General features: G+C 66.7%; 146 protein-coding genes, 1 tRNA gene and 1 riboswitch (1 of these 148 only partly in view). Of the genes, 84 read left to right on the top strand and 63 right to left on the bottom strand.

Annotation, left to right across the window (positions count from 1 at the left end):
- Both ACFTSF_RS06810 and ACFTSF_RS06815 read left to right on the top strand, forming a co-directional pair.
- Nucleotides 1-483 carry the 3' portion of a hypothetical protein gene (locus ACFTSF_RS06810; RefSeq protein WP_380152879.1) on the top strand. The gene continues 336 nt to the left of window position 1, outside the view, so 483 of the gene's 819 nt are visible here — the last part of the coding sequence; its start codon lies beyond the left edge, outside the window; it ends in the stop codon at nucleotides 481-483.
- An 81-nt stretch (nucleotides 484-564) separates the two neighbouring features.
- Entirely contained in the window at nucleotides 565-948 is a 384-nt protein-coding gene (locus ACFTSF_RS06815) for a hypothetical protein (RefSeq protein WP_380152880.1), read from the top strand.
- 19 nt (nucleotides 949-967) lie between these two features.
- Here ACFTSF_RS06815 and ACFTSF_RS06820 read toward each other — a convergent pair whose 3' ends face one another.
- Nucleotides 968-1,339, bottom strand: coding sequence for a peptidase inhibitor family I36 protein (locus ACFTSF_RS06820; protein ID WP_380152881.1), 372 nt, complete (start codon nucleotides 1,337-1,339; stop codon nucleotides 968-970).
- A gap of 330 nt (nucleotides 1,340-1,669) precedes the next feature.
- On the bottom strand, nucleotides 1,670-2,263 hold the full coding sequence (locus ACFTSF_RS06825; RefSeq protein WP_380152882.1) for a TetR family transcriptional regulator: 594 nt from the start codon (nucleotides 2,261-2,263) through the stop codon (nucleotides 1,670-1,672).
- Between the two features lie 97 nt (nucleotides 2,264-2,360).
- On the opposite strand from ACFTSF_RS06825, the gene ACFTSF_RS06830 reads away from it, so the two are divergent.
- Genes ACFTSF_RS06830 through ACFTSF_RS06840 form a run of 3 tightly spaced genes read left to right on the top strand, consistent with a single transcriptional unit; the run spans nucleotide 2,361 to nucleotide 6,242 of the window.
- A complete protein-coding gene (locus ACFTSF_RS06830) occupies nucleotides 2,361-3,497 on the top strand; it encodes an FAD-dependent oxidoreductase (RefSeq protein ID WP_380152883.1) in 1,137 nt (378 codons plus the stop codon).
- Nucleotides 3,494-4,111 (top strand): DUF3159 domain-containing protein, encoded by a 618-nt coding sequence (locus ACFTSF_RS06835; RefSeq protein WP_380152884.1) that lies wholly within the window; start codon nucleotides 3,494-3,496, stop codon nucleotides 4,109-4,111. The genes ACFTSF_RS06830 and ACFTSF_RS06835 overlap by 4 nt, the downstream gene beginning before the upstream one ends.
- A gap of 1 nt (nucleotide 4,112) precedes the next feature.
- Nucleotides 4,113-6,242: an MMPL family transporter gene (locus ACFTSF_RS06840; protein ID WP_380152885.1), complete on the top strand. Its 2,130-nt coding sequence runs from the start codon at nucleotides 4,113-4,115 to the stop codon at nucleotides 6,240-6,242.
- Here ACFTSF_RS06840 and ACFTSF_RS06845 read toward each other — a convergent pair.
- From ACFTSF_RS06845 to ACFTSF_RS06855, 3 genes are all read right to left on the bottom strand, one after another.
- Entirely contained in the window at nucleotides 6,239-7,357 is a 1,119-nt protein-coding gene (locus ACFTSF_RS06845) for a hypothetical protein (protein ID WP_380152886.1), read from the bottom strand. The genes ACFTSF_RS06840 and ACFTSF_RS06845 overlap by 4 nt on opposite strands.
- Nucleotides 7,354-8,361: a hypothetical protein gene (locus ACFTSF_RS06850; RefSeq protein ID WP_380152887.1), complete on the bottom strand. Its 1,008-nt coding sequence runs from the start codon at nucleotides 8,359-8,361 to the stop codon at nucleotides 7,354-7,356. The genes ACFTSF_RS06845 and ACFTSF_RS06850 overlap by 4 nt, the downstream gene beginning before the upstream one ends.
- Before the next feature lie 65 nt (nucleotides 8,362-8,426).
- Nucleotides 8,427-9,074, bottom strand: a complete 648-nt coding sequence (locus tag ACFTSF_RS06855) for a winged helix-turn-helix transcriptional regulator (RefSeq protein ID WP_380152888.1) — start codon at nucleotides 9,072-9,074, stop codon at nucleotides 8,427-8,429.
- A 71-nt stretch (nucleotides 9,075-9,145) separates the two neighbouring features.
- On the opposite strand from ACFTSF_RS06855, the gene ACFTSF_RS06860 reads away from it, so the two are divergent.
- Nucleotides 9,146-9,949 (top strand): alpha/beta fold hydrolase, encoded by an 804-nt coding sequence (locus tag ACFTSF_RS06860; protein WP_380152889.1) that lies wholly within the window; start codon nucleotides 9,146-9,148, stop codon nucleotides 9,947-9,949.
- A gap of 27 nt (nucleotides 9,950-9,976) precedes the next feature.
- Here the strand turns inward: ACFTSF_RS06860 and ACFTSF_RS06865 are convergent, their stop codons facing one another.
- On the bottom strand, nucleotides 9,977-12,265 hold the full coding sequence (locus tag ACFTSF_RS06865; protein ID WP_380152890.1) for a kelch repeat-containing protein: 2,289 nt from the start codon (nucleotides 12,263-12,265) through the stop codon (nucleotides 9,977-9,979).
- A gap of 213 nt (nucleotides 12,266-12,478) precedes the next feature.
- Between ACFTSF_RS06865 and ACFTSF_RS06870 the strand changes: the two genes are divergently transcribed.
- The 7 genes from ACFTSF_RS06870 (at nucleotide 12,479) to ACFTSF_RS06900 (ending at nucleotide 37,988) form a co-directional block, all read left to right on the top strand.
- Entirely contained in the window at nucleotides 12,479-21,769 is a 9,291-nt protein-coding gene (locus tag ACFTSF_RS06870; protein ID WP_380152891.1) for a neuraminidase-like domain-containing protein, read from the top strand.
- Nucleotides 21,766-22,968, top strand: coding sequence for a kelch repeat-containing protein (locus ACFTSF_RS06875; protein ID WP_380152892.1), 1,203 nt, complete (start codon nucleotides 21,766-21,768; stop codon nucleotides 22,966-22,968). Before ACFTSF_RS06870 ends, ACFTSF_RS06875 begins: the two co-directional genes overlap by 4 nt.
- On the top strand, nucleotides 22,965-24,122 hold the full coding sequence (locus tag ACFTSF_RS06880; RefSeq protein WP_380152894.1) for a Kelch repeat-containing protein: 1,158 nt from the start codon (nucleotides 22,965-22,967) through the stop codon (nucleotides 24,120-24,122). The genes ACFTSF_RS06875 and ACFTSF_RS06880 overlap by 4 nt, the downstream gene beginning before the upstream one ends.
- On the top strand, nucleotides 24,119-31,132 hold the full coding sequence (locus ACFTSF_RS06885; RefSeq protein WP_380152895.1) for a SpvB/TcaC N-terminal domain-containing protein: 7,014 nt from the start codon (nucleotides 24,119-24,121) through the stop codon (nucleotides 31,130-31,132). The genes ACFTSF_RS06880 and ACFTSF_RS06885 overlap by 4 nt, the downstream gene beginning before the upstream one ends.
- A gap of 260 nt (nucleotides 31,133-31,392) precedes the next feature.
- Nucleotides 31,393-32,391 carry a multicopper oxidase domain-containing protein gene (locus ACFTSF_RS06890; RefSeq protein WP_380152897.1) on the top strand — a complete coding sequence of 333 codons (999 nt, stop codon included), beginning with the start codon at nucleotides 31,393-31,395 and terminating at the stop codon, nucleotides 32,389-32,391.
- Between the two features lie 9 nt (nucleotides 32,392-32,400).
- Nucleotides 32,401-36,351, top strand: a complete 3,951-nt coding sequence (locus ACFTSF_RS06895) for a ThuA domain-containing protein (RefSeq protein ID WP_380152898.1) — start codon at nucleotides 32,401-32,403, stop codon at nucleotides 36,349-36,351.
- A complete protein-coding gene (locus ACFTSF_RS06900) occupies nucleotides 36,351-37,988 on the top strand; it encodes an OmpL47-type beta-barrel domain-containing protein (protein ID WP_380152899.1) in 1,638 nt (545 codons plus the stop codon). Before ACFTSF_RS06895 ends, ACFTSF_RS06900 begins: the two co-directional genes overlap by 1 nt.
- Here ACFTSF_RS06900 and ACFTSF_RS06905 read toward each other — a convergent pair.
- Nucleotides 37,904-38,782 carry a LysR family transcriptional regulator gene (locus tag ACFTSF_RS06905; RefSeq protein ID WP_380152900.1) on the bottom strand — a complete coding sequence of 293 codons (879 nt, stop codon included), beginning with the start codon at nucleotides 38,780-38,782 and terminating at the stop codon, nucleotides 37,904-37,906. The genes ACFTSF_RS06900 and ACFTSF_RS06905 overlap by 85 nt on opposite strands.
- Before the next feature lie 75 nt (nucleotides 38,783-38,857).
- On the opposite strand from ACFTSF_RS06905, the gene ACFTSF_RS06910 reads away from it, so the two are divergent.
- Together ACFTSF_RS06910 and ACFTSF_RS06915 are read left to right on the top strand one after the other, a co-directional pair.
- Nucleotides 38,858-39,232 (top strand): hypothetical protein, encoded by a 375-nt coding sequence (locus tag ACFTSF_RS06910; protein ID WP_380152901.1) that lies wholly within the window; start codon nucleotides 38,858-38,860, stop codon nucleotides 39,230-39,232.
- The gene (locus ACFTSF_RS06915) at nucleotides 39,225-40,805 is read left to right on the top strand and encodes a multicopper oxidase family protein (RefSeq protein WP_380152902.1); all 1,581 of its coding nucleotides are present in this window, start codon (nucleotides 39,225-39,227) and stop codon (nucleotides 40,803-40,805) included. Before ACFTSF_RS06910 ends, ACFTSF_RS06915 begins: the two co-directional genes overlap by 8 nt.
- Before the next feature lie 6 nt (nucleotides 40,806-40,811).
- On the opposite strand, the gene ACFTSF_RS06920 is transcribed toward ACFTSF_RS06915, so the two are convergent.
- The 7 genes from ACFTSF_RS06920 to ACFTSF_RS06950 form a co-directional block, all read right to left on the bottom strand.
- On the bottom strand, nucleotides 40,812-41,525 hold the full coding sequence (locus ACFTSF_RS06920; protein WP_380152903.1) for an HNH endonuclease family protein: 714 nt from the start codon (nucleotides 41,523-41,525) through the stop codon (nucleotides 40,812-40,814).
- Nucleotides 41,526-41,638: 113 nt separating this feature from the next.
- Entirely contained in the window at nucleotides 41,639-41,818 is a 180-nt protein-coding gene (locus tag ACFTSF_RS06925) for a hypothetical protein (protein WP_380152904.1), read from the bottom strand.
- A gap of 89 nt (nucleotides 41,819-41,907) precedes the next feature.
- Nucleotides 41,908-42,816, bottom strand: coding sequence for a phytanoyl-CoA dioxygenase family protein (locus ACFTSF_RS06930; protein ID WP_380152905.1), 909 nt, complete (start codon nucleotides 42,814-42,816; stop codon nucleotides 41,908-41,910).
- Nucleotides 42,813-44,090 carry an ABC transporter substrate-binding protein gene (locus ACFTSF_RS06935; protein ID WP_380152906.1) on the bottom strand — a complete coding sequence of 426 codons (1,278 nt, stop codon included), beginning with the start codon at nucleotides 44,088-44,090 and terminating at the stop codon, nucleotides 42,813-42,815. Before ACFTSF_RS06935 ends, ACFTSF_RS06930 begins: the two co-directional genes overlap by 4 nt.
- 8 nt (nucleotides 44,091-44,098) lie before the next feature.
- Nucleotides 44,099-44,911 carry a carbohydrate ABC transporter permease gene (locus ACFTSF_RS06940; RefSeq protein WP_380152907.1) on the bottom strand — a complete coding sequence of 271 codons (813 nt, stop codon included), beginning with the start codon at nucleotides 44,909-44,911 and terminating at the stop codon, nucleotides 44,099-44,101.
- A gap of 10 nt (nucleotides 44,912-44,921) precedes the next feature.
- Entirely contained in the window at nucleotides 44,922-45,833 is a 912-nt protein-coding gene (locus tag ACFTSF_RS06945; RefSeq protein WP_380152909.1) for a carbohydrate ABC transporter permease, read from the bottom strand.
- Entirely contained in the window at nucleotides 45,826-47,157 is a 1,332-nt protein-coding gene (locus ACFTSF_RS06950; protein WP_380152910.1) for a glycoside hydrolase family 36 protein, read from the bottom strand. Before ACFTSF_RS06950 ends, ACFTSF_RS06945 begins: the two co-directional genes overlap by 8 nt.
- A 64-nt stretch (nucleotides 47,158-47,221) precedes the next feature.
- Here ACFTSF_RS06950 and ACFTSF_RS06955 point away from each other — a divergent pair, with 64 nt between their 5' ends.
- The gene (locus ACFTSF_RS06955) at nucleotides 47,222-48,139 is read left to right on the top strand and encodes a helix-turn-helix domain-containing protein (protein WP_380152911.1); all 918 of its coding nucleotides are present in this window, start codon (nucleotides 47,222-47,224) and stop codon (nucleotides 48,137-48,139) included.
- On the opposite strand, the gene ACFTSF_RS06960 is transcribed toward ACFTSF_RS06955, so the two are convergent.
- Nucleotides 48,111-50,276 carry a discoidin domain-containing protein gene (locus ACFTSF_RS06960; protein ID WP_380152912.1) on the bottom strand — a complete coding sequence of 722 codons (2,166 nt, stop codon included), beginning with the start codon at nucleotides 50,274-50,276 and terminating at the stop codon, nucleotides 48,111-48,113. The two genes, ACFTSF_RS06955 and ACFTSF_RS06960, sit on opposite strands and share 29 nt — an antisense overlap.
- 174 nt (nucleotides 50,277-50,450) lie before the next feature.
- Between ACFTSF_RS06960 and ACFTSF_RS06965 the strand changes: the two genes are divergently transcribed.
- Complete coding sequence (locus tag ACFTSF_RS06965; RefSeq protein WP_380152914.1) at nucleotides 50,451-51,116, top strand: DUF4097 family beta strand repeat-containing protein; 666 nt, start codon at nucleotides 50,451-50,453, stop codon at nucleotides 51,114-51,116.
- 222 nt (nucleotides 51,117-51,338) lie between these two features.
- On the opposite strand, the gene ACFTSF_RS06970 is transcribed toward ACFTSF_RS06965, so the two are convergent.
- Nucleotides 51,339-51,947, bottom strand: coding sequence for a hypothetical protein (locus tag ACFTSF_RS06970; RefSeq protein ID WP_380152916.1), 609 nt, complete (start codon nucleotides 51,945-51,947; stop codon nucleotides 51,339-51,341).
- A 23-nt stretch (nucleotides 51,948-51,970) separates the two neighbouring features.
- Nucleotides 51,971-53,095, bottom strand: a complete 1,125-nt coding sequence (locus ACFTSF_RS06975; protein WP_380152917.1) for a cytochrome P450 — start codon at nucleotides 53,093-53,095, stop codon at nucleotides 51,971-51,973.
- 349 nt (nucleotides 53,096-53,444) lie between these two features.
- On the opposite strand from ACFTSF_RS06975, the gene ACFTSF_RS06980 reads away from it, so the two are divergent.
- Nucleotides 53,445-54,596 (top strand): serine hydrolase domain-containing protein, encoded by a 1,152-nt coding sequence (locus ACFTSF_RS06980; RefSeq protein WP_380152919.1) that lies wholly within the window; start codon nucleotides 53,445-53,447, stop codon nucleotides 54,594-54,596.
- A 60-nt stretch (nucleotides 54,597-54,656) separates the two neighbouring features.
- Here the strand turns inward: ACFTSF_RS06980 and ACFTSF_RS06985 are convergent, their stop codons facing one another.
- The 4 genes from ACFTSF_RS06985 to ACFTSF_RS07000 are packed head-to-tail and all read right to left on the bottom strand — an operon-like array spanning nucleotide 54,657 to nucleotide 57,060.
- Complete coding sequence (locus ACFTSF_RS06985) at nucleotides 54,657-55,097, bottom strand: SRPBCC family protein (RefSeq protein WP_380152920.1); 441 nt, start codon at nucleotides 55,095-55,097, stop codon at nucleotides 54,657-54,659.
- A gap of 60 nt (nucleotides 55,098-55,157) precedes the next feature.
- Complete coding sequence (locus ACFTSF_RS06990) at nucleotides 55,158-55,724, bottom strand: helix-turn-helix domain-containing protein (protein WP_380152922.1); 567 nt, start codon at nucleotides 55,722-55,724, stop codon at nucleotides 55,158-55,160.
- On the bottom strand, nucleotides 55,645-56,043 hold the full coding sequence (locus tag ACFTSF_RS06995; protein ID WP_380152924.1) for a hypothetical protein: 399 nt from the start codon (nucleotides 56,041-56,043) through the stop codon (nucleotides 55,645-55,647). The genes ACFTSF_RS06990 and ACFTSF_RS06995 overlap by 80 nt, the downstream gene beginning before the upstream one ends.
- Before the next feature lie 51 nt (nucleotides 56,044-56,094).
- The gene (locus ACFTSF_RS07000) at nucleotides 56,095-57,060 is read right to left on the bottom strand and encodes a helix-turn-helix domain-containing protein (RefSeq protein ID WP_380152926.1); all 966 of its coding nucleotides are present in this window, start codon (nucleotides 57,058-57,060) and stop codon (nucleotides 56,095-56,097) included.
- A 377-nt stretch (nucleotides 57,061-57,437) separates the two neighbouring features.
- On the opposite strand from ACFTSF_RS07000, the gene ACFTSF_RS07005 reads away from it, so the two are divergent.
- The 8 genes from ACFTSF_RS07005 to ACFTSF_RS07040 all read left to right on the top strand — a co-directional run bounded on the left by ACFTSF_RS07005 (nucleotide 57,438) and on the right by ACFTSF_RS07040 (nucleotide 73,044).
- Nucleotides 57,438-63,635: an RHS repeat-associated core domain-containing protein gene (locus tag ACFTSF_RS07005; RefSeq protein WP_380152928.1), complete on the top strand. Its 6,198-nt coding sequence runs from the start codon at nucleotides 57,438-57,440 to the stop codon at nucleotides 63,633-63,635.
- A gap of 106 nt (nucleotides 63,636-63,741) precedes the next feature.
- Entirely contained in the window at nucleotides 63,742-64,053 is a 312-nt protein-coding gene (locus ACFTSF_RS07010) for a hypothetical protein (protein WP_380152930.1), read from the top strand.
- 443 nt (nucleotides 64,054-64,496) lie between these two features.
- The gene (locus ACFTSF_RS07015) at nucleotides 64,497-67,967 is read left to right on the top strand and encodes a discoidin domain-containing protein (RefSeq protein ID WP_380152932.1); all 3,471 of its coding nucleotides are present in this window, start codon (nucleotides 64,497-64,499) and stop codon (nucleotides 67,965-67,967) included.
- 15 nt (nucleotides 67,968-67,982) lie between these two features.
- Nucleotides 67,983-70,175: a right-handed parallel beta-helix repeat-containing protein gene (locus ACFTSF_RS07020; protein ID WP_380152934.1), complete on the top strand. Its 2,193-nt coding sequence runs from the start codon at nucleotides 67,983-67,985 to the stop codon at nucleotides 70,173-70,175.
- Nucleotides 70,176-70,284: 109 nt separating this feature from the next.
- Nucleotides 70,285-70,761 carry a hypothetical protein gene (locus ACFTSF_RS07025; RefSeq protein ID WP_380152936.1) on the top strand — a complete coding sequence of 159 codons (477 nt, stop codon included), beginning with the start codon at nucleotides 70,285-70,287 and terminating at the stop codon, nucleotides 70,759-70,761.
- A gap of 6 nt (nucleotides 70,762-70,767) precedes the next feature.
- Nucleotides 70,768-71,598 (top strand): AAA family ATPase, encoded by an 831-nt coding sequence (locus tag ACFTSF_RS07030; RefSeq protein WP_380152937.1) that lies wholly within the window; start codon nucleotides 70,768-70,770, stop codon nucleotides 71,596-71,598.
- A 79-nt stretch (nucleotides 71,599-71,677) separates the two neighbouring features.
- On the top strand, nucleotides 71,678-72,130 hold the full coding sequence (locus ACFTSF_RS07035; RefSeq protein WP_380152939.1) for a hypothetical protein: 453 nt from the start codon (nucleotides 71,678-71,680) through the stop codon (nucleotides 72,128-72,130).
- A gap of 95 nt (nucleotides 72,131-72,225) precedes the next feature.
- Nucleotides 72,226-73,044: an NAD(P)H-binding protein gene (locus ACFTSF_RS07040; RefSeq protein WP_380152940.1), complete on the top strand. Its 819-nt coding sequence runs from the start codon at nucleotides 72,226-72,228 to the stop codon at nucleotides 73,042-73,044.
- Here ACFTSF_RS07040 and ACFTSF_RS07045 read toward each other — a convergent pair.
- From ACFTSF_RS07045 to ACFTSF_RS07055, 3 genes are read right to left on the bottom strand one after another with little or no spacing between them, the layout of a single operon-like run.
- Nucleotides 73,029-73,757: a helix-turn-helix domain-containing protein gene (locus ACFTSF_RS07045; RefSeq protein ID WP_380152941.1), complete on the bottom strand. Its 729-nt coding sequence runs from the start codon at nucleotides 73,755-73,757 to the stop codon at nucleotides 73,029-73,031. The genes ACFTSF_RS07040 and ACFTSF_RS07045 overlap by 16 nt on opposite strands.
- A 14-nt stretch (nucleotides 73,758-73,771) precedes the next feature.
- Nucleotides 73,772-75,814 carry a YhgE/Pip family protein gene (locus ACFTSF_RS07050; RefSeq protein WP_380152942.1) on the bottom strand — a complete coding sequence of 681 codons (2,043 nt, stop codon included), beginning with the start codon at nucleotides 75,812-75,814 and terminating at the stop codon, nucleotides 73,772-73,774.
- On the bottom strand, nucleotides 75,814-78,513 hold the full coding sequence (locus tag ACFTSF_RS07055) for an MMPL family transporter (RefSeq protein WP_380152943.1): 2,700 nt from the start codon (nucleotides 78,511-78,513) through the stop codon (nucleotides 75,814-75,816). Before ACFTSF_RS07055 ends, ACFTSF_RS07050 begins: the two co-directional genes overlap by 1 nt.
- Nucleotides 78,514-78,635: 122 nt before the next feature.
- On the opposite strand from ACFTSF_RS07055, the gene ACFTSF_RS07060 reads away from it, so the two are divergent.
- The 6 genes from ACFTSF_RS07060 (at nucleotide 78,636) to ACFTSF_RS07085 (ending at nucleotide 84,075) form a co-directional block, all read left to right on the top strand.
- A complete protein-coding gene (locus ACFTSF_RS07060; RefSeq protein ID WP_380152944.1) occupies nucleotides 78,636-79,286 on the top strand; it encodes a TetR/AcrR family transcriptional regulator in 651 nt (216 codons plus the stop codon).
- Nucleotides 79,287-79,375: 89 nt separating this feature from the next.
- Nucleotides 79,376-80,515, top strand: coding sequence for a VOC family protein (locus ACFTSF_RS07065; RefSeq protein WP_380152945.1), 1,140 nt, complete (start codon nucleotides 79,376-79,378; stop codon nucleotides 80,513-80,515).
- A complete protein-coding gene (locus ACFTSF_RS07070) occupies nucleotides 80,512-81,453 on the top strand; it encodes a fumarylacetoacetate hydrolase family protein (protein ID WP_380152947.1) in 942 nt (313 codons plus the stop codon). Before ACFTSF_RS07065 ends, ACFTSF_RS07070 begins: the two co-directional genes overlap by 4 nt.
- Complete coding sequence (locus ACFTSF_RS07075; RefSeq protein WP_380152949.1) at nucleotides 81,450-81,647, top strand: hypothetical protein; 198 nt, start codon at nucleotides 81,450-81,452, stop codon at nucleotides 81,645-81,647. Before ACFTSF_RS07070 ends, ACFTSF_RS07075 begins: the two co-directional genes overlap by 4 nt.
- Nucleotides 81,644-83,173 carry a bifunctional 3-(3-hydroxy-phenyl)propionate/3-hydroxycinnamic acid hydroxylase gene (locus ACFTSF_RS07080; RefSeq protein ID WP_380152950.1) on the top strand — a complete coding sequence of 510 codons (1,530 nt, stop codon included), beginning with the start codon at nucleotides 81,644-81,646 and terminating at the stop codon, nucleotides 83,171-83,173. Before ACFTSF_RS07075 ends, ACFTSF_RS07080 begins: the two co-directional genes overlap by 4 nt.
- 107 nt (nucleotides 83,174-83,280) lie before the next feature.
- Nucleotides 83,281-84,075: a hypothetical protein gene (locus ACFTSF_RS07085; RefSeq protein ID WP_380152951.1), complete on the top strand. Its 795-nt coding sequence runs from the start codon at nucleotides 83,281-83,283 to the stop codon at nucleotides 84,073-84,075.
- A 15-nt stretch (nucleotides 84,076-84,090) separates the two neighbouring features.
- Here the strand turns inward: ACFTSF_RS07085 and ACFTSF_RS07090 are convergent, their stop codons facing one another.
- From ACFTSF_RS07090 to ACFTSF_RS07100, 3 genes are read right to left on the bottom strand one after another with little or no spacing between them, the layout of a single operon-like run.
- The gene (locus ACFTSF_RS07090; protein ID WP_380152952.1) at nucleotides 84,091-85,086 is read right to left on the bottom strand and encodes a VOC family protein; all 996 of its coding nucleotides are present in this window, start codon (nucleotides 85,084-85,086) and stop codon (nucleotides 84,091-84,093) included.
- On the bottom strand, nucleotides 85,083-85,928 hold the full coding sequence (locus tag ACFTSF_RS07095) for an alpha/beta fold hydrolase (protein ID WP_380152953.1): 846 nt from the start codon (nucleotides 85,926-85,928) through the stop codon (nucleotides 85,083-85,085). The genes ACFTSF_RS07090 and ACFTSF_RS07095 overlap by 4 nt, the downstream gene beginning before the upstream one ends.
- Before the next feature lie 10 nt (nucleotides 85,929-85,938).
- A complete protein-coding gene (locus ACFTSF_RS07100; RefSeq protein WP_380152954.1) occupies nucleotides 85,939-87,495 on the bottom strand; it encodes a bifunctional 3-(3-hydroxy-phenyl)propionate/3-hydroxycinnamic acid hydroxylase in 1,557 nt (518 codons plus the stop codon).
- A gap of 107 nt (nucleotides 87,496-87,602) precedes the next feature.
- Between ACFTSF_RS07100 and ACFTSF_RS07105 the strand changes: the two genes are divergently transcribed.
- The 9 genes from ACFTSF_RS07105 (at nucleotide 87,603) to ACFTSF_RS07145 (ending at nucleotide 96,781) form a co-directional block, all read left to right on the top strand.
- On the top strand, nucleotides 87,603-88,232 hold the full coding sequence (locus ACFTSF_RS07105; protein WP_380152955.1) for a TetR/AcrR family transcriptional regulator: 630 nt from the start codon (nucleotides 87,603-87,605) through the stop codon (nucleotides 88,230-88,232).
- Nucleotides 88,229-89,026: a 2-keto-4-pentenoate hydratase gene (locus ACFTSF_RS07110; protein WP_380152956.1), complete on the top strand. Its 798-nt coding sequence runs from the start codon at nucleotides 88,229-88,231 to the stop codon at nucleotides 89,024-89,026. Before ACFTSF_RS07105 ends, ACFTSF_RS07110 begins: the two co-directional genes overlap by 4 nt.
- The gene (locus ACFTSF_RS07115; protein WP_380152957.1) at nucleotides 89,019-89,912 is read left to right on the top strand and encodes an acetaldehyde dehydrogenase (acetylating); all 894 of its coding nucleotides are present in this window, start codon (nucleotides 89,019-89,021) and stop codon (nucleotides 89,910-89,912) included. Before ACFTSF_RS07110 ends, ACFTSF_RS07115 begins: the two co-directional genes overlap by 8 nt.
- Complete coding sequence (gene dmpG, locus ACFTSF_RS07120; protein ID WP_380152958.1) at nucleotides 89,909-90,928, top strand: 4-hydroxy-2-oxovalerate aldolase; 1,020 nt, start codon at nucleotides 89,909-89,911, stop codon at nucleotides 90,926-90,928. The genes ACFTSF_RS07115 and dmpG overlap by 4 nt, the downstream gene beginning before the upstream one ends.
- A complete protein-coding gene (locus tag ACFTSF_RS07125; protein WP_380152960.1) occupies nucleotides 90,925-91,959 on the top strand; it encodes an amidohydrolase family protein in 1,035 nt (344 codons plus the stop codon). Before dmpG ends, ACFTSF_RS07125 begins: the two co-directional genes overlap by 4 nt.
- A gap of 53 nt (nucleotides 91,960-92,012) precedes the next feature.
- A complete protein-coding gene (locus tag ACFTSF_RS07130; protein WP_380152962.1) occupies nucleotides 92,013-93,431 on the top strand; it encodes a hypothetical protein in 1,419 nt (472 codons plus the stop codon).
- 854 nt (nucleotides 93,432-94,285) lie between these two features.
- Nucleotides 94,286-95,329, top strand: coding sequence for a NucA/NucB deoxyribonuclease domain-containing protein (locus tag ACFTSF_RS07135; protein WP_380152963.1), 1,044 nt, complete (start codon nucleotides 94,286-94,288; stop codon nucleotides 95,327-95,329).
- An 8-nt stretch (nucleotides 95,330-95,337) separates the two neighbouring features.
- A complete protein-coding gene (locus tag ACFTSF_RS07140) occupies nucleotides 95,338-95,880 on the top strand; it encodes a hypothetical protein (protein ID WP_380152965.1) in 543 nt (180 codons plus the stop codon).
- Nucleotides 95,864-96,781, top strand: a complete 918-nt coding sequence (locus ACFTSF_RS07145) for a hypothetical protein (protein WP_380152966.1) — start codon at nucleotides 95,864-95,866, stop codon at nucleotides 96,779-96,781. The genes ACFTSF_RS07140 and ACFTSF_RS07145 overlap by 17 nt, the downstream gene beginning before the upstream one ends.
- A 221-nt stretch (nucleotides 96,782-97,002) precedes the next feature.
- On the opposite strand, the gene ACFTSF_RS07150 is transcribed toward ACFTSF_RS07145, so the two are convergent.
- Nucleotides 97,003-98,178, bottom strand: coding sequence for a helix-turn-helix domain-containing protein (locus ACFTSF_RS07150; protein WP_380152968.1), 1,176 nt, complete (start codon nucleotides 98,176-98,178; stop codon nucleotides 97,003-97,005).
- A complete protein-coding gene (locus ACFTSF_RS07155; protein WP_380152970.1) occupies nucleotides 98,138-98,860 on the bottom strand; it encodes a hypothetical protein in 723 nt (240 codons plus the stop codon). Before ACFTSF_RS07155 ends, ACFTSF_RS07150 begins: the two co-directional genes overlap by 41 nt.
- 196 nt (nucleotides 98,861-99,056) lie before the next feature.
- On the opposite strand from ACFTSF_RS07155, the gene ACFTSF_RS07160 reads away from it, so the two are divergent.
- Nucleotides 99,057-99,659, top strand: coding sequence for a hypothetical protein (locus ACFTSF_RS07160; RefSeq protein ID WP_380152972.1), 603 nt, complete (start codon nucleotides 99,057-99,059; stop codon nucleotides 99,657-99,659).
- A gap of 97 nt (nucleotides 99,660-99,756) precedes the next feature.
- On the opposite strand, the gene ACFTSF_RS07165 is transcribed toward ACFTSF_RS07160, so the two are convergent.
- On the bottom strand, nucleotides 99,757-100,113 hold the full coding sequence (locus tag ACFTSF_RS07165; RefSeq protein ID WP_380152973.1) for a hypothetical protein: 357 nt from the start codon (nucleotides 100,111-100,113) through the stop codon (nucleotides 99,757-99,759).
- A 211-nt stretch (nucleotides 100,114-100,324) separates the two neighbouring features.
- On the opposite strand from ACFTSF_RS07165, the gene ACFTSF_RS07170 reads away from it, so the two are divergent.
- Entirely contained in the window at nucleotides 100,325-100,783 is a 459-nt protein-coding gene (locus ACFTSF_RS07170; RefSeq protein WP_380152975.1) for a helix-turn-helix domain-containing protein, read from the top strand.
- A 1-nt stretch (nucleotide 100,784) separates the two neighbouring features.
- Entirely contained in the window at nucleotides 100,785-101,345 is a 561-nt protein-coding gene (locus ACFTSF_RS07175; protein WP_380152976.1) for a PIN domain-containing protein, read from the top strand.
- 12 nt (nucleotides 101,346-101,357) lie between these two features.
- On the opposite strand, the gene ACFTSF_RS07180 is transcribed toward ACFTSF_RS07175, so the two are convergent.
- From ACFTSF_RS07180 to ACFTSF_RS07195, 4 genes are all read right to left on the bottom strand, one after another.
- On the bottom strand, nucleotides 101,358-101,543 hold the full coding sequence (locus ACFTSF_RS07180) for a hypothetical protein (RefSeq protein WP_380152978.1): 186 nt from the start codon (nucleotides 101,541-101,543) through the stop codon (nucleotides 101,358-101,360).
- Nucleotides 101,544-101,603: 60 nt separating this feature from the next.
- Nucleotides 101,604-102,338, bottom strand: a complete 735-nt coding sequence (locus ACFTSF_RS07185; RefSeq protein WP_380152979.1) for a YhcG family protein — start codon at nucleotides 102,336-102,338, stop codon at nucleotides 101,604-101,606.
- A gap of 1,015 nt (nucleotides 102,339-103,353) precedes the next feature.
- Nucleotides 103,354-103,429, bottom strand: a tRNA-Thr gene (locus ACFTSF_RS07190).
- Nucleotides 103,430-103,449: 20 nt separating this feature from the next.
- The gene (locus ACFTSF_RS07195; protein WP_380152980.1) at nucleotides 103,450-104,625 is read right to left on the bottom strand and encodes an MFS transporter; all 1,176 of its coding nucleotides are present in this window, start codon (nucleotides 104,623-104,625) and stop codon (nucleotides 103,450-103,452) included.
- A 60-nt stretch (nucleotides 104,626-104,685) separates the two neighbouring features.
- Here ACFTSF_RS07195 and ACFTSF_RS07200 point away from each other — a divergent pair, with 60 nt between their 5' ends.
- The 10 genes from ACFTSF_RS07200 (at nucleotide 104,686) to ACFTSF_RS07245 (ending at nucleotide 113,936) form a co-directional block, all read left to right on the top strand.
- Entirely contained in the window at nucleotides 104,686-106,056 is a 1,371-nt protein-coding gene (locus ACFTSF_RS07200; protein ID WP_380152982.1) for a pyridoxal phosphate-dependent decarboxylase family protein, read from the top strand.
- Nucleotides 106,057-106,092: 36 nt separating this feature from the next.
- Complete coding sequence (locus ACFTSF_RS07205) at nucleotides 106,093-106,386, top strand: DUF4287 domain-containing protein (RefSeq protein WP_344156354.1); 294 nt, start codon at nucleotides 106,093-106,095, stop codon at nucleotides 106,384-106,386.
- Between the two features lie 9 nt (nucleotides 106,387-106,395).
- A complete protein-coding gene (locus ACFTSF_RS07210; protein ID WP_380152984.1) occupies nucleotides 106,396-107,136 on the top strand; it encodes a TrmH family RNA methyltransferase in 741 nt (246 codons plus the stop codon).
- Between the two features lie 127 nt (nucleotides 107,137-107,263).
- A complete protein-coding gene (locus ACFTSF_RS07215) occupies nucleotides 107,264-108,106 on the top strand; it encodes a DUF11 domain-containing protein (protein ID WP_380152985.1) in 843 nt (280 codons plus the stop codon).
- A 158-nt stretch (nucleotides 108,107-108,264) separates the two neighbouring features.
- Nucleotides 108,265-109,890 carry a sugar ABC transporter substrate-binding protein gene (locus tag ACFTSF_RS07220; RefSeq protein ID WP_380152987.1) on the top strand — a complete coding sequence of 542 codons (1,626 nt, stop codon included), beginning with the start codon at nucleotides 108,265-108,267 and terminating at the stop codon, nucleotides 109,888-109,890.
- Nucleotides 109,891-109,896: 6 nt separating this feature from the next.
- Nucleotides 109,897-110,814: an ABC transporter permease gene (locus tag ACFTSF_RS07225; RefSeq protein WP_380152988.1), complete on the top strand. Its 918-nt coding sequence runs from the start codon at nucleotides 109,897-109,899 to the stop codon at nucleotides 110,812-110,814.
- Entirely contained in the window at nucleotides 110,811-111,686 is an 876-nt protein-coding gene (locus ACFTSF_RS07230) for a carbohydrate ABC transporter permease (protein ID WP_380152990.1), read from the top strand. The genes ACFTSF_RS07225 and ACFTSF_RS07230 overlap by 4 nt, the downstream gene beginning before the upstream one ends.
- A gap of 23 nt (nucleotides 111,687-111,709) precedes the next feature.
- Nucleotides 111,710-112,696, top strand: coding sequence for a LacI family DNA-binding transcriptional regulator (locus ACFTSF_RS07235; protein WP_344156372.1), 987 nt, complete (start codon nucleotides 111,710-111,712; stop codon nucleotides 112,694-112,696).
- Nucleotides 112,660-113,439 carry a phosphotransferase gene (locus tag ACFTSF_RS07240; RefSeq protein WP_380152992.1) on the top strand — a complete coding sequence of 260 codons (780 nt, stop codon included), beginning with the start codon at nucleotides 112,660-112,662 and terminating at the stop codon, nucleotides 113,437-113,439. The genes ACFTSF_RS07235 and ACFTSF_RS07240 overlap by 37 nt, the downstream gene beginning before the upstream one ends.
- A complete protein-coding gene (locus ACFTSF_RS07245; protein ID WP_380152994.1) occupies nucleotides 113,436-113,936 on the top strand; it encodes a molybdenum cofactor biosysynthesis protein in 501 nt (166 codons plus the stop codon). The genes ACFTSF_RS07240 and ACFTSF_RS07245 overlap by 4 nt, the downstream gene beginning before the upstream one ends.
- 28 nt (nucleotides 113,937-113,964) lie before the next feature.
- Here ACFTSF_RS07245 and ACFTSF_RS07250 read toward each other — a convergent pair whose 3' ends face one another.
- Nucleotides 113,965-114,237, bottom strand: a complete 273-nt coding sequence (locus tag ACFTSF_RS07250) for a hypothetical protein (RefSeq protein WP_380152996.1) — start codon at nucleotides 114,235-114,237, stop codon at nucleotides 113,965-113,967.
- 167 nt (nucleotides 114,238-114,404) lie between these two features.
- Between ACFTSF_RS07250 and ACFTSF_RS07255 the strand changes: the two genes are divergently transcribed.
- Nucleotides 114,405-114,725, top strand: a complete 321-nt coding sequence (locus tag ACFTSF_RS07255; RefSeq protein WP_380152998.1) for a hypothetical protein — start codon at nucleotides 114,405-114,407, stop codon at nucleotides 114,723-114,725.
- On the opposite strand, the gene ACFTSF_RS07260 is transcribed toward ACFTSF_RS07255, so the two are convergent.
- On the bottom strand, nucleotides 114,726-115,148 hold the full coding sequence (locus ACFTSF_RS07260) for a hypothetical protein (RefSeq protein ID WP_380153000.1): 423 nt from the start codon (nucleotides 115,146-115,148) through the stop codon (nucleotides 114,726-114,728).
- Nucleotides 115,145-115,882, bottom strand: coding sequence for an SAM-dependent methyltransferase (locus ACFTSF_RS07265; RefSeq protein ID WP_380153002.1), 738 nt, complete (start codon nucleotides 115,880-115,882; stop codon nucleotides 115,145-115,147). The genes ACFTSF_RS07260 and ACFTSF_RS07265 overlap by 4 nt, the downstream gene beginning before the upstream one ends.
- Nucleotides 115,883-116,013: 131 nt before the next feature.
- Between ACFTSF_RS07265 and ACFTSF_RS07270 the strand changes: the two genes are divergently transcribed.
- Genes ACFTSF_RS07270 through ACFTSF_RS07280 form a run of 3 tightly spaced genes read left to right on the top strand, consistent with a single transcriptional unit; the run spans nucleotide 116,014 to nucleotide 119,433 of the window.
- The gene (locus ACFTSF_RS07270) at nucleotides 116,014-117,201 is read left to right on the top strand and encodes a neutral zinc metallopeptidase (protein ID WP_380153004.1); all 1,188 of its coding nucleotides are present in this window, start codon (nucleotides 116,014-116,016) and stop codon (nucleotides 117,199-117,201) included.
- Nucleotides 117,202-117,229: 28 nt separating this feature from the next.
- Nucleotides 117,230-118,525 carry a neutral zinc metallopeptidase gene (locus ACFTSF_RS07275; RefSeq protein WP_380153006.1) on the top strand — a complete coding sequence of 432 codons (1,296 nt, stop codon included), beginning with the start codon at nucleotides 117,230-117,232 and terminating at the stop codon, nucleotides 118,523-118,525.
- Nucleotides 118,525-119,433: a neutral zinc metallopeptidase gene (locus tag ACFTSF_RS07280; protein ID WP_380153007.1), complete on the top strand. Its 909-nt coding sequence runs from the start codon at nucleotides 118,525-118,527 to the stop codon at nucleotides 119,431-119,433. The genes ACFTSF_RS07275 and ACFTSF_RS07280 overlap by 1 nt, the downstream gene beginning before the upstream one ends.
- On the opposite strand, the gene ACFTSF_RS07285 is transcribed toward ACFTSF_RS07280, so the two are convergent.
- Complete coding sequence (locus ACFTSF_RS07285; RefSeq protein WP_380153009.1) at nucleotides 119,426-119,884, bottom strand: GNAT family N-acetyltransferase; 459 nt, start codon at nucleotides 119,882-119,884, stop codon at nucleotides 119,426-119,428. The genes ACFTSF_RS07280 and ACFTSF_RS07285 overlap by 8 nt on opposite strands.
- 177 nt (nucleotides 119,885-120,061) lie before the next feature.
- On the opposite strand from ACFTSF_RS07285, the gene ACFTSF_RS07290 reads away from it, so the two are divergent.
- Entirely contained in the window at nucleotides 120,062-120,862 is an 801-nt protein-coding gene (locus ACFTSF_RS07290; RefSeq protein WP_380153011.1) for a hypothetical protein, read from the top strand.
- Between the two features lie 51 nt (nucleotides 120,863-120,913).
- On the opposite strand, the gene ACFTSF_RS07295 is transcribed toward ACFTSF_RS07290, so the two are convergent.
- A complete protein-coding gene (locus ACFTSF_RS07295) occupies nucleotides 120,914-121,441 on the bottom strand; it encodes a hypothetical protein (protein ID WP_344156402.1) in 528 nt (175 codons plus the stop codon).
- 111 nt (nucleotides 121,442-121,552) lie between these two features.
- Here ACFTSF_RS07295 and ACFTSF_RS07300 point away from each other — a divergent pair, with 111 nt between their 5' ends.
- From ACFTSF_RS07300 to ACFTSF_RS07315, 4 genes are all read left to right on the top strand, one after another.
- Complete coding sequence (locus ACFTSF_RS07300) at nucleotides 121,553-122,386, top strand: hypothetical protein (protein ID WP_380153013.1); 834 nt, start codon at nucleotides 121,553-121,555, stop codon at nucleotides 122,384-122,386.
- Between the two features lie 147 nt (nucleotides 122,387-122,533).
- Nucleotides 122,534-125,998, top strand: coding sequence for a LamG-like jellyroll fold domain-containing protein (locus tag ACFTSF_RS07305; protein WP_380153015.1), 3,465 nt, complete (start codon nucleotides 122,534-122,536; stop codon nucleotides 125,996-125,998).
- Nucleotide 125,999: 1 nt separating this feature from the next.
- Complete coding sequence (locus ACFTSF_RS07310) at nucleotides 126,000-132,182, top strand: RHS repeat-associated core domain-containing protein (protein ID WP_380153017.1); 6,183 nt, start codon at nucleotides 126,000-126,002, stop codon at nucleotides 132,180-132,182.
- Between the two features lie 14 nt (nucleotides 132,183-132,196).
- The gene (locus ACFTSF_RS07315) at nucleotides 132,197-133,027 is read left to right on the top strand and encodes a hypothetical protein (RefSeq protein WP_380153019.1); all 831 of its coding nucleotides are present in this window, start codon (nucleotides 132,197-132,199) and stop codon (nucleotides 133,025-133,027) included.
- A gap of 52 nt (nucleotides 133,028-133,079) precedes the next feature.
- Here the strand turns inward: ACFTSF_RS07315 and ACFTSF_RS07320 are convergent, their stop codons facing one another.
- The 6 genes from ACFTSF_RS07320 to ACFTSF_RS07345 are packed head-to-tail and all read right to left on the bottom strand — an operon-like array spanning nucleotide 133,080 to nucleotide 139,699.
- On the bottom strand, nucleotides 133,080-134,087 hold the full coding sequence (locus ACFTSF_RS07320; protein WP_380153021.1) for an N-acetylglucosamine kinase: 1,008 nt from the start codon (nucleotides 134,085-134,087) through the stop codon (nucleotides 133,080-133,082).
- Complete coding sequence (locus ACFTSF_RS07325; protein WP_380153023.1) at nucleotides 134,084-135,340, bottom strand: 6-phospho-beta-glucosidase; 1,257 nt, start codon at nucleotides 135,338-135,340, stop codon at nucleotides 134,084-134,086. The genes ACFTSF_RS07320 and ACFTSF_RS07325 overlap by 4 nt, the downstream gene beginning before the upstream one ends.
- Nucleotides 135,337-136,221, bottom strand: coding sequence for a carbohydrate ABC transporter permease (locus tag ACFTSF_RS07330; RefSeq protein ID WP_344156415.1), 885 nt, complete (start codon nucleotides 136,219-136,221; stop codon nucleotides 135,337-135,339). Before ACFTSF_RS07330 ends, ACFTSF_RS07325 begins: the two co-directional genes overlap by 4 nt.
- 16 nt (nucleotides 136,222-136,237) lie before the next feature.
- The gene (locus ACFTSF_RS07335) at nucleotides 136,238-137,173 is read right to left on the bottom strand and encodes a sugar ABC transporter permease (RefSeq protein ID WP_344156418.1); all 936 of its coding nucleotides are present in this window, start codon (nucleotides 137,171-137,173) and stop codon (nucleotides 136,238-136,240) included.
- Nucleotides 137,170-138,498 (bottom strand): ABC transporter substrate-binding protein, encoded by a 1,329-nt coding sequence (locus ACFTSF_RS07340; RefSeq protein ID WP_380153024.1) that lies wholly within the window; start codon nucleotides 138,496-138,498, stop codon nucleotides 137,170-137,172. The genes ACFTSF_RS07335 and ACFTSF_RS07340 overlap by 4 nt, the downstream gene beginning before the upstream one ends.
- Before the next feature lie 10 nt (nucleotides 138,499-138,508).
- Entirely contained in the window at nucleotides 138,509-139,699 is a 1,191-nt protein-coding gene (locus tag ACFTSF_RS07345; RefSeq protein WP_380153025.1) for an ROK family transcriptional regulator, read from the bottom strand.
- Between the two features lie 155 nt (nucleotides 139,700-139,854).
- Between ACFTSF_RS07345 and ACFTSF_RS07350 the strand changes: the two genes are divergently transcribed.
- Both ACFTSF_RS07350 and ACFTSF_RS07355 read left to right on the top strand, forming a co-directional pair.
- A complete protein-coding gene (locus ACFTSF_RS07350; protein WP_380153026.1) occupies nucleotides 139,855-141,510 on the top strand; it encodes an ABC transporter ATP-binding protein in 1,656 nt (551 codons plus the stop codon).
- Nucleotides 141,507-143,291, top strand: a complete 1,785-nt coding sequence (locus ACFTSF_RS07355) for an ABC transporter ATP-binding protein (protein WP_380153028.1) — start codon at nucleotides 141,507-141,509, stop codon at nucleotides 143,289-143,291. The genes ACFTSF_RS07350 and ACFTSF_RS07355 overlap by 4 nt, the downstream gene beginning before the upstream one ends.
- Here ACFTSF_RS07355 and ACFTSF_RS07360 read toward each other — a convergent pair.
- The 4 genes from ACFTSF_RS07360 to ACFTSF_RS07375 form a co-directional block, all read right to left on the bottom strand.
- Complete coding sequence (locus ACFTSF_RS07360; RefSeq protein WP_380153030.1) at nucleotides 143,239-144,204, bottom strand: DUF2891 family protein; 966 nt, start codon at nucleotides 144,202-144,204, stop codon at nucleotides 143,239-143,241. The genes ACFTSF_RS07355 and ACFTSF_RS07360 overlap by 53 nt on opposite strands.
- Nucleotides 144,205-144,236: 32 nt before the next feature.
- Nucleotides 144,237-145,208: a DUF979 domain-containing protein gene (locus ACFTSF_RS07365; protein WP_380153032.1), complete on the bottom strand. Its 972-nt coding sequence runs from the start codon at nucleotides 145,206-145,208 to the stop codon at nucleotides 144,237-144,239.
- Nucleotides 145,205-145,906 (bottom strand): DUF969 domain-containing protein, encoded by a 702-nt coding sequence (locus ACFTSF_RS07370; protein ID WP_344156439.1) that lies wholly within the window; start codon nucleotides 145,904-145,906, stop codon nucleotides 145,205-145,207. The genes ACFTSF_RS07365 and ACFTSF_RS07370 overlap by 4 nt, the downstream gene beginning before the upstream one ends.
- Nucleotides 145,907-146,189: 283 nt before the next feature.
- Nucleotides 146,190-146,879 carry a uracil-DNA glycosylase gene (locus ACFTSF_RS07375; protein ID WP_380153034.1) on the bottom strand — a complete coding sequence of 230 codons (690 nt, stop codon included), beginning with the start codon at nucleotides 146,877-146,879 and terminating at the stop codon, nucleotides 146,190-146,192.
- 374 nt (nucleotides 146,880-147,253) lie between these two features.
- Between ACFTSF_RS07375 and panD the strand changes: the two genes are divergently transcribed.
- Entirely contained in the window at nucleotides 147,254-147,676 is a 423-nt protein-coding gene (panD, locus tag ACFTSF_RS07380; RefSeq protein WP_344156445.1) for an aspartate 1-decarboxylase, read from the top strand.
- Nucleotides 147,677-147,713: 37 nt separating this feature from the next.
- Nucleotides 147,714-149,162, top strand: a complete 1,449-nt coding sequence (locus tag ACFTSF_RS07385; RefSeq protein ID WP_380153037.1) for an aminopeptidase P family protein — start codon at nucleotides 147,714-147,716, stop codon at nucleotides 149,160-149,162.
- A gap of 95 nt (nucleotides 149,163-149,257) precedes the next feature.
- Here the strand turns inward: ACFTSF_RS07385 and ACFTSF_RS07390 are convergent, their stop codons facing one another.
- Complete coding sequence (locus tag ACFTSF_RS07390) at nucleotides 149,258-151,204, bottom strand: M13 family metallopeptidase (RefSeq protein WP_380153039.1); 1,947 nt, start codon at nucleotides 151,202-151,204, stop codon at nucleotides 149,258-149,260.
- Nucleotides 151,205-151,332: 128 nt separating this feature from the next.
- Between ACFTSF_RS07390 and ACFTSF_RS07395 the strand changes: the two genes are divergently transcribed.
- Nucleotides 151,333-152,268: an SMP-30/gluconolactonase/LRE family protein gene (locus ACFTSF_RS07395; RefSeq protein WP_380153040.1), complete on the top strand. Its 936-nt coding sequence runs from the start codon at nucleotides 151,333-151,335 to the stop codon at nucleotides 152,266-152,268.
- 4 nt (nucleotides 152,269-152,272) lie between these two features.
- On the opposite strand, the gene ACFTSF_RS07400 is transcribed toward ACFTSF_RS07395, so the two are convergent.
- Both ACFTSF_RS07400 and ACFTSF_RS07405 read right to left on the bottom strand, forming a co-directional pair.
- Nucleotides 152,273-152,566: an HU family DNA-binding protein gene (locus ACFTSF_RS07400; RefSeq protein WP_132408068.1), complete on the bottom strand. Its 294-nt coding sequence runs from the start codon at nucleotides 152,564-152,566 to the stop codon at nucleotides 152,273-152,275.
- Nucleotides 152,567-152,660: 94 nt separating this feature from the next.
- The gene (locus ACFTSF_RS07405) at nucleotides 152,661-152,912 is read right to left on the bottom strand and encodes a hypothetical protein (protein WP_380153041.1); all 252 of its coding nucleotides are present in this window, start codon (nucleotides 152,910-152,912) and stop codon (nucleotides 152,661-152,663) included.
- Between the two features lie 148 nt (nucleotides 152,913-153,060).
- Here ACFTSF_RS07405 and ACFTSF_RS07410 point away from each other — a divergent pair, with 148 nt between their 5' ends.
- Both ACFTSF_RS07410 and ACFTSF_RS07415 read left to right on the top strand, forming a co-directional pair.
- A complete protein-coding gene (locus ACFTSF_RS07410) occupies nucleotides 153,061-154,080 on the top strand; it encodes an LCP family protein (protein ID WP_380153042.1) in 1,020 nt (339 codons plus the stop codon).
- Between the two features lie 4 nt (nucleotides 154,081-154,084).
- A complete protein-coding gene (locus ACFTSF_RS07415; protein ID WP_380153043.1) occupies nucleotides 154,085-154,648 on the top strand; it encodes a DUF1990 family protein in 564 nt (187 codons plus the stop codon).
- Here the strand turns inward: ACFTSF_RS07415 and ACFTSF_RS07420 are convergent.
- The gene (locus tag ACFTSF_RS07420; protein WP_380153044.1) at nucleotides 154,602-156,176 is read right to left on the bottom strand and encodes an alpha/beta hydrolase; all 1,575 of its coding nucleotides are present in this window, start codon (nucleotides 156,174-156,176) and stop codon (nucleotides 154,602-154,604) included. The genes ACFTSF_RS07415 and ACFTSF_RS07420 overlap by 47 nt on opposite strands.
- Before the next feature lie 78 nt (nucleotides 156,177-156,254).
- Nucleotides 156,255-157,781 carry an alpha/beta hydrolase gene (locus ACFTSF_RS07425; RefSeq protein WP_380153045.1) on the bottom strand — a complete coding sequence of 509 codons (1,527 nt, stop codon included), beginning with the start codon at nucleotides 157,779-157,781 and terminating at the stop codon, nucleotides 156,255-156,257.
- A gap of 207 nt (nucleotides 157,782-157,988) precedes the next feature.
- Here ACFTSF_RS07425 and ACFTSF_RS07430 point away from each other — a divergent pair, with 207 nt between their 5' ends.
- Nucleotides 157,989-158,597, top strand: coding sequence for a hypothetical protein (locus tag ACFTSF_RS07430; protein ID WP_380153046.1), 609 nt, complete (start codon nucleotides 157,989-157,991; stop codon nucleotides 158,595-158,597).
- 4 nt (nucleotides 158,598-158,601) lie between these two features.
- Here the strand turns inward: ACFTSF_RS07430 and ACFTSF_RS07435 are convergent, their stop codons facing one another.
- From ACFTSF_RS07435 to ACFTSF_RS07450, 4 genes are read right to left on the bottom strand one after another with little or no spacing between them, the layout of a single operon-like run.
- Entirely contained in the window at nucleotides 158,602-160,023 is a 1,422-nt protein-coding gene (locus ACFTSF_RS07435; protein ID WP_380153047.1) for an FGGY family carbohydrate kinase, read from the bottom strand.
- Nucleotides 160,010-161,407 carry a trehalose-6-phosphate synthase gene (locus ACFTSF_RS07440; protein WP_344156483.1) on the bottom strand — a complete coding sequence of 466 codons (1,398 nt, stop codon included), beginning with the start codon at nucleotides 161,405-161,407 and terminating at the stop codon, nucleotides 160,010-160,012. The genes ACFTSF_RS07435 and ACFTSF_RS07440 overlap by 14 nt, the downstream gene beginning before the upstream one ends.
- A gap of 8 nt (nucleotides 161,408-161,415) precedes the next feature.
- The gene (locus ACFTSF_RS07445) at nucleotides 161,416-162,414 is read right to left on the bottom strand and encodes a Gfo/Idh/MocA family protein (protein WP_380153048.1); all 999 of its coding nucleotides are present in this window, start codon (nucleotides 162,412-162,414) and stop codon (nucleotides 161,416-161,418) included.
- The gene (locus ACFTSF_RS07450) at nucleotides 162,405-163,808 is read right to left on the bottom strand and encodes an amidase (protein ID WP_380153049.1); all 1,404 of its coding nucleotides are present in this window, start codon (nucleotides 163,806-163,808) and stop codon (nucleotides 162,405-162,407) included. The genes ACFTSF_RS07445 and ACFTSF_RS07450 overlap by 10 nt, the downstream gene beginning before the upstream one ends.
- Before the next feature lie 147 nt (nucleotides 163,809-163,955).
- On the opposite strand from ACFTSF_RS07450, the gene ACFTSF_RS07455 reads away from it, so the two are divergent.
- From ACFTSF_RS07455 to otsB, 3 genes are read left to right on the top strand one after another with little or no spacing between them, the layout of a single operon-like run.
- Nucleotides 163,956-164,264, top strand: a complete 309-nt coding sequence (locus tag ACFTSF_RS07455) for a DUF3263 domain-containing protein (protein WP_344156492.1) — start codon at nucleotides 163,956-163,958, stop codon at nucleotides 164,262-164,264.
- A 2-nt stretch (nucleotides 164,265-164,266) separates the two neighbouring features.
- The gene (locus tag ACFTSF_RS07460; protein ID WP_380153050.1) at nucleotides 164,267-164,872 is read left to right on the top strand and encodes a LytR C-terminal domain-containing protein; all 606 of its coding nucleotides are present in this window, start codon (nucleotides 164,267-164,269) and stop codon (nucleotides 164,870-164,872) included.
- Nucleotides 164,869-165,702 carry a trehalose-phosphatase gene (gene otsB, locus ACFTSF_RS07465; RefSeq protein ID WP_380153051.1) on the top strand — a complete coding sequence of 278 codons (834 nt, stop codon included), beginning with the start codon at nucleotides 164,869-164,871 and terminating at the stop codon, nucleotides 165,700-165,702. The genes ACFTSF_RS07460 and otsB overlap by 4 nt, the downstream gene beginning before the upstream one ends.
- On the opposite strand, the gene ACFTSF_RS07470 is transcribed toward otsB, so the two are convergent.
- The gene (locus tag ACFTSF_RS07470; RefSeq protein WP_380153052.1) at nucleotides 165,659-166,135 is read right to left on the bottom strand and encodes a hypothetical protein; all 477 of its coding nucleotides are present in this window, start codon (nucleotides 166,133-166,135) and stop codon (nucleotides 165,659-165,661) included. The genes otsB and ACFTSF_RS07470 overlap by 44 nt on opposite strands.
- A 103-nt stretch (nucleotides 166,136-166,238) precedes the next feature.
- Here ACFTSF_RS07470 and ACFTSF_RS07475 point away from each other — a divergent pair, with 103 nt between their 5' ends.
- The 6 genes from ACFTSF_RS07475 (at nucleotide 166,239) to ACFTSF_RS07500 (ending at nucleotide 172,430) form a co-directional block, all read left to right on the top strand.
- On the top strand, nucleotides 166,239-167,402 hold the full coding sequence (locus ACFTSF_RS07475) for a Fic family protein (protein WP_380153053.1): 1,164 nt from the start codon (nucleotides 166,239-166,241) through the stop codon (nucleotides 167,400-167,402).
- A gap of 38 nt (nucleotides 167,403-167,440) precedes the next feature.
- Nucleotides 167,441-168,373: a DNA-3-methyladenine glycosylase family protein gene (locus ACFTSF_RS07480; RefSeq protein ID WP_380153087.1), complete on the top strand. Its 933-nt coding sequence runs from the start codon at nucleotides 167,441-167,443 to the stop codon at nucleotides 168,371-168,373.
- Between the two features lie 19 nt (nucleotides 168,374-168,392).
- Complete coding sequence (locus tag ACFTSF_RS07485) at nucleotides 168,393-169,616, top strand: cation:proton antiporter (RefSeq protein ID WP_380153054.1); 1,224 nt, start codon at nucleotides 168,393-168,395, stop codon at nucleotides 169,614-169,616.
- Nucleotides 169,617-169,680: 64 nt separating this feature from the next.
- Nucleotides 169,681-169,824, top strand: a riboswitch (SAM riboswitch).
- A gap of 13 nt (nucleotides 169,825-169,837) precedes the next feature.
- On the top strand, nucleotides 169,838-171,103 hold the full coding sequence (gene thrC, locus ACFTSF_RS07490; RefSeq protein ID WP_344156509.1) for a threonine synthase: 1,266 nt from the start codon (nucleotides 169,838-169,840) through the stop codon (nucleotides 171,101-171,103).
- Entirely contained in the window at nucleotides 171,100-171,375 is a 276-nt protein-coding gene (locus tag ACFTSF_RS07495) for a ubiquitin-like small modifier protein 1 (protein WP_344156512.1), read from the top strand. The genes thrC and ACFTSF_RS07495 overlap by 4 nt, the downstream gene beginning before the upstream one ends.
- Before the next feature lie 56 nt (nucleotides 171,376-171,431).
- Nucleotides 171,432-172,430, top strand: coding sequence for an alcohol dehydrogenase catalytic domain-containing protein (locus ACFTSF_RS07500; protein WP_380153055.1), 999 nt, complete (start codon nucleotides 171,432-171,434; stop codon nucleotides 172,428-172,430).
- Between the two features lie 54 nt (nucleotides 172,431-172,484).
- Here the strand turns inward: ACFTSF_RS07500 and ACFTSF_RS07505 are convergent, their stop codons facing one another.
- The 3 genes from ACFTSF_RS07505 to ACFTSF_RS07515 form a co-directional block, all read right to left on the bottom strand.
- The gene (locus ACFTSF_RS07505) at nucleotides 172,485-173,708 is read right to left on the bottom strand and encodes a hypothetical protein (RefSeq protein ID WP_380153056.1); all 1,224 of its coding nucleotides are present in this window, start codon (nucleotides 173,706-173,708) and stop codon (nucleotides 172,485-172,487) included.
- Nucleotides 173,709-173,876: 168 nt separating this feature from the next.
- Entirely contained in the window at nucleotides 173,877-174,833 is a 957-nt protein-coding gene (locus ACFTSF_RS07510) for a dihydrodipicolinate synthase family protein (RefSeq protein WP_380153057.1), read from the bottom strand.
- Between the two features lie 8 nt (nucleotides 174,834-174,841).
- Nucleotides 174,842-175,960: a mandelate racemase/muconate lactonizing enzyme family protein gene (locus ACFTSF_RS07515; RefSeq protein WP_380153058.1), complete on the bottom strand. Its 1,119-nt coding sequence runs from the start codon at nucleotides 175,958-175,960 to the stop codon at nucleotides 174,842-174,844.
- Nucleotides 175,961-176,077: 117 nt separating this feature from the next.
- On the opposite strand from ACFTSF_RS07515, the gene ACFTSF_RS07520 reads away from it, so the two are divergent.
- Both ACFTSF_RS07520 and ACFTSF_RS07525 read left to right on the top strand, forming a co-directional pair.
- Nucleotides 176,078-177,046 carry an LLM class flavin-dependent oxidoreductase gene (locus tag ACFTSF_RS07520; RefSeq protein ID WP_380153059.1) on the top strand — a complete coding sequence of 323 codons (969 nt, stop codon included), beginning with the start codon at nucleotides 176,078-176,080 and terminating at the stop codon, nucleotides 177,044-177,046.
- A gap of 83 nt (nucleotides 177,047-177,129) precedes the next feature.
- Entirely contained in the window at nucleotides 177,130-177,579 is a 450-nt protein-coding gene (locus ACFTSF_RS07525) for a hypothetical protein (protein WP_380153060.1), read from the top strand.
- Here the strand turns inward: ACFTSF_RS07525 and ACFTSF_RS07530 are convergent.
- Nucleotides 177,564-178,025: an Lrp/AsnC family transcriptional regulator gene (locus ACFTSF_RS07530; protein WP_344156532.1), complete on the bottom strand. Its 462-nt coding sequence runs from the start codon at nucleotides 178,023-178,025 to the stop codon at nucleotides 177,564-177,566. The genes ACFTSF_RS07525 and ACFTSF_RS07530 overlap by 16 nt on opposite strands.
- A gap of 93 nt (nucleotides 178,026-178,118) precedes the next feature.
- On the opposite strand from ACFTSF_RS07530, the gene ACFTSF_RS07535 reads away from it, so the two are divergent.
- Nucleotides 178,119-178,955: an LLM class flavin-dependent oxidoreductase gene (locus tag ACFTSF_RS07535; protein WP_380153061.1), complete on the top strand. Its 837-nt coding sequence runs from the start codon at nucleotides 178,119-178,121 to the stop codon at nucleotides 178,953-178,955.
- Nucleotides 178,952-179,374, top strand: a complete 423-nt coding sequence (locus ACFTSF_RS07540; RefSeq protein ID WP_380153062.1) for a nucleoside deaminase — start codon at nucleotides 178,952-178,954, stop codon at nucleotides 179,372-179,374. Before ACFTSF_RS07535 ends, ACFTSF_RS07540 begins: the two co-directional genes overlap by 4 nt.
- The last annotated feature ends 338 nt before the right edge of the window (nucleotides 179,375-179,712 follow it).

A 179,712-nucleotide genomic window follows, 5' to 3' on the forward strand; every position in this document is an offset into this window, starting at 1 on the left:
GAGATCCCGCAGGCGGCGACCTGCGATTACGCCGTCGTGATCGACTTCCTCGGCGGCCAGGTCGGCCTGGACATCACGGTCGCGAAGGTCGCGCAGTTGTCCGCCGGACGGTGCTCGGTCGACGCCGGCCGGGACGTCAGCGGATCGGCACGCGATGCGCTGCAGGGCCCGACCAGCGCAGCCTGGCGACGTTGCGTCGACCGACGGGTCACCAAGAACGTGCCCTGCTCCGCCTTACACAGCGGCGAGTACGTCGGCACCGGCAGCACGCGCCGTGCGACCGACCCCGAGTGCCAGCTGGCGGCCGCCAAGTACCTCGACCAGGTGCCAGGAGCGCTCGTCGAGGATCTCGAGGTCAGAGTCTTCGCCGTCGCGAGCGGAACCAAGGACCCGGCCCGCTGCATCATCGATGCCCGAGGCAACCACCTCCTGACCACCTCGGTCCACAACCTGGGCACCCGCCCAGTCCCAATCCTCTCGTAGCCAAGCCGCTGACCGCTTGGTGCCAGCGCAGGCCGACCGCGCCGATCCCGTCCTACCGTGAATCGCGAGGAGGGGATCACCATGGCAATCAAGAGATTCAACCCACCACCGAACTGGCCTCCGCCCCCGGACCCGCAGTGGGAGCCGGGTCCAGGCTGGCAACCGGACCCGCGCTGGGGGCCGCCGCCACCCGGTTGGAAGCTCTACACACCGACCAATCCGTTCGGCCGCGGTTTCGGACTCGCCTATGCCACCGTCGTGGTTCTCTTCTTCGCCCTGTACTTCCTGGTCGACGACATGGAGGTCTCGTCCGCCTACTGCGTCGGCAGCGCGATGATCGCGGCTCCAGCGGCCGCCATCCTCGGCCGCATCAGCAGCTTCCGCTGGGCCTGGTGGTTGTACGTCATCGCAGTCGTGGTCATCACCCCGTTCGCCGGCGAATTCGTCCTACTCCAGCAGCGTTAGCTCTGACAGACCCACCGAGTCAGCCGCGGACGAACCAGACCGAGGAGGCCTTGTTCAGCAGGTTCTTCGGGACGTTGCCCTTGATGCCTGCCTTGTAGACGACCCCGGTACCGCGGTAGTTCGCGTCGTTCATCAACGCCCACTCCCACTTCTGGCGGTTCCAGGCGCTTTCGACGTTGTTGTTCATCCCGCGCGGGCCGATGCGGTCGGCGAGGTTCGCGTCACTCTTGCTGTAGATCGCGATGACCCCCGACCCGTTCGGGCCGGTGAAGGCGCAGAAGCGGTTGGCCGGGCAGCGGTTGTAGCCGGTCGCGGCGTTGGCGGGGATCGTACTGAGGGCGGCAACGGAGCCGATTGCGGCCGCCATGGCGATGGCTCTGACGATCTTCACTCAGGAACTCCAGTTCGGATAGCTGGCAGAAGTTCGACCGTAGCGGGCCGGAGACCACCTGAACACGAAGCCGATCCACTTCAAGGCGAGATTGCAGCTTTTGACATCGATCTGGTTGCCGAGGGCACTTACCGCCGGTACGGCGAGGGCCGCGGCTTCGACGCGGTTGGCGCGATCGCGGTTGTGGGCAGACGCGACGCCGGCCACGGGTAGTCGGGCGCGGGCGGTAGCCCGCAGGAGGGAGAAGGGTGGGCGGGTGCGCGCGTAGCTGGCGCGACGTAGGAGTGACTGCGTAGCACGCGGGGAAGGGTGCGCCGCCGTACGAGGGATTTAGTCGGTGAGGCAGCGGTTGATGATTGGGCCGAACCAGGCCGCTAGGTCGTCGACGGTGGCGGAGGCGATGGGTTCGAGTTTGACGATGTATCTCGACACGGTGAGGCCGAGGATCTGGACGTTCACCATGCCGGCTCGGGCTTGGGCGTCTGGTGTGTCGATCAGGTCGGCCAGGCGACTGGTGATTTCGCGGTCGATGTACTCGCGCACTAGTGACTCGGACTGGTCGGCGGGTGGGCCGAAGCGGGTCAGTAGGCCTAGGGGGGTGCGGTCGGAGTTGTCGACGTTGGTGATGAGGGTTCGGACGATGCGTTCGCCGATGCCGTCGAGGCCTTCGGTGAAGATCGATTCGATCGCTGGGGGGACGGCGGCGGACATGTCGACGGCGGCGCCGAAGAGGCCCTGTTTGGTGCCGAAGAAGTAGAAGACCATCGCCGGGTCGACGCCTGCCTCGGCGGCGACGGCGCGGACGGTGGTGCCGGCGTAGCCGTGGCGGAGGAACTGGGTGCGGGCGGTGTCGAGGATCCGCTGTTTGCTCTCCGCTCCGGAACGCCAGCGGCCGGGGCGGCCGGAAGGGGTCGGCTCCGTCATGACCCTGAGCGTACCCCAAGATTCTTCATCGCTTGGTGGAGTTTCGGCGATTCGCCCGCTACGGTTTCTCCATCAGTGATGAAGAAAGGGTGTCGGGATGCGGGTGATGGTGGTGGGAGCGGGGCTCGGCGGGCTGACCCTGGCTCAGGGTTTACGCCGGGCCGGGATCGACGTGGCCGTGTACGAGCGCGATGGAGCAGACGGGCGTCCGCAGGGTGTCAGCCTCCATTTCGACGACCGGGGAGCCGCGGCGCTGCGCGCCTGCCTGCCGCCGGCTCACCTCGCCATGGCGGAGGCCACCATGGGCGCACCCCGCGGACAGGCGTTGGCCCTGAGTGAAGTGGATGGCGAGCTCGTTGTCGTGGGCAACCGAGTGCTCGACGGTACGGCGGGCCGCGTGCGGCCGGGTCGTCAGGTCAGCCGGCGGTTGCTGCGTGTCGTGTTGCTGGCGGGTCTTGAGGACGTCGTGCGGTTCGGGGCGAAGTTCACGCATTTTGAGCAGCGGCCCGATGGGACTGTGCAGGCGTGGTTCGCCGACGGCAGCACGGACACGGCGGATGTCCTGGTCGGTGCGGACGGGATCGGTTCCGGTGTGCGGTGGCAGTACCTGCCGCAGGTCCAGGTGTACGACACAGGCAAGCGCATGCTGATGGGTGCGTCACCGCTGCGGGATGTGGCGGATACAGGTCTACCTGACTTGATCGGCGACAACCCAGCCAGCGCTCAGATCGGCACCACGATGATGGCGATGGGAGCGCTGCGATTCCAAAAGTCGCCGCGCGCCGCCCGTGATAGGTGGTTGCCTGACCTGCGATCCAGCGCAATCGATGACGCAGAAGACTTCCTGATGTGGGCGGTGCCAGTCACCCAAGACCGGCTCGGCGTCGCCACGACGCCGGCCGCGATCTGGCGCCGTACACAAGAGATTGCGGCAGACCTCCCCGCGACGTTGCGGGCTGTCGTCGATTGCGCCTGGCCTGACGTCACGGTCGCGCTTCGGATCGGCATGATCCCGCCGGTGCCGGCGTGGCCGAGCAGTCAGGTGACAGTCATCGGCGACGCGATCCACGCGGCCCCGGGGTTCGGCGGCAATCTGGCAATGCAGGACGCACACCTCCTTCGTGACGCCTTGGTCGAAGTGGCGCAGGGGAGGAGCGAACTGCTGACCGCGATCAGTGAGTTCGAGGACGCCGTACGGCGGATCAACGCTCCGGCTCTGGAGCCGCGCGCATGAGTTTCGCCATGGTGACGAGCAAATCGCTCTCACTCTTCGGCGCGATGGGTGGATGGCGGACGGTCATCGAAGCCGTGGTGTCCCGGGCGCTGTTCTTCGTCGTCTACCTGCTGACGGACGACGTACTGGTGTCGGCGGCGGTGGCCGTTGGCGGTGTGCTGGTGCTCGCGGTACTGCGGGTGCGGACCGACGGGAAGTACTGGCAGGCAGGCGTAGCCCTTGGTGTGGTTGGGTTTTCAGCGCTTCTGGCCGGGACAACCGGGCAAGGGGCGAACTTCTACCTACCGGATCTCGTGCGGGCCGCGGCGATGGGCACGGCGTTCCTGCTATCCATGCTGGTTCGATTCCCGCTGATCGGGATCGTCGTCGGAGTCGCACTCGGCGAACGCCTCGCTTGGCGAAAGAACCGTTGCCAGCAGCAACGCTATCAACTGTGCACCGGGGTGTTCGTGGTCAAGTCCGCCATCATCCTCGCGCTGTTGGGGCCGCTCTACCACGCCGGCAACGTCGCACCGCTCGGCGTCGCTGCCACCTTGCTGGGTGCACCTGCAACCGGCCTCGCCCTCTATTTCTGCTGGCGAATCTTGCGCGTTCACGATGAAAGGACTGGTTGACATGGCTATCTTTCTTTACCGGCTTGGCCGGGCTGCGTTCCGGCGGAGACGCCTGGTTGTCTTTGTCTGGTTGGCGCTACTCGTCGCGGGTGTCGTGGGTACCGTCACTCTGTCGTCGCCGAGCGATGGCGGTTTCTCGATCCCCGGCACCGAGTCCCAACGCACCGGCGATCTGCTCAATGAGCGGTTCCCGAAGGCGAAAGCCGACAGCGCGACAGCCCGGGTGGTGTTCGAGGCACCGGCCGGCGGAAAGCTCAGCGAGCCGGCCAACCGCGCTCTGCTGACGGACGCCGTACGGCGGCTCTCGGATGCACCGCAGGTCGGCGCGGTGACCGATCCGTTCACGGCTCGCGGTATCTCCACCGACGGCCGGATCGGATACGCCCAGGTCGCCTACGAGGTTGCGGCGAAGGACGTGACGCCGGAGGCGAGAGCTGCCGTCAAGGCTGCGATCGAGTCGGCCCGAGCGGCTGGGCTGACGGTCGAGTACGGCGGGAATGCGATGGACGAGACCGAGCCACAACATCTGAGCGAGATCATCGGGGTCGGTGTCGCGGCCGTGGTCCTGTTGATCACCTTCGGATCGCTGGTCGCGGCCGGTATGCCGTTGCTATCGGCAATCATCGGCGTGGGTATCGGGGTGACCGCGATCAGTACGGCGTCCGGGTTCTTCGACGTCGCGTCGACCACTTCGGTGCTGGCGGTGATGATCGGACTGGCGGTCTCGATCGACTATGCCTTGCTCATCGTTTCTCGTTATCGGCAAGAGTTGTCCGCAGGTCTCGAACCCGAAGACGCGGTCGGGCACGCGGTCGGTACGGCGGGCTCGGCGGTCGTCTTTGCCGGTCTGACGGTGGTGATCGCCCTTGCCGGGTTGGCGGTCGTCGGCATCCCGTTCCTGACCCAGATGGGCCTGGCCGCGGCACTGACCGTTCTCTTGGCAGTGGCGATCGCGCTGACTTTCCTGCCCGCGATGCTAGGCATGGTGGGGTCTCGAATCAGAGGTTCTCGCAAGACCCCGGTGAAGCCCGTTGGCCGTCGGTGGGTGGAGCTTGTCACTCGGCGGCCGGTAGCTGTGCTCGTGGCGACGGTGATCGGCCTTGGGGCAGTGGCGGTTCCGGCGTTCGATCTTCAATTGGGTCTGTCGAACGACAGCACAGCCAAGCCCGGGTCGAGCCAGCGCGACGCCTACGAGCTTCTCAGCAAGGGCTTCGGCCCAGGTTTCAACGGACCACTCCTGGTCGTCGTCGATGCGGCTGCGTCGGCCGACCCCAAGGCTGCGGTTGCCAGCAAGGCTGCGGCCGTGCGCACCCTTCCCCATGTCGCGATGGTCGCGCCGCCGACCATGAACCCGGCTGGGAACACCGCGCTGATGACGGTCATCCCCACCGAAGGTCCCAGTGCGACGGAGACGACGGATCTCGTCAACGCGATCCGTGACCTGCCGAGGATGGGCGATGGCGCCACTGTCTCGGTGACCGGTGCGACCGCCGTCAACATCGACATCTCCGCCAAGCTCGGCGCTGCTCTGCTGCCGTACCTGCTCTTGATTGTCGGTCTCGCGTTCTTGCTGCTGATGCTGGTGTTTCGGTCCGTGCTGGTGCCGTTGAAGGCAACGCTCGGGTTCCTGCTGACGATCGCCGCCACGTTTGGTGCGCTCGTCGCGGTGTTCCAGTGGGGCTGGCTCGCCGGGCTCTTCGGGGTCGAAGGACAGACCGGACCGATCCTGAGCATGCTGCCGATCTTCATGATCGGCGTCGTCTTCGGACTGGCCATGGACTACCAGGTATTCCTGGTCACCCGGATGCGCGAGGCCCATGTGCACGGCGCGACGCCGAAGGGTGCGGTCGTGGAAGGGTTCAGCCAGGCCGCCCGGGTCGTCACGGCCGCTGCCATCATCATGATCGCGGTCTTCTCCGGCTTCATCCTCTCGAGCGAAACGATGTTCCGTGAGCTCGGATTCGGGCTCGCGACCGCAGTCGCGATCGACGCTTTCGTCGTACGGATGACGATCGTGCCGGCGGCGATGGCCCTGCTCGGACGCCATGCCTGGTGGTTGCCTGGATGGCTCAACCGCCGGCTCCCGAACGTCGATGTCGAGGGCGAAACCCTGCAGCGGGGTCAGGTTTAGGTTGCGTCCATGGTCACAGTTGTCGGCCCACGGGTGCAGGAGCCGAAGTGTCCGGTCTTCTCCGACTCGGCGGCTGACGTGGACGCGCAACTCCAGCCATCTACCTCGGCGTGGCCGCCGCTGCCTTGCTTGGGGATCGAGGCGTCGTTGTAGTAGCGGTCGGTGATCCGCAACGCCTCCGGGCAGGTCGTCGTACCCTTCTCGATCCGTACGACGGCCTTCGTAGTGGCTGTGCGAACTGTGCCGCACGATGGGTCTGCGGCACGGCAGATCGCCGGGTCGGCGCAGTAGTCCTTGGCATCGATGACGTGCAGACCATCCGGATCGACGTGATACACGGCTCGATACCGTACGGCGTAGGCCGTCATCCGGAACGGCGGTTTGTCCGCTGCGGGGACGACCACGGTGCGTTCCTCGTCGTGGTACCGGTAGGTGACCTGCAGCCGCCAGGTGCAGTCGCAGCGCTGGGTGACGGTGCGCAGGTTCATCAGATGCGTCTCGCCGGGATCAAGCGTGATGTTGTTCCTGGCGAAGAACGGCTCCTTGGTGGGTTGGCCGGATTCGGTCCGCCCGGTCGGCAGCGGCTCGGGCGAATCGAGGTCGAGATCGACAAGCGTTGTCTCGGAACCGCCCTGACTGAAGAACCGCACCAAGGTTCCGTCGAGAGGTTTCTCGTCCTTCTCGACAACCGGCTTGATTCCGGTCACGACGATCGTGCTCGAGCGGTGATTCCGGAAGGTCAGTCGTTGACCGGAAACGCCGGCCGGCTGTCCTCCGGCCTGGCGGGCCAGGTCGTCGATCGCGTGCAGGTCGTCGGTCTTCGGTATCGTCCCGGAGGTGGCCAGGATCGGCACACCGGTGAGGGTTTCGCTCACATCAGCGGACTCGATGGTGACCGGATCGTCGTTCCACAGATCCCGGACCGAATCGATCGTCGCGGGGAAGGCTGCTGGAATCGCGGTGGCGACGATTGCGGTGACCAGTATGACCAGGAACCAGTTCCTGCCGCTCAGAGCGTGACGCCAGCGAGGTGTAGGCGTCGCTGGAGTTTCAGTCCTGGCCGTCGCCTTGCGTCGAAGTTTCGCGCCCATGGTGCTGGGCTTCCTCGGCGTCACGATGACTCCTGTTCTGAGGTTTGACGACGGACGACCTCACCGAGAGCCGCGTCGAGGAATGCGATCGCCAGTAGTGCCGCGGCGCCGATCGCCAGGTAGTACGTCGGGCGAATCTCGACCTTGACGTCCGGGAGCCAGGCGATCATCAGCCCGGTCAACAGGATCGCGACCGTCACCTCGCAGGTGACGAGGCCGGCCTTCGCCACCCGCCGACGGACCCGCGCCGACTTCGACAGCACCAGGATGGTCAGGAGAATCAAGGCGGCGATCGTCGTGAACCGGAAGACCACCAGCCAGGACTCGAGCTGGGGCGGTCCGCCCCAGACCGGTTGCGACTCCAACGGATCGGCCGGTTGCCGCAGCCAAGGCTCGGAGAACGAGGCGAACAACATGACCAGGGCAACCCCGGCGCACACATAGCCAAGCCGATGCACCTGCGCCGTCACAGCCCGGCGATGAGCGATCGGCCGGATCGCCAGCACCGAACCGGCCGCCATCAACATGACCCCGAGACAACACAGGCCAAGCCCGGTACTCGGCACCGTGTTGTAGATCGCGCGATCGAGCCGAACCGACTGGCCGAACTCACGCGAGTAGCCGTACTTGACCGTGGGGAGTACCAAGACGTAGAGCACCCCGATGAACCAGGCGCCGAAAATGCCGATCGCCGGCGTGACGATCCGCAGTACCGAATTGACCGGTCCCGTGGTCCCGAAGCACGCAGCCACAATCAGCGCGAACACGATCACCAGCAGCACGGTCACGACCGAGGCGGGCTCGTAGTTGCTGATCCGGGTGAGAAACGGCTGCTCGGGTCCGCCCGGCGCGACCGAGTGTCCGGGGCGCGGATAAACGAATGTCCAAGGCAGCGTCACCGAGACGACGGCGAGCAGGAAGCCGAGCGAGGACGCGATGACGCCGACCAACCAGACGATCGTGATCTCGATGCTCGCATGCTCGGCCCACCGACGGCCCGGGGTGCCTTCGACGTCTGCGTCAACCATCGGTCTCTCTCGGTAGCCCGCCAGTGCCTGACAATGATGTCGCATCGAGGCCTTGGCAGCGACTTCTAGCCGCCTCTGTGGTCGTTGAACGCTCTGATGAAACGTCGCAGTACGGCGGTGTTGCCATCCGCGGTCGCGTCCCCGGATCGGATGACGTCGTCGAGGTCTTGCCCGTCGAACACGAGGCTTTGGACCGTGTGCACTTCGGTGGTGAGGACCGCGTCGGCGGCTGCTTCGCCTCGAACTGCCTCGAGCTCGCCGTTGTTCACGACGAGGTGGAATGCGTCGCCGGGCAGGTGCAGCTGGACGGAGCCGGCAAGGTCGCCGGCCGCGATCGGGTCGAACGTCGTACGCAGCGCGACCACCAACGCATCCGGGCTGAGTTCCATAGCCGAGCCGGGCAGCGGCGGCAGTGGGCTGCCCCATCGCCCGAGCGCCAACAGGACTGGTTCGAGTGCTCGCCCGTGGTCGGTCAGCACGTAGACCAGACCGGCTCCCGGCGGGAGCGAGCGCCGCCGGGTCACGACGCCGGAGTCCTGCAGTTCACGGAGCCGCTGCGTCAACACGTTCTGGCTGAGCCCGGGTAGTCCGCGGTGCAGGTCGGCGAAGCGCTTGGGTCCGAACAACAGTTCGCGGACCACCAGCAGCGCCCATCGCTCACCTACAAGGTCCAAGGCACGAGCGATACCGCACAGGTCCCGATAACTACGCATACCGACAGCATACTTCCCATCAAGGACCTTTTGCTCCTAAAGTAGGAGTAACGATCTGAAAGGGGATGATCATGTCGCACGTCACCTCAGCTGATGGCACGACGATCGGATACGACCGCCTGAGTGACGACGGGCCCGCGCTGTTACTCGTCGGCGGCGGTCTCGACGACGGCGCCGAGAACGTCCCGCTGGGTGAGTGGCTGGCCAGCACGTTCTCCGTGGTCAACTACCGGCGCCGCGGCCGCGGAGACAGTGGCGACACTGCGCCGTACACGGTGGAACGCGAGATCGAGGACCTCGCGGCGGTCATCGAGGCGGTCGGCGGCCGGGCCCACGTGTTCGCTGCGTCGTCCGGCGGCGCACTCGCGCTGGAGGCAGCTGCCGCCGGCCTGCCCATCGACCGAATCGCCACCCATGAGGTGTCCTATCTCCTCGGCGACGAAATGGTCGCAGGCTGGCAGACCTACGTCGACGACCTCACCGTCGCCCTGGACGCCGGTGACCCCGACCAGGCGCTCCGGCTGTTCATGAAGTTGGCCGGTTCCTCCGAGCAAGACATCGCAGGCGCCGAAGCCGCCCCGGTATGGCCGGCCCTGGTCGCGCTCGCACCAACCCTGCGGTACGACGCCGCGTGCGTCGGCGAAGGCCCACCACCCGCAGACCGGCTGGCCAAGGTGACTCAGCCCGTACTGCTGAGCACCGGCGCAACCCTGGATCCACACTCGGCCGGCCTGCCGTTCGACTTCTTCGGCGCCGCCGCCGACGCAGCCGCCGCCTACCTACCCAACGCCCACCACCTCACCATCGAGGTCGCCGGCCACGTAGCCGACCCACAAGTCCTAGGACCATTCCTGTCGCGCTTCTACACGGAGTAAAGGATTCCTTGAGCTAGGCGACGTGGATCAGCCGGCGTTCTCCAGGCGCCTGACGAGTTCCCGGGCGGCGGTGAGCGAGGGCGTGTACTTGGCGGGGTCCTCCTGAGCGAGCGCCTCGTAGACGGCGACTGCCTCTCTTGCCGAGGCGAGCGCTTCGGGGCGCTTTCTCAACGTGTCCAGGCACATAGCCAGTTCCATGGCCTCACGGGCGAGCAGGGCGCGGTACGCCGGATTTGCCTGCGCCAGAGTGTGGTAGATGTCGCGGGCCTCCTGGGCTGGGACGACCGCTTCCTCGTGGCGGTTGGCGACGCGGTAGGTGGCCCGCAGGGTGCTGAGGGCCCAGGCGAGTTGCGGCTGATCGTTGAGCTCGCGATACAGGTCGACTCCGTCTCGCGCGACGGCGACTGCTTCGTCGTACAGGGGCACGTGGATCAGGAGGCCGGCAAAGACCACGCTCGTCTGCGCAAGGCTTGCGCGGTAGGCGGGATCGGTCTGACTCAGCGTGCGATAGATGTCGCGACAGGATCGTTGCGCGTCGCAGGCATCGACCCACCGTTTCGCGGCCTGGTATCTCGAGGCGAGGTTGCCGTAGGCCCAGCCAACCCGGTACTGGTCGCCCGCCTGGCGGTAGAGCTCGACCGATTCGATGCCAACGGCAATTGCTTCGTCATGCCGGCCGACTGTTGACAGATAAGCCGCGAGGAAGACGCAGGTTCCGGCCCACAGTGGGCGGTAGGCCGGGTCGGTGGAGGTGAGTTGCTGGTAGAGCTCACGGGCCCGTTGCTGCGCGGCGACTGCCTCGGCCGGGCGGCTTGCACGGTTCAGGATGGTGCCGAGGTTTCCATAGGCCCAGGCGATGAGCGGCTTGTCGCCGGTGGTTTCGTAGCCCTCGACGGCCCGGGTCGCGGACTTCACGGCGTCCGCGTGTCTGCCCGCCGCCTGCAGATAGACGCCGAGGAACAAGGAGGAGTAGGCCCAGCGCCGGGTGATGATCGGCCGCCACTTGCGGACCTTTGTGAAAAGGTCGAGGGCTTTCTGCTCACAGTCGACGGACTCGGGGTGGCGGCCGGCCTTGTGGTGCTCGTCCGCCTGTTTGGACCAGGCCTCGGCCTCGCGCATCCAGGCGTCGAGTTCGACGTCGCTCGGAGGCTTGACCTCGGGTGGTACACCGCTGGGAGAGAAGAGTTCGGCGATCGACACCAGTTCCATGCCCTGCCCCGTCGCGGTGGCGAGTGCGGCTTGGCCGACGCCACCGATCACCAGGACACGACCGTCCGGCCGGCGGACCGCCGTACTGGCATAGCGACCCGCGATCATCGCCGGGGTGGGAGTCCAGAACCGGCTGTCGGGGTCGTACAGGACCGCGTTCCCGAATCCGGACATGACGCTCGCCTCGTCGGTACCGCCGAGGACGAGGAGCCGACCGTCCTCGAGACTGATCGCTTGATGGCGGCTCCGGCCGGCTGGCATCGGCTCGGCGGGGTACCAGCCGCCGGTGGCTGGGTCGTACCGTTCCGTTGAGGCATGGCTGTGGCCGTCGAAGATCGGACCGAGGACGAGCCCGTACGTCGCTCCGCCGGTAGTGAGCACCGTGCCGTCCGACAGCAGTGTCGACTGGTGACCGGCCCGTGCAGTCCGCAGTGAGCCCGTCATCGCCCATCGATCGGCCGTCGGGTCGTAGATCTCGCAGAAGGCGAGACTCACGAACGAACCAGCTCCGTTACTGACGAATCCACCGGTGACCAGGACGCGATCGTCAGCCAGCAGCACGGCTTGGTGGCCCGAGCGTGGATCCGTCATCGGGGCGACGCGCGTCCAGCTCTCGCTACCGGGGTCGTACCGCTCCACCGATGCGAGGCTTCGGGTAGACCCAGCCGAGCGCGAAGTCTCACCACCAGCCACCAGAACGGTCCCGTCGGCCAGCAAGGTGGCGCTGTGGTCGAAGCGTGCGTCGGCCAGACGTCCTGTCGAACGCCACTTTCCGCCGTCGAACAGTTCGGCCGATGCCGTTGCAGGCGGCGGATACCGATAGGCACCGGGGATACCGCCGGCCGCCAGAACCGCGCCGTGCAATGGGACTGTGTCATTGGCCAGCAGAGTCAGAGTGTGCAGCCGCCGGCTCTCGGCCAGCGATCCGCCCTCCGTCCAGGTCAGGGTGTCAGGATCGAAGAGAGTAGCTGTGCCGAACGCATTCAGGCCGGCGTCACCGCCACCGGCCACAAGGACACGGCCGTCCGTGAGAGTGGCCGCTGCGTGCTGTGTCGCGACGTTGCTTGTTGGCAGTTCACCGGCCGCGCTCCAGATCCCTGCTGTCATCGCCACGCCTACCGCCACGTCAACCCCCAGGACTCAGTTCGATCGAGATACGAGTCTGCTGATGCCTGCGTTGCCGCCGCTACAGGTCGCGACCGCTACGGCTCGTAAGTGCCTACTCACGGTCCTGAAAGGGCACATCTGCCGCATCGTCATGGTGACCTCCGTTGCGGACCACAAGACTTGTTCGAACTGCCGGTGGATCAAGGGACGGTCATGCAGATCAGCGCTTCGGATGGCACGCACAACGTTGTTGCAGGACGGCTGCACCGAGTTGACGGCAGACCTGTTGCCGGCCTGCAGATCACCGCCTCGGTACGACGCTTGCGGTCGGAGGAGTCCCTCGAGAGCGCCACCGCCGATGCTCAGGGCAACTACCGGATCGAGTACCCGGCGCCGGACTCCACGGTCGACCTCGTGCTTCGCGTCATCGACGGCGCAGAGACCGTTCTCGAAACTGTCCGGACCACCGCCGGATCTGACGAGGACCTCGACCTGGTGCTGCCTCCGGACACAAGAACCGAGTTCGAGACGTTGCTCGCAGCCATCGAGCCGCGGCTCGATGGCTCGGTTCTCAGCGAGCTTGACCCGGATGTGTCCCACAGCGACGTCAGGTACCTTGCTCGGGTCACCGGGCACGATCCTGCCACGATCAGCCGGCTGGTGACCGCCGGCCGGCACGCCGATGCGACCGGATTGCCGGCCGCGCTGTTCTACGGTGCACTTTCTCAGGGACTGCCAACTGAGCTGAGGCAGCTGGCACTGCTCCCAGCTGCGACCCTGCAGAATGCGCTCACCGCCGCGGCCGGCGCAGGGGTCATCGAGCCGAACGACACCGATGACTTCGCCGCCCGGCTGCGAGCCGCGGAAGTCAAGGCCGTGGTGGACCCGCCCGAGGAGGCATCGCCCACGCCGCTCGCCGAGATTCTTGCTGTCGCCCTGCCTGAGCTCGCGGTACGGGAGCATGTCTATGCGGCGTATGTCGATCGACCTGGCGACATCAGTACGTTCTGGACCCAGCTGGCAGACGACCAGGTGGCGGCACCCCACCTCGACCGGTTGCGCCTTGCCCTGCAGCTCGACAACCTGACGCGCAGCAACATGCCAGTCGTCCGGGCGCTTCTGGCGCAGTTCGACGACGGCCGGCTCACCCACCCCCGGGATCTCGTGAAGGTGGACTGGGGAAAGCTCGTCGCGGCGACCGACGGCGTACCGAAGGGCTTCAAATCCGCGGCCGGTGAGTCCCTGGCAGGCGCTGAGGCCCTTCGCGAGTATGCCGACGGGCTGGATTCGCGAGTGGCCGAAGCCTATCCGACCGCCTATATCGCGAACCGCCTGGCGACGGGACCCGAGGACACCGATGTCGCATCGGCCCGGTTCCTGGCCGGCAATCCTGAGTTCGACCTGGTGACGACGCCCGTGAACGCCACGACCGTGCCGGACGAGCCGGCCCGGGCAGAGCTCGCCGGGATCCAGCGCACGTTCAAGATCGCGCCGCGGTACGACGCGATGCAGGCGCTCCGCCGCAACGGATACGACTCGGCGTATGCGATCGCCAGCATCGACAGGAACACCTTTGCCGACCGAGTGGCCGACACGATCGGGGAAGAAGAGGCGAGGGTGATCCATGGCCGCGCCACTCGCGTGCATGCGACGGCCGCGAACCTTGTCGCGGATGTCCGGACGGCGAGCCAGTTCGACGTACCGTGGTTGCCGACGGTGGAACCGCTGACTCACCTGGTCCCCAACTGGGAGGACCTGTTCGGGCCGGCCGACTACGGCAGCTTCAAGGACTGCCAGTCGATCTACAGCCAGGCTGCGTATTTCGTTGATCTGCTCTACTACCTGCGCAGGCTCGACCCGCCGCGGGGGCCGGGTTTCGCTCCGGCCGAGGGCGCGGTGGCCGAGGCGCTGAAGGTCCGCCGCTCCGATCTGTGGGACCTTCAGCTGAGCTGCGACAACACCGACCTGACCTTGCCGTATGTCGACCTGGTCAATGAGTTGCTCGAATCCGCTGTGGTGCCGGAGGCGCGCATCCCGTCGACCGAACGACAGAGCAGCGGCTCGTCACAACAGCTGCGAATCCAGCCCCAGCACGTCAATCAGCGCGCCTACGACAAGCTCCGCACAGCCGTGTACCCGTGGAACCTGCCACTCGATCTGTGGCGGGAGCAGACGAACTCCTATCTTGCGCACCTGGGGACCAAGCGCGAGGTGCTGCTCGAGACCCTGGGTGCGGCGCCGGGTTTCCCGAACCTGCTGCCCGATGAACAGCTTGGACTGGATGAGGTTGCCGCGCGGATCATTGCCGGCGAGGAGCTTCAAACCCCTCGCGTACTGGCCGAGTACTACGGCCTTCCGGCGTCGACGACTCCCGAACTCCTGGTCAGCAAGTTCACACGTGTGCGAGCTCTCCTGGATTCCGCTGAACTGCGCCATGCCGAACTGATGAGCCTGCTGGAGACCGAGTTCGTCAATCCTGGCAAAGCGTTGTGGGTCAAGGTGGACGCCAAACACCCCTACAACACAGCCTTGATGACCGTCGAGGGACTTGACGCGCAGGCTCTCGACCGGCTCCATCGCTTTGTTCGGCTTCAACGCTCCCTCGGGTGGTCGGCGATCAGGTTGGATCGCGTCCTGCAGGGCTGCAACAACCGAGGTGCGCTCGACCGGACGGCTCTGCGAAGCATCGCCGGATACCGCAAGCTGGCCGGTCGGCTCAACCTGCCGGTCGAGCACATCCTGGTCTTCTACAATCCGATCGAAACCAAAGCTCCGGCGGGTGAGAGATCGCGTTACGATCGTCTGTTCCTCGACCCGACGGTCGTCATCGGTGAGCCCGGTGTTCCGAGTCCGTTCGCCCTGCGCGCGGATCGCACCGAGCTGGCGGTGATCGGGAGTCTCGATGAGCCGACCGTGACGTCGGCGCTCCTCGGGATCCTGCAGGTCACCGACGACGACTTGGCCGCGCTGACCGGAGGGCCGAGCGCTGTCGCGCCGACTCGGCAGCTCAATCTCGCGAACCTGTCCGCGCTCGTCCGTACCACCACGCTCGCGTCAGCACTCTCGCTCAGCATTCCGGACCTGGTCAGGTTGATCGAGCTGTACGGCGGCGGCGGGCCCTTCCCGGTCGCAGGCGACGGTGGCCGGACGATCGAGACCGAGCTGGCCGCCGGGGTCCCGATGCTGCCGACGGTGTCCCAGGGTGTGCCGTCCTGGCAGAACGGCTCCGGGACCGAGTTGACCGCTGGTGCCCTGATGCGTCCACCGGCGGTCGCTGCTGCCGTTCTGAGCATTCCCGCCGACGCATCGCTCTTGATCACCGAACAGTTCCTCGACGCGGTCGAGGCGATCCGGGCCGCCGGCCTGGGGATCGCCGAGCTGGACGCGCTGCTGACCGCGAGGTGGCCCGAGCACGGTGGTCCGATCCCGGCGGACGATGCTCTCTCCGGCACGTTGACCTCGCTGCGGACAGCGCTCCAGGCGGTCTACCAGCAAACCGCCCGAACCACGGACGAAACCGGCGAGCACACCCGAAAGCTGCTGACCTTGATGGACTGGGATGCGGCACTGGCCCAGGAGGTCGTCGCGACTCTGCTCGGCACGACGACGTACTCGGCAGATCTGGCAGCGCTGTCCGGCACGGTGGCCTTCCCGGACGGTGTCCCCGTGCGCTATGACGCCACCACCAAGCAGTTGCTGTTCACCGGCCCGATGAGCGCGGCGCAGAAACGTCAGCTGGATGCGCTGCCCGGAGCGACCCTGGAGTTCCGCCGTGCGGTGGAAGTCCTCCACCGAGCCCCCCGGGACTTCGTCACCAAGCGGATGAAGGCTCTCCGCCTTCCGGTCTACGCGGCCCCGCTGACCGCGATGCCCGCCGACTACCCGATGCCGAGAGCGCTCACCGGCAAGGTCTACTACGACGTCGACGACCACACGCTCAAGTGCCGCGGCTATCTCACTGCGGCCGAGCTGATCGCGCTGCGTGCACCCGACGGGTTCGCGGAGGTGAAAAGCGCGGTGGCCGTGCTAGAAAGGGTGCAGGACGTCGACCTGGATCCGAACGACCCCAATCGGTTCCTGACAGCAGAGGACCAGAAGAACCTCTTCGACCCGGCGCAGACCACGCCGGCCGACCGCTTCCACCTGGTTCTCACCAAGCTGAGCCCGGTCGTTCGCCGGAATCTCAGCGAAACCACGGTCAAGCAGAACATCGGCCAGGCGGTCGGTCTGGACACGGCCAGTGCAGACCTCTTGCTCGGCAGCTGGCTCCGGTCGTCGTCCGGCGCGGTCGCGCTGCAGGACTTCCTGGCGCCGGCGTTCGTCGCCAGCGACCCGGCTGTGCCGATCAAACGCACCACGTTCGCGCAGCAACTCACCACGCTCGCACTCGTGCACCGGGCAACCCTGGCGATCACCAAGCTGGGCATCAGTGCGATCGAACTGCCCTTCGTCTTCCAGTACGCCGATACCGGCACCTGGCTGAATCTGAATTCCTTACCGGTCGTTCCGGTTAGCGGGCCGTCTCCGCTCTTCGGCCGTCTCATCCGGCTACTCGACCTGACTCGGCTCCGGAACTCGCTGCCCGGGCGGGACCGTACGCTCCGCACCGTCTTCGCGGCAGCCCTCGCACCCGGCGCCACCGTCGAGCAGGCCGTCAGCACGTTGAGCAAGGCCACCGATTGGCCGGCTGCCGACCTCCATTGGCTCGCCGGTCACCTCAACCTCGTTGTTCCGGGACGGTTCACCGATGTCGCGCACCTGCTTCGCCTGGTCGCCGCGATCCGCCTGACCCAGAGGCTGGGCGCCGCCGCCGACCGGACGGGCCCTTGGCTACGCTCCGATCTGACCGCCTCCGCTGCCCAGACCGCCTGGCGCACCGCGAAGGCCAAACACACCCTCGAAGACTGGCCGGCTGTCGCTGCGCCGATGCAGGACACGATCCGCGAACGCCAGCGCTCCGCCCTGGTTTCCTATCTGACCGCCAACCCGCTCCGCGCCGGCAACGGCACCCCGCACTGGCATGACGCCAACGGCCTGCACGACTACTTCCTGCTCGATGTCGAGATGGGCCCGACCCAACTGACCTCCCGCATCGCTCAAGGCATCTACAGCATCCAGCTCTTCGTCCAGCGTTGCCTGCTCAACCTCGAGCCGCGCGTGGCCACCGCCGACGACGACACCTGGAAGCAATGGGACTGGATGAAGCAGTACCGCCTGTGGGAGGCGAACCAGAAGATCTTCCTCTACCCGGAGAACTACTTCGAGCCGGAACTCCGCCCGGACAAATCCTCGTTCTTCGCCGAACTCGAAACCGGCCTGATGCAGAAAGAGGTCACCACCGCCAACAGTGAGGCGGTGTTCCGGCAGTATCTCGAGCGGCTGGCGGACGTCTCGCGTGTGCATCCTTCCGGGTTCATCGCAGATTATTCGTACTCGCGCGATGGTCGGACGTCGACGCTGGTCATCGCCAGAAACGATGCGACGCCGCGTCTTCACTACCTCCGCTGGTGGCGCAACCAGACAACCTGGACACCGTGGGAGAAAGTCGAGCTGGACATCGACAGCGAGGCCGTGTCGATCGGCAACTGGGGCGGTCGGACCTATGCCTTCTGGCCCACGTTCAAACCGGTGACCCGGGCCCCCGGCTCGCTCAACGCCGAGGGGACGATCTCCAGTCCGGCGCAGACCTGGGAGATCGTGCTGAACTGGAGCGAATACCGGGACGGGAAGTGGTCACCGAAGAAGGTGAGCAGGGATTCACTGAAGACGGATGTCGCCTATCCGGACGGCTGGGAAAGAATCCCCGACATCATGCCGCGGTATCTGGCGTTCGATCCGTCCTTGGTCAACGCCTACATGTTCCGGGTCGATGTGGACAGCTACACACTCGATCCGGTCGTCTGGTGCCACTACAACCGTGAGTTCATCATGGTGCCGAAGAGCAACCCGACCGGAGAGATCAAGGACGGTGTGGCGTACGGCCGGTTCCGGCTCAGCCAGCGCCACGGCTCGATGACTGTCGACCCGATGTACATGTCGCGAGAAGAGGCTCCACTCCGTAGGCCCTACTTCGACCCTGACGGGTACACCGAGCTGGAAGGGTGGACCGGGCGCGCCTTCCCACCGGCGAACCAGAAGGCGGTCTACAACGACTGGGAGCAGCATGTCGCGGTGCCCGGCGGGCCGGACCGGATCGTGTACTTCCCGGACGTCCCCAGGGAGGCGCCTGACGTTCTGCGGAACAGCTCGATCGCAGAGCCTTTCCGGATCAACTACGATCCGACGGTTTCCGACTCCGGCGGTATGTACTTCTTCAGGGACAACAGCCGAACCTACCGGGTCCAGGTCGAAGCGGTGCCGGACACCGCCGGGCACGAACTTGCCAATCCGGTCAGGTACCGGTTCGAGCGCTTCTATCACCCGCACGCGGACTACCTGCTCGGCCAGCTGAACACACGTGGCCTGGAGAGGGTGCTCAACCGCGACGTCCAGGTCCACCCTGAACTGGTCAACCGGAGCGAGACCTTCGAGGAGCGCTACGACCCGAACCCTGCCTGGGTTGCCGATCCGCATCCTGACCAGCGGATGGACTTCGATCTGGCGGACGCGTACGCGAGCTACAACTGGGAGTTGTTCTTCCACGCTCCACTGCTGCTGGCCGGGCGGTTGACCGTCAACCAGCGGTTCGCCGAAGCGCAGGAGTGGTTCCACCGGATCTTCGATCCGACCGACCGATCGGTGCTGCCGGCCCCGCAACGGTTCTGGCGGACGAAGCCGTTCTTCGAGATGGCTGCGGATCCGAACGCCCCGGACAACTACAACAAGCAGCGGATCGAGGAGATCCTGCAGCGGCTGGCAGCGGGGCAGTCCGCTGAGCTGACCGCGGTCGACATGTGGCTGGAGAACCCGTTCCAGCCGGACATCGTCGCGCGGATGCGGACCACCGCCTATCAGAAGGCCACGGTCATGAAGTATCTGGACAACCTGATCGCCTGGGGTGATCAGTTGTTCCGGCAGGACACGTTGGAGTCGATCAATCAGGCGACCCAGCTGTACATCCTGGCGGATCAGTTGCTCGGTCGGCGGCCGGACGAGGTGCACGATCCCGGGCCGGCCCGGCCGATGACCTTTGCCGAGCTGGTCCCGTTGCCGACAGACAACCCGGCCGGAGTGCTGATCGAGGCCGAGCACCTGGTTCCCAGAGTGGACGATGCGGGCGCAGTGGACATTGCCCCAGGACTCGGAACGACCTGGCTCGGATACTTCCGGATTCCCCGGAACGAGAAGCTGCTCGGCTACTGGGACACTGTCGCAGACCGGCTGTTGAAGATCCGGAGTGGGCAGAACATCGACGGGGTCGTCCGGGCGGCGGACGCTTTCGGGGCCGTCATCGATCCCGCTGTGCTGGTGCGAGCCGTGGCGTCCGGTGCCGACCTGGCAACCGTCCTCGACGACATCAGCGCACCGGTGCCGCATTACCGGTTCGTGCCGATGCTGGCCAAGGCCAAGGAGCTCGCTGCCGAGGTCAAGTCGTTCGGCGCCGCATTGATCGCGGCGCTCGAAAAGCGGGACGGTGAGGCTCTGGCGCGGCTCAGGTCGAGTCACGAGCTGTCCGTACTGGATGCGGCTCGGCAGGTGCGCGACCGTCAGGTGGTCGAGGCGGCGGAATCGCTGGCCGGCGTTCAGCGATCCCAGCAGATCGCCGAGGACAAGGGCCGCTACTACAGCAGCCGGGTCCGGATGAACGACAAGGAGATCGCGCACACCAACCTGGCAACGAGCGCATTGCAGCTCCAGGAGATCGCCTCGATCATCGATATGACGGTCAGTGTGCTGGCACTGCTCCCCGAGCTGAAGGTGGGTTTCCCGACCACGATCGGTGCGAGCTTCGGTGGCAGCAATCTCGGCGGAGCGCTGAAGGGTGTGGCCGGTTCGCTGCAGTCGATCGCCGGGGCACTCAACAGTCGCGGTGCGCTGGCCGCAACGCTCGGCGGATACGACCGTCGATGGGACGACTGGCAATTCCAGGCCGGTCAGGCCCGGCTCGAGGTCGAGCAGTACGACAAGCAGATCGCGGCTGCTGTCGTGCGGCATGCGATCGCCGAGAAGGAGCTGCAGAACCACGACCTGCAGCGGGCGAACGCGAGCGAAGCAGACCGGTTCATGCGGGACAAGTACACCGATCAGGAGTTGTACGACTGGATGGCCGGGCAGTTGTCGGCATCGTACGTGCAGGCCTATCAATTGGCGTACGACGTGGCGAAGCGGGCCGAGCGCGCCTATCGGCACGAGCTGGGTGTCGACGACTCGAGCTTCATCAGGTTCGGGTACTGGGACAGCCTCCACAAGGGGTTGCTCGCGGGAGAACGGCTGGCATCGGACCTGAACCGGATGGATGTGGCCTTTCTGGAGGCGAACTCCCGGGAGCTCGAGCTGTCGAAGCGGATTTCGCTCGCGCAACTCGACCCGAAAGCGCTGCTCACGCTCAAGGAGACCGGCCGCTGTTTCATCAGTCTCCCGGAGGCGCTGTTCGACCTGGACACTCCGGGGCACTACCTGCGACGGATCAAGAATGTCGCGATCACCGTCCCGTGTGTTGCCGGGCCTTATGCCGGAGTGAATCTCACCGCGACCCTGTTGCGTAGCACAGTTCGGGTCGAGTCGAGGCTGGCCGGTGGAGCCTACGAGCGAAAGAGCGCCGGCGATACCCGGTTCCGTGACTACGCCGGCCCGGTCGAGTCGATCGTCACGAGCACCGGACAGGACGACACCGGGCTGTTCGAGACCAACCTGCACGACGAACGCTTCCTGCCGTTCGAAGGTGCGGGCGTGGTCAGCGAGTGGCAACTGTCGCTGCCGGACAAGTTCCGGCAGTTCGACTACGAGTCGATCACCGACGTCGTCCTGCACTTTCGGTACACGGCGCGCGACGGTGGCAACGCCTTGGCCCAGCCGGTCGTCCAGGGGCTCGAGGCTGCACTCAACGAGTGGGTTCACGCCGGTGGTGGTCAGGGACTGTTCCGCATGTTCAGCGCCCGGCGCGAGTTCGCGGACCAATGGCACCGCTTCCTCAACCCGGTCGGCGAGACCGCCGCAATGAGCTTCACCTTGTCGAAGAGCCGGTTCCCGCACCTGTTCCGCAACGAGCGGTTCAAGGTCAAAGATCCGCACGTCGTCGTGGTCCTCTCACACGAGTCCGTCCCGGACGGGTCCAAGAAGTACGTCGATTGCTACCCGAACAACGTGGACGCGAGTCTGGCGGCGCCGGGGATCACGAAGGACCTGACCTTGAAACCGGACCCGAACCTCGCCGGCTTGCCACGAGGCGCGACCGAAGGGGTAGCCGTCGAGATCAAGCAAGCCGGCCAGGAGTGGACGGTGACCATGCCGACAGATGTGTTCGACCCGCTCGTTTTCAGCGATGGCAAGTTCAACCCGGAGGCGGTTCTCGACCTGCTCCTGGTCTGCCAGTACGGACTCCCGAAGGAGAACGACCAGTCATGATGTATCCGCTGCGAGCGCCCCGTGGTCGCGCCACGGACGGCGATGAAGCGAACCTGCTGGCGGCGGCCTGGACATCCGCTGGGGAACTGCCGACAGCTGCCTTCTGGGCTCAGCCCATGGACGGCGCCATTCTGCTGGACACGGGGGAGGTGCTGGTCGCCGGGGGAGAGGACGGCAGAAGGAATGCATTGAACACCACTGCCTTGTTCAATGTCGCGGCGAAGCGCTGGAGCCCTGCGGGGACCTTGCACACCAGCAGGCGACTTCATTCGCTGACGAAGCTGGCAGGCGGCGCCGTACTGGCAGTCGGTGGAGTCGCAGGTGCTCTTGCAGAACCTGTGAAAGGACTGGCCAGCGCCGAGATCTACGACCCGGTCGCCAAGACCTGGTCGCCGGTGCCGGACATGCACGAGGCGCGCTTCTCCCACTCGGCCACGCGGCTCCCCAACGGGAGAGTCCTGGTGACAGGCGGCTGCGCAGACCGCTCGCCGGACACCCACCGCGCGCTGACGTCGGCGGAGATCTACGACCCGATCGAGCGCAGCTGGGCCAAGGTGAAGGACATGACGGACGGCAGGTTCGGGCACCCGGCGATCGTGCTGAAGGGGACGAGTAAGGTGCTCGTGGTCGGCGGGATCGTCACCGCCGGGCCAGGACAGTACGCCGCCCTCGGCTACTGCGAGATCTATGACTTCGACAAGAACACCTGGACTCCGACCGGCAGTTTGGCCACGCCGCGCAAGGGGCATCAGGCAACCTTGCTGGACGACGGCAGCGTGCTGGTCACCGGCGGGGATATCGTCGGAGTGCTCGGCGAGGACTGGAAGATCAGCCCCTTCAGCCAGGACAGTACCGAGCGCTACAACCCGGTCGGCGGGACGTGGTCTCCCGATACGCCGATGACCTGGGGGCGCAGCCATCACCGGGCCGTGCGGCTCGGCTCGGGCAAGGTGCTGGTGATCGGTGGGACGGACGACGGCAGCTTCGACATCGGCTACCGCAACGCCGCGCTCTACAACCCCGGAACCAAGACCTGGGGCGAGACCGGCGGTACGGCGGTCGGCCGCTGGGCCCCGGCGGCCATCGGCCTGGGCGGCGAGTCCGTCCTGGTGATCGGTGGAATCGTCCGGTCGGGTGCGGCCGCACCGACCATCGGCGAGGACCTGCTGACCGACACAGCCGAGGTCTACACGTCGTGAGCGCCGAGTCGACATCGCTCGCCGCCGGTACCTGGAGCCCCGCCGGTGACCTTCCGGTCGCCACGGAATGGCAGGGCCAGTCCGAGGGCGCCGTACTGCTGAACGACGGTCGAGTCCTGGTCGCCGGCGGATCCGGCCCGTCGTATCGAGCGATGCGTTCGGCGGCGCTGTTCAATCCCGGCCCGAACAAGTGGCTGCCGACCACCGCTTTGAGCACTGAGCGGCAGCTCCACAGTCTGACTCGGCTGGCCGACGGAACGGTCCTCGCCGCCGGTGGCACCAACACTGGGCCGGCGTTCCCCGCGAAGGGTCTCAAATCGGTCGAACGCTTCAACCCGGTCCTGGAGACCTGGACCGCCACCGGCGACCTGATCGAGCCGCGGACGGCCCACACCGCCACGCTGCTCCCGGACGGTCGCGTCCTGGTCGCGGGTGGGCGAACCGAGCGGACGCCGGATTCGCAAGGTACGACGACATCGGCGGAGCTGTACGACCCGAAGGCCGGAACCTGGTCGGCCACCGGCGCGATGACCGATCCGCGCTCGGACCATCAGGCGGTCCTGTTACGCGACGGCCGGGTCATGGTGATCGGCGGCCAGCGGTACACCGGGAACGGAGATGTCGCCACCTTGGCCTTCTGCGAGATCTACAACCCGGCCACGGGCCGTTGGACACCGACCGGAAGCCTGACCAGCCCCCGAAGCCTGCACACGGCAACCCTGCTCCGTGACGGCACAGTGTTCGTCACCGGCGGCGGCTGGCCGGGCATGGTCGCCGACTGGGTCTACAACGCCCACAGCGACTGGACAACCGAACGCTACGACCCCGCAACCGGACGCTGGACAAGAGCCGAGGACATGTCCTCCGCCCGCACCTTCCACCGGGCAGTGGTACTAGGTTCAGGCCGCGTCCTTATCGTTGCTGGAGGCAACGGCCCGGCTCTCTATGCCGGCTTCCGCAGTACTGCGCTCTACGACCCGATCAATCGGAGCTGGGCAGCCGGCGCAGGCCTGACCACCGGACGCTGGGCCTGTACGGCGACCGAGCTGGCCGACGGCCGTGTACTCGTGACAGGCGGCATCGAGAACGTCGCCTGGGACCAACCGATCGACGAAGCGACCATCGTCACCAGCACAGAAATCTTCACGCCGTGATCGCCAGCGGCCCGCGGGGACCGTCGGAGAAGACGGACGGACCCGATGCTGGTACGGCGGCGCAGCGCGATCTTCCCTCGTTGTCGTTACCCAAGGCCGGTGGCGCGATTCGGGGGATGGGCGAGAAGTTCTCCACCAACCCGGTGACCGGCACCGCAGCGGTGACGATTCCGGTGGCTCTCACCTCGGCGCGCGGCACGATGACCCCGCAACTGGACCTCGGCTACGACTCCGGCGCGGGAAACGGGCCGTTCGGACTGGGCTGGGCGATGGAGGTGCCGTCGATCTCCCGCAAGACCGACAAGGGATTGCCGAGGTATCTCGACGACGTTGACGTGTTCCAGCTCGCCGGTGCCGAGGATCTGGTGGCTGTGGACCTTTCGCCGCGCAGCGCGGGTGACTTCGAGGTGATCGCCTACCGGCCGCGGACGGAGGGCCTGTATTCGCGGATCGAGCGATGGGGTGACCGGAACACTGGCGAAACGCACTGGCGGGTGACGTCGGCGTCGAACGTCACCAGCGTTTTCGGCCGCGACATCGCGGCTCGCATCACCGACCCGGACGACCCGAGCCGGGTCTTCCGTTGGTTGCTCGAGGAAACCGCGGACGACCGCGGCAATCTGGTGCGCTACGAGTACAAGGCAGAGGATCGAGCAGGCGTCGACCTCGCCGCGCCGGGTGAACGCAATCGGACGGCAGTTGCGAACCGCTACCTGAAACGCGTCCGCTACGGCAATTCCACTCCTGGACAGCCGGACTTCTGCTTCGAGGTGGTGCTCGACTACGGCGAACACCACCCGACCGCGCCAACACCGCACGAGGTCGCGCCATGGACGGTACGCCGGGATCCGTTCTCCACCAGGCGATCCGGGTTCGAGGTACGAACCTATCGCCTGTGTGCGCGAGTTCTGATGTTCCATCACTTCGGCGAACTCGCCGCCGAGCCGGTGCTGGTCTCCGCCACCCACCTGGACTATCGGCCTGATCCGAGCGCGACGACCTTGATCGCCGCGACCCAGGCCGGCTATCTGCGGACCGGTGCGGGCTATACCCGCAAGGATCTGCCGTCGTTGACGTTCGAATACACGCCCCGCGTCGTGTCCACCGAGGTTCGTGCGTTGACCTCGGACACTACGGCGGCGCCGCCACGGCTGGACGGCGGCTCCCGTTGGACCGACCTGGACGGCGAAGGCATCGCGGGAATCCTCGTGGAGCAGGATGGGGCCTGGCACTACCGGGCGAACCTCGGAGGCGGAACGGTTGCCGCGCCACGCCTTGTCGATCCGCTACCGGCCGGGGCGAGTCTCTCCGGCGGCAGACAGTTGTTGGATCTGGCCGGCGACGGCGTCCCGGCGCTCACTGACTTCGACGGCGCAACGCCAGGTTTTCACCGCCGTACCGAACGGGGTGGATGGACCGATTTCGCGCCGTTCGCCCAGTTGCCAGTGCTTCCCTGGGCCGATTCGAATCTGCGGTTCGTCGATCTGAGCGGTGACGGTCTGCCCGACGTGCTGCTCACCGCGAGTGAAGGCTTCACCTGGCATCCCGCGGCCGGGCTCGAGGGTTTCGGCGAGGCGAGCCGGACGTTCGTCACCGCGACAGAGGAACGTGGTCCCCGGATTGTGTTCGCGGACCCTGAGCAGTCGCTCTACCTGGCGGATATGACTGGTGACGGTCTCACCGACCTGGTGCGCATCCGTAACGGTGAGATCGCCTATTGGCCCAACCTTGGCTACGGCAGGTTCGGTCCCAAGATCGCGATGGCCGGTGCGCCGGTCTTCGACCATCCAGATCGGTTCGACCAGCGCCGGATACGGCTCGCCGACATCGACGGGAGCGCGCCGACCGACCTGATCTACCTCGGCCCGGACCGAATCAGCGTGTGGTTCAACGAGTCCGGCAACTCCTGGAGCACACCGGAGACGATCACCGGTTTCACCGCACCCGACCTGGCCGGGGTCACGACGGTGACCGACCTCCTGGGTAGAGGCACCGCTTGTCTGGTGGTGGCCGAGCCTCGACCTGACTATGACCCTCAGGTCCGCTACCTCGACCTGATGGCGGCCGGTAAGCCGCACTTGATGACTACCGCGGACAACAATCGCGGTCTGCGCACCACCGTGTCCTACGAATCCTCCACCACTTACTACCTGGCTGATCAAGCTGCCGGGCGGCCGTGGACGACCCGTCTGCCGTTCCCCGTCCAGGTGGTTTCCGCCGTACAGGTCCGTGATGAGGTCGCAGACACCACACTCGTCACCACCTATCGGTACCGCCACGGACACTTCGATGGGGCCGAACGCGAGTTCCGTGGCTTCGGCTACGTGGAGCAGCGCGACGCCCTGTCGTCCTCAGGCCCGACCGACAGGCAGTATCAGCCGCCTGCCGTCGTCAAACGCTGGCAGCACACCGGCTGGTCCGGGGACCGGATCTCGAAGCAGTTCGTTGCCGAGTACCACGCCTACGAACAAGCGTTGGATCTCGCGGATACCGTGCTGCCCACTGGGCTTACCCCTGACGAAGAGCGCGAGGCCGTCCGAGCTCTCCGCGGGCACGTCCTCCGCGAAGAGCTCTACGCCGAGGACAATCGCGGTGAGCTGGGCGAGCCGTACTCGGTGACCGAGTCGAACTACCAGGTCAGAGTGCTCCAGCCGCGTGCTACAGCGCCGCACAGTGTGGTCGCCGTCGATCCGGGCGAGACATTGACCGTGTACACCGAACGGAATGCAGACGATCCACGGATCCATCACACAGTCACCCTTGACGTCGACGACTGGGGAAATGTCGTGCGTGCGGCGCAGATCCGCTACCCGCGCAGACGCCCGGACATCGCCGAGCAGGAGCGCCTGCATGTCACGGTGAGCGAGCACGACGTCGTCAACCGGGTGACCATCGACGGCGGTTGGCAGGTCGGCGTGGCCATCGAGAACCGCGACTACGAGGTCGGCGGGTGGGATTATGTCGGCCGGCCTCTCACGGCCAGGGAACTGCGGGACGGATGGTTGGCCACCGCGCCGCACGAAATCCCGTTCCAGGACGAGGTTTCCGGCCGGGAACGCAGGATGATCGAACGCACCCAAATGACCTACGCGTCGGCAGACCAGACCAGCGAACTTCCGCTCACCCAGATTGCCATCCCGGTCCTGCCGTGGCGCTCCTACCGTCAGGTGTTCGCCGACGGTCACGTCGAGGCGCTGTTCGGCACACGCGTCACAGACGACCTGCTCGAAGAAGCGGGATACATGTTGCGCGAGGGTTTCTGGTGGGTCCCCTCGGGCCGGCAGACCTTCGACTCAGCGCACTTCTATCTTCCGGCCGCCTACTCGGACCCTGTCGGTGCCACCTGGCGGATCGACTATGAACGACACTTCCTTCGCGAGACCCGGGTGACCGATCCGGCCGGCAATGTCGCCACCACCTCGTTGAACTACCGGGTCATGCAGCCGTGGCTGATGGTTGATCCCAACGACAACCGCACCGCTCTCCGCTTCGATCCGCTCGGAATGGTCATCGCCACAACGCTTCTGGGCAAGTCGGGACGTGCGGAAGGGGACACTGTCGACCTGACCAGTCCGGAGCCGTCGACCGCTGATCGTCCCACGACTTGGCTGACCTACGACCTCGCGGTCAAGCCGGTGCGCTTCTCGACCTTCACGCGAGAGCAACATCGCAAGGCCGCGCCGGTCCAGGAGTCGCGGACCTACTTCGACGGCACGGGACGCGTCATCTTGACGAAGGTCCAGGCTGAGCCCGGCGACGACCGGCAACCGCGCTGGGTCGGTACGGGCCGCACTGTCTACGACAACAAGGGCAACCCGATCAAGAAGTACGAGCCGTACTTCGCCCCCGACGGCGACTTCGAACCCGAGCCGGAAGCGGGGCGGCACGGGGTGACTCCGATTCTCACGTACGACCCGATCGGCAGATTGATCCGAACCGACTTCCCCGACGGCACGCTGGCCCGGATCGTCGTCAACGCTTGGGAGCAACAGCGGTGGGACCGCAACGACACCGTGCTCGAGAGTGACTGGTACACGGCCAGGATCGCCTTGCCGGCCGACGATCCGCGGTACTCGGCGGCCAGAGCCACCGAGTCGCACGCACAGACCTACGAAACGACCAAGCTCGACGGATTCGGCCGGGCGCACATGACCGTCGCCAACAACGGCACGGAGTCGCTGACGACGACTGTCGTCCATGACATCCAGGGCAATGAAGTCGCGATCGTCGACCCGCGGAACGTACCGGTCGTCCAGCGAGACTTCGACATGCTCGGACGTCCGGCGTATCTGCGCAGCGCCGACGCCGGTGAGCAGTGGACGCTACTCGATGTCGCTGGGCTGCCGGTGTATGCCTGGGACCCTAGCGGGACCGTCCAGCGGTGGCGGTACGACCTGCTGCGCCGCCCCACGCACTCGTTCGCGACCTCGCCCGGTGGTGCTGAACGGCTACGAGCGCGCAGATACTACGGCGAGGACCTTGAGGACGGCGCTGCCAGCAATCTCCGTACCAGGCCGTACCTCGTCTTCGACGGCGCGGGCGTGGTCCGCACCGTTCAGGTCGACTTCAAGGGCAACGTCCTGATCGGCGAACGGGTGCTCGCGGCAGACCCACTCGCCGAACCCGATTGGATGACGCTGGCCGACATCCGGCAGCCGGAACAGGCGTTGGCGGCGGCAACGCGACTGCTCGAATCCACGGCGTACCGAACTACAACGGAATACGACGCCCTCAACCGGACGACGCTGGTCAATGCTCCGGACGGTAGCAGGACCAAGCCGACGTACAACGAGGCCAACCTGCTGGAGCGCATCGAGACACAGGTTCGCGGCGCAGACCAGTGGACAGCATTCGTCAACGACATCGACTACAACGCTCGTGGTCAACGAGTGCGCGTCGAACTGGGGTGCGGTACAACCACGACGTACGGGTATGAGGAGGACACCTTTCGGCTCTCGCGCGTCGACAGCCGAGCAGACGCCGGCTCAGCGCTGCAGTCCTTGCGCTACACCTACGACCCGGTCGGGAACATCACCACCGCGGCCGATCCCTCGCAGCCCACGGTGTTCTTCGACAATGCCGTCGTCGGCGCGAAACGCACCTACACCTACGATCCGATCTACAGGCTGTCCTCGGCAACCGGTCGCGAACACATTGGCCAGACCGCCCAGCCAGGACCTGGTGAACCACCAGGCGCACCGATCCCGCACGCCAATGACAGCACGGCCCTGCGTGCGTACACCGAGACCTACGGATACGACAAGAGCGGCAATATTGCCACGGTCGCCCACACCGCGACCAACGGCAACTGGACCCGGCGGCACTCGACAGCCGCTGACAGCAATCGCCTGCTGGCCAACAGCATGCAGGGCGACCCGAGCGATCGATTCTCCGCGACGTACAGCTATGACGCGAGTGGCAATATCACCTCGATGCCGCACCTCCCGGTGCTGGACTGGGATGTCGACAACCGCCTCGGACACGTCGACCTGGGCGGTGGAGGGGATGCCTACTACCAGTACGACTCGGCGGGTCAGCGCGTTCGCGCGACCATCCGCAGCAACGGCACCACCGATACCCGGATCTACCTGGGCCAGAACGAGATCTCTCACCGTGTTGTCTCCGGCAGGACCACCACGCGCAGAGAAACGCTGCACATTCTCGATGGCGCTCGCCGTGTCGCACTGGTCGAAACCGTCACCATCGACAACCGCCAACCGGTCCCGATTCCGACGCCGGTTGCGCGGTATCAGCTCAGCGATCACCTCGGATCCGCGACCGTCGAACTCAGCTCCACCGCCGCCGTCCTGTCCTACGAGGAGTATCACCCGTTCGGCACCACATCGTTCCGATCCGCCACCGGCGCAGCCGAGGTCAGCCTCAAGCGCTACCGCTTCACCGGCAAGGAGAAGGACACCGAAACCGGCTTCTACTACCAAGGATCCCGGTACTGCGTCCCATGGCTCGCGCGCTGGCTGTCCCCTGACCCCATCGGCGTCCGCGGCGGCCTGAATCTCTACTGCTACGTCAACGACAACCCGATCCGCCTTGTCGATCCTCAGGGCACCGCCCCGAAAACGGGGGAGCAGGTAGTGGCCGGCATCGAGGAGCTGGCGCGTGAGAAGCAGCAGTTGACCGCCGCACTGCGGGAGACGAACGCGGCCCTCGATCGAGCGCTGGAAACCTGGAGCAGCCTGAAGGCGCAAGTCGATTTCGAGAAACCTGGGTACTTCAGTGACCTCAAGCGGTCGTTTCGGACCGCGTCAAAGCATGTGGACGAGCTGGCGGCCACGCGCGCGGTCCAGGACAAGCGGCTCAGCCAGCTGGGATCCGTCAATGAGACCAAGTCGCTGATCGGCAACGCAGTCGAGTCCCTGAAGGCGTACAGCCCGGAGATCCAGGCGAAGGGTCTTATCGCAGCGGGCGAGAAAGATATCGGGGAGGCGATGCTGAAGGATCTGAAGGCCGCCACCGATCGGCCTGGCGCGAATTTCGATGAGAAGCTGAACGATCCCAAGAAGGGTGGGAACAAACCACCAGAAGGAGGCGGCAAGGGAGGTGGCTCCGGGTCTCATGGCGGACCTGGCGGCGGTGCTGCTCCACCTCCTGCGAGTCCGCCACCCGCTGGTCCACCGCCGGCCAAGGGCGGTGGTGCTGCCGGAGCCGCCGAGCACGAGGCCGCCACGCTGGCTACCCGCGCCGAGGCAAAGGTCGGTGCCGAGGCAGCAAGCAAGGCCGGTACCTCGTTGGTGGGTAAGGGGTTGCGGTTCGTCGGCAAGGCAGCGCCGGTTGTCGGCATCGGGGTGGGCGGAGCCTCCGCGTACGGCCACGTGCAAGAGGAGAAGTACGGCGAAGCGGCCCTCGACGCAGTGGAAGCCATTCCGGTCTACGGCGACGTCGTTCTGGCCGGTGACATCGCCATTCGCGACGGCATCATCCCCGCCTTCAACTGGGTGACCAGGAAGTACACCGACATCACGCTCAGCCTCAACCGGCAACTCCGTTTCTAACTCAAGCGCCAGTCGATGTGAAGGCAGTACTTCGCCGATGGACGCCGGCCACGGGCTGTCGGTTGCGGGCGGTAGCCCGCAGGTTCTGGGCGGTAGCCCGGGTGGGGAGGAAGGGCGCGCGGGGATGGTCTTTGCTTGCGGATCTGACAACGAACGACAAAAAACCTATGACCAGGTCTTAACAATTCTTCGCTGACTACATAGTGTGCTGGCTGAACTACACCTGGAGACATGCGTTCCCGCCCGAACGGAGTCCCTTGATGGTTGAGCGTGCCCAAAAGTCGCGGTTGTCCCGTCGGTCGGTGCTGGTTGCGCCTGCTGCGGTTGCCGGGGGAGCGGTGTTGACCGGGGTGGCTATGGCCCCCGACAGTGCGGCTGCGGTTCGGCAAATCACCCTGTACGCCGAGCCGTTGCCAGGCGGGTTTTTCGGCTACGGGCTGGCGCCTGGTGAGGCGACCATTCCGGGGCCGCTGTTGGAGATCTACGAGGGGGAAACTCTCGAGATCGAGTTGGTCAACAACACCGACCAGCGGTTGTCGATCCATCCGCATGGTGTCGACTACGACGTGAACTCCGACGGGAGCCCGCTGAACGCTTCGTTCAACGCGCCCGGCGAGACGCGTACGTACGTCTGGCGCACCCGCAAGCAGGTTGACATCGGCAGCGGCCGGTTCATGCCGGGCAGTGCCGGCTACTGGCATTACCACGATCACGCGATGGGCAACGATCACGGAACTGTCGGGATCCAGAAGGGCCTGTACGGCGGTCTGATCGTTCGCCGCCGCGGTGATCTGATCCCGGATCGGCAGTTCACGGTCGTGTTCAACGAGATGCTGATCAACAACAAGAAGGCGCCGGACACCCCGATGTTCGAGGCGCGGCAGGGGGAGCGGGTCGAGTTCGTCTGTATCGGGCACGGCAATCTGCCGCACACGTTCCACCTGCATGCGCATCGTTGGGCCGACACGCGTACCGGCATGCTCACCGGTGCGAACGATCCGAGCCCGGTGATCGACAACAAGAACCTCGATCCGGGCAGTTCGTTCGGCTTCCAGGTGCTTGCCGGCGAAGGCGTCGGGCCGGGCGTGTGGATGTACCACTGCCACGTGCAGATGCATTCCGACCAGGGGATGGTCGGCCTGTTCCTGGTCCGCAACCCCGACGGCGGGATGCCGGCCGGCGCGCAGGCGGCGATCGACCGCTTCCACCAGCATCACGTGGCCGCGACGCAGTCCGACCACTCCAATCATCACGGCTGAGGGGGAACGATGAGGCGACGTACGACGGCCGTCCTGGTCACCGCAGCACTGGCGTTCGGTACCCAACTGGCACAACCCGGCAGTACGCCGTCAGTCGCGCAGGCGGCGCCCGTCACCGCGACCGCCGCCACTGATGTCGCGGTGAACGTGCTGGTGTTCCGTGGTGAACCAGAGAACCAGCTGGATCCGGTCGAGCGGGCGACAGACGCGGTTGCCGGCCTAGGGCAGGCCAACGGGATGACCGTGCATGTCAGCTCTGATCCGGCCGTGTTCACCCCAGCGAAGCTGGCGACGTACCGCGCGGTGGTGTTCTTGTCGGCACAGGGCATCGCGCTCAGCCGGGAGCAGGAGACCGCGCTGCAGAACTACATCAAGGCCGGCAACGGCTACCTCGGCATCGCTGACGCGTCGAAGTTCCAGCCGGACTCCGAGTGGTTCACCGGACTGGTCGGTGCGCGCCCGGTCGGCGCCCTGCTGCCGCCGCCACGGCCGGTGTCGGCGGTGACGGCCAGCGCGGAGAACCCGCCGAACGAGACCAAGGAGAAGTTGACCGACGGGAACCCGAACACCAAGTGGCTGGCTCGCGCGACAACCGGCTGGGTCGCCATGCAGCTGGCCGAGCCGGCTGCGGTGACCAGGTACTCGCTCACCTCGGCGAACGACTTCACCGGCCGCGACCCCAAGAACTGGACCCTGCAGGGCTCGAACGACGGCAGCACCTGGGTCGACGTGGACACCCGCACCAACGAGGTCTTCGCCGAACGGCTCCAGCGGCGCGTGTTCACGGTCGCGAACACGACGGCGTACGGGCACTATCGGCTGAACATCACCGCGAACAGTGGTGAGCCGCTGCTGCAACTCGCCGACCTGCTCTTCTACACAGGTGACTCGACGCCGCCACCGGAGCCGACTCCGCAGCGCGCGGTGGTCAACCTGCTGGACCGACAGCACCCGGCGAACGCCGGCCTGCCCCTGAATCTGACCCGCATCGACAAGTGGCGCAACTGGGCGACCAACCCGATCGGCACCGTGCACACCGTCGCCCAGGTCGAGGAGCGGCACTACGCCCCGGGCCCCGGCGCCAACGGCCCGTTCCACCCGATCTCCTGGTGCCGCGACTACGGCGGCGGCCGGTCCTTCTACACCGGCATGGGCGGTACCGACGGCAGCTACGGCGAGTCCGCGTTCCGCAAGCACCTGCTCGGCGCGCTGAAGTGGACCACGGGAATGGTCCGGGCCGACTGCCAGGCGACGATCGCCGCCAACTACACGATCGAGCGGCTGACCCCGCCGAACCAGGCCGGCCAGCTCGACCAGATCGGTGAGCCGCACGGGATGACGATCGCGCCGAACGGCAAGATCTTCTACGTCGGCAAGGCCGCCTGCCCGACCGGCCCGGTAGTCGAATGGGAGAACCCGAACGTCGGCCTCGGCTGCGGCACCATCCATCAGTGGGATCCAGTGACCAACAAGGCGAAACTGCTGACCACGCTGCCGGTGATGGGCAATCGCGGATCCGGTGACGAGCTGATCAAGAACGAAGAAGGCCTGCTCGGCATCGTGCTCGACCCGAAGTTCGCCGAGAACGGCTGGTTCTACGTCTACTGGATGCCGCACGACACCGTCGACCGCGTCCGGCACACCGGCAAGCGGACGGTCTCGCGGCTGACCTACAACGCGACGAACCAGACCATCGACCTGGCGAGTCGCAAGGATCTGCTGCAGTGGGAGGTTCAGCAACACAGCTGCTGCCACGCCGGTGGCGGGATGGCGTTCGACTCCAAGGGCAACCTGTACGTCGGTTCTGGCGACAGCAACTCGTCCGGCGGCTCGAAGGGCTATTCCGGCAACAACTGGACCGAAGAGTTCGGCGGGTTGTCGTTCCAGGACGCCCGGCGGACTTCCGGCAACACCAATGATCTGAACGGCAAGATCATCCGGATCCACCCGGAGGCGGACGGCACGTACACGATCCCGACCGGCAACCTGTTCGCCCCCGGTACGGCGAAGACGCGGCCCGAAATCTACGTGATGGGCGTCCGGAACATCTCCCGGCTCGCGATCGATCCGGAAACCGACTGGTTGACGGCCGCCTGGGTCGGGCCGGACGCCGGTTCGCCGGACCCGGAGCTCGGGCCGGCGAAGTACGAGACCGCGACGATCATCACCGAGGCCGGCAACCACGGATGGCCTTACTGCATGGGCAATCGACAGCCGTACCGGAACCGCAGCAACACCGACGCGTCGGTGCTGACGGGTTGGTACGACTGCGACAACCCACTGAACACCTCGCCGCGAAACACCGGACTGGTCGAGTTGCCGCCGGTGAAGGACAACATGATCTGGTACTCACCGGGCGGCGGCGGCCCCGTGTTCCCGAAGCGCGCGGGGAGCTCGATCCCGACGTACAACGAAGCGGACGCGGTCTACACCCAGCCGTACTTCCGCGGCGGTGGCGGGCAGGCCGTGATGTCCGGGCCGACCTACCACTACGACCGGGTGAACACCAAGAGCGGAGTGGCCTGGCCGAAGTACTGGGATGACAAGTGGTTCATCGGCGACGAGTCGACCCCGACCCGGCGGAACGCGGTGACGGTCGACCCAGCCGGCGTACCGACGGCGCAGCCGCCTGCGTTCGGTGAGACGTTCGAGCGCATCGTGCCCGGGGGCAACGGGCCCACTCAGGTGCAGAGCTGGATGGACGCCCGGTTCGGACCGGACGGTGCGCTGTACGTGCTCGACTACGGCGGCGGATTCTTCACGCTGCACCCGAACCAGAAGCTGGTGAAGGTCAGCTACAAGGGCGGCCCGCCGACGCCGCTGCCGAAGGCGTCCGCGGTCGCGGTGCAGAACAAGCCGCTGACCTACGCGTTCAACGGCACTAAAGCCGGTGGAGTGTCGTACGCGTGGACGTTCGGCGACGGCGACACCTCGACCGAGGCCAACCCGCGGCACACCTATCTGGCTCCCGGCCTGCAGACCGCCAAGGTCACCATCACGTACGCCGACGGGACCACCGCGGTCGCGACGGTCGCGGTCAACGCCGGTTGCGTGATGGCGGATCAGGGCGCTCAGGTGACGATCGGAGACTCCGCCACGACGGTGCCGAACCGCAACGCGGGCGGCGGCTGCAAGGCGGACGACCTGATCGACGACGAGAGCACCTGGGCCACCCATGCGCTGTTCGTCACGCACGTCCAGCAGGCCACACGGCAGTTGCGGCAGCGCGGCATCATCACCGTCGCCGAACGGGACAGCCTGATCGCCGTCGCTCGCGCATCGGACATCGGCAAGCCGGGGGTGACCGGCTACGAGCCACTGTTCGACGGCACGAACGAGTCGTTCTACGACTGGGCGCAGGCACCTTCGGGCGAATTCACCGTCCAGCCGGACGGCTCTCTGAAACCGTCCGGCGGGCTCGGCATGCTCTGGTTCGCGAAGAAGCCGTACGGCGACTTCTCGCTCAAGCTGCAGTTCCGGGATATCGCGCCGGACGCGGTTCGCGCGAACAGTGGCGTCTTCGTCCGATTCCCGGATCCACGCACACCGCTGGAGCAACGGCCGCTTGGCAGTTGCGGAACCGTCGGTTCGGCCCGCACTTCACAGGCCTGGGTGGCGATCTACTGCGGCCACGAGGTTCAGCTGTACGACGGTGATTCGGGCGAACCGCAGAAGACCGGGTCGATCTACAACTTCGACCCGAACGGACTGGACGCGGCCCGGCCGACCCCGAAGGCGCAGTGGAACGAGTACGAGGTCAAGGTCGTCGGGCAGCACTACACGATCATCCGCAACGGCGTGGTGATCAACGAGTTCGAGAACGCGCCAGGGTTGCAGTCGTCGCGAGCGGGTGATCCGCCGACCGACCTGCGGCAATTCGTCGAGGGCTACATCGGACTGCAGAACCACGGCAACAGCGACCTGATGGAGTTCCGCAACATCCGGATCCGGAGTTTGTGATGAGACGCCTACTCGCCGGGCTCACCGCCGTACTGGTGATGCTGGTGCCCCAGTCGATGCCTGCACTGGGGTCGGAGCCGGATGCTGCTGCTCAGGTGCTGAGCTGGACTGCGGGCAACAGCACCGCCGCCTACACCACAGCGCCGACGCAGGCAGTCGCCGGCCCGACCACCATCGTGTTCGAGAACAGCGAGGCCACCGGCAACGACACTGACATGTCGCACACGCTGACGTTCGACCGGTCGACGCCGGGCTACAACCACGACGTCGACGTGAACATCCTCGCGTACCCGGACGACGGGAGTAATGGCAAGCATTCGGTCGATGTGACCCTCACGCCGGGGAAGTACCGGTACTTCTGCGCCATCCCGGGGCACCCCCTGATGGTCGGCGAGTTCATCGTCACCGACGACGGCGAGGACACCACTCCGCCGACCGTCACCGCCGCGGTCACCGGGCCGCAGAACCCGGACGGTCACTACCTCGGTCAGGCCACCGTCACGGTGACTGCCGCGGACGCCCAGTCCGGAGTGGCGTCAGTGGAGTACGAGCTGGACGACACCGGATTCAAGCCGTACACCGCGCCCGTGGTGGTCAGCGCGATCGGCGATCACACGGTGCAGTACCGCGCGACCGACCACGACGGCAATGTGTCGCCGACCGGGTCGAAGGGATTCCGGGTGGTCGAACGGCCGGAGGACACCACCGCGCCGACGGTCACCGCCGCGGTCACCGGCGAAAAAGATGCTGATGGCAACTACCTCGACACCGCGCGGGTGACGGTGACTGCGACCGACGCCGAGTCCGGTGTGAAGACCGTCGAGTACCAACTCGACGGTGGCGCTTGGACGGCGTACACGGCGCCGGTAGACGTGAACACCCCGGGAATGCATATGCTGCATTACCGGGCCACAGATCACGCTGGCAACGTCTCGCCCGAGGGGATGGCGCACTTCACGGTGGTCGAGCAGGACGCCGTACCGCCGGTCGTGACTGCAGCTGTGTCCGGCACTCAGGATGCCAACGGCAACTATGTTGGCAAGGCGTCGGTGACGGTGACCGCCACTGATGCCGGGTCCGGGGTGGCCTCGGTGGAATACCAGCTCGACGGTGGCGCCTGGACGGCGTACACGGTCCCGGTCGAGGTGGCCACGAATGGTGCGCACACAGTGGCCTATCGGGCGACCGATGCCGCCGGCAACGTCTCCGCCGTGGGTACGAAGGCGTTCACCGTCGTACCGTCCGATGGTGATCGCACGCCGCCGACGGTGTCGGGATGGCTGACCGGCAACCAGAACGCCCGCTGGGAGTTCGTCGACCGGGCGACCCTGAACGCAACTGCCACCGATGCCGGCGGCGTCAGGTCGATCGAATACGCCCTGGACGGCGGCGCCTGGACGGCGTACACCGCACCGGTGCCGATCACTGCGGCCGGCGCACACACCGTCAAGGTCCGCGCCACCGACAACGCCGGCAACGTCTCACCCGAACTGTCCGGCGCCTTCACCATCGTGAAATCCACCTCGAAGCAACTCAACACTTCTCGCCGTGATCAATGGCTGGTCCAGGCCCAGTCGGTGAGGGCCGAGCGCATCAGCAGCGCTGCGGGTGACAGGCGGCTGCCGGCGCCCCAGTAGAGAGTCGTTGTACGACGGCAGTCCGGGTGGTCGACGGGAATCCAGACGCCGGGCGCGCGAATTGCCGTCCGGCGGGCGAGTCCGGGGACGAGTCCGATGCCGAGGCCCGCGCTGATGAGTTCGGCGATGGCGCTCGCCTCGTTGGTTTCGCAGACGATCTTCGGGGTGAGCCCGCTGCCGGCGAAGAGCCGATCGAGGAGCAGGCGCAGCCAGTGTCCCTTGCTCGCGGTGATGAACTGTTCGTCGGCAAGCTCGTCGACAGCAATCGAGGGGCGGTCCGCCAAGTGATGCCCGAGCGGCATCCCGACCCCGACCGCCTCCTCGAACAACCGGACTGTCTCCAGTCCATCCCAGCGGAGTGGTTGCGAGGCAACGCAGAGGTCGAGGTCTTGGGACCGCAACTGGCGAGCCATGTCCTCGGCCGACCACTGATGGAGTTCGACCTCGACTGCTGGATGGGTCCGCTTGAACGCGGCCAGCGGTGCGGTCAGGGTGAGCAGGGTTTCCGAGGCCAGCCGTACGGTGCCGAAGCCTTCGCCGGCCGCATCGGCGACAGCTCGACGGCCCGCGTCGAGCTCACCGAGACTGCGTTCGACGTAGTCTCGGAAGAGCCTGCCGGAGTCGTTCAGCTGAAGCCGGCCGGCCCGGTCGAACAGCGGGGTGCCGAGCTCGCTCTCCAGCCGGCCGATCGTGCGGCTCAGCGACGGCTGTGCGACGCGGAGTTCGTCGGCCGCCCGGCTGAGATGCTCCAGCCGCGCCACGACGAGGAACTGCCGAAGCGTGTTCAGATCCACTATGCCTCCCCGGACATAACACCATAGCGATATTAGTCTTCGACAAGATAACGCACTGATCATAGCGTCGAGCTCATGATTCAGTGGGTGTTCAGGGCCGTGGTCACCGTGCACGTGGTGGCGATCTTCGGTCAGCCGGTGTTCGCCGGCGTCTATCTGAGCGGTGACTACGACGGCCTGCGCTGGCACTCGCTCGGTGCCGACACCGTCACGTCCATCGGCTATCTGCAATTGATCGTCGCGATCGTGGTCTGGGTCCGGCTGCGTCGGGCGTGGCCATTCATCGGCACTGCCGCCCTGGTCGCGGCCGAGACGATCCAGTACTTCGCCGGTCTGGACGGCGCCCTGTGGTTGCACCTCCCGCTGGGCGTGCTGACGATCGCCGCGCTCGTCGTACTGTTCGTCGCCGTCTGGCGTCAGCCGCTGCGGCAGGAGCCCGCCGATGCGTGAGCAACTGAGCCGCCGTCGCGTGCTGGCCATTGGAGGATCACTCGGCTTGCTGGGTGCGACCGGGTTGGCGACCTCGGCGGCGCTGTCTCGTCGCCCTGCGATGACAGGCGCCGTACTGCGAAGTGCGTTGCCTCTTCCACCAGCGTTCGAGGTGCCGTTGCCGATTCCCGCGGTACTGAAGCCGGTGAGCGCTGGGCGTTACGAGATCACCCAGCGGGAGGCCGTTCTCGAAGTACTGCCTGGTGTCAAGACACCGATGTGGACGTACGACGGCACCTTCCCCGGGCCGACGATCGAGTCGCGACGCGGCCGGCCGATCACGGTGACACATCGCAACGAACTGCCCGTGCCGACGGTCGTCCACTTGCACGGCGGCCGCAGTACGCCGGAATCCGACGGCTATCCGACCGATCTCGTCGTACCGGAGAACTGGGGTGCGATGCACCACGGCGGTGGGCACGGCGGTGAACATAGCGGGATGCAGGATCCGCGGGCCGTGGTGACGACGCTGACCAGGGACTACACGTTCCCGACCGACCAGCGTGCCGCCCTGCTCTGGTACCACGACCACCGGATGGACTTCACGGCTCCGGCCATCTGGCGTGGACTCGCCGGCCTGCATATCGTCCGCGACGATCTCGAAGACTCACTCGACCTGCCGTCTGGACTGCGCGAGCTCCCGCTGATGATCGCGGACCGCTCGTTCACCGCCGACGGAAGCCTCGACTACCCGTCTCTGGATCCGACTCTCCGTACGACGCCAGGTGTCCGCGAGCCTTATCTCGCCGGGGTTCTCGGTGACGTGATCCTGGTCAACGGCGCTCCCTGGCCGGTGCATGAGGTGGACGCTGCGCGGTACAGATTGCGCATCCTGAATGCCTCGAACGCCCGGCACTACGAACTCGAAGCCGTGACCGACGACGGACGACGGCTCGACCTCGTGCAGGTCGGTGCCGACCAGGGACTACTCGCGGCACCTGTCACCCACCAGTACCTCCCGATTGCACCGGCCGAACGCTATGACGTGATCATCGACTTCGCGAGCGTGGAAGTCGGTGGTCGGGTCAGAGTCCTGAATCGGCTGGGCGATGGGCGTACTCGTGAGGTGATGGCGTTCCGCGTTGCCCGCAAGGCCAAGGACGACAGCCGGGTCCCTGCCAAGCTTGCGAACGATCTGCCCACGTGGCAGCGGTCGGACGCGGTCAGGGTGCGCGACTTCTCCTTCCGCGCCGGGCAGATGAACGGCGGGCATGGTTGGGTGATCGGCGGGCGACCGTTCGATCCTGCGCGATCAGATGTGAGCGTGCGACTCGGCGACGTCGAGGTGTGGCGGCTGGTCGCCGACGTCCATCACCCCGTCCACCTGCATCTCGTCGGTTTCCAGGTGCTGTCGCGCGGCGGCGGTTCGCCACTTCCGCACGACGCGGGTCTCAAGGACACCGTCTCGTTGCGGCCCGGCGAGTCAGCGGAGATCATCACCCGCTTCGACGGCTATCGCGGCCGCTACCTGTTCCACTGCCACAACGCGGAGCACGAGGACATGGGCATGATGGCCAACCTCGAAATCGTCTGACTGGTCCTAGGGGCAGAGGTGGGCGATCGACTTGATCGAGTTGCGGTCGGCGGTGGTGATGGGGAGGGACCATTTGTGAGCGACCTGTAGGTAGCGCAGGGCGTAGGTGCAGCGGTAGTCGCGGTTGATCGGAAACCACTCCCCGGGGCCGGAGTCGCCCTTCGATGCGTTGGCCGGCCCGTCGACGGCGATCAGGTTCATCGCCTCGTCGTTGGCGAAGTCGACGCGACGTTGCTTCGGCCAGTTGGCGGCACCCATGTCCCAGGCGCGCGACAGCGGGTAGACGTGGTCGATCTGAATCTCGGCAGCCTTCGCCTTGCGGAACTCGAGACGCTTTCCGGTGTACGGATCGGAGACCAGCGTGCCGGTGATCACGACACAACGGGACTTGCCGCGGTACGTCGGCTTTTGGAGTTGCGCTGCGAGTACGTCGTTGCGGGTGTCACAGCCGTTGTGACCGCCGAGCCCGGCGTGATCGTCCGACCAAGCCTTGCCGAACTGATCACGCCGATACCCCGGGACCTCGGGCCGCTCCCCGAGCACCCGCACCTGGGGCAGCGCGGCCGCGATCGCCTTCCGCGTCCCCGGCGAACCGCTCGAGGTCGGCGCCGGCTTCGACGTACTGGTCGTTGATCCCGGATCGGCCCCGGCCGAGGGAAAGCTGCACCCCGTGAGTGCGGCGGAAATCAGGCACGCGACGGCAAGCAGGCGGCGAGTCACCGGCGGGACAGTACCCGCTCACCCGGCTGATGCGTCCGAGGATCGCCGTGAAGGGTGTCGATCGGTGTGGTGCCACACTCTTGCCTAGGGCAACAAGGGCGGCACCCTACCGATCAGCCCCTCGTGTTGAGCAGGCCGAGGAGGCTGCTGCCGTCGAGGATATGGAGGTTGTTGACGGAGCCGTCGATCAGTCCCGCGTTGGCTACGGTCGGGGCGGACAATGCCGCGGCAGCGAAGGTGCCGAGCGCTGCGGTCGCCAGTCCGCCGAGGATGAGGCGGGTCAGGTTCTTCATGGTTGTCTCCAGAGGTCGCGTTCTGACAGAGAGCGTCTGCCCGTAGGCGGCCGAACCAGACCACACCGACCGTAGTGCAATCGTGGCTGTTAGTAAGCGAAGCGGGAGGGTGGTGTCGGTACGTCGTCCAGGCGCGGATCGAAGCGGTCTACGTAGGTGACTCCGGCCGGGACCTCGATGCTTGCCGTCGAGGTCCAGCCGCGGGTGAGGGTTGGGAAGTCGGGCACGTCGGGGTGGTAGTGCGGCTTGCCGGTGCCGAGCGCGTCGACGGCCATTGGCGAGCTGACGGCCTGGTATCGGAAGTCGGCCGATAGGCGCAGCTGCTTGGTTTTGTTCGGCATTGCGCCGTGCACGGTCAGGCTGCTGAACAGCAGCACGTCACCCGGCCGGTACGACGTGGTTCGCCACTCGGGGTGATCCTCATCGGCCTCGGCCCGCATCATCCCCGGTCCGTCGGACACCTTCACCGGCAGTACGCCGAGTCGCGGCGACCCCGCGAACACTCGCAGCCCACCGATCTCCGGGGGAGCAGCGCTCAACGGCAACCAGGTGGTCAACGTGTCGATGCAACCCTGGATGAACCGGTAGTCCTGATGGATCGGGGTCGGATTGGCTCCCGGCGACGGCGGCGCGATCCGGCAGATGTGCGCCGGATGCGCGAACGCAGGCTCGCCGAGCAACCGCTCCGCCAGTTCCAGCAACTCCGGCCGCACCGCCAACGCATGAAATGCCTCCGTGCTCTGGATCGCGGTGTAGGCGCCGAAGAATCCCGCCGACCCCTCCTCCACCGCACGACCCGAAGCGAGCAGTTCGTCGGGCGCGGACCCAGGAGCCAACCAGTGACTGTCGGCGAGAATCCGGGCGATCTGTCCACGGACGTCATCGATCACCGCCGCCGGCAGCAAGCCGCGAAAGAACAGATACCCGTCGCCGGCCAGGCGCTGACGCAGTACCGAAGAATCATCGGCGACGGGAGTCGAGTCGAGCAGCTCTTTCATTTCTTGTTCCCGATCTTGTCCAGGGTGGTGGCGATGCCGGCCACGTCGGTCTTGTCCAGGTAGACGTCGTTCATCGCTTTGTTGATCTCGGCAACCTTCGCGGTCCAGCCTTCGGCGATCGGCATGTTCACCGTGCTGCCGGCGGCGGAGTCGAGGAACGGCTGCACGTCGATACCCTTCTGCTTCCAGTACGCCGCGTAGCCCGCGCCCGCGTCGTTGAGCGCGGGGATGATGTATCCCGCGTCGCCCATCAGCTTCTGCGCCTTCGCCGAACCGAGGAACGCGATCAGCTTCCCTGCCTCGTCGGGGTGCTTGGTCTTGGCGAACATCACCTCGGCCAGCCCGTTGATCACCACCGTGCGTCCGGACGGTCCAGCCGGTAGCGCGGCGACGCCGATCGGGAACTTCACCTCGGGTAACGCGAACGGCAGCAGCGCGTTGTTGGCCGGGAACATCGCCACCTCGCCGCGGTAGAACATCTCGGTGGCCTGCCCGGTCGGCGGGTTGGTCCGGGTGCCGTCCGGGGAGACCCGCCACTTGAAGATCAGGTCGCGGGCCCATTGCAGGGCCTCGACCGACTTCGGCCCGGCGAAGTCGAAGGTGCCGTACGGTTTGTCCATCGCCTTGCCGCCGTTGGACGCGATCCAGTTCAGCCATTGGGTCTGGCTGTGGTTCCAGGAACAGAACCCCCACTGCTTGTCGCTCACGGTCAGCTTGCGGGCGATCTCCAGGAAGTTGCCCGAGCCGTCGGGGGCCCAGGTGAGTTGATCGGGCATGGTGATCCCGGCCTTGGCCACCAGGGTCTTGTTGTAGAGCAGGCCCACCACGCCGAGGTCCTTCGGCAGACCGAGCTGCTTGTCCTCGAACTTGTACGACTGGACGACATTCGGATGGTACGAGTCGAGCTTGAGCCCGGCCTTGGCGATCACGTCGTCGAGTGGCGCGAGCACGCCCTTGCCGGCCAGGTCGGGGAAGTTCTCGACGGTCAGCCAGAAGACGTCGGGCGCCTTGCCGCCGGCCAGTTCGGTGGTGAGCTTGGTCCAGTACTGGTCCCAGGGCAGCACCTCCATCCGCACGGTGATGTCCGGATTCTCGGCGGTGAACGCGGCGAAGACCGCTTTGTAGCCGACCTCCTGCTGCTCGTCCCAGAGGCGATAGACAAGCTCGGTCTTGCCGCCGTTGCTTGCCTTGTCGGTGGACGAGCCGCACGCGGTCAAACCGGCCAGGCCGGCAGCGCCCAGCAGCAGGGTCCGTCGGGACAGGGGATTGGACATGATGCCTCCTACTTGAGCCCGGTGACGGCGACCGAGCGGACGATGAAGCGCTGGAAGAAGATGAACAGCACCAGCAGCGGCGCGAGCGCGATCAGGCTGCCGGCCATGACTGCGTTGTAGTCGACGCCGATCTCGCTCTTGAACAGGGCGATACCGACCGAGAGCAGCCGCTTGTCCTCGCTGCTGGTGATGATGAGCGGCCACAGGAAGCTGTTCCAGTTGGCGACCACGGCCAGCGTGGTGACGGTGACCAGGATCGGTTTGGACAGCGGCAGCACGATCGAGAGCAAGGTCCGCACCCGCCCGGCGCCGTCGATCCGGGCGGCATCCTCCAGATCCGCCGGGATGGTTCGAAAGAACTGGCGTAACAGGAAGATCGCGTACGGCGTCCCGAGCATCGTCGGCAATATCAGTCCGGCCCAGGTGTCCACCAACCCGAGCCGCTGCATCATCAGGTAGAGCGGGATCATCGTCACCACCGGCGGCACCATCAAGGTCGACAGATAGACCCAGAACAGGACGTCCCGGCCCGGGAACGACAAGCGCGCGAAGGCATAAGCAGCCAGTACGGCGAACACCAGCTGGCCGACCGTGATGGCTACGGTGACCGCGACGGTGTTGACCAGATACCCGCCGAACCCCGACGCGAACAGTCGGTCGAAGGCCGCCGTACTCGGTGGCAGTCCGGGCTCCCAGGGCGCCGTACCGAATAGTTGCCCAGGGCCCTTGAATGCGGTCAGCAGGGTCAGGTAGTAGGGGAAGATCGCGAAGACGCAGCCGGCCACGAGTGCGCCGTACGGCAGGATCCGGTATCTCGACATCGACATCACCTCAGGAGAAGTCGTACGTCGTACGACGCTCGAAGTAGACGAACTGGGAGATCGTGACGACCAGGATCACCACGAAGAGCAGGACCGAGATCGTGGAGGCGTAGCCGAAGTCGAACTTGCGGAACGCTTCGTCGTAGATCAGGTACGTCGCCACCTCGGTGCTGTCGCCGGGGCCGCCTTCGGTCATCACGAAGATCGTGTCGAAGGCCTGGAACGACCCGATCACGTTGGTGATCAGCACGAACAGCATGGTCGGCCGGAGTAGCGGCAGGGTGACGGCGAAGAAGTGCGCGACGGGTGACGCGCCGTCCAGGGACGATGCCTCCCGCAACGATGCCGGAATGTTCTGCAGCCCGGCCAGGAAGAACAACATGTTGTAGCCCGCGAACTGCCAGATGTGCACGGCCGCGACGCTCGGCATCGCCAGCAGCGGAGACGACAGCCAGGCCGGCCCATCCAGGCCGAAGAGGCCGAGGAACTGGTTCAGCGCACCGCGGCCGGGGTCGAAGATCCACGTCCAGACGAGCCCCATCGCGACCGGCGTCGCCATCCACGGGATCACCAGGAGCGCGCGGAAGTACTTCATGCCGCGGAGTTTGCGGTTGACCAGCAGCGCCAGCAGTAGCGACAGGATGGTGGTGCCGGGTACGCAGATCACGACGTAGTACAGAGTGACGAGGAAGGAGTGCCAGACGTCGGCGTCGTTGAGCAGTTCGCGGTAGTTGGCGAGGCCGATGAACTCGGGGGTGGAGAGCAACTTCCAGTCGAAGAGACTGAGCACGATCACGATCAGCACCGGCGCGAGCAGGAAGCCGAGGACGCCGATCATGCTCGGCGCGAGCAACGCGTAGCCGGCCAGCGTCTGTTGCCGGCGCTGGATGCGACGGGTACGCCGGGGTGCGGGCCTAAGCATCGGGATTCCGCAGCGGATGTGACCGGGGCGAGCTGGGCGTGAGCAGCTCCCGGGTCCGGGCGAGACCCCACTGATCGAGGTCGCCGATCGGGTCGCTGGACATCCTCAACCCGGGAGCGTTCTCGATGTGCGCAGCCCACTCCTCACGAGCCTGTACGTCGGGCCGCACGATCAGGCAGTCGGAATCGTTGGCCCACCAGCGGCCGTGTAGGAACTCGCGAGCGATCGAGGTGGAGCGGGCGCCGCGCTGGCCGGGTTGGGAGATGTCGCCGGACGGCGGGTCGACCAGCGGGTCGGTGTCAGGGGAGATCCGCATGCAGTCCACCAGACCGAGGCTGGGCAGGATCGGGGCTCCGCAGCCGTGCAGGATGCGGTTGGGGCCGACCGCTTCGCGGAGGAGCCGCAGGCCGTGCCGGTACGCCGCGATGCCGTCGAGCTGCTCATGACGGTCGCCCTCGATGGCACCGGCGTACAGGAAGTCGAGTTTGAAGTGGTCGTAGCCCTGGCGGCACAGTTCGGTGAAAACGTCCTGAAGGTGCCGGGCCGCGCCGGGATGGGTAACATCGAGAACTAGTTGCTCTTGGCCCCAATTAGTCCCGGCGGTGATGCCCGGGACCAGCCACTCGGGATGCCGGCGGGCGGTCTCGCTCTTGCTTCCGACGAGGAAGGGAGCGACCCAGATGCCGGCTCGACGGCCGCCGGAGCGGATGTCGGCGGCCAGCCGGACGGTCGAGCCGAAGTCCTCGCGCGGGGTCAGCCAGTCGCCGATCTCGGTCTGGTAGCCCTCGTCGAGGAGCACGAGGTCGACGCTGAGATCCTGCGCGTCGAACTGCCGGACCTCGGCCATCACATCGCGCTCGGTGACCTTGCCCCAGTAGGCGTACCAGCTGCACCACGACGGCCCGAACACCCGTACGGCGTTGTCGACCGACGCCGAGAATCCGTCGGCCCAGTCGGCCAAGGCCTGATTCGCATTCGCGTACTTGCCAGAGCTGACCTGCACAGGACCGTCGGCAGAGACCACCGCGACGTCTCCCCGCACCTCACAGCGGATCGACGGCACCTGATCGGGTGAGAGTGCGCTGAACACGGTCACTTCGTTGCCGGTGGCAACAGCCAGCAGGCCCTCGCCTTGAAAGCCCTGCGCGACGACGCCGGGACGGTAGGCCATCACATGGTGATTGGGAGCGGTTGGGCGTGGTGGTCGCGCGTCCAGCGGGTACCAGCCGCTGGGGCTCCAGGACTGCCAGCCGTGTTCGAAGACGCGGGTGCCGGCGTCGTGGGCGAGCTCGGTGACGGGGACGAAACCCACGGGGATCCTCACTTCAATGGGGTACAGGATCTTGCTGCTGTGTGAGTAATCTAGGGACCCGTACGAAGGGCACACCATGACAGAGCCTGCTGAGTTCGAGCACGATCTTGCTACCCAGATGCTGATCGAGCTCTACAGTGAGATCCCGCCGCCGAGCAAACTGGTGACCGGTCACTTCCACAGCGGCGGCGACTATCGCGTGGTTCGGCCGGACGGTGTCGGCAGTTGGTACCTGCTCTACACGGCCGGCGGCACCGGGCATTTCCAGATCGGTGGCGACAAGCTGACCCTCCGCCACGGCGACCTCGTTCTGGTCAGCCCCGGCACCGAGCACGACTACGGGACCGTCGGCACCTACTGGGAGACCTGGTGGGCGCACTTCCAGCCGCGCCGCGAGTGGCATGCCTGGTGGTCGTTGCCGCAGGCAATGCCTGGCCTGTCCTACGTCCGGCTGACCCGGCCGTCGGAGACCGACCGCCTGGTGTCCGCCTTCGCGCGGCTCCATCGCGACGCACAGCGCGCGGGCCTTTCACCCACCGGCGACACCGAGTTGCACTTGCTGGAGAAGAACCTTGCCGTCCAGTTGACGATGAACGGCATTGAGGAGGTGTTGCTGGTCGCCACGAGCAGCCTCCGAAGAGACACTCGCCACCTCGACTCACGAGTGCAACTGGTGCTGGACGCGGTCACCTCCGACCCCGCCCGTCCGTACACGCTGACCAGCCTTGCCGGCCTCGCGCAGGTGTCGGTCTCGAGACTCGCCCACCTGTTCAAGGAACAGGTGGGCGACTCGATCATGAACGTCGTGGTCGGGCTCCGACTCCAGCGTGCGTCGGAGTTGCTCGGCGCGACCGACATGTCCGTCGCGCAGATCGCTCGTGCGGTGGGTTTCGAGTCACCGCACTACTTCAGCCGGCAGTTCGGACAGCGCTTCGGGATGCCACCGACGACGTACCGGGACAAGGTCAGGAGCCCGGAGTTAGAGCAATATTGAGCTCCGTCGCGGCGGCATAGCCCGCACCACCTTCCAGGCCGATCAGCCGCACGTAGCGTCCCGTTGTACCGGCAGGGAAGCGGGCGATCTTCGCCTGCAACGTGCCGTCCCAGTTGCCGGTGGCCACCGATTGATAGTCGTTGCCATCGGCACTCACTTGTACGTCGTACTTGGAGATCCGGCCGTTCGGCGAGGCGTCCTGGCGTGGCGTGTAGACGAGTGCGTCGAGCGAACGGGTTTGGCCGAGATCAAGCGTGATGTGCTGCGGCAGCGGGGCGTGCGGACTCCAGTTCGAGTGCCACATCGTCGTACAACTGCCGTCGAGTGCTGCCGCGGGATTGTTAGACGCCGATCCCTGGCTGGTTGCCGTGGCCTTCATCTCCTTCTGGGGCAGGAGATTCAGCGGCCCGAACGGTCCGTCCACCGGAGCCGGCGTACCCGGGATCGCTGTCACCCGGCCAAGTGCGGGCGCCTTGATCGACTGCCGGATCCGCAAATGGTTCAGGAACACCTCCTGGCCCATGCGTGGGGCGCGGATCAAGTCGGTGAACTGCTGGAACCCCGGATACCCGTACTGCGCGCCGTGCAACGGCATCGCCGCACTGGTCGCCACCCGGTAGGTCTTCCCGAGCTGCAGCCGCTGGCCGCGGATCAGCACCTTCGCCGGATCCACCCGATCACCCACCGGCTTGCCGAGATCGTAGGTGTAACGGACCTGATCGGAGACCGCGAGCGACGACAACCGCGAGCACCCGTACGCCGGCGGAATCCACTGCTGTTCAAGGATCTGCTCCACGACCGATCCCTTGAGTGCCAGCGTCGTGATCGGCGAGATCCCGGCCACCGGCCAGGCGTCGCCGAAGGAGACCACCCCCGCCTTGAGCCCGGCCGCGATCACATCGATGCCGATATCGGCCGGCACCAAGGCGAAGTCGGCGCCGCCATCCGCTTTATGGGAAGCCTCCGAATGGTAGAGATCCGCGACCAGGTTGCCGGTCCGGCTCTCGGCGGTCTTGGAGAAGTCGAGGTCGCGATCGAGCTTGGCCAGCGGCTGCCGCTGCCGGACCGCCCACTTGTCCATCCAGTACTTGACGATCTTCTGGACCGCCGGGTCGGGTACGACGTCCTTGGTGACAGCATGGTTCGTCGCGGTCGTCGCCGAGCGGATCACCTCGCCGTTCGCGGGATCGAGTGACAGGTTGACCTCACCGAGCACCCGACCGTGATTGGACGCCTCGAGCACCGGCCGCGGCACGCCGTACGGGTCAGGAATCATGCAGTTGAACGCGGTGTGCCAGTGCCCGCCGAGGATCACGTCGATATCGGGGGACATTGCCCGGGCTGCGTCGAAGATCGGGCCGACCGGGTTCTTGCAGTCGTTGAACAGGCCGCCCTGCTGGCCGCCCTCGTGCATGCTGACGACGATCGCGTTCACACCTTGCGCCTTGAGCTCGGCCGTGGCCCGGTTCGCCGCGTCGACGAGCCCCTGGAACTCCAGCCCCGACTGCTCGATCGACAACGTCTCGGTCGGCGTACCGGGGAACCCGAGTCCGATGAACCCGACCCGCGCCGTCCCCGCCTGTGCGATCCAGTACGGCGGAAGCACCGGCCGCTGCGATTTCGCAGCGACGACGTTGGCCGCGTGGTACGCGTAGTCGGTACCGTGGAACGCCCGGCCCCGCGAGTCGGTGAAGCACGTGTCGAAACCCGGCTTGCCGTAACAGGCCCCCGAAACCATCCGCCGCAGGAACGGCAGTTCCCGGTCGAACTCGTGATTGCCGGCCACATCGAAGTCGAGCCCGAGTTCGTTCAGTACCTCGATCGTCGGTTCGTTCGCGAACCCCTGGGTGTAGTCGGGCCAGCCACTGAACTGATCGCCGGACCCGATCAGGAAGCTGTTCGGCTTCCCGGCCCGGAGCTTGTCGAGATGCGCCTTCAGGTACGCCGCGCCGCCGACCGGAAGGGTTCCCGCGGGGCCGGCGATGGTCAGGTTCTCGGTCTCGGACAGGTAGCCGTGCAGGTCGGTGAGGCTGAGCACCTGCATCGGGATGGGCGCGGAAACCGCCTGAGTGGGTGCTGTGACAGAGGCGGTCAGCAGGGTGGTCGCCAGGGCGATGACGGCACTGAGTCTGAACATGGCTGCAACCTAACGACGCAACGAAGACGGCCGACATCGCCGAGGTTGCTGAATCCCTGCACGATCCGGCTGCGGTGTCAGGCCGGTGTCTGCCCGGTGTCAGGACGTCGGCTCATCGTTCTTCTTGTGATCGCTTGCCGATCGAAATTCATTCAAAATTCTGAGGAGACTGCCATGCACCAGTTCGACACCCCCGCTCCGATCACCGTCGTCGTCGACATCCCGGCCGGTCAGGTCCGCTTCGTCGCCACCGACCGGGCCGACACCGTCGTCGACGTCCGGCCTTCGAACGCTTCGAAGGGTCGCGACGTCCAGGTCGCCGAGCAAACCACAGTCGAGTACGCCGACGGCGTCGTACGGATCGAGGCCGTCGCGAAGAACCGGGTCTTCGGCGCTTCGGGTTCCATCGAGGTCACCGTTCAGCTTCCGGTTGATTCGACGGTCGAAGCCAAGGCAGCTGCCGCCGGTCTCCGTACCGACGGACGCCTCGGTGACATCACCTTCAACGGCGCGTACGGCGAAGTCATCGTCGACGAAGCGGCCGGCGTGCGGCTGACGGCACTCGCCGGTGACATCTCGGTCGGCCGCCTCAACGGAGCCTCGGAGATCACCACCAGCAAGGGCGACATCCGGATCGGCGAGGCGGTCCGCGGCCACGTCGTCGTACAGACGCAGTCCGGTGATCTGTCGGTCCAGGCCGCCCACGGTGTCTCAGCCAGCCTCGACGCCGGCACCACCTATGGCCGGATCGAGAACTCGCTCAAGAACACCGACGGCACCCCGGAGCTCACCATCCACGCAACCACCGCACATGGCGACATCAGCGCCCGCAGCCTCTGACAGCAATGCCAGTAGCGGACGTCACCGGGGAGGGGCGAACCCTCCCCGGACGGTGCTGGAACCGCCCGAGTTCTGGGCGTGGACCTTCGCAGTACGGCGCGGTGGCGGCGGGGTCGTGACCGGCGGCCCGCCGATACTTTCGCGCCGTACCGTGCTTCGTTGTACTCATGCATCCCAGTTGCCACCAAAGGCAAAAGGTTGCCGTCGATCAGATCGAGCCGATCAGTCTGCGATCAGGGCGTAGGCGAACAGCAACCGACGGTCCAGCCAGTCGGCGGTCACGGTGACGGATTTGCTGCCCTCGGAGAGCATGACGACCTCGTCATCGGCACGCCACTCCAGGACTCGCCCCTTGGTGACCTGGTCTCCGCCTTCGGCCCCCGCGCTGAAGACCACGTCCAGTACGCCGGTGAACAACCGCCCCGCAGCCTTCACCGCGAGTTCCTTCGGCTGGCCGCTGAGCCATTCGGTGCGGCCGACGATCTCCGGCCGGCCCGGCTGCTCGATTCGCCAGGTCGGCCGAAGCAATGGCTTGCCGGAGGGGACGCGGGTGATCGTCCCGATCAGTTCAGCGTGCTGGTCGCGCACCTCGAAGCTGTTCTCCGCCGTCTCGGCGACAGAGCACAGCACCTGCTCGTTCTCCGGATCCAGGCTGAGTCGACCGTTGGAAGCGACGTACGCGCACGGTGTGAAGACCCGCTCGTGCTTGCCTCCCTGAGGCACCCGAATGGCCTTCGGTCCCCACTCGATCCGGTTCCGCTTGCGAGTGGCCGGTCGAGCGACCGTGCCCAGGGTGAACTCGCGAACCTCTTCCCACTCGATCTCAGCCACTGCGCCACCTTAGACGCAAGGATTCATGAGACGTGCTCCACCGTGAATCTGGGCGGGCTGCAGAGGGGACCCATGACGGGGTCGCGATCGACCAGACGCACCTGTACGCCGCCCTGCTCGGTGAGGGCCGACAGAAGCTTGGCGGACAACACGGTGACGAACGTCGAGCCGACACAGGCCGCGGGGCCGATTCCGAACGGCAGATATCCTTCGCGATAACCATCCGGGGGATCGATCCAGCGCTCTGGCTGATACTCCAGCGGGTTTTTCCAGGCGGCTGGTGATCGGTGCATGAGGTAGGTACAGACGAACACGTCCGCGCCCGGTTGCAGTTCATGCGCTCCGAGCGTGACAGGCCGCCGTACCTGGCGATGGAGAAGCCACGCGGTGGGCCAGAGCCGCAGTGACTCGCGGATTGGGTCACCTGGATCCGGTTCGGAGCCGAAACCGAGCCGATCGGGTACGTCGGTTGTGGGGGTCCAGCCCGCCTTCAGCAACACAGCCCAGGCCATGGCGACCGACGTGGCCCGGCAGGCCGCACCGATGAGGCCGTGCAGTGTCAACGCGACCTGGTCGTTGTCGGCGAGCGCATCGGCGAGCACCTGCTCGATGCCGACCGGTTCGTTGTTGTGCGACGTGCGCCGGTACAAAGCCGCCATGGCTTGGCTGTGCGTCAGCCGCGCCTGCCATCGAGTACGGCGTCCCGCGGGGTGAGCGAGTGCGGCTGACCCAGCGAGCGCACGACTGAGCCGTACGACGAGCCGGCGCTCGGCCCCCGGCAAGAGCTGAGCCACCACCGCCTGCAGGCACATCTCGCCAACCGCCGCGGGCCACACCCCACCCGGCTCGAGCAACTCCACCAGCCGACCAGGATCGACATCGCGAGCGATGTTGTCCAGCAGCCGACCCATCGCCGCGGTGACCGGGCGATTCTCGACGCTACCCGGGTCCCACCCCGGAACCCGCCCGAAAGGCGCCGACTCGGCGTGGAAGGGCTCGGACGTGCTCTTGAGAACTGTCCGCGCCAGCACCGGGTCACTGACCACGATGCCGCTCTCGCCGAGATCGCGGACACCGATCGGATCGGACTCCCACTCCCGCAGCACCTCGAGCGGCCGACTACTGAACATCGGGCCCACGCCGTCCATCACACTCGCCTTCACTGGCGGCGGCCCGCCCACAAGCCCGACGAGCCGCCCCGTCGATCAGTAGTCCGCGTAGTAGATCACCCAGCGACGAGCCCGAAGGTTCTTGCCGCGGCGACTCGCCTGAAGGAAATAACGCAAAGTCCGCACAGTACTCACCTCCCCAGATGGTTGACGTCCGCGCCAGCATAAATAACGACAAGGTCACGCCCACCCTCGATCCGTGGGGGGCTGGACCTGGGGGTCGGGTGTTGGGAATGAGGGATCATCCCTCACGCGTGGGGGGTGGGGGCGCTGCGACTGTTGTTTCACGGCCGCCGGAGGGGCGGGCGAGGGGACAAAGGAGCTGGTCATGAAGAAGGGGACGATGATTGCCGCGCTGGTTGCGGCGTTCGCGATTCTGGGGGCGGGGACGGCTGAGGCCAACGTCGGGACACCGACCCTGGACGTGGACACGGCGAAGGTCGCGCAGAGCCTGGAGACGGCGCTGGGCGGGGGGAACACCGTGGGATACGCCTACGCGATCGCGGAGAACGGCGTACTGGCGAAGACCGGGGCCGGCGGCAAGGCCCGGCTGGACAAGGACATCGACTTCACGCCGTACACGCGGCTCGACATCATGAGTGCGACGAAGAACGTGGTCGCGGCGGCGCTGCTCAAGGTGACCGAGGCCGCCGGGCTCACGCCGGACCACCAGATCTGGCCGTACCTGCCGCCGGACATGCGGGCCGGCGCCGACCCGTCGTGGCAGCGGCTCCGGATCCGGGATCTGCTCGGCCACACCTCCGGGGTCGGCCAGATGGAGACCGACCCGGCCAACGAGGCCGACAAGCCGAAGATGAACCAGCTGTACGACGGGCTCAAGTTCATGATGACCAAGCCGGTCGGCGCGGGATCGTCGTACAAGTATGCGAACACGAACTACTCGTTCGCCCGCGTGGTGCTGCCGCGGCTGTGGCATCTGACCGACCCGGGTCGCGGCGTACCGGAATGGATCGGCCCGAACTCGAGCCAGTGGACCCTGTACTACGTCAACGAGAAGCTGTTCACGCCGGCGGGCCTGCCGTGGATCACCTGCCTCGCGTCCAACCCGGACACCGCGGCGCTGTCGTACAACCTGGCTGACCCGGCTGCGGGCGGCTCGCTCTTCCAGCTGTCGGGCAAGAACTTCGAGGCCTGCCCGAGCTACCGCGGTCTGCACATGTCGGCGATGGACATGGTCCGCTGGCAGGTCTACCTGCGACACGGCACGATCGTCTCGCCCACCGTGCGCTCGTGGATGGACTCGCTCGACCTCGGCTGGCGGCCGCACTCGGTCTACAGCTTCCTGCCCGCCGGCGCCGAGGCCCACGGCGGCGGCTACACCTCCGGCGGTCGCTCGACCGTCACCTGCCACGCCAAGTTCCCCGGCAACATCGAGGTCTCGCTGGTGGCGAACAGCCAGATCAAGTCCGGCACCCACCCCTGCGCGATCGCCGCAGCAGCGGTGAAGTCAGGTAGCTGAATTCAGGACCGTGGGTCGCGAGGGTTATCCTCGCGGCCCACGGTTTTGTCGTGGTCCCTGTCAGCCGTGTTTGACGGCGTGTTCCGCCAGTCCGGTCGCCATGATCTGCATGAAGCCGCGCAGCTGCCGCTGGAGGAACCAGCCGGTTCCCAGACGCGCCGAGAACGTGCCGTGCCAGCGGATCCGGGTGCCGCCGCCGGGCAGCTCCTGGAGTTCGATCGCGGCACGGTAGTCACGCAGGTAGGGGTTCTCGACGCCCTCGTAGGCGAACCGCCGTTCCGGGGCCAGGGCAGTGATCCGCTCGGCAGTGACCACCTTTCCGGTACGGAACGCACGAACCGCGCCGACGCCGTCCCGACCGTCAGCGGACAGGCTGGTCGACTGCGCGATCTCCAGGGCGTCGATCGGTGTCCAGGACGGCCAGCTTCGCGGGTCGAGCAGCAGTGACCACACAGCAGCGGGCGCCGCCTCGGATTCGGCGGTGACATCGTAAGACTGCACTTCTGGAACGCTACCGGTGACAGCGGTTGGCCCTCCATGCGCGCGATTGCGGCGTACCGGTCAGGAATTGCGGTACGTCGAGGGCCGGGATCCCGTGTGGCGCAGGAACGCGGTGGAAAGGGCGCCGGGCGTGGTGAAGCCGCAGCGTCGGGCTATCCGGTCCAGTGGCAGTGCGGTGCCGCGCAGCAGGCGTTTCGCCTCCTCAACCCGCAGCCTGGTGAGGAACCGGTGCGGCGTCTCCCCGGTCGCATCCCGGAACACGCGGACCACGTGATAGATCGACAGGTGTACGTCGGCAGCCAGGTCGGCCAGGGTGATCGGCTCGGCGAGCCGATCGCGCATGATCGCCACGACCGCGCGCACCCTCGCGTCCTCTCGCGCCGGAACCCGCTCGACCGCCAGCCGCGCATGCCGGGTGAGCAGGTGCGTGGTCAGGAAGGCGGCAGCGGACTCGGCGTACAGCTCCCCGGCCCCGGCCGGGGCACCAACCGCCCGGATGGTTTCCTCCAGTAGTGGATCCGGCTCGGCGAGGGACGCGGCCATGGCGTCATAGTCCACCTCGCCACCCAGTTGCGCGGCGACCGAGTCGACGGTGTCGCGAGGGATGTGCACCTGCACACTGCGCATCGTTGCGTCGCCACGGTACCGCCGGACCACGGGCGTGCGGAATCCCGAGCTGGATCCGCCCCGGCACCCAGGGATGGCGCACGGCATGGCCGCCGCCACTGGTCTCCATCTCCGCGCGCCCGGACACCGGCAGCACCAGGTGCAGATCCGCCGTACCGGGCAGTGCCATGTCCTCGACGACCGGGACGTGCTCGAACCACTGCACCATCAGCGACTGCCATCCCAGGTCTTCCCAGCTGCAGAACGTCCGCCGCACGTACCGGTCCATCTCGAACCCGACATACGGCTGCAGATCGAACCGCGCGGTATCGAACACCATGCCCCGGAGGCTACCCGGCCGGAGTTGCAGTCGCCGTTTCCCAACGCCTGCCTAGGCTGTGAGCGTGGGAGTGTTGTACTCGCCGGTGGCGGAGAGGAGTCGCAGGCCGAGGGGAGTGATCCGGTGTTCGACGGAGGGGCCACGGCGATCGCTGCGTATCAGGCCACCCTCGCGCAGGATGCTGAGCTGGTAGCTCGCGGTCCCCAGCGACACCGCACAAAGGCGCGCCACGACTGTCGTCGTACAGGGAGTGACCGTGGCTTCCAGTACGGCGGATCGCGTGCCGCCGATCAGTGCGCTCACTCGGTCCTGCCCTGATCGGGTGGCGGCCTGCCCGATGAAGGGGCCGGCGTGAGCCGGCAGCGGGAGCACGAGGATCGGCGTCGCGTCGGGTTCCAGCAGCTTGGTCGGAGCCTGCCAGCAGAACGCCGAGTACTGCAGCCGCAGCCCACGCCCTTGAAGGTGCACGTCCGGCCCGATCATTGAGTCGATCTCCAGGACCGGTGACTTCCAGCGGATGCCGGGGCCCAAGGTGGACAGGACCTGGTCCAACCCGATCCGCCCGATCTCGTCCCCGACCCGCCCGTTGCCTCCGGCAACGCGGGTGTTGATCGCCTGCCAATGCGGCGCGATCGCCGCCGAGTGGTAGGTCCGCAACGCCTCGCCCAACTGCTCGACCACACGCGGGTGCCCCGACCCGAGCGCCGCGGTCCAGGCACTCGGCGCGCGATACTTCGCCACCCTCCCCAACTGCGCATCGAACTGCCACTTCGGCGTACTGAGGATCCGGTCCAGCCCCGCCTCGAAGTCCTCGTCCTCGCCACTGGGCGTCAAGAAGTCCGCCGAATACCCCCGCGGCGGCGCCAACCGCCGCAGCCGATCCAGCACCTCCGGTCGAACCGCCGCCTGCGTCCGCCGCCGCCAGCCCCCGAAAATCGCCCGCCCATCACTCTGCTGCAACATATGCAGACTGAGCAGCACCTCCCACACCGCCGAAGCGCCACGCGACACAGTCACCTTGGTGAGATCGGCAAAACTGAAGTGAATCCGTAGCACGAAACACCCCCGGGGCGGCGGAAGGCTACCTGTCTATCAGCCCTCCGCCGCCCCGGGGTGACGATGTCCTCAACGTGCCACGGGCCAGCCAGCCCGGGATCTGCTCAGCTACCCCAGGCACGATCCAGACAGTTCAACCCGCCGCACTCGTGGTCCTGAACCACCAAGTCCGGCGAGTCAGCCGGACCCGGGGCAGTCCCCTCCCGAAATGTGACATGAGTCTGACTTTGAACCTGCTCAAAAGGTCTTGCTGAGGTTAGATCCTGCGCTGACTCTTGCTCCACCTAGGACCTCGGTTCGCCTCGCACCCTGCCTGTCCTGCTGGAGGAGATATGTCCGTGCCAGACTCGCGCGTGTTCTCGGCGGGAGATCCGCCGAAACTGAGGCTGAGGCGTGTCCGGCGCTCAGCCAGGATCGGTATCGCCGTCGTCACAGCGGTGACGTTGGCCACCACGATCACCGGGCAGGCCTCCGAGGCGGTGGTGACGCGGATCGACCAGGCCAAGGCCGACGTGGCCTGGAAGCCTGCGAAGGAACGGTCGGTCAACGGCACGAACGCGAAGGTCGCACCTCGTGCCGCCGACCCGGCCCAGACCCGTGCGATCACTGAGGCTCCGGCTGTCCACTGGCCCACGGCAGGTAAGGCCTCGGTGGCAGTACCGGCTTTCAAGAGTCGGCCGACCGACTGGGGCACCGTACTTCGAGGCGATCCCGCCCGGGCCCTCCCCGCTTCCGCGGCAAGGGCCGGACGGCTGCCGATCGCGATCGGAGCGACCGCTGCCGGAGCGGCCAGGACGAGCACACCGAAGACGGTTGAGGTCGACCTGGTTGGCCGTCGCGACGCATCGGTCGTGTTCGGCCTGCGCCGCGTCGACGGAAGGAAGGCAGCCGGCCCGGTGTCGGTTCACTTCGACTACAGCTCGTTCCGCAACGCCTTCGGCGCAGACTGGGCCAGCCGGCTGCGCATGGTCGACCTCTCCACCGGGAAATCAGTCCCAACACAGAACGACGGGTCTGGCGTGTTGTCGGCCGAGGTGACCCCGAGCGCCGAACGTTCCGAGTTCGCCGTACAGGCCGCGCCGAGCGGACCGTCTGGAGACCACAAGGCCTCGGCGCTCTCGCCTTCGGCGACTTGGCAGGTCGGTGGATCGTCCGGTGACTTCGGATGGTCGTACCCGATGGACGTGCCGCCGGGATCGGGTGGACCATCCATCGATCTGGCGCTGTCGTACTCGTCAGGCTCGGTGGACGGCAAGACCTCGGCCACCAACAACCAGCCTTCGTGGGCCGGTGAGGGCTTCGACTTCGCTCCGGGCGGTTCCATCGAACGGCGGTATGCCAGCTGTGGGTCGAAGTCGGAGCAGAACGGCAACAACGGTACCCGGACGGTCGGCGACCTGTGCTGGGCCACGGACAACGCCACCTTCAGCCTCCTCGGCGGAGGCGGCGAACTGATCCGTGACGACGCGACCGGCAAGTGGCGGCCGGCCGCCGACGACGGCTCGACGGTCGAGCGCTTGACCGGCGCGGCGAACGGCGACGACAACGGCGAGTACTGGGTCATCACCAGCAAGGACGGTACGAAGTACTACTTCGGCCTCAACCGCCTGACCGGCTGGGTCGCAGGCAATCCCGAGACCCAATCGACCTGGACCGTGCCGGTCTTCGGCAACAACGCCGGTGAGCCCTGCAACTCGGGCTCTTTCGCGAACTCGCACTGCCAGCAGGCCTACAAGTGGAATCTCGACTATGTCGTCGACCGGCACGGCAACACGATGTCGTTCTTCTACGACGTCGAGACGAACTACTACGCGCGCAACTTCTCGGCCGGCTCAGTCAGCAAGTACGTCCGGGCGGGCAACCTGAAGCACATCGAGTACGGCCAGCGTGACGGCCAGGTCTACACCGAGCCCGCGACGGCCCGGGTCGTGACGACCTCCGCCGACCGCTGCCTGCCAGGCAGCGCCTGCACGACATCCCAGCCAGGCCTGTACCCGGACACGCCACTGGACCAGCAGTGCAACAGCAGCACGAACTGCGAGAACAAGTACAGCCCGACCTTCTGGACTCAGAAGCGCCTCGCGAAGGTGACTACCGAGGTCTGGCGCGGCACGGGGTTCGCGGCCGTCGAGTCCTGGACGCTGCGGCACTCCTTCCCCGATCCCGGCGACGGCACCCGCGCCGGGCTGTGGCTGGCGGGCCTGACGAATGCCGGGTTGGTCAACGGCACCGTCACGGCGCCGGAGATCAACTTCGTCGGTGTGCAACTGCCCAACCGGGTCAACAACAACGACAACCTGCCGGCGATGAACTGGTGGCGGATCAGCACGATCCACTACGGCACCGGTGGTGAGCTCGCCGTTGCCTACTCGGCCAAGGACTGTGGTCCGGGCAACTTCCCGGCGCCGGACACGAACGGTAAACGCTGTCATCCGGCGAAGTGGACTCCGGAAGGCCAGTCCGAGCGGCAGGACTGGTTCAACAAGTTCGTCGTCACCCAGGTCTCCGAATCCGACCGGGTCAGCGGCCTCGAACCGGTGGTGACCAAGGTCGAGTACCTGACCCCGCCCGCGTGGCGGCACGACGACGAGGACGGTCTGGTCGAGATCGGCAAGAAGACCTGGTCGCAGTGGCGCGGCTACGAGCGGGTCCGGGTGACCAAGGGCCACCCGTCCGGCACTCAGTCGGTGACCGAGAACCGGTTCCACCGCGGCATGGACGGCGATAAACTTGCTAACGGCAACAAGAAGGACATCTGGCTGACAGATTCCGTCGGTGGTCGGGTCGAGGACGTCAACGCACTGGCCGGGCAGTTGCGCGAGCAGCTCGTGTACGACGGCGCCGACCTGGTCGACCGCAGGATCAACGACCGATGGATCTCGGCCCCGCGCGCGACCCGGGTCAAGCCCTGGGGCACCAGCCAGGCCTTCCTGGTCGAAGACGCCAGCGTCCGGGAGGAGACGATCGCGGGCGCACAGAGCAGGCGTCGGACCGCCTCCAACACCTACAACGCGGTCGGCGCGATCACCCACAAGAACGAACTGAACGACGTAGCGAAATCCGATGACGACACCTGCACGCGCTACACCTATGGCGAAAATCCAGCGGTCGGGCTGAGCGAACTACTTGTGCGCGAACACACCGTCGCCAAGGCCTGTGACCAGCCCTGGACCACCGCTGACGTCCTTGCCGACACCCGCACCGAGTACGACGGCGGCGGCACTCCGATCAAGGGCGACATCACCAAGGTCGAGCAGGTGAGCGGCTACGACCAGTCCGATGCACCGATCCTCAAGACGATCTACTCCGCGTCCTACGACACCGTGGGACGCCGGATCAGACTGACCGATGCCGAGGGCAAGAGCCTCGACCGAACCTTCACCCCGGCGACGACCGGGCCGGTGACGAAGTTCGTCGTCACCGCCTCGAACGGGCAGACCGAAACCACCGAGCTGGATCCGGCCTGGGGCGAACCGTTGAGTGTGACCCGCGCCGACGGTGGTCGAACCCAGACGGCCTACGACCCGATGGGCCGAACGGAGCAGGTGTGGCTCCCCGGCCGCTCACTCTCGGACCAGCCGAACTTCGCCTACGAGTACCTGATGCGCGCGGACGGCGCGAACGCCGTCCGGACCACCACCCTGCAAGCCAACGGTGCGAGCGAGTCAACGATCGAGCTGACCGACGGGCTGCTGCGACCCCGGCAGACCCAGGAAGCCGCGCCCGGTGGCGGCCGCCGCGTCACCGACTACGTGTACGACTCACGGGGCGAGCTGGTCAAGGAGAACGGCCCGTACTACAACAGCGCCCCGCCGGGCGATGAAGTCCTCATTCCGGTCGAGTCGGAACTGCCTCTGCAGAAGATCACCAGCTTCGACGGCGCCGAACGCCCGACGGTCGAGATCGTGAAGTCCGGCGCAGCGGAGAAGTGGCGCACCACCCATACGCACGGCCTTGGAGCGCACACCATCCAGCCGCCGGCCGGCGAGATGCCCGTCATGCGGATCACCGATGTCGAGGGCCGGCTGACCGAGCTGCGGCAGTTCACCGGCGCCACGCCAACAGGTGCCTACGACAGCACGACGTACACGTATCACCGGAGCGGGCAGCTGGCTTCCGTCCAGGATCCAGCCGGCAACCGATGGACCTTCGAGTACGACCTGCGCGGCCGCAAGGTGAAGGAATCCGACCCGGACAAGGGAACGACCACCTACACCTACAACGACCTCGGCCAGATCGTGACCGGAACCGATGCCGAGGGACGCACGCTGGCCTACGACTACGACGACCTCGGCCGCAAGACGTCGATCCACGAGGGGAACTTGCAGGGACCCAAGCGAGCCGAGTGGACCTACGACACCTTGGCCAAGGGCGCGCTGACCTCGGCGACCCGATTCATCGACGGGCAGGCCTACACGACCCAGGTCAGCGGGTACGACACCGGCGGACGCCCGCTGGGCACCGAGATCGTCCTGCCGGAGCGGGAAGGCGTCCTCGCCGGCACCTATGCCGTCAAGAGCACGTACAACGCCGACGGCGAGGTAGCCACCACAGAGCTGCCAGGAGTTGGTGGGCTTCCCGAGGAGACCTTGCGGTTCGGCTACAACGATCAGGACCTGCCGACCACACTGACCGGTGCAAGCTCCTACGTCACCGGCACGGACTACACGCCCTATGGAGAGTTGGAGACGCTCACCCTCTCTCAAGGCGGCGGTAAGTGGGTACGGCAGCTGTACGAGTACGAGTCGGGAACACGTCGTCTCTCCCGCCTGGTGACCGAACGGGAGACGCTTCCGCGCCGGATCTCGAGTCTGGCTTACAGCTATGACCAAGCCGGCAACGTCAAGCAGATCACCAACACGCCGTCGGCAAGTAGTGGCGAGGCGACTGACACGCAGTGCTTCGGTTACGACCACCTGCGCCGTTTGACCGACGCCTGGACGCCGTCGAGCAACAACTGCGCGGGTGCACCGGATTCCGCGGCGCTGGGCGGGCCAGCGCCGTACTGGCACTCGTGGACGTTCGACAAGACCGGCAATCGCCTGAGTGAGACGAAGCGCACGGCCGGGTCCACGACGACCAGCGCCTACGAGTACCCGGCTGCGGGCCAGGCCCAGCCGCACGCCGTCCAGAAGGTCACCACGGACGGCCCGACCGGCACCAGGACCAACACCTACGGCTACGACAAGACCGGCAACCTGACAAAGCGCGACCTCGCCGGAACGGCCGAGACATTGAGCTGGGACGTCGAGGGTGAGCTCGAAAGCGTCAGCAAAGGCGGCCAGACCACGTCGTTCGTGTACGACGCCGGTGGTAACCGGGTGCTGCGCCGTGACTCGTCGGGCACCACGTTCTACTTCGGCCAGACCGAACTGCTGCTCAAGCCGTCCGGGGAGGTCAGTGGAACGCGGTACTACGAACATGCCCGGAAGACCGTCGCCATCCGCGTCGGCGACGACGTCACCTGGCTCGGCAACGACCACCACGGCACCCCCGAGCTTGCCGTCAAAGCCTCCGATCAGACCTTCCAGCGTCGGCGCACCACCCCGTACGGCGAACAACGTGGCGCGGCCCCGGCCAGTTGGCCTGGGCAGAAAGGCTTCGTCGGCGGGGTCAACGACGCGAGCACCGGACTCGTCCACCTGCGGGCACGAGAGTACGACCCGACCATCGGCAAGTTCATCTCCGTCGATCCGATCGCGGACTACGAGGACCCCCAACAGCTGAACGGCTACGCCTACGCCAACAACAGGCCGACCACGTCGAGTGATCCGGACGGCAGGTTTCTCTTCGGCGTGGTCGTCGTTTTTCGCATGTTCTTCGTTCGCGCGGTGGTGAAGATACCCAGCGCGGTTCCGGTGCAGACGCCGGTCCTCCGCACGCAATCGATCATGCTCAGCATCCTGGGGTTGTTCCATCGCGTCGTCCGCACCTGGATCGAGATGGTCATCAGGGTCATTACGATACTGAAGAGCATCCCGGTCACGGCGAGAATTTTCAAACCCGTCATCATCAGGACCTTGCAGCCTGACCCGCCACCGGTTCAGGCCGCGAAGAAACCGTCGTCGCAGGCGAAGGCAGCGGCAAAACCCCAAGTGAGAAACGCGCCGACCGCAGTAAAGCCCAAGCTCAACTCGACACCTCCGGCTGGCAAGACCGGAAGCGACGGGCCGCCGCGGCAACCTCCCGTCAGCCGTGGCGGAACCGAAAATCCAGAAGACGACGATAACGAAGCCAAGGGTGGCGTGTACTCGCTCCGCGATCCCCAGAATCCAGATCGCGTCATGCGTACCGGCCGGACAAAAGACTTGGCGCGCAGGAAGGCGGAGCATGCCCGGGACCCGAAGCTCAGCGCCTATGAATTCAAGGTCGAATACCGATCAGACAACTACTTCGTGGTGCGCGGTCTCGAACAGTACATGCACCTGAGGCACCGGCCGCCGTTGAATTATGTAGCCGGGATCTCCGGCAAGAACAAGAATTACAACACCTATATGAGAGCCGCGCTCGACGACTTCCTGAGAAACGAGACCTAGGTCCGGGCGCTTCGGTCGTGCACTGGAACGCGCTCCGGTGCACGACCGGCCCAAGGCCGAGGTAGGCTTGTGCGGCCCTGAATGAACGGACCGAGAGGGAACCACGGTGCCGGAGCACGCAGTGATCATTCACATCTCGCTGAATGGGCGCGGGTCCACCGGCCGAAAGGCGAGAGCTGAGATCTGGGCTCTCGAGGGTCAACTCGAAGCGGCGCTACCGCCCGAATGCGGCGAGTTCGACGGCGACGAATTCGGGGCTGAAGAAGTGGTCCTCTACCTGTACGGACCTGACGCCGACGCTCTGTTCTCCACCATCGAGAACCTGCTCAGAGCAAGTAGCCTGCGCCCCATGCATGCAGTTCTCCGGTACGGGGAGGCAAGTGACGCGCTCGCGGTTGAACGACGCGTCGACCTCTAGGGCCGGCAGCAAAGCGCACGCGGACAGCCTGGTCGCGCTGATCTCCCCGGGTGCCAGAAGGAGTCGCAGACCTAGCGGCGTGTCTGATGCTCGACGAACGGCGCACTGCGATCCCTGCGAATCAGATCGCCTTGGCGCAGAGTTCTGAGCTGGCAACTCGTGGTCCCCACAGAGACGCGGCGCCCGGCACGTCCGGTTGCCGCCGCTGACGCGAGTACTGATCGCCTGCCAGTAAGGCGCGATCGCCGCCGCGTGTGAGTCCCGCAATGCCTCGCCGCGCTGCTCGGGCCGAACCTGCCTATCAAACCTTCCACCACCCCGAACCGACTGTGGCCGGAACCTGTCACTCCGGTTGCTGGCAAGGCCTTTTGAGCAGGTTTGACGAGGATCGACGGCCCGGTCGGGCGATGGCAGACTCGCGACCTCGACCCCTAGGGGAGCCAATGGAAACAGTTCGGAAGTTGGCCACCGGCATGCTGGGCTTGGCGCTCACGGCCGGTCTGCTCGTCGCGTTGGAGTCTCCGGTCGCGGCCACGCCGCCAAACCTCGCGCCGCGCAAGCCCGCGGAGCTGAACCTGCGCCCGCCGGTTTCCTGCGGTACGGCGACCGCACCCGCCATCATGGGCACCACTCAACCGGTCTTTACCGCGATCGCCAGCGACCCTGAGAGCAATGTGCTGACCACGCGGCTGACGATCCAGCGCATCGGTGCGTCAACGCCCGATTACGAGCTGGATTCGGCGATCACCGTCTCGGGCGTGGCTTTCAGCTGGCCCACTATCCCTGCGGGCAAACTCGTTGCGAACGTGGCCTACGCCTACAGCGCGCGCAGCAACGACGGCACCAGCAACGGTCCCTCGACGGCCAAGTGCCACTTCATGATTGACGAGACGCCACCAGGTCTGCCGACGATCGAATCCTCCGACTACCCCGATGGCGAACCCGCGATCAATGCGTGGACCAGCGGCCGGGTGACACTGCGCCCGGATCCGGCCGATGGCGACGTGATTCAGTTCCGGTACGGCTTCCAGCAGGATCGGCTGACGGGCGCCGTACCGGTCGGTCCGGACGGCGTCGCCGTCGTACCCGTCACGCTCTCGCCCGATCCGTCGACGGGCATCATCGGGAAACGCCTGTACGTCGCAGCCGTCGATCGAGCCGGCAATCCCGGCCCGGTGTCTGCGGCGTGGAGCCTGCAGGCCAACCCCGCGCCGGCACCTGCCAAGGCCCACGGCGATGTCGACGGTGACGGACGGCCGGATGCGATCGCGGTGTTCGACAAGGGTTTCGATCAGACCACGGTCTGGAATCTGGTCCAGGGACGCGACGGCCGCTACGACGGTGTGATCGGCTGGGACAGCGGCATCAACGGTGGCTATGGGCTGAGCCGGACCCGATCGGTGACCGGCGATTTCGATGGCGACGGCAAGACCGACGTGATGCTGATGCGCACCGAGACCGGGCAGCGGCTCGGTCTCTACCTGCTGAAAGCCACGGGTGGTGCGTACGAGCCGCGCGGCCAAGCGGTCTGGAGAAGCAGCGGCGAGGGCTGGTCGCTCGGCACGACCCGGATGCTCGCGGGTGACCTCAACGCCGACGGACGTGATGAGATCGTGCTGCAACGCGACACCTTTGACGGAGGCTGGCAGGCGTACGTACTGTCCGGTGCTGGAGGTGGGCAGCCGGCGAGTTGGCTCCGGACGGCGCCCAGTTCCGGCCAGTGGGCCAAGAGCAGTCCGGTGATCGCCGATCTCGACGGCGACGGCCGCAAAGACCTGGTCACACTCGACGATCGTGGCGGCTGCCGGTTGCGGGCGACCTTCTTCCGATCGACCGGAACCGGGTTCGACGCGGGAACGACGAAGTACGACGGGTCCCATTGTGCGGATCGGGCGCGCAGCGTCGCGGGCGACGTGACCGGCGATGGGCAGGACGACCTGGTGATCCCGTATGACTACGGGGACACCGATCTCGGCGTACTGGTGCTGCGGTCCGGTGGACCAGCCGTCGAGACGTGGTGGCGCACACCGGGGCTGCTGGAACCTGCCAAGGCCGAGTACGACGTCGTCGATACGACTGGTGACGGCCGTGACGACCTGGTGCTGGTGGCCGCGCGTCCCGACGGAGGTCGCGATCTCAAGGTGCTGGCGTCGACCGGTACGGCGTTCGCTGCGCCCCAGCAGGTCTGGACGGGTGCTTCGGTGCACGCGGAGACCGGGCCGAAGGCGGATCTCGAGTTCCGGAGTTATGAGTTGGTGGCTCGGCACAGTCGGCAGTGCCTGCAGATCCGGGGCCGGAGCAGGTCGCTGGACGCCGTACTGGATCAGGGGGAGTGCACAGGAGCATTGCATCAGCGGTTCCAGATCGACCAGCTTCCCGGCGTCGAGCAGTATCAGTTTCATCCGGCTCACCTCGATGGTGTGAAGGATGACGGGAAGAGCACCTGCGTGGACCTTGGCGGTTCGCAGGAGTCGCCCGGAAGCCCAGTGCTGCAACAGGCCTGCGATGCGACCAGCAGTCAGCAGTTCGCGATCGAGTACCTGGATGGCTTCACCAAGGACGCGGTGGTCCGGCTGCGCAACGCGCACAGCGGCTTCTGCGTCGGAGTCGAGAACGCCGGACAGGCGATTGGCGCGGCCGCGGTCCAGCAGACGTGCGGCAACGGCGCGGACCAGCAGTGGATTCTGCGGCCGTCCAGGAACTCCGTCCAGCTCGACGGTCGGTACCGCCTGAGTGCTGTCAAGGGCGGCCGCTTCCTGGAGGCGGCCGACTGCGGTACGACGGATGGTGCGGATCTACGGGTGTGGGATCCGCGTGGCGCGAGTGCTTGCCAGCAGTGGATGATCCACCCGCTCGGTCAGGACGCCTATCAGGTCGTTGGAGCAGCCAGCGGTAAGGCGCTCGACGTCCAAGGCTGCTCGACCGACAACCTGGCCGTCATTCATCTCTGGACCAGCACACCCAACGACTGCCAGCGGTGGCGGATCGAACCGGCGGCCGACGGATCGTGGAGCATCACCCAGACGATGAGCGGCAAGTCCCTCGACGTCGCCGGATGCCGCCCCGAGTCCGGTGCCGACCTGATCATCTGGCCCTACTGGAACGGTCCCTGCCAGCGCTGGCGCATCGACAAGGTGCCGGAGAACCTCGCCTTCGGCCGAACCGTCACCGCCAACTCCCAGGAGGACGTCCAGTACGCCGCTCCGAAGGTGGCCGATGGCAACTACGGAACCCGTTGGGCCAGTGCGCTGGAACATGATCCCGAGTGGATCTCGGTGGACCTCGGATCGGTGCGCACGATCAACAAGGTGTCGCTGGTGTGGGAGGTGGCCCACGCCCGGAAGTACACGATCCAGCTCTCCGACGACGGTGTGACGTGGCGGACCGTCCATACCCGCACTGACGGCGACGGCGGCACCGACAACATCGACCTCACCCCGACGACGGCGCGGCATGTCCGCATGCACGGCACCGAGCGAGCGACGGAGTACGGGTATTCGCTGTACGAGTTCGAGGTGTTCGCGCCGGACCCGAATCTCGCCCTGAACCGGCCGACCCAGTCGAGCTCGCGGGAGACGTCGGACCTCGGACCGGCCAACGCGGTAGACGGCAGCATCGCGACCCGCTGGGCCAGCGCGCTCGAACACGATCCGGAATGGATCTCGGTCGACCTCGGGTCACTCCGATCGATCAGCAAGATCACGCTGGTCTGGGAGTTCGCCTACGCCCGCGCCTACCAGGTGCAGGTCTCCGAGAACGGCACGACCTGGCAGACCGTCCACACCCGCACGGACGGCGACGGCGGTACCGAGATCGTCCGCCTCGCCCCGACCAACGCCCGCCACGTACGCCTCCAAGGCACGGAACGCGCCAGCGGCTACGGCTACTCCCTCTACGAACTCGAAGTCACCTGACCGCAAAGGAATCCGATGAGAAGACGACAGATGGCCGGCGTCGCGATCGCTGGACTGATGGTTCTGGGTTTGCCTCCCACACTGGCCGGTACGGCGGATGCGGCCGGCCGGACGTTGACGGTCGGGAAGTCAGGAGCGCAGTACAGCACGATTCAGGCGGCGGCCGATGCGTCGCAACCCGGTGACACGATCCTGATCTCGGCCGGGACCTATCAGGAGGCGCTGAAGCCGAAGAGCGGAGCGTCCGGGCAGGAGATCGTCTACCAGGCGGCGCCGGGTGCGCGCGTCGTACTGGACGGGAACAAGACGCTGAAGTCCGGCAACGGGCTGCTCAACCTCGACGGCAAGTCATGGCTGCGGTTCGACGGCATCGCCGTGACGCGGTCGCCGACGCACGGCGTCTACGGGTACCAGGTCTCGCACATCACGTTCGCCAGGTGCGAGGTGTCGGCGTCCTCGAACGGCGGTCTCGTCATTCTCGGTGGCAGCGACATCGTCGTGGACGGTTGCGACGTGCACCACAACAACGACAAGGGCACCAGCGCTTCGCACGAAGCCATCACGCTCGGCGAGGGCAGCACGCGGTTCGACATCCGGAACAACCATGTGCACGACAACGGTGAGGAAGGGATCGACGCCAAGTACGACGACAACGCGGCAGGTGTGATCCGGAACAACCTCGTGCACGACAACCGCGGCCCGAACATCTACGTCGACTCGTCGTCGGGAGTCGAGGTCAGCGGCAACACGACGTACGGCGCGAAGGAGTCCTCGAAGGCCGGGATCGCGATCGCGGTCGAGGACTACTCGTCGTCGCGGAAGGCGCAGAACATCAGCATCGTCAACAATGTGTCGTACCGGAATGCGGGCGGGGGAATCTCGTTCTGGAAGGAGAGCAGCGGGACGATCTCGGGGATCTCGATCATCAACAACACGATCGCGAACAACGCCAAGCCGGGGATCGTCGGAGCGTCCGAGGTGAGCGGATCCGGGAACGTCGTACGGAACACGATCTTCGCCGGCAACTCGACCGGGATCGGCGGACCGTTCAGCGCCGACCACAACCTGACCGCCGATCCGGGATTCGTTGACCCGGGCAACGGCGACTACCACCTGCGCGCGGGCTCGGCGGCGATCGACGCCGGCAGCGCCACCGGTGCTCCGGCAGCCGACCGCGACGGCGTCGCGCGACCGCAGGGCAACGGGTACGACGTCGGTGCCTACGAGGGTGCTGGTGGCGGCGGACCCACCGACCCGCCGCCGACCGGCGACTGGGACCCGCGGCAGCCTGGCCCGAACGACCTGTTCACGGCGACCGATGGATCGGTCAACTACTTCCGCTCCGCGATCGGCGCCAACCCGCGGCTCGATCCCAACTCGGCGGCGATCGTCAACAGCATGGGCACCAACACTCCGCGGCTGAACGGCCCGGAGTGGCAGATCACCGTCTTCACCTCGAGCAACTCCGATCCGCTGTACCACCCGGAGTTCAGCGAGGACTGGGGCTGTTCGGTCGGCGACGGGATCCACATCCCCGACTACGCGACCCGTGAACTCCCATCGCCTGGTGACGAATGGATCGTCGTCTACAACAAGGACGACAAGACCGTGAAGTCGATCTGGGGCGCCAGCAAGGCCGGCGGCTCCTGGAACGGCTCCTGCGGCGGAACCTGGCCTGCGGCCAGCGGCGGCGGTACCGAGGCGAAGACCTCGGGAGTAGGCACCGGTGCCGAAGTACAGGCGGGTGCGGGCTTCATCCTGAACAGCGAAATCACGACCGGCACCATCGAGCACGCGCTGTACTTCACCTCCCGCACAACCTGCAGCAACTTCCGCAAACCAGCCGGCAAATCCGACGGTGGAACCTCGGGTTCGTCCTGCGTCCCGATGGGTGCCCGCCTCCAACTCGATCCGTCCGTCGACTGCGCGGGTCTGCCCGGTGCTTCCTCCGGCGAGAAGATGATCTGCGTCGCCATGCAGAAGTACGGCGGCTATGTCCTGGACAGCGGCGGCCCCGGCCCGATCAGCGGCATCGGCGTAGCCGGCGACGACCTCACCGACCCGAACCGAGCCCCCTGGCAAACGCCCGGCAACGGCATGCGCCCCGGCGGCACCCTCACCAAAGCAGGCCTCGACGGCACCACCGCAGCCCTGAGCCACATCCCTTGGAACAAACTACGCGTACTAGCAACCTGGAGCGGCCAGTAGAACCGACCGGTTGGAAGTAGGGTCGCCTGCCTCTGTACGAAGGGTGACGAACCCTCTACGCTTTTCGGTGGGGGACAGGCCTTGTGGGCCTGTCAGGGGAGGAATTTCGATGGTCATTGACATTGCTGCGCTCTTGGTGGCTTCGGGGCTCCGGATCGTCGAAGAGCTCGTGATGGGGATGGTGAAAGCAGGCAAGTCCGAAGTGCCGGTGAGTCAGATCGATGCGTCGATCGCTCGCGAGGCGCGCGCTCGGGCTGACCGGCTTCAGGTTCGGGTCGACGACCTCGAGCGGGAGACCCACCGGATGTTCGAGCAGTTGGTGGTGAGCTCGCCGGAGTTGTCGTATGCCAAGCCACGGCTCAAGTCCAAGCTGACCCTGGACTACGACCCCAAGGACCCGGCGTCCTCCAAGGAGATGCTGGTGGCATTGAGTGCTCGGGTGCAGAGGTTGATGCCTGACGAGGCCAAGCCCACTGCGGGCGGGGTCACGGTGACCGAGGTGCAGGATGAATCGCCGAACCGCTCGCGGCAGATGCTCGACGATCTGCAAGCGCGGGTGCAACAGCGCGAGTCGGATCGAAAGTAGCTCCGGATGACCATCATCGATCCCGGCTTCACCGAGGTCGTCCGGAACCACCTGATCGGGAACCTGGCTGTCAGGAACACCGAGAGCCCGCTCATCCTCGCGATCTTCGGTCCGCCTGGCGAGGGAAAGACCTTCCAGACCGAAGCCATCTGTGCGGACCTCGGCGTGCGCACGTTCGTCATCAGCCCTGGCGAGCTGGAGAGCGAGAACGCCGGGCACCCGGGGCAGATCATTCGGCAGCAGTACCTCGCGGCCGGGAACAATCAAGCACGCTCCCCCGGCGTCCTGGTGATCAATGACGTCGACACCGTCCTGGGCGACTGGGGACAGCTGGTCCAGTACACCGTCAACAGACAGATCGTGTACGGCCAATTGATGGCCCTGTGCGATTTCCCGCTGGAAGTGGCGGGAATGGCGACCCGGCGGGTTCCGATCGTGCTGACCGGCAACGATCCCTCGATCATCTATCCACCGCTGTTGCGCCCGGGCAGGGCACGGGTCTTCCGATGGGAACCGAGCGTGCATCAGCGGCTTCCCGTCGTCGCCAGCATCCTTCCCTGGTTACGGGAGCCGGAGGCCTTCGGATTGCTCGAAGAGTTTCCGCATCAGTCGATCTCCTTCTGGAGCGATGTGCGGGCAGCCTTGTGGGAACAAGGCCTCGGCCAATGGATCCTGGCTCAATCGCCGGACAAACTCATGGCGTTGTTGCGGGATCGTCGCATCCTCGACCTCGGCGCCGGTCGCTGGACATATCACGACATCGCAGCCACAGCACGCCGGCTGGACTCGGACAGGACGCTGACCCGTTCGTATCTGACGGAATCACGGAGCGGGTGAGGTTCTCATGGCATCAACAGTCACACGTACTGCGACGTACAGCCGATTCTCGTTGCTGGTGACTCAGGTTCGAGCACTGTTGGCCGAGACGGCCGGTGCCTCGCGCGACCACTTGGAACGGGTCGGGCGGGGACTCCAGCCGCCGCATTACATCCACAAGGTGAGCGTTATCGGCCTGGACGCGCGCGGCGCCATCAACGCGCAGCTCGACCTTTCGATCGACTGGAGACAGCACTCGCTCATGGTCAAGGCAGGCGGTGCCAACGTCGCACTACCCGCCACCTGGACGAACTCGGTCGGCCCTTCGCTGGTGGAATCGATCAATACGTTCAACGAGGCTGTGCAGAAGGCGCGGCTCACCGTCGAGTGGACCGTCACGTACGGTCCGGGATACGACCGGGACGCAGTCAACAGATACCTCGGCTTCCGCCATGCGACACCGCGGGTTTGGCGCCGAGAGCCGGAACGGCTCAGGTTGGGCTTCGGAATCCTGAGTGAGGCCGAACTCGTCGTCAGTCTCGCGATCGACTGACGGCCATTCTTGATGACCTGTCCGAAGTCGACCTGAACTGAAACGCGCCGATTTCTCCAAGACTCACGGGTCCCCACCCGGCCAGGGTGGGGGCCATGATTCTTGTCACCGGAGCAACCGGGACTATCGGCAGCGAGGTCTTACGACAGCTCCTCGCCGCGGGCCACCCGGCCCGCGCCATGACCCGCGATCCGGCCAGACTTGCCGGTACGGCGGCCGAGGTCGTCAGGGGAGATTTCGACGATCCCGACTCACTCGCTCGCGCCGTGGATGGTGTCGAAGCCGTCTTCCTGCTCACTGTCGCGCGGCCACCGAGTACCCGCCATGACGAGGCGCTTCTGAAGGTCGTCGGGGACGCAACCATCGTCAAGTTGTCCGGGATCGGTGCCGGCGAAGAGTTCGACGGCGGTACGGTCGGCTATTGGAACCTGGCTGCTGAGCAGGTGGTCAAGGCAAGCGGCCGGAGGTGGACCATTCTGCGTCCATCGAGCTTCGCCACGAACGTGCTCACCGCTGACGGGCGGCCCGTCATCAATCCGACCGGAGCTGCGCAGCAAGGTGTGATCGACCCGGCCGATATCGCAGCTGTCGCTGTCCAAGCACTGACCCGGCCCGGCCACGATGGGCAGACCTACACGTTGACCGGCCCGGAGCTACTGTCGGTACCGCAGCAGGTGGTCCAGTTGAGCGAGGTGCTAGGGCGGGTCGTCCCTGTCGTCGACGTCGAACCGGCCGAGCTCGCGCGTCAGTTGACGGAGTACGGCGAAGATCCGGCGTCCATCGAGGCGATGATCCGGGGAGTCGGCTTCGCGCGAGCTGGTCGGAACGCCGTACTGACCGACGATGTCGAACGAGTTCTCGGTCGGCCGGCGGGCAGTTTCGCCGACTGGGCCCGGCGTCAGTTCGGTGACTGACAGGCGGTTGCCGCCGGCATCCTTCCTCGGGAGAACGCGGCCGGCGGCACACCCATCAGTGTCTTGAACTCCGTGGTCAGGTGAGCCTGGTCGTAGTACCCGGCGTCGATCGCGACCTGCGCGAGCGGCCGCCGCTCGGCGCTGTGAATCACCGTCCGCACCCGATTGATCCTGGCGAACTGCTTCGGCGAGATCCCCAGTGTGACGGCGAAGACGGACCGCAGCTGCCGCTCACCGATCTGCAGTCGCCGGGCCACCTCCGCCACCTGCAGGCCGGTAGCAAGTAGTTCGGTCGCGCGGCGCACCAACAAAGCGCGGTCCGTGCCGGCCGTTCGCGACAACCCCGCGACCAACGACAACGGGCCTTCAGCAACCAATCGACGGGCGACACGATCGCCGGTCACTGCTGCCAACGGAACCGCTCGATCGACCAGCTCGGCACCTGCTCCACCGAGCAGCCCGTGCACCGCCTCAGGTTTCAGGCGCAGCTTAAGCCACGACCGTCCCGGTTCGGCCGCATGATAGACAGCCCGGGTACGCGGACCCATCACGACCAGGGATCCGCTGTCTCGCCGGAGAGCGACCGTCACCGCGTGGTCGGGTGCTTCGAGAACGACCTGCCCACGACCTTGAAGATGGCCCTCCGCCATGGTCTCGATCACCCCCCGTGCCTCGCTCGGCACCGGCACCGTGAGTTCTCGATGGATGATCACCTCGCCCACCCTATTCAGTGCGTGGTTACGGCGGCGAGGCGGAGACGGCGTGGTGTGAGGTAGCGGCGGCGGTCGGTGACGACGATGGTGATGAGGGTGCCGATCGCCAGCCAGGTGGCGAGTTCGACGATGCCGTTGGCCAGGCCGGGGCTATCGGTGGCTAGGGCCCGGAGAGCCAGTACGGCGCCGTGCGTCGGCAGGTAGCCGGCGATGCTGTAGAACGGCGATGGCAGGGTCGACACCGTTCCCGTCGCCGCGGCGAGGAGCAGGATCGCGAGGGACGCGATGCGCCCGGACCGGCCGAAGATCGCGGTGGCGGCCTGGTTGAGTGAGACGAAGGCGAAGGCCGCGAGCAGGGTCACTCCGAGGAAGGCCGCGGTCCGGCCGAGGCCGAGATCCAGCACCGGTACGGCGATGGCGGTGATCACGACTGCGGCGAGCGCGGCGGCTGTCGCGCCGGGGATCGCGGCGCGGATGATGATGCGCCAGGTGGGTTCGCGTGCGGTGAGTACGGCGTCCGGGACGGCGCGGGTGACGATGTAGGTGGCGAGTGCGAGCGCCCACAGCGCCAGCGCGGCGAAGAGGCCGAGCGCGAGTGGGCCGGTCGAGTTGGTGTTCACGGTGGCGGTCGAAGGGTTGGCGGCCACGGTTTTGAGGTGGTTGCGTTCGTCGGCGGTGTAGGTCGGCACCTGGTTGCGGCCCTTGTTGAGCTCGGTTGCCAATTGCTGTGCACCGGTGTTGACCTTGCCGACGCCGGTCGACAGTTGTTTAGCGCCGGTGGCGAGCTTTCCGGCTCCGGTGGCGAGCTGAGCGGTACCGGTCGAGAGTTTCTGCGCGCCGGTGTTGACTGCTGCCGCGCCGGTCGACAGTTTGCGGGCACCGGCGGCCGCCGAGGCGATCCCACGGGTAAGGGGCCCGGCCTGCGCGGCCAGCTGACGGTTGCCGTTGGCAACCTTGCGTGAACCGGTGGCGAGCGCCTGGACCGAGTCCCGGATCTGTACGGCGTTCGCCCGGACACGTGCCTTGGTCGCGTCGATCTTGGCCGCGGTCGCAGTGAAGTCACGTGAGGCCTTCGCCAGTTGCTGGCAGAACTCGGGGGCACCGCCCTTCGCACTGCACTGGCTCGCCAGCCGCTGGAACTTGACGGCATCGGCCTTGGCCGACGGTACGGCGTCCAATGCGGCGATCACCCGATTGGCGAGCGGCACGACCGTCGAAGCGATCTTCTGGTTGCCTTGAGCAACCTGCTCGGCGCCGTCGGCGAGCTGCTTGGTGAGCGCGGGCAACTGGGCGGTGTCACGCTCAGCCTGAGTGAGTCCCTTCGAGAGCTGCGAGGAACCCGTGGCGAGCTGCGACGTACCGGACGCCAGTTGTTTGGCGCCGCTGGAGAGCTGGGTCGCGGCTGTCGACAGTTGGCCGGCTCCGGTGGCGACCTGTTGTGCGCCCGGGACGAGTTGCTTGGTGCCGGCTGCGAGTTGGGTGGCACCGTCGGCGGCCTTCACGAGTTGGGTGTGGATCGTGTTGAAGCCGATGTAGACGTTGTCCAGGTAGGTCTGGACCACTTGCTGGTCGAGGGACTGCTGGGTTGCTCGGGCGACCTGCGTGGCCAGGGCCGGGTCGGCGACTCCCGCCGTACTGGAGGTCTCGACCTCGATCACGCCCTGGGTTGCGTCCAACGGCTTGCCGGTGGCTGCTGAGGTCGCCTTGGCGGAGAAGTCCGCGGGAATGGTGACCACTGCGGCGTACTTGCCGTCGGCCATACCTTCTTTGGCGTCGTCGGCATCCGTGAGTGCCCAGTTGTAGGGCGATTCCGTGCTGTTCATCAGGTTGCCGGCCAGGGTCCGGCCGAGTGGGATGGTCTGGTTGCCGACCTTGACCGGCTCGTCGTTGTTGACGACTGCCGCGGTCGCGGTGTCGTGGTTGCTGTCCGGTGACCAGAAGGCCCAGGTCAGCAGGCCCATGACCAGGATCGGTACGGCGATCAGCCCGGCCCAGGTGCGCCAGGTCAGCGGGCCGGCGTCGGGCATCCGCGCGGAGTTGGCGAACGGCTTGAACATCAGTGAACCTCCGCGGGCTGGTTGGCCTGCCCGAACAGTTGGGTGGTGGCGGGGAGCAGGTCCCGGATCCGCTCCGGGTCCTGGCAGCTGACGACGAACGACGCGTCGCGGGCGAGAACGTCGCGCAGCGCGTCGCGGGCGTCGGTTCGCAGTACGACGTCGATGTCGTCGAGCAGGACGAGTTCGACACCGTCCGCGAGCGCGGCGGCTGCCTCGGCACCGGGGTCGGCGACCTCGCGGCACCGGATGACATGGACGACGCGGCGTAGTGCGTGACTGTGCTGTGGAAGGACTCGCCCGAGCACTTTCAGGTCGCCCTTGTGCTTGGTGACCCGCCCGGCCAGTGTGAAGAGCAGCGCTGTCTTGCCGACCGATCCGTAGCCGTGCAGGACCAGCGTCGTGCCGCGTGGCACGTGCAGTTCGGCACCTCGATAGATCGGGTGACCGCGGTCGTCGTCCAGGCTGAGTTCGCGGGCGCTGATCACCTCGTCGGGCCCGCCCCAGTCGGCCAGCCGCAACTCGTGGACCAGCGAGTCACCCTCGGCGTCGAACACCGGCAGCATCCGGTCGAGTTTCGGGGGCAGGCCCCATGCCCGCTTCCCGAGCAGCGCGAGTACTGCTGGTACGAGCGTCATTCGCACGACGAAGGCGTCGACGGCGACACCGATCGCGAGGCTGAACGCGATCGGCTTGATCGTCGCGCTGCCTTCCGGGACGAAGGCGGCGAAGACAGCGAACATGATCAGCGCGGCCGCGACCACGACCCGTGAGGCGGAGACGAAGCCGGACTCGATCGCGTGCTGCGGATCGCCGTGATGGACGTAGTCCTCGCGGATCCGGGAGACCAGGAAGACCTCGTAGTCCATCGCGAGACCGAACAGGACACCCATCAGGATGATCGGCAGGAAGCTGATCACGCTGCCGGTATGGGCCACGTGCAGTGTCTCGGCCAGATGGCCTTGCTGGAAGACGAACGACGTCGCGCCGAACGCGGCGCCGACCGACAACAGGTATCCGAACGTGGCCTTCAGCGGAACCCAGATCGAGCGGAACACCATCGCGAGCAGGATCAGCGAGACGCCGACGACCAGAATCCCGAACGGGACAAGGGCCTGGCCGAGCTTCGCGGAGACGTCGATGCCGACCGCGGTGATTCCGGTGACGGCAGTCCGCGTTCCGTACGTGTCCAGGAAGTGCTGCTCCTGGCCGCGGAGCCGCTTGACCAGGTCCTCGGTCTGCGCCGAGTCCGCGGCGGTCGTCGGGACGACCTGGATGATGCCGGTGTCACCTTTCGGGTTCGGGGTCGCGAGCGGTACGGCGGCGACACCGGGCATGGTGCGGATCTCGGCGGCGATCTTGTTCACCAGGCCGACCGGGTCGGTGCTCTGGATGATGTCCGCGGTCACGATCAGCGGTCCGTTGTACCCCGGTCCGAAGTGCTCGCTCACGACCTCGTAGGTCACCCGGGCGGTCGAGCCCTCCTCCTCACTGCCGTTGTCCGGCAGGGCGAGGCGCAGATCGGCGGCCGGGATGGCGCACACGGCCAGCCCGACGATCGTGATGACCACGGTGAGCAGCGGCACCTTGGTCGCCGTACGGACCCAGGCCTTCGCGATCTGCGGCTTCGGCAGCCGCAGCCGCCTGCGGGCCTTCTGAGCCTTTGGTGGTTTGGGCGCACGCGGCCGGAGCCGGTCGCCGGCCATGGCCATCAGCGCGGGAATCAGCGTGATCGCGATCGCCACCGCGAACGCGACGGCGACTGCCGCGGCGATACCCATCGTGGTGAGGAACGGGATCCCCGCAACAGCGAGGCCGAGCAGCGCGATCACCACGGTGAGGCCTGCGAAGATGACTGCCGACCCCGCGGTCGCTGTGGCTCTGGCCACGGACTCCTCGACGTCGAGTCCTTCGGCGAGCTGGTCTCGATGCCGGGACAGCAGGAAGAGCGCGTAGTCGATGCCGACGGCCAGACCGAGCATCACGGCGAGCATCGGCGCCGTCGAGGAGATCGGCGTGACGACGGTTGCCAGATAGATCAGCCCGACCGAGATGCCCACACCAAGCACCGCGGTGGCCAGTGGCATCACCGCCGCGATCATCGAGCGGAACATCAGCAGCAGCACGATCAGTGCGATGCCGAGCCCGATCCCCTCGGTCGGGCTGAGCTTCGGCACCTTGTTGGAGTACGCGTCGCCGCCGGTGTAGACGTGCGCGCCGTCGCCGACGGTGGTCGCCAGGTCGTTGGCGATGCCGGTCAGGTCGTCCTTGGTCGACGGTTCGACCTGTGCGAGATCGACCTTCAGAGGTACGGCGATCAGCGCGGCGCGCCCGTCTCCCGACACCGCGCCCGAGACGCCGGACCCGAACGGGTTCACCACGGTCGCGACCTGGTCGACCTTCTCGATCCGTTCGACCGCCGAGGCCACCGCGGTCCGCGTCGCCGCCGTACCGACCTGCTGCCCGTCCGGTACGACGAGGACCAGCTGCGCCGACGTACCGCTGACCTCCGGGAAGACCCGCCCGAGGTGGTCGAGTGCGTCCTGGGACTCCGAGCCCGGGATGCTGAAGGTGTCGTCCGTGCCGTGGTTGAAGACCACCGCGGCGCCGCCGGCGGCGGCCAGCACGAGCACCCAAACGGCGACGACCAGCACCCGGAGCCGGGCGGCGGACCGCCCCAGCCGGTAGAGGAACGACGACACGGAGACTCCTCGGATCAGGCCTCACGCCATGGATTGACGATATCGTCACTAGCGAGGCAAAAGTCAGCTTACCTCGAACTGACGATATCGTCACCTCTGACGAAGCGTGTACGCTAGCGGGCATGGCAGCCGACCCCACGCCAGGGCCGAACCGTCTGGAGCGCCGCAAGCAGCGCACCCGGACGGCGCTCGTGCGCGCAGCTCAGACGTTCATCGCCGACGGCAACCTGAATGTGCCGATCCTGGAGATCACCAAGGCGGCCGATGTCGGGATGGGCTCGTTCTACAACCACTTCCAGACCAAAGACGAGCTTTTCGAGGCGGCTGTCGACGATGCGCTCGAGGCGCACGGTGCTGTCTTGGATGCGCTCGGTGATCCGTCGGGCGACCCGGCCGAGGCGTTCGCTCGGAGCTTTCGGCTGACCGGGCGGTTGCACCGGAAGGCGCCCCAACTGAGCCGCGTCCTCCTGCGCAGCGGGACCGAACTGATCACCTCCAGCCGCGGTCTGGCGCCGCGCGCGATCCGCGACCTCCAGGCGGCGATCGACGCCGGCCGCTTCACCTCGCACGACCCCGAGCTCGCGGTCGTCATCGCCGGTGGAGCCCTGCTGGCCCTCGGTCAGCTCCTCCTCGATCGCCCCGGCCGCGACGATGCCGCCGCCACCGACCAGATCGCCGAAGACCTCCTGCGCATGTTCGGCCTGCCGCCCGACGAGGCTCGTGCGCTCGCCCGGTCTCCGCTCCCGAGTCTCGACAACCTTCCCGCCGACTGACCCTGTTTCTGACGAATTCGTCAGAAACATTGACTGACGAGCTCCTCGTAAGTGAGGATTTCGTCAGTTGATGGCAAGGGAGGCGAATCGTGGAGCGTTCGGTCAAGGACGAGAGCCACCGAAATCTGCACAGTGAGTACGGCGCCGTCCGCGGCGAGCATCCGGGCCGGGTGCGGAATCCGGTGATCAAGGTCGAGGACCTGGCCTGGCTGGAGTTCGAGAAGCCGGATCTCGATCGCGCTGAGCGGTTCGCGCGGGCCTTCGGTTTCGGTGTCGCGGCGCGGACCAGCGCGGAAGTGCAGCTCCGCGGCTCCCGGCCGGGAGCGCCTTGCGTCCTGATCCGGCGCGGCCCGCGATCGCGGTTCGCGGGCCTCGCGTTCTCGGCTGCGGATCCACAGGACGTCCTGCGCTTGGCCGAGGTCACCGGCAGTCGTCCACAGAAACTGCCGGACGGCCTCGGAGGGATCGGTGTCGAGCTGCGGGACCCCAGCGGCGCGCGGGTCCGGGTCGTCAGTGGTGTCCACGTGCTGCCGGAAATCCCGTCGGAGTCGCCGCCTGCGTTCAACTTCGGCTCCGAGGTACGGCGTACCAACGCGACCCAACGCCCGGCCCGGCTGCCGGTGACGGTCGAGCGACTCGGGCATGTGGTTCTGCAGAGTACGACGTTCCGCGAGACCTTGGACTGGTACCTCAAGCACCTCGGCCTGATCGTGAGTGACTTCCTGTACCACGAAGGGCGTCGTGACCGCGGTCCGGTGATGGGCTTCGTCCGCTGTGATCGCGGGACCGTCGCGACCGACCATCACACGATCGCGCTCACGCTCGGTCCGCGCGACCGGTACGTGCACTCGGCGTACCAGGTCTCGGATCTGGACGCGCTGGCCGCCGGCGGTGAGTATCTGCTGGACCAGGGGTATCGCCGGTCGTGGGGGATCGGCCGGCACATCCAAGGCAGCCAGATCTTCGACTACTGGCGTGATCCGGACGGCTTCCTGGTCGAACACTTCACCGACGGCGACCTGTTCGACAACACTCTGGAGCCCGGCTGGGCGCCGATGACGGTATCGGGCTTGGCCCAATGGGGGCCGTCGGCAACGAAAGACTTCCTGGGGATCGGGTTCGGCCGGGAGACGCTCGGCGAACTCGGCTCCATCGCGTCCGCCCTGCGATCCGAGAACGAGTTCGATCTCGCGCGCCTGCGCGGTCTGCTGAAGGTGGCGGCGTCATGACCGTATCCGTCCTTCGGAGCGACGACGCCTGGTGGGTCCAGACAGCAGCCGGTGCGGCGAGGATCGACACTGCGGCCGGCACCACCGCCGAACTGCTCGCCGATCGGGGCGCCGTCGATGACGCCGCTACCCCCGGCCGGCCCGTCGTACCGGTCGATCGACTGACTCTGCGGTCGCCGATCACCGCGCCGTGCCGGGTGGTCGCGCAGATGACCAACTTCCGGTCGCACATCATGGACTCCGGACTGAATCCGGACACGGTTCCGCTGACCTTCTTCCGGAAATCGTCCGGTTCGCTCAGTGGGCCGTTCGACGACATCCGCCGCCCTGGTCACGTCTGCTTTCTCGACTACGAGGTCGAGATCGGTGTCGTCATCGGGACGCCGATCCCGGTCGGCACCGCCATCGACGAGCGCGACCTCTCCCGGTACGTCGCCGGTCTGGTGGTCACGAATGACGTCAGCGCCCGAGACGTGCAGTTGCCGAAGACGCAGTTCTACGAGTCGAAGTCGTACCCGACGTTCACGCCGGCCGGGCCGGCGCTCGTCCTGCTCGATGCCGCCGAGCTCGGGAGATTCGCCGATCTCCGGCTGCGCCTCACGGTCAACGGCGAGGCGCGGCAGGACAGCGTCGTCGGGGCGGACATGGTCTTCCGGCCGGCGGCGGCACTTCAGGCACTGGCCAGGTTCCAGCGGCTCGATCCGGGGGATGTGCTGCTGACCGGAACCCCGGGCGGGACCGCACTCAGCGCGCCGGCCAAGCCGGTGGAGCTCCTCGGCTCGTTGCTGCCGCCTGCCCTGAAGTGGAAGGTGTTCTTCAAGCGGCAGGCAGGTAACCGGAAGTACCTGCGCGCCGGTGATGTCATCGAGGCGGGTGTGGGCACGGACGACGGCGCGATCGTGCTCGGCACGCAGCGCACGGTGGTGAGGGACGCGTGACCGCCGCCATCGCGGTGATCGCGTTCGTACTGATGGCGATCCTCGGCTCGCTCGGTGCCGCGAAGGTGGCCGCCGTACCGGCGATGCGTGCCGCGGCCGCGCATGCACGCCTCGGTGTCAGCGCCTACCGGCTCATCGGCGTCGCCGAACTGGCCGCCGTGGCCGGGTTGCTGCTCGGCGGGGTGACGCTATGACCGGCCGGGTGATCGTTGTCGGTGCCGGTCCCACCGGAGTTGCCGCCGCCACCTTGCTTGCGTCGTACGGTGTCGAAGTCCTGGTTCTCGAGCGATGGGCTGAGGTGTATTCCCAGCCGCGGGCAGTGCACCTGGACGACGAGGTGTACCGGATCCTGGGCTGGGTCGGGGTCGCGCGTGAGTTCGCGCGGATTTCCCGGCCTACGCTCGGACTCCGGCTCGTGGATGGGCAGCAGCAGACGATCGCGGAGTTCCGGCGGCACGAACGCACAGGCCGGCACGGGTATCCGGAAGCCAACCTGTTCGACCAGCCGGACCTGGAGGTGCTTCTGCGCGCGAACCTCGCCAACTGCCCGTCGGTGACGTTGCGGAGCGACGCCGAGGTCACGGCAGTGCGGCAACTGGCAGCCGGTGCTGTCCAGGTCGAGCTTCGCGATCGGACGACGGGCCAAGGCGAGACGCTGACAGCGTCGTACGTACTGGGTTGTGACGGCGCGAACAGCCTCGTACGCCGCGCGATCGGTGCTCGCTTCCGGGATCTCGGGTTCGAGCAGCGGTGGCTCGTCGTCGATCTCGACATCGATCAGGAACTGGGCCATTGGGACGGTGTGCATCAGGTGTGCGACACCGGCCGTGCCGCGACGTACATGCGCGTCGGGGCTCGCCGGCACCGCTGGGAGTTCCGGCTCGCGGACGACGAGAACCAGGAGGACTTCCGGACGCCCGGTGCTCTCCGGTCGATCATCGGGCCCTGGTTGCGAGAGGCCGATGACGACCGGATCGACATCGTGCGGGTGGCGTCGTACACGTTTCGTGCCCAGGTCGCCGATCGATGGCGGGACCGGCGCATCTTCCTGCTCGGCGACGCGGCGCACCTGACGCCGCCGTTCATCGGTCAGGGCCTGGGCGCCGGGATGAGAGACGCCGCGAATCTCTCCTGGAAGCTCGCCGGTGTCCTCGACGCGCGGCTTCCCGAGCAAGTCCTCGACACCTACCAGCAGGAACGACGCCCGCACGCCATCCAGATGATCCGCCTGGCCAAGGCGGTCGGCGCGATCATGACCAGTGGCGGCCGGACGGGTGACGTTCTGCGTCGGCTCATCGCACCGCGGTTGTCCCTCGTCCCGGGGCTGGCGGCCCGCGTGCTCTCCGGCGAAACTCCGCGCTTGACCCGCACGGGCCTGGTGCGGCGAAGTCGCTGGTCCGGAGGCGTCGTGGGGACCTTGTGCGCGAACGCGCCGGTCGGTAGCGAGCAGCGCCTGGACGACCATGTGGCCGGCCGGTTCGCACTTCTCACGACACAGCACCTGACCGCGTTCCAGCGAGCGGAGGCGGCGGCCTTGGGCGTCGTCGTCGTCGAGACGAAGCCCGGGGATCGGCTGCACCATTGGCTGACCCAAGGCCGCCGTACCAGCGCGTTGATCCGACCCGACAGCATCGTCATGCTCGCTGCTGACACCGTCGACGACGTACTCCTGGCTGCCTCCGCTGTGATCCGCCGCCGACGGCTGGTGGCAGTTCCATGAAAGGCATCCTGGTACCCGTTGCTGCTCTGGTGCTCTGCCTCGGCGGATGCCATGCCGGAGCCCGCATCGAGGCTGACAAAGCGACGCCAGATCCACGCAGGTCCCCGATGACGGTGGCCGCAGCCGACGCCGGCGTTCGGTGGGCGTCGCGCGCGAACTCACAGATTGCTCCCGGCACGCAGGTCTACACCGGCGATGGACAGTGCACCGCGAACTTCGTCTTCACCGACAAACTGAGGAACGTCTTTGTCGGGCAGGCCGCGCACTGCGCCGCGCGAGGCTCCAGCGAGGAAACGAACGGCTGCCGGGCCGACAGCCTGCCCCTGGGGACAGCCGTCACCTTCCGCCGCGGCGGATCACCGGTTTCGGCCGGTGACCTCGTCGGACGTGGCCGCCTGGTCTACAGCAGTTGGATCACCATGCAGCAACGCAACGAGTCCGACAGCGCGGTCTGCGGTCACAACGACTTCGCGCTGGTGAAGGTCGATGCCCGATACCTGAAACTCGTGAATCCGAGCCTGCCGTTCTGGGGCGGGCCGACAGATCTCAGCACGTCGGGGAGTGCCTCCGGTGCTGAGGTCTTCAGCTACGGCAACTCGAGTCTGCGCGCCGGCCTGGCCGCCCTGTCTCCCCAGCAAGGTGTCATCGAGTCTGCCGATCCGGCGGTTCGCGGATGGGCCCACACAACAACCTCACCGCGGCCCGGCATCCCCGGTGACAGTGGCAGCGCCTACCTCGACGCCAACGGCCGTGCGCTCGGCACCTTGTCCACGCTCGGCCTCTCGATCCCCATCACCAACACGATCGGCGACCTGAACCACGAACTGACCTACGCCCGCGCCCACTCCGGTCTCGACAACCTCCGCCTGGTCCTCGGAACCGAGCCATTCACCGGATCCTGAGCGGACCGCGGTCGGTCAGTCGTCGGGGATGCCGGGGCCGCTCAGGGCCGGCACGGTGTCCTCGGTGGCGGCCAGTGAGAGGGCGGCGCGGCGGAACTGCTCGAGCTTGTCGACGATGGTTTGGCCGACTGGAGTGTGGCCCCAGATGCTGATGCCCTGGTGGGTGCTCGGCTCCCAGGTGGATTCGTCGACGACGACCGGGTTCCAGCCGACCTCCCACTCGAACCCGGACGGGGTGCGCGCGTAGTACGAAAGTTCCTTGTCGTTGGTGTGCTGCCCGACCGACAGCGCCATCCCGAAGCCGAGCTCGTGCACCCGCTGGTAGCTGGCCGCGACATCGTCGAGGGTCGAGGCCTGGATGTTGAGGTGCTGGACGCGGGTGCGGATCGGGTCGATCGGCAGTCCTTGGGTGGCCGCGATCGCGATCGAGTGGTGTCGTTCGTTGACGCGCAGGAAGCGGATCTTCAGTTTGACGCCACTGATCGTCTCGTCGATGTAGTCGGTCAGTCGGGCGTCGAACACGGTGTTGAAGTAGCCGCGCAGCTGGGCCGGCTTGCTCGACGTGATGGCGACATGGCCCAGGCCTGAGTCGCCGGTGACGAATCCGGAGGCCAGCATGCGCAGCGGCTCGGCTGTCGTCACCGCCTTGGTGTAGATCTCCTGGGTGATTCCTTTCGGGCCGGGGAACCGGAGCAGCCGCTCGACTCCCCGCAGGTGCGCCTCCTCGGCGGTTCCCTCCGTCATCGGCACGTTGTGGGCCCGGACCCGGGCGGCGATCTCGTCGAAGGTCGAATGATCGTCGAGGTGCCAGCCGGTGGCCACGACGTCCTCCGCCGGACCACGCTGGATCAGGAAGCGGCAGGCCTGGTCGTCCAGCCGGAAGCGCATCAGGTCGCGGCCGAGTTGGTCGTGATGCATGCCGATGGCATCGACCCCGAATCGCCGCCAGTCGTCGAAGCGGTTGGTCTCGACCACGACATAGCCGAGATGAACGTTGCCGAAGACACTCATCGCGGGCCTGCCAGGAACTCCGTGCACAGCCGGTTGAACAGGTCCGCACGTTCGAACTGGACCCAGTGCCCGGTGTTGGCGACCAGGTAGAGGTCGCAGTTGGGCAACCGATCCGCCAAAGCTTGTCCCCCGCTCGGCCGGTTGACCCTGTCGTCGGCACCCCAGAGCACCAGCGTCGGCACCGGCAATCGATCGAGCCGCTGGTCTCGCGTGAAGTCCATCCTCCACAGGGTTCGTACGGCGTTGGGTCCGGTCGGCCGGCGCAATGGCGGAGCGGCGACCACCTCGGGGTCGATGCTGGCCTGGTATCGCTCATCGATGACCGAGTCGGGGATCTCGGCGGCGTTGAAGACGAGGTACTGCCGGATGAACTTCTCCAGCTTGAGCCGCGAAGGTCCTTCGCCGCCGTAGTAGCTGAGCAGTTTGTTGAGCCCGCGGGTCGGCAGTGCGCGGGTGGTGCCGATACCGCCGGGGCCCATCAGCACCATCCGCTCGACCCGGTCGGGAGTGTCCAACGCGAGCCGCAGTGCCGCTGCGCCGCCGTACGAGTTGCCGACCAGATGGGCGCTCTCGAGATCGAGCTCGTCAAGTAGCCGGCGGACTGCGTCGGCCAGGTCACCGAAGGGATCGTTGCCATCGACACCTTTCGTACTGCGTCCGTACCCCGGCAGGTCGGGGACGATCACCCGGTACCGGCGGGCCAGGGCATCGATGTTCCGCGTGTAGTTGGAGACACCGGATGCGCCGGGGCCGCCGCCGTGCAGCAGCAGGACCGGCGGCCCGTCACCGGTCTCGGCGACGAAGAGCTCTCGGTCCCCGATGTCGATCGTCATTTCTCGCATGCTTGGATCCTCAGTTGGAAGTGGTGAAGGCTGCTCGAACCGTCAGGCCCACGGGCGGCGTCGGCAGGGGGTTGTGCGTTTCGGCGGACGCGTAGACGTATCTGTCGGGACGCAGTACGACGGTTGCCGCCCCGTGCCGGCGCATCCAGGTCAGCAGAATCCCGTCGCGGTCGACGAGGATCCCTTCGGTCGGGCGCCTTCCGGCAGGCTTGACGGTGAGTGCCCGGATACCTGACCAGGCGGGCTGATTGGAAGCGGCAGCGGCGTGCAGCATGACCCAGTCGTCGCCGAGCGCATCGTCCAGTCGTACGTCGGTGCCGTCGGCAACGGTCACCCAAGGCTGCGGAATCATCCATCCGGCGGCCCGGCCGGTCGCCAGGAAGCCGGCCGGGTAGCGCGCGACGGGAATCCAGGCGGCATTCTGCAAGGCCTGGTTGACGCCTGGGATCCGGCAGACTGCACGCATCGCCCGATTGCGAGCAGCGGCCACTGCCGGGCGCCGTACGGTGGTGATTCGCCCGACGAAGTCGGCCCGTCTGGTGACGCCCCGGGCATGTGGTTTGCGTTCGGTCTCGTAGCTGTCGAGGATCGACTCCGGTAGCCGGCCGCGCAGGACAGCGGTCAGTTTCCAGCACAGGTTGGCGGCGTCCCGCACGCCGGCGGCCATGCCCTGGCCGATCCAGGGCGGCATGGCGTGGGCCGCGTCGCCGGCCAGGAAGACGCGGCCCACCCGCCAGCGGTCGGCGAGCCGGACGTGATGGCTGTAGACCACGGCTCGCAGGATCTTGATGCTGTCCCGGCTGATGCCGTAGCGGGCCACCAGCCGATAGATCTCCTCGTCCGTGGTCAGTTCTCGCTCGTCCTCCCCGGCCAGGATCGGGAACTCCCACCGGTGGTGCCCGAGCGGGGTCGGGCAGTCCACCGCCGGCCGAGCCGGATCGCCGTGAAAGCGCAGCCGGTCGTGGTCCGGCCACGGTTTGAGCATCTTGGTGTCGATGACGACCCAGCGGTCCTCGTAGGTCCGGCCGTCGTAGCCGATGTTGAGCTGCCCCCGGACCGGGCTCGATCCGCCGTCGGCTGCGATCAGGTACGACGCCTGCACCCGGCGGACCGTGTCGTCGCCGGTCCCGATCAGCGTGAGCTCGACCCGATCGGTGTCCTGCTGGATCCGGAGACACTCGTGCTCGAGCAGGACGTCGACGTTCGGGTAGCGATCCGCTCCGTCGCGGAGAACCTGCTCGAGTGCGGGTTGGTAGATGAACATCTGCGCCGGATGGCCATGGCCGCGGGGTGTGCTGTGGCCGCTCAGGAACGGACGGCCCTGCGCATCCACGATGTCGAGAGGGCGTGGACCGAGCATGTCCTGCTTGAGCCGCTCGGCAAGTCCGACCCGCTGCCAGATCCTCAGCACCTCCTCGTCGGTGGAGATGGCGCGCGCCCGGGAGAAGACCGTCGGGTCCTTCTCGACCACGACGACCTTCAAGCCGGCAGCGCCGAGCAGGTTGGCCGCGGTCACCCCGGTGGGGCCGTAGCCGACGATCGCCACGTCGTACCGGAGCTCGTGCATGGGCAGCCAACTCTCTCGTGGTCCGGACGTTACTGTAGTGATTGTTCCAATTGTAGTGATCGATACGCTAAGGTGTCGGCAGGCGACGGTCAAGACCAGGAGGCTGGATGAACCAGGCGGCACCCCGCAGGCAGCGGGCCAACGGTGTCGAGTCGCGGCGACGGATTCTCGACGCGGCGGTGCAGATCACCGGAGAGCGTGGCTACGAAGGCACTTCGATCGCGGCTGTCAGTGCTGTCTGTGGGCTGCCGGCGAGCTCGATCTACTGGCACTTCAAGGACAAGGACGACCTGATCGCAGCGGTCATCGAGCGGAGCTTCGAGACCTGGCTGGCGGCGGTCGAGTTACCCGGCGATGAGACCGCCGCACCGCTGGAGCGAATCACCGAGCTGGCCAGGAACGTGGCGAAGTCGCTGCTCGAAGCCCCGGACTTCCTACGGCTCGGGTTGATGCTGGTTCTCGAGCGACGGCCGGAGGAGCCGCGGGGAAGGGTGGAGTTCCTCCGCGTGCGGGAGATCGCTCACGAGCGGGTCGCGGCCATGATCGAGTTGCTGGTGCCCGGTCTGGATCCGGAGTCGGTGCGGATGCTCACCAGCTATGCCGTTGCGGGCGCGGACGGCTTGTTCGTCCATCGGGAGATCGCTGGCGATGGTGTCGATCTGGTGCAGCTGTTCGAGTTGCACGCCCGCCTCGTCTACGAGGCGGCGGTCCGGATCTCCGAGGGAGCGTCCCGATGACCGACAGACGCGGGCAAGCTGCCGAGTTCCTGCGACAGGCCGAGCGGCTGGTGGCCCCGATCGGGCCGCTGTCGCGGACGTGGCCCGATCTCGACCTGGCCGACGCCTACGCCATCCAGCGGGAGAACGTCGTACGCCGGACGGCCGCCGGCGCGACCGTGGTCGGCCACAAGGTCGGACTGACTGCGGTCGCGATGCAGCAGTTGCTCGGCGTCGAGGAACCGGACTTCGGGCATCTGCTCGACGAAATGGTTCACCGGGATGGCGCCACTGTCCCTGCGGGACGGTACTGCCGGCCGAGGATCGAACCCGAGATCTGCTTCCGGCTGGCCCGGCCGTTGCGTGGACCTGGAGTCACCGCGCAGGACGTGCTGGCTGCGACCGACGGTGTGGCGCCGGCGCTGGAGATCGTGGACAGCCGGATTCGCGACTGGGAGATCACCCTGGTCGACACGGTCGCGGACAACGCGAGTTCGGCCGGTCTGGTCCACGGTGCGTGGACGCCGATCGAGCGTGTGCCGGACCTTGCCGCGGAGACCGTGGAGTTGTTCGTCGACGGAGAGCCGGTCGCCAGTGGAGTCGGTGCGGCGGTGCTGGGGCAGCCGGCCGAGGCCGTCGCGTGGCTGGCCAACACCTTGGCCGCCTTCGACGCTGAGCTGCAGCCTGGCCACCTGGTCCTGCCCGGCGCGATGACCACCGCACCTTTCGTCACAGCCGGGCAGAAGATCGAAGCCGTCTTCGGGAAGCTCGGCCCGGTCTCAGTGACCTTCGCGCCAGGAGTGAGCCATGAATGAGCCACTGCCCGTTGCCGTCATCGGTTCCGGCAACATCGGGACCGACCTGATGATCAAGATCCTGCGAGGATCCGGCGCCCTGAGCATTCGCGCCATGGTCGGCATCGACCAAGCCTCCGACGGCCTCGCCCGTGCGCGGCGGATGGGCGTCGCCACGACCGCGGACGGTGTGGACGGCCTGCTGTCGATGCCCGAGTTCGCCGGCATCAGGCTGGTCTTCGACGCTACCTCGGCCGCGGCACACCGGGACAACTGGGCCAGGCTGGAGCCGACCGGCGTACGGATGCTGGACCTGACACCCGCTGCTGTCGGCCCGTACTGCGTGCCCGTGGTCAATCTCGACCAGAATCTCGACGCACCGAACCTGAACCTGGTGACCTGCGGTGGCCAGGCCACCGTGCCGATGGTTGCCGCAGTCAACCAGATCGCCCCCGTGGACTACGCGGAGATCGTGTCGTCGATCGCCTCGAAGTCCGCCGGGCCGGGGACCCGGGCGAACCTGGACGAGTTCACCGAAACGACGGCGACCGCGCTGCAGCAGGTCGGCGGGGCACGGCGTGGCAAGGCCATCATCATCCTCAACCCGGCCGAGCCGCCGCTGCTGATGCGCAACACGGTCTACTGCCTGATCGACGGCGACTACGACCGTGCAGCGGTCGAGGCATCGGTGCACGCAATGGCCGAGCGGGTCCGTGCCTACGTCCCCGGCTACCGGCTCAAGCAACGCGTGCAGTTCGACGGCCCGAAGGTGACCGTGATGCTGGAGGTCACGGGCGCCGCGCACTATCTCCCGGCGTACGCCGGCAACCTCGACATCATGACGTCGGCCGCGGTGGCAACCGCCGAGCGGATCGCGCTGAGCAGCCACCTGGGAGCCCTCCGATGAGCCTCTACATCAGTGATGTGACGCTGCGGGACGGGATGCACGCCATCAAACATCGGTACACCCTCGACCAGGCCGCAGCGATCGCGACTGCCCTGGACCGCGCCGGGGTGGACTCGATCGAGGTCGCGCACGGTGACGGACTCGGCGGTTCGTCGTGTGTGTACGGGTTCGGTGCACACACCGACGTCGAGTGGATCGAAGCCGTCGCGGCCGTCGTCCAGCGCGCCAAGGTCGCCACGTTGCTGCTTCCTGGCATCGGGACCGTTCACGACCTTCGGGCGGCCCGGGACGCCGGCGCGGGGATCGTGCGGGTCGCCACGCACTGCACGGAGGCCGACACTTCGGCTCAGCACCTCACTGCGGCGCGTGAACTCGGCATGGAGGCCGTCGGGTTTCTGATGATGAGCCACCTCACTGACCCGGCGGAGCTCGCCCGGCAGGCGAAGCTGATGGAGAGCTACGGGGCAGTCTGTGTGTACGTCGTCGATTCCGGTGGCGCCCTCACCATGCGGGAGGTGGCCGAACGCATCGATGCGTTCCGGCAGGTGCTGGATCCCGCGACCGAGACCGGGATCCACGCCCACCACAATCTCTCGCTCGGGGTCGCGAATTCGATCGCGGCTGTGGAACACGGCTGCGACCGGGTCGACGCATCCTTGGCCGGCATGGGCGCCGGTGCCGGGAACGCGCCGTTGGAGGTGTTCGTCGCTGCCGCTGGGCGACTGGGCTGGGAGCACGGCTGCGATCTGTTCGCCCTGCAGGATGCGGCCGACGACCTGGTGCGCCCGCTGCAGGATCGTCCGGTCCGGGTCGACCGCGAGACGCTGACGCTCGGGTACGCCGGGGTCTATTCGAGCTTCTTGCGGCATGCGGAATCCGTGTCCGGCCGGTACGGCGTCGACGTCCGCCGGCTGCTGATCGAGGCAGGTCGCCGGCGGATGGTCGGCGGTCAGGAAGACATGCTCACCGATATCGCTCTCGACCTGGTCACCACACATCAGGAGGTTGCCAGATGAATCGTATCGACGTTCACCACCACGTGATTCCGCCGTTCTATCGGGATGCACTGGCAGGCGCCGGGATCACGGCCGCCGGGGGCCGCGCACTGCCGGACTGGACCGCTGAGGCGGCCCTGGAAATGATGGATCTGCTGCGTACGGCGACCGCGATCATGTCGGTCTCCACTCCAGGGACAAGCTTCCTCAACGACACCTCCGCGGCGGTCGAGCTTGCCCAGCGGCTCAACGACTTCACCGCCGAACTCCGGGCCGTGCACGGCGACCGCTTCGGCTACTTCGCCACGTTGCCGATGCCCGACGCCACCGCCGCGGCGCGGGAGGCGGCCCGGGTGCTGGACAACGGTACGGCGGACGGCGTCGTACTGCTGGCCAACAGCAATAGCGAATACCTTGGCACCGGCGGTCAAGGCGAGCTGTGGCGTGCGCTCGACGAGCGCGGCGCGGTCGCATTCGTCCACCCGGCCGAGCTGCCGGCGCCTGAGGTCGAAGGGGTACCGCCCTTCGCTGCCGACTTCCTGCTCGACACCACTCGCGCGGCGTATCTCCTGGTGCGCAACGGGATCGTGCGCCAGTACCCCGACATCAAGTTCATTCTCAGCCATGCGGGCGGATTCGTCCCCTACGCCTCGCACCGGATGGCCATTGCGATCGCGGCCGACACAGGGCGCAGCATTCTCGACATCCTGGACGACTTCCGGAGCTTCTACTTCGACACCGCACTGTCCTCGAGCCTAGCCGCGCTGCCGAGCCTGCTCGCGTTCGCTGAACCGAGCCACATCCTCTTCGGCAGCGACTGGCCCTTCGCGCCGGTCGTCGCCAACCAGTACTTCGCCAACGGCCTGGACACCGGCGTTGACGCGGCCAACCTGGCCGCCATCAACCACACGAACGCCCAGGTGTTGTTCCCACGCCTGGCGGGCGCTCCGATCACCACCTCCGCCGAGCGGCCCGTCGTACGGCTGCGTCACACCACCCAACGCGCAGTCGCCCGAGCCCTCTTCAAACTGGTGCAACCAGGAACCAACTGACTCCCGGCGCACCTGGACTGTTCGTAGCCCTTGCTGCTGCTACGTTCGCGGCCATGCGCGCGCTGGCCCGGATCGTTGTGGTGATCGCACTGCTCGTCGTCGGCAGTTGCAGCACCGGAGACGCGTCGTCCCCTGGGCCGAAGCGGTCTGTGGTGCCGCCGAATCCGGATCGCGATCTCGACACGGTGCTGGCTGCGTTGAGTCGCATCGATGCCTGCATGCTCATCGACCCGGCGCGCGCCGAAGCGCCTGGCTTCGCGGCCGGCCAGCCGTTCACGCAGCCGTCGCCGTCGACCTGCGTGGTCCGGAACGACCGGGCGGGATCGGTGCAAGTCGACCTGCTGACTCCGTTTCTCGGGTACGAGCGGTGGCGGGGTCGCGAGCGGCTGATCTTCGGCGGGGCGGTCGGCTACCTGCTGCAGAACGGAAACTGCGAACTGGTTGTCCCGGTCAGCTTCCAGTTCGCGATCAAGTTCGCAGATCGCGGTGCGCAGCAGCCTTCCAAGGTGAAGTGCGGCCAGGTCCGCGCCTTCGCCGCCGCCGCTATTCCACTGCTCGAGAAACCGGCGGGCTCCGGGGCGGGTCGATGGGATGCGTGTGGCCTGCTGGGACGAGCGCTCGGTATGGAGCGGTCGCCGTACCCTCAGGCGCTGGATCGGTGTGAGGCGATCGGCAAGGCTCGGCTTCAGTTGCAGTACGACGTGGTTGCGTTCGATCCCAAGGAGTACCGCGAGCGGGTGACGATCGCAGACCGGACCGCTGGACTGAAGTCGTCGGGCGCTGAGTGCCTGCTCACGATGGATCAGGGGCCAACCGGACTTCAGCGACCCCGTCCGACCTTCCAACGCATCGTCCTGGCCGCTCCGACCTGCCCGGAAGCGACGAAGCTCGCCGCCACCGTGGCCGATCTGCTCCGCACGCCGCGACCACCCAGCCGGGTCCAAGCGCCGCTGTACTTTCGCCCGAACGAGCCGGGGCAGGCTGCTCCTGGTGGATGTGCGTTTGTCGAGTTCCGTGTGGACTTCAAGGACTGCGAGCCGTACACCTCCGCAGCCAGACCGAAGGCTGCCGAGCTCCACTCCAAGGCGCAGTCCGACCCTCATGTGCTGTGCGCGATCGCAGCCGGTCCGGTGCGCGAGCGGTTCGGCGAGCGACTGAAGCCGGTGGTCGCCGGGCACCGCTGCCATTTCCTCGAGGGCGGCGAACGGCTGAAGCTCGTGATCAGCAGCTCAGGCGACACCTTCCACGCCGAGCCGCAGCGGGCGCTCACCATCGCCGGACGCCCCGCCGAGCAGAGCCGCGGTTACGGTGACAGCCACGTCTTCCGGATCGGCCTGGGTGAGAAAAGTCAGCTCTCCATCGAGTACGACTTCTTCACGACCAAGGAGGGGCCGACACCAGCCCCCGAAGACGCAGCCGTACTGGCCAAGCTCGAATCATTGGTCCCGGCCATCGTCCAGCAGTTGAACTGAGGCGTGACATCGTGGCGCGACGCCAGCCACGGGCCGTCGGTTGCGGGCGGTAGCCCGCAGGTTCCGGGCGGTAGCCCGGGGAGGGAGTAAAGGGTGGGCGGGTGCGCGCGTAGCTGGCGCGACGTGGTTACCGGTGATCTCAACGCTGGCCGCCCTCTGCCGTGGTGGGTGTGGCTCGGGCGTCGAACACGCGTCTGGGCCGGAGGAGGTTGACCTGCAACGTGAGCGGGTCAGGCTCGGAAGCTGCAGGAGGCAAGCGCCGTCGACAGATGGTGCGCTGACGCCAGTCGGCACCGCTCCTGGACCGGCCGGTTGCCACTTCGTGCAAGTTTGACGGGACTCGTTGACCACAACGAGCTGATCCGTTCAGCCTGGTGTTGACGCACCCGCCCGCGTTGCGCTGAAGCCTCGTCCGTCGGCGTGACATGCGTACCTGGGGGAGTAGAAATGAAATCACGTGTCACACCACGATCTTGGTACGACTCGGCACCTGACTCGCCCGTGCTTCGACTGTCGGAGCGTGTTCTATGAGGTCTCGAACACTCGGATGGCTTGGCGTTGTCCTCGCGAGTCTGTCGGTAAGCGTGGCTTCCGCGGCATCGACCACTGCTGCACCGGTGGCGCAGCCTCCGGCTTCAGCCCCGACGGCAACCGCAGTTCCGCTTGCCGTGTCGACACCTCCCAAACCGATGCCCCCGATGAAGAAGCTGCCTCGGGGCGCCACAGCGAAGGACTTTCAGCGGGCACTCAACGCTTACGCCGTTCAGTCCGCGCAGAGCTACCGTGTCGACGCGAGTTCGATTGACTCGTCAGCGGCGCCCGGGCCGAAACTTGGGCCGGCAAGTGAGCCTGATGTGCCTCCGCCGCCGTTCACGTATCTGACGGTTCAGGGATGCCAGGGCCTTGGGCAGGGAAGCTACTGGTCTTGGCAGTCGAACAACGGCCCGGGGCGGATCTACAACCACTATCAGTGGTGCTCGTGGACCAACGTCGACCTGTACAAGTACGAGGAGATCAACAAGAGGATCTACGAGACCGGCAAGGTCAGCTATCGGCTGACCGTGATCGGGTGGGGCTCGAAGAGCACCAACGAGGTGATCGTCCGGATCTACGTTGACCAGGCTCGTTCGCCGGAACGCAGCAAGGTCGTGCCTGGCACGACGACGCTGATCGCCAAGGTGTCCTGCGACTTCGTGTACGGCCACGAAGCCGGCGCAACATGCGGCAGTCAGCCCGGCGCGGTGCAGGATGAGATCTTGGCTGATCTCAGTGCCGGCCAGGTGATGGAGTTCAAGACGACCGTTCCGCTGCCGGCCAAGTCGACGGACAACGAGGACCGCAAGACTGGTCTGAACTTCGAGGTCAAGTTCGAGGCCACCAATCCGGCGAACCCTGGCGCGATTGCGAACCTAGGCACGTTGAGGACGGTTGTCCGGTGTGATGCGTCCACGCGCGGAGGGTTCAATGGTCCTGCGTGCATTTTCGGTGGAGTGCAGCCCAGCTGGTGGCTGTCCCGGACTGATCCGCAAGTCGGTGAGGTCGCCCGGCATGTCTACGACGCCCTCAACAACCCGAACTCGACGAGACCGCCGGACCCCAGTGGGAACAAGCTCATCCCGTACAACCTCACCAGGACCGTCGACGGGAACCTGAACGACGCGCAGCGGCGCAGAGCGGTGTATCAGTGTTCAAAGTGGTTCCCCAAGCAGCCTGACGAGTCGTGCGACGAGTACCCGTTCGCATCGACCTATGAAGGCAGCTTCAACGACCCGGAGACGAACTACTCGGTGCGCTATATCAATGCCGATCACAACTCGACCGAGGGTAACAAGCGCGGCGTCTGGTACTACTACGACCGCATACTCGAGTTGGATCAGTTCAGGGTCTACGCGTACTAGGAGTTGTGATGACCATCGAGTCGGACTGGCGAGCCATCGACGCAGTGTTGGGGCTGCAGAGCCCGCGCGTCCTGGCCGATCTTCGCCCGCCCGTCACGCGGGAGGAATTGGCTGCCTGGTCGGCCGTGGCGGGTGACCTGCCCGGGCCGCTGCGGGAGCTGTATGGCGTGCACGCCGGCACATCGACCCGGGGTTCCGGGGGATTCTCCTTTATCGGGAATTGGTACCCGCTGGCCGTCGATCAGGCCCTGGTCCGCTACGAGCGATGCCGCCAGATGACCGACCTGTGGGGGCGGGCGCCCCTGATCCCGTTCGCCTTCGATCCGACAGGTAGTCACCTTGGCGTCAGCGCAGGCGGCAACGGCCAACTCAGCATCATGTTCGACGATACCCCAGAGGTGCCCTACGAGACATACCAGGACATCGATGCCCTGGTCGCCGCGACTGCCGATGGTCTGCGCGGCAGCAGCGAGGAGTACCGCGCCGACCTCACCGACCAGTACTTGTTCTGGATCAATCTGGAGGAAGAGAAAGATGACCTTGGCTACTAGCCGCAGGAAGGTGTTTGCCCGCGCCGGTTTTCTACCTCTCACGGTGCTGCTGGCCGCTGTTATCGGCTCGGCAGACGCCTCCTTCAGTGATGCGGCAGGCGAGCAGGCTGCCGCGGCTTCGTGCACTCTCAATGTGCCCGCTCGGGTGCACATCTCGGCACCGTTCCAGTCGCCCGCAGTGACGCTCGGAGCGGACTGTGCGGCCGCTGGCGTTGTCGACGCGCGCTGGGAAGCGAAACGGGCTGACGGTGTCGTGACGAACAAGCTGTTCTTCAATTTCGGCTACGGTGACAAGTGGAGCGTGTACGACAACGCGAGCCTTGCGCCCGTGACATGGCAGCCTGCAGGCGCCTATTCATCTCCAGATCCGGCGATCGCCGGACAGGGCCGGGCACAGTCTGCCGGCACACCGAGCCCGGCAGGGAATCAGCCGGCCGCCTCGATCCCGCAGAACTCTCCGGCCACCGACATTCGCATGATGTCGAAGGTAGACGCCGTCGCGTCCGAGGAGTGCATTGCGGAGATCTGGGCGCAGCGCTACGCGATCGCACCGCACGGGCTCATCAACTACGGGGGCCGAACCGGATCGGTTCAGCAGCTCAACACCAGCAGCGGCGGCTGGTATGTCATCGCGTCGTTCACTACCGGCGACAACGGGCACTGGCGTGGGACGCTGCCCAACACCTGGGCAGGAACAACCCAGTCCCGCAGGGTAGTGATCTACGACGGGCAGTACATCTTCGGCAGCATAAGCCCCACTTACACCGGAGAGGTGAACGACTGTCCGGCAAGCCCGGCAGCATCCGCCGTTCCCGAGGCAGGAACACTCGGCGTGGGCAGTCCGCGGGTTGAGGTGAGCAAGGGAGACCCGGGCCCGCTCGAGCCGCCGGCTGGCCGGTAGGAAGCGCGATCTGCCCGGCGCGCGAGGCCCGGACGGTCGGCGTCGGCTGAGCAGCTCATGCGCGAGAACTGGGCATGGAGCTTGATGCAGAGCTTGATGCAGAGCTTGAGTGGGCTCCGTGGTTACCGGCGGCGACCCTTGAGAAGCGGCTGATCGCTGCAACTACCCACCCGTTCTGAACCGTCGAATCTGACGGCAGCCGGTCCGCGGTCCATGGCAAGTCAGCGCACGACGCGTAGCTGTGGCCGATCGTCGGCTTCGTCGAGCAGGCTGGCCAGGTGTTTTGTGGTCCAGCACAGCTCGCGGGCCAGGTCGGCGCGGTGAAATCCGCGGCGGCCGGCGAGTTCCATCGCTTCTCGAAGCAGCGTTGGCGTCTCGCCTGGATATGCGGTCAGTGGTTCGTCGCGCCTGAGGTCGGCCATCTGGGCCAGCCGTTGATGTGCGCGTCGGATGGATGCGTCGGACGCGAGGCGGAGTTCGCCCATCCGGTAGATGAGCGATTCGATCGACACACCCCAGGTCTTGCTGAGTTGGTCGAGTGCGGCGATGCGGACGCTCTTTGGCAGCAGGGGCTCCATCTCAGTGCGGGGAGTCAGGAATTCTGCGGCGAACTGGTCGGCTTCTCGTTCTTGCTGCCGGTCACCGGGTAGTGGGTTGGGGTGCAGCAGCAGATGGCCGACTTCGTGTGCGCAGGTGAATCGGTATTCGTAGACCGATTTGAACCGCTCAGGTGTGATGATGATCAGCGGCCGCCCCAGGGCGTCGGTCGAGTACGCCTTGACGCGGGTGAGGGCTTGATTGGTGAGCGGGATGAGGCATACAACAATTCCGCGCGATTCCATGGTTGCCGCAAGATGGGGTACCGGTCCGCGGCCGACGGACCACGCTGCTCGCAGCGATCGCGCGGCCTCGGCCGGCGTCGCGCCGTCGGGTATCTGTGGCAGCGAAACCTCCGGGAACCGCACCTGCTTTTCCAGGGCGTAGGTGAGCTCCCAGAGCTGTTCGGCGTGGGCAACGGCCTTGGCACGGTCTTTCGCGCGGGTGGATCGCAGGCTGCGGAAGTGTGCGCTGGATGAATCCAGCCGGCCGAAGGGGCGGCCGGCCGCGAAGTATTCGACAGGAACGCTTAGGGCTCGTGCCAGTTTCGGCAGCAGGTCGAGGCGGGGCTTGCTCGCACCGGCCTCGTATTGCCCGATGGCCGCAGCAGAGACTCCGACGGTGTCGGACAGCTCGGCCTTGGTGAGTTCGGCAAGTACACGGGCTTGGGTGAGCCGTGCAGGGTCGAACGCACTGGCGATTGACTCGATTCCTGGCCGCGGGCCGCCGCCGATCATGACCAGGTCAGAGCCTTGTGTGTCATCGCTCATCCGTTGATGTTTCTCCGTCGGCTTCGGCATCCGGGAACTTCTTCGGCGGTTCGCCAGAAGTGAAGGTGCGTGTGGGTGAGGTTGAGACGGGCAGCGTCGGCTGCAGGTCCAGAAGACTCTCGTGATGACCGATCCAGTCCACGTAGCCGTCGGCGGTGAGCTGGACTTCACCCCACTGGACGGCGAACAGCCCGTTCACGGAGCTGGAGATCGCCACCAGCACCATGCGGCTCGAACTGACCAGCGGATCCTCGGTCAGCGCGGTGAAACCGTCAACCAGCGCTTGCTCTTCGTCGGTCAGCTGCGGATCCGGGAGATCGAGCGGGACAAGAGCCTCCTGCACGCCTTCCGGCCGGAGGCTGGCGGCCTTCATCCGCGCCGTGGAGGTGGCGAATGGCGTGTTGGACAGCTCGGTCTCGCGGCTCTTCGCATACCGCCAGGGGTAGACCGCGACACCATTGACGACCGGGATCTTGTACGGGGCGCCACCAGGCCGGGCCATTGTCGCTCCTGGCAGGTTGCCGAACTGCTCGAACCGCTCCAGGATGCCCCGCCAGAACTCTCCGTAGACGCTGCGGGAGCGGTGGCCTGATGCTTCTTGTGCGTCGAGGCTGGATTCGTGCTCGTCCTGCACCAGCTGTGCGATCTGGTCGCGAATCATCGGGCCGTACATGCCTAAGGATTCCAGCGCCCAGAGCCGTCCTGCATCCATGCTGCCTCCCAGAATCTCACTCAGACAGTACACGATCACTTTAGAATTTGACGCAAATCGAGCACTCCGGCTTCAGTGTTGCACGGGTACTGAATCGAGCCTCGCGCCGCTTGAGGAGATCGATCGCTGCGGTCGCGGCTGACTTTCAGGCAGGATGAGGCACGAACACCCCCGCCCCCGCAGTGAGGATGAGCCAGTGACTGTTCCGTCGATGCCGATTCAGCCGGTCAGCTTCCTCATCCCTCCGGACATCCAATTGGGACTGGATGCCGGGACGATGGTCCGGTACGGCGGCGTGATCAGGAGAGCCTCTGGCGGCCAGATCGTCGAGCACTTGAGGGAAGTCCCTTTCACCCGTACCGCGTCCGCCGCGGCGCGGCGCGCGGCAGCCACGTTGACGGACCGCCGGGTCATCACGGTTATCGGCGCGGCCGCGGCGGCCGGTGGTGCACTCCTGGTAATTGCGGTGAAGGGTCGGATAGAGGCGAGAACACGCGCCAAGGCTCTCGACGTCTCCCTCCTTGCTTACTTGGAGGCAGTCCGCGCCGGCACCCTCGATGAAGGCACCATCAGTCGCCTCATCTCCGATCTCGATGCCGTCGCAACGCATTCCAGCAACAGGCAAGTCGCTCTGACAGAGGCAGTCGTTGATCTGGTGGCCGACTACACGAGGAAGCTTGCCGCGGCCAACTCCATTGACTTGGGCGAGCTGGACGATCCGGCGTTGGATGCCGGGTCGGCCACTGACCTGGGCCACCACCTCGAGATCCAGCGAAGGATCTTCACGATCGCCGCATAGGTTGGCTGCCATCGATCGAGCCGTGGCCCTCCCTGCAATCACTCCAGGTCGAATCGCGGTGGTTCGCAGGGACAGCCGACTTCGGCCGGGCGGGCCGCTAGGGCACGCTCAGCCGCAGATTCTTGCCGGGGATGAACCTCTGCCGACCGTCCTTGTCCTGGACCAGGCCGTACCACTGGCCGTCGGTGAGCACCCAGGCGTGGAGTTGGACAGGTGGCAACCAGCGGCCGTCGCGCAGTTCCTGAACCGCAGGCTTCACGTCGCAGAACCTGGGCACGGTCCCCAGCGGTCGTGGGCCGTGCGCGTCGAACTGGAGCTCCAGCTCGGCGGCTTCCCGCGTCGCTTCGAGTTCATCGGCCAAGTGCCTCGTACGCCAACCGTTCAGCGCGCCGTCCCAAGCACCCAAACTTCCCGGCGTCGTTTCATCCGAGCGCACCGTGAACCGAACTCGCATAAACCACCATAGCGCTCATTCGAACATGCGTTCTAGTGCCGGAGGCTGTTGCGTAGCTGCGTAGCTGCGCGTGTTGCTGCGTGACGTCTCAATGCGACTCGGGTGATCCCACTGTGACTCATTAGATGTTGCGGTTGTTGCGGTTGTTGCGGATACTTGCCATGTCGGACGTTGGCTGGCGACCAGCGCCCGGTAACCGGGAGGAGTTGCTATGAGTACCGCAGAACTTGCATCGGTGCGGCCCGATCCGGCTGACGTGGCGGCGGCAGAAGTCGCTATGCGGCGGGTCAGGCGATACCTGACAGATCACAACGATCACGACAACATCCGAGTCGTCGTCGGGGGCGACCCTGACGACACCTTGTCCGTGCCGCGCGGTGCGGTCGAGCTGCTGGCGCGGGTCCTTGCACACATGGCGGCCGGCCAGGCCGTATCTGTCGTACCGGATCATGCAGAGCTGACGACTCAGCAGGCCGCGGACATGCTGAATGTGTCTCGGCCCTTCCTCATCGGGCTGCTCGACGAGGGCAAGATCCAGTACCGGAAAGTGGGGACACACCGGAGAGTCCGGGTGGACTCCCTGCTGAAGTACAAGCGTCAGGGTGACCAGGACCGCCGAGCGGCTGCCGACGAGCTGACCGAGCTAACCATGGAGATGGGCCTGTACTGACGTGCCGTTCATCGTTCTGTACGACGCCAATGTCCTCTACCCCAACACCCTGCGCGACCTGCTCATCCGGGTCGCGCAGGCTGGGCTGGTGCAGGCGAAGTGGACGGATCGCATTCTCGACGAGACGTTCCGCAATCTGAAGGCCAACCGGCGAGACCTCGACCCCACGCATCTCGACCGCACGCGAGCGTTGATGAACGACGCGATCGAGGATGTCCTCGTCACCGGCTACGAACCGTTGATCAACGCCCTCGACCTTCCGGCCGTCAGCGACAGGCACGTCCTTGCGGCGGCGATCAAGAGCAACGCTCAGGTGATCGTCACGCAGAACCTCAAGGACTTTCCGGAGAAGTACCTGGAACCGTGGAGCATCGAGGCTCAGAACGCGGATGACTTCGTGCTGGGTCTCATCGATCTGAACCGCCAGAAGGTCTACGCCCAGGTCCAGCGGATCGCCGACACCTGGAGCCGCCACCGGCCGAGCACTGTCGACGACGTACTGGTTTCTCTTGAACAGGGCAGTGATCCGTTGATCGGCAGCGTTGCCGCGTTACGCGGCTAGCCACCTATTGACCTACAGCTCGGCGTGATCGCCGGGCTTAGCTATGTGCCGCCGTCCGGCGGCGCGATCTCTGAACATCTCGATCGCTTCTCCGGTCGCCAGCAAGCCGGCCGCCACCGCGCTCTCGACGTCCGCGCGGCTCGGCTTGTCGAGCGCAGGCTTCCCGGCCCAAATGTAGCCATGGGCGTGCCCCGACATGGTGCGCCAAGAAGTCGTCAGCGCACCATGCATCGTTTCGCGGCCGGAGGTCGTGGCGAGCTACTTCGCAGCGTCGAAATGGAAGACCAGCAGGTCGATGTAGAAGTCCTGGCCGTCGACGTCGAAGTGCACATGGCGGCCCACGAAGCTGAATCCGCGGCCGAACTCGGACAGGGTGTGCTGGAGGCGGTCGATGAGTCCTTGCTCGAGCGCTCGTTCGTTCGTGGTGGCGGTGATGTCGAGGAAGTCGAAGACGTAGGGGTCTCGGGTCAGCTGCTGGGCCAGGTCCGAGTCGGCGGGTGGGAGCCGGGCGGGGAAGTTCGACGGTGCGGCGCCCTCGCGCTGGTGGAGCTGGTTCTTGATCTGGTTGCGCAGTACGTCGCGCGACCAGCCGTGGTCGGCCGCGGTTGCGGCGTACCAGTCGCGTTCGGCCTGGTCGTCGAGATGGTCGAGCAGCACCATGACGTGGCCCCAGGGCAATTGCGCAGCAGGCTGCTGCGCGATTGCGCCGGGCCACGCCCGGGCGGCCGAGGCCATGTACTGCAGATGGCGGGAGGAGAACCCACGCATGGCCGGGAACTCGGCCCGCAGGTCGTCCGCGAGCCGGCTGATCACCTTGGTGCCCCAGCCTTCGGTGGCCTGTCGTTCGAGGATCGCGCTCCCGATGCCCCAGTACAGGCGGGGCAGCTCGACGTTGGCGACGCGTTGGGCGCGTAGCTGCGCGCTGCGGACTTCGTCCTTCAGCCGCGCCAGCAGCTCGCCGTATCCGTCGGGCTGGGTGCTGTCCTTGCTCATCGATGGATTCCTGATGCTAGCGATCGCCTGTCTGATCTATACAGCAGTCGCAATCGCAGCCACGCTGTGGTGTATGTACGCACCACTGGGAGTTACTGTCCGCCAGTTCTGGCACGACCTGGCGGGGGAACATGTTGGAACCTCCTACGAGAGCCCATTTCGACCCCGCCGCGCAGGCGACCCTCCCCTGGGAGCCGAAGAGCAGCAGCAACGTGACGAGTGGGAACGCGCTCGCCGCGCTGAAGAGCGGCAACGGAAGCGCAGCCTGGAGCGGGAGATTGAGCAGGAGATTAAGGACTCGCTTCCTCGGACTCCGCCTAACCGCGCCAGAGCAAGGATGCAGCTCGCACTATCGATCGCGATTACCGCAGTTGCCCTGTTCCTTGTCTTAGGAGACGAAGGACGACAGGCGACTGGAGCAGGGCTGCTCGGAACCATCTTGGGCTACTGGTTGCGATAGGCGAGGCGCGAACCGCTGGCGTACTGACCTCTCCGGACGAACCACGAAGCCAAGGACTCGCGGGCCCGGCCCGGCTAGCGTGTTCGGCGCCACCAAGGCCCTCGCCTGCCCGGCCTGGCCTGGCTCCCGTTCCGACCTGCTAGCTTCGATCGGATGGTGCGCGTCTGCCCACCGCTGCGGGCCGACCGAATGTCCAACGCGATCTTCACCAAGAGACCTACGAAGGTGGCCGCGGCAACGAGACCTGCCCAGGCCACCTTCCTGGCGGCCATGACCTTGTCGACCGCCGACGGCGGTGATCGTACGGGCGCGGGCGTAGGAGCTACCGAAGCCGGTGATCCTACGGGCGTAGGGGCCCCACCGGTCGGTGTGATGACGGTCGTGGGCAAGGTAACGCCGGCCACGGGTTGTCGGTTGCGGGCGGTAGCCCGCGGGGCCGGGCGGTAGCCCGGAGGGGAGGTATGGGTGGGCGGGTGCGCGCGTAGCTGTTGCGACGAAGGAGCGACTGCGTAGCACGCTGGGGAAGGTCCTTCCCCTTACCTTTTATTACTTCTTTGGAGCCGACGAGGGGACTCGAACCCCTAACCACCGCTTTACAAGAGCGGTGCGCTGCCAGTTGCGCCACGTCGGCGGGGTGGTGCGGGAGACAGTTTAGCGGGTGGTGGGGGCTGGGGTTTGCAGGTGGTGGCGGAGGGTGTGGGCGCCGGGGAGGGCGATCAGGGGGAGGAGGGCCAACAGCAAGAAGGCGGGGCGGGGGTGGTTTACGAGGAGGCCTACTGCGGTGGCGGCTAGGAGGCCGCCTAGGTTGCCGGAGAGCCAGATCAGGCCGGCTGCGGTGCCTTCGGCGTCTGTGGAGCGGCGTTCTACTAGTTCCAGGACTATGGGGAGGGCTGGGAGGAGGAGTAGGCCGATGAGGGTGATGGTGATCAGGGCTACGGGGGTGCTGGGGAGGAAGGCTAGGAAGAGGCAGGCGATGGCGGTGGTGGTGAGGCTGGTGACCAGGTAGGGGGATTCGGCGTGGTGGCGGGCGGCGTAGATGGGGAGGAGGGCGCTGCCTAGGACGCCGGCTATGACGTTGAGGAGCAGGATGAGGCTGGCGGTGGTGGAGGTTACGCCGGCTGGTTCCAGTAGCGGTTGGGCGAAGGTGCTTAGGGCAACGAAGACGCCGAAGGGGAAGACTGCCAGGACGCAGAGGCGGCGGATCAGGGGGTCTGACCAGGCTGTGCGTAGGGCGGTGAAGATGGCTTGGGGGACAGCCGGTACGGCGGGGGCGTGCGGGCCGGGGGTGCGGAGGGCCACTGCCAGGAACAAGACAGCAGCGACGCAGAAGGCCGCGGTTACTACGAGCATGGTGTGTAAGTCTGCGGCGGCGGGGAGGACGGCTGACAGGAGGAAGGCCAGGACCATGCCGGCGAAGATGCTGGCGGTGCCGATGGCGATACCGGTGGGGCGGTCCTTCTCGTCCAGATAGCGGCCGGTGATGCCGGTGACGGCGTTGAGGACCAGGGGCTGGGCTACTGAGGCGATGAGTTGGCCGGCTAGGAGCCAGGCGAAGTGGTCGCCGCCGAGACGGACCAGGGCGCCGATGGCAGTGAGAACGGCGCCGGCGAGGAGGGCTGGGCGGAACCAGCGGTCCAGCGCGAGGCCGCAGGGGATGGAGAGGACGACGTACAGGAGGGGGAAGACCTGGGCGAGCCAGCCGATGGCGGTTTCGGAGACGGCGTAGTGGGTGGCGGCGACGGTGGTGACGCCGGCGAAGTTGAGCCAGACGAGTTGGGTGGCGGCGCCGACCAGTGAATAGCCGACGATGGCGGACCAGCGACTCATTCCGAGCTCCTCCCGAAACCGATGCGGCACTGTACGACGGAATCGGCGTAGAAAGGAGGAATGGAACCGGATTGGGAGGGGCCGCTCGGCGAGGCGTATGCGCGGGCGATGACATATCTCCAGAACCTGCCGGAGCGGCCGGTGGGGGCCTCGGCTGCGGCGAGCGAGTTGCGGCGGAGGCTGGGCGGTGAGTTGCCGCAGGGGCCGGGCAATCCGACCCAGATCATCGAGGCGCTGGCTGACGGGGTTGAGGGTGGGCTGGTTGCTACGGGGAGTGCGCGGTTCTTCGGGTTTGTGATCGGTGGGGCGACGCCGGCGTCGTTGGCGGCGGACTGGCTGGCGACGGTGTGGGATCAGAACGCGGGCCTGTACGCCGCTGCGCCCGCGGCGGCGGTGGTCGAGGAGATCGCGGCGGAGTGGCTGGTGGAGTTGTTCGGGCTGCCTGAGCAGACCTCGGTGGGGTTCGTGACCGGCGGGCAGATGGCGAACTTCACGGCGCTGGCGGCGGCGCGGTACGACGTACTGCGAAAGGCCGGGTGGGATGTCGAGGCGGACGGGCTGATCGGAGCTCCGGCAATCAGGGTGCTGGTTGGGGCTGAGCGGCACGACACTGTGGATCGGGCGTTGCGGTTCCTCGGGTTGGGGACGCGGTGCATGGTGCCGATCGCGGTGGACGGGCAGGGGCGGATGCGGCCGGATGCCCTGGCGCCAGAGCTCGGACAAGGACCGACGATCGTTTGTGCGCAGGCGGGCAATGTGAACACCGGCGCGATCGATCCGCTGGACGACATCTGTGAGCTGACGACGGACGCCTGGGTGCATGTGGACGGAGCGTTCGGGTTGTGGAGCACTGTCGGTACGCCGATTCGAGGAATCGCGAAGGCTGATTCGTGGGCGACGGATGCGCACAAGTGGCTGAACGTGCCGTACGACTCGGGGCTCGTGTTCACCGCCCACCCAGAGGCGCATCGGGCCGCGATGTCGGTGCGAGCGTCGTACCTGATCCACGATGCGGAGAAGCGGGACCCGCTCGACTACAACCCCGAGTTCTCCCGCCGCGCGCGGGGCATCGCCGTGTACGCCGCGATCCGGGCGCTCGGGCGGAGCGGGATCGTGGAGCTGGTGGATCGGTGCTGTGCGATGGCGAGCCGGTTTGCAGAGCAGCTGCGCGAGGCCGGAGCGGACGTACTGAACGACGTCACCCTGAATCAGGTCCTCGTCCGTTTCGGGGATGACGACCTGACTCGGAGAGTGGTCACGGCGGTGCAGCAGGAGGGCACGGCCTGGGCGTCCGGTACGACGTGGCACGGGCGCGCGGCGATGCGGATCTCGGTGTCGAACTGGACGACGAGTGCGATCGATGTTGATCGATCGGTCGAAGCGATCACGCGATGTGTCGAAATCGAGCAGGCCCGGTCGACGCAGGGGTGAAAGCAACCAAGCAACCCCAACCGAAAGCAGACGAACATGTCGTTCCAGGCGTACTTGGACAAGATCGAAGAGAAGACCGGCCACACTCCGCGGGTGCTGGTCGAGCAGGCGAAGGCGAAGGGGTACGACGCGAAGGATGTGAAGGCCGGGGTGATCTGCGACTGGTTGAAGGCGGACTACGACCTCGGCCGTGGGCACGCGATGGCGCTGGTGCACGTGATCAAGAACGGCCCGCAGATCAGCGACAAGCACGTCGGCCGCTCCGGACCGCACGGTGACAAGTCGGCCACCCTCTGGCTGGATGGCAAGGCGACCAACCCGCTCCAGTAAGTTAGGCGGGTGGAGTCGAAGAAGTCGCCGCGGGACAAATGGATCACGATCTACGGGCGCAAGCCTGTGCTCGAGGCCCTGGACGACCCGAAGCTGTCGGTCGCGAAGGTCGTCATCGCGGACAACGCGACCGGTGGTTCGATGCAGGAGATCCTGCGTGCGGCGGACCGGACCGGTACGCCGGTCGAGCGGGCGACCGCGAACCGCGTGAAGTGGCTGGCGGGGAACGGGAAACACGACCAGGGCGTCGTCGCGGATGTGAACGCACCGCGGATGACGCCTCTGGAAGAGTTCGTCCGCGACCGCGGTAAGCGTCCGACCAACGTGTTCCTGCTGGACGGTGTGACGAACCCGGGCAACGTCGGGATGATCCTCCGTACGGCGACCGGTGCCGGTTTCGACGGGGTGATCCTGCCGAGGGCCGGTACGCCGCATGTCGGGCCGCTCGTGATCAAGGCGTCGGCCGGGATCGCGTTCCAGGCCCCGATCGTGAACACGTCGACCGCGAAGGCGGCTGTCGACGTACTGCGGACGGCGGGGTACCACGTGTACGGGCTGTCGGCGCGGTCGCAGGACTCGTTGTTCAAGACCGAGCTCGCGCCGCGTGCTGTCTACGTGCTTGGCGGCGAGACCAACGGCATCACCGTGAGCACCGATTCCGACCTGCAGATCCCGCTGCACGCGGGGGTCGAGTCGCTGAATGTCGCTGTCGCGGCCGCGATCGTGGCGTTCGAAGTCACCAACCGCTGACTGTGGGTGACCCGTAACAAACGGCTGATTCGAGCCGTTGTGCGTTGTGATCGGGGGCACCATACTCTTCTGCATCGCCGATGAGGCGGTGGGGGAAGTTCAGTCTAATTAAGTGGGGGGCTGTGCTATGCATGCCTGGAAGTTACTTCGTGCTGCGCTGGTTACGGCTGTTGCCGGCGCATCTCTGATCGCTCCGGCGACGGCAATGGCTGCCGACCCGCCGACCAGCGCCGTCGAGGTCAGTAACACCTCGCCTGGCGTGGGGACCGAATTCACCATCACCCAGACGGTCCACAATGCCGCGTCGTTCACGATCGTCGGGGCCAAGGCCGCGCTGTTCGGGAAGACCGGTGTTTCGCTGCCGGGGATGATCGAGCTGGTCGGCTGCACGGGAGCGATCATCTGTTTCCCGTTGGACATCGAGTACCGGGCCGCGCTCGGTGATCTGCCCAGTGGTGAGACCCGGACGGTCGTCTACACGTTCAAGGTGCTGGAGACCGCACCGCCGTCGGTCACGCTGCAGCATCAGCTGCTCGGTGACGAGTACTCGTTCGAGCTCCTGGAAGGGCCGACGCTGAACTTCACGGTGCCGAAGGCCGACATCGCGGTCGGGCTGACCGGTTCGGCATCGGGTGCGCGGATCAACTACACCGTGACGGTGAAGAACAACGGGCCGGCCACGGCGACCGGGATCAACGTCGCGGCGGCGTACCCGGCCGGTCTGAACTACGCCGGGACGAACGGGTGCACGCGAGTTGGTACGACGCGGAGCCTCAACTGTGGTGTCGCATCGCTGGCCAGTGGGGCGTCGGTGACGAAGACGTTCAGCGCATCCGCCGGGCTGCTGACCACGGGCTCGTTCACCGCGACCGCGCAGCGGACCGCCAGCTCGCCGGACGACTCGGCGGCGGGTAACGACAAGGCCAGCAAGACCTGCAGCATCCTGCTCGGTCTGCTGATCCGCTGCTGAGCTAGCACAGCAACAAGCCGAAGCCGGCGGTCGTTGGGGAGTTCCCCGCGGCCGCCGGCTGCGTTTTGTCCCTTGCCATCAGGCGCCGCCGTCGTTTACGGTCCGGGTTAACGTTTAAGTGCTCGTTAGTGAGCACTCTACTGTGGCTTGGAGCAGCAATGATCAGTCGGCGACGGTTCCTGCAGGTCTCCGGTGCAGCGGTGGTGGCAGGCTCCACCCTTGCCGGGTGTGGCGACGGCGGTACGGCGGGTGGCGGGGCGAAGGCGTCCGGCGATCTGAAACTGCCGACGCACAAGCCCTTTGCGGGGTTGCAGCCTGACCTGCCCGGCGCTGAGTCGGGGCTCGAACCCGGGTTCCTGCGGTTCCCGGCCGACGCGGCCGCGAGTGTGAAGGCGCCGCCGCTGAAGAACGCGGTGACCGCGCTGACCGAGACGTTCGCGACGCCTCCGCCGCCGATGGGCAGCAACGCGATGTGGCAGTCGCTGAACCAGGCGCTCGGCGCGGAGCTCAAGCTCACCATCGGCACCGACCCGGGCTACCCGGAGAAGTTCGCGACGCTGCTGGCCAGCGACTCGCTGCCGGACCTGATGTGGCTGCCGCCGAACCAGGGCATCCCGAACATCGGTCCGATGCTCGAGGCAAAGTTCCAGGACCTCACGAAGTACCTGTCCGGCGATGCCGTTCTGGAGTACCCGAACCTGGCCGCGCTGAAGCCCGCGTCCTGGCGGACCGCGGTCGTGAACGGGAAGATCTGGGGCGCGCCGATCCCGTCGACGCCGTTCGGCCAGGTGATGATGGGCAACCCGAAGACCTGGGAGAAGGTCGGCGGTCTGCAGAGCACGAGCGCGGACGAGTTCTTTGCCAAGTGCAAGGAGTTGAGCAACGGCACGAACTACGCGCTCGAGCCGGCGATCATCAACATGCTGCACATGTTCGGTGAGTGGTTCGGTGCCCCGAACGGCTGGCGGGTCAACGCTGATCGCTCGCTCACGCACTTGTACGAGACCGAGAATTACCGGGCCGCAGTCGAGTACGCCGCGAAGTTGTGGGCCGCGAAGGTGTTCTACCCGGACCTCAATCTCGCCGACGCGACCCCGAAGACCGTGAATGGTCAGATCGCGGCGCAGGTCGTGGTCGGACCGCGGGCGACCGCGGACTTCCGGGCGCTCGACCCGTCGCTGTTCGTCGACACACTGATCCCATTCGGCCATGACGGTAAGGCGAAACCGGTCTACGACATGGGTTACGGCACGGTCGGATTCACGCCGTTCAAGAAGACCGACGAGGGCCGGATCCGCGAGCTGCTCGCGTTGATGGACTACCTGTCGGCGCCGTTCGGCACCAAGGAGTACCTGCAGAAGAACTTCGGCGTACAAGGTCAGCAGTATGAGTTGGACGCGCAGGGCAACCCGGTGCTGACGAAGGCCGGCACCCAGCAGGCGCCCGGTCTGGTGAGCGCGCTGACGATCATGAACTCGCCGGAGAGCGTGATCTTCAACCCGGCCTTCCCGGACGACACGAAGAAGATCCACGCGACCGAGCAGAAGCTGCTGGAGTTCGCGATGCGCAACCCGACCGCGGGCACGTACTCCGACACCAGCAGCAAGGTCGGTCCGAAGCTGACCGCGGCGTTCCGGGACACGATCGTCGACATCGTCACCGGCCGGCAGAAGATCGGTGCGTACGACGAGGCGTTGAAGCGCTGGAAGTCCGGTGGCGGTGACAAGATGCGTGGCGAGTTCGCCGCCGTACTGCCGGCGGGCGTGCCGGTCACCGGGTCGTGAGGTTCCGTGACATTCACTGCGCGGTGGCGCCGGGACTGGCAGATGGTGCTGCTGATGGTCCCGGGCGTCGTCTTCCTGCTGGTCTTCTTCTACCTGCCGGTGATCGGCAATGTCGTGGCCTTCCAGGACTTCCAGCCGTACCTCGGCATCATGCACAGCGAGTGGAACGGGTTCACGAACTTCGTCAACCTGTACGCGAACCCCGACTTCTGGGATGCGCTGCGGAACACGCTGATCCTGGCCGGCGTACAGCTGCTGCTGTTCTTCCCGATCCCGATCGGCCTGGCGCTGATCGTGGATTCGCTGGTCAGCAACCGGGTACGGCGTTGGTTCCAGACCATCGCGTACTTGCCGCACTTCCTGTCCTGGGTGCTGGTGGTGACGCTGTTCCAGCAGTCGCTGGGTGGCGCGGGGTTCGTGAACAACCTGCTCCGGCAGGCCGGGCTGGACCCGATACCGTTCATGACGAACCCCGACACCTTCCCGCTGCTGGTGGTCGCACAACTGGTCTGGAAGGACGCGGGATGGGCGATGATCATCTTCCTGGCCGCGCTGACCACGGTCGACGTCTCGCTCTACGAGGCGGCGGCCGCGGACGGCGCTGGGCGCTGGCGGCGGCTCTGGCACATCACCCTGCCGTCGCTGCGGACGGTCATCGTGCTGCTGCTCATTCTGCGGATCGGTGACATCCTCAGCGTCGGATTCGAGCAGTTCATCCTGCAGCGAGATTCCGTCGGCCCGGGCGCGGCCGAAGTACTGGACACATTCACGTACTACGCGGGTGTGGTCGGCGGCGATTGGAGTAGCGGAGCCGCGGCCGGGCTGGCCAAGGGCGTGGTCGGCGCGTTGCTGCTCTGGGGCGCCAACTCGCTCGCCCATCGACTCGGCGAGCCGGGGATCTTCCAACGAAGGGGTGGCTCATGAGGCCCATTTGGAAGGAGAATCCGTCGCCGGTCTACCAGGCGATCAAGGCGGTCGTCCTCGGTGGCTTCGCGCTGGCGATCGTCGTACCGATCCTGGTCGTGGTGTCGACGTCGCTGGCCAGCGACCAGGACATCATCGAGGCCGGCGGGTACGTGCTGTGGCCGTCGCATCCGACGGTGAAGGCGTATCAAACCTTGTTCAGCGGCGGGTTGATGGGCCGGGCGATCATGGTCAGTGTCTTCGTCACTCTCGTCGGTACGGCGATCGCGCTCGCGGTGACGATCGCCTTGGCCTATGCGACCTCGCGGCCGGTGCTGTTCGGGCGGCCGGTGTTGCTGATGGTTCTGTTCACGCTGTTGTTCGCGCCGGGGATCATCCCGATGTTCCTGGTGGTGAAGCAACTCGGGTTACTGGACAGCCTGTGGTCGCTGATCCTGCCGGGTGCGCTGGGTGCGTTCAACTTCGTTGTCCTGCGCACCTTCTTCATGAATGTGCCGGGTGAACTGCTGGAGAGCGCGCGGATCGACGGCGCGAGTGACTTCATGATTTTGCGCAAAATCGTGATGCCGCTGTCGAAGGCGGTGATCGCGGTGGTCGGGCTGTTCTACGCGGTCGGGTTCTGGAATGCGTTCTTCAACGCACTCCTCTACCTGAACGACACCTCGAAGTGGCCGGTCCAGGTGATCCTGCGGACCTACGTCCTGCAGGGGAAGTCGCTGTCGGCGGACCAACTCGGGGTGGAACCGCTGCCGCAACCGCAATCCCTGCAGATGGCGGTGGTGGTCGTCGCGCTCGTCCCGATCGCTCTCGTTTACCCCTTCTTGCAGCGGCATTTCACCAAGGGTGTCATCACGGGTGCGGTAAAAGGTTAGACCCGTCTGAGAGAATCATCCGTATGTCGGACCGGCCAACACTGCGCATGGTTGCGAAGGAGGCAGGCGTCTCGGTCGCGACCGTGTCCTACGTGCTGTCCGGACGGCATCGCAGTCACACCATCAAGGACTCCACGGCGGACCGGGTGCGCGAGGTCGCCAGCCGGCTCGGCTACCGGCGGAACGACGCCGCCCGGGCGATCCGGACGGGGAAGTCCGACCTGGTCCTGCTGTCACTGAACGTGCTCGCCGATCCGTGGTCCCAGGCGGTGGCGGACGCTGTCAGCGCGGCGGTCCGGCCGTTGAACAAGACGGCGCTGATCGTTGCCGATGGCGACTGGCGGGCTGTGCTGTCGAACCGGACGCCTGACGTGATCTTCATCGACGGCGTCAGTTCGGATCCGGCCGAGATCGCTGAGCTCGAGGCCTTTGCGGCGCAGGGTGTCCAGATCGTCGCGTTCAGCGAGACGCTCGAGCCGCGAGGTTTCGACGTGATCCGGTCTGGCGCCGAGCCGCGGTGTCACTTGGCTGTCGAACACCTGTTGGCGCAGCACGACCGCGTCGGCGCGCTGACTTCGCGGCGGTCGGGATTCAAACGGTTCGACGCATACGTGAACACTCTGACGGCGGCCGGCAAGCCGATTCTCGACGAGGACATCGAGGTGTTCGAGCAGCACCCCGAGGGTGCCTACCGGGCCGCGATGACCTTGCTGAGCAAGCCGGATCGGCCATCCGCCGTTTACTGTACGACGGACTTCGCCGCGATCGCCGTCGTACGGGCTGCGCATCGGCTGCGGATCGACGTACCGCGGGACCTGGCCGTGGTCGGGGTCGGGAACACGCCCGAGGGTGAGCATCTGGACCCGTCGTTGTCGACGGTCGGACCGGTCGGTTTCAACGAGACATTGGCGCGCATCATGGTCGGCCGATTGACCGACCGGGAGGGTGCGCCGGGGGAGGTGTTCGATTTTCCATGGCAGCTGATCGTGCGCGAGTCGTCGCGAGCATGACGCCGGCGGGGGACGGCTGGGAAGCCGTCGACATCGGCGAATCCGACACGTCGGTGTACCGGCGTGGTGACGCGTTCGCCAAGTGCTGCGGTCCTGCGGGCGTGCCGGAGCTGGAGGCGGAACGCGATCGGATCGCGTGGCTGGCGTCGAGCGGGATGCCGGGCGCGACGGTCGTCGACTGGCAGGTGTCGGACGACGGCGCGTGCCTGGTGACGAGCGCCGTACCGGGGATCCCGGGGATCGAGTTGCCGTCCTGGGCTTGGCTTGGTGCGATGGAGACGCTCGGGCGGACCTTGCGCGAGTTGCATTCGCTGCCGGACTGCCCGTTCGAGCGTCCGCTGGCGTCGGTGATCGCGTCCGCGGAGGACGTCGTACGGCGGGGTGCGGTGAACCCGGACTTCCTGACCGACGAGTGGCGATTGGTGACTCCGGAATCGCTCCTGGAGCAAGTGGTTGCCGAGCGCCCCTATGTGGAGTCGGTGACCGAGCTCGCGGTGTGTCATGGGGATCCGTGTCTGCCGAACGTGTTCTTCGATCCGCTGACGTTGCGGGTGACGGGGTTCATTGATGTGGGGCGGCTCGGGGTTGCCGATCGGTACTCTGATCTTGCGTTGACCACGATCCAGTTGTACGACGAGTGGTCGGTCGACCCGGGGCCGTTCCTGACGGCGTACGGGGTGACCGAGCCGGATCGGCGGCGGCTCGAATTCTTCCGGCTGCTGGATCCGTTGACCTGGGGATGAGTACGCCGGTCGAGATCGTGGCGCTCGTCGTGTCGTCGGTGCACGCGTTCGAGGGGCGGCCGGCGGATGGGCCGCGGGCTGATCCGGTGCCGATTGCTCGTTCTGAGGTGGAGATTCGGGCAGGGTTCGGGATTGTCGGGGATCGGTACTTCGGGCAGACCGTTCATCGCAACGCGGCGGTGACTCTGCTGGATGCGGATTCGGTGGACGGGGATCCGACGGTGCTGCGGCGGAACATCGTGGTTCGTGGATATCCGATCGACACGCTTGCCGCTCGACCGGGTGCGGGTGCGGTTGGGCGGCGGTTCTCGCTCGACTCCGGGGGCGGGGCGGTGGAGTTCCAGGCTTATCGGCCGGCCAATCCGTGTGCGTGGATGGACGTGGTGGTGGGGCCGGGGGCGATGAAGGCGCTGCGCGGGCGGGGCGGCGTACGAGCGACTCCGTTGACGTCCGGGGTGCTGCGGGTCGGGGCTGCGGTGTTCGAGCTCCTGGACTGAGCTTTCGGAGGGTTTTCGGTCGCCCGGCCTACCTTCGTCGAGTGAGGCTGGCAGGAGTCGTGGTGATCGCGCTGGTGGCGTTGGCCGGCTGCTCCGACACGCCCAGTACGCCGCAGGCCGACGTACCGACAAGCTCAACAACTGCCAGCTCGCAGCCGAGCGCCACGACGCCTCCGGGCGCTACACCCACCCCGGGAGCCACGCCCCCGACCGGCGGGCCGACTCCGACCGGCGCGCCCACGCCGAGCGGGCGGCCGACACCTTCGCGCACGCCTGTGACTGGGCCGGTGACAATGAGCATTCCGTCGATCGGGGTGCGCGGGCTTCGGGTGGTCTCCTACCAGGGGACGGCTGACGATCGGCCGGGGACGACGATTCAGAACCGTGGGGTCGCGGCCAGTCCGCTTGGGTCGGCGGGTGGGGTCGGGGTCGGCGAGGTGGGGAACTTTCATCATCACCGGGCATCGCGTGTCACACGGGCGGCCGTTGGAGCGGGTGCCGGAGTTGGCGAACGGGGCGCACGTGCTGTTCACGGCTGGCGGGACTGTGTACGACTACGTGGTCTCGCAGACGATGACCATCTCGTTCCGCAAGCCCGCCGAGAAGGCTGCGCAGAACGCCGCCGTACCGGGTCGTCCCGGCGTCAAGGCGACGCAAGCGATGCTGACCATCTCCACCTGCGCGACCCCCGAGGACAACGCGGCCGGCAACTACTGGCGCGACTCCCTCGGCAACCCCGAACACCGCATCAACAAGATCGCCCGCCTCGTCGCCACCCGCCCGGCCTGACTACTTGCGGCCGAGCTTCCACCACTTGGGTTTGTTGGCCTTGATCTCGTCCGGGGTGAGTGGCGGCGGGACCGGTGGGCGGGACTCTTCGGTGAGGAAGTTGCCGGATTCGGTGTCGTACGGCGTGACGCCGAGGCGGCGGCTGATTTCCATCACGATCGGGATCGAGCGGGGACCGTCGTTCAGGTAGAACGTGATGTCGCGGACCTGGACGCCCTTGCCGATCGTCATCTCGACGTCGTAGTCGTCGCTGCGCAACGTCAGCCAGGACGGTTTGGTCGTGTCCACGTCCGGCACCACCTCGCGGACGACGTCGATCACCTCGGTCGCCATCCCCACCGAGGGTGGTTCGTAGCCGTCCGGCATGTCCTCGAGACGCCGAACGCCTCCTGGTCCTCGCAGCGCATACACAGCCCAGCTCATGCCCCCACAGTACGGGCGGCCAAGATCGCGAACGTCAGGTACTCACCCTGATCTGCCTCAAGCATGTCGAGCGCCCCGTCTCGCTCACCCCGGTACGTCGAGACCGCGTGCGACCAGGCGAGCCAGTCGGCCCACCCGGACTCCTGGAACCGCGCGGCCGTCACCTCGACCAGCTCGGTGATTTCCCACTGGAATCGCCACCAGTCGGCGGTGTGCCAGGCCAGCGCCTCCCACCCGACCAGCTTCTTGATGTGCTCCGGGATGAACCCGAGCTCCCGAACCTCCCGCCGCAACGCCGGCGTCGCCACCCCGAGCTGCCCACCCGGTACCAGGAACTTGGTGATGTAGGCGAGATAGTTGTCCGCCGTACCGAAGTACTCCCAAGCGTCCACACACACGACCGCGTCGAAGAACCCATGCGCGAACGGCAACGCATGAGCCTCCGCCTTCAACGTCGTGACACCCTCCACCCCCTGTACGGCGATGTGCTCCGCGGCCGTGGTCGGGTCGATCCAGAGGTCGGCGGCCCAGACGCGAACGCCGTACTCCTTGGCCAGGAACGCCGAGGTCGCGCCCTTCCCCGACCCCAGATCCAGGACCCGCATCCCCGACTGCAGGTCGAGTTCGTCGGCCAACTCCTCGAGCAGCCACAACGGGTGCGGGCCCATGTCGCCCGCCAGCACCCACTCGGTGTCGTACCCGTTGGACCGTGGAAACCGCGGATTCTCCAGCACGGGGACTTAACTTACCGTCAGGTAATGTCAATTGGTGCAATTTAGTGGGCTGATCGGGTGATTCAGGTTTAGGATCATGCGCCGGTCTGGGGGTGGATCGGGGACTGCAGTGCTGGGGAGAGAAGAGAGACATGGCTGATCAGCCAGGGCCGAAGCCGGGACATTTTCTGCCGGGTGGGGCCGGGGACAGCGGGACCGATGGCAAGGCGGCGGAGCGTGGGGCTGCGCCGTTGGCGGCGCCGACGCCGCGGTTGAGCAAGGCGGCGGAGGACGAGGCCGCGCCGCAGTTGCGGGGATCGCGGGTGGATGGGCCGGGGCAGTCGCGGCTGGGGTCGACATCGGCTCAGGATTCGGCGGCGGCAGCGGCGGCGTACCGGGCTGTTTATCACCCGGACCCGATTCCGTTCGATCCGAACAAGAAGCGGTCCAAGCTGCTGGTGGCTGGGATCGTGGCCGGGGTGCTGCTGGTGGTCGGCGGGATCGTGTACGCCGGTGTCACCGTGCTCTCGAAGAGTGACGGGCTGCTGGCGAACCCGTTGACCACGCCGTCGGTGCGCGACGAAGACGGAGCGCCCAAGCCGACTCGCAAGCCGACCGCGGATGCCGACGTACTGGGGAAGAACCCGATCTACACCGCGGGGAAGCTGGCCGCGGTGAAGTGCAAGGAGCCGGCGTTCCGGCCGACCACGCTGGACAACGTGTGGTCGTACTACGAGGCGATGATCGTCTGCCTCGACAACGCGTGGAAGCCGGTCGTCACCAAGGCCGGGTTCGAGTTCCGCTCGCCGAAGCTCGTGATCTTCAACGAGGGGCAGGAGACGGCCTGCGGGATCCAGGAGAAGGTCGCGTCGTACTGCGCCGACGAGCACGGCGGCAGCGTCACGATGCCCTGGCAGGACCTGACCACCGACTACGCGAAGAACAAGGCCGCCACTCGGATCCACATGGCCCAGTCGATCGCCTTCGTGTACGGCGTTCACGTGCAGAGCCTGGCCGGGATCTTCGAGTCCTCGCAGAACCTGCGCGACCAGGCCAAGGACAAGGCCGCCGAGCTGGAACAGGACCGGCGGCAGGCGCTGCAGGCCAACTGTTTCGCCGCGGCCTTCGTCGGTGCGACCCGGGCGAGCTTCCCGATCAAGGGTGAGCTGGAGCGTCAGTGGACCTATCTGATGACCCACAGCGGCGACGAGAACAACAAGAAGGAACCTCGCGACCACGGATCGATCAAGAGCCACGCCCTCTGGATGGGCCAGGGCTTTGCGAAAACCGATCCCGGGACCTGCAACACTTTTGGAGCGCCAGCCGCCAAGGTCGGTTGAGTCATGTCACGAGCGATGGGGACGAGTAATGCCTGACGAACAGCCCGACGGCGGTGCGAACACGCCGCCAGGCGCCGGACACTACCTCCCCACCAGCGACAGCCTCACCGAGAGTGACCGTACGTCGCCCGCCGTGGCGAACCGGTCGCAGCCGATCGCCCTCGGCAAGGCCCGCGCGCTGTCGGACCCGGGCGAATCCGCCCTCCGCCGCAAGGCACGGCCGCTCGCGGTCGACCCCGAGGCGGTTTCCGTCTACAGCGGACCGCCGCCCGCGCCACTCCCCGGTACGCCGCTCACGCCGCTGGCCGGCACCCGTCGTACCGGCGGTTCCCAGCGGGTCGGCTGGAACCGACCGTCGTCGCGGACCGGATCGCAGTACACCCAGGTAGGCCCGCCACCTCCGCCACCTCGGCAGTACTCGAAGGCTGTGATCGCAGGACTCTCGGCGCTCGTCCTCGTCGTCACCGCATCGGTCGGCGTCGCTTGCTTCAAAGCAATCAGCAGCTACGACAGCTCCGTCGACTCCCCGCTGTCCCGCCCGTCGGTCCGCACGACGCCGGCGCCGATCCCGACACTGCCCGACCCGACGGTGACAGTCACCGAGAAGCCGGTCCCGAACCTCACCCGCCTACAGAAGAACGAGATCTACGCGGTGGGCAAGGTTCCGTCGGTCAACTGCAAGACGTCGATCAAGCCGGACTCCCAGTCGGCAATTCTCGAGTACTACCAGGCCCTGGTTGCCTGCCTGAACAAGACCTGGGAACCGCTGATCAAGAAGGCCGGCTACAAGTTCGAGGCTCCCACGGTGGTCCTGCAGAGCAAGAAGGCCGGCACCGGATGTACCGAGACGAGCGACTCGATGTACTACTGCAACAGCACTGGTCACTCGATCAGCATCAACTGGCAGGACGATCTGAAGGCCTATCGCGAGGATCCGGCCGGAGCCCAGGTCTGGATGATGAGCTCCGTCGCCACCGTCTACGGCTTCCACGTGCAGGACAACACGGAGATGCTGACCGCCGTGTTCTCGGAGGAGGGCTTTGCCAAGACAGACGCGTCGAAATTCCAGTGGCGGCGGAAGCGTCAGCTCCAGAACGGTTGCTTCGGTGGAATCTTCCTTGGGGCGAACAAGCAGTCGCTCGGCTTGACCGGGGCGAAGTACGACGCCTGGGAACGCGCTGAGAAGTCCTCGTCGAACGACCCGAAGGTCGCCCGTCTTTACGGGTCGCGCGCCAACCAGTGGTTCTGGACCTCGGCCGGTTTCACCGCGCAGAATCCGCGGGCCTGCAACACGTTCACGGCCTCGGCCAAGCGGGTGAGTTGATGCTCAAGGCCGCGGGGCTCGCCGTGCTGGCTGTTGCGGTGGCTGCTGTGGCCGGAGTCGCGGTGGCGCGGGATGAACCGTCGGTCGCGGTCCAACCCGTCCGTACGACGGTGGCGACGCCCACTCCAGTTGTGAAGCCCAAGGCGAAGCCGGTTGTGAAGCCGTCGCCGTCGACCACGATCGACCTTTCGTTGCAGGGGCTTGCTGCGGCGAACAAGTTGTATGGGGCGGGGAAGGTGCCGGCCGTCCGTTGCGTGCTGCCGGCGGCGGCGCCGGAGACGAAGGCGGAGTTGCTGGCGTACGCGCGGGTGATGGTCGCGTGTATGGACCGGGCGTGGGCGCCGTTGGTGGATCGCTCGCAGGCTGTCTTCTTCCCGGTGAAGACCGTGCAGGCCTACGACCTGAAGAAGCCGGCTGCCGCACCCGAGTGCGGCGACGCCCCGAAGAACATGGACGCGTTCTACGACAAGGGCACGATCTGCTTCGAATGGCCGGAGTTCAGCGACCCCGACGAGCCGGTCTGGAACCTTGTCGACTTCCAGCAGCTGATCGCCCACGAATACGGTCACCACGTCCAGAACTCGACCGGGATCCTGGCGACGTACGACGCAGGCTGGTGGAAGCAGCCGAAGGCCGTGCAGCTCGAGAACGAACGCCGCCTCGAACTTCAGGCCAGCTGCCTGGGCGCAGCCTTTCTCGGCGCCAACCGCACGAGTTTCAAACTCGCCGGCGAACGCCTCCGCATCTGGAAGTCGATCGTCCGGCACGTCGGCGATGAGAACAACACGCTCAAGATTCGCGACCACGGCTCCTACAAGAGTCATGCCTACTGGACAACGCGAGCCTTCGCCTCCACCAACCCCGCCACCTGCAACACCTTCACAGCAGCACCGAAACGGGTCAGCTGAGCTTGAGTTTGAAGCCCTCGTGGGATTGTTCGAAGCCTAGGTTGGTGTAGAAGCGGTGGGCCTCGGTGCGGGATTTGTCCGAGGTGAGCTGGACGAGGGTGGCGCCGCGGTTGCGCGACTCTTCGATCGCCCAGTGGATGAGCGTCGTACCGAGACCGCTGCCGCGTGCGGGGGCGGCTACGCGGACGGCCTCGATGAGGCCGCGGCAGGAGCCTCGGCGGGACAGGCCGGGGATGATCGTGAGCTGCAGTGTGCCGACGGGTTCGTGGTTGCGCTCGGCAACTACCAGGAGCTGGTTCGGGTCGGCGTCGATGTCGGCGAAGGCCTTCAGGTACGGCGTCGGGTCGTCGAGCGACTCGCGGTTGGTACCCAGCTGGTCGTCGGCGAGCATGGTGACGATGGCGGGCACGTCGGCGGCGGTGGCGCGGCGGATGATCAGGTCGGCGGTCATGGCGCCAGTTTATGCAAAGACTTTTCGTTGCAATACAAGGATTACACGGCTGTGATCACCGTTTGCCCTGAGCAACGAGGGGAACGGGTGATACTAGACACCACTGCATCCGCCCGTAGCCGGGGTCGTGTGCGGTGCTGCGCGACGGCGGATGCGGGCCAATCGGAAGGACATCCGATGAGTCCGTTAGCGATCGACTTCACAGGGCCGTTCGAGGACGCGTTCAGCAAGCTGCTCGGGTTCATTCCGAACCTGCTCGGCGGCCTGGTCATTCTGGTGATCGGGTACTTCGTAGCCAAAGTGCTCGGCAAACTGGTCGGGAAGCTGCTCGGCCGGGTCGGGTTCGACCAGTGGATGGAGCGGGCCGGGGTCTCCGGTGTGCTGCAGCGGTCCGGCACGGGGCTGACCGCTTCGGCGGTGCTCGGCAAGGTCGTGTTCTGGTTCGTGTTCCTGATCAGCTTCACGATGTTCGCCTCGGCACTGGGCGTGCCGGAGATCTCGGCGTTCATGAGCACGATGCTCGGTTACATCCCGCGGATCTTCGCCGCGATCGTGATCCTCTGTCTGGCCGCGCTGTTCGCGAACTTCCTGGCCGCGATCATCCGCGGTGCCACCGGCAACGAAACCCTGGCCAAGGTCGGCAAGTACGCGATCCTCGTGTACGCCGCCTTCGCCGCGCTCACGCAGTTGGGGATCGCGGTCCAGCTGACCGGCAACACGCTGCTGATCGTCCTCGCGGGCGCCGCGCTCGCACTCGGCCTCGCCTTCGGTCTCGGTGGCCGCGAGATGGCTGCCCGGGCGTTGGCCAGCATGTTCTCGAAGGACAACATCCAGAAGCCGATGAGCACGGACAACGGGATGAGTGCCCCGCCGCAGTACCAGCCGCCGGCCGATCCGCAGTACCCGGCCGCTCATGGAGCGCCGCAGAACGGTGGCTACTCCAACGGAACGCCGCCGCCGAACGGCAACTGGCAGTAACGAGGTAAGGCGGGCGGCAATCCGACGCGGGTTGCCGCCCGTTTGCCATGACTACTCGGTCTTGTCCGGCCCCGCGCTGCGCACGTCCTCGACCTTGGTGAGCGCCTCGCGGAGGTCGCCCAGCCAGGTGTCGGCGTGCTGCGACACGAGCTTCACGCACCAGCCCAGCGCGTCGCTGCGCGACCGAGCCACGCCGGCGTCCACGAGTGTGTCGAGCACCTGCCGCTCGGGCTGCCGCAGCCGCGTCATCACCGGCGCGGACAGCGAGGTGAAGACCTTCCGGCTCCCACCGCAGTCGACACCCCACGCGACCTTGCGCCGGGTGGCGTGCTCGAGTTCGCGGGCGATCTCGATCCGGCGCTCCCGGGTGTCCTCGCGGAACTGCTTGATCCGGCCCTCTTCGGCGGCGGACCGTTCGGCGGCGCTCACGTCGTCGCCCTGCTCGGGAGCCTTCAGCCGCCCCACGATCAGGATCTCGTCCCGGTCGATGGTCAGCTCCGGCTCGCCCTCGAACCACTCCCCGGGCAGCCGGCCGGTGACCCAGCCGCGCACCCGTTCGGTATCTGTCTTTGTACTCATGTAATCATGATTACACCCTTACCCAAACCCATTTCAAGCAGAACCGGAGACCGATTTCCAGCACGCTGCAAAAGCTGGTGCGGTACGGCGAGCGCCCCGACCCTTGGGCGCATGATCTTTCCGCGCGCGCTCGCCGCAGCCGTCCTGATCGGCACCGCCCTCATCTCCGCCCAGCCCGCCCACGCCGCCGTACCGGACCTGCAACTCGTCAGCGAAACGTATGGTCCGGACTCCAGCCCGTCCAAGTCCGGCAGCGCCCAGTGCCCGATGACGAGTCACATCCTCGGCGCCGGTGGCGAGGTGGTCGGCGGCCGCGGCCAGACCAGCCTGTCCACCTACACCCAGATCGAGCGCGAGTGGGGCACGACCCAGGCCGACGAGGACGCCGACGGTACGGCGGCCGACTGGAGCCTGACCTCGTTCGCCATCTGCACCTCGGGCCCGTACCGGTCGTCGGTCAACGGATTCTCGGCGTACAACTCGAGCACCGAGAAGATCGTCACCACCCGCTGCCCGGCCGGCGAGGTCACCACCAGCGCCGGCGCGGCCTCCTCGGGCGGCAGCCTGGTCCTCGACGACGCCATCCCGAGCGCCGACCTCACCAGCGTCACCGTCGACGTGTTCGAAGCCCAAGCCGGCCGCACCGACGACTGGAGCGCCAGCGCGTCAGCCCGTTGCGGAGCCCCGCTCCCCGGCCTCCAACGCGTCGCGGCCACCTCACCGACCGACTCCGCCGCCAACAAGTCCGTCACCGCCACCTGCCCGGCAGGCAAGAAGGTAGTCGGCACCGGCCACGAAATCGCCAACGGCAAAGGACAGGTCCTCCTCGACGACGTAGTCCCGAGCGCCGACCTCACCTCGGTCCGCGCCGAAGCCTTCGAAGACCAGGACGGCACCACCAACAACTGGTCCGTCACCGCGTACGCCGTCTGCGCCACCCCGTAGAACCCATTGCAGCTTCGTGCAATTCGGGGGTTGTTTGCTTGACCCGGGCGGATCGCGGGGCCCACCCTGACGTCGCGTCACCGATCAGTGGCGCGTCGTGGGGGTTTCGCGCGATCCGTCCTGGGGTGGGGTATGTCTGCTTTTGGTGTGCGCACTGGCGCTGTACTGAGTCTTTTGGCCGGGCTCTTGGTGTCCCAGCCGGCCGAAGCGGTGGTGCCGGAGATCCGGCCTGCCGTGCCACTCACCGAGGCGCAGGCCGTCCGCCAGGCCGCGGCGACCGGCGAGCGCGTGGAGGTCCCGGGGAAGACCACTGAGACCTCACGAGTGCTGGCCGAACCAGACGGTTCGATGACCGCCGAGCTCAACGCTGCGCCGGTGCGATCACGCCAGGGCAGCGAATGGGTCCCGATCGACACGACCCTCGAGTTCGCGCCGGACGGCTCGGTCCACCCGAGGGCTGCGGCAGACCTCACCTTGTCCGGCGGCGGTGCCGGCTCCCTTGCGCGGCTGGGGATCGATGACGACGCACTGACCATGAGTTCCCCGTGGTCGCTCCCCAAGCCAGTGTTGTCGGGCAGTACGGCGACGTATGGCGAGGTTCTGCCTGGCGTTGATCTGGTGGTCGAGGCGACTCGGGAGGCGTTTACCTACAACGTCGTCGTGAAGAACCGGGCCGCCGCGCAGAACCCAGCCCTCGACACAGTGCGTTTCCCTATCACCAAGGACGGTCTGAATGTCCGGAAGGATGCCGAGGGCCGGGCGGAGTACATCGACAGCACCGGCCGACTGGCACTGATCGTCGGCGAAGCGCTGATGTGGGACTCGGCCGGAGGGCCCGCCGGCAAGGCTGCGCGGTCGTCGGCATCCGCAGTCGAGGGTGGCCCGGTCGGCGGTGCGCATGTGGCCGAGATGGACTTCCACGGCACCGGTGAAGAACTCACGTTCAGGCCGGACGCGGCCATGATGGACTCGGCCCAGACGGTCTTCCCGGTCGTACTCGACCCAGTTTTCAAGCGCCAGACCCGCAATGCCTGGGCAGCGGCTTGGCAGCTGTACCCGACGACCTCGTTCTTCAAGACTTCCCATGATCTGGGCGTCGGCTACGAGGGGTTCGAGCAGCACAAGATCGTCCGCTCCTGGTGGCAGTTCGATGTGTCGCCGTTCCTGGGCAAGAAGGTCCTGAAGGCAGATTTCCGTGTGTACGAGGTGCACTCGGCCAGTTGCTCGGCGCGGCAGGTCACGGTCACTCGATCCGGCCCGATCAGCGCGGCGACAACCTGGAACAAGCAACCGGCCGCGGTCGCCGACATTGCCACGAAGAGCTTCGCCCACGGCTACACGCAGTCCTGCCCGAACGCCGCTGAGGAGTTCAATGTGACTTCCTCTCTGACGACGACCCTGACCGGTGGTGGGCGAACAGCGACATTCCGGCTGCGGGCCACGGACGAGACGGACGAGATCGCGTGGAAGCAGTTCGAACCGACCTACGGGCAGCTCGATGTCAGCTTCATCTCGCCGCCGCTCGCGCCGGACATGGTCGGACTGGCCGACCCGGCGGTCGGCTGCAAGCCGTCGACAGCGGTGGCTTACATCGGCGACCTGACGCCGAAGTTCCAGGCCCGGGTCCGAGTGTCGGCGACAGAGACCAGCGCGCGGGTATACGCGACCTGGGAGGTCTACAACAGCGCCGGCACCCTCGTAGTCAACCGGAGCAGCGGTCAGGATGTCCCGAACACCTTGATGACCAACACCGTGGCCAACGCACTTGCCGACCAGACGACGTTCCACGTCCGCGCAAAGACGGTGTACCCGTACACAGGTGGCTCGCTCTCGTCGCCGTGGAGTGGATGGTGCTACTTCCGGACCGACTCCACCATTCCACCACCCCCGACAGTGACAGCGAAGTACGGGACGATCGCGCTGAAGGACTGCGGCACCGAGGCGACGTGTCCCGACGACACGCCGTACGGCGGATCTGTGAGCTTCACCTTCAAGGGCAACGCCGCCGACGTGGTCAAGCACGTCTATCACTTTCAGAACGCTCGCCTGCCCGGCGAGTCGGCCGGTCTCACCTCGACCAAGGGTCTGGTGCCACCAGAAGAGGGCTGGAACACGATCAGTGTGCAGAGCCAGGATGCGGCTGGCCACCTGAGTGGAGTGACCGAGTTCACCGTCAATATCAAGGCGCAGTCGGGTCCGATCGGTTCCTGGTCCTTCAACGAAGGGACCGGTATGACGGCAGCGGACGCGGCAGTAGCCCCGGCGGTGCCGCACGCACTCACGCTCATGGGCGGTGCGACCTTCGACGACGTCGGACGCTCCGGCGCCTCCCTTCAGACAGACGGCGTGAACGACTACGCCAGCAACGCGACGACGATCGTCGACACCTCCAAGAGCTTTACGATCTCGGCCTGGGCCCGGGTGCGAAATACGACGACCCAAGGAGTGGTCGCAGCTGCGATGGGCGAGCACGGCAGCGCGTTCGAGCTGTACTACTCGGGCAACAAGTGGATCTTCCAGCGCATGGTCACCGATGCCGTGAATCCCGCCATCGTCAAAGCCACCTCCGACGACGTGGCGTTATGGGGAGCCTGGACCCATCTGGCCGGCGTGTACGACGCCAACGCGCAGAAGCTGCAGCTTTACGTCAACGGCAGGCTGCAGAACGCCGGGAACGTCGCTTTCACTCCGATCGCCTGGAAAGCGACCAAGGCCTTCACAGTCGGGATCGGTCGGTACAACGACGCCCTCGTCGCGCCGTTCTTCGGCACGATCGACCAGGTCCAGCTCTGGCAGCGGGCCCTACGGACGGTCGATATCCAGAAGGTCGCGGCCTTCATGGACCCGGCTGATCCACTGGGTGCACAAGTGTCGGGCTTGGTCGGGAACTGGCCGCTCAACAGCGCCTACAACTCGGCCGACCAAATCTGGCGAACCGGCGAACCGGTGTACACCGCCAACCTTGAGATCCGCGGCGTCGCTGATCCGGCAGCGGCCTTCGTCGACGACGACGAGCGCGGACGCGTTCTGGAGCTCGCCGGGAATCCCGGCGAGCAACTGAATCTGGCCAGACCGGTCGTGGATGCGGGCGGAAGTTTCACCGTCGCCGTGTGGGTCAAGCTGTCGGATCCGACGAAGCGGTCGGTGATCGTTCGGCAGGGGCCCACCAGCGGCGACCGGGACACCTGGAGGCTTGAGTTCGAGCCGACCAGTACCATCACCGGCCGGTGGATTTTCGCCCGCGGCCTGAGCGCGCCAGATCCGGCCGACCCGGCCAAGACGGAGCAGATCGTCATCTCCGAAACCGATCTCGATTCGCCGCGCGACGACTGGCATCTGTTGATCGCGACGTACGACGCGATGGCCGATCCGGATGCGGAGGACGGGGTGGTCGGCAGGATCGCGTTGTCGGTCGACCGGTACCGGGCCGCCGATGGAGCGATCGATTTCCATTCGGCGCTGCGAACCGGCGCCACCCAGCTTGCGGCGGGCCGGAACGGCGGCCAGTTCGGTGGCCGGATGGACGACCTTCGGATGTACGCCGGAGTGCTGACCGACGAACGCGCCTGTGAAGAGTTCCCGGAGGTCGGCGACTGTGGCACGGAGGGCTGACATGATCACGATCGGTGTCGCATTTGCAACGACAACAGCGATGCTGGCCGGGTTCGTGCCGGCTGGGCAGCTGGCCACGGCTCAGGCGACGGGCATGCCCCCGCTGCCGAAGTACGAGTCGACGACGACGTCGAAGTTCACACCGCCGCGCGTGGAAGAGTCGGCCTATCTGAAACGGGCGTTGGCTGCGACCTCCGTGGATTTCGCCCGGCCGGTGAAGTGGCCGACGGCAACCGACACCACGCGGGTGCCGGAAGGCGCGGCCAAGACCACGTCGGCCGAGCCGATCGCGGTTTCGCTGCCGAAGGGCTCACGGTCGGCGAAGGCGGCTCCGGTACGGGTCAAGGTGCTGGATCGTCGGGCCACGGAGGCTGCTGATGTTTCGGGTGTCCTGCTCGGGCTCACGGCCGCGGACGGTACGGCGTCCAGGGTGCGGCTGACCGTTGGCTACGCCGGCTTCGCTACTGCTTTCGGCGGCGACTGGGCATCGCGGCTGGTCCTGCGCGAGCTGCCCGCCTGTGCGTTGACGACTCCCGCCAAGGCCGGCTGTCTGCAGCCGACAGAAGTTGCCTCCATCAACGATACTGAGACGAAGACGCTGTCGGCCGAGGTGCCGGTCGACGAGAGCCAGCGGGCTTTTGCCGTCACAGCTGCGGATGCTGCGGTCACCGGGGACTACAAGGCGACCAGTCTGTCGCCGTCCGCGACCTGGACCGCGGGTGGATCCAGCGGAAACTTCAGCTGGAGCTACCCGCTGAGAGTGCCGCCGCTGGCCGGTGCACCGGCGCCACAGCTAGCCTTCAACTACTCGTCTCAGGCTGTCGACGGCCGGACCGCAGGGTCCAACAACCAGCCGTCCTGGGTCGGCGAGGGCTGGGAGCTCTCGTCGTCGTACGTCGAGCGCAAGTATGTGAGCTGCAGCGAAGCCGGGCACCCCGGCAAGTTCGATCTGTGCTGGAAGTTCGACAACGCGACTCTGGTCATGAACGGTCAAGCCAACGAACTGGTCGGCTCCGGTGACAGTTGGCACCTGAAAAACGACGACGGCTCGAAGGTCCAGAAGGTCACCACCGGTCCGGCCAACGGCGACAACAACAACGAGTCGTGGAAGGTCACCACGCCCGACGGCACGCAGTACTTCTTCGGTCAGCAGTCGATTCCCGGAATCACCTCGAAGGTCACCAATTCGGTGTGGACAGTGCCTGTCTCCGGTGACGCTTCCGGTGGCCAGTGCTACAACAAGCCCTTCGCCTCGTCCTTCTGTCAGCAGGCCTGGCGGTGGAATCTCGACTACGTCGTCGACCGGCATGGCAACGCGATGACGCTGTGGTACCAGAAGGAAAACAACTACTACGCGCAGAACGGTGAGACAGCCGCCAGCAAGGTCTACGACCGTGGCGGCTATCTCGAGCGCATCGACTATGGTCAGCGGACAACCGCGATGACTGCCACCGCTCCGATGCAGGTCGCCTTCACGCCGGCAGAACGGTGCCTGGCAAACTGCTCATCGCTCAGCAGCACAACGAAGGCCAACTGGCCTGACGTCCCCTTCGACCAGATCTGTGCGGCTGGTGCGACCTGTAGCAAGACGGCGCCGACGTTCTTCAGCCGCAAGCGACTCTACGAGGTCACCACCAAGGTGCTGAAGAGTTCCGGGTATCAGGACGTCGATCGCTGGCGGACGAACCTGAGTTTCCCGTCGCCGAACGGGGACCCGGCAGACAAGTCGATGTGGCTGGGTGGGATCAGCCACACCGGTCTGGTGACCAGGACCGGCGCGCCGACACTGACCTCGACAGTCACCTTCGACCCGACCGCGTTGCCGAATCGAGTTGACTCCACCAACGATGGAATAGCCGCGATGGTGAAGCACCGCGTGGGCACGATCCACACCGAGACCGGTGGACAGATCACTGTCAACTACGCGCCGACCGAGTGCGACGCGGAACTCAACAGGATGCCCGCTTCCAAGGACCGCAACACGATGCGGTGCTATCCGGTCAAGTGGAGCCCGCCGATGGAAGAGGAGCTCGAGGACTGGTTCCATCGTCATGTGGTCGCCCAGGTGCGAGTGACCGATGGCACGGGTGGCGGCGACACGGTAGTCACCAGTTATGCGTACTCCGGTGGCGCGGCCTGGCACTATCAGGACAGCCCGTTGATTCCGAAGAACCAGCGCACCTGGGCCGACTGGCGGGGTTACGAGAACGTCCAGGAGACGCTCGGGGATCCGACTCAGCCAGGTCCGGTCTCGAGGAAGGTGTCGACTTACTTCCGCGGCATGAATGGCGACAAGTTGGCTGCGGGTGGAACCAAGGTAGAGACCATTCCCGACAGCACGAACGGCACCAGGCCGGATCTGGCCGCGCTCGCCGGCCAGACCCGGGAGGAGATTACGTACAACGGGACGACGACCGAGCGCGTGGCTCGGACGATCACTGACTACTGGACGCGGGCAACCGCGACGCAAACCGTGCCCGAAGGGGCCGACCTGCAGGCGAGCCTGGTCAAGCCGTCGGCGGTGCGGACGCTGACCGCGCGCGACGGCGGCCGATCCGATCTCGACCAGCAGATATCGATGAGCTACGACACCCAGACCGGTGTACCGACACAGGTGGAGGACGAGGGTGCGCCGGCGGCTGGTGACGAGACCTGCACGATCACGTCGTACGCGAAGAACACCAGTGACTGGTTGATGAGCTACCCGTCGCGGGTGGTTTCGTCGACCGGTGTCTGCGACGGGACCTCTGCGAATCCACCGAAGAATCGCGTACTCACCGACAACCGGACTTTCTACGACCAGGCTGGATTCGGCGTCGCGCCCACCAAGGGTGACATCTCGGTCCAGCAGCGATTGAGCTCGTACGACGCGAATGCCGTCGCGCAGTATCAGACTGTCGCGTCGAAGACCTATGACGCCCTCGGGCGAGTCAGGACGAGTACCGACGCGCTCGGCCGGACGACGACCACGACGTACACACCGGACCTTGCCTGGCCACAGACCGGATCAGTCGCAACCACGCCGCCGGTCACCGTGGCGGACGGCTCGAGCAAGGGCTTCGAGACGGTGACCACCTACCAGCCCGAGTGGGCCCTGCCGGCCCAGATCAAGGACCCGAACGCCAAGGTCACCGACTATCTGTACGACGCACTCGGGAGACTGGTCGAGATATATCTGCCCAACCAGCCGAAGTCGTCCGGGAAACCGACGACGCGGTATACCTACAACCTGTCGAGCACGGCCGCATCCTGGGTCCGGACCGAGACGCTGAACACCGGCGCTGACGGCTATCTGACGACGTATGCGATCTACGACGCTCTGTTGCGCGAGCGACAGCGCCAATCGCCGGCTGTCGGGGGCGGGCGGATCATTGGCGAGAAGAAGTACGACTCGCGCGGCCTCGTGGTGACGGAGAACAACGACGTCTGGGATGCCGATCATGCGGCCTCCGGTGCACTGGCCGTCGTCCTGGATACGACGGCTCCGTCCGAGACTGTCACGACATACGACGGCGTGGGCCGTCCGACGAGTTCAACCTTCCTGGTCAGCAACGGCCCGCGATGGACGACCCGCAAGCTGTACGGAGGGGACAGCATCACCACGCTCCCACCTGAGGGCAGTACGGCCACGACTGACGTGAGCGACATCCACGGCCGGGTCGTCGAACGCCGCGAGTACAACGGCAACACGGTGAGCTCGGACTTCGACACCACTCGTTACACGTTCGACCTGGCAGGTCGGCCGACAAGGATGACCAGCGACACCTCGGTCTGGAGCTACAGCTACGACCTGCAGGGCCGTAAGGTCCAGTCCGTCGACCCGGACTCCGGGACCACGACCACCGCCTACGATGCGGTCGACAATCCGATCTCGGTCACCAATGGCAACGGCCAGATCGTGGTGAAGACCTACGACGCGATGAACCGCGTGGTGTCGATCCACGAGGGCGCCAAGAGCGACGCCACACTGCGATCGGAGTTCAGCTACGACGTTCCCGGCAATCTCGGGCAGGCTTTCGGCTCGACCGCCTACCCGACGGGTAAGCCGGGTCCGGCGTACAAGACAAACATTGTCTCCCGCAACGTGTTGTACAAGCCGACGGCGTTGACAGTGGTGGTCCCCGCGGACGAAGGAGCGGAGCTCACCGGAACGTACAAGACCACCATCGGCTACAAACCCGACGCCCAGACGATCAGCTACAGCACTCAGCCGGGCGCGGGACCGGTCGGCCTGGAGACGGTCGACTACGGCTACAACGAGCTCGGGATGCCGACCTCGCTGACGGCGACCGGCGCGCAGTACGTGAACGACGTCGCGTACAGCCCGCTGGGCGACCCGGTCCAGTACAAGCTCGGCGCCCGAAACGACATGCAGATCGCCAACCGGTACGAAACCGGCACCCGGCGGCTGACGAAGACGTTCTCAGGCAACACGACGATCTACTCGAGCCACGAGTACACCTACGACGACGCGGGCAACGTGCTGTCGGACAAGAACCTCATCGGCGACGACGCACAATGCTTCGACTACGACGGCCACCGCCGCCTGACGGAGGCCTGGACACCGGATGGTGGGGACTGTTCCGCGGCTCCGAACGCAGCCTCGCTCGGCGGAGCGGCGCCGTACTGGCAGTCCTGGACCTACACCGGCTACGGCCTGCGCAAGACGCAGACGGATCACGCACCGACTGGCAACACCGTGGCGACGTACACCTATGACCCGGCGCGACCGCATGCGGTGAGCAAGGTCGCGACGACAGGTCAGGCCGACAAGAGCTACACGTACGACGCTTCGGGCAACACGAAGACGCGACCGGGGACCAACGTCCAGCAATCGCTGGACTGGGATCCGACTGGCAAGCTCACCCGAGTCACCGAAGGCTCCGCAACCAACGGCTACGTGTACGACGCAGAGGGCAACCTGTTGCTCCGGAAGAACCCAGGCAAGACGACCCTGTACGTCGGAACCCTCGAAGTCACGCTCGACACCACTACTCGGGCACTGACCGCGAGCCGGCGCTATTCCCTGGGCGACCGCCAGGTCGCGGTTCGTACCGCCAACAACAAGGTCTCCTGGGTGGTCACCGACTACCACGGCACCGCGTCGGTGGCGGTCGACAGCGACACGTTGATCGCCACCACGCGCTACACCACCCCGTTCGGTACGCCACGCGGAGCTCCCGCCCCGAGCTGGCCCGACAATCGTGGCTTCCTCGGCAAAACCGAGGACAAGTCCACCGGTTTGACGACAGTTGGCGCCCGTGAGTACGACGCCGTACTGGGACGCTTCATCTCGGTCGACCCAGTCCTGGACACCCAGGATGTCAAACAGCTCCTAGCCTACACCTACGGCAACAACAATCCCACGACCCTCTCCGACCCGACGGGCCTCCGCCCCATCGAGAACGATGAGGCGGTCCGTCCGGGACACCCAACCGAACCTTCGGAGCCCGTCAAGCCAACCAGATCAGACCGCCCGGTGGACGGCCCTGACCACGATCCGAATCGCAGGGGCGGTTACATCGGCGCCGACCATGATGTGGCCGTCGAGAGGACGGCACTCTTCGTCAAGATCTGGGCAGGCGTCAACGGTATGGAAGGCGATGTCACGGCCGACATCGCCGGCATGAACGGGGGCCGCAACAAGATCAAGGGTGGCAACCGCAACGGAACGGGCGGCGACGGGATCGCTGACGTCATCTTCTGGGGCAAAGACAGCGTCTACATCTGGGAGGTCAAGCCGGCCGGGGAGGGGCACGACCTTTTCGGACGGCAGCAGGTCGACCGCTACGTCAACAAATTGCAGATTCAGCTGCTGGCCGACTCGGGTGGCAGCGACAAGCGTGTGGTCAAGCTTGGACCAAGCCTGCCGAGTGACTCGAATGTTCCGGTCATTGGCGGCACGATCAATATCTGGTCGCGCCAGGAGCCTGATGTGGACAGCCCGAGGTACAAGAACTACAAAGGACCGTCGACCCAGATGGGCTTGCGGTACTACGCCAGGAACCGGACCCCGGAGCCGCCGGCGATCAAGACGCAGACGAGACAGCAGGAGGAACAGCAGAGCTCTTCGCAGACCGTACACAACTCCTGGATGCCGCAATTGAGCCCGGCTGAGGTCGCCGGGATCGTCGTACTCGGCATACTTGGTGCTGCTACAGGTGCTGGGCCCGCGTACGGCTGAGTGGAGGATGAATGATGCGAGGCTTCTCGCTGGTGCACGCCGAGGTGAACTGCGCGTTGCCTGATGACGCGGACTTCGCGGCGGTGGCACGGCGCTGGATGGAGGGCGGGGTCGCGCTCTTTCCGGAGTTGTTCGCCCGGCTTGAGTCCGGGGCGGCCAGTGCGGCGTTCGTGGATCAGCCCCGGGGTGGGCGGATGGCGCAGCGGAAGTTCTCGGAGTCGGGCTGGCAGCAGCGGCTGGCGGGGTTGGCCGGGCGGCCGGAGGGGTTGACGCTGGACGTAGTGGACGATTCCGAGGAACCGATCGGCGCTGTCGAGATCACTGTCGTCGATGAGCATGCCGGTCTGCCCGGTCAGGTGCGCCTCACGATCAATACCCGAACTCTCGATCAGTTGGATGCGGACTCCGGCCGGCGCTGGCTCTCGTTCCTTGCCGACGCTGTCGGGTCCAGGTCGGTCGACTACGGCCAGGTCACGCTCGATGGCAACGTCAACCACGCGACGTCGCTCGACATGGCTGTCGGACGCATCTTCATCCACTCGATCGCCGAGAGCAGCACGTTCCTGCGGGGCTACGGATGGATCACCTTGTGTCCTGGCGTTCTCGCGGAGCGGCTGGGTCGTGCGGCCGGTCTCGAGGCGTCTGGTGCGTTCGAGGCGGTTCGGACGCTGGAGAGCGGTGATGTGCTGCTCTTGGCGACCGCCACTCCCAAGGAGTTCGACCGAGAAGCCTTGCGAAAGGTATGGCGCGCCCTGGCGCCGGTCCTCCCGCCAGGCCGGCCGAAGTCAGAGGTCGGCTACGAGCGCAACGAGGTGATCCTCGAGGACGCCGCGACGGTGAAGTGAAACAGGCGGTCAGGTCCGGTCACGGGGTCCGGGCCTGGCCGCCTGCGGGCGTCTACGCGGCAGGGGAAGTCGCGTAGGCGGATCTGAGGGTGAGGTGGGCGTCTGGTGGTGCGTTGGTGTGGTCCAGGCCTAGGAGGGCTGCTCCTACGACAGGCGGTACGTCGATCACTCGGGCGACCGCCTTGGGCGCGGCCGCGTTGAGGAGGCGGATGACCGTCTCCATCAGCAGGGGGTGCCCGGCCGTGAGGACGCCGCCGCCGAGGATGACGTCGGTGGGCTCGTCGAGGATGTCGAGGCGGCGCATGGCTACGACGGCCATGGTGACGATCTCTTCGGCCTGGCGCTGGACTACTTCGCGGGCGATCGGGTCGCCCGCGGCGGCTACCTGGAAGAGGACGGGGCCTGCTTCCAGACGGCGGTTGTAGGGGATGTCGCCGAGGTGCAGGGCCTCGATGAGGGCTGGCACGGACGGTACGCCGTAGTGCGCCGGGAGCGCGGTCATCAGAGCAGTGGCGGGACCGCGGCCGTCGTCGGCTCGGGCAGCGGCGGAGAAGGCTTCTTCGGCCAACTGCTGACCGCCTCCCCAATCGCCGGAGATCTTGCCGACTGCAGGGAAGCGGGCGGTGCGGCCGTCGGGGAGGAGACCGGCGCAGTTGATACCGGCGCCGCAGACGACCGCTACGCCGCGCGGCTCGTCCACACCGGAGCGCAGCAGGGCGAAGGTGTCGTTGGTGACGTAGACCGACTCGGCCCAGCCGAAGCGCTCGAACGCTGCGCTCAGTCGCTCCTCCTCGATCGGGAGGTCGGCGTTGGCGAGGCAGGCGGAGATCTGCTGGACCAGTGGGCGGTCACCGAAGTGCAGACCGGCTGCGGCCGCTGCAGCCCGCACCAGCGGCTCCAGACCGGCCACAGCGGCGTCGGCGCCGATGACGTGCGGCTCGAAGCCGCCGCCGCGTGCTGTGCCGAGCACGCGGCCGTCTGCCGACACCAGGGCGACGTCGGTCTTGCTGTTGCCGGCGTCGAAGGCCAGTACGCCGCCCGGCACCAAGGGGGCGCTCATCGGGCCCACGGCAGGTGCTGCTTGTTGTGGGCCAGCAGCTTGTCCGTCAGTTGGTCCGCCAAGGAGATCTGCCCGACCAGCGGGTGTGCCAGCAGTGCCTCGAAAACCCGCTCGCGTCCACCCTTGATCGCGGCCTGCAGCGCCAGGTCCTCGTACGCCGTCACGTGCGCCACCAGACCGGCGTACAGGGGCTCTAGCGGGGCTAGTGCGACCGGCATGGTGCCGTCGGCACCGACTGTGGCCGGTACCTCGATCACTGCGTCGTCGGCGAGGAACGGGAACGTGCCGTCGTTCAGCGTGTTCACCACCTGCACGTCGCCGGTGTCGTTCAGCAGTGACGACGCCAGGTCCACAGCAGCCTCGGAGTAGTACGCACCGCCACGCTGCTCGAGCAGTGCGGGCTTCTCGTCGAGCTGGGGGTCGGCGTACATCTCCAGCAGTTGGGTCTCCAACGCGGCCACCTCCGCAGCGCGCGACGGCTTGGTCAGGAGCTCCTGCACCACCTCGTCGTGCTGGTAGAAGTAGCGCAGGTAGTACGACGGTACGACACCCAGCTGCAGCAGCAACTCCGGCGGAAGCTTCAGGTCCGCTGCGAGCTCACCTACGTGCCCCTCGAGCAGCTTCGGCAGCATGTCTTCGCCGCCGACGCGCACTGCGCGCTCCCAGGTGAGGTGGTTCAGCCCGACGTGGTCGAGCTGCACCTGGTCCGGTGTGACCCCCAGCAGCTTGGCGAACCGGCGCTGGAACCCGATCGCCACGTTGCACAGCCCGACCGCCTTGTGACCGTGCGACAGCAGTGCCCGGGTGACAATGCCGACCGGGTTGGTGAAGTCGATGATCCATGCGTCCGGGTTGGTACGGCGTACTCGCTCGGCGATGTCGAGCACCACCGGCACCGTCCGCAGTGCCTTGGCGAGTCCGCCGGCGCCGGTCGTCTCCTGACCGACACAACCGCACTCCAGCGGCCAGGTCTCGTCCTCCTGACGAGCCGCCTGCCCGCCGACGCGCAGCTGCAGCAGTACGGCGTCCGCACCGTCGATCCCGGCGTCGATGTCGGTGGTGGTGACGACGCGACCGGGGTGACCCTGCTTGGCGAAGATGCGCTTGGCCAGCCCGCCGACGAGTTCCAGGCGGTCCTTGGCCGGGTCGACCAGGACCAGCTCGGTCACCGGCAGCGTGTCACGCAGCCGGGCGAAACCGTCGACGAGTTCGGGAGTGTAGGTGGATCCGCCGCCTACGACTGTGAGTTTCAACCTTTGACCCCTGTGAGTGTGACGCCTTCGATGAAGGCTTTCTGCGCGAAGAAGAACAAGATGATCACCGGGGCCATCACCAGCAAGGTGGCGGCCATGGTGAGGTTCCAGTTGGTGTGGTGGGCGCCTTTGAAGGACTCCAGGCCGTAGCTCAGGGTCCAGGCGGCCGCGTTCTCGGAGGCGTAGATCTGCGGCCCGAAGTAGTCGTTCCAGCAGTAGAAGAACTGGAACAGCGCCACTGCGGCGATGGCCGGCTTGGCCATCGGGAGGACGATCCGGACCAGTGCCCGGAACTCTCCGCACCCGTCGACCTTCGCTGCGTCGACGTAGTCCTTGGGAATGGTCAGCAGGAACTGCCGCAGCAGGAACACCGAGAAGGCGTCGGTGAACGCCATCGGGATGATCAGCGGCCACAGCGTTCCCGAGAGGTGCAGTTGCTTGGCCCAGAACAGGTACATCGGCACGATGACCACCTGTGGCGGCAGCATCATCGTGGCGATCACGAGCATCAGGGCGAAGTTGCGGCCGCGGAACTTGAACCGGGCCAGCGCGTAGGCGACCGGGATACTCGACAACAACGTCAGCGAGGTGCCGAGAACGGCGTACATCAAGGTGTTCTTCCACCACGTCAGGAAGCCCGGTGTCTCCCAGACGGTCTTCAGGTTCTCCCAGTGCCAGCTGTCCGGCCACAGGTCCCGGGTGAGGGCCTGCTGGTCGCTCATCAGCGCGGTCAGCGCGACGAACACGAACGGGAGGACGAAGAAGAGCGCGGCCGCGATGGCGAGGGAGTGGATCGCGACCCACTCCAGGAAGCGGGCCCGCCGGGCCTGCCGGTTCGCCGCGGCGATCGTGACCGGAGAGGCCAGGGCTGTCGATGTCATGGTCTTGGGGCCCCTTTCAGTCGGCGAGGAAGCCGCTGCGGCGGCGCATCAGGATGGCGGTGAAGATCATCGCCAGCGCGAACAGCACCAGCGCGACCACCGAGGCGCCACCGGTGTCGAACCGCTGGAAGCCGAGGTTGTAGACGAGCTGCGGCAAGGTCAGCGTGGACTTCTCCGGGTAGCCGGGTTCGAACTGCTGACCCGAACCACCGATCACTCCGCTCGCGACTTTTCCGGCCACCAGTGGCTGGGTGTAGTACTGCATCGTCTGGATGATGCCGGTGACGACCGCGAACAGGATGATCGGCGAGATGTTCGGCAGGGTGACGAACCGGAACCGCTGCCACGCCCCGGCGCCGTCCAGCGACGCCGCTTCGTACTGCTCCTGCGGTACGTCGAGCAGCGAGGCCATGAAGATCACCATCAGGTCGCCGATCCCCCAGATCGCCAGCAGCGTCAGCGCGGGCTTGGACCAGCTCGGGTCGTTGAACCAGCCGGGCTGCGGGAGACCGATCGCGCCGAGGATGTTGTTCACCGGCCCGGTGCCCGGGTTGAGCAGGAACGCGAACGCCATCGTGGCCGCGACCGGCGGGGCCAGGTACGGCAGGTAGAAGGCGGTGCGGAACAGGCCCGCACCGGTCTTCACCTTCGTGATCAGCATCCCGATCCCGAGCCCGAACACGACCCGGAGGGAGACCATGACGATCACCAGCCACAGCGTGTTCCGCAGCGCCGGCCAGAAGAACGGGTAGTCCGTGAAGACGTAACTCCAGTTCTTCAGGCCGGTCCACGTCGGCGCCGTGAACCCGTCGTACTTCATGAAGCTGAAGTAGATGGTCGAGGCCAGCGGGTAGAGGAAGAAGACGCTGACCCCGATCAGCCACGGCGACAGGAACGCGAGGTTGCGCAGCGTTTCCCGATGATGTTGACGGCGTAGTCCGGGTGACGTCATTTGACCTGGGCCAGATCCTTGTCGATCTGCTCGTCGGTCTTCTTCAGACCGGCGGCCAGGTCCGGCACCTTGCCGGCCTCGTGCTGGAACGCGAAGTCCTGGAAGGTGAGCTGGTAGGCGCCGCCGTTCGGGCTGGCCGGCGTGGTGTTGCTCTTCGGGTGCTGGGCGATCTCCAGGAAGGTCTTGAATCCCTCGTCGACCTTCAGGTTCGGCGACTTCAGCGCGTCCAGGGTCGACGGCACGTTGTGGATGCCGTTGGCGAAGTTGACCACGGCCTCGGTGTCGGTCGTCATGTACTTGACCAGCTCCCAGGCGGCGTTCTGCTTCGTGCTGGGGCTCGCGATTCCGATGATCGTTCCGGCCAGGTAGCCCTTGCCGTAGCTGTCGGCCTGGTCGTCCGGGACCGGGAACGGCGCGACGCCGATGTCGAACTTGACCCCGGCTTCCTTGGCCATCCCGAGCCGCCACTCACCGTCGATCGACATCACCGTCTGGCCGGTGTGGAACGGGTTCTTGGCGCCCCACTCGTCGCCGAAGGTGGCGCGGTACTTCTCCAGCTTGGCGTAGCCGCCGAGCGAGTCGACCAGGTTCTTCTGCCACTTCAGCATGCTTGCGAACGCCGGGTCGGCGGCCAGGTTCGACTTGCCGTCGGGCGTCAGGTACGTCGGGTTCCATTGCGCGGCGAAGTGCGATGTCGTCGACTCGTAGCCGTGGAAGTTCGGCATGAAGCCGAGCTGGGAGTAGCTGTCGCCCTTGGTCTTGGTGAGCTGCTTGGCGATCTTGTCGAACTCGGACAGCGTCTTCGGCGGCGCGGTGATCCCGGCGGCCTTGAAGGCGTCCTTGTTGTAGTACAGGCCGTAGGCGTCGTTCAGCAGCGGCAGCGCACACCGCTTCCCCTGGTACTGCGTGTAGTCCTGCAGCGCCTTCGGGAACGTCTTGTCCAGGTCGATCCCGGACTTGTCCAGGAACGGCTTCAGGTCCGCGAACACGTTCGACGTACAGAAGGTGCCGACGTTGTCGGTGGTGAACGAGGAGACGACGTCGGGGGAGTTCGGGCCGCCGGCGCGCAACGCCTGCTTGATCTTGTCGTCGTTGATGTTGCCGACGACCTTCACGTGGATGTTCGGATGCTTGGCCTCGAAAGCCTTCACCGCGGTGTTGATGGCGGCCGCTTCGCTGGGGGCGCTCCAGCCGTGCCAGAACGTGATGTTCACGTCCTTGGTGGCATCGTCGTTCGCCTTCGGGGCTTCCGACGTACCGGTGCAGGCGGTGGCGAGCAGGGCCACCGCAGCGGTGCCGATGAGGGCACTAGAGAGGCGTTGCATCCGTTGACTCCTAGGAAATGGGTGGAGAACTGGCGGTGTCGAAGATTTCGTCGCGGGTGGTGCTCAGGGCGGACTGCAGGGCACCCGACAGCACGGGATCGAGGTGGATCGCGGTCATCAGCAACCGCGGCCTTGGTACGGCGAGGTCCGCCAGCTCGTCCTGGACCAGGCCGCGCAGGCGTTCGCCGCCGGCGGTGATGACCCCACCGGCGAGCACGATCAGTTCGGGGTCGACGACGGCCACGATGGCGGCCAGACCGACCGCGAGGCGGTGGGCGAATTCGGACAGTACGGCGTCACCGGCTCCTGGGGTTGCCAGGGCGGCCGTGATCGCGGATTCCGGCGTACGGGCCTTGATGCCGTGCGCGCGGGCGAGGGCCAGGACGGGTTCGCCACCGGCCAGTTCCTGGAAACCGCCGGCGTTGTTGCGGCCGACGTTGCGGACGAGCGGCGTACCGGGCAGTGGCAGGAAGGCGACCTCACCGGCGCCACCGGTGGCACCGCGGTGCAGGCGGCCGTTGACCACGATCGCGGCACCGATGCCCTCCTCGCCCCAGAGCAGCACGAAGTTCTCGCTCTCCCGGGCATGGCCGATCTGACGCTCGGCCACCGCGGCCAGGTTGACGTCGTTCTCGACCTCGAGCGGTACGGCGATCGCCGCGGCCAGCTCGTCGAGCAGGTGCGGGGCGTGCCAGCCGGGCAGGTGGGTCGCGTACCGCAGGCGGCCGGTCGTCGGGTCGAAACCACCCGGCGTACCGATCGCGACGCGGTGCAGGTTCGCGCGGTTCAGACCGGCCTCGCCTGCTGCACCCTCGATCGCCTTGATCACCCGCTCGACCGTGCCCTTGGCGCTGCGGCCCGGAGTGGGCAGCTCGTAGCGGCCGACCACCTTGCCGGTCAGGTCGGCGATCGCCGAGCGGATCCGGGTCGGCGTGACGTCGAGACCCGCGACGTACGCGGCGTTGCCGTTGATCTCGTACAGCTGGGCGTTCGGTCCGGGCCGGCCCGCGGTGGTACCGCTGGCCCGGACCAGGTTGGCCGCCTCCAGGCGGGCGAGCAGCTGGGAGGCGGTCGGCTTGGACAGTCCGGTCAGGTGGCCGAGCGTGGTCCGGGACAGCGGCCCCTGGGAGAGCAGCAGGTCCAAAGCGGCCCGGTCGTTCATCGCGCGGAGCAGGCGGGGTGTTCCAGGTGTTGTTGCCATGGGATAACCCTGCCTCCCTCTGCCGGTCTCGTGGTGTCGGCTCGCTGCGTGGGACGCAACCAAGTCAACTGTTAGGAAACTTTCCTATTATCGCGAGACCGTACGGTGATCGGCTCCGGCTGTCAATCACCTGGAATCGGTTAGGGTTACCTAACATGTCGACGGGTGAGTTGTTGAGGCGAGCGGTACGGCGGCATCGGGGGCGGATGATCCTTGGCGTGCTGCTGACGTCGTTACACCAGGCGACCGAGGCCGCTGTTCCGGTGACGATCGGGGTGTTCGTCGACCGCGCTGTGGCGACTGGGGACGTCGAGCCGCTGATCTGGTGCGTGCTGATGCTGTTCGCCCTGTTTGCCCTGCTGTCGAACGCGTGGAAGCTCGGTGCGCGGCAGATCGTGCGCGCGATCGAGTACGAGACGCATGAGCTGCGGCTGGAGATCTCCCGCCGGGTGCTGGACCCACGTGGGCAGCGGACTGGGCTGCGGTCCGGGGAGCTGCTGTCGATCGCGACATCCGATGCTGAGAAGACCGCACTGGTGATGCGAGCCGTTTCCATCGGCTGTGCGGCATCCACGGCGTTGATCGTCTCCTCTGTGTCGCTGCTACTGGTCGACGTACCGCTCGGGATCGGCGTACTGATCGGCGTACCGCTGGTGGTGCTGGGCATTCAGGCGCTGTCGCCGCTACTGACCCGTCGTACGTCGACTCAGCAGGAGGCGGTTGCTCAGACGACCGCACTGGCCACTGACTTGGTTGGCGGGCTGCGGACGCTGCGCGGGATCGGTGCTCAGCACAATGCGGCTGCGCGGTACCGCCACTCCAGCCAGACGACGCTGCGGGCCACACTGCGCGCAGTGTCCACCGCTGGTCTGCAGGACGGTGTGAGTACGGCGCTGAGCGGTCTGCTGCTTGCCGCGGTGGCTGGCGTGGCCGGCTGGTTCGCACTGAGCGGGCGGATCAGCATCGGTGAGCTGATCGCGGTCGTCGGGCTCGCGCAGTTCATCGCCGAACCCGTTGGCACGCTCGGCTACGCGAGCCAGGTGCTGGCGATGTCCCGCGCCTCCGCCGGTCGACTGGCTTCCGTGCTGTCGTCGCCTCCGCTCGTCTCATCCGGTACGGCGACCGTCGTGGACCCCAGCAAGCCGCTGCTGCAGCTGGAAGGCGTGTCCTACAAGACGCTGTCGTCTTTTGATCTCGATCTGCGGTCGGGTGAGTCTGTCGGGGTGCTCTGCTACGACCCGCGCGATGCGGACGCATTGCTGACGGTTGTCGGCGGACGCACGTCGGAGCACTCCGGTGTGGTCCGGGTCGGCGGTGTGGCGATCGACGAGCTGGATATCGACGCGCTCCGGAACACAGTCCTGCTTGAGCGACACGACACCGACCTGTTCGAGGGCACGCTGCGCAGCAATCTGCTGGTCGAGTCACCGTCGTTGGAGCAGGTGATGACCGCGGCGGGCGCTGCCGACCTGATCGACGAGCTGGATCGGCCCCTGGCAGACCGCGGCCAAGCGCTGTCCGGCGGTCAGCGCCAGCGGCTCGGTCTGGCCCGCGCACTGCTCGCTTCGCCGCCACTGCTCGTATTGCACGACCCCAGTACGGCGGTCGATGCCGTCACCGAGGAGCTTCTCGCGGAAGGGCTGGCTGAGGTCCGCTCTGGCCTGACCACGCTGGTGCTCACCAGCAGCCCGGCACTGCTGGGGAAGATGGATCGCGTGCTGGTGCTAGCCGATGGGGTCGTGGTGACCGAGGGAATCCATGCGGATCTCGCCGACTCGGATGCGGCGTACCAGGAAGCGGTGCTCCGATGAACCTGCTGCCGATTGCCGGCCCGCGTGCGACGTGGGCGCTGTTGTGGAGTGAGATTCGCAAGCTGCCTGGTCTGTCGATCATCGCGGCTGTGGTGATCACCGGTGGGAGTGCGGCCGGTCTGGTCGCGCCCTGGGCCCTCGGTGCGCTGGTCGACGACATCTCGAACGGCGGGGACCGCTCTGCGATTGTGAAGGTGGTGCTGCTGATCGGCGGCGCCGCTGTGCTGGCCGGTCTGCTCACCGCGCTCGGCGTCATGCTCGTCGCGCGCGTGGGCGAGACAGTGCTCGCGCGGATCCGGGAGAAGGTGCTCGACCGGGCGCTGCAGCTGCCGGCACCTGTTCTGGACAAGGTGCGCACGGGTGACCTGCTGTCGCGCGTCGGTGACGACGTGGCGACGGTCGCGACCGCTCTGACCGATGTCGGGCCGAAGCTGATCGGTGCGGCGCTGACGATCGTCCTGACCGCGGGCGGCATGTTCGTTCTCGACTGGCGACTCGGACTGGCCGGTCTGCTCTCGCTGCCGATGTACATCCTCGCTCTGCGCTGGTACCTGCCGCGGTCGGCGCCGTTCTACAGCCAGGAACGCATCGCGCTGGGCGAGCGGTCCGAGGCGATCATCGCGTCGCTCCGGGGCAGTGTGACCGTGCGGGCCTACCAGCTCGAGGACGTGCAGCTGGAGAAGATCCGCGGTACCTCGGAGACCGCCCGCGACCTGTCGATCAAGGTGTTCAAGATCTTCAGCTTCTTCACCTCGCGGATCAACCACGCGGAGTTCGTCGGGTTGACCGGGATTCTGGTGGCCGGGTTCTTCCTGGTCCGCGCCGACGCGGTGACCATCGGTGCGGTGACGGCGGCCGCGCTGTACTTCCACCGGCTGTTCAATCCGATCGGCGCGGTCATGATGCTCTTCGACGAGGTGCAGACCGCAGCCGCGGGCATGGCGCGACTGGCCGGCGTACTGGAGATGGACCAGATCCCTTCGCCGCCGCCTGGCCCTGGACCAGCGGATGCGTCGCTGGAGCTGGTCGGCATCGGGCATGCGTACGACGGTCCGCGCGTCGTCGACGAGGTGTCGCTGCGGCTCGAGCCGGGTGAGCGAGTGGCGCTCGTGGGTGCGAGTGGTGCCGGGAAGACCACGCTGGCTGCTCTCGCGGCCGGTGTGCTCACGCCGACTGCTGGTGTGGTGAAGCTGGGTGGTGTGGACGTGCAGGCGCTCGGCGAGGACCGGACGCGTTCACAGGTTGCTTTGCTCAGCCAGGAGGTTCACGTGTTCTCCGGGACGCTGGCTGACGACGTACGGCTTGCTCGTCTCGACGCTACGGATGCTGCGGTCGAGGGCGCGCTGGAACGCGTTGGTGCGCTGGCGTGGGTGCGCGCGCTGCCGGATGGGCTCGACACCGTGGTGGGCGAGGAAGGGCATCAGCTGACTGGTGCGCAATCGCAGCAGCTCGCGTTCGCGCGACTCGTGCTCGCTGATCCGCCGGTCGCCGTACTGGATGAGGCGACTGCGGAGGCGGGTAGTGCTGGTGCACGCTCGTTGGAACGCGCGTCGGTGGCCGCTACTGAGGGTCGGACGACGCTGATCGTGGCGCACCGGCTCACCCAGGCACAGCAGGCGGATCGGATCGTTGTGCTCGACCAGGGGCGGGTGGTCGAGTCCGGAACGCACGACGGGCTGCTGGCTGCCGGTGGTCGCTATGCGCTGTTGTGGCGGAGCTGGACTGGCTTCAAGCCTGGTGAGCCAGAAGGGCGAACGACACCAGCCAATGCGTCGACATGAAGTCGCCATCGGTGACAGTGGGGAGCACGGCTTCGATCTGACGGTCGGCGCCGGTTTTGAGGGCTTCGGCGACCTCGGGCAGGCTCGGTGCGATCGTGCGGAGCTGCCAGGCACGTGACAGGGCCAGTCCGGACAGGTGTGCGAGCTGGCCGTCGCCGGAGTCGTCAGTGACGGGAAGTTCCAGCAGGTGCTGGTGTTCTGTGGTTCCGAGGTTTGGCAGGAAGGCGTGCAGCCAGTCGGTGAACTCCGCGGCGGGCAGCACCCGGCGCATCAGCTCGGCCTCGGACAGGGCCGGCGAGAGGAAGTCAGTGCCGGACGGCTCGAAGCGGGTGTCGTAGGCCGTGTCCTGGTGGAACCAGTCGACCGCGCGACTCCGGATCGCGCCGACGACCTCGCCCCGGCCGAGGTCGTCGTACGCTTCCAGCAACAGCGACAGAGCGAACGCTGAGTTCAGGTGGGCACCATGGCGGACCGGATAGGCCTGCCGGGGGAGCCAGTCGAGCACGAGGTCGGCGATCGCGTCGCCGAGTGGAGCCGTCGCTTCGGCCCACTTCGTCGTACGAGTGGCGGCGACGAGCATCGCCGCCCACGCCCAGCCGTACGGACGCTCGTACGACGGGCGCTCGCGCAGGTACGCCGCCTCGGTCGCGATCGCTGCTGTGGTCAGCCGCCGGTCCAGCACCTCGATCGGCCGGGACCCGGCCTCGTCCGGTGCCAGTGCGAGCAACCGGACGAGCGACCACTGCATGTGCGCGCTGGAGTGCCAGTCGTAGGAGCCGTGGAACGCCGGGTGCAGTCTCTCCGGCGTGACGTCCACGTCCTCCGGACCACGTGAGGCATGCGCGGCGCCGTACGGGTAGGGCGTCTCGAGCACCTCACAGGCGATCGCGGACCAGGCAGCGGCGTACTTCATGTGGTGTTGTCTCCTAGAAGGCGCTCTACGATTTAAAAAGCAAAGAAGTACATGATGGCGATGTTGCAACCCAGCAAGGGGATTGCGGTCGGGATCTGGGCCTTGATCGGACCGTATTGATCCTTCATCTCCAGTAGCGCCGCTGGAACCAGGTTGAAGTTCGCGGCCATCGGCGTACAGAGCGTGCCGCAGAAGCCGGCCAGCATGCCGATCGCGAACACGGTCGCCGGCGTACCGTCGAACTGCTGCACCAGCAGCGGCCAGCCGACCGCAGCGGTCATCACCGGGAACGCTGCGAACGCATTGCCCATGATGATCGTGAAGACCGCCATACCGATGCAGTACAAGGCGACTGCGGCGATCAGCGAGCCCTTGGGAACCAGGTGGTCGGTGACGCGGCCGACTGCCTTGCCGACACCGGAGGCGTTGAACAGCAGACCTAGTGTGGCCAGCATCTGCGGCAGGATCGCCGCCCAGCCGATGTGCTCGAGCAAACGACGACCCTCATGCAGCGGTACGGCGGGGGAGCGTGGACGGAGCAGCGCCATCCCCACCGCCAGTGCCAGCAGCGATGCGACGCCCAGCCCGATGATCGTGGCCGAGCCGGTCTGCAGCAGCGGCTTACCGTCGCCCAGCTTCACCTTGGCCAGCCACGCCCCGAACAGCGCAGCCACCACGGGAATCACTAGTGCAGGCAGGAACAGCTTGTTGCCGAACTTGTCAGCGAACGTCGCTCGCTCGGCCTGTGTCGTCGTACGCTCCTGGCCCTTGCCCGGGAAGCCGGAACCGGCCAGCACGGCCAGACCGATCACGGCGATGCCCAGGATCCAGGCCGGTGCCGTCTTGTCCACTACGAAGGTGCCGTAGCCGAACGAGAGCCCGAGGATGCCCCAGAACGCCGCACTGCCGATCCGCTTGGGGTTGGTGCGGTCGTTGAGCACCTGCAGTGCGATCAAGACGAAGAAGATCCCGCAGAGCCAGTAGAACCACTCGACCTTGATCACTTGGCCGCCTCCTTGGCCTCGACGCGGGCCTCGCGTGCCAGGTTGTCGAGCTGTTTGTCGAGATACAGCAGGCGGGCGCCGTGGATGAGCAGGGCGCAGATGCCGGTCGGGATCGCCCAGAGCGCGATGTCGATCGCCTCCAGTTGCAGCCCGTACGTCGCGTCGACGAACCCGGTGATCAGCAGGATCGAGCCGATCGCGACGAAGATGTCCTCGCCGAAGAACAGCCCGACCGTGTCCGCGCTGGCGGCGAAGCCCTTGATCTTCTCCTGCAGCTTCTCCGGCAGCTTGCCGTAACGCCGTTCGGCGGCACCGGCCGCCATCGGGTGGATCAGCGGCCGCACAGCCTGCGCGGGACCGCCGATACTGGTCAGACCGAGCGCCGCCGTACCCTGCCGGATCAGCAGGTAGAGGGCGAGCAGCCGGCCGGTGGTGACAACCGCGAGCTTGCCGATCAGCTTCCGGGCCTGATGCTGCAGCCCGTAACGCTCGATCAGCCCGATCACGGGCAGCGTGACGATGAAGACGGTGACGGAGCGGCTACCGGCGAACCCGTCGCCGAAGGCGTTCAGGATCTTGACCGGCGACAGTCCGCCGATCAGACCGGCGACGATACCGGCCGCGGTGACGACCAGCATCGAGTTCAGCCGAAGCGCGAAACCGACGACCACCACCGCGATGGCGAGCAGAACCCACATGGTTCCTCCCAGGGACGGACCCGCTGAATGCGATTCCCGTCACCATAGGAGATTGTTGAACGATCCTGCAATAGATCATTCGAACAAGTTGCCGCGACCGAAGCCTCCGTGCCCCGCGACCGAAGCCACCGTGCCCCGCGACCGAAGCCACCGTGCGAGTGTGAGGAGTTGGGTGGTGAGTGTGGGGAGATTGTCGCCTGCAATCGATTTCTGGCAGCGCTCTCCTCACAGTCGACGGAGGTGCTTCCCGCGCGGCGACTGAAGCCGGTGTGCGTGGGGAGGGTTAGGGGAGTCGCCAGTCGATGGGGGTTGCGCCTTGCTCGACCAGGAGGGCGTTGACGCGACTGAACGGGCGCGAGCCGAAGAAGCCCCGGTCCGCGGACATCGGGCTCGGGTGCGCGCTCTCGACGTACGGGATCTTGCCGAGCATCGGCTTGAGCGTCTGCGCGTCGCGGCCCCAGAGGATGGCGACGAGCGGGCCGCCGCGGTTCACGAGCGCGTGAATCGCCTGCTCGGTCACCGACTCCCACCCCTTGCCCCGATGCGAACCGGACTTACCGGGCTGCACGGTGAGCACCCTGTTGAGCATCAACACACCCTGCTCGGCCCACGGCGTCAGATCGCCGTTGGACGGAGCCGGTACGCCGACGTCCGCCATCATCTCGCGGTAGATGTTCTGCAGGCTCCGCGGAATCGGCCGCACATCAGGCGCCACCGAGAAGCTCAACCCCACCGGATGCCCCGGCGTCGGATACGGATCCTGGCCAACCACCAGCACCTTGACGCGCTCCAACGGACTCTTGAAAGCCCGCAACACATTCTCCCCAGCCGGCAGATACGCCCGCCCGGCCGCGATCTCCCCCCGGAGGAACTCCCCCATCCGGCTGACCGTCTCCTCGACCGGCGCCAACGCTTCCGCCCAGTCGGGCGCCACCAAATCCGTCAAAGACTTCGGGCTCACCCGCCCCAGCATGTCAGCCCCCTTCCCCTCCCCGCCAATCGCGTCGTTCAGCCCGCGAATCAGCCGCCCCTGTGATGTCGCTCTCTGTTCGCGTGTCGGACAAGCGCCAGTCCAGTCACACCCGGTACAAAGATCACGGCCTCGCAAGGTATGAGCTTGCGAGGCCTACGCATGCCCCACCCGCCCACACCAACGGATATCCGCCCCTAGCGCCCCTTCTCCCCCGTCGTGAAGCCCCCAGAACGGTCAACCCGACCGGATAACCGCCCGCCTCGCCGCCTCGTCGGGGTGCCGCGTTGGGTGGTGGGGTCGGCGGGGAGGCGGCGGCGGGCATTGGGTGACTGGCGCCACTGACAGGGTGGGGTGCGGGCCGGATGATGGCGCGCATGTGGCGTGAGTTGATGAAGTCGAAGGTGCATCGGGCGACGGTGACGCAGGCGGACCTGGATTATGTGGGGTCTTGCACGCTCGATGTGGGGTTGATGGAGGCGGCTGATCTGGTGGCCGGGGAGAAGGTGGACATCGTTGATGTCACCAATGGGGCTCGGCTGTCGACGTATCTGATCGCGGGGCCGCGGGGGTCCGGGGTGGTGGGGATCAACGGGGCGGCGGCGCACCTGATTCATCCGGGGGATGTGGTGATCCTGATCGCGTACGGGATGTTCGACTCCGCCGAGGCGAAGGGGTTCGTGCCGAGCGTAGTCTTCGTGGACGAGCAGAATGCGATCACGCGTATTGGCTCGGATCCCGCGGAAGCGCTGCCGGACAGCGGCCTGACCCGCGGTGACGAACTGCACACCCGGGGCTGACGCCAGGCCCCTGCGCCGAAACGAGGACTGGTCGACGATGACCGAGAACACCACAGCCGCTACCGGCGACGCCGCGCCGAAGACCGCGTCGCACGACTCCGTTCCGAGCGCGAAGCTGGCCGCGTTCATGAACTCGGGGTGGGCCGATTCCGAGCGACAGGACGTGACGCTGAGCGACGCCGGGGTCTGGGCGGCGAAGCGGCGGGATGCGTTGTCGCAGGCGTTCCCGGGCGAGCGGCTGGTGATCCCGGCCGGGACGTACAAGGTGCGGTCCAACGACACCGACTACGTGTTCCGGCCGCACACCGACTACGTCTGGCTGGCCGGTGACCAGACCTCGGATGCGGTCCTGGTGCTCGAGCCGAACGGGACGAGCGGCCACGACGCCGTGCTGTACTTCCGCCCGCGCTCGGACCGCAGCCAGGGTTCGGAGTTCTGGCGCGACCGCACGTACGGCGAGCTGTGGGCCGGCCGTCGGCCGTCGCTGGCCGAGACCGCCAAGGAGTTCGGCGTCGAGACCCGGCACATCGACCAACTCGCTGACGCGCTGAAGAACGACGTACCGACTCGGGTTCGGCGCGCTGAGGATCACTCGATCGCGCCGCTGCTGAGTGGTGCGCGGACCGATGACACCCGCGACCTGGAGCTGGCGACGACCCTGTCCGAGCTCCGGCTGGTGAAGGACCCTTGGGAGATCGAGCAGTTGCGGGAGGCAGTCGCGATCACCCACCGCGGCTTCTCCGACGTGCTGTCCGAGATGGACCGAGTGCGCGAGTACGGCGAGCGCTGGATCGAAGGCACGTTCTGGCGCCGGGCCCGGGCGGAGGGCAACGACGTCGGGTACACGTCGATCGCCGCAGCCGGACCGCACGCGACCACGCTGCACTGGATCGAGAACGACGGCCCGGTCGTCGACGGCACGCTGATGCTGCTCGACATGGGTGTCGAGAACCGCCAGCTCTACACCGCCGACATCACCCGGACCCTGCCGGTGAACGGCGAGTTCACGCCGCGCCAGCGTGATCTCTACCAGCTCGTCCTGGACGCGCAGAACGCCGGCATCGCGGCCCTCAAGCCCGGTGTGCCCTTCCAGTCCGGCCACCGCGCCGCGATGGAGGTCATCGTGCACGGTCTGGACGCGATGGAGCTGCTACCGGTCTCGGTCGAGGAGGCCCTCGACCCGGCGAGCAACCTCCACCAGCGCTACACCCTGCACGGCACCAGCCACATGCTCGGTCTGGACGTGCACGACTGCGCCTCCGCCCGCGAGGAGAACTACCGCAAGGGAGACCTGCAGACCGGCTACGTCCTGACCGTCGAGCCCGGCCTGTACTTCCAGGCCGATGACCTCACTGTCCCCGAGGACCTGCGCGGGATCGGCATCCGGATCGAGGACGACATCCTGATCACCGACACCGGCGCCGAGAACCTCTCCGACGCCATGCCCCGCACCATCGAAGGCCTCCAGAACTGGATGTCCTCCTGACCCATTTGATGGGTACACCCATCCGACGGTGGGTTGGCCAACCGGAGTCAGGTTGGCCAACCCACCAGCTCGTGGGTCTACCCACCAGATGGGGACTACCAGATGCGGACGCGGTCTTCGGGGGCTAGGTAGAGGGTGTCGCCTTCGGTGGTGTTGTAGGTGTCGTGGAAGGCGTCGATGTTGCGCACGACGGCGTTGCAGCGGAACTCGGGTGGTGAGTGCGGGTCGATGGTGAGGCGGCGGGCTGCCTCCTCGGGGCGGGTCTTGGTGGCCCAGGCGTGGGCCCAGGCGCCGAAGAACCGCTCCGCGCCGGATTTGCCGTCGATCACCGGCGGTTCGGCATCGCCCAGCGACAGTCGGTAGGCGTGGTAGGCGATGGACAGTCCGCCGAGGTCGCCGATGTTCTCCCCTAGGGTGAGCTTGCCGTTGACGAACTGGCCCGGAGTCTCCTCCGGCGACAAGGCGTCGTACTGCGCGACGAGTTTGTCGGTGAGTGCTTCGAAGGCGGCCCGGTCCTCGTCGGTCCACCAGTCGTTCAGGTTGCCGGCGCCGTCGTACCGCGAGCCCTGGTCGTCGAAGCCGTGGCCGATCTCGTGACCGATCACGGCGCCGATCGCGCCGTAGTTGACCGCGTCGTCGGCGTCCAGGTCGAAGAACGGTGGCTGCAGGATCCCGGCCGGGAAGACGATCTCGTTCTGCCGGGGGTTGTAGTAGGCGTTCACCGTCTGCGGCGTCATCCGCCACTCGTCGCGGTCGACCGGTGTGCCGAGCTTCGCCAGCTCGCGCGCGGTCTCCACCGCGACCGACCGGCGCAGGTTGCCGAAGAGGTCGCTCGGGTCGATCTCGAGCGCGCTGTAGTCCTTCCACTTGTCCGGGTAGCCGATCTTCGGCACGAAGGTGCCCAGCTTGTCGAGCGCGCGGCGGCGGGTGTCCGGACCCATCCAGTCCAGGCCTTCGATCCGCTGCCGGTACGACTCGACCAGGTTGGCGACGAGCTCGACCATCCGGGACTTGGCGACCGGCGGGAAGTGCTCGGTCACATACAGCTGGCCGAGCGCCTCACCGAGCGCCGACTCGACCGCACCGAGCCCGCGCTTCCAGCGGTCGCGCAGCTCCGGGGCGCCGGTCAGCGTCTTGCCGTAGAAGGCGAAGTTCTCGTCGACGAAGGCCTTGCTCAGCACGGGCGCGGCCGAGTGCACGATCTGCCAGCCCAGCCACTCCTTCCACTGCTCGAGGTCGACCTCCTGCAGGGCGGCCGCGGCCGCGGTCAGGAACTCCGGCTCGCGTACGACGACCTGCTCGAACGCACTCTCCGGCACACCGGCACCCGCCAGCCAGCCGGACCAGTCGAGCCCGGAGGTGAGCTTCTCCAGCCCGGCCCGGTCGAGCTTGTTGTAGGTCTGGGTGACGTCGCGATCCTTCACCCGGTCCCAGTGGTGCGCGGCCAGCCGCGTCTCCAGCTCCAGGATCCGCTCGGCGGCACCGGCCGGATCGGGCCGCCCGGCCAGCTCGAGCATCCGGGTGACATGGGCTACGTACGACGTCCGTGTCTCGGCGAAGCTGTCCTCGCGGTAGTAGGACTCGTCAGGCAGGCTCAGCCCGCCTTGCATCAGGTACACGATGTGCTCGTCGGACTTCTTCGCGTCCGCGTCGACCCAGACCCGGAATGCGCCTGGGACACCCTCCAGCTCGAGCTTGCCCAGCACCTCGACGAGCTCGGCGACGTCGGTGACGCCGTCGGCCAGTGCGAGCTGCTCGGCGATCGGCTCTGCGCCCAGCCGCTCGATGGTCTCCTCGTCCATGAAACTGGTGAAGAGATCGGCGATCTTGCGCGGTTCGCTGCCCTCGGGATGACCGGCCGCGACGGTCTTCTCCACGATCGCGCGGACATCCTGCTCAGCGGTGTCCCAGAGCGCGTGGAAGGCGCCGTAGATGGCCTTGTCGGCCGGGATCTCGTTCGCCGCGAGCCACGGGCCGTTGACCGAGCGGTACAGGTCGTCCTGCGGCCGCACCGGACTCGAGCTCTCACTATCTGCTGTCATCCCTGCCCCAAAGTTCTCGTGTCGAGTTGCTGACAGTGAACATACCCGGTTGGCAGATCCCGGTTCTGAACTTTCCACAGGCCGTTCCCGTTCTCCTGACCGAGACCACGGATCAGGAGGACCCGCCCATGTCACACCTCGTCCGCCGGCTGGCAGTACTCGCCGGCGTACCCGCTCTGCTGCTCGGTCTGGTCACCGCACCGGCCGCAACGGCGACTCCCCAACCCACCAGTTTCCCGGCCCGGATCGAGCTTCCGCCCGGCTTCCAGCCCGAGGGCATCGCGATCGCCCGCAGTACGGCGTACTTCGGCTCCCGCGCGAACGGCGACATCTACGCCGCCGACCTGCGCACCGGTACCGGCAAGGTGCTCAGCGCCGGACCCGGCACCGGCTCACTCGGTATGAAGGTCGACCACCAGGGCCGGCTGTTCGTGGCCGGTGCGGCCGGCGGCAACGGCCGGGTCATCGACACCCGCACCGGCAAGGTGCTGGCGAGCTACACATTCACCACGACGACGCCGACGTTCGTGAACGACGTCATCGTCGGCAAGGACGCGGCCTGGTTCACCGAGTCGCAGCAGCCGGTGCTCTACAAGGTGCCGCTGGGTCGCGGCGGGACTCTGCCTGCCAAGGCACAGACGATCGCCCTGAGTGGCGACTACCAGCACACCGCCGGTCTGAACGCCAACGGCATCGCACTGACGCCGGACGGCTGCGGGCTGCTCATCGTCCAGTCGTCGACCGGATTCCTGTTCCGCGTCGACCCGCGGACCGGTGTGACCCGCAAGGTCGATCTTGGCGGCGCAGTGCTGACGAACGGCGACGGTCTGCTGCTGAGTGGCCGGACCCTGTACGTCGTCCAGAACCGGCTGAACAAGATCGCAGTGATCAGCCTGGACAAGACCGGTACGACGGGCAGCGTGCTGCGCGAGATCACCAACCCGGACTTCGACGTACCCACGACGGCTGCCGCCTTCGGCAACCGCCTCTACCTGCCCAACGCGCGGTTCACCACACCGCCGACCGCGACCACGCCGTACTGGGTGACCGCGGTTCAGCGGTAGTAGCTCAGGAGATCGTCCGGAGGTTGCCGCGTGCGGCAGCCTTCAGACGGCTCCCGCAGGACAGTCGCACGGAGTAGCCGGCCGGGATCGACAGCGGCTCACCGGTCTGCGGGTTGCGGCCGGTGCGCGGCGCGCGCAGGACCCGCTCGATGCTCAGCAGACCGGTCAGGGAGACCTTGTCGCCCTTGTGCACGGCCTCGGTGACCACGTCACCGAGCGCGTCGAGGACCCGCTCGGCCTGGTTGCGCGGAATGCCCGCCTTCTCCGCCACTCCGGCGACCAACTCGTTGCGGTTCACGGCTCTCCTCACACGACTCGACTTGTTTCAGGTTCGACCGGAACCTTAACCGAAATGATTGTCGTTAGCGAGAAGCCATCCGATATCCGGTCAATTACAGCCCGTCTTGGTCGTGCCAGTGCGCCTGCCAGCGGCTGTCGATGGCGTCGTCGGCGCGCTTGTAGCGGATGTCGGTGGACAGGCGCATCACGTCGGAGACGTTGTCCAGGGCAGCGTGGTCTTCGGCGTGCACTCGGTGGTGGCTGCGCTCCAGGTACGTCAGACCACCCCGGCTGACCGGCGCCGGTACGGCGGCCAGTTCGCCGAGCCGTCGTTCGTCCAGTACGTACCCGTTGGATGTCAGCACACCGACAATTCCACCGCACGCTCAGGCGGTCTGGTTCGATTCCTGGGCGGATTTCCTCCTTCTGAAGGAGGCGGTAGCGACTTTCAGACCGCTAGATTCGTTCACTGGAGTGACGTCTGCGGCTCCCTGCACCGATACGGTCGTGGGTATGAGTCAACCGCAGCCCATGGACCCGCGTTTCGCGAGCCGGCCGAACGGCCGTCGGCCGAAGAAACGGAAGAACTGGTTCCTGAGGACCCTCGGCCTGCTGATCCTGGCGTTCGTGCTGATGCTTGTCACCGTTCCGCTCTACGCGTGGAGCCGGATCGACAAGATCGACGCGATGCCGGATGGGACGCGTCCGGCGGCCACCTCTGGTACGACGTACCTGCTGGTCGGGTCGGACGGACGTGAGGGGCTGAGTCGTGCCGAGCGCGCTCGGCTGCACACCGGGAAGGACTCCGGCTCGCGTACTGACTCGATCATGCTGATGCACGTTCCGGCGTCCGGTCCGACCGTGCTGGTCAGCGTGCCGCGTGACAGCGTGCTCACGGTGCCGGGGCACGGTAAGAGCAAGGTGAACGCTGCCTTCGCGTACAACAAGGGCAATCCGTCGCTGCTGATCAAGACTCTGGAGAACAAGACCGGACTGCGCATCGACCACTACGTCGAGATCGGCTTCAGCGGTTTCGCGTCGATCATCGACAGCCTGGGCGGGATCAACATGTGCGTGCCGAAGGCCATGAAGGACGAGGATGCGCACATCAATCTGAAGGCCGGCTGCCAGGACCTCGACGGGGTGAACGCGCTCGGCTACGTGCGCTCGCGGAAGGCCGACGGCAAGAACGACTTCGGCCGGGTGGAGCGGCAGCGGCAGATGGTCGGAGCGGTCGGCAAGAAGGCGTCCTCGCCGTCGACGTTCCTCAACCCGGTCCGCTACTTCAGCGTCGCGACCAAGGGTGTGGACGCGCTCACGGTCGACAAGGACATGAGCCTGTTCGACTTCATCAAGTTCGCCCGCGGCATGCGTGCGGTCTCCGGGAGCGGTGGCATCACGCTGACCGTGCCGATCGGTGACGACAGCGTGCGAGTCGGCAGCGGGATCGGCGTCGGCTGGGACGAGGCGAAGGCCAAGGCGCTGTTCAGCGCGATCAAGTCCGGCCAGACCAGTGGACTGAAGAGCAGCTGACCTGATGCGGCTCGACGACCTGCCCCAACTGCACTTCTCGTACGACGTGGTCGGTTCCACCCGGTTCGACGAGACTCCGGCCGGTTACCACCGGCTGGAGCACCGGGCCCGGCTGGGCGACGGCGACGAGCTGTTCCGGCGGGCAGGTGAAGCACTGATGACCTGGCGAATGCACCGGCTGGCCGGACTGCCGTTCACAGCCGAGAGTGCGGCAGCGATCGGGGTGAACGCCTTGGGACGACTAGGACCAGGCATGGCGATCGGCCGGCTGCGCACCGCCGTACCGATCGGTCTGGTGGGGCTACCGATCCCGTGCCGGGTGGTGTGGACCGTCGACGAGCCGGACCGGAACGGCTTCGCGTACGGAACGCTGCAGGGGCACCCGGAGTCCGGTGAGGAGTCCTTCGTGGTGACGCGGGAGTCCGACGGCATCTACTTCACCGTGACCGCCTACAGCCGTGCCGCGGCCTGGTACGCCCGTCTGGGCGGACCGGCCACACGCACGCTGCAAGGTCTCGCCGCTAAGAGGTATGCCAACGCCCTGCGGCGACTGGCGACTTCTCGCTAGCCTTCTTCAGTGCGGACGGTGTCGGCACCGGCAGGGCGTGGCCGGGAATCGACACGTCGTGTTGCGGCAGCTCACCGGTCAGCAGGTACTTCGTCCCGATGTCGTTCGCCCACGTGTTGACGTCGGCCCGATCGTTGGCGAAGACGCAGTGTTTGCCGGAGTCCCGTTCGGTCACCAGAACCGAGCTCCGCAACACCTTGTGCAGCTTCAGAGCGCCGGCGTACGGCGTTGCCGGGTCGCCGATGGTGTTGAACATCAGGATGCCGGGCAGTCCGCGGCCGGTGATCTTGATCGGCGTGTGGTTCGGCACCGGCCAGTTGCGGCAGGCACTGCCGGTGATCCACATGTTGTCCCAGGCGAACTGCGAGAACTTCGCGAGCCGGGCCGCGTCCCGTTCGTAGCGGGCCTTGCCGGCCGGCCACTTCGAGTCGACACAGGTCACTGCACTGAAGCTCGCGGTGAACTCCTCGGCGCGCGGGCTGGTGCTCGGTGTGGCGAACTCGACCAGTCCGGTGTCATCACCGTTGACCACATAGGCGCTGAGCACCTGGGAGAAGTCGACCCACGCCACTTCGGAGGTCAGCACAGCGGCGGCGGTGCTGATGAGTTCGTGGCCGCCGACGGCACCATGCGGTTTGGTGCGGAAGTCGGCCAGTGTCTTGTCCCAGTTGGCGCGGACTGCGCGCACGGTGGTGCCCAGGTGGAACACCGCGTCGTACTTGGCCACCCAGGCGAGGTAAGTGCCGAGCCGCTTCTGGAACGCGACGCTCTGAGCCATTGCGGCCTGGTAGAAGACGTCAGGGGGAGTGGGGTCGACATTGCCGTCCAGGATCATCCGTCCGACCCGCTGCGGGAACAGCTCGGTGTAGACCGCGCCGAGGTAGGTCCCGTACGAGAAGCCGAGGTAGTTGAGCTTCTGCTCGCCCAGTGCGGCGCGAATGCGGTCCATGTCCCGAGCGACGTTGTCAGTGCCTAGATGCGGCAGCAGTGCGCCGACCTTGTCGCCACAGCGGTCCGCGTACCCGTCCCACAGCTTCCACATCGTGTCGCGGTTGGCCGCAGCGTCCGGATCTGGTTGTGGGGTGGGGAAGTAGGTCGGCTCAGCACAACTGATGGCAGCGCTGTGCCGGACTCCGCGCGGGTCGAAGCCGATCACGTCGTACGCGTCGAGTACGGCCGGTTGTAGCGGCGTGAAGCCGGTTTCGTCCGGGGCCGCGAGAATGCCGGCGGCGATCGTGCCGCTGCCGCCCGGACCACCCGGATTGACGAACAGTGCGCCCAGCCGCTTGGACGGGTCCTTGGCGGCCTGCTTGGTGATCAGCAGCGGCACGGTCGCCCCTGACGGCTGCCGATAGTCGACGGGCACCTGCAGCGTCGCGCATGTCAGCAGCGGGAAGGGTTCCGAGAGGTCGTCCGGGCACGTCCCGAACGCCAACGGACTCGGTGCCGGCGGTCCGGCCGTAGCGGGAACCGCCGGCGTGACGAGCGCCAAGGTGGCGACGGCGACAACGGGAAGGCGAAGACGCATCTGAGGTACTCCCTGGTGTGAACGCGTAGAGACTCCACACTGGTCGGCCATCGGAGACGCCAGCCGAAACTGTCCGGTTCATGCCAGGAGCGGCACCTTTGTGATCGGTGCCTTGAGAGCAGCGGGCGTGGGCACCGGCCAGGCGTGACCCGGAACGGAGGTGTCAGCCGGCGGCAGCTCGCCGGTGAGCAGGTACTTGGTGCCGATGTCGTTCGCTGCGGTGTTCACCGTGGCCCGTGAGTTGCCGAAGACGCAGTGCTTGCCGGAGTCCCGTTCGGTCACCAGAACTGAGCTCCGCAACACCTTGTGCAGCTTCAGAGCACCGGCGTACGGCGTGGCCGGGTCGCCGACGGTGTTGAACATCAGGATGCCGGGCAGTCCGCGGCCGGTGATCTTGATCGGCGCGTGGTTCGGCACCGGCCAGTCCAGACAGGCGCCGCCGCCGGGCCAGAGGTTGAGCCACGCGAACTGTGAGACCTTGGCGAGCCGCGCGGCGTCGCGTTCGTAGCGGGACCTGGTGGAAGGCCAGGCCGAGTCGACGCAGATGACCGCGTTGAAGATCGCGGTGATCTGTTCGGACTCCGCACTGGTGTCCGTGGCGGCGAAATCGACCAGTGCGCTGTCGTCGCCGCCGACCACGTAGCTGCTGAGCGCACTGGTGAAGCCGATCCAGTTCGACTCCGAGTACATCACTCCGCCGGCTGTGACGAGCAGTTCGTAGACGCCGACCACACCGTGCGGCGTACGACGGAACTCGGCGAGTGTCTTGTCCCAGTTGGAGCGAACCTGGTCGACCGTGTGCCCAAGGTGGTAGACGCTGTCGTACTTCGCCACCCAGCCGAGGTAACTGGTGAACCGCTTCTCGAACGCCGGTGCCTGCCCGAGTGCGGCCTGGTACCAGACATCACGTGGGGTCGGGTCGAGGTTGCCGTCCAGGATCATCCGGCCGACCCGCTGCGGGAACAGTGCGCTGTAGACCGAGCCGAGGTACGTCCCGTACGAGTAGCCGACATAGTTGAGCTTCTGTTCGCCGAGTGCGGCCCGGATGCTGTCCATGTCCCGGGCCACATTGTCGGTGCCGAGGTGTGGCAGCAGTGCGCCGGCCTTCGTGCCGCAGCCGTCCGCATAGTCACCCCACAGCTTCCATAGCGTGTTCCGGCTGGCCGGCGCGTCCGGATCCGGTTGCGGCGTGGGGAAATGCGCCGGGCCGGCACAACTGATCGGGGAGCTGTGTGAGTCCCCGCGCGGGTCGAAGCCGATCACGTCGTACGCATCCAGTACGGCGGGCTGCAGCCGCGTGAAGCCGGTGGAGTCCGGGCGGGTGAGCGTGCCTGCGGTTGCGGCGCCTCCGCCGCCCGGACCACCCGGGTTGACGAAGAGCGCGCCCAGCCGCTTGGACGGGTCCTTGGCGGCGTGTTTGGTGACCAGCAGGTTCAGCGTAGGACCGGCCGGATCCCGGTAGTCGACGGGCACCTGCAGCGTGGCACAGGTCAGCAGTGGGAAGGGCTGAGCGATATCCGCCGGGCAGGCGCCGAACACGAGCGGCTGGCCGGACGGTGCGGCGGCCGCGGGAACGGCCGGAGCAATCAGGGTCAGTGTCGCCACAAGGACGACGGGAAGGCGGAAACGCATCGAAGTACCCCCATTCAGCGTGTGACGGCCAATTTAGGGAGGAGATGTAGACGCGCGCCACCACGTTGCCTGTTCGGGCAATGAGGACCCTTTTCGCCAGGATGCAAAGGCGAACTTCGGTGCCAGATCGGGTGTCCAAGCAACTGCGCGGCCAGGGTGGACGGGCAGAGGGGACCGGACATGAAGCGGTACGGGGTTGTGGCGGGAGTGGTCAGCGGTGTGGCGGCACTGGCCGGTGCGGGGGCGCTGTTCCTCGGTGGGGCGCTGCAGAGCAATGCGGCTCAGCAGAACGTCGCGGTGACGCAGAAGGCGGAGTCGATCACCTTTGTGGTGCGGCACTTCGAGAAGATGAGCAACGGCAAGTACATCTCGCACGCGAAGCTTCCGAAGACCTGGAAAGAGTCCAAGATCGCTCCGCACGAGACGCGGTTCGACGACACGGCCAACGGCCGGATGATCCGGTTCAACACCTGGATCGGTCCGTCCAGCACCCGGTCGCAGCTGGACCGGAAGATCCGCTCGCTGAAGGGGACGCCCGGGCTGAAGATCGTCGCCAAGGCGACGGTCAAGGGCAGGTCGACCGTCGGGAACTACCCGATGACCGTCAGCACGGTCGTCTACACCTACAAGAGCGGCAAGACGACCCGCTGGGTCGCCACCCGGTACGCCGAGATCAAGGGCGGCAACGTCGAGTTCACCGTCGCCGGTGTGCCCAGCCAGAGCAAGGTCCTGAGCAACGTGCTCGAGACCGCCACCCAGACGATCTACCTGACACCCACTGCCAAATAGGTCGTCAGAGAGCCGACGCCTGGACGGCCATGTCGCGGAGCTGTTCATAGCGGGGGCGCAAAGCGGCTACGCGGTCCACGTCCGCGGGGTTGGGGGTGAGGTGTTCGCCGCCGGGTTCTGGAGAGAGACCCAGGGCCACGGCGGCGGCACCGCGGCAGCCGACCTCTGGTTCGGCGCAGACGTCGGTGGGGCGGGCAAAGGTCGCGGTGAGACAGCGCCGCCACCAGGCCGAGGCATCGATACCGCCGCCACCAAGTACGACGGACAGCTCGTGCCCGAACAGGGCGTCCAGCTTGCGCAGTCCGCGGTCCACCTCGAGCGAAATCCCTTGCAGGGAAGCAGCGAGCAGCGTTTCGGCGGTGTCGTCGAAGGACAGGCCGAAGTACACGCCGGAGCCACCAGGCACGGTCGCAGGCGGCCTGGTTCCGGCCTGGAACGGTACGGCGATCACCCGCGACTCACCGATCTGCACAGTGGTCGGTTCGTCGAGTTCGAGTCGCAGCAGGCCGGTGAGCCACGCATGCATGTTTCCGGCGGCTGAGAACGCCATACCGGTGACTGCGCGCTTGTCGTCGACCCGGTATCGCCAGAGGTCCCACGGGAGCTCGGGTGCGTTGTCGATCGGGTGCACGACGCGCACGGCGGCCGACGTACCGACTGTGACTGCTGCAGTGGACGAGTCGTACGCACCGGTGCCGACATTCGACGCAGCGCCGTCTCCGGTCGGCGGATGCACCGGTACGCCGACCAGTCCGGGCCAGCGTCGTGCGTATTCGACCGACAGCTGACCGGTCCACCCGGTGGGCACGATCGGCGGCAGGACGTCCGCCTTCACACCAGCGATCGTGAGGGCCTCTTCGTCGTACTCACCGGTGGCGAGGTTGAGCGTGCCGGTGCCAGATGCGACCGAGACCGAAGTGACGCGCTCGCCGGTCAGTCGCTCGATCACCAGGTCAGGGAGACCAGCGAAGCTGGCGGGGCTCGTTTCGCTTAGCAGCCAAGGGATGCGGCGCGTCCAGTAGAGCCGGTGCAGCCAACTGCCGGTGCGGGCGTGGAACGCTTGCTCGTCGAACGACGACCCCAGGTCGAGGTCTACTGACCGGGTGTCCGCCCAGGTGATCACTGGAGTCAGAGCGTCGCCCTGACTGTCCAGGGCGACGACCGAATGCCACTGTGTGGACAGGACGATCGCCTCGATCGCTTCGAGGTGCCCGCCCTGTTGTAGCTCATCCAGACAGCCCAGCAGACCCTCGACATACTCGTGCAGGTCGAGGACCGCGGACCCATCACCGCCGTACGTCGGAGTGATCTTGTGCCGTGCCAGTGCGCCCGGGACCGGTGACGCATCAGCTGCGGACAGGACCAGTGCGCGGGCGGACGACGTACCGAGGTCTAGTGCGAGGAGTCGGCCGTCAGTCCTCGTCATGGAGGGCCTTGAGGAAGGTGGCGGCCCACAGGTTCACGTCGTGGGCTGCCAGGTGCTTGCGCATCGCCTTCATCCGGCGGCCGAGCTGGCGGTCGTCGGTGTTCATGGCGTCGACGATGGTGTCCTTCATGCCGTTGATGTCGTGCGGGTTCACCAGGAAGGCCTGACGGAACTCGTCGGCCGCACCGGCGAACTCACTGAGCACCAGCGCGCCGGTGTCGTCGTACCGGGTTGCGACGTACTCCTTCGCGACCAGGTTCATCCCGTCGCGCAGCGGCGTCACCACAGCGACATCCGCGGCCCGGAACAGCGCAGCCATCTCGGTCCGCGAGTACGACGTGTGCAGGTAGTTGATGGCCGGTGTGCCGATCCGCCCGTGCTCACCGTTGATCCGGCCGACCAGGAGCTCGATCTCGTCGCGCAGCACGCGGTACTGCTCCACGCGCTCCCGGGACGGTGTCGCGACCTGCACGAAGACCGCCTCGTCGACGGAGATCCGCTTCTCGTCCAGGAGCTCGCCGAACGCACGCATGCGCTGGCGGATGCCCTTGGTGTAGTCGAGTCGGTCGACGCCGAGCAGGATGTGCGCCGGGTTGCCGACCTCGTCGCGGATCTCCCGCGCCCGCTGCTCGGTCTCCGGCTTGCGGGCCAGGTCCTCCAGCTCACCGACGTCGATCGAGATCGGGAACGCTTTGGCACGCACAACCCGGTCGTCCGGCAGGTGGATCCGGTCGCCACGCGTGCGCAGGCCCATCCGGTTGCGGGCGAGCCGGGCGAAGTTGGATGCGGCGCCAGGACGCTGGAAACCGACCAGGTCCGCACCCATCAGTCCGTCGAGGATCTGCCGACGCCATGGCATCTGGGCGAACAGCTCGGTGGGCGGGAACGGGATGTGCAGAAAGAACCCGATCCGGACGTCCGGACGCAGCCTGCGCAGCATCGCGGGCACCAGCTGCAGCTGGTAGTCGTGCACCCAGACGTCGGCGCCCTCGTCGGCCGCATCCGCCGCGGCCTCCGCGAACCGGCGGTTCACAGCGACGTACGACTCCCACCACTCGCGGTGGAACTCCGGTGCGACGATCACATCGTGGTAGAGCGGCCAGAGCGTCGCATTCGAGAAGCCTTCGTAGTACAGCTCAACGTCCTCGGCCGTGAGCATCACCGGGACCAGGTGCATCCCGTCGTTGTCGAACGGGTCCACCTTCTCGTCGGCGCTACCGGTCCAGCCGATCCACGCGCCTTCATGAGCCTGCATCACCGGGTGCAGTGCGGTGACCAGACCGCCTGGGCTACGGCGCCACGCCGTACTGCCGTCGGGCATCTCGATTCGGTCGACAGGTAGCCGGTTGGCTACCACTACGAAGGAACTTCGTCCGTCGGGCATGTGTTTGCTCATCCAGTCAGGTCGTCGTCGTCACCGGGGTAATGGACCCCGATCTGGCTCCGCGTCTCGTCGAGCAGTTCGAGGATCTCGAGTGTTCCGGCGTGCGGCAGCGACGGCACTTCGATGTGCCCGTCACGGAGCGCACGCATCACAGCGGTGGCTTCGTAGTGGTACCCAAGCCCATGCGTCGGTACGTCGATCCGCTCCGCCCCGGCGGCGGTGTGTCGGACGTAGTACTCCGGGTGGTGGAACCGGTGCGGCAGTTGCAGGCTGCCCTCTGGGCCACTCACCGAGGCCACCCACGGGTTCTGCGACCTCAGGCCGCAGGTGAGGGCTGCGACGGCTCCGGAGTCGTAGCGCCAGGCCATGGCGACGTTCAGGTCGATGTTGTCCTCGTTGAGTGACGCCACCGCCTTCACCTCGGCAGGGCGGCCCAGGGCCATGTAGGCGAACGTCATGGGGTAGATGCCGCCGTCCATCAGCGACCCGCCGCCCAGCGCTGGGTCCAGCAGCCGTGCGGGCAGCGAGGGCTTGTGGAACGCGAAGTCCGCAACGACCTGCTGCGGCTCACCGATCACTCCGGTGGCCAGATCTGCGAACAGGGCCTCGATGACCGGATTGGTGCGCATCCACATGGCCTCTGCGAACAGAGTCTTGTTCTCGGTGGCTACGGCGACCAGATCGCGCGCCTGCGCCGCAGTGAGCGTCACCGGCTTCTCACACAGCACTGCGATCCCGGCCTGCAACGCAGTGCGGGCGATCACGTAGTGCTGCGGATGCGGAGTGCCGATGTAGATCACGTCGACGGTGCCGGAGTCGATCAGCCGGCGGTAGTCGTCGTACGCGTGCTCGATGCCGTGTTCGGCGGCGAACCGGTCGGCGCTGTCCTGCGAACGGGAGGCGACCGCGGTCGCGACCGCACCGTCCAGCAGCTTCAAGTCATGGGTGAACGACGTCGAGATGTTGCCAGTAGCAACGATGCCCCAGTTGACGCGATCTACACCCACGGTCTGAACTCCGGTGTCGGGAACGGTCCATCTGCCTTGATTCTTGCGGTTTCGAACGCGTGAGCCAAGCGAATGAGCGTGGCGTCACTCCCACCGGTCCCGCTGAACGTGATGCCGACGGGCAGCCCGGAGACCAGCCCGGCGGGCACCGAGAGCAGCGGATAGCCCGCCAGCGCGGCATGTGAGGACGAACCGCCCAGCACGTTGTCACCGTTCACCAGGTCGATACTCCAGGCCGGTGAGTACGACGGGCTGACCAGAGCGTCCAGTTGGTTGTCCCTGAGCAGGTCGTCGATGCCGTCGCGACCCGCGCGGAGCGCTGTGAGCCGGGCGGAGACGTACGCGGGCGAGTCGAGCCCTTCGGTCGCTGCGGCGCGTTCGAACAGCTCCTGGCCGAACCACTTGAGCTCCACGTCCGCATGGTCGCGGTTGTACGCAATGAGGTCGTCCAGGGTTTTGGGCCCGCCAGCGACGCGGGTGGCGAGGTACGCCGCCATGTCGACCTTCATCTCGTGTGCGAGCACCTGGAGCTGGTCCTCGTCGCCACCGGGTGACGGGAGCGACAGGCGGTCGACCAGCGTGGCACCGCAGCGGCTGAGCGTCTCCAGAGCCTGCTCGATCACCTGGTCCAGGCCGAGCGAGTAGCCCCAGAGGGGACCGCGCGGTACGCCGATGCGCACGTCGCTGAGGTCGTCACCGCGACAGTGCTCGGTGTAGTCGGTCCCACCGCCGGTGAGCACGCTGAGCAGGGCTGCGGACTGCCTGACCGTCCTAGTCATCGGCCCGGCGGTGTCCTGCGAGTGCGAGATCGGCACGATGCCCTGCTGCGGAACCAGACCCACTGTGGGCTTCAGACCGACTATGCCGTTCAGAGCGGCCGGACAGACGATCGAACCGTTGGTTTCGGTCCCGATGGCGAAATCGGCGAGCCCGGCGGCCACAGCGACGCCGGAACCACTTGAGGAGCCGCCGGCCGAGCGGTTGAGCGCATACGGGTTCCGCGTCAGACCGCCGTACGCGCTCCAGCCGGAGGAGGACGACGAGCCGCGGAAGTTCGCCCACTCGCTCAGGTTGGTCTTGCCGAGGATCACGCAGCCGGCCGCGCGCAGCCGCCGTACCAGGGGTGCGTCCTGCGGGGGCGGTGGCTGCTCGGCCAGCGCCAGTGACCCGGCCGTGGTCAGCAGGTCGGCCGTGTCGATGTTGTCCTTGACCAGCACGGGGACGCCGTGCAGCGGACCACGGACGCGACCTTGGTCACGCTCCGTGTCGAGCTGAACGGCGTCGGTGAGAGCGGCGGGGTTGGGCGTGCAGATGGCGTTGACCAGCGGGTCCACCTCACGGCTCCTGGCCTGCAGCTCTTCCACCAGCGCCTGGCTGGAAAGAGTTGAGCTCACCCTCTGATCCTGCCAGAGTTACCCCTGCCCGGCCGCCCGCGTACGACACGCTCCGTGTCGTTCCACCGGTGAATGACATTGCTGTTGTTCGGCACGTACAGTGGAGCGCGGACGGACGATCACCGACCGCACAGGAGTCAGCAGCAGATGGACAGCGCCAACGCCAGCTCTTCCGAGCCCGCCGAAGCCGCGATGCCAGTGGTTGCCGGCCTTTCCGATCGGGACGGGCAGATCCTCGCTTTCGAGCGCCACTGGTGGAAGTACGCCGGTGCCAAGGAGCAGGCGATCCGGGACCAGTTCCAGATGTCCGCCACCCGGTACTACCAGGTTCTGAACGCGCTGATCGACCGCCCCGAGGCCCTGGCGCACGACCCGCTCCTGGTGAAGCGCCTGCGCCGGCTGCGCGCCGCCCGCCAGCGCGCCCGCTCCGCACGTCGACTGGGTATCGAGGTCTGACGATGTCCCGCCCCAAGGGCGACAAGGGCCAGGTGCTCTCGTCCCTGGTCGCTGTGGTTGCCGTCGTTGCTGTGGTCGGCGGCCTGCTCGTGCTGTTCGGTACGCGTGGGCACGACAGCACTGCCGACGAGCCGAAGGGCAGCAGCTCGCCGAAGCCGTCGGCCAAGCCGTCCGGTGGACCGTCGACCATCGTGGCCAGCGTGCCGCCCCGGAAGCCCACCACGGCGCCGACGACCGCGCCGACGACCGCACCGACGACCGTGCCGACCACTGCGCCGCCCAAGACTGAGCCCACGCAGCCGCCGGCTACCAAGCCGACGACGATTCCGACGGCTGCGCGCCCGGCTGCTGAGATCTACAACAACACCCCGCGCAAGGGCTTCGCCGAGCAGATCGCCGGGCGTGCGCGGCAGTCCGGCTGGACGGTGTCCGGTGTGGACAACTGGCACGGCAAGATCGTCGAGACGACGGTCTACTACCCGCCGGGGATGGTGCAGGCGGCCAACCAGCTCGCCCGCGACCTGGGTATCGGGCGGACCAAGCCGGCGCTGGACAACATGAAGAAGGACCGCCTGACGGTGATCCTGACCTCGGACTACACCGGATGAGTACGCCGGTCATCCAGACCGACCTCGGTCACGCAGGCTGGCAGGCGATCGTCGCCGACCCGGCCAGTGCGGTGATCGCTACTGATTTCGACGGCGTCCTGTCCCCGTTGGTCGAGGACCCGGCCAGGGCACGTCCTGTCGACGGTGCACTCGACGCACTGGCCCGGCTGGCCCGCTCGGTGTGCCAGGTGGCCATCGTGACCGGTCGACCCGCACTGGTCGCCACGGAGCTGACCGGCGTCACGGGACACCCGGGGCTCGGCAGCCTCGTCGTACTGGGTCACTACGGCCTGGAGCAGTGGGAGGCGTCCACCGGCAAGATCACCAGCGACCCGGTCCCGCCGGGTGTCGCTGTGGCGCGTGAGCGGCTTCCTGAGCTCCTGAGCGTCGCCGGTGTGCCAGATGCCTTCGTGGAGGACAAAGAGAGCTCTCTGGCCGTCCACACGCGCCGCGTGACCGATCCGGCCGGTGCGTTCGCCCGACTCCGTACGCCGCTCACCGAGTTGGCCGATGCGACCCAGCTCCGCCTTGAGCCCGGCAACCTGGTTCTGGAGCTCCGCCCACCCGGAATCGACAAGGGCGTCGCCCTGCGCCGCCTACTCGAGTCGACCGGCGCACAGTCGATCCTCTACGCGGGTGACGACCTTGGCGACCTGGCCGCGTTCCGAGCAGTCGAAGAAGGCCGCAGAACCGGTCTGAACGCCGTACTGCTCGCCACTCGCTCCTCCGGCGCCACCGAGCTGATCGAAGCCGCCGACATCGTCGTCGACGACCCCACCGGTGTGGTTACCGTCCTGACCGCCCTTTCGGACGCGATCGCAGCGCGCTGACCGCCTGCGCCACCGTCCGCCCGATCGGCTGCACCGGCCGCTCCACATAACCGCCGTCCTTCAGACTGGCCATCCGCTCGAACGGATTCCGCGACGCCGGATCCCCGGTCAGCAACCACGAGACGACCACGCCCACGACGTACAAGGGCAACATCGGCAACCCCAGCAAGCAGAAGTACTGCCACGAGTGCCGCTCCTCATGCTTCACCAGCAGCTCGTCCGCGAAGTACGACACCTCATGCTTGCTCAGCACCACGTTCCCGATCGTGAACGCCCCCGCCACCGGAAACCCCACCCGGTACCCGTTGGCAAAGAACAACCCCCGCGGCCCCCGCGTCACCCGAGCCCGCCCGATCCTCGCCACCACGAACCCGGCCAGCGTGGACAGATTGACAAAGTTCCCCACCAACTTCACCCACTGCCACCCAGTCATACGGCTCAGTATCGGATGCGGTCGCCTCGATGTCTCTATGTCGCGATTCTTGAGACATCCACGATAGGATGTCCTAAGAATAGTGACATTAGGACAGGGTGAGATGAGCCTCTACCAGACGCCCGAGCCAGATCTCGAGGACCAGCCGGTTCTGGAGCGGATCTACGCGCTCCGGGCCGAACTCGCCGACGTGCTGCGGGTGCCGCGACGCTGGGCCGGCGGACTGCGGCGCAGCATGCTGGCCAGGGCTATCCAGGGCTCGAACAGCATTGAGGGCTACGAGGTGAAGCTGGACGACGCGGCGGCGGCACTGGACGACGAGGAGGCACTGAGTGCCGACGAGCGCACCTTCGCTGAGATTCGCGGCTATCGGCAGGCGCTCGGGTATGTGCTGGCGATGGCACAGGATGCGGACTTCCGGATCGATGTGTCCGCGGTGCGGGGGATGCACTTCATGATGCTCAGCCATGACCTGACGAAGAGCCCCGGTAGCTATCGGCAAGGTGCGGTGTACGTGCATGACGAGGCCACTGGCGAGAACGTCTACGAAGGGCCACCTGCCGATCAGGTGCCGGCTCTGGTGGCGGAGCTGACGGATGAGTTGGCGACGGATCGCACGGTGGATCCCCTGATCGGCGCTGCGATGGCGCATCTGAATCTGGTGATGATCCATCCGTTCCGTGACGGCAACGGGCGGATGGCGCGAGCGCTGCAGACACTCGTACTTTCCCGCGGTGGTATCGGGGAGCCGGCCTTCTCGAGCATCGAGGAGTGGCTTGGCAGCAACACCGAGGACTACTACCGGGTGCTGGCCGCGACCGGCGCCGGTGCTTGGCGCCCTGAGCGGTCGGCGGCGCTGTGGATCAAGTTCAATCTGCGCGCGCATCACATCCAGGCACAGACCGTACGCCGGCGATATCGCGAGGCGGGCAAGCTCTGGCTGGCTTTCGACGAGCTGATCGAACGGTATGGGCTGGCAGACCGGGTCGCCGACGAGCTGTTCGATGCCTCACTCGGTTTCCGCATCCGGCGCTCGACGTATGTCCGGCGGGCCGAGATCGAGGAGCGTACGGCGAGTCGTGACCTGAGCAAGTTGGTCGACCTCAAGCTTCTGCATCCGATCGGCGAGACCAAGGGCAGGCATTACGTGATGGGCGCCCGGCTCGCCGACCTCGTGCAGACCGTCCTCGCCACGCGGGAGTCGTTGGAGGATCCCTACCCGTGGATGCGTGAGCGCCTGGCGACCGTCCCGACGCCGGTCCGCTAGTTGTCGGTGGGGTGGGTAAGACTTGGCGGGTGGGTTCGATGATGCGGGTTTGGCGGCCGGGGCGGGTGGTGGATCCGCACTCGGTCATCGGTGGTTTGCGGAAGGGGCCGGGGGATCCGGCGTACGTGTATGACGGGCGGACTGTTTGGCGGGCTACTCGGACTCCTGAGGGGCCGGTGTTGTTGCGGCTGACGCCGCGGCAGTTGGAGGTTGAGGCGGAGGCTTGGGGGGCTGGGGCGGAGTGGGCGCTGGACGGGGTGCCGGAGTTGCTGGGGGAGGCGGACAGTTGGGAGGGGTTCGTGCCGTTGGCGGTGCATCCGGTGTTGGTGGAGGCGGCGCGGCGGTTTCCGCATCTGCGGGTGCCGCGGACTCGGGCGGTGTTCGAGGCGATGGCGGCCGCGGGGATCGAGCAGGTGGTGACGGGGAAGGAAGCGTTCCGGGGGTGGCGGCAGCTGCTGACTGTGTACGGCGAGCCTGCGCCGGGGCCGGGTGGGCCGGAGGGGCGGCGGATGATGGTGCCGCCGGCGCCGGAGGAGTGGCGGCTGATTCCGTCCTGGCAGTGGTTGCGGGCGGGCGTGGAGGGGCGGCGGTCGCGGGTCGTGGTGACGGCGGCGACCCGGGCGAAGGCGCTGGAGCGGACGCTGGAGCTGACCGACTCGGCCGAGATCGAGCGGCGGCTGCGGTCGTTGCCCGGGGTCGGGGTGTGGACGGCGGCCGAGGTGCGGCAGCGTGCGCATGGTGACGCGGATGCGTTCTCGTTCGCGGACTATCACGTGTCCCGCAACGTGTCGTACGCGTTGATCGGCGAGGAGCTCGACGACGACGGGTGTGCCGAGCTGATCGAGCCGTACCGCGGTCATCGGTTCCGCGTGCAGCGGTTGCTGGAGCTGGCCGGGATCGGCCACCCGCGCTACGGCCCGCGGAAGGCGCTGCCGACGCACACCCCAGGCGCAACGCATCGTCTGCGGTAGCGCGGGGCACTAGACGGGGGTGATCAATGGGGACGGGCTGTACCTGGTCGCGGGCCTCGCCCTCCTGCTCGGCGCAGTGCTGCCGCGACTGCTCTCCCGGTACGCCGTTTCTGCGCCGATCGCGTTCCTCGCCGGCGGAATGCTGCTCGGCCTGGTCGTGGACCGGGCGCAGCTCAGCCCGATCGCCGAACCGGAGCTCACCAAGCACCTGGCCGAGCTGACGGTGATCATCGCGCTGATGGGTGTCGGTCTGGCGATCGACCGGCCGATCAGCCTCCTGCATTGGGGTGTGACGTGGCGGCTGCTCTTCATCGCGATGCCCGCGGGGGTCGCGGCGTTGACCGGCGTGGGCTGGTTGCTCGGCCTCGCACCGGCCACCGCGCTGCTGATCGCTGCGGTGCTGGCGCCCACCGACCCGGTACTGGCCTCGGATGTGCAGGTCGGCGGGCCGACCACCGGTGAAGGCGCCGAGGTCGACGAGGACGACGAGGTACGGTTCGCGCTCACCTCCGAGGCGGGCCTGAACGACGGGCTCGCGGCGCCGTTCGTCTATCTCGCGGTCCTTCTCGCCACCAAGAGTTTCGCGCCGGTCGAGTGGGTCGCCTGGGACGTGATCGGCAAGGTGGTGATCGGGGTCGCGGTCGGTTTCGGGGCCGGGTGGTTGCTGGGCCGGATGACGTTCTCGGCCCGGGCGCACAGTCTGCGGCTGGCGGATTCGCGGGAGCCTGTTCTCGCGCTGGCCATGACGCTCGGCGTTTACGGGCTCACCGAAGTACTCCATGGGTACGGGTTCATCGCGGTCTTCGTGGCGGCCCTCACCTTGCGAGCGGCCGAGCGCAGCCACGACTTCCACAACGAGTTGCACGATTTCATCGGTGAGCTCGAACACATTCTGACCTGGGGTGTCCTGCTGCTTCTCGGAGTCGCCGTGACCGCCGGACTGCTCGAGCCGCTCACCTGGTCCGGTGTGCTGATCGGCGTGCTGCTGGTGCTCGTCGTACGGCCGATTGTTGGTCGGTTGTCGCTTGTCAGAAGCGGGCTGAGCCGGACCGAAGCGTGGGCTACAGCGGCGTTCGGGGTGCGTGGCGTGTCCTCGATCTACTACCTCGCGGCGGTCGGGATGCACTTCCGTGCGGAGCTGCCCTGGCTGTGGGCGACGCTGGGGTTCACGATCATTCTGAGTGTCGTCCTGCACGGCGTCGCGGCCACTCCGGTGATGCGTTTCCTGGAGCGCCGTACGTGAGACGGCGTCTCGCATGCTGGAAGTCGGAGGGTGTGATCCGGCCTCGATTGGGTAACCTCGGGGCAGCTCATCCAGAGGGACTGAGGGAAACGGCCCGTTGAAGTCCCGGCAACCCTCCCCGTCGAGACCCCGCCCTGGGGCCACTCACGGTGGAACGGTGCCAAATCCGTCCCGCCATCGAGATCCGGTGCCGCGGGGAAGATGAGAGGGGAACCTCACTCATGAGCCTGGCCACCGCCGCTACCCACACCATCCGTGAAGGTGCCTTCGGCAACGGTACGCACCTGAGCTGTCGCGCCTGTGGGGCGAAGTCGCCGCTCGGCCCGTTCTACGCCTGTATGGAGTGCTTCGGTCCGCTCGAGGTCGGGTACGAGTTCCCGACCATCACCCGCGAACAGATCGAGGCCGGCCCCAAGAACATCTGGCGCTACCAGCCACTGCTGCCCGTCCCCGTCGACGTGGCCAGCTTCCCGAACACCGAGCCCGGCTACACCCGGCTCATCGACGCACAGAACCTGGCCCGCGAGCTCGGGCTGCGCAAGCTCTGGGTGAAGGACGACTCCGGCAACCCGACCCACTCCTTCAAGGACCGGGTCGTGGCGAGCGCGTTGAGCGCCACCCGCGAGCTGGGCATGAAGGTCTTCGCCTGTCCCTCCACCGGCAACCTGGCCAACGCCGTCGCCGCGGCCGCCGCCCGCGCCGGGATCCGCTCGGTCGTCTTCATCCCGAAGGACCTCGAGCGGCCCAAGATCATCACCACGGCCGTGTACGGCGGGACCCTGGTGGCCGTCGACGGTAACTACGACGACGTCAACAAGCTGGCCTCCGAGATCGCCGGTGAGGAGGACGGCTGGGCGTTCGTCAACGTCAACGTCCGCCCGTACTACTCCGAGGGTTCCAAGACGCTGGCCTTCGAGATCGCCGAGCAACTCGGCTGGCGGATCCCGCAGCAGGTCGTGATCCCGGTCGCGTCCGGTTCGCAGCTGACCAAGATCGACAAGGGCTTCACCGAGCTCGGCAAGCTCGGGCTGGTCGACGCGACCGACTACAAGATCTACGGCGCCCAGGCCACCGGCTGCTCGCCGGTCGCCCAGGCCTTCCGCGACGGGTACGACGTCGTGAAGCCGGTCAAGCCGGACACGATCGCGAAGTCGCTCGCCATCGGTAACCCGGCCGACGGACCGTACGTGCTCGACGTCGCCCGCCGTACCGGTGGTGTGATCGAGGATGTCTCCGACGAGGAAGTCGTCGACGGCATCCAGTTGCTCGCCCGCACCGAGGGCATCTTCACCGAGACCGCCGGCGGGGTGACCGTCGCGACCCTGAAGAAGCTGATCGAGACCGGTCAGCTCGACCCCGACGCCGAGACGGTGATCATCAACTCCGGCGACGGGCTCAAGACGCTCGACGCCGTGGCCGACCGGGTCGGCCCGAAGGTGACCATCCCCGCGTCGTACGACGCCTTCGTGAAGGCAGGCCTGCAGTGAGTGTGAGTGTTCGCGTCCCGACCATCCTCCGGCCCTACACCCAGGGCGTCTCCGAGGTGTCCGCCGAGGGCGCGACGCTGACCGAGGTGCTGGAGTCGCTCGACACGTCGTACCCGGGCATCAAGTCCCGCGTCCTCGACGAGTCCGGCGAACTGCGCCGCTTCGTCAACGTCTACGTCGACGACGACGACGTCCGCTTCGCCGACGGCCTGCAGACCGCGATCAAGGACGGCGGCCAGGTCTCGATCATCCCCGCCGTAGCCGGCGGCTGAGTTTCCGCGGTGGTTCCGGGCGTTCGTCCGGAACCACCACTGCGTAGGGTGACGCCATGCGTGCTGTGGTGATTGAGAAGTACGGCGTGGTGCCCGAGGTGCGGGAGGTTCCGGAGCCGGAGGTGGCTGCGGGGGCTGTGGTGCTGAAGGTGGAGGCGACTGGGCTGTGCCGGAGTGACTGGCATGGGTGGATGGGGCACGACTCGGACATCGTGCTGCCGCACGTGCCTGGGCATGAGTTGGCCGGGACGATAGCGGCTGTCGGGGCCGAGGTCGAGGGGTGGCAGGTCGGGGATCGGGTGACGACGCCGTTCATCTGCGCTTGTGGTTCGTGTGCGGAGTGCGCTGCGGGCAATCAGCAGGTGTGCCCGAATCAGCTGCAGCCGGGGTTCAACTACTGGGGTTCGTTCGCCGAGTACGTCGCGATTCCGTACGCGCAGGTGAATCTGGTGCGGCTGCCGGACGAGCTCGACTTCGGTACGGCGGCTGGGCTGGGTTGCCGGTTTGCGACGTCGTACCGGGCTGTTCGGCAGGTGGGTAAGGTCGAGCCCGGCGAGACCGTGGTGGTCTACGGCTGCGGCGGGGTCGGACTGTCGGCCGTGATGATCGCTGCCGCCGCGGGTGCGCGGGTGGTCGCGGTCGACACGAACCCGGCCGCGCTTCAGTTGGCCGTCGAGTACGGTGCCGCCGAAACGTTGACCACGACCGTCGGAGTCGACCTGACCGCTCACGTCACGTTCGACGCGCTTGGCTCGAACGACCTCGTGCAGCAGGCCCTCCGGGTACTCCGACCACGCGGTCGGCATGTCCAGATCGGGCTGCTGCCGTCCGGCGTACAGCTCGATGTCAGTCGGCTGATCGGCCAGGAACTCCAATGGCTGGGCAGCCACGGCATGCCCGCCCACGCCTACCCCGAAATGCTCGATCAAGTTGCCCAAGGCAACCTAAACCCCGCCGCCCTGATCACCCGCACCATCACCCTCGACGAAACCCCAGCCGCCCTGGCCGCCCTCACCAACGGCACCCCCGCCGGCGTCACCGTCATCACCCCCTAGCCCACGCCCCGTCTCGCGTTTGGGGTCAGGAGGGGCGGCGGGGGCGGGTGGCGGTTAGAGGCGGATGGCGTAGATGGTGGGCGGGCGGCCGGTTCGGCCGTGTTGTTGGGTGGCGATGGGGTCGGCCAGGCCGGCTCGTTCTAGGCGTTTGAGGACGCGTCTGGCGGTTCGGAGTTGGACTGCCAGGTGGTCGGCTACGTCTTGGGTGGTGAGGCCGTCGGGGTTCTTGGCGGTTAGTTCGCGCATGCGGGCGAGGGTTGCCGGGTTGAGGCCTACGCGGCGGGCCAGCAGGGGGAGGCTTTCGGCGCCGCGGGGGATGGTGGGCTGATCGCCGGAGGGTTCGAGCACGATCTCGACGTCGTCGGACATCGAGACGACGCCGGCCACGGTACCGATCGAGCCGGCGCGACCGACGGCGCGGCGGGCCAGGGCTTCTGCTTCTGCGGCAGTGCGGCCGATGCCGAAGCCGACGTACGCCGTGCTGTGTCGCGCGGCGAGGTGGTCGAGTAGCGGCATGCGGGTGAACTGTTCGGTCGCCTGCTCGAGCAGTCCGCGGGTGGTGACGACCAGGTGGCGGCCGTCGGGGAGCAGAGCGAGGCTGCCACCGAGGGTGATGAGGTCGCCGGCCAGGGCGTCGTCGGGTTCGGGGAGGTCGACGATGCCGAGGGCGACCTGGGCGTCGCCGACGTGTTGGCCGCTGGTGGTGAGGACGAGGGCCTGCAGGGTCGAGCGGATCGAGTAGCGCGACGGGACCAGCCGGACCGAGGGCATCTCGTTCTCGAGCAGGTGGAAGGCCGAACCCAGGCAGCTGATCGCGATCTTGGTGTCGTGCTTGTCGCGGGCGCTGCGGTGGAAGGTGACGATGTCGTCCGAAGTCAGACCGGGCCGGTACGGGAGCACCTGGATCTGATCGGTCGGGAGTTTGGCCTCGATCAGCGTCTCCAGGACCTCACTGCGCCGGAGCGTGTCGATCGAGAACTGGGTGACGTTGTGACCGAGCCGGAGCAGCTCGACCAAGGCGCGCAGGAGCGTGGCGCCGTCGTACGAGACGTACATGGCCGGGCGGTCGACGACGCCGGCTTCGGTGGCGATCGTGTACGGGACGATGCCGGTGAAGAGGAGGGCGTCGAGCTTCTCCTGGGACTGTACGACGAGCTCGATCGTCTCGGTCTCGTGCCGGTACGACAGGGGTTGCAGGGTGGCTCCGGTCGGCGGACCGGTCGCGATCACGCGCTGCACGACGTCCTCCGGACCGACAACGCCGACCACGACTGCCATCACCACACCCCCATGCCGTGCACTGTCATGCACTGTAATGCAGCCCGGCCGAACTCTTGACGATCGAAGCAGAGTCTCTTAGTTTCGGTCAAGACCATAATTGCTGCGAGGCGATTGCCGGCCGGCTGCGGACGAGGTGTGGTGGAGCGATGGAGGGAGCGCGCCACCTCACTTGTCGGACTGCAGCTCCTCAAGCGTGCGGATCACCAGGTCGCGCTCGCTGCTGGGCAGCTCCGGGCCATAGGGGTCGTGCGCGGCCTCCTCCGGGATCAGGCCCTCCCACACGGCCGCCCAGATCATCCGCTGCACGTAGCCCTCGATCGGTGCGTAGAACGTGGCTGCCGCGAACCGGTCCAGCCGCTCGGAAGCGGCCAGGAACGCACTGTGATCGCCGGCCCGCCAAGCCCGCAGTACGGCGACCGACAGCTCGACCTGTGCTGATGCAATACCGACCAGGGCCGTATCTGCACCCCACATGAACGACGGACCGTACATGCGGTCCTCACCCGTGATCAGCAGCTTGCCGGTGTCCCGCCCGGCCCAGATGGCGTCCTGCGTGCCGATCGCCCGGTCCAGCGTCGCTGTCTTGACCCCGAGCATCGCATCGAGGCTCAACAGGTCTCGGATGAGCTCTGGCGGGTACGGATACCCACCTGCCTCGCCATGCAGGTAGAAACCGACCAGCGGCAGCCCGCTCTCCGTAGCGACTCGCTCGTGCAGCTTCACGGCCTGCTCATGCCCATCCGGCGACTCCGCCAGCCGAGCGAGCGGATAGACCATCACTGCGTCCGCACCGGCGTCCGCTGCCTGCAGGGACATCGCCACAGTCAGATCTGCGGCGTCCTGCAGGCTCTGCGGGGACTCCGACCGCGGTACGCCGACTCCGGCCACGATCGGGGCCGTAGTGGCCTGCCGCCACGTTTCCAACACCTTGGTGCGGTCGGCGGCACTCAGGTACAGCCCACGGCCGGTGTGGGCCCACACCGCGATCCCACCGATCTCCTGGGCCGCGATAGCACCGACGTACGCGGCCAGAACGTCGTACGCGATGACTCCGTTGCTGTCCATCGGTGTGAAGACCGCAGGGAGGACTGTGCCGCGCAGTTGCTCGACGAGGGGATGCATGGGACCTCTCAGACGTCGTGGCCGAGGCCAGGTCGGGTGGGTACGTCGATCCAGCCTTTGCAGTCGGCAAACACACTCGGAGCCAGCGGGTCCTCCTCGACCAGCAGCGGCCCCACCAGGTCGGCCGCAACGGTTGCACCCGGTACGGCGGCGGCCAGGTGGACTGCGGCCAGCGTGGCGACGCCCAGCTCCGGCATCGAGCCTATCTTCACCGCCAGACCCGCAGCCTCGGCCAGATTGGCGATCTGCAGCGCCCGGTGCAGTCCGCCGACCTTCAGGATCTTGATGTTCAGTACGTCGGCCGCCCCGCGCCGTACGATCTCCAGGGCATCGTGCAACGAGTGCATGCTCTCGTCGGCCATCACCCGGACGTCGAGTCGCTCCCGCAGCCGAACCATCCCCGCCAGGTCCCAGCGGGGGAGCGGCTGCTCCAGCAGGCTCAGACCGGCCGCCGTCATCTTCGCCAGGTAGGGCAACGACGTAGTCGCGTCGTACCCCTCGTTGGCGTCCAGACACAGCTCGGTGTCCGCTGGGATCGCCGCACGAACCGCACGGACCAGTTCGAGGTCTTTGGCCGGGTCATGGCCGCCTTTGACCTTCAGATGCTGGAAGCCGCGCGCGGAGTACTCAGCGGCCTCGGCAGCCATCTCGTCGAGCGTCCCGAGGCCGACTACCCAGGCAGTCTGCACCCGACTCCGGATGCTGCCGCCGAGCAGCGCATGCACCGGCCAACCACACAGACGGCCGGCCAGGTCGTACAGGGCGATGTCGAGGCCGGACTTGGCCACGTGCTGGCCGCGGAGGACGCCGTCCATGACTACATGCGCACCGGCCCGGTCGAGCGGGTCCCGGCCGATCAGGGCGGGCGCAAGGTGCTCCTCGATCGCGGCGGTGACACCGGCCAGGGTCTCCCCGGTGTACGCCGTCATCGGGGACGTCTCGCCGATTCCGACCGCGCCGTCGGCAGTGTGGATCTCGACCACCAGACTGATCAGATCCGTGCTGATCCCACTGCTGATTTGGAACGGACGGCGGTACGGCGCCCTGACCACTCGCGTCCGGATCGCGCTGATCGGGGCCGATCCGGTACCGGCCGGGAGGCCCACCGGGTGCGATAGAACAGTCATGGTCGGCTCCTTAGGGACACCATCAGGCGGTTAGGGGTCGCATTCCGACGCAAAAGGACTTACGGTCAAGACCGTAAATACCCTGAGTGCTCTCTGTCAACGGAAGGTGGCACCCTGATGCGGCTGGGTCTGTATCTCAACCTGTACGGCACCGACGGCGAGCGCCCGCAACTGGCCGATGCGGTCGAGCAGGCACGGCTGGCCGAGCAGGCCGGGTTCGAGTGGGTGGTGCTCGGTGAGCGGCATCTGCACCGTCCTGGGTACCACGAGATCCTCACCTCGCTGACCTGGCTGGCCGCCCACACGTCGACGATCGGGATCGCTACCGCGGGGATCGTGGCGCCGCTGTACCAGCCCGTCGTACTGGCTGAGACGCTTGCGCACCTGGATGTTCTATCCGGCGGCCGGGTCACAGCCGGGTTCGTGCTCGGGTACCGGCCGGAGGAGTTCGCCCTGTACGGCGTGACGCAGCGCGAGCGGGTTGCGCGGTTCGAGGAGTGCCTGGAGATCGTCACCCGGTTATGGACGTCGGAGTCGGTGACATACGAGGGCCGTTTCACCAGTCTGCAGGACGCGTACCTGTCGCCGCGGCCGGTGCAATCGCCGCGGCCCCGACTGTGGAACGGTGGGCGAGTGTCCGCCGTACTGGAGCGGACTGCGCGGACGTGTGACGGGTGGACGACGTCGTTCAATGAGCTGGATGCCGACCTGGCGGCGAAGATCGCGGAGTACCAGGGGTATCCGCGAGGCGAGGGCACGCTCGGTGCGGAGACGATCCTCTGCCGGGAGGGTTTCGCTGCTCCGACGTCGCAGGAGGCTCGTAAGGCGTTGGAGGAGCCATTGCGGGATCTGTACGACGCCTATACCGGCTGGAAGCGGACTTCCGCCGATGCCAGCCGCTACACCCAGGGCTGGGATGACATCGCGGACCGCAGCGTCATCGGCTCGTCCGCGGAGTGCGCTGAGCGGATCGCCCACTACGAGGAGATGGGTGCTGACGGCATCATCCTGCGCATCCAGCCGCCCGGGATGTCCCAGACTGACGCACTGCGCGCCATTGAGGCCTTCGGTGATCTGAACGGCTGAGCTCTGGCAGGTTGCTGACGCGGGGTTCGGGGTGGGGTTGAGTGGTGCTGGACTGATGGCTTGTCGTCGAAGGGGTAGCCAGGATGCTCGAGATCACCGACCTGTCAGACCGCTTCCGGACGATTGAGTCGCCGGGTGCGCGGCCGATCATGCTGTTCGACGAAGGGACGGCGACGCCGGTCCATCGGTCGATGAACACCGTCGCGCGGATCGGCCGGACGCTGGCGCCGTGGTCCGGCCGGCTCGGTGCGGTGACGCCGTCGGCAGCTGCGGGGTGGAGTGAGCCGATCTCGGTCTTCGTCCCGCCGGCGCCGGTCGGATATGGCGATCGGCAGTCCGCTATAGATGCGGTTGCCGCGGCGGTGGCTCGGCGACTTGGTGAGACCTTCTACACCTATCAGCTCGGACTCGTTGGCGATGGTGCAGCCGTGATGCTTCAGGCGGATATCGACGCCGAAACGTTGAGCAGTCAGTACCTGTTCATCATCGACACCTCGCTGCAGCTGCACCAGTTCTATTACTGGAGCCGCTGAGCCTGTTGCCGAGGACCGCGGTACGGCTGGGTCTGGGAGTAGACGATGTTGGTCGTGGTGCTGCCGAACTCGGTGAGCTGGTTGACGAGCTCTTCCAAGTGCGGCATGGAAGCGGCGGCGACTTTGAGGGTGTAGCAGTCGTCGCCGGTGGTGCGCAGGCATTCGAGGAACTCGCTGCGCTCGGCGAGCAGGCGCTTGAGCGGCTCGTGCTTGTTGCCGGGATACTTCAGCCGTACGACGGCCAGCACGGGGTAGCCGACCTTCGCCAGGTCGACGTCCGCGCGGTAGCCGGTGATGACGCCGAGCGACTCCAGCCGCCGTACGCGCTCTGTCGTTGCCGACGCGCTCAGGTTGACGCGGCGGCCCAGCTCGCTGAGTGACAGCCGGGCGTCGGTCTGCAGCTCGGTCAGCACCGCCCAGTCGATCGCATCGAGAGTCTCGGTCATATCGGTAATCTACCGGGGAATTCGTGGTCCAGTGTTGGTTTTGCCGGGAGAAGTCTCTTCAGAAGTGGGCTGTTGCCTGGATAGCCTGGCGGAGTGGAAATCGGCGTGAACGTCCCGAATTTCGGGCCCGGTACGAATCCGGATCGATTGCGTGAGTGGGCTCAAGTGGTTGAAGGGCTCGGGTACGACCTGTTGATGGTGTCGGACCATGTGGTGATCACGCCCGATGTGGCGGAGCAGTATCCGGCGCCGTTCTACGAGCCGTTCACCACGTTGAGCTGGCTTGCGGGGATCACTTCGCGGGTGCGGCTTGGTACGACGGTTCTGATCGCGGGGTACCGGCATCCGTTGCTGGTGGCGCGGATGGCGGCCAATCTTGCTCAATTGAGTGGTGGTCGATTGGTGCTCGGGGTCGGTGCCGGGTGGGCGCAGCAGGAGTTCGAGGCGCTCGGTGCTGAGCACGCGCGACGTGGCCGGGCGACGGATTCGTTGCTGACCACTTTGCGCTCGGCCTGGGCCGACACCGCCGACTACGGTGCCGGGCACATCCCGTTGTGGGTCGGCGGCCGCAGTACGGCGGCGATGCGTCGTACCGTGCTGTTGGGTGATGCCTGGCATCCGCTCCGGAACCGCATCGACTGGTTGCGCACGGCAACCGAACAGCTGGCCGAGATCGCAGCGGCCGAGGGTCGGCCGGTACCCGCGTTCGCGCCGCGGATCCTGCTCCGGCTCACCGCGTCACCGTTGCCCGAGGAGTCCCGGGTGGCCGGTGAGGGTTCGATCGACCAGGTGCTCGCCGATTTCGCCGTACTGCGTGAGCTTGGTGCTACGAGCGTCGTACTCGATCCCTTCCACGGCGATCCCGCCGAGACCGAACACCCCGAAACCGCGTGGCAAGCCCTGGCCACCCTCCGACAGGAACTGACATGACCTCGTCCGAAACCTTCCTCCGCCGAGCCATCGCCTTGGCCGCAGCCGCCCGCGAAGCCGGCAACCCACCCTTCGGTTCGCTCCTCGTAGGCCCCGACGGCACGGTCCTCGCCGAAGCCCAGAACACCACCATCACCGAATCCGACATCAGCCACCACCCCGAACTGAAACTAGCCGTCTGGGCCGCCCGCGAACTCCCCGCCGACGTAGCAGCCGCCACCACCATGTACACCAGCTGCGAACCCTGCGGCATGTGCGCCGGCGCCCTAGCCCGCTCCGGCCTGGGCAACGTCGTCTACGCCCTCTCCGGCGACCAACTAGGCACCCTGAAACCCACCGGCAACTTCCCCGCCGTCCCCCAATCCGGCCCCAACCTCTTCGAAGAAGCCCGCCTCCCCGTCGACGGCTACTACAACTAACCCCACCCAAAGGTCACCACCTCCGGCGGCGACTCTCCTATTGGCGCCTCCGGTGGATCCGCCCTCGGTGGTCGCGCGAAGATGCAGCTGTGGTGAGGTTGTCGATGGCCGGGCGAAGCCGATCCGCCGAAGGCCAGAAGGACACCGCCTTCGGCGGCGGATATCTTTTGCGCCTTCGGCGCGGGGCTCTGGTGGATCCGCCTTCGCTGGTCGCGCCAAGAAGTAGCTGTGGTGATGGGGTGGGGTGGCCGCGGCAAAGCCGATCTGCCGAAGGACAGGAGGTGTCGCGCGATCTGGGGGTTGCGCCCGGCGCGGTGAGGGTGGCGACGGCATGTACT

The sequence above is a fragment of the Kribbella sp. NPDC056951 genome, assembly GCF_042674205.1.
Classification (GTDB): domain Bacteria; phylum Actinomycetota; class Actinomycetes; order Propionibacteriales; family Kribbellaceae; genus Kribbella; species Kribbella yunnanensis.

What these genes read in the sequence shown, in the direction of transcription:
- ACFTSF_RS06815 (WP_380152880.1), top strand. Translation starts at nt 565, where the DNA reads ATGGCAATCAAGAGATTCAACCCACCACCGAACTGGCCTCCGCCCCCG.
- ACFTSF_RS06825 (WP_380152882.1), bottom strand. Translation starts at nt 2,263, where the DNA reads ATGACGGAGCCGACCCCTTCCGGCCGCCCCGGCCGCTGGCGTTCCGGA.
- ACFTSF_RS06830 (WP_380152883.1), top strand. Translation starts at nt 2,361, where the DNA reads ATGCGGGTGATGGTGGTGGGAGCGGGGCTCGGCGGGCTGACCCTGGCT.
- ACFTSF_RS06835 (WP_380152884.1), top strand. Translation starts at nt 3,494, where the DNA reads ATGAGTTTCGCCATGGTGACGAGCAAATCGCTCTCACTCTTCGGCGCG.
- ACFTSF_RS06840 (WP_380152885.1), top strand. Translation starts at nt 4,113, where the DNA reads ATGGCTATCTTTCTTTACCGGCTTGGCCGGGCTGCGTTCCGGCGGAGA.
- ACFTSF_RS06850 (WP_380152887.1), bottom strand. Translation starts at nt 8,361, where the DNA reads ATGGTTGACGCAGACGTCGAAGGCACCCCGGGCCGTCGGTGGGCCGAG.
- ACFTSF_RS06855 (WP_380152888.1), bottom strand. Translation starts at nt 9,074, where the DNA reads ATGCGTAGTTATCGGGACCTGTGCGGTATCGCTCGTGCCTTGGACCTT.
- ACFTSF_RS06860 (WP_380152889.1), top strand. Translation starts at nt 9,146, where the DNA reads ATGTCGCACGTCACCTCAGCTGATGGCACGACGATCGGATACGACCGC.
- ACFTSF_RS06865 (WP_380152890.1), bottom strand. Translation starts at nt 12,265, where the DNA reads ATGACAGCAGGGATCTGGAGCGCGGCCGGTGAACTGCCAACAAGCAAC.
- ACFTSF_RS06870 (WP_380152891.1), top strand. Translation starts at nt 12,479, where the DNA reads ATGCAGATCAGCGCTTCGGATGGCACGCACAACGTTGTTGCAGGACGG.
- ACFTSF_RS06875 (WP_380152892.1), top strand. Translation starts at nt 21,766, where the DNA reads ATGATGTATCCGCTGCGAGCGCCCCGTGGTCGCGCCACGGACGGCGAT.
- ACFTSF_RS06890 (WP_380152897.1), top strand. Translation starts at nt 31,393, where the DNA reads ATGGTTGAGCGTGCCCAAAAGTCGCGGTTGTCCCGTCGGTCGGTGCTG.
- ACFTSF_RS06895 (WP_380152898.1), top strand. Translation starts at nt 32,401, where the DNA reads ATGAGGCGACGTACGACGGCCGTCCTGGTCACCGCAGCACTGGCGTTC.
- ACFTSF_RS06900 (WP_380152899.1), top strand. Translation starts at nt 36,351, where the DNA reads ATGAGACGCCTACTCGCCGGGCTCACCGCCGTACTGGTGATGCTGGTG.
- ACFTSF_RS06910 (WP_380152901.1), top strand. Translation starts at nt 38,858, where the DNA reads ATGATTCAGTGGGTGTTCAGGGCCGTGGTCACCGTGCACGTGGTGGCG.
- ACFTSF_RS06915 (WP_380152902.1), top strand. Translation starts at nt 39,225, where the DNA reads ATGCGTGAGCAACTGAGCCGCCGTCGCGTGCTGGCCATTGGAGGATCA.
- ACFTSF_RS06925 (WP_380152904.1), bottom strand. Translation starts at nt 41,818, where the DNA reads ATGAAGAACCTGACCCGCCTCATCCTCGGCGGACTGGCGACCGCAGCG.
- ACFTSF_RS06930 (WP_380152905.1), bottom strand. Translation starts at nt 42,816, where the DNA reads ATGAAAGAGCTGCTCGACTCGACTCCCGTCGCCGATGATTCTTCGGTA.
- ACFTSF_RS06935 (WP_380152906.1), bottom strand. Translation starts at nt 44,090, where the DNA reads ATGTCCAATCCCCTGTCCCGACGGACCCTGCTGCTGGGCGCTGCCGGC.
- ACFTSF_RS06940 (WP_380152907.1), bottom strand. Translation starts at nt 44,911, where the DNA reads ATGTCGAGATACCGGATCCTGCCGTACGGCGCACTCGTGGCCGGCTGC.
- ACFTSF_RS06945 (WP_380152909.1), bottom strand. Translation starts at nt 45,833, where the DNA reads ATGCTTAGGCCCGCACCCCGGCGTACCCGTCGCATCCAGCGCCGGCAA.
- ACFTSF_RS06955 (WP_380152911.1), top strand. Translation starts at nt 47,222, where the DNA reads ATGACAGAGCCTGCTGAGTTCGAGCACGATCTTGCTACCCAGATGCTG.
- ACFTSF_RS06960 (WP_380152912.1), bottom strand. Translation starts at nt 50,276, where the DNA reads ATGTTCAGACTCAGTGCCGTCATCGCCCTGGCGACCACCCTGCTGACC.
- ACFTSF_RS06965 (WP_380152914.1), top strand. Translation starts at nt 50,451, where the DNA reads ATGCACCAGTTCGACACCCCCGCTCCGATCACCGTCGTCGTCGACATC.
- ACFTSF_RS06975 (WP_380152917.1), bottom strand. Translation starts at nt 53,095, where the DNA reads ATGGACGGCGTGGGCCCGATGTTCAGTAGTCGGCCGCTCGAGGTGCTG.
- ACFTSF_RS06980 (WP_380152919.1), top strand. Translation starts at nt 53,445, where the DNA reads ATGAAGAAGGGGACGATGATTGCCGCGCTGGTTGCGGCGTTCGCGATT.
- ACFTSF_RS06990 (WP_380152922.1), bottom strand. Translation starts at nt 55,724, where the DNA reads ATGCGCAGTGTGCAGGTGCACATCCCTCGCGACACCGTCGACTCGGTC.
- ACFTSF_RS06995 (WP_380152924.1), bottom strand. Translation starts at nt 56,043, where the DNA reads ATGGTGTTCGATACCGCGCGGTTCGATCTGCAGCCGTATGTCGGGTTC.
- ACFTSF_RS07015 (WP_380152932.1), top strand. Translation starts at nt 64,497, where the DNA reads ATGGAAACAGTTCGGAAGTTGGCCACCGGCATGCTGGGCTTGGCGCTC.
- ACFTSF_RS07020 (WP_380152934.1), top strand. Translation starts at nt 67,983, where the DNA reads ATGAGAAGACGACAGATGGCCGGCGTCGCGATCGCTGGACTGATGGTT.
- ACFTSF_RS07025 (WP_380152936.1), top strand. Translation starts at nt 70,285, where the DNA reads ATGGTCATTGACATTGCTGCGCTCTTGGTGGCTTCGGGGCTCCGGATC.
- ACFTSF_RS07030 (WP_380152937.1), top strand. Translation starts at nt 70,768, where the DNA reads ATGACCATCATCGATCCCGGCTTCACCGAGGTCGTCCGGAACCACCTG.
- ACFTSF_RS07040 (WP_380152940.1), top strand. Translation starts at nt 72,226, where the DNA reads ATGATTCTTGTCACCGGAGCAACCGGGACTATCGGCAGCGAGGTCTTA.
- ACFTSF_RS07050 (WP_380152942.1), bottom strand. Translation starts at nt 75,814, where the DNA reads ATGTTCAAGCCGTTCGCCAACTCCGCGCGGATGCCCGACGCCGGCCCG.
- ACFTSF_RS07060 (WP_380152944.1), top strand. Translation starts at nt 78,636, where the DNA reads ATGGCAGCCGACCCCACGCCAGGGCCGAACCGTCTGGAGCGCCGCAAG.
- ACFTSF_RS07070 (WP_380152947.1), top strand. Translation starts at nt 80,512, where the DNA reads ATGACCGTATCCGTCCTTCGGAGCGACGACGCCTGGTGGGTCCAGACA.
- ACFTSF_RS07080 (WP_380152950.1), top strand. Translation starts at nt 81,644, where the DNA reads ATGACCGGCCGGGTGATCGTTGTCGGTGCCGGTCCCACCGGAGTTGCC.
- ACFTSF_RS07085 (WP_380152951.1), top strand. Translation starts at nt 83,281, where the DNA reads ATGACGGTGGCCGCAGCCGACGCCGGCGTTCGGTGGGCGTCGCGCGCG.
- ACFTSF_RS07090 (WP_380152952.1), bottom strand. Translation starts at nt 85,086, where the DNA reads ATGAGTGTCTTCGGCAACGTTCATCTCGGCTATGTCGTGGTCGAGACC.
- ACFTSF_RS07095 (WP_380152953.1), bottom strand. Translation starts at nt 85,928, where the DNA reads ATGCGAGAAATGACGATCGACATCGGGGACCGAGAGCTCTTCGTCGCC.
- ACFTSF_RS07100 (WP_380152954.1), bottom strand. Translation starts at nt 87,495, where the DNA reads ATGCACGAGCTCCGGTACGACGTGGCGATCGTCGGCTACGGCCCCACC.
- ACFTSF_RS07105 (WP_380152955.1), top strand. Translation starts at nt 87,603, where the DNA reads ATGAACCAGGCGGCACCCCGCAGGCAGCGGGCCAACGGTGTCGAGTCG.
- ACFTSF_RS07110 (WP_380152956.1), top strand. Translation starts at nt 88,229, where the DNA reads ATGACCGACAGACGCGGGCAAGCTGCCGAGTTCCTGCGACAGGCCGAG.
- ACFTSF_RS07115 (WP_380152957.1), top strand. Translation starts at nt 89,019, where the DNA reads ATGAATGAGCCACTGCCCGTTGCCGTCATCGGTTCCGGCAACATCGGG.
- dmpG (WP_380152958.1), top strand. Translation starts at nt 89,909, where the DNA reads ATGAGCCTCTACATCAGTGATGTGACGCTGCGGGACGGGATGCACGCC.
- ACFTSF_RS07125 (WP_380152960.1), top strand. Translation starts at nt 90,925, where the DNA reads ATGAATCGTATCGACGTTCACCACCACGTGATTCCGCCGTTCTATCGG.
- ACFTSF_RS07130 (WP_380152962.1), top strand. Translation starts at nt 92,013, where the DNA reads ATGCGCGCGCTGGCCCGGATCGTTGTGGTGATCGCACTGCTCGTCGTC.
- ACFTSF_RS07140 (WP_380152965.1), top strand. Translation starts at nt 95,338, where the DNA reads ATGACCATCGAGTCGGACTGGCGAGCCATCGACGCAGTGTTGGGGCTG.
- ACFTSF_RS07145 (WP_380152966.1), top strand. Translation starts at nt 95,864, where the DNA reads ATGACCTTGGCTACTAGCCGCAGGAAGGTGTTTGCCCGCGCCGGTTTT.
- ACFTSF_RS07150 (WP_380152968.1), bottom strand. Translation starts at nt 98,178, where the DNA reads ATGCCGAAGCCGACGGAGAAACATCAACGGATGAGCGATGACACACAA.
- ACFTSF_RS07155 (WP_380152970.1), bottom strand. Translation starts at nt 98,860, where the DNA reads ATGGATGCAGGACGGCTCTGGGCGCTGGAATCCTTAGGCATGTACGGC.
- ACFTSF_RS07165 (WP_380152973.1), bottom strand. Translation starts at nt 100,113, where the DNA reads ATGCGAGTTCGGTTCACGGTGCGCTCGGATGAAACGACGCCGGGAAGT.
- ACFTSF_RS07170 (WP_380152975.1), top strand. Translation starts at nt 100,325, where the DNA reads ATGAGTACCGCAGAACTTGCATCGGTGCGGCCCGATCCGGCTGACGTG.
- ACFTSF_RS07180 (WP_380152978.1), bottom strand. Translation starts at nt 101,543, where the DNA reads ATGTCGGGGCACGCCCATGGCTACATTTGGGCCGGGAAGCCTGCGCTC.
- ACFTSF_RS07185 (WP_380152979.1), bottom strand. Translation starts at nt 102,338, where the DNA reads ATGAGCAAGGACAGCACCCAGCCCGACGGATACGGCGAGCTGCTGGCG.
- ACFTSF_RS07195 (WP_380152980.1), bottom strand. Translation starts at nt 104,625, where the DNA reads ATGAGTCGCTGGTCCGCCATCGTCGGCTATTCACTGGTCGGCGCCGCC.
- ACFTSF_RS07200 (WP_380152982.1), top strand. Translation starts at nt 104,686, where the DNA reads ATGGAACCGGATTGGGAGGGGCCGCTCGGCGAGGCGTATGCGCGGGCG.
- ACFTSF_RS07205 (WP_344156354.1), top strand. Translation starts at nt 106,093, where the DNA reads ATGTCGTTCCAGGCGTACTTGGACAAGATCGAAGAGAAGACCGGCCAC.
- ACFTSF_RS07215 (WP_380152985.1), top strand. Translation starts at nt 107,264, where the DNA reads ATGCATGCCTGGAAGTTACTTCGTGCTGCGCTGGTTACGGCTGTTGCC.
- ACFTSF_RS07220 (WP_380152987.1), top strand. Translation starts at nt 108,265, where the DNA reads ATGATCAGTCGGCGACGGTTCCTGCAGGTCTCCGGTGCAGCGGTGGTG.
- ACFTSF_RS07230 (WP_380152990.1), top strand. Translation starts at nt 110,811, where the DNA reads ATGAGGCCCATTTGGAAGGAGAATCCGTCGCCGGTCTACCAGGCGATC.
- ACFTSF_RS07235 (WP_344156372.1), top strand. Translation starts at nt 111,710, where the DNA reads ATGTCGGACCGGCCAACACTGCGCATGGTTGCGAAGGAGGCAGGCGTC.
- ACFTSF_RS07240 (WP_380152992.1), top strand. Translation starts at nt 112,660, where the DNA reads ATGGCAGCTGATCGTGCGCGAGTCGTCGCGAGCATGACGCCGGCGGGG.
- ACFTSF_RS07245 (WP_380152994.1), top strand. Translation starts at nt 113,436, where the DNA reads ATGAGTACGCCGGTCGAGATCGTGGCGCTCGTCGTGTCGTCGGTGCAC.
- ACFTSF_RS07250 (WP_380152996.1), bottom strand. Translation starts at nt 114,237, where the DNA reads ATGCTCATTGTCACCGGCCCAGTCACAGGCGTGCGCGAAGGTGTCGGC.
- ACFTSF_RS07260 (WP_380153000.1), bottom strand. Translation starts at nt 115,148, where the DNA reads ATGAGCTGGGCTGTGTATGCGCTGCGAGGACCAGGAGGCGTTCGGCGT.
- ACFTSF_RS07270 (WP_380153004.1), top strand. Translation starts at nt 116,014, where the DNA reads ATGGCTGATCAGCCAGGGCCGAAGCCGGGACATTTTCTGCCGGGTGGG.
- ACFTSF_RS07275 (WP_380153006.1), top strand. Translation starts at nt 117,230, where the DNA reads ATGCCTGACGAACAGCCCGACGGCGGTGCGAACACGCCGCCAGGCGCC.
- ACFTSF_RS07280 (WP_380153007.1), top strand. Translation starts at nt 118,525, where the DNA reads ATGCTCAAGGCCGCGGGGCTCGCCGTGCTGGCTGTTGCGGTGGCTGCT.
- ACFTSF_RS07285 (WP_380153009.1), bottom strand. Translation starts at nt 119,884, where the DNA reads ATGACCGCCGACCTGATCATCCGCCGCGCCACCGCCGCCGACGTGCCC.
- ACFTSF_RS07290 (WP_380153011.1), top strand. Translation starts at nt 120,062, where the DNA reads ATGAGTCCGTTAGCGATCGACTTCACAGGGCCGTTCGAGGACGCGTTC.
- ACFTSF_RS07295 (WP_344156402.1), bottom strand. Translation starts at nt 121,441, where the DNA reads ATGAGTACAAAGACAGATACCGAACGGGTGCGCGGCTGGGTCACCGGC.
- ACFTSF_RS07300 (WP_380153013.1), top strand. Translation starts at nt 121,553, where the DNA reads ATGATCTTTCCGCGCGCGCTCGCCGCAGCCGTCCTGATCGGCACCGCC.
- ACFTSF_RS07310 (WP_380153017.1), top strand. Translation starts at nt 126,000, where the DNA reads ATGATCACGATCGGTGTCGCATTTGCAACGACAACAGCGATGCTGGCC.
- ACFTSF_RS07315 (WP_380153019.1), top strand. Translation starts at nt 132,197, where the DNA reads ATGCGAGGCTTCTCGCTGGTGCACGCCGAGGTGAACTGCGCGTTGCCT.
- ACFTSF_RS07320 (WP_380153021.1), bottom strand. Translation starts at nt 134,087, where the DNA reads ATGAGCGCCCCCTTGGTGCCGGGCGGCGTACTGGCCTTCGACGCCGGC.
- ACFTSF_RS07330 (WP_344156415.1), bottom strand. Translation starts at nt 136,221, where the DNA reads ATGACATCGACAGCCCTGGCCTCTCCGGTCACGATCGCCGCGGCGAAC.
- ACFTSF_RS07335 (WP_344156418.1), bottom strand. Translation starts at nt 137,173, where the DNA reads ATGACGTCACCCGGACTACGCCGTCAACATCATCGGGAAACGCTGCGC.
- ACFTSF_RS07340 (WP_380153024.1), bottom strand. Translation starts at nt 138,498, where the DNA reads ATGCAACGCCTCTCTAGTGCCCTCATCGGCACCGCTGCGGTGGCCCTG.
- ACFTSF_RS07345 (WP_380153025.1), bottom strand. Translation starts at nt 139,699, where the DNA reads ATGGCAACAACACCTGGAACACCCCGCCTGCTCCGCGCGATGAACGAC.
- ACFTSF_RS07350 (WP_380153026.1), top strand. Translation starts at nt 139,855, where the DNA reads ATGTCGACGGGTGAGTTGTTGAGGCGAGCGGTACGGCGGCATCGGGGG.
- ACFTSF_RS07355 (WP_380153028.1), top strand. Translation starts at nt 141,507, where the DNA reads ATGAACCTGCTGCCGATTGCCGGCCCGCGTGCGACGTGGGCGCTGTTG.
- ACFTSF_RS07360 (WP_380153030.1), bottom strand. Translation starts at nt 144,204, where the DNA reads ATGAAGTACGCCGCTGCCTGGTCCGCGATCGCCTGTGAGGTGCTCGAG.
- ACFTSF_RS07370 (WP_344156439.1), bottom strand. Translation starts at nt 145,906, where the DNA reads ATGTGGGTTCTGCTCGCCATCGCGGTGGTGGTCGTCGGTTTCGCGCTT.
- ACFTSF_RS07375 (WP_380153034.1), bottom strand. Translation starts at nt 146,879, where the DNA reads ATGCTGGGGCGGGTGAGCCCGAAGTCTTTGACGGATTTGGTGGCGCCC.
- panD (WP_344156445.1), top strand. Translation starts at nt 147,254, where the DNA reads ATGTGGCGTGAGTTGATGAAGTCGAAGGTGCATCGGGCGACGGTGACG.
- ACFTSF_RS07385 (WP_380153037.1), top strand. Translation starts at nt 147,714, where the DNA reads ATGACCGAGAACACCACAGCCGCTACCGGCGACGCCGCGCCGAAGACC.
- ACFTSF_RS07390 (WP_380153039.1), bottom strand. Translation starts at nt 151,204, where the DNA reads ATGACAGCAGATAGTGAGAGCTCGAGTCCGGTGCGGCCGCAGGACGAC.
- ACFTSF_RS07395 (WP_380153040.1), top strand. Translation starts at nt 151,333, where the DNA reads ATGTCACACCTCGTCCGCCGGCTGGCAGTACTCGCCGGCGTACCCGCT.
- ACFTSF_RS07410 (WP_380153042.1), top strand. Translation starts at nt 153,061, where the DNA reads ATGAGTCAACCGCAGCCCATGGACCCGCGTTTCGCGAGCCGGCCGAAC.
- ACFTSF_RS07415 (WP_380153043.1), top strand. Translation starts at nt 154,085, where the DNA reads ATGCGGCTCGACGACCTGCCCCAACTGCACTTCTCGTACGACGTGGTC.
- ACFTSF_RS07420 (WP_380153044.1), bottom strand. Translation starts at nt 156,176, where the DNA reads ATGCGTCTTCGCCTTCCCGTTGTCGCCGTCGCCACCTTGGCGCTCGTC.
- ACFTSF_RS07430 (WP_380153046.1), top strand. Translation starts at nt 157,989, where the DNA reads ATGAAGCGGTACGGGGTTGTGGCGGGAGTGGTCAGCGGTGTGGCGGCA.
- ACFTSF_RS07435 (WP_380153047.1), bottom strand. Translation starts at nt 160,023, where the DNA reads ATGACGAGGACTGACGGCCGACTCCTCGCACTAGACCTCGGTACGTCG.
- ACFTSF_RS07440 (WP_344156483.1), bottom strand. Translation starts at nt 161,407, where the DNA reads ATGCCCGACGGACGAAGTTCCTTCGTAGTGGTAGCCAACCGGCTACCT.
- ACFTSF_RS07455 (WP_344156492.1), top strand. Translation starts at nt 163,956, where the DNA reads ATGGACAGCGCCAACGCCAGCTCTTCCGAGCCCGCCGAAGCCGCGATG.
- ACFTSF_RS07460 (WP_380153050.1), top strand. Translation starts at nt 164,267, where the DNA reads ATGTCCCGCCCCAAGGGCGACAAGGGCCAGGTGCTCTCGTCCCTGGTC.
- otsB (WP_380153051.1), top strand. Translation starts at nt 164,869, where the DNA reads ATGAGTACGCCGGTCATCCAGACCGACCTCGGTCACGCAGGCTGGCAG.
- ACFTSF_RS07470 (WP_380153052.1), bottom strand. Translation starts at nt 166,135, where the DNA reads ATGACTGGGTGGCAGTGGGTGAAGTTGGTGGGGAACTTTGTCAATCTG.
- ACFTSF_RS07475 (WP_380153053.1), top strand. Translation starts at nt 166,239, where the DNA reads ATGAGCCTCTACCAGACGCCCGAGCCAGATCTCGAGGACCAGCCGGTT.
- ACFTSF_RS07480 (WP_380153087.1), top strand. Translation starts at nt 167,441, where the DNA reads ATGATGCGGGTTTGGCGGCCGGGGCGGGTGGTGGATCCGCACTCGGTC.
- thrC (WP_344156509.1), top strand. Translation starts at nt 169,838, where the DNA reads ATGAGCCTGGCCACCGCCGCTACCCACACCATCCGTGAAGGTGCCTTC.
- ACFTSF_RS07500 (WP_380153055.1), top strand. Translation starts at nt 171,432, where the DNA reads ATGCGTGCTGTGGTGATTGAGAAGTACGGCGTGGTGCCCGAGGTGCGG.
- ACFTSF_RS07505 (WP_380153056.1), bottom strand. Translation starts at nt 173,708, where the DNA reads ATGGCAGTCGTGGTCGGCGTTGTCGGTCCGGAGGACGTCGTGCAGCGC.
- ACFTSF_RS07510 (WP_380153057.1), bottom strand. Translation starts at nt 174,833, where the DNA reads ATGCATCCCCTCGTCGAGCAACTGCGCGGCACAGTCCTCCCTGCGGTC.
- ACFTSF_RS07515 (WP_380153058.1), bottom strand. Translation starts at nt 175,960, where the DNA reads ATGACTGTTCTATCGCACCCGGTGGGCCTCCCGGCCGGTACCGGATCG.
- ACFTSF_RS07520 (WP_380153059.1), top strand. Translation starts at nt 176,078, where the DNA reads ATGCGGCTGGGTCTGTATCTCAACCTGTACGGCACCGACGGCGAGCGC.
- ACFTSF_RS07525 (WP_380153060.1), top strand. Translation starts at nt 177,130, where the DNA reads ATGCTCGAGATCACCGACCTGTCAGACCGCTTCCGGACGATTGAGTCG.
- ACFTSF_RS07530 (WP_344156532.1), bottom strand. Translation starts at nt 178,025, where the DNA reads ATGACCGAGACTCTCGATGCGATCGACTGGGCGGTGCTGACCGAGCTG.
- ACFTSF_RS07540 (WP_380153062.1), top strand. Translation starts at nt 178,952, where the DNA reads ATGACCTCGTCCGAAACCTTCCTCCGCCGAGCCATCGCCTTGGCCGCA.